Raw genomic sequence first — 227,723 nt, 5'->3', positions numbered from 1 at the left:
GGTGGGGTTCGCCGCACGATGCGCGCGGACGAACGCGTCCAGCTCGACCGGATTCACCGGATCGATCAGCGCACGTGCGTCGAAGTGGCCGGCGGGTACGCGGGCGGCGGGGCCGGGTGCGGAGCCGGGCGCAGAGCCGGATGCGGGGGCGGTCACGCGTCCACGCTAGCCGAGCCGTCAGCGTGGGGTCTCAGCTGCACGCCTCAGCCGCCGTCGCGCGCGCGGTGCCGCCCGGCGTGCAGTGCGGTGCGCACCACCAGCCCTGCGACGAGCGCCCAGAACGCCGCGCTCACGCCCAACAGCGAGATCCCGGATGCGGCGACCAGAAAGGTCACGACGGCGGGGATGCGCTCTCCCGGATCGTCGATCGCCTGCTGCACCGACGATCCGAACGCGGCGAACAGCGCGAGTCCGGCCACCGCGGGGATCACCGCCTCGGGGGCGAGGAGCACCAGCGCCGCGAACGCGGCGGAGAAGCCGCCGAGCACGAGGTAGGAGATGCCCGTCGAGACGCCCGCCACCCAGCGGCGCTTCGGATCGGGGTCGGCATCGGGCGAGGCGGCGAGTGCCGCGCTGATCGCCGCGAGATTGATGGCATGTCCGCCGGCCGTCGCTCCCAGAGCCGTGCCGATGCCCGTGACGAGCATCGCCGGGCGCCAGGGCACCTCGTAGTCGAAGCTGCGCATGATGGCGATGCCCGGCACGTTCTGCGAGGCCATCGTGACGATGAACAGCGGAAGGGCGACCCCGATCAGCGCCCCGAGGGTGAAGGTGGGGGCGGTGAGCTCGAGGCGAGGGATCAGCAGCCCCGCATCGACGGGGGCACCCGCCTGGATCAGCGAGACGGCGACCACCACCGCCGCGGCGACGAACGCGAGCGGAACCGCCCAACGCGGCGCGAGACGGGCGACGATCAGCCAGGTGACGACGACCGGCACCACACCCCACGGGTTGGCGACGAGCCCGGTGATCGGCGCGAGGCACAGCGGCAGCAGCACGCCGGCGAGCATCGCCTGGGCGATCGACGGCGGGATGCGCGCGATCAGCGCCCCCAGCGCGGGCCAGAGGGCGGTGAGCAGGATGAGTGCGGCGGTGACGAGGAAGGCTCCGACGGCCGCCGACCAGCCCCCGTCGACGACGCCGGTCGCGGCGAGCAGCGCCGCCCCCGGGGTCGACCAGGCGACCGTGATCGGCATCCGGTATCGCCAGGCGAGCACGACGCACGCCAGGCCCATCGTGAGGCTGACCGCGAGGAGTCCGCTCGCGGCCTGCGCCGGCGATGCGCCGACCGCGCCGAGACCGGTGAGCACGACCGCGAACGAGCTCGTGAAGCCCACCAGTGCGGTGACCACTCCGGCCATGATCGGGCGCGAGAGGGGTGCGGCGGTCGGCATGCTCCGAGAGTATCGGGGTGCCGCGGGGGTCCGGAGGCGCTGCGGCGACAGCGATCTACGCGAGTCCGAGGCGGTGCGCGAGCACGACGGCCTGCACGCGGTCGCGGGCGCCGAGCTTCTGCAGGATGCGCGACACGTGGGTCTTCACGGTCGCCTCGCCGATGAAGAGGGCGCTCGCGATCTCGGCGTTGCTGCGCGCATCGGCGAGCAGCACGAGCACCTCGGACTCGCGCTCGGTGAGGGGTTCGGCGAGGGGCGTCGGCACGGAAGTCGTGGTGCGAGCGGGTGCCGCAGTGCGCACGGGCGATGCGGGTCGAGCGGGCGCCGCGGCCGTGGTGAAACGCGCGAGAACGCGGCGGGTGACTTCGGGGGCGAGCATCCCGTCGCCGGCGGCCAGGGCACGCACCGCGGCGATGAGGTCTTCGGCGCCGGCGTTCTTGAGCAGGAAGCCACTGGCCCCGGCGTCCAGTGCCTGGTACAGGTAGTCGTCGCGGTCGAAGGTGGTGATGATCGCGATGGCCGCAGAGACCTCGCGGTCGGCGACGATCCGGCGGGTCGCCTCGATGCCGTCCATGTCGGGCATCTGCACGTCCATCGTGATCACGTCGGGGCGCAGAGCGGATGCCTGGGCGACCGCCTCGGCCCCGGTCGCCGCCTCGCCCACCACGGTGATGTCGGGCTGGGTGCCGAGGATCGTGCGGAACCCTGCGCGCAGCATCGCGTGGTCGTCGACGAGGAGCACGCGGATAGGGGGCGTGGACGTGGTCATGAGGCGGCACTCGTCTCGCTCAGAGGCACCCGCGCTCGCACGCGCATCCCGCCCGAGGGGCGAGGGGTCACCTCGAGGGTGCCGCCGGATGCTGCGGCCCGCTCGCGCATGCCGAGCTGTCCCAGCCCGGGGCGCAGCACCGCCATGGCTCGACCGGTGTTGACGACCTCGACCTCGACGCCCTCGTCGTCGTAGCGGACGCGCACATCGGCGATGGCGCCCGCTCCGGCATGCCGGCGAGCGTTCGTCAGCGACTCCTGCGTGATCCGATACAGGTTGACGGCGACGACCGAGGGCACCGGCACGGGCTCGCCGATCACCGCGTAGTCGGTGGGCAGCCCCGCCTCGGTGGACGCTTCGACGAGCGAGCGGATGTCGTCGAGGGTCACGGTCGACGCGGCATCCGGCGTCTCGCTGCCCGGGGAGCGCAGGGTCTCGAGCAGGTGCCGCAGCTCGTGGATGGCATCGCGCGCCGACCCCTCGATGCCGGTCAGGATGCTCTTGGACTTCTCCGGATCCTGGTCGATCACCAGACGAGCGGCTCCCGCCTGCACGCCCATGACCGACACATGATGCGCGACCACGTCGTGCAGTTCGCGGGCGATGCGCACGCGATCGAGGGCGACGGCTTGCGCGGCGGTCACCTCGCGCTCCCGCTCGAGCTCGGCCGTGCGGTGCTCGAGCGCCTGGCGCTCCTGCGCCGCGTGCCACGAACGCTCGCCGAAGTAGTACGCGCCGCCGAAGTAGAGCACGTTCAGCAGCAGCTGGATGAGCATGAAGGCCAGGTAGGGCGAGAGCAGACCGGCGGCGACCTCGGCCTTGTCGGCCTCTTCGATCGCCTGGCGGTACATCGTGATGAGGAGCCAGACGAACATCCCGACGATGATCGAGACGCGCACGATCATCGCGGCTCTGCGATTGTTCATCCACGCGCCCACCGTGTACAGCGACACGAACATCGCGATGTTGCCGACGTAGATCTCGGGTACCTGGAACGAGATCGCGAGGAAGTACGCGACGCACACGGTCACCGCCACCGGGCCCGGCCAGCGCCGCCGCACCGCGAGCGGGGCGGTGACGGCCACCGCGTACACGAGCGCCGTCCACGGCTCCGCCCGGGTGTCGCCGTACATGTCGGCGACCGTCGAGAGCGCGGCGCTCAGCACCGCGCCGACGAACATCACCGCGGCGAGCACGAGATCTCCGCGCTGCTCACGGATGCTGGGGATGCGGGTGAACGGCGCGGCGGGCATCCCCCCACCGTAGAGCCGCGACGGATGCAGCGGCATCCCCCATGCGGGGGACTGGATGGGCGGGCAGCGCCGCGCGAGTACACCTATGACACGACGACCGGCAACCGCACGGGTCTCGTGAAGCGTTCCGCGGCGGGAGCGGTCTCGACGGCCGCCTACACGTACCCGGCCGCGGGCGGGGATCGTCCGCACGCGGTGAGCACCGTGACCGGTCCGGCCGGAGTCGGTCCCGGCTCGTACACCTACGACGCAGCGGGCAACATGACCGGTCGCCCCGGGCAGACGATCACGTTCAATGATGTCGGCAAGGTGTCGAAGGTCGTCGCCGGTTCGGTGACGCAGAACACGGTCTACAACGTCGATGGCAGCATCCTGCTGCGGACGAACACGAGTGAGGGTGCGACGTTGTTCGTCGGCGACACGGTGCTGTCGCAGGCGAACGGTTCGACGGTGGTTGCGGGGGTGCGGACGTACTCTGGTGCGGAGGGCAAGCCGATCGCGGAGAAGTCGGCGAAGTCCGGGACGACGGGGACGACGTTGACGTGGTTGTTCTCGAATCTGGAGGGGACGGTGGACGTGCGGACGGTGGCGACTGCGGCGGGTACGACCACGCGTACGTTCCGTGATCCGTATGGGGCTCCGATCGGGTCGTCGGGTGTGTGGTCGAGCGGCACTGGGTATATGAACAAGCCGGTGACCGCGTCGACGGGTCTGACCACGGTGGGTGCGCGCACCTATGACCCGGTGCTGGGGAAGTTCCTGTCCGTGGATCCGGTGATCGACACGAATCTCCCGCAGCAGAACACCGGCTACACGTACTCGGGGAACAACCCGACCACGTACATGGACCCGAGTGGGCTCCGACTCGATCAGGGATGCGGGTGGGGCGTCAACTGCACTCGCGGGGGACAGAAGAAGGTTGACAAGCCCAATCCCTGGACCGGGGCCGGCCCATTCAGCGATAAGAAGACGCACACGACCACGAAGCCGCACGGATCCACCAAACCGCCGAGCTTGATCAGCACGCTCAACTCAAAGCCGCCAGCCAAAAGCTGGGTTCCGAAGTCGCAACCCTCCTGGGGGCCACTTGTGGGACTTGCACCGAACTATCAGCCGCCCAAGCCCACGATCTCCGCGGGATTGACTGTGTGCGCTCTGATCATTTGCTACTCGCGTGATTGGGCGCTGGACGGGTCAACAGCATCGAATAGTATTACATTTGGGCCGCGAATCGAGGTCACCTTTAATGTTTCTGCCGAGGTGTCCTCACCCGCCGGTGCGTACCTCGTGGCGGGTTGTTCGGCAGCTGGTGCAGCAGGTGCGGGAGCAGAAGTTGGCGTGGGAATAGGTGACAACGGGCTGGCTGGGACAACGTCGGGTACCGTCCGAGTGGGCGTCGGCGGCGGTTGCACGGCGGGCATTCGATGGAGCGATTAAGGAATGAGTGCTGACTTGTTGATTTCAGGAATCATGTGCGTGGTGCTCGGAATCCTTCTTGTGATCTTTCACAAGAGCTACTGGCGGTTCTTGAGGCGAGCTAGTTATCGCCTCTTCAGTGAAGCGTTCGCTGAAGCGTTGTTAAACCCCGGCGAAAGCCCAAAAATGATCCTGTTGGTTGGAATAGCCATAACAGTGATGGGGCTTATCCAGATCGCGTTCGGATCGGGCCTAATCTGACAGCGTGATCGTCTTCATCGTGGTGGCGCCGGTCAATGCGGCGGCAGGACAGTGAACATGGCTGATGCGGTGATGAGTTCCCTCTTTGCATGGGTCGACGCAGGTCCGACGCTTCACAAGTAGGAGAACGCATTGACCTCGGGTGGATCTTTCGAAGAACGCGCAACGCGCAGTTGCCAATCTTCGATATCCGCACGGAAGGCTCCGTTAGTGACCTCGGTGGTGGTATTGACCAGATACGGTTTGACGACGCGGGTCTGTTGTCGACCATCAAAGATGAAGCGTGCATCGATGTGGATGTTCTGCTCTGGTTTCCGTCGGTGGGGCATGGTCAGCAGGCGGTGCTTCACGGCGAATAGTTGGCGGCGTGCGGCAGATCCTTCGACGTATGGGCTGAATTTCTCCACGGAGAAGACCCCCACTCTCTGGACATCGACACCGCAGCGGTGAAATGGCGAACACGGGGGCAGCGGGTGACGAGAAGATCTATCACCGAAGCGTCGAGTGAAGATCGACAGCATCGTCTGGAGACAGTCCTGACCGAGGCTGTGTGGCGGCAACTCACGGAGCTCAGCATCCACCTTCGTGCAGGCGCAGGCAACGCCGGGATGATAGTGCGTGGCCAGGTCGTTGATGCAATCCGTGAGATCGGATGCTCGTTCGTCTTCGCAGCTGAAACGTCACTTGCTAAGCCACCAGTGGTGCGCGACGGGGTATAGTTCCTGCGCAGGGCATCAGTCTGTGAGGCCATTTTTGAAGAGTTCAACTACTTATACATGGACTGGAACGGTGACATGGTGAGATTGGCTCGGGTTCCGGTCGTGGCGGGCCTGATAAGTATTCTGCTATTGAGTGCGGGCTGTGGCGTGAGTCGGGCGGCATACGAGGTAACGACTGAGGATCTTGCTGGAACATGGGTCTTTGCTGGCGAGTCGCATGAGGCTCAGCTGACCTTCGCCCAGGATGGGACGTATGAAGCGGGGGCGTGGCCAAAGGGCCTAATATGCTCCGCGCCCGGTGCCTGGAAAACTACGGATGTCGATTGGGGGGATTTGGTTCAGTTTACTGGGACTTGGCGTATACCAGATGAAGCGAGTCCGTACTTAATTCTATTCTCAATCGATTCTGATGAATGTTCAGGAGATTCGTGGACCGCAGATGTATGGCACAATGATTTCGGTCCGTTGGAGATGAGTATCTACCTCCCCTCCGCGGATCCTGCGGACTTGGTCGAGAATCAGTTCTTGAGTTTGGTCAAGACGTCCTGAGAAACGTGGCCCCAGCCAGGCGACACGGTGTTGTCGCAGGCGAATGGGTCGACGGTGGTTGCGGGGGTGCGGACGTACTCTGGTGCGGAGGGCAAGCCGATTGCGGAGAAGTCGGCGAAGTCCGGGACGACGGGGACGACGTTGACGTGGTTGTTCTCGAATCTGGAGGGGACGGTGGACGTGCGGACGGTGGCGACTGCGGCGGGTACGACCACGCGCACGTTCCGTGATCCGTACGGGGCCCCGATCGGGTCGTCGGGTGTGTGGTCGAGTGGCACCGGGTATATGAACAAGCCCGTGACCGCGTCGACGGGTCTGACCACGGTCGGTGCCCGCACGTACGATCCGGTGCTGGGGAAGTTCCTGTCCGTGGATCCCGTGATCGACACGAACCTCCCGCAGCAGAACACCGGCTACACGTACTCGGGGAACAACCCGACGACGTATATGGACCCGACCGGGCTGCGACTCGACCAGGGATGCGGGTGGGGCGTCAACTGCAGTAGAAGGCCCGCGTCGTCGCCGCAGCCGAAGCCGAGCCCATTCACGAACGTCGTGGTGCAGGTGCTATCGGATGGGACGCCGATCTACCAAAGGCGACCGAACCCGAATTACAGACCGCGTCCTGTGACGAGTTCAATCTGGGGGCCTACGACCCGCAAGCCAAGCTTCAATTACACGTCGCTCAGCGATTTTGCGAGATCGGGAGCGATGCCAAAAACGCAGACATTGAACAAAAAGCCATCGAAGCCAGGATGGGGTCCGCTCGTCGAGGTACGAATGAGGCCCGGAGACACAAAAGGTGTGTGGCTTTCTGGATGCGCAGGGATCTGCGCGACGCTGAGTATAAATTCGGACCTATCTGGTAGTGCGTCAGCCGGCGTGGGGCCCCGTGCGGGATGGTCGGCGGGCGTAGGGGTGTCGTCGCCATCGAAGGGCGGTTTCTTCACGGGCGGAACATGTTCTCTAAGTCTTGGTCCCGTCGGCGGGTACGCCCAGATGGGAGTTCAAAACGCCACGCCCGAAGCGCCATCAAGATTCTCTGGCGGCGGGATAGCCCTGGGCGCCGGTGGTGGCTGCAGCGCAGATATAGGTGTGAGTTGGGAGGCCTTGGAGTGAACGCGGTGATGATTGTGGTTTTTCCACTCATATGTGTCGGCCTTATCGGAGTAGGAATTGTGATCATCAGATATCGAGGCAGGCTGTGGGCGGATACGCGAGATCGTCAGCGAAGGATTTTCGGTCGATATACGGCGGGAGCGTTCGAACGACTACAGAACTCGTTCTGGATAGGCTTTGTCGGCGTGTTCGCGATTTTGGTTGGCGTGAGTCTACTTGTGCGCTATGTGATCCTGGTGCTGTGCTGATCCTCCGCAGCGGAAGACTGTATCGGAACCGGCACGACTCTGGAGGCTGTTGCGGGATCATCAACACGAGGAGTTTCTAAAAGGAGATCGCTATCTCGATTCAAAGTGCTATGGGAGTTATTGTGGCCTTGGTTGGCCTATTGGTGATTGGTTTTCATCGACTAGTTCCGAAGATAATTCATGCCGGTTTAAGAATCTTCCTCGGCGAGCCGGTCGCTGATGACGCAGTCAGACCGGGTTCTTCGTCAATTCACGCTCTGATGGTTGGCGTAGGGTTTGTGGTATTTGGCATATTCATGATCATTTCTGGATTGAGTTAAAGACCGACTCGGTAAACGAGTCTGCGGTGGCGTGTGCTGCGTTGGTTTTCGTGGTTCGCTTATGAGTATTTGAATCTCGGGGTCGGGCGCCCCATATTTGGTTGGAGAATAATGAGGCTACATTGAGAAAAAATACGGGGTGGGGGCTGTTTCTGGTAATCAGAGGGGTCTTTCTGTGGGTATTGATACCGTTTGCAACAATTGCGTGGCTTCTTGTTCACTCTTGGGCACAGGGGGCATCGCTCGGGCAGGCGATCTGCTGGTACGATGGAACTTTCAATCTCGTGCTCGTTAAAGGGCTGCTGCGACCGTTCATCGGAAAAGAAGTCGCCGCCAAATTTGTAGGGCTCTCGAACATGGGGGCCGTGGTGCCATACAGGATCCGTTGGCTGGTTGAGATGGTGTGAGGGAGTAGTACTGCATGCGATCGCGCTCGTCGACAACAGATGGTGGCGACATGTCGACAGTGCTGGTGGGGTGTTAACGCGGTGAACCAGCTCCGACGTCGTCGACGATTCGCGCCTGTTGTTTGTTTGATCGTTGTCCTCGCGGGATGCGCGCCGGCCGAATCCGCGTATGACTATACGTTCGGAGCCCAAAATGCTGACGGCCTCTATAGCGACTCTCGGGGTCACTCTGCAGAGATCCGCCTCGATGGTGACTCTTTTGAAGCGATCGATCTGCCGACAGTGCTCTGCAGCGACGATGTCCCGCTATCCGTCCGTAGCGTCGACTGGGATGCGGTTTCATCCTTCTCCGGAACCTGGAAGACTTTCGACAGCCCTTCGTACTCGGGGTATTTGGCGCCATCCGCTGCAGACTGCCGTTTTCTCCCCATCTACTTCCAGCGCGACGCCGCTGGACAGCAGAGCTTCATCATCCTCCTGAGTGCTGATGAGGACTTCAAGGAAGAGAAAGTGATCCGCTTCGTTCGAACCCACAATCAAGGCTGAAGACGATCGGAGGAGGGGACTGTGGACGTGCAGACGGTGGCGAACTCGACAGGCACGACCAGGCGGGTGTTCCGTGATCCGTATGGTGCTCCGATCGGGTCGTCGGGGGTGTGGTCGAGTGGCACCGGGTATATGAACAAGCCCGTGACCGCGTCGACAGGTCAATGGACGGAGACCATGCCGTGATGCGCCGCAGGCGAGGGAGAGTGGCTCTCGTGCTGATCACGACAGTGCTGCTTGGCGGGTGCGCCTCGAGCGGGGGCGCTCCGGCAAGCGACATAACCGCTGAACAGTTGAGGGGCGAGTGGCGTATTCCGAACCGGGGCGCCGAGGTAACGGTTGAAATTCATAGCGATCAGACATTCGAGATGTACAACTGGCCCTCGAACCTGGGATGCGCTGCGCCGACAGCCGAGTACGTCGACGAAGTCGCTTGGGGTGACGGTCGCAACTTCCACGGCGTGTGGCAACTGGGCCCGAAGGGCTACGAGTACGGTCTGAGTTTGTTCTCGGAGGGTGGTGAATGCCCAGGGGCGCTCTCATTCGAAGTGTGGCTGGTCGCAGGTAAGTTGGTCATCCAGGAATGGCTCGGTGCGGACCCGGATGACGATTCGGCGAGTCGCCTCGTTGAGCTTTCTCGCTAGCAGTTCGGAGAGGACGTCGCAGGCTTGTTGGGTGCATAAAACTCTATTATTAATCGTTGTGGGGAGGTGGCATGCGACTGAAAAGTGGCCTTCTGTTCGGTGCCGTTGTCTTTGTCGCTGCGGCCTTGCTTGTGGTGATAGGAGTAGCGATCGTCACAATGTTCGGGATTAGAACTGGCCCATCTTCGCAGTACTCCTACCCCATTGTGTGGGTAGCCGTACCCGAAACCGATCCCGAGTCCACTGTTGCTTCAGTGTTGCGGTTGGAGGATGACGGGACTGCGGTCTATAAAGGTATTAAGTTCGGTGACCCGGGCCCTGACGACCGCGCGTGCATCGACAGCGATGGCGAACGGTACTCGGGCAACGGGTCCTGGGAGCTGGACGAGGACGGCGCTCTTCGCATCCACGATGATGCCGGGACAGCAGTCTTCCTTCCTGACCAAGGTCGATTCACCGGACCCGACTGGTCGGAATTGCGCCAACCGTTCTGCGACGATACCTATGTTGATTTCAGCCCGACATCTGAGAGGACAGGGCAGTGAACTTGGGGGTGGGTGTGCTGTGTGTGACTCAACTCTGCCGAACGTGATCTTCGGTGTCATTGCGATATGTGCGGGACTAGTGATCGTGCGGTTCCGGACAAAGCTCAACGAGATGGTCTTTGAGTCACAGCGGAGAATGTTCGGTAGAAGAGCTGCGCGTATATCGGCAGGTCGGCAGACTCCCTTCATGATGGGGACCGTGGGGGCCATCGCGATCGGGATCGGGGTCGTGGCCGTGTCGGCTGCTGTCGCCAGGGTCCTTCTGATGGGCGGCCCGTAGTCACCGTGGTGCCACCGCGTCATCGAGCGATCGGGCTGCAGCCTGCGTGAGCGAGGTGGTGGTAAGTGGCTTCTCGAAGGCTAGACACCCTTGACGCGCCACTTGTATTTTGCAAGTATCACGAAATGAGCCTCTTCATCACCTGCCCCGTCGCCGACGTCGCCCGGGCCACCGCCTTCTACACGGCACTCGGATTCACCCTCAACGCCGAGATGTCCGATCACAACGTGTCGTGCTTCGCGATCGCGCCCGAGCAGTACGTCATGCTCGGCAGTCGCGAGATGTACGCGAGCGTCGGTGGTACCGAGGATCTGATCGGCGGACCCGACACTCCCTCGAAGGTCACGGTCTCGTTCGACCTCGACAGTCGGGAGGCGGTCGATGCGCTCGTCGAGCGCGCCGCTGCCGCCGGCGGGCGGGTCGGCGACACCGACGACTACCCGTTCATGTACCAGCGCCAGTTCGACGACCTCGACGGATACCACTATTCGCCGTTCTGGATGAAGCCGGACGCCGATCAGAGCGCGTGAGCGACCTCGCCGCAGCCCTCGACGTCGTTGGGGCCCGATGGGCGCTGCTCATCGTCGAACGACTTCTCGACGGACCGCAGAGGTACGGAGATCTGCAGCGTGAGCTCGGGGTGCCGACGAACATGCTCGCGACCCGGCTGCGAGAGCTCGAGGCGGCCGGGGTGCTGACCCGACTGCCCCTGCGGCACAACACGCGCGCGTACGCGCTCACCGATCGAGGCATCGCGCTGCGTGAGGCCATCGATGCGCTCGCCCGCTGGGGCCAGGAGAAGTAGATCCCCGCGAGCAGCAGCGCGAGCGCATACTGTCAGCATCGCCGCCCTCGCGTGCAGCGCCTCTCGTGCAAAGGAGCCCTTCGATGACCGGACGCATCCTGATCGACCTCTTCAGCACCCTCGACGGTGTCGCGCAGGGGCCGGGTGGCACCGACGAAGACCCGTCCGGAGGATTCGCATTCAGTGGCTGGCAGGCCGGGTACCCCTCGTCGAGCATGGGAGAGACCGTCTCGAAAGGGATGCAGGGGCTCGATGCCCTGCTGCTCGGACGCCGGACGTACGACATCTTCGCCGCGTATTGGCCCCACCACACGGACGGTCCGTCCGGCGAGATCGGCCGGCTCTTCGACCGCGTGCCGAAATGCGTCGCGACACGGAACGATGACCTCGCGCTCGACTGGCAGAACAGCCACCGCGTGGGCAGCGACCTCGCCGCCGAGATCGCCGAACTGCGCACCAGGCATCGAGAGGTGCATGTGATCGGCAGCGTCGACCTCGTGCATTCGCTGCTGGCCGAGGGACTGTTCGACGAACTCACCCTGTGGGTGTATCCGATTCTGCTCGGCGCGGGCAAGAAGGTGTTCGACGACGGTGCGCTGCCGTCGGTGCTGCAGCTGATCGAGCCGCCGGTCGCAGACAGCGACGGCGTGATGCTGCTGCGCTACGGTCGCACCGATCGGGTGCCGGCGGTCGGGACGTTCGAGGACTGATCGACGCGGTTCGTCAGCCGACTCGTACGTCAGCCGGCTCGGTCGCCAGGCTGCTCCGTTACGTCAGTCGATCGCGAGGATCCGCTCGATCACCCTGGCGACGCCGTCGTCGTCGTTCGAGGAGGTCGTCTCGTCGGCGGCATCCTGCACGATGTCGTCGGCACCGCCCATCGCGACGCCGAGACCTGCCCACCGCAGCATCTCGACGTCGTTGAGGGCGTCGCCGAAGGCGATGACGTCGCCGCGGTCGATGCCGAGGTGCATGCAGAGGCGGGCGAGGCCGCTGGCCTTGGTGACGCCCTCGGCCATGACCTCGAGGAACGGCGCACCCGAGAGCGTCGCCTCGAAACCGTCGAGGTCGAGTGCACGCAGCGCGTCGTAGAGCACCGACGGCGCGAGCTCCGGATGCCGGATCACGAACTTCAGGCTCGGCGCCGACACCACCTCATCGAGGGAGACGCCGCCCATCGTCTTCGGATCCCGCTTGTGGTCGGTGAGATCCGCGATCTCGGCGTACCCGTGCTCGGCGACGAAGGCCTCGCCGGCATCGCGCACACTGGCGAACAGCAGCCCGGGGATGCTCGCACGCAGCGCCTCGGCCAGCGTGCGGATCGTCTCAGCAGGCAGCTCCTCGGCGAACAGCATCCGCCCGTCTGTGAGATGCACCGCATAGGCGCCGTTGCTGCACAGCGCCCACCCCTCGAAGGCCGCATCGGCGGCGATCGTGCGCAAGCCGATCGGCTGGCGGGCCGTGACCGGCACGACGTGGATGCCGCGGGCCCGGGCCGCGTCGAGTGCGGCCCTGGTGCGCGGTGAGACGGACGACGTGGAGTCGAGCAGCGTGCCGTCGAGGTCGGTGGCTATCAGGCGCATTTCGTCTCGCTTCGCTCGCTCAATGAGCGGGTGCTTTTGTCGGCCGGTGATCGGGGTGCTTTGGTCGGTCGGTGAGCGGGATGTTTCGCTCGCTCAATGACTGGGGTGCTTTGGGCGACCCTTCGTCTCGTCGCTGCGCGGTTCCTGAGCGAGGAGCGAAGCGACGAGACGAAGGGCCGCTCAGGAGCCGGAGGGGCAGGAGTAGAAGGGCGCTCAGGGGCCGGGCGCTCAGGAGAAGATCATGGGCATGTCATCGTCGTCTTCGACCCCGCCGCCCAGGTCGAACTCGACCACCACCGGCACGTGGTCGCTGGGCTGCTCGCCCTTGCGCTCGTCGCGATGGATCGATGCGCCGCTCACGGCATCGGCCAGCGTCTTCGAGCCGAGGACGAAGTCGATGCGCACGCCCTCGTTGCGCGGGAACTTCAGGCGCTGGTAGTCCCAGTAGGTGAAGCCCTCGGGGATGAGGGGACGCACGACGTCGGTCAGCCCCGCATCCTGGAACGCGAAGAACGCCTGGCGCTCCTCGGGCGACACGTGCGTCGAGACGCCCTCGACGATGTCGGGGTCGCCGTTGTCCACGTCGAACGGGATGATGTTGAAATCGCCGACCAGGGCGAGCGGCAGCTCGGGGTTCGCCGCGAGCTCGGCGGCGGTCGCCTTCTTGAGCTCCTCGAGCCAGTGCAGCTTGTACGCGTAGTGCGGATCGTCGAGCGAGCGGCCGTTGGGAACGTACAGGCTCCATACGCGCACGCCGTCGACCATGACGCCGAGCGCTCGGGCTTCGAGCGGAGCATCCGGACCCTCATGCCCCTTCGCGAACCCGGGCATGCCGTCGAACGCCGTGCGCACGTCGCTGACCGGCAGACGGCTCGCGATCGCGACGCCGTTCCACTGATTCAGGCCGTGCACCTCGACGTGGTACCCGGCCTCTTCGAACGGGCCGTACGGGAACTGCTCGGGTTTGCACTTGATCTCCTGCATCGCCAGCACGTCGATGTCTTCGCGCACGGCGAATTCGACGGTGCGGGTGACACGGGTGCGGATGGAGTTGACGTTCCAGGTGGCCAAGCGCATGCATCAAGCCTAGTTGCGACATCGGACGGATGAGTTGCGACATCGGACGGCGGAGTCGCGCCATCGGACACGCAGACTTCCCGCAGAACACGAGACCCCCACCTCCTACACTGGATGCCGTGACCGCACTCGACGCAGACCGCCAGACGCTCCTCGACCTGATCAAGGGTGAGGCGGTGTTCCACGGCGACTTCACCCTCTCGAGCGGCAAGCAGGCGACGTACTACGTCGACATGCGCAAGCTCACCCTCGACCACCGGGCCGCCCCCGCGATCGGCCGCATCATGCTCGACCTGATCGGCGACCTCGACGTCGTGGCGGTCGGCGGCCTGACGCTCGGCGCCGACCCGATCGCCAACTCGGTGCTGCACGCCTCGGTCGCCGCCGACCGGCCGCTCGACGCGTTCGTCGTGCGCAAGGAGCCGAAGGACCACGGCCGCGGCCGCCAAATCGAGGGCGCCGACGTCAAGGGCAAGCGCGTCGTCGTGCTCGAAGACACCTCGACCACGGGACAGTCCGCGCTCAAGGCCGTCGAGGCGCTGCGCAAGGAGGGCGCCGAGATCGTCGCCGTCGCGGTGATCGTCGACCGCAAGACCGGCGCGCAGGCCGCGATCGAAGCCGAGGGCCTCGAATGGCGCGCCGCCTTCGACCTCGATGACCTCGGACTCGACCCCCAGTGACCCGGTACGCACTCGCCGTCGACGTCGGCGGCACCAAGATGGAGGCTGCGCTCGTGAGCGCGGACGGCGCGCTGGTGCGTGGAAGCCGGAGCCGTAGGGCGACCGGTCGGGATGCCACCCCCGCGTCGCTCGACGACGCGATCGCGACGGTGATCGCTCATGCGCTCTCCCGCCTCCCTGAAGACGGCGAGCTCATCGGCGCCGGCATCGGCAGTGCGGGGCCGATCGACCGGACTGCCGGTCAGATCCTTCCGGTGAACATGCCTGCAGCCCGCGGATACGGTCTCGCCGATGCGGTGCGCACGACCGCCTCTGAGATCCTCGGCCGTGCGCTGCCCACGGTCTTCGGTCATGACGGCGGCGCGCTCGCGCTTGCCGAGTCGTGGCTGGGCGCCACGCAGGATGCCGGCGCGTCCCTGTCGATCGTGGTCTCGACCGGCGTCGGGGGAGGGTTCGTCGTCAACGGTGCGTACATCCCCGGCGCCACGGGCAACGCGGGACACCTCGGCCAGGTGCGCCGTGAAGGCGGACTCACGCTCGAGGAGATCGCCTCGGGACCGGCGAGCGCCGCGTGGGCGCAGCAGCAGGGCTGGGCGGGATCGACGGGCGAAGACCTGGCGCGGGATGCTGCGGCGGGCGACGCCACCGCGCGTGCGGCCATCGAACGCTCGGCGAAGGCCGTCGGCGAGGCCTTGGCGGATGCCGCGACCCTCGTCGACCTCGACATGGTGGCGATCGGCGGAGGCTTCTCGCGAGTCTCTGCCGACTACATCGACCTCGTGCAGCAGGCCCTCACCGCGAGCGCCGCGCACGAGTACTCGCGCCGCACCCGCGTCGTCCGCTCGGGTCTCGGCGACGAGGGGCCGCTCATCGGCGCCGCAGCACTCGTTCTGCGCTGACGCGTCTGTCGTTTGCAGCAGATCGGGAGCGGCGCGTCAGCGTGACGCGACGATCAGGTGGCGCTGCGGGCCTTCAAGCCGCGCGACCGCGACCTTGAGTTCGACCATGTCCGCTGCGACTCCGTCGATGCGTGCTCCGAGTGACTTCTCGACGTCGACGAGGCCGCTTCGGATGGAGCCGATGCATGCTCCGAGTTTGTCGTCGCCTCCGTCGATGCGTGCTCCGAGTGATCTCTCGACTCCGTCGATGCGTGCTCCGAGTCTGTCTTCGACGCCGTCGATGCGTGCTCCGAGTTTGTCTTCGACGCCGTCGATGCGTGCTCCGAGTTTGTCTTCGACTCCGTCGATGCGTGCTCCGAGTCTGTCTTCGACGCCGTCGATGCGTGCTCCGAGTGACCTCTCGACTCCATCGATGCGCGCTCCGAGCCTCTCTTCGAATCCGTCGATGCGTGCTCCGAGTTTGTCGTCGCCTCCGTCGATGCGTGCTCCGAGTGACCTCTCGACTCCATCGATGCGGCGGATGCACCACGCGAAGCCCGCGCACATGATGCTGCCCAGCGTCAGCAGGAGGCCGACGGCGCTGAGGACGATCGTGAGGGTTTCTGCGGACACGAACATGCTCCCATTCTGACGGCGACCGGCGACTCTCGCAGAATGCTACGTGCGCCGTTGTCGCACGTGATCCCGAGGGGTGCCAGGGAGCCGGCCACGGTGGATGAGTCGCGTGGAGCGAACCTCCGTGCAGGAAGGACGCCCCCTTCCGTTCGCCTCCCTAACAAAACCGGCCTACGCTCGTAGCAGGCGACGGAAGGAACACTCATGCGCGTACTCGGACTGCTCTCGGGCACCTCTCACGACGGAATCGACGTCGCGGTCGTCGACTTCGTGGAGAACGAGGGGACTCTTCGCGGCACCGTCCTCCACGAGGACAGCGTGCCGTATCACCCCGAGCTGCGCGCGCGTCTCGTGGCGGCGCTCCCGCCTGCGCCCACCACGTTCGCCGAGGTCTGCGAGCTCGACACCCTGATCGGCCAGGCGTTCGCCGAGGTCGCGGCCACGGCAGCGGCCGCGGTCGGGGGAGTGCACGCCGTCTGCACGCACGGCCAGACCGTCTTCCACTGGGTCGACGCCGGTCACGCGCTCGGCACTCTGCAGATCGGCCAGCCCGCCTGGATCGCCGAGAAGGTGGGGGCGCCCGTGGTCTCCGACGTGCGCATCCGTGACATCACCGCCGGTGGGCACGGGGCTCCGCTGGTGTCGTTCCTCGACGAGCTGCTGCTGCGCGGGCGGGCCGGAGTCTCGGCGGCCGTCAACCTCGGCGGTATCGCGAACATGACCGTGGTCGGTCCCGACGGGCTGTCGGCGTACGACATCGGTCCCGCGAACGCGCTGGTCGATGCGATCGTCGTCGCGGAGGGGCTGAACGAGCGCGGCTACGACGCGGATGCCGCGATCGCCCGCACCGGCACCGTCGTCGACGCTCTGCTCGAGGCGCTGCTCGCCGACCCCTACTACGCGCTCCCCGCGCCCAAGAGCACCGGTAAGGAGCACTTTCACCTCGAGTACGTGCGCGAGCATGTCGCCCGGCAGCGCGACCGCGGGCGGGAGATCGCGATCCCCGACCTCGTGCGCACCCTCACCGAGCTGACCGTGCGGACGGTCGCCGCGGATGTCGTCGCCGCCGGCATCCGCTTCCTCGCGGTGTCCGGAGGCGGCTGTCACAACCCCCTGATCCTGCAGGGCCTGCGCGATGCCCTCCCCGGTGTCGAGGTCGTGCTGGCCGACGAGCTAGGCGCGCCGGTGGACAGCAAGGAGGCCATCCTGTTCGCGCTGATCGGCTGGTGCACCATGCACGGTGTGGCGGCCATCGCCCCGGGAGGAACCGGTGCGCGCGAGCCGCGCATCCTCGGGACGATCACCCCGGGAGTGGGTCCGCTGCGGATGCCGGAGCCGGTCGCGCGCGTGCGCAGCCTCACGCTGCGCTGAGAGAGTTCAGGTGCTGAGAGAGTTCGGGCGCTGAGAGAGTTAAGGCGCTGAGAGAGTTCAGCGCCTGACTTCAGCGCCTGCGGTCGTCGTCGTCCCAGGGGCCTTCCCACCAGCCGGCGCGGCCGTCGCCTTCCGCCCCGCCGCCGCGGCGTCGGGACCGGACCAGCTGCACGACGAACACCGTCAGCGTGCTGAGCAGGATCAGGAACAGGACGAGGAACAGCACGTCGGACTGATTCATGGGCGTCTCCCCTCCGCGGCATCCGCCACGATCTTGGCGATCCGCGCCGCGCGCGTCTCCGCGCGCTTCGCCATCGCGATGTGCGTGAGCCCGAACTTCTTGACCGAGGGCGGGAACGCGTCCCAGTTCTTCCGCGCGGCCGGCTCGGCATCCAGCGCCGCGGTCAGCTCCGGAGGCTCGACGCCCGCCTCGGGGCCGTCGAGCAGGACCCATGATCCGTCGGCCTTCGCGGCCTCGAGCACGCGCAGGCCCGCGGGCGCGAGCAGTCCCGCGGCCTCGAGCTCGATCAGACGCGCTTTGTTGGTCGCCGCCCATCCGCTGCCCCGACGCCTCGGGCAGAACCACTGCCCGACGGTCCGGTCGTCGAACGTGCGCACCGGGCCGTCGATCCAGCCGAAGCACAGTGCCTGGCGCACGGCATCCTCGTAGCCGATGCCGTCGGCGCCCTTGCCGCGGATGCTCAGCAGCCAGACCCCCGAGGCGCGCTCATGATGCTGCGCGAGCCAGTCGCGCCAGACCTCGGCATCCGCCGCGACGACGCGCTCCCCCTCGTCGAGCGCGCCCACGTCAGTCCTCGTCGAGCGTCGGGATCGACTCGGTGACGGTGGGCAGCAGATCGGCGACCGAGTCGACGATCTCGTCGGGCCGGAACGGGTACTTCTCGACCTCGGCTTGGTCGCTGATCCCGGTCATCACGAGCACGGTGTGCAGACCCGCCTCGATGCCGGCGATGATGTCGGTGTCCATGCGGTCGCCGATCATGCCGGTCTTCTTCGAGTGCGCACCGATCTTGTTCAGAGCCGACCGGAACATCATCGGGTTGGGCTTGCCGACGACGTAGGGCTCCTTGCCCGTGGCCTTCGTGATGAGGGCGGCGATCGCGCCGGTCGCCGGCATCACGCCATCGGCCGAGGGGCCGGTCGCGTCGGGGTTCGTGACGATGAACCGCGCGCCGCGGATGATCAGCCGGATCGCCTTGGTGATCGCCTCGAACGAGTAGTTGCGGGTCTCGCCGACGACCACGAAGTCGGGGTCGGTCTCGGTCATGATGAAGCCGGCCTCATGCAGAGCGGTGAGGATGCCGGCCTCGCCGATCACGAAGGCCGAGCCCCCGGGAACCTGCTGCTTGAGGAAGTCGGCCGTCGCGAGCGCCGAGGTCCAGATGCGCTCCTCGGGAACGGTCAGGCCGCTGGCACGCAGCCGCGCCGAGAGGTCGCGCGCGGTGAAGATCGAGTTGTTGGTGAGCACGAGGTAGGGGATCTCGTTCTGCTCCCATCCGGCGAGCAGCTCGGATGCGCCAGGGATCGCGTCGTTCTCGTGCACGAGTACGCCGTCCATGTCGGTCAGCCAGCATTCGATGTCGTCGCGGTGTCCCATGTGCACAGCCTATTCGCCCGGGGTGACGGGCAGGTGTCGGGTCTGCGTTGCAGGTCAGGCGGAGGCTTGCAGGTCAGGCGGAGGCTCGCGGGTCAGGCGGAAGCTCGCAGGTCAGGCAGTGGCTTGCAGGTCTGGCGGAGGCTCGCGTGTCAGGCGCTGAGCCAGACGACGTGCGCCGCACCCTCGGGGAGCGTCGCGGGAGAGCTGTCGAGTTCCACACCGGATGCGGTGGTCGTGATCGTCGCTGCGACCACGACGCCGGCCGCCTCGAGCGCGCGCAGCAGCTCGGGGTCGCGGTCGTCGACGCGCAGGACCCGCCCGGTGTGACCGGCGGGAGCGTCGGCGAGCAGCACGAACGGCTCGCGGTCGACGCGGCCGTCGGCGTCGGGGATGGCGTCGCCGTGCGGATCGAACCGCGGTCGCCCCAGGCGCGCGTCGATGCCCTCGAGCAGTCGATCGCTGATGGTGTGCTCGAGCACCTCGGCCTCGTCGTGCACCTCGTGCCAGCCGTAGCCGAACTCCTGCACCAGCCAGGTCTCGATCAGGCGGTGTCGGCGCACCATCGCGAGTGCCCGCTGCGTGCCGGCATCCGTCAGGCGCACCGCCCCGTAGGGGACGTGCGAGACGAACCCGGCGGCGGCGAGCTTCTTCACCATCTCGGTCACCGACGAGGGGGCGATGCCGAGCTTCGCCGCGAGGACCGACGGGGTGATCGGCGCATCCTGCCATTCGGTGTGCGCGTAGACGGTCTTGAGATAGTCGTCTGCTGCCGGAGATGCCACGCTCCCAGCCTAGATCAGGGGGATGCCGGCGCCGGGCCGGGCCTGCGCCAGGAACCCGGTGGGCCAGGAACCCGGTGGGTCAGGAACCCGGTGGGCCAGGAACCCGGTGGGTCAGGGGTCGGTGGGGCTCAGGCGTTCGTCGCGCTCAGGAGTCCGCGGGGCTCACGAGTTCGCGACGTCGACGAGGATGCCGAAGGCCACCTGGCCCGCGAAGAACATGATGAGGAATCCCAGCAGCGCGGCGAAGAGCGAGAGGCGGCCGTCGAATCCCTCGATGCCGGCGATGCCGATCTTTCGGGCACGGAAGGCGAGTACGAGTGTGGCGAGACCGAGGGCGAGCTGCACCCACGGGCCGCCGACGGGCAGCACCGTCGGGAAGGCGACCAGCAGCCCGCCGGCCACGCCGGTCGCGAGGGCGATCCAGGTGAGGATGCGGACGGTGCGGCGGGCGTTCTCGGCGGGCATGCCCTCGAGCCTACTGGCCCGGAGAAGCCGCGCCGCCCGCTGTGAATCGTCTCAATCGAGCCGATCTCCTTGACGACACCGGGGGCGGCGGGTAACTTCGACCGGGCACGGGAAAACGCTATCCGAGCGGGCGTCCTGCCCAGAGAAGGATTTCGACGATGAACATCCGACATCATTCATTCCGCGCTGCCGTCGCGGTCGCCGCGGCAGGCTGCCTGCTGGCGGGAGGCGCGCACAGCGCCGCGGCCGCACCCGCCACGGGCCCGGACGCCGGACGTCACGGCCCGGCATCCGCGACTCCACAGCTGGAGAACCTCGACCGCGGCCTCGTCGCCGTGTCCACCGCCGACGGCGTCTTCCTGAGCTGGCGGCTGCTGGCCTCCGAGGCGACCGGCACCACCGCCACCGGGCTCGCCGGACCCGACTTCGCCGTCTACCGCGACGGCACGAAGATCGCCACCGTGACCGACAGCACGAACCTCGCGGATGCCGAGGGCACGGCCACGGCGGAGTACTCCGTCGTGCCGATCGTGAACGGCGTCGAGCTCGCGGCATCCGCTTCCGCCCCGGTCACCGCCTGGGCCGAGGGGCATCACGACCTCCCGCTGCAGAAGCCCGCCGACGGCGTCACGCCCGCGGGCGAGGCCTACACCTACTCCGCGAACGACGTCTCGGTCGGCGATGTCGACGGCGACGGGCAGTACGAGTACGTCGTGAAGTGGGAGCCGTCGAATGCGAAGGACGTCTCGCAGCGCGGCTACACCGGCTCCGTCTACCTCGACACCTACGAGCTCGACGGCACGCTGCTCAACCGCCTCGACCTGGGCGTGAACATCAGGGCGGGAGCGCACTACACGCAGTTCCTCGTCTACGACTTCGACGGGGACGGCCGCTCGGAGACGATGCTGAAGACGGCGCCGGGCACCAAGTCGGTGCAGTACGGCGCCGACGGGGCCGTCGTCGGGGAGTCCTTCATCACCCTGCCGAAGTCCGACCGCAAGGCCGGGGTCACCCACGACGACGACTACCGGCTCAGCGCCGCCGACTACGAAGCGCATCTCGTCGAGATGTTCCTCGGCTGGAGCTCACGCGACGAGGTCGTCTCGGGGCAGTGGCCGGCGACTCTCGAAGAGGCATGGGGCATGCCCGTCACGCACGAGTACCCGCTGAGCAGGGAGAGCGCCGAGGAGCTCGCCGACACGTTCATCGACGTGTATGCGCCGAGCCGCAGCGCCCGCAACCTGCTGCGGGAGTTCGAGGGCTTCATCATCGACGGGCCCGAGTACCTCACGGTCTTCGACAGCGCCACCGGCAAGGAACTCCAGACCATCCCGTATCCGACCGAGCGCGGCGATGACGGCCTGCTGTGGGGCGACTACGCGATGTCCCGCATCGAGCCGGGCAACCGCGTCGACCGCTTCCTGTCGGGCGTCGGCTACCTCGACGGCCAGCATCCGTCCGCCGTCTTCGCCCGCGGCTACTACACGCGCACGACCGTCACGGCCTTCGACTGGGACGGCAAGCGCCTCACGGAGCGCTGGGATGTCGACAGCGGCCACGCGCCGATGACGAACCCGTTCAACGACTCGCCCCACGGGCGTGACGGCACCGACCCCGAGTTCGGGACGATCACGACTCAGGGCGACCACTCGCTGAGCTTCGCCGACGTGGATGCCGACGGCAAGCAGGAGCTCGTCTACGGATCGGCGACGATCGATCACGACGGCAGCCTGCTGTACAGCTCGTTCGACGTGCTGCCCGAGGGCAGTGCCGCGCCGGGCGAGAACGTGCGCCTCGGTCACGGTGACGCGATGCACGTGGCGGACATCGACCCGAGCCGCCCCGGACTCGAGATCTGGACGGCCCACGAGGGCGGCACGTTCGCCCCGTACGGATCGGTGATGCGTGATGCGGCCACGGGGGAATCGCTGTTCGGCGCCTACTCGGGTCGCGACACCGGTCGGGCGATGATCGGAGACGTCCGCCCGGACGTCCCCGGCATCGAGGTGTGGTCGAGCATGCCCGGCGGCACCGAGGGCAGCGGACTGCTGAGCGCCACGGGAGAGCTGCTCGACACGGCGACGCCCGGCACGAACATGTCGATCCGCTGGGCGGGAGACCTGACCACCCAGATCGTGAACGGCAGCGGCGATCAGACGCCCACGATCGACGACTGGACCCGCGGCACCGTGCTCACCGCCACCGGAACCCTCACGAACAACGGCACCAAGGGCAACCCCTCCCTGGTCGCCGACGTGCTGGGGGACTGGCGCGAGGAGCTGCTGGTGCGCACGAGCGATTCGAGCGCGCTGCGGTTCTACACGACCACCGAGCCGACGGCGCACAAGCTCACCACGCTCATGCACGACGTGCAGTACCGCGCCGAGACGGCACGTCAGCAGACGACCTACAACCAGCCGGCGTACACCTCGTTCTACCTGGCGAGCGACATCGACTGGGCGAACGTGCCGGTGCTGACGGCGCCGGTGACGCCCAAGGCTCCGAAGTTCACCGACAAGCCGGGCACGTCTCGTGACGAGGTGAAGGTGCCGACCAGCGTCAAGGGTGTCACCTATTACGTGAACGGCGAGAAGGTCGAGGCGCGCAACGGCAAGGTGCGCGTCACGGGGGAGGTGACCGTGGTCGCTGTCCCCGAGCCCGGGCATCGCATCGCCGACGGTGCCGTCTCGCAGTGGACGGAGACGCTCCGCTCGCGCTGAGCGCGCGTGAGGCGCTGAGCGCGCTATGCGTTGCGCGCGCGAGCGCGGACAGACCGCCGCCCCGAGCCGAATCTTCCCGTGCCGGCTCGGGGCGGTTCCGCGTGCGCGACGCCTGCTCAGGCGCCGGTCAGGACCAGCCAGAGCAGCGCGCCGTTGAGGGCGATGAGCAGCACGGACGCCAGGACACCGGCCGCGGTCGTCCATCGCCGGTTCACCCAGGCGCCCAGCGTGCGACGCTGGGCCGTGAGCGCCACCAGCGGGATCAGCGCGAACGGGATGCCGAACGACAGCACGACCTGGCTGAGCACGAGGGCGAGTGTCGGATCGACGCCGAGCCCGAGGATCACGAGCGCGGGGATCAGGGTGATCAGCCGCCGTGCCAGCAGCGGGATGCGCACGTGCAGCAGGCCGTGCATGATCTCGGCTCCCGCGTAGGCGCCGACCGAGGTCGACGCGAGCCCCGAGGCGAGCAGTCCGACGGCGAAGAAGGTGGCGACGACAGGTCCGAGCCCCGCGGCCAGTGCGGCATGCGCTCCCTCGAGCGAGTCCGTGCCGTCGACCCCGGCGAGGTTGGCGGCGGCGAGCAGCAGGATGCCGAGGTTCACCGTCCCGGCGATGACCATCGCGATCGAGACGTCCCAGCGCGTCGCGGTCAGCAGACGGCGGATGCGGGAGACCTCGGTGCGCGCCGCCTCGGTCGGTCCGTGCGTCGCGGCCGCGCCGAACCTGTCGCGGGTCAGCGAGGAGTGGGCGTAGATCGCGTGCGGCATGATCGTCGCGCCGAGGATGGACGCGGCGAGGAGCACCGATCCGGTGCCCTCGAAGCGGGGCACGAGTCCGCCGACGATGCTGCCGGCATCCGGTGGAGCGACGAAGAGGCCGGCGACGAAGCCGACCGCGATGATCGCCATCAGCCCGATGATCACGAACTCGAACGGCCGCGCGCCGCCCCGGTTCTGCACCGCGAGCAGGATCATCGACACCGCGCCGGTGATGACGCCGCCGAGCAGCAGCGGGATGTCGAACAGCAGGTACAGCGCGACCGCCCCGCCGATGACCTCGGCGAGATCGGTCGCCATCGCGACGAGTTCGGCCTGCAGCCAGTACGCCCGGCGGGCCCACGGTCTCGTCAGACGCGTGCCCAGCACCTCGGGGAGGCTCTGCCCGGTGACGACGCCGAGCTTGGCGGAGAGGTACTGGATGAGCCAGGCCATGATGTTGCCCGCCACGACGATCCACACGAGCAGGTACCCGTACTGGGCGCCGGCGGTCATGTTGCTCGCGACGTTGCCCGGGTCGAGGTAGGCGACTCCGGCGACCAGGGCGGGCCCGAGCAGCCACAGACTGCGGGGCGGGGTCGCGGGATTTTTCGGCATGCCGAAATCGTAGCGGATATTTCGGCGCACCTAAATATGCGCTCCGTCCTGTGGCGGATAGCCTGACGGGATGGATGAGCAGACGACCGCAGACCCGGCGGACACCGGCGTGCCCGGGGACACAGGCGGATCGTCAGACGCAGGCGGAACGTCGGACGCAGGCGGATCGTCGGCGCAGCCCGGGTACGGGGTGGGCCCCTGGCCGGGTGGACCCGCGGAGTGGCCGCAGGGGGAGCAGTACGACCCGGAGCTGCTCGCCGCCGGCGACACCCGCAACGTGATCGATCGCTACCGGTACTGGCGCATGGAGGCGATCGTCGCCGACCTCGACACGAAGCGGCATCCGTTCCACGTGGCCATCGAGAACTGGCAGCACGACATGAACATCGGCTCGATCGTGCGCAGCGCCAACGCGTTCCTCGCCGACACCGTGCACATCATCGGTCGCCGCCGCTGGAACAAGCGCGGCGCCATGGTGACCGACCGCTACCAGCACGTCGTCCACCATGAGGATGTGCAGACCTTCGCGGCGTGGGCGGCGGCCGAGGGCATCCCGATCATCGCCGTCGACAACGTCGAGGGCGCTGTGCCCGTGGATCGCGCCGAGCTGCCCCGGAGCTGCGTCCTGCTGTTCGGTCAGGAGGGGCCGGGTCTCTCCGACGAGGCGCTCGCCGCGGCATCCGGGCATATCGAGATCACCCAGTACGGATCTACCCGGTCGATCAACGCGAGCGCGGCCGCAGCCGTGATCATGTACGAGTGGTGCCGGAGGCACGCGGGCTGAACCTCGGGTTCCTGCGCTGCCGTCAGTCCCGGTCGATGCCGAAGGTGTTCCGATAGAGCGCGGTCACCTCGCGATCGAGTGTGTCTATCCGCCGATGGACGCTCTGGATCTCTGTCTTCACCACGTGGATGAAAAGGGTGGAGACGACGGTGACCATGCCGAACATCGCCGCAGCGAAGACGCCGATCAGGACCCATACCTGAGGCTCGTTCATGGTCAGCACACTCCGATTCTCGTTCGCTCCCGGCGAGAATGCCAGGCCTGCGCGGCCCACCTGCCCGGGATTCCGAGATACGTGGAGAACGTCGAGTCCTGCGCGTGTGTGCAGGATCAGACTCCGGCCGTGAGCCAGCGTCCTGAGCGCACCCGCCAGCCGAGAGTGCCGAGGCGAGCGAGCAGGTACACGCCGAAGAACGCGACGGCGAGCCAGATGAGTCCGGGGGCGCCGTCGACGCCGGTCGCGGCGATGATCCAGAGCGCGGGAAGGAACGGCAGAAGATTGAGCGCGCCGGCGAGTGCGAGGTAGCGGGCGTCGTTCGCGCCCATCAGCACGCCGTCGAGCACGAACACGACACCGGCGATCGGTTGGGCGACCGCGAGGATCAGCAGCGCCGGCTGCACGAGCGCCGCGATGTCGGGATCACCGGTGAACACGATGCCCAGCACGCCGGACAGGGCGGCGATCAGCGCCCCCACGACCACCCCGAACCATGCGCCCCACGCGACCGTCCGTGCCAGCACGCGCTGCACCTGCCGCTGGTCGCCGGCACCGAGCTCCTTGCCGATCAGGGCTTGGGCGGCGATCGCCAGGGCATCGAGGGCGAAGGCCGCGGCCGAGAAGATCGTGAACACGATCTGCCAGCCGGCCAACTCGGCGGTGCCGATGCCGGTGGCGACGGCGACGGTCACGAGCAGCGCTGCCCGCAGGCTCACCGTGCGCAGGAACAGCCAGCCCCCGGATCGCGCGGTGCTGCCCATGCCTTCGCGCTTCACCGTCAGCGAGGCCTCATGGGTCGCGGCGAGCCGTCTGATCACCAGCACGTAGGCGCCGACCATGCCCCACTGTGCGACCACGGTGCCCGCCGCGGAACCGGCGATCCCCCAGCCCAGTCCGTAGATGAAGACCACATTGAGCAGGGCGTTCGCGCCGAACCCCAGCCCGGCGATCCACAGCGGCGTGACCGTGTCCTGCATCCCGCGGAGCAGTCCGGTCGCCGCGAAGACGATCAGCATGGCGGGGAGGCCCCACATCGAGACGACGAGGTAGTCGTTGGCCTGGGCGGCGACGGCATCGCTCGCTCCGAACAGCGACACCAGCCACGGCGAGGCCACGGCGCCGGCCGCCGCGAGAACGGCGCCGAGCGCCAGCGCCAGCCACATGCCGTTGATCCCGACCGACACGGCCTCGCCGGGGCGACCTGCGCCGAACAGGCGGGCGACCGCGGGGGTCGTCGAGTAGGCGAGGAAGACCATCAGCCCGACCACCGTCTGCAGCACGGCGCCGGCTATGCCGAGCCCTGCCAGCGGCGTGGTGCCCAGGTGCCCGATGAGAGCGGCGTCGACGATGAGGAAGGCGGGTTCCGCGATCAGCGCGCCGAGCGCGGGGACGGCGAGGCGCAGGATCTCGCGGTTGAGGGTGCGCTCGGTCATCCTCAGAGCCTATGGCCCGGCACCGACCGGGCCACATCGCGCCTTCCGGCCGTACCCTGGAATCACCACCGGATGCCAGGGAGGTGCATCGTGTCGGACCCCCGCGAGGCCGCAGCCCGATACCGCGCGCGACAGCAGAGCGACGGCTCGGAGGACGACGCGGAGTCCGGCGAAGCCCCGGGCATCGCGGCCGCCACCGATCGCGCGGCGTTCATCGAGACGGCCATCCAGGTCGCGATCCGGCGGGGCGACTTCGACGATCTGCCCGGCGCGGGCAAGCCCCTCGAGGGGCTCGGCACCCACCACGACCCCGACTGGTGGATCCGCCGCAAGATCGAGACCGAGAACCTCACCGGGCTCGGCCCGCCCGCGATCCTGCTGCGCACCGAGGATCGCGAGCTCGACGCCCAGCTCGACCTGCTGGGGCGCGAGAGCGATGTCCGTGATGTCCTCGTCGACTTCAACAGGCGCGTCGTCGAGGCGCGACGTCAGCTGCAGGGCGGCCCGCCGGTGGTGACGAGCACTCGCGACATCGACGCCGAGGTCACGGCATGGCGCGAGCGACGAGCCGCCAGGCTCGCCGCCCGTGCCGCGGAGCCGCCGGAGCAGCGACGACGTCGGAGATTCGGTCTCGGACGCCGAGACTGATCTTCTCGGACGCCGAGACTGATCTTCTCGCGCGTCGGGGCTGATCTTCTCGCCCTCTGGGCCTGATCCTCGCGCCCGCCGACCCGGATGTCGGACCGGCGCATAGGCTGGGTCGCATGACAGATGTGCTCCCTTCCGGCCTCGAGATCGCCGAGTTCAGCTCCGACATCCGCCCGCAGGACGACCTGTACCGCCACGTCAACGGCGCGTGGCTCGCCCGCACCGAGATCCCCGGAGACAAGGCGCGGTGGGGGTCCTTCCACCTCCTCGCCGAGCAGGCCGAGAAAGACGTCCGCGCCATCATCGAGGAGTCGCAGGATGCCGAGGTCGGCACCCTCGCACGCAAGATCGGCGATCTGTTCGCGAGCTTCATGGACACCGAGCGCATCGCAGCGGCGGGGGTGTCTCCCTTGGCGGAGACGCTGGCCGAGATCGACGCCATCGACGGCATCCCCGCGTTCCTGCGCACAGTGGGGGCCTACGACCGCGACGGCCGTGCACACCTGATCGGCTTCTACGTCGACGGCGACCCCGGCAACCCGGAGCGCTATCTGCCGGTGGCCGTGCAGTCGGGCCTCTCGCTGCCCGATGAGAGCTACTTCCGGCTCGACACCTTCGCCGAGACGCGTGCGGCCTACCGTGCGCACCTCGAGCGACTGCTCGGTCTCGCCGGGATCACCGAGCCGACCGAGGTCGCCGACCGTGCGATCGCGCTCGAGACCGAGCTCGCCGGACACCACTGGGACAACGTGCGCAGCCGCGACGCGGTCGCCACCTACAACCTCCTGTCCTGGGCGCAGATCCAGGAGCTCGCGGGCGTCGACCTCGAGCCGTGGCGCGACGCGGTGGCCCCCGGGCACCCCGACGCGTTCGCCGAGGTCGTCGTCTCGCAGCCGAGCTTCTTCGAAGGACTGGGATCGCTGCTCGTCGCCGAGCGGCTCGACGACTGGAAGGCGTGGCTGCGCGCCCAGGTCGTGCACGCCGCGGCCCCGTACCTGACCGACGAACTGGTGCAGGAGAACTTCTCGTTCTACGGCACCGAGCTCACCGGCGTGCCGACGATCCGCGAGCGGTGGAAGCGCGGGGTCTCGGTCACCGAGAGCGCGCTGAGCGAGGCCATCGGCAAGGTGTACGTCGAGCGGCACTACCCGCCGACGGCCAAGGCCGAGATGGACGAGCTCGTCGCGAACCTCATCGAGGCCTACCGCCGGAGCATCACCGACCTCGAGTGGATGACGGCCGAGACCCGCGAGCGCGCACTGGCGAAGCTGGATTCGTTCACCCCCAAGATCGGTCACCCCACGGTGTGGCGCGACTACTCCACGCTCGAGATCGACCGCGACGACCTGTTCGGCAACGTGCGGCGTGCGGCGATCTTCGAGCACGACCGCAACGTCGCGAAGGTCGGACAGCCGATCGACCGCGAGGAGTGGCACATGCCGCCGCAGATGGTCAACGCGTACTACAACCCGTCGATGAACGAGATCGTCTTCCCCGCGGCCATCCTGCAGTACCCGTTCTTCGACGCCTCCCGTGACGCGGCGGCGAACTACGGCGGGATCGGCGCCGTAGTTCGGTCACGAGATCGGGCACGGATTCGACGACCAGGGCAGCCGGTACGACGGCGCGGGCAAACTCGAGGACTGGTGGACGGATGCCGACCGGTCGGCGTTCGAAGAGCGCACCAAGGCCCTCATCGCTCAGTATGACGAGCTGGTCCCCGAGGGGCTCGACGCCGAGCACCATGTGAACGGCGCCCTGACGATCGGCGAGAACATCGGCGATCTCGGTGGTCTGGGCATCGCCCTCAAGGCGTACGAGATCTCGCTCGACGGCGCCGAGGCCCCGGTCGTCGACGGGTACACGGGCGTGCAGCGCCTGCTCCTGTCGTGGGCGCAGGTCTGGCAGCAGAAGAGCCGCGACGCCGAGACGCTGCGACTGCTCACCATCGACCCGCATTCGCCGAACGAATTCCGCTGCAATCAGATCGTCCGCAACATCGACGCCTTCTACGAGGCGTTCGACGTCTCCGAGAACGACGCGCTCTGGCTGCCGCAGGACTCCAGGGTCACGATCTGGTGAGCTGCCGGATGCCCTGCAGACTGCCATGTGACGATCTGATGACCGAACGTCGCAGTCTGTAGGGCATCCTCACCGGCCGGGGTTACGATATCCGTGCTGTGGGGGACGGACCCCGCAGCATCCCGCCTGTCCACTCCCCCTTGAAGGATCACGCGTGGGTGCTCACGAGCCTGTCGAAGGGCCGCCGCTGGCCTCGCTGCGCCGCTCTCAGCGGACCAGCCGTCGCCTGCCGCGCCGTGCCGCGTCCGCACGCAGGTCGTTCACGTCGACGTTGCGAGCGCTCGAGCAGCTCGCGGATGCCGGTGCCCAGGTCTCGGTGCACGTCGTCGATCTCGACACTCACGTGCACGTGCTCGCCGGCGACGACCACGTCACCATGCCGGTCGCGGGTCTCGGAGTCGTGCCCCTGCTGATCGAGGTCGCCGCCGCCTTCGAAGACGGCTCTCTCGACCCGCTCGAGATCGTCGAACGGCGCACCATCGACCCGGTGTCGACCTCGGGTGTGTGGCGGCATCTGCACGCACCCGCTCTGCCGCTCGAGGATCTCGCGGTGCTCGCGGCCACCGCCGGAGACCCGATCGCCGTGAACGCGCTGCTGCAGCGCATCGGCCACGAGCGGGTGCGCGATCGCATCGAGGCGCTCGGCCTGCGGCGTACCGCCCTGCTCGACCGCTTCCGCGATGAGCGCGGACCCGACGACGCCCCGCAGGTCGCGGTCGGCTCCGCACGCGAGCTCGCCGGTCTCTTCTCCGCGCTGGTGAACTCCCAGGTGGTGGACGCCCCCGTCAGCGCCCAGGTGTCGGAGTGGCTCAGCCTGAATCAGGACCTCAGCCTCGTCGCCGCCTCGACGGGCCTCGACCCCTTCTCGCATGAGCACGACGCGCACGGACTGCTCTTCATCAACAAGACCGGCCGTGACCGCGGAGTGCGGGCGGAGGCCGGAGTCCTCGCCGGCCCCCGTGCCGGCGTCGCCTATTCGCTCATCGTCTGCTTCGACGACCTGTCCATCGCCCATCGCCTGCGCGCCCACGACGCCTTCCGGGTTCTCGGCGTCGAGCTCATGGAGTACACGCACTGACAGCCCGCGAGGTGGCTGACAGTCCGAGCCCGGGTCAGCCCGCGCCGGGGTCAGCCCGCGTCGGGCTCGCTAGCCTGGAGGCATGCCCCGCCCCGACTGGACACCGCATCGCCGTGATGACCGCGAGCTGCTCGGGTGGATCCACCCTGACGGCGACGAATGGGTGGCCGTCGACGTGCTCGGCCGTCCGGCATCCGCTCCCACGGAATGGCTCGATGCCGAGGCCGCTCTCGAGGCGAGGGGTCTCGCCTGGCTCGCGGATCCGTGGATGCTCGAGGGCGAGGCGGATAGGCCGCTTCGCGTGCGCATCCTCGAGGTCACTCCCGACGACGACGGCGTGCCGGGGCGCATCGTGGTGAAGGTCGATGACTTCGGCGACGTCACCCGTCCGCCCGTGCAGCAGTACGTGCTCGAGTGGCCGATCCCCGCGCGGTTGCGACCGCCGACGGACACAGATCCCGATCCGCGGGTGATCTGACAGCGACCGACCTGCGGTCAGCCCGGGCTCATGCCAACCCGAGCCGCGGTCATCCCGACCCCCGGTCATCCCGAGCCCCGGTCAGCCCGGCAGCGACGGATGCTGTTCGACAGCGCGCTGACGGGGGATGAAGAGCGACAGCACCAGCGCGAGGATTCCGGCGGCGATCGCCAGCCAGAAGCAGAGGTCGAAGGCAGCCCGGGTGGGTACCGACACCCCGCCGACGTCGGTGCTCATGGCGGCGAGAACTCCGCCCATCACCGCGGAGGCGCTGGAGGTGCCCACGGAGCGGAAGAGCGCGTTCAGGCCGTTCGATGCGCCCGTCTCCCTCGCGGGGACGGAACGCATGATGATCATCGGCATGGCGGCGAACGTGAAGCCGATGCCGACGCCGATCAGCACGTTGCCGACCAGGATGTGCCAGACCTCGCTCGACCACAGGAGCACGAACAGGTAGGCGAGCACGATGGCACCGGCGCCCACCGTGAAGAGGGGGCGCGGGCCGACGGCGCGCTCGAGCCAGCCCGACAGCGGCGAGATGACCATCATCACCAGGCCGGCGGGCATGACGATGAGCGCGGCCGAGACCATGTCGAGCCCGAAGCCCGAGCCCGAGGCGACGGGCCCCTCGAGCAGCTGCGGGAACGTCACGTTCGAGGCGAACAGGGCGAATCCCATGCCGATCGCGGCGATGTTGGTGAAGAGCACGGCCGGCCGGGCGGCGACGCGCAGGTCGAGCAGCGGGTCGGTCGTGCGCAGCTGGTACCAGCCCCAGATCAGCAGCACGCCGACCCCGCCGATGATGCAGGCGAGGGTCAGGGGTGCGGTCCAGCCCCACTCGGCGCCCCGCGAGACGAACAGCAGGATGCCGGTGAGGCCGATCGCGAGACCGACCGCGCCGAGCACATCGAGGCGGCCGGGGAACCGCAGCACGTCTTCCGGCACGACGAGGAGCACAAGGGCGAGCCCGACGCCGCCCAGAGCGGCGGCCAGCCAGAACAGCCAATGCCAGTCGGCGTTCTCGGCGAGCAGGGCGGCCACCGGCAACCCGATCGCACCGCCCACGCCCATGGTCGCGCTCATGAGCGCGACCGCCGAGCCGAGGCGCTCAGGGGGGAGGATGTCGCGCATGATCGCGATGCCGAGCGGCACCACACCGGTGACGGCGCCCTGGAGCGCGCGGCCGATGATGACGCCGACGATCGACCCCGAGAGCGCGGCGACCAGCGAGCCGACGATCAGCAAAGCGAGCAGCACGATCACCACGCGGCGCTTGCCGTACATGTCGCCGAGACGACCCGAGATGGGGGTCGCGACCGCGGCGACCAGCAGGGTGATCGTGACGACCCAGGTGGTGTCTTCGCGGGAGGCGTTCAGCAGCCTCGGCAGCTCGGCCTGCAGCGGCACGACGAGCGTGAACATGAACGACGCGCAGAGCCCTGCGAACGCCAGCACGGCGATGACGGCCCATCGCGGAGCCTTTCGGGAGAGTCGTCTGCGCGCGCGATCTTCGTTCTCTCCCATCCCTTCAGGCTATCGGCGTCCCGGACACCCGAGGCGCGGGGAGGGCGGATCGTGCTCAGCGGGTCGTGCTCAGTTCACGCCCTTCATCAGCCGCAGCACGGGCTTGACCGAGAGCAGCAGACCGAGGCCGACCACGATCGCGATGCCGCCGAGGATCGAGAAGTACGGCACCTCGTTCTTCGGGTCGTAGAACTGCACTAGCCAGCCGGAGATCGCCGTGCCCAGCGCGATCGAGAGGAAGAACAGCGCGACCATCTGCGTGTGGAACGGCTTCGGGGCGAGCTTGGTCGTCACCGAGAGGCCCACCGGCGAGATCAGCAGCTCGGCGATCGTGAAGACGAGCAGGATCCCGACGATCGCCAGCAGCGGGGTCGAGTTCGGCCCGCCACCCGCGAAGGGGAGGAACAGCAGGAAGGCGGCGCCCATGATCATCGCCCCCAGCGCGAACTTCACCGGCGTCGACGGCTGCCGGGTGCCGAGACGCGTCCAGACCGCCGCGAACACGCCGGAGAGGATGATGATGAACACCGGATTGATCGACTGGACCCACGAGACCGGCATCACGAACCCGAGGATGTCGCGATCGAGTCGCTCGTCCGAATAGACCGTGAGCACGGTGAACTGCTGCTGGTACAGCGACCAGAACGCCACGCTGGTGACGAACAGCGGCAGGAATCCCCACACGCGCGAACGTTCGGTGCCGTCGATCAGGCGACTGCTGAGGATCACCGCGAAGTAGGCGACAGCCGCGACGACCGTGCCGATGATGACGATGGTCGACAGATTGTCGGCCCTGATCACTCCGAGCAGCACCAGCACGACGATCGCGGCGATGGCGGCCAGCGCGATGATCGAGACGAGCGGGTAGCGCGACGACGGCAGCGGATTCGGCACGCGTCGGGCCTCGTCGGGCAGAGCGCGACGCCCGAACGAGTACTGCACGAGCCCGAGGGTCATGCCGATCGCGGCGAGGCCGAAGCCGTAGTGGAATCCGAGCGAGGACTGCAGGATGCCGGTCAGGATCGGCCCCATGAACGCACCCAGGTTGATGCCGAGGTAGAACAGTGAGAATCCGGCGTCGCGGCGGGTGTCGTCGGCGTCGTAGAGGCTCCCCACCACCGAGGTCGCGTTCGCCTTGAGACCGCCCGAGCCGAGGGCGACCAGCACGAGGCCGACGCCCACTCCGAGGAATCCGGGGAGCAGGGCGAGGGCCACGTGCCCGGCCACGATGACGATCGCGCTGAGGAACAGCACCCGCTCCGAGCCCAGCATCCGGTCGGCGACCCACGCCCCGAGGATGGTGGAGAGGTAGACGGATCCGCCGTACGCGCCGACGATGCCCCCGGCGACGGCCTGGGAGAGTCCGAGCCCGCCCTCGCTGACCGAGAAGTACAGGTAGATCAGCAGGATCCCCTGCATGCCGTAGAAGCTGAAGCGCTCCCACATCTCGACGCCGAAGATGTGGACGAGAGCCCAGGGCTGCCCGAAGAACCGGGTGTCGGACTTCTCGGCGGTGGTGTCGCTGGTTGACATCCCTCCACGGTACGCCCGGTCGCGGCATGGTTCGATATGGGCATGAGCGTCGATTTCGAACAGCATCCGGCCGACACCCCCTTCCACCGCAGGATCGTCTATGGCGAGCGGCCCGACGGCTCGTGGATGACGCACGGTCCGGCCAATGCCTACGAGTCGGTCGTCATGCGCCCGCTCGAGCCGATGCTCGTGCCCGAGAAGCCGCGCAACGGTGAGCTCGACCCCGAGAACTGCGGTTCATGCACGCCGGATGAGCACACGATCTGGCATGACGACCTGTGGCAGGTGCGTGCAGGGTGGGAACCGGGCGGGCTTCCTTTCATAGGCGCGATCGCCCCGCGCAGGCACTGGCTGCTCGAAGATGCTCCCGTCGAGGTCCTCGCCGCACTCGGACCGTTGATGCAGCGCATCTCCGAGGCGGTGAAGAAGATCCCCGGTGTCGCGCGGTGCCACTTCAGCAGATTCAACGACGGTTCGGCACACCTGCACCTCTGGGCATTCGCCCGGCCGGCGGGGATGATGCAGGGCCGAGGGGCCGTGCTCTCGTACTGGGACGGGATGCTCCCCGAGATGACCGTCGAGATGATGAACGAGTTCCTCGAGATCGTCGCCGCGTCCCTCGCCGCCGGAGGAGGTACGGCCTTCCCGGAGCGCTCCCGCGCCTGAGCATCCGTGTTCGATTCCGATATCTGCGACCGGAGGGGCAGACTGGGGGCGTGCGAACCATCCGTGATCTGGACACCGTTGAACTCATCATCGACGCGCAGGGCCTGCTCGACTCCATCCGTGGACCCGAGCGAGTCATCGACGCGGGGACGCTGCGCGCGCTGCAGCAGTCCGGCAACTACGTCGTCGGCCTGTTCGACGCCGAGGGCGGGGAGGAGCGGATGGTCGGTGCATCGATCGCCTTCTTCGGCGCTCCGGCGCGACGGGCGATGCACTCCCACATCACCGCGCTGCGACCCGAGTACCGCGGGCGAGGCTGGGGCCGGGAGCTCAAGGAGCACCAGCGTCAATGGGCGTTCTCCCGCGACGTCGGCCGCATCACCTGGACGTTCGATCCGCTCGTCGCCCGCAACGCGCACTTCTTCCTCACAGTGCTCGGCGCCCGCGCGACCGGATACTCGGTCAACCGCTACGGCATCTTCGGCGGCGGAGACGCCGGTGACGAGAGCGACAGGCTCGACGTCGAATGGGCGCTCGCCGACATCGCGAAGCCCCCGGCCGCCGGATCCGTCGTGGAGACGCTGGAGATCCCGTCCGACATCGAGACGATCCGCGTCGAGGATCCGCAGGCCGCGCACGAGTGGCGCACCCGCCTGCGCGCGCAGATGGAGGGGCTCCTCGGCAGCGGCCTGACCCTCGCCGGATTCGACGTCGCCAAGGGCTACCTCTTCACGGCCTGAGCGTCGCGGCCCCGTGACGGCTCGTGTCGCGCGGATAGGATCGAAGTGCCCGTCGTCACGGGCTCGCCCCTGCGACCTCTGGAGCCACCGTGGCCGAACAGTCCCGCCTCGACAAGGTCATCGCCCTTGCTCGCCACCGCGGGTTCGTCTTCCAGACCGGTGAGATCTACGGCGGCTCCCGGTCGGCGTGGGACTACGGACATCTCGGCACCGAGCTCAAGGAGAACATCCGCCGTCAGTGGTGGCAGACGTTCGTCCGCGGCCGTGGCGACATGGTGGGACTCGACTCGAGCATCATCCTGCCTCGGCGGGTGTGGGAGGCCTCGGGCCACGTCGCGACCTTCAGTGACCAGCTCGTGGAGTGCCTGAACTGCCATCGGCGCTTCCGTGCCGATGCCGTCGTGGAAGAGGTCGAGAGGCGTGCGGACCGCTCCCTCGACGGAGGTCTCGCGGTCGCCCCGTGCCCGAACTGCGGAACCAGGGGGCGGTACACCGAACCCGCATCGTTCTCGGGGCTCGTGAAGACCCATCTCGGCGTCGTGGACGACGAGTCGGGCCTGCACTATCTGCGTCCCGAGACCGCGCAGGGCATCTTCGTCAACTTCTCGAACGTGCTCACCACCAGCCGCAAGAAGCCGCCGTTCGGGATCGGGCAGGTCGGCAAGGCGTTCCGCAATGAGATCACCCCCGGCAACTTCATCTTCCGCACCCGCGAGTTCGAGCAGATGGAGGTCGAGTTCTTCACGGCGCCGACCGACGCACAGGCGTGGTTCTCGCACTGGGTGGAGGCCAGCTGGGACTGGTATCTCGATCTCGGCATCGATCCCGCCAACCTCCGCCGGGTCGACGTGCCCGACGGAGACCGCGCGCACTACTCGGCCGCCACGGTCGATGTCGAGTACCGCTTCGGGTTCGCGGGCAGGGAATGGGGCGAGCTCATGGGAGTCGCGAACCGCGGCGACTACGACCTCGCGCGTCACAGCGAGGCGTCGGGGCAGAGCCTGACCTACTTCGACCAGGCGACCGGCGACCGGTACACCCCGCACGTGATCGAGCCGTCATTCGGGTTGACGCGGTCGATGCTGGCCTTCCTCGTCGACGCCTACCGCGAGGAGGAGGCGCCCAACGCCAAGGGCGGCACCGACGTGCGCACGGTGCTGCGGCTCGACCCGCGTCTCGCTCCCGTCAAGGTCGCGGTGCTGCCGCTGAGCCGCAACGAACGGTTGTCGCCGCTGGCGCGCGAGGTGGCGGATGCGCTGCGGGGCTCCTGGGTCGTGGACTTCGACGATGCGGGGGCGATCGGCCGACGGTATCGGCGTCAGGATGAGATCGGGACTCCGCTGTGCGTGACGGTCGACTTCGACTCGCTCGACGACCACGAGGTCACCGTGCGCGATCGTGACAGCATGGCGCAGGAACGCATCCCCATCGACCGCCTGCACGACCACCTCGCCGGGCTCCTGCGCGGCGCCTGACTACCAGCGCCTGACTGCCATGACTGCCAGTGCCTGACTGCGGTGCGCCTGACTACCCGGTGCTGACTGCCCGGTCCTGAAAGCAGCGCGCCCGGCTCGCTATCCCGTCTTCGCCGCCGCCTTCATCGCCTTCTTGTGCTCGCGGACCTTCGTGAGCGACTCGGGCGAGACGATGTCGGCGACGCTGCGGAACGATCCCTCGACGCCGTAGTCGCCCGCGGCCGTGCGCCATCCGTCGCCGGTGAAGCCGTACTGCTTGCCCAGCAGCGCGACGAAGATCTTCGCCTTCTGCTCGCCGAAGCCCGGCAGGGCCTTGAGTCGGTCGAGCACCTCGGCGCCCGAGGGGTCGCCGTCCGTCCAGATCGCGGACGCGTCGCCGCCCCACCGATCGACGATCTCCTGACAGAGCGCCTGCACGCGGGCGGCCATCGAACCCGGGAATCGGTGCACGGCGGGCGTGGTCTTGAACGCGTCGAGGAACTCGTCCGGATCCATTCCCGCGATCGTCGCGGCATCCGCGGCCCCGGTGCGCTGCTCGATCTTGAGCGGACCGGCGAACGCGGTCTCCATCGGCACCTGCTGGTCGAGCAGCATCCCGACGAGCAGCGCCAGCGGGTTGTCGGACAGCAGGGCGTCGGCGTCGGAGTCGCCGGTGATGTGCAGGGCCATGAACCCAGTCTGGCACCGGTCGCCCGCGAGCGGGTCAGGCGGTTGCGGCGTCGTCCGACAGGGCGGAGGCCCGGTCGATCCCGTGCTGGTCGATCCCGGCCTGGTCGATCCCGTACAGGGTCGACAGTGCCGCCGCGAACTCGTCCGCACGGCCGGTGGCGGCCAGCTCGTGCGCCCGCGTCGTCGGGGTGTGCAGCAGAACGCCGGTCAGGTGCCGGAGCGCCTGCTCCACACGTCCGTCTTCGTCTCCCCGGGCGCGGGCCCGTGCGATCTCGGCCTCGAGAAGGCCGAACATGTGCGACCGCAGCGCCACCACCGAGGGGGTGACGCTCTGTCGGCTGCCGACGACGTGGAACGTGTCTGCGGCCTCGCGCACGACCGAGCGGGCCGCGTCGGTCGCCTGCAGCTCTTCGAGCGGCGCGTGCAGGCTGATGGTCTCGAGGTCGAGCAGAGCCACGCCCTCGAGGGCGGCGACGGCGGGGTCGACGTTGCGCGGCATGCCGAGGTCGACGACGAGCTGGCTGTGCGACGCGACGGGGCATCCTTCGACCGCGATGCCGGTGGGGGCCTGAAGGTGCTCCGGGGTGAGCACGGGTGCGGTCGCAGCCGTGCAGGTGATCAGCAGGCTCGAGCGAGAGGCGACCCGCGCGTAGTCCGCCTCGGCGACGGGGCGGATGCCGTGCTTCGCCGCGAACCTCTCGGCGCGCCCCGACGGGGAGTACACCGAGATGTTGACGGCGCCCCGCTCGCGCAGCGTCGCAAGGGTGACCGCGGCGTAGGCGCCGGTGCCCACGAGCAGCACCCGCTCGGTCGACCAGTCGACGACGCGGCTGTCGGCGAGCTCGAGGGCGAGGCGCACGAGCGAACGGCCGGCGCGGCCGAGTGCCGTGACGTTCTTGACCTTGCGCTGGGCCTGGCTCGCCCGCTGGAATAGGCGCTCAAGTTCGGGGGAGGTGGTGCCCTCCTTGCGGGCGGACTTGAGTGCGCGGCGCACCTGGCCGGCGATCTCGCCCTCGCCGGATACGACGGATTCGAGGCCGGAGGCGACCGAGAAGAGGTGCTCGGCCACGCGACGACCCGCGTGCACCTCGTAGGCGCCCTCGAGTTCCTCGGCGCGGATGCCGGTCGACGATTCGACGGCCTCCAGCACGGCCTCGACACCGATCGCACCCGCTGCGGTGACCGGCTCGTCCATCTCGACGTAGGCCTCGAAGCGGTTGCAGGTAGCCAGAACGACCGCACCCTGCACGCAGGACGCCATGTCCACCACGGTGGAGGCGACGTCTTCGGGGGTGCGGCTCAGTCGTTCGAGCAATTCGAAGGAGGCGGTCTTGTGACTCGCCGTGACAACCAGCAGCACACATCGATTCTACCTGAGCCGCAGGGCACGTCGGCCCGGATGCGGGTGGGAGGATGGATGCATGGCTCTCTCCGACGCTCCGCTGCTGCGCGCCCTCACCGGCCCCCGCCCCGAGCACGCCCCCGTCTGGTTCATGCGACAGGCCGGACGATCGCTGCCCGAGTACCGCGAACTGCGCGTCGGCACCCGGATGCTGGACGCCTGCCTCACCCCCGACCTCGCGGCCGAGATCACGCTGCAGCCGGTGCGCCGCCACGGCGTCGACGCCGCGGTGTTCTTCAGCGACATCGTGATCCCGCTGCGTCTCGCCGGGGTCGATGTCGAGATCGAGCCCGGCCGCGGACCGGTGTTCGCGAACCCCGTGCGCTCGGCCGCGGACGTCGATCGCCTCACCGCGATCGATCCGCTCTCGCTCGACGGCACGGCCATCGCCGAGGCCGTGGGCATCGTCACCGCCGAGCTCGGCGACACCCCGCTCATCGGCTTCGCGGGAGCGCCGTTCACGCTCGCCGCCTATCTCGTCGAAGGCGGCCCCTCGAAGGAGCACCTGCGCGCGCGGGCGATGATGCACGCCGACCCCGACTCCTGGAACCGGCTCGCGGGCTGGCTCGCCCTCGTCTCGCGTCGTTTCCTCGAGATCCAGCGCGACGCCGGAGCCTCCGTCGTGCAGCTGTTCGATTCGTGGGCGGGGTCGCTGAGCACCTCCGACTACCGGAGCTTCGTCGCTCCCCATTCGCGTGTGGCGCTGGACGCCATCGGCGTTCCGAGCATCCACTTCGGTGTGGGCACGGGGCCCTTCCTGCACGACATGCGCCTCGACGGTATCGCCGATGCCGTGGGAGTCGACTGGCGGCTTCCGCTCGACGAGGCGGCCGGGATCCTCGGACCGGACGTCACGGTGCAGGGCAACATCGACCCCGCTCTGCTCGCGGCGCCGTGGCCGGTGCTGGAGGCGCACGTGCGCGACGTGGTCGAGCGGGGTCGTGCGGCGCGCGGTCACATCGTGAACCTCGGGCACGGCGTTCCGCCCGAGACCGACCCCGACCAGCTCACGCGCATCGTCGAGCTCGTGCACTCGATCTGATCCCGGCCCCTCGGACGCTCTGACCGCATCCGGGCCCTTGCAATATAGCCTGAGTGCTAGATTGCGAACATGGCAGATGACGCGTCGGACATCTTCTCGGCGTTGGCGCATCCGACGCGACGGCAGATCCTGCAGGATCTGAAGGCGGGTGAGCTCGCGGCGGGTGAGATCGCCGCCCGGTTCCCGTCGAGCGGACCCACGATCTCGCGACATCTGGGTGTGCTGCGCCAGGCGGGGCTCGTCACCGAGCGGCGCGATGCGAACCGCATCCTGTACTCGCTCGTGGGGGAGCGCCTCGCGCTGTCCGTCGGCGACTTTCTCTCGACGGTCTGCCCGGAGCAGATCGTGCTCCGGGAGGTGCGCAAGCGCGGCACCGGGAGCAGCGCGCCCGCGCCCGCCGAGGCGTGATCGGGTTCTTCCTCCTCGAGACCGACAGCACTTCGCGCATCGGATCGACGTCGCGCGGCGGATGGAAGGATTGATCCATGACCTCGAAGCCCTCGAACCCGGCGAAGCCCTCGAACCCGGCGAACCCCGCGAAAAGCAATGAGTCGTCCCGCCCCGAGCCCGTCGACCTCGCCGCCCGCGCGGCGACGCGGCACATCGTCGTGGTCGGCGGGGGCGTCGGCGGACTGATCGCGGCGCGCGAATGCGTCAAGGTCGGCATGCACGTGACGCTGCTGGAGTCCTCCGATGCCGTCGGCGGCGCGATCCGGCGTGCGGAGCTCGACGGGGTCGTGGTCGATGCCGGTGCCGAGAGCTATGCGACCAGGGGTGGGCGGGTCCGCGCGCTGCTCGCGGAACTCGACCTCTCCGATCGCATCGTCGCCCCGGCGGCAGGAGGAGCCTGGCTGGCCGGCATCCCCGGAGTCGGCGCCGCCCCGCTTCCGGTCGGCGGGATCCTCGGCATCCCCGGCAACCCGTTCCAGGAAGACGTCCGCCGCGTCATCGGATGGTCGGGAGCATGGCGGGCCTACCTCGACCGGATCCGCCCCCCGCTGACGATCGGCCACAATCAGAGCCTGGGCAGGCTCGTCTCGTCGCGCATGGGGGCGAAGGTGCGCGATCGCCTCGTCGCCCCGGTCACCACCGGCGTCTACTCCGCGTCACCCGACGATGTCGACGTCGACATCGCCGCCCCCGGACTCAATGCGGCGCTCACGAGCGTCGGCTCGCTGTCGGGGGCCGTCCAGGCGCTCCGTGAGCAGAACGCTGCCCGCGCGGCCCAGGCTCCGCGTGCGGCCCAGGCGCCCGGCGCCGCCGTCGAAGGACTGCAGGGCGGGATGATGGTGCTCGTCGAGGCGCTCGTCGCCGACATCGAGAAGCTCGGCGGCGTCGTGCGCACCCGGGCTCGCGTGACGCGGATCGCGTCGTCGGGGGACGGCTGGGTCGTGAGCGCCGACGTCGCGGATGTCGGCGTCAAGGATGTCGACGCCACGGAGGTCGACGCCGCGGATGCCGATGCGAGCGCAGGATTCGCCGAGGAGGCGACCGCGCAGCTCGACCTCTCGGCCGACGGGGTCGTGCTGGCCACGTCGGAGCATGCTGCGCGACGTCTTCTCGCGGAAGCCGCACCGGAGCTCTCCCTGACGACGGCGGCCGATGCCCCCGAGATCGAGATCGTCACACTGCTGCTCGCCGCCCGGGCGCTCTCCGGCGCTCCCCGCGGTACCGGCGTGCTGACGGTCCCGGGGAGCCACACCGCCAAGGCGCTCACCCATTCGAGCGCGAAGTGGGACTGGGTCCGCGAGGCCGCCGGCGACCGTCACCTCGTGCGCGTCTCATTCGGTGCGCAGGGCGAGCCGGCCGCGACGGCCGGGCTCGACGACGACGCCGCTGCACGCGTCGCCCTGCGCGAGGCGTCCGCTCTGCTCGGGGTCCCGCTGGCGGAGGGCGATCTCGTCGACGCGCATCGCGCGCGTTACGTGCAGTCCCAGCCCGCATCGATCATCGGCTCCGGGGCCCGGCGCGAGGCCGCACGCCACGCGATCCAGTCGGTGCCCGGCATCGCGGCCGTGGGGGCGTGGCTCGCGGGCACGGGTCTCGCACAGGTGATCCCCGATGCGCAGGAGGAGGCGGATCGGCTGCGCCGGTCGCTGCTGTGGGACTGACGGCGGTGACTCGAGCGGTGCGGACCCGGCGGGTGGGGCGCGATGACGATCCGCGATCCCAAACGGAGATCCGGCCTGCTGTCAACCCTCTGCCCCGGTAGATGCCGAATTCGGCATACGGGGCTACGCTGGACTCCTGCCAGGCGGCACCGGGCCGTCAGTTCGCCCCAGGGCGTTCTACCGGAACAACGTGAGGAGACCCCATGAAGGGGAAGATCGGACTCGTCGTAGGGCTCGGAGCGGGATACGTCCTCGGAACGCGCGCAGGCCGCGAGCGCTACGAGCAGATCAAGACGCAGTGGCTCAAGGTCTGGAACCTCGACCCCGTGCAGGAGCAGGTCGACAAGGTCAAGGGGTACGTCGGCGACAAGGCCGCCGCGCTGCCCGGTGCGATCTGGAACGGCCTGCAGAAGGTGGCGGGATCCGTCGGCGGGAAGGACAAGACCGCCGGACAGCGGCTCGACTCCGCCGTCGCCGCGGGCAAGAAGGCGGCAGACGACATCGTGGATGTGGCGGAAGACGCCGTCGATGAGGCGAAGGACGCCGCGAAGAAGCCCGCCGCGAAGAAGCCGGCGTCGTCGCGGTCCACCGCCGCGAAGTCCGGGAGCTGAGATGCCCCGCGGATACCGTGATCGCGCAGAGGACAGCCTGCTGTCGCTGATCGGCGACCTCCCGGAGCTCATCACGAGCCTCGTCAAGGCCGAGATCAACGCGGCCAAGGCGTGGGTCTCGCGCGTCGCGAAGGATGCGGGCATCGGATCCGTCTGGTTCCTCGTCGCGCTGTTCTTCCTGTTCTGGGCCGTGCCCGTGATCCTGGTCTTCGCGATCGCCGGGCTGTCGTCGTGGTGGCCGGTCTGGCTGTCGGCGCTCGCCGTGCTCGGCATCCTGATTCTCGCCGTGCTGCTGTTCGCACTGCTCGGCATCCTGAAGTTCCGCAAGGTGCTCGCACGCAAGAACCCCGTCCAGGCGGTGGGCGAGGACGTCCGACTCGTGAAGGAGGCCGGCCGTGACGAACTCTGAGATCACGCGATCGCTGCCGAAGACCGCGGTCCCCGCAGGGATCGTCGACCCCGTCGAATCGGCGCGCGCCGAGCTGAAGGCCGCTCTCGCGGCGATCGAGATCAAGGGCAACTTCCCTCGCCGCATCGACAAGGCGTCGAAGCGCGCCGTCGCCGAGGCGCGGGTGTTCGCCGACCGCAACCCGAGTGCCGCCATCGCCGGCGCGGTCGGTGTCGCGGTGGTCGTCGGCGGCGCCGTCTGGGCGATCGCCCGGGCTCTCGCCCGCTGACCGAACGTCCGCCGACCGAAAGTCCGACCGAGGCGCATCAGCAATCCGACTCGCGTTCGCGAGCTCTTCACGAAGGGGGCAGACTGGAGCCATGTCCGATGAACGCGAAGAGAACCCGTCCGGCTTCACCCTCTGGGCGGTCTGGCGACGAAACCCCGATGTTCCGGTCACCGAATCCGACTCCACCGAGCTCGAGACGATCGTGTCGTACGTCGAGGACTCGGGCGTCACGGTCCGCGGTTTCTACGACGTCTCCGGCCTGAAGGCCGACGCGGATCTGCTGGTCTGGCTGCACGGCGACACGGCCGAAGGACTGCAGAAGGCCCTGCGTCGTCTGCGTCGCACCGAGCTGCTGCGCACCCTTCTTCCCGTCTGGAACGTGATGGGCGTGCATCGTGACGCGGAGTTCAACCGCGCGCACGTTCCCGGTTTCCTCCGTGGTGTGGAGCCCAAGGACTGGCTGTGCCTGTACCCGTTCGTCCGCACCCCGGAGTGGTACCTCGCACCCGAGGAGGAGCGTCGCAAGATGCTCGCCGACCACGGTCGCAAGGGCGCCGCGTTCACCGGGGTCATCGCGAACACGGTCGCGGCCTTCGCGCTCGGCGACTACGAGTGGATCCTCCCGCTCGAGGCCGACGAGGTCACCGAGCTGGTCGACCTCATGCGCGACCTCCGTTACACGGACGCCCGTCTGTACGTGAAGGAGGAGATCCCCTTCTACACGGGGCGTCGCCTTCGGTTCGACGAGATCGCCGACGTGCTGCAGTAAGCCGACCATGAGCACTCTTCGCACCAGGACCGCCCCGATCAGGCTGGGGACTCGACGCAGCGCGCTCGCGCAGGCCCAGTCCGGTCACGTCGCCGCGGCTCTCGAGAAGATCACCGGGCATGCGGTCGAGCTCGTGCCGATCACCAGCGAGGGCGATACCAACCGCGCATCGCTGTCGGAGATCGGCGGACAGGGCATCTTCGCCACCCGTCTGCGCGAGGCTCTGTTCGCGGGGGAGTGCGACTTTCTCGTGCACTCGCTGAAGGATCTGCCGACCGCGATCCCGGACGGTCTCGTGATCGCGGCGACGCCCCGTCGTGAGGATGCCCGCGACGTGGCGATCACCCGAGGCGGCACGCCGCTGCACGCGCTGCGTGCGGGCAGCAGGGTGGGCACGGGGTCGCCGCGTCGCATGGCGCAGGTGCATCGCCGGGCTCCGCATGCCGAGGTGGTCGACATCCGCGGCAACGTCGACTCGCGTCTGCAGCGGGTCGCGTCGGGGGAGCTCGAGGCCGTGATCCTCGCTGCCGCAGGCCTCTCGCGGCTGGGCTCCGATTCGCCGCTGCGGCGTGAGGAGCTCGGCCTCGCCGAGTGGCCGACCGCGCCCGGGCAGGGCTCGCTCGCAGTGGAGACCCGCACCGACGCTCCGGCCGACCTTCTCGCCGCGCTCGCCGCGCTCGACGATCACGACACCCGTGTGGCCGTGACCGCGGAGCGCGCCGTGCTCGAGGGGCTGGACGCCGGGTGCCAGGCTCCGATGGCCGCTCATGCGGTCGTCGAGGGAGGGGATATCCGCGTGCGGGCGGTCGTCTACGCCTCCGACGGGGGCCGTCGGATCGGGCTCGACGTCACCGAACCCCTGAACGGGGAGTATATTCGTCGGAACGGCAGCGGCAACGGAGCGGATGCTGCCGATGGTGCACCCCCGATGCACGCGGCACGCGCGATCGGGTTGTCTGTCGCCCATCGGCTGCTCGATCAAGGGGCGGCCGACCTCGTCTCCCGAGAGCATCCTTCATCATGACCAATACGAAGCAGGACCGACCGTTGGACGGCTGGCGCATCCTCGTACCCCGTGGGGGCCCGTGGGGCGACAGCGTCGCCGCGAGCCTGCGCGCGCAGGGCGCCGTTCCTGTCGTCGCGCCGCTCATCAACTTCGCGCCGACGACAGACCAGGCGGCGCTGGACGTCGCCCTCGAGCAGCTCGCCGCCGGATCGTATGACTGGCTGACGGTCACGAGTGCGACGACCGTCGACGTCATGTTCGCGCACCGGGCGGTGGTGCCGCGCACCACGCGGATCGCCGCGGTCGGCGAGACCACCGCGGCGGCGCTGCAGGCGGTCGGGTATGAGGTCGCGCTGGTTCCCGCGCAGGACAACTCTGCCGAGGGTATGGCGGAGCAGCTGATCGCGCTCGAGACGGAGCCGCGCCGCATCCTCGCCCTGCGCAGCGAGATCGCGAAGCCCGTGCTCAGCGTGCTGCTGCAGGAGGCCGGACACGACGTCGACAGTGTGGTGGCGTACCGCACGGTCGGCGTTCCGGTGACCGACCGCATCAAGCGCGACGTCGAGAACGGCCGTATCAACGCGATCCTGATCACGAGTGGGTCGGTCGCGGCGCAGGTGCGCGAGCAGTTCCCCGAGATCCCCGACGAGACTCTGCTGGCAGCCATCGGACCGCGGACGGCCAAGGATGCCGACAAGGCGGGCCTCCCGATCTCGGTCGTCGCCGACACGCAGACCGTCGACGCGCTGATCGACGCGGTGTCGAGCTTCACCCTTCCGCACGCGGCCGACGAGCTCGCGCCGTGAGCTTCCCGGATGTCCGGCTGCGCCGGCTGCGCCAGTCGCCCGCGGTGCGCGGGCTCGTGCGGGAGACCTCGCTGGAACCCCGGCAGCTGGTGCTGCCGCTCTTCGTCCGCGAGGGTCTGACGGAGGCCGTGCCGATCGGATCGATGCCGGGCGTGGCCCAGCACTCGCTCGACTCGCTGCGGGCCGCTGCCGCCGAGGCCGCCGAGGCGGGTGTGGGCGGTGTGATGCTCTTCGGTGTCCCGGCTGTGCGCGATGCACGGGGTTCGGGCGCCGATGACCCTCAGGGCATTCTGAATGTGGCGACCGAGGCGCTCGCCGCCGAGGTCGGCGACGCCCTCGTCGTGCAGACCGATCTCTGCCTCGACGAGTTCACCGATCACGGGCATTGCGGTGTGCTCGCGGCAGACGGCTCGGTCGACAACGACGCGACGCTCGAGCGCTATGCATCGATGGCGCTCTCCCAGGTGCGGGCCGGATCCCAGCTGCTGGGGCTGTCGGGGATGATGGACGGCCAGGTCGCGGTCATCCGCGAGGCGCTCGATTCCGAGGGATTCACCGACACCCTGCTGCTCGCGTATGCCGCGAAGTACGCGAGCGCCTTCTACGGACCGTTCCGCGAGGCCGTGGACTCCCAGCTCACGGGGGATCGCCGCACCTACCAGCTCGACCCGGGCAACCGCCGCGAGGGCGTGCGGGAAGCCGTCGTCGACGAGCAGGAGGGTGCCGACATCGTCATGGTGAAGCCGGCTATGGCCTTCCTCGACGTGCTGCGCGAGGTGCGTGACACCGTCCACATCCCGGTGTGGGCGTATCAGGTGTCCGGCGAGTACGCGATGATCGAGGCGGCTTCCGCGAACGGCTGGATCAACCGCCGTGCGTCGATCCTCGAATCGCTGCTCTCGATCCGCCGCGCAGGCGCCGATGTCGTGCTGACCTACTGGGCCACCGAGGCCGCTCGCTGGCTGCGCGGTTGACCTGAGCCGGCCCGGTCCGGACACCCAGCCCAGGTCTGCCCCGCCCAGCCCAGCCCAGGTCTGCGGGTCTGAGTCCTGTCTCTGGTCTGAGTCCTGAGTCCTGTCTTGGGTCTGCGCTCTGTCTCGGGTCTGAGTCTTGTCTCGGTTCTGAGTCCTGAGTCCTGTCTCTGGTCTGAGTCCGGTGCCCAGCTCTTCGGGCTAGCCTTGAGGGGGCGCCGGGAGACCTCCGCGCGCCGCTGAGGAGTGTGCTGTGACCGACCGCATGACCGACCGCAATGACGACCTGTTCTCCGCTGCCCGTGCGGTGATCCCCGGTGGCGTGAACTCGCCGGTGCGCGCGTACGGTTCGGTCGGTGGAACGCCGCGCTTCCTCGCGTCGGCGTCGGGTGCGACGGTCACCGATGCCGCGGGCAACGACTACGTCGACCTGGTCGCGTCGTGGGGTCCTGCGCTGCTCGGCCACACGCAGCCCGAGGTCGTCGCTGCGGTGCAGGAGGCAGCGACCCGCGGTCTGTCCTTCGGTGCTCCGACCGAGGGCGAGGTCGAACTCGCGTCCGTGATCGCCGACCGCGTGCGTGTGGGGGAGGCCCGGCCCGTCGAGCGCGTGCGTCTGGTCTCGACCGGCACGGAGGCCACGATGACGGCGATCCGTCTCGCCCGCGGTGCGACGGGACGCGACCTGCTGGTGAAGTTCGCCGGCCACTACCACGGGCACTCCGACGGGCTGCTCGCCGCGGCGGGTTCGGGTGTCGCCACGCTCGCCCTGCCCGGTTCGGCGGGTGTCCCCGCCCCGATCGCCGCGCAGACGCTCGTGATCGACTACAACGACCCCGGCGCGCTGGAGGCGGTGTTCGCCGAGCACGGCGATCGCATCGCCGCGGTGATCGTCGAGGCGGCTGCGGCCAACATGGGCGTCGTGCCGCCCGCGCCCGGCTTCAACCGGCTGCTGGCCGATACCGCGCACGCGCACGGCGCGCTGCTGATCCTCGACGAGGTGCTGACCGGCTTCCGCGTGCACCCGGCGGGATTCTGGGGTCTGCAGGCGGCAGCGGGGGAGCAGTACCTGCCCGACATCATCACCTTCGGCAAGGTCGTCGGCGGGGGGATGCCCCTGGCTGCTCTCGGCGGACGCGCGGACGTCATGGACATGCTGGCGCCCCTCGGCCCTGTGTATCAGGCGGGCACCCTCTCGGGTAACCCGCTCTCGGTCGCCGCGGGTCTCGCGACGCTGAGGCTCGCGACCCCCGAGGTCTACGCCACGGTCGATGCGGCGGCCGCCCGGGTCTCGGCGGCGCTCGATGCCGCGCTCACGGATGCCGGCGTGACCCACGCCGTCGCTCACGCCGGCAGCCTGTTCAGCGCGTCGTTCCGCGCGTCGGCGCCCCGCACGTACGTGGACGCACTGGCACAGGAGTCGTACCGCTACGCACCGTTCTTCCACGCGATGCGCGAGCAGGGCGTCGCCCTGCCGCCGAGTGTGTTCGAAGCATGGTTCCTCACCGCCGCACACCGCGAAGAGGAGCTGCAGAGGATCGAAGCGGCGCTGCCGATCGCCGCTCGCGCCGCTGCCGCCGTCGCTGCGCCCGCAGCGACGGCGTGAGCACGCGACCGTCTTCGCACTGACCAGCACGCGACCGTCTTCGCACTGACCGGCACGCGACCGTCTTCGCACTGACCGGCACGCGACCGTCTTCGCACTGACCGGCATGCGACCGTCTTCGCACTGACCGGCATGCGGCCGTCTCGGGTCGTCATACGAACATGACCCGGCGCGGCGGACTATCACGGTAGGTGCGTCCGAGTGGACTGCGCCAGTCGATGGTTCCGTCCGGGAGCTGGTGGGCGGTCCACCGATGGTCATCGCCGACGTCGGGATGCTTGAGTACGTGGTGGGTCGCGCAGAGATGACCCAGATTGTGGATCTCGGTCCTGCCGCCCTTCGCATGATCGAACGTGTGGTCGATCTGGCATCGGTGCACCGGCATTCTGCATCCGGGGAATCGGCAGTGCTGGTCTCTGGCTCGCAGGAATCGCCGCATCGACTCGGTCGGCGTATAGGCGTCCGTCTCCGCGACGAGTCCGGACGGATCGAGGAACAGACGCGACCACCCGCCGTTGCGTCCTGCGAGGTCGCGAGCCACGTCGGGGTGCAGCGGTCCGTGTCCGTCGAGGTGGGCAGGACGGTCATCGATCCCGGCGAGCGTCGTCGCCGCGACGGTCACCTGGATCCGAGCCTGGATGCTGTCGAGACCCGAGCCGTTCGCCGCGCTCGGGTCGGAGGCCAGAAGCAGGTCGATGAGGAGATCGGTGCGCACCTGGTCGATGGTGCGGGAGTCCGTCGTCTCGAAGCGCGGTTCCGCGCCGCTCCGCCCGGCGATCACCACTCGCGCCAACCGGGTGAGACGGTCGTGGATCGCTGTGGCGAGATACTCCGGAAGGACGACGGTCATCACAGAGAGGCCATCGTCAGCAGAACGCACGGTGACGGTCCTCTCGGATGCGGCTCGTTCATGACGTTCAACCGTCGTCGAGTCGGCGAGCGCAGCGGCGAGTTCACGCATCTGCGCGCGGGTGCGGGCCGGTGTCTCATGCTCTGCGACGATGACGGCCGCGCTGTCGTAGAAGGGCAGCACATCGGGGTCGGTCCGTCTGTTGTTCACTGCCTCTCGGACCACTCCGGCCGCCCGCACGATCTCGCGGACATGCGCGGCCGAGATCGCTCCGGCTCGGAACGCCTCCTGCACGCGCGGATGGTGGCCGTCGGCGAGGAACCCCGCGTCGGTGAGCGCATACTCGACGCTGCCCTGACTCATCCGCCCGGCGGCCGCGTACTCCGCGACCATCGATCGATGGATCGCGTCGCGGTGGTAGGGGTGCTCGTCGGACTCGGCCGTGCAGAGCCGCATCCGCTCGGCGAGGATGTCGGACGCCTCCGCCTCCAGTCGGGCGATCTGACGTCGCTTCTCGACCCAGGCATCGAGCAGTGCACGGCGCTGCTCGATGCTGAGGTCGGTGGTCGAGGTCATACTCCGATTCTAGTACATTTGTTCGAAGGTCGAGCGGAACATCGGAATGGGAGAAAGACGTGAACACGTGGGAACCGACAAGGGATCGTTGCCTTCCTGTGAGCAAGACACAGACATCTGGGCGGGTGCCGCTGGCAGACTGGACTCATGGTGACGTTGCTGCTTGATCAGACGCGACTCGAGGTCGTGCTCTCGCCGATCGAGCGGGCTGCGAGCTTTCACCGCGACAATCTCCGCATCGAGCGGGAGACCATCGCCAAGGTGCAGCTGATCGACGACGCGTGGACGTGGCTTCGGGGAGTGCCCAATCCCGGGACGCACATTCCCGGCATCCTCGCCGCCGGAACGTGGAAGGCCGCCGGCAGCACCGACTTCGTGCTGATCCGCAGACGCCGACCCAGCGTGGTCGTCGACCTCGTCGGCGATGAGCAGTATCGGCGGCTGATCCTCACGACGAGCCACGGCCTCGCACTGACTCAGGCACTCAGGCTCGACGTGACGGACGAGCCCGCAGATGTCGAGGAGATCGTCGCCACCTCACCGGTCCCCGTGTCGAAGGGCAGCCGACGTCCGGTGATCCGCCCGCGTCCGGCGTGAGGCCGGGGAGCGCCGAGACTCCCTCATGAACGAGGAACGCCCTCCATCGCCGTGCGGCGTGGAGGGCGTTCTCGTCAGGTCTCAGTAACGATGAGGCTCGGAGTCGTCCTGCTCCGAGTCGTCGCTCTGGTCCGCCTCGTTCTGGGCAGCATCGTTCTGGTCCGCCTCGTTCTGGGCAGCATCGTTCTGGTGCTCCGAGTGGTGGTCCTCGGCGTGCTCGTGGTCGTCGGCAGCACCCTCGTCGGCAGCACCCTCGGGCGCAGCACCCTCGGACGCAGTCTCGTCGATGCTCTCGACGACGCTGTCCTCACTCGATGCGTTCTCGAGCGGGTACTCCTTCGGCTCGTCCTCGTAATAGGCCCGAGCCGCCTGGGCGAGCATGGAGCTGACGGCTGCGGACCGCGGGTCGTCGTCCTCCGCCTCGTCGTCTGCAGTAGTCGCCGGCGTCGTGCCGAACAGGATCTCATCGAAAGACGGTGCGGTGGCGGACTCGGCAGGTGCCTCGGATCCGGTTGACGCCGCATCCTCGGCGGACTCGGCGGGTGCGTCCTCCTCCTCGGCTGACGACTCCTCGGCAGGCGCCTCGGGCTCGGCAGGCGCCGACTCCTCGGCGGACGCTGCGCCCGCGACGTCGGTCTCGTCGTCAGCCGTCTCGACCGCATCAGCCCCGACCGCATCAGCCTCGACCGCATCCGCCTCGACCGCATCCGTCTCGACAACAGGTGTCGCGACAGCCTCAGGCGCCTCGACGGCGGCAGGCGCCTCGATCGCCGCGGGCGCCGCGTCGGTGCGCGGGTCGAACCGGCCGCCGCGCACGAGATCGATGAAGACGTCTTCGAGGGTGGGTCCACGCTGCACGAGCGTGCTGAGCGCGATCCCGGCCGATGCCGCGATCGCACCGACGGTGCCGGCATCGCTTCCGCGCACCGTGAGCCCGGAGCGGAGCACCTCGACCTCGAGCCCGCCGGCCGAGAGCGCGGCGGTGAGCGCGGCGCGATCGGCGGCGTCGACGACCACGGATCCGGCCGACGGATCGGCGAGCGTCTCGATGCCGCTCGAGAGCATAAGCTGGCCCTTCGAGAGCACGAGCACGTTGTCGGCGACCTGTTCGACCTCGCTCAGGACGTGCGAGGAGACGAGCACCGTGCGACCTTCGTCGGCCAGCCGGCGCATCAGGAGGCGGATCCAGCGGATGCCTTCGGGGTCGAGGCCGTTCGCCGGCTCGTCGAAGACGAGGGCGCCCGGGTCGCCCAGCAGGGCGTGCGCGACGCTCAGGCGCTGGCGCATGCCGAGCGAGAAGCTGCCGATGCGGCCTTCGGCCTCCTGCTCGAGGCCGACCAGCGAGAGCACCTCGTCGACGCGGGAGAGCGGGATGCCGTTCGCCTTGGCCGCGATGGTGAGCTGGCGCGCGGCCGAACGGCGGGGGCGGTAGGCCGTCTCCTCGAGGACCGATCCGATGGTGCGCAGCGGGTGGCGCAGGTCGGGGAATGCGACACCGCCGATCGTCGCGGTTCCGCTGGTGGCGCGCACCTGACCGAGGAGGATGCGCAGCGTCGTGGTCTTTCCGGCTCCGTTCGGGCCGAGGAAAGCGGTGACGACGCCGGGTTCGACTCGCGCTGAGAAGTCGGACACCGCCGTCACGTCATTGAAGCGCTTGGTCACGTGCGTGAACTCCAGCACCTGTCCGTCGGGCATCTGCGACCTCTCGTTGCAGTGGGCAGTTCTGTCTATCCTGCCGGAAAAGCCGCCGGATCGCGTATTTACCCCACGAACGGCCGCCGTGGCAAGGCCGAATGTACGGGGTAGCCTGGCACCCGTGACCGATACCCTCGACGTCCCCCGGGTCCTCGTCCGCACCGACGGCGCCCTCGGCAGGCTCACTCTCAACAGGCCCGAGGCCATCAACGCGCTCGATTTCGGCATGGTCCGGCTGCTGGCCGGAGCCCTCGAGGCGTGGCGGGACGACACCGACGTGCAGATCGTCGTCATCGACGGGGCGGGCGAGCGCGGGATGTGCGCCGGTGGCGACGTGAGGGGGCTGCACGCGCAGATCGTGGCGGGTCACGCGGACGAGGCTGCGGAGTTCTTCCGCGCGGAATACGCGCTCAACGCCATGATCGCCGAGTACCCGAAGCCGATCGTGTCGATCGCCGACGGCATCACGATGGGCGGCGGCGTCGGGCTCTCGGGACACGCGTCGATCCGCATCGTCACGGAACGCTCGAAGCTCGCGATGCCGGAGACCCGCATCGGGTTCACCCCGGATGTCGGGGGGACATGGCTGCTCGGGCGCGCGCCGGGGCGGTTCGGGGAGTACTTCGGACTCACCGGCGGCACCATGAGCGGCGCCGACGCGGTGCTGCTCGGATTCGCCGACCACTTCGTGCCCTCCGACCGGCTGGATGCCCTGCGCGAGGCGCTCGCGTACCGCGCGGACCCCACCGGTCCCGCCGAGATCGTGCTGCTGTTCGACGAGACCCCCGAGCCCTCCGCCCTACCGGAATCCCGCGGATGGATCGATGAGGCGTTCTCCGCCGACACGGTCGCGGGGATCCTCGAGCGCCTCCACGCCCACGACGCTCCCGAGGCCGCCGCAGCCGCCGAGGTGCTCGAAGCCCTGGCGCCGACCGGGCTGGCGGTGACTCTCGACGCCGTGCGCGAGGCGCGGGAGCTCCCGGGCCTGCGCGCAGCGCTCGAGGGCGAGTACCGCCGTGTGATGTGGTTCGTCACGCGCCACCCCGACCTCGTCGAGGGGATCCGCGCGCAGCTGATCGACAAGGATCGCAACCCGCGGTGGGACCCGGCATCCATCGCCGACCTGCCGGCGGATGCCGGTGCCGGCGCCCGCGAGTTCACGCCCGAGCCGGGGCTTTTCTGAGGGCCCGACGCCACCTGAGCGGGTGGCGTCGGTTCGCTGTGAGCGAAGGTCCACCAGCAGGGGGATACGAATGTCCGCGGTTCGTGGCACTCTAGCTTGTGCGCGATCTCGGCCCGCGTCCGCCCGTCGAGAGATCAGCGACCTCATCCTTCCTAGAAAGTCCGCCTGTGCTGGGAAAAATCCTCGTCCGATATCTGTCCCGCTATAAGTGGTTGCTCGCGGCCGTGCTGGTCTTCCAGTTCGCCAGCGCGATCGCGACTCTCTACCTGCCTCGTCTGAACGAAGACATCATCAACAAGGGCGTCGCACAGTCCGACACCGAGTACATCTGGCGCACCGGGCTGTTCATGCTCGCCGTGTCGCTCGGGCAGATCACCGCGTCGGTCATCGCCACGTACTTCGCCGCACGCGCCTCGATGAGCGCCGGCCGCGACATCCGCGCCGACGTCTTCGGAAAGGTGAGCGGGTTCTCCGAGCGCGAGGTCTCGCAGTTCGGCGCAGGGTCGCTCATCACCCGCAACACCAACGACGTGCAGCAGGTGCAGATGCTCGCGATGATGGGTGCGACGATGCTCGTCACCGCGCCGCTCCTCGCGATCGGCGGCATCATCTTCGCGGTGCAGACGAACATCGGCCTCAGCTGGCTGATCGCCGTCTCGGTTCCGCTGCTGCTGATCGTCGCGGGGCTCGTCGTCAGCCGGATGGTGCCGCTCTTCCGCAGCTACCAGGGCAGGCTCGACACGGTGAACCGCGTCATGCGCGAGCAGCTGACCGGCGTCCGAGTGGTGCGCGCCTTCGTGCGAGAGCGCATCGAAGAGGAGCGCTTCCGCGGTGCGAACACCGACATCATGGTCGTCGGCCGCAAGGTCGGCTCGCTCTTCGTGCTCCTGTTCCCGCTGTTCATGCTCATCCTCAACGTCACCGTGGTCGCCGTCGTCTGGTTCGGAGGGATCGAGGTCAACAGCGGCACCGTGCAGGTGGGAACGATCTTCGCCTTCATGCAGTACATCGGTCAGATCATGGGCGGTGTGATCATGGCCAGCTTCATGGCGATCATGATCCCCCGCGCGGCCGTCTCGGCCGAGCGCATCGGCGAGGTCCTCGACACCGAGTCGAGCATGGAGCGCCCGACGAACGGCGTCACCGACTTCCCGACGCCCGGATCCGTCGCCTTCGACGGCGTCGAGTTCACCTATCCGGGGGCCGATTCTCCGGTGCTCACGGGCATCAGCTTCGGCGCTGAGCCCGGTGAGACCGTGGCGATCGTCGGATCGACGGGTGCGGGCAAGACCACGCTCGTGTCGCTGATCCCGCGCCTGTTCGACGCCTCGGGCGGCGCGGTCTTCGTGGGGGGCGCCGACGTGCGCGAAGCCGATGTGGAGTCGCTGTGGGCGACGATCGGCCTGGTGCCGCAGCGCCCGTTCCTCTTCACCGGCACCGTCGCATCGAACCTGCGTTACGGACGCGAGGACGCGACGGACGAGGAACTCTGGCACGCGCTGGAGATCGCGCAGGGGCGTGACTTCGTCGAGGAGATGCCTCAGGGACTGGAGTCCCGCATCACCCAGGGCGGTACGAACGTGTCGGGCGGTCAACGACAGCGTCTCGCGATCGCCAGGGCGATCGTCCGTCAGCCGCAGATCCTCGTCTTCGACGATTCGTTCTCCGCTCTCGACCTCACCACTGACGCCCGCCTCCGGCAGGCGCTGTGGCGCGAGCTTCCGCATGTGACCAAGATCGTGGTCGCGCAGCGAGTGTCCTCCATCACGGATGCGGATCGCATCGTCGTGCTCGAGGGGGGCACCATGGTCGGCGTGGGCACGCACGCGGAACTGCTGGAGACGAGCACGACCTATCGGGAGATCGTCGAGTCGCAGCTGGGGGTGGACGCATGAGCGACCAGAACACGCCGAAGACCCGCCGCGGTCGCGCGGCCGCGCAGACGACCGGTGCACAGACGACCGGTGCACAGACGACCGGCGCGCAGACGGCCGAGTCGGAGCTCACCGAAGAAGAGAAGTACGAGGCCGAACTCGCCGAGAAGGCACGCCAGAACGGCGGCGGGTGGGACAGCGTCGCACCGGGCAAGGCCGACAACTTCGGCAAGAGCTTCAGCCGGATGATCGGACTGCTCAAGCCGTCGGCCGTGTGGTTCATCCTCGTGTCGATCGCCGGCGCCGTCGGGGTCGTGCTCACGGTCGCCGCCCCCAAGGTGCTCGGCGAGGCGACCAACCTCATCTACAAGGGCTTCATCTCGGTGCAGCTCGGGCAGGCGAACGGGGATTTCCCCGGCTTCCCCGCCGGCACCGCGAAGGACGACGTGGTCGAAGCCCTTCGTCAGGGCGGGCAGGACGACTACGCGAACCAGATCTCGGCCCTCGGTGACTTCCGGGTCGGCGCCGGGGTGGACTTCGAGGCGCTGCGGTGGGTCATCATCGCCGTGCTCGCGATCTACATCGTCGCGGCCTTCCTCAGCTGGATCCAGGGCTACGTCATCAACGTGATCATGGTGCGCACCATGTGGCGTCTGCGCGAGTCGGTCGAGGCGAAGATCAACCGTCTGCCTCTGTCGTACTTCGACAAGGTGCAGCGCGGTGACCTGATCTCCCGCGTCACCAACGACATCGACAACATCACCCAGACCATGCAGCAGTCGCTGTCGGGCGCGATCACCGCCGTGCTCACGGTGGTGGGCGTGCTGGTGCTGATGTTCTCGATCTCCTGGCAGCTCGCCCTCGTCGCGCTCGTCGCGCTGCCGCTCATGGGTGTGATCTTCGGCGTCATCGGTCCGCGGTCGCAGAAGGCCTTCGGAACGCAGTGGCGCAAGGTGGGTCGTCTGAACGCCCGCGTCGAGGAGGCGTTCTCAGGGCACGCGCTCGTCAAGGTGTTCGGTCGTGAGAAAGACGCCCTCGACAAGTTCAAGGACGAGAACGAGGAGCTGTTCCAGGCCAGCTTCAAGGCGCAGTTCCTCTCGGGCATCATCATGCCGGCGATGACCTTCGTCGGCAGTCTCACCTACGTCGGCATCGCCGTGCTCGGCGGTCTCATGGTCGCGAGCGGCCAGCTGCGTCTCGGCGACGTGCAGGCGTTCATCCAGTACTCGCAGCAGTTCACGCAGCCGCTGTCGGAGCTGGGCGGCATGGCTGCGGTCGTGCAGTCGGGAACCGCATCGGCGGAGCGCGTGTTCGAGCTTCTCGACACCGACGAGCAGGAGGCCGACGAGCCCGATGCGCCGATGCTCGCCGACGGCGAGGGCGTCGTCGAGTTCGAGAACGTCGCGTTCTCGTACACGCCCGATCGCCCGCTGATCACCGACCTGTCGTTCCGCGTCGAGCCCGGCCAGACCGTGGCGATCGTCGGACCGACCGGAGCGGGAAAGACGACGCTGGTCAATCTGATCATGCGGTTCTACGAGCTCGACGGTGGACGCATCCTCCTCGACGGCCAGGACATCTCCGAGATCACGCGGGACCAGTTGCGCTCGCGCACGGGCATGGTGCTGCAGGATCCGTGGCTGTTCGCCGGCTCCATCCGCGAGAACATCCGGTACGGGAGATCGACCGCGACCGACGCGGACGTGCTCGAGGCCGCGAAGGCGACGTACGTCGACCGCTTCGTGCACGCCCTCCCCGAGGGCTACGACACCGTGCTCGATGAAGACGCCTCCAACGTCTCGGCAGGAGAACGGCAGCTCATCACGATCGCGCGAGCGTTCGTCGCCCAGCCGTCGATCCTCATCCTCGACGAGGCGACATCGGCGGTCGACACCCGCACCGAGCTGCTGCTGCAGAATGCGATGGCCGCGCTGCGACAGGGTCGCACGTCGTTCGTGATCGCGCACCGCCTGTCGACGATCCGTGATGCCGATCTCATCCTGGTCATGGAACACGGAGACATCGTCGAGAAGGGCACCCACGACGAGCTCATCACGGCACAGGGCGCGTACTGGCGTCTGTACCAGTCGCAGTTCGAGCAGGCCGCGACCGACATCGATGCCGAAGACGCGCTCACCGGGTCGACCCCGGTGGTCGTGAGCGGCGATGCCGACGGCACAGCGAGCGCCGCGCAGATCGGTGCGTCGGTCGGGGCGCAGGCGCCGACCGCCGAGGCCGCCGCGGCCCAGGCGATCGTCGAACGTCCGGACGCGGGAGAGACCGCGCACTGACCGCAGACGACGAACGCCCCACCCGATCATCCGGGTGGGGCGTTCGTCGTCTCGCGCTCGGCGCTCGCCGTGCGCGGTGCCCGCTGCCGGGGTCAGCGGTCGTCGGTGAGACCGAAGAGCTCGAGAGGGTGTGTCAGGCGCCACCAGGGACTCGGCCCCTCGACGTCGTCGACGAGGGAGACCGAGGTGGTCACGGTGTTCAGCGGTCCGACGCTCGTCGCGGTGCCGATCGCCTCACCCGACTCCCGATTCTCACCGAGGCTGAATGTCGTCGTCGTCTGCCCGGTCGTGCCGTTCCACAGCACGAGCTCGGCGTCGGCATCCGTCACCACATCCGTGGTCGTGCCCCATCGGGTCGTGACGGTGCCCACGACCGTGCCCTTCGGGACAGCGGCCGCCTGACCTGTCAGAGCGGTCTCGATCTGCGAGAACAGCGAGCGCGTCTCGGCCAGGCGCTGCGCATCGTCCGTCTGGCCGAGCACAGCGGCATACAGGTGCACCGTGGTGTCGTCGACGGTGATGTCCTTCGCCGTCAGCAGATTCCAGCTCTCGTCGAGCGTGCCGGTCTTCACGCCGACCACTCCCGGATCGGCGAGCATGCCGTTGGTGTTGACGACGGTCCCGGCTCCGGGCAGATCGACCGACGGCGTGCCCACGATCCCCGCGAACACCGGGTTCCGCATCGCGAGCTCGGCGAGCGCCACCAGTGCTTGCGGGGTGGCCGTGTTGCGGGCGTCGAACCCCGACGGCGTGACGATCGTGATGCCGTCGAGGCCGCGATCGCTCAACCATTCCGCGGCGGCCGCGGTGAATGCCGACTCCGACCCCCAGATCTCGCGGGAGAGACGATCGATGTAGTTGTTCGCGGACCCGAGCAGAGTGCCCTGCAGCATCTGCAGTTCGGTGAGCGTGCCGCCCACCGGCACGTCCAGCGCAGACTGGTCGGAGCGGCGGTAGTCCCAGTAGGCCAGGTTGTCGGCTCGCGTGAAGCCGAACTCCGGGCCCTGCTCGCCGACCGCGAGCGGCATGCGGTCGAGCACCATCAGGCTCGAGACGACTTTCGTGACGCTGGCGATCGCGGCCTGGTCGACCGACGACGACGCCGTGCCGATCCCCGCGATGCCGGCGGCCGCGCTTCCCTGCCCCGGCCACGTCAACGCCGCTGCGGCGGCGGAGACCGGGGCGATCTCCACGGCCTGCACGGTCGGCGCCACCTCGTGCAGCGGCCACAGCATGGTGGTGCCGGCATACGCGCCGACCAGTGCGACGAGGATGCCGGCCGGAACCAGCAGCCCCGGACGGGCGATCGCCGGCCGCAGGCTCGCGTCGCCCAGCAGAGCGGCCTCGCGCGTCGGATGCGGTGCGGTGTCGAGGGAGCCCGCAGACGTGTGCTCGGCCACATCGAGCGGGTCGACCCACGTGAGGGGAGTGCCGCCACTGCCCGGATCCGCCCACTGCGGCTCGGCATCCGCACTCGCGGCATGGAGCGTCGCGGCATCGACGATCTCGGCAGTACCGGATGCAGCAGTACCGGAGGCAGCAGCGCCGGGTGCGACAGCACCGGAGGCATCGGCGTCGGGGGCATCGGCGCCCGAGACATCGGACGGAGTGGCCTCGGCGGAGTCGGGAGCGGTCACCTCCTCACGGTACCGAACCCGCACGCAGATCTGCGGCGCGGCAACAGAAGCAGACGGGAGTGTCGGCACTGGGTAAGATCGAGAGCACAACCACGGGAGTCCGGCGAGCCGGGCTGAGAGGGAGCGAATCGCGCTTCGACCGTCGAACCTGATCTGGGTCATGCCAGCGCAGGGAGGAGTCACTGATGAGTACATCCACGTCCGGATCCACCACCGGATCCGCATCCGCTTCGGCGTCCACCGCCTCGTCCCCTCGGGGCCTCGGCCGCCCGGAGCTGTGGCGGTGGCGGGTCGTCGACATCGTCGTCGCCAGCGTCATCGCCGTCGCCTGCGCCCTGATCTTCCTGCTCTGGAACGTCGGATACGAGGTGCCGAGCAGCATCCTGAAGCCCCTGCTCCCGGGAGTGCAGGGCCTTCTCGCCGGCCCCTGGCTGATCGCCGGAGTCCTCGGAGCGCTGATCATCCGCAAGCCGGGTGCGGCGCTCTACACCGAGCTGGTGGCGGCCGTCATCTCGGCCCTCGTCGGCAACGCCTGGGGTCCGCTCACCATCGTGTCGGGTCTCGTCCAGGGGCTCGGTGCCGAACTGGTCTTCCTCGTCTTCCTGTACGGCGTCTGGCGCCTGCCGGTCGCGATGCTCGCCGGTGCCGGCGCGGGACTCGCCTGCGGCATCAACGACCGCATCCTCTGGTACGCCGGGGCGGACACGCTCTTCACCACCGTCTACATCGTCTCGACCACCATCTCGGGCGCGGTGATCGCCGGACTGGGAGCGTGGCTGATCGCCCGGGGTCTCGCCGCCACGGGCGCGCTCGGCCGGTTCGCCGCCGGTCGTGAGGTCACCGCACGGGTGTGAGTGCCCCCACGACGCCCGCCACCCTCGAAGCCCGTGGCTGGGGGTGGCGGTACGCCACCCGGCTGCGGTGGGCCGTGCGCGCCGTCGACCTGCGTATCGAACCGGGGGAGCGGGTGCTGCTGCTCGGCTCCTCCGGTGCGGGCAAGTCGACTCTGCTCCAGGGGTTCGGCGGCGTGCTCGGCGGGTCCGACGAGGGCGAGACGCACGGGGCGCTGCTCGTCGACGGTCATCCGGCGGCTGCAGAGCGCGGCCGGGTGGGCATGGTGCTGCAGGACCCCGACACGCAGACGATCCTCGCGCGGGTCGGTGACGACGTGGCCTTCGGATGCGAGAACCTCGGGGTTCCCCGTCACGAGATCTGGACGCGAGTGCGGGCGGCATTGGACGCCGTGCGGCTCGACGTCCCGATGGACCGCTCGACCTCGGCGCTGTCGGGCGGGCAGAAGCAGCGGCTCGCGCTCGCCGGCGTGCTCGCGATGCGGCCGGGAGCGATCCTGCTCGACGAACCGACCGCCAATCTCGACCCCCAGGGAGTGCGGGACGTGCGGGATGCCGTGGCAGCGGCGCTCGAGGTCAGTGGCGCGACCCTGGTCGTGATCGAGCATCGCATCGACGTCTGGCTGCCGCTGGTCACCCGGGTGATCGTGCTCGGCGCAGACCCCGACGGCACCGTCGTGCTCGCCGACGGCAGCCCCGACGAGGTGCTCGGGGCGCGCGGCGCGGAGCTCGCGGCATCCGGGGTCTGGGTGCCGGGGCATCCGCCGACCGCGCCGCCCGCTCCCGCACGCGACGCCGGGGAGCGCCTCCTCGAGGCCCGCGGCGTCACCGTCGCCCGGCAGCGCGGCCTGCCCGTCGCCGGTCCGTTCGACCTCGACGTGCGCGCCGGCGAGGTGCTCGGGGTGACCGGTGCGAACGGCACGGGCAAGTCGACGCTCGGGCTGACCCTCGCCGGCCTGCTCCCTCCGGAGGACGGCCGCGTCCGCGCTCTGCTCGCGCTCGCCGCGGGCGAGCGGGAGGATCCCTTCCGATGGTCGTCGCGCGCGCTGCTCACCCGCATCGCGACCGTCATGCAGGCTCCCGAGCACCAGCTGCTCGCGAAGACCGTGCGCGACGAGCTGGCGGTCGGCCCTCGGGCGCTGCGGATGCCGGAGCCCGAGATCACCGCGCGCGTCGACGAGCTGCTGGAGCGCCTGAGGCTCGCACCGGTCGCCGGCGCGAATCCGTACACGCTCTCCGGGGGCGAGAAACGGCGGCTGACCGTCGCCGCTGCGCTCGCCACCCGCCCACGGATGCTGGTGCTCGACGAGCCGACGTTCGGTCAGGACGCCACCACCTGGGCCGAACTCGTCGCGCTGATCGCCGATCTGCGGGACCAGGGCGCCGCTGTCGTCGCGATCAGCCACGACGAGGCCGTCCTCGAAGCCCTGTACGCCCGACGTCTCGAGGTCGGGCGGTGATCGACCCGATGACCGCCCGCATCGAACGGTCGGGACCCGTCGCCCCGCGCTCGGCACTGGCGAAGCTCGCCGCCGCCCTGCTCATCGCGGTGCCGCTCGTGCTGACGATCGACGTCGTGTCGGCATCCGTCGCGCTGCTCCTGGAGATCCCGCTGCTGCTGCTCGCGGGTCTGCGCGCCCGGGAATTCTGGGTCCGCACGGCCGTGCTGTGGGTCGCGGCGCCGTTGAGCGCCGTCACCATCGCGCTGTACGGCGCGACGAGCGGCACGGTGCACTTCGAGTGGCTGGTCATGCGCGTCAGCGACGGGTCGCTGGCGCTCGCCGCGGCGACGGCCGTGCGCGTGCTCGCGATCGGCCTCCCCGCGGTGGTGCTGTTCGTGACCGTCGACCCCACCGACCTCGCGGACGACCTCGCGCAGCGCGCCAAGCTGCCCGCCCGTTTCGTGGTCGGCGCGCTCGCCGGAATGCGGATGCTCGGTCTGCTCGTCGATGACTGGCGTGCGCTCGCGCTGGCGCGGCGTGCCCGGGGCGTCGCCGACGAGGGGCGGGTGCGCCGCGCGTTCGGCATGGCGTTCGCCCTGTTCGTGCTCGCCATCCGGCGCGGCTCTTCTCTGGCGACGGCGATGGAGGCGCGCGGCTTCGGCGGCCCGACACCGAGATCCTGGGCCCGCGAGTCGAGGTGGGATCGCCGCGACACCCTGCTGGTGCTCCTCGCCGCGGTCATCCCGGCCGTGGCGATCGTGGCGGCCGTGGCGACGGGCGCGTGGAACTTCATCCTCGGACCGACCGCCTGATCGGCTGCGCCTGATCGGCTGCGCCTGGACGGCTGCGCCCGATCGGTGCGAGCCCCGACCGATATTCAGCTTTCTCATAGCTGGGGCGCCGATGTATTCGCTAGCATCGAATGAACCCAAGGGGAGTACTCCACCACGGGCGGCTCGTCATTACGGATGTCCCTGCATCCCGGGTCCCCGGTCCTCGTTCGCGAGGATGGAGAAGACCTTGGCGTCGACATCGTCACGCCTACGTCTTCTGGAGACCTCTTGAACATCACGCCTCTCGTGTGGATCATCACGATCGCCGTCACGATCGCCTTCTTCGTGTACGAGTTCTTCGCCCACGTGCGAAAGCCCCATGAGCCCACCATCGGCGAGTCCGCCCGCTGGTCGGCGTTCTACATCGGCCTCGCACTGCTGTTCGGTGTCGGAATCGGCACGGTCTCGGGCTGGACCTACGGCGGCGAGTACTTCGCCGGATACCTCACGGAGAAGGCGCTGTCGATCGACAACCTCTTCGTCTTCCTCATCGTGATGACCGGCTTCGCCGTGCCGCGCAAGTATCAGCAGAAGGTGCTGATGATCGGAATCGTCATCGCGCTGATCATGCGCGGGGCGTTCATCGCGCTCGGCGCGGCTCTGATCGAGAACTACTCCTGGATCTTCTACCTCTTCGGCGCGCTGCTGCTGTTCCTCGCCTACCGCCAGGCCTTCGCCCACGGCGAGTCCGACCCGGCCAATGGCCGCTTCATGCGCCTCGTTCGCCGCGTCCTGCCCGTGAGCAACGAGTACAACGGCGACCGCCTCACCGTCCGGCGCGACGGCAAGCGCTTCTTCACCCCGATGTTCCTCGTGATCATCGCGATCGGTTTCATCGACCTGATCTTCGCGGTCGACTCGATCCCCGCGATCTACGGTCTGACCGAAGAGGCGTACATCGTCTTCACGGCCAACGCCTTCGCCCTCATGGGTCTGCGCCAGCTGTACTTCCTCATCGGCGGCCTGCTCGAGCGCCTGGTCTACCTGGCGCAGGGGCTCGCGGTCATCCTCGCCTTCATCGGCGTCAAGCTCGTGCTGCACGCGATGCACGTCAACGAGCTGCCGTTCATCAACGGCGGTGAGCCGATGCTGTGGGCGCCCGAGATCCCCATCTGGTTCTCGCTCGTGTTCATCGGCGCGACCATCGCCGTGGCGACCGTCGCGAGCCTCATGAAGACGCGCCGCGACGACCGGATCGATGCCGCCGCGTCCTCGACCTCTGCACCCCTCACCACCGACACACAGAAGGAACACTCGTGAACCAGTCGCGCCGCTCCGACGCGTCCGCAGACCCTGACAGACCCGGTGCCCGAGTGACCTCGGGCACCCCCGCACCGCTCGAGGTGACCCGCTGATGGGCGATCTCGCGGTCAACATCGCCCTGGTGTTCGTGTTCGTCCTCGTCGGCGGAGTGTTCGCCGCGACGGAGATGGCACTCGTCACGTTGCGCGAGAGCCAGCTCAACGCGATCGCCGCTCGCGGCAAGCGCGGAGAGAAGGTCGCGGGCCTGGCGAGGAACCCCAACACCTTCCTCTCGGCGGTGCAGATCGGCGTGACCGTCGCCGGGTTCGCCTCGGCGGCCTACGGTGCGACCTCGATCGCCCCGTCGGTCGCGCCGCTGCTCGAGAATCTCGGCGTCGCGGCACCGCTGGCACTGACGCTCGCGACGGTGCTGCTCACCCTCGTGATCGCGTACCTGTCTCTCGTGCTGGGCGAGCTCGTGCCCAAGCGCCTCGCCATCCAGCGCAACGCGCAGTTCGCCTACGCGGTCGCCCCCGTGCTCGACGGGTTCGCGACGGTCATGCGACCCGTCATCTGGCTGCTCTCGGTGTCGACGAACGCGGTCGTGCGCCTGCTGGGCGGCGACCCGAACAAGGCGGCGGACGAGCTCAGCGACGAAGAGCTGCGCGACATCGTGGCGACCCACCAGAGTCTGCCCGATGAGGAGCGACGGATCCTCGACGACGTGCTGTCGCTGCGGGGACGCCAGGTGAGCGAGGTCATGCGGCCTCGCCCCGAGGTCGTCGCGCTCGACGGGGCCGCGCCCCTGGCCGAGGCGATCGCCCAGGTGCGGGAGCTGCCGTTCTCGCGATACCCGGTGATCGACGCCTCGCTCGACGACATCGTCGGGTTCGTGCACGTGCGCGACCTGTTCGAGGCCGCGGCGGCCGATGCCGAGCGACCCGTGGTCGAGCTCATGCGCCCGGTCGAGTACGTCCCGTCGACGGCCGGGGTGCTGCCGACGCTGACCCGCCTGCGGGCATCATCGCACCACATCGCGGTCGTCGTCGACGAGTACGGCGGAACCGACGGCATCGTGACCCTCGAAGACCTCGTCGAAGAGGTCGTCGGCGAGATCTTCGACGAGTACGACACCGAGGAGCGCATGCCGGCTGCCGGCGGTGCCCTCGACGGCCGCCTGAATCTGCAGGACTTCGCCGAGATCACCGGCATCGCGCTGCCCCGAGGGGCGTCGGACACGGTCGCCGGGTTCGTCACCGAGATGCTCGGACGCCTCGCGGTGGTGGGCGATGCGGTCGAGGTGCCCGGTGCGACGATCCGCGTCACGGCCGTGGATCGTCGACGGATCTCGGAGATCCGCGTGGCGCTGCATGAAGGGGCGGATGCTCCGGTCGAATCCGCCGGCGGGAACTGACGCTCAGGTCTCGTTCCACAGCCTCCGGTAGTACTCCAGTCGCTCCCGATCGGGGGCGACGCCGTAGGCCTCGATGAGTGCATCGGCCCAGCCGGGGCCGACATTCCATTCCGTGCTCATCGAGGCCGCGGCGAGGTCCGCCCAGCGATCGGCGACGCCGAGGGCTGCGAGGTCGACGTGCGCGAGGGGGCGACCCTCGTCGTCGAGAAGCGTGTTGGGCATGCACGCATCGCCGTGGCACACCACGAGCCGGTCGATGCTCGGTGGCGTGTGCAGGTCGTCGGGCACGACGACGCCGCGCTCGAGGGCGTTCGAGATCCGCCACTGCGGACTCCAGTCCCAGGGGCATCTCTCGACGGGCAGGGCGTCGTGCAGACTCCGCAGCGCCCTCCCGACCGCGCGCACCGCCGTCGCGGGCTCGTCGGCCCATCGGGGGTCGACGGCGCTGACGCCCGGCAGCGCCGCGGTGACCAGCCACTCGTGGGTCGCGTCCTGCCCCTGATCGAGCACCTCGGGGACCTCGATCCACCGCCGAGCCCAGCGCATGCGCTCGGCCTCGTCGCGCATGTTCGCCTCGGCGTCGTGCGGACCCCACTTGATGTAGCGTCCGTCGTCGGTGCGGAAGGTGAGGCCGCCGATGCCGTTCACCCAGACGGGGGTCAGGGCGGCGTCGCCGGCGAGGGACCGCACGACGGCCGGGATCTCGACGGCCTGGCCGGGGATGCTCATGGTGCGGGTCCTCTTCGTATCGGTGGCGGATGCAGGGCCATTCTCTCGTGCGGCCTCCCCGTCGGCCTTCCGCGGCGTAGGCTCGGGGGCGGCTCGCCGTCTCCGTGCGGCCCGGGCGCAGTCTGACACTCCGAATCAGCTAAACTGACACTGAGTCGCACACGTTCGAAGGAGAACCGCATGCAGATCCAGGGCTCGAGCGCTCTCATCACCGGCGGTGCGTCCGGTCTGGGCCTCGCCACCGCGCGCAGGCTCGCCACCGCCGGCGCCGCCGTCACCATCCTCGACCTGCCGTCGTCATCCGGTGCCGAGATCGCCGCCGAGCTCGGCGGGGTGTTCATCGCCGGCGACGTGACGAACGCGGACGACGCGGCCGCTGCCGCCGCCCGGGCCCAGGAGGCCGCCCCGCTGCGCATCGTCGTGAACTGCGCGGGCATCGCCCCGCCCGCCAAGGTGCTGGACCGCGAGGGCAACCCGGCCGTGCTCGCCGACTTCGAGCGCGTCGTGCGCATCAACCTGGTCGGCACGTTCAACGTGCTGTCGCAGGCCGCAGCCGTCATGGCGAAGAACGACCCGACCGACGACGGCGACCGCGGCGTGATCGTGAACACCGCGAGCGTGGCGGCGTTCGACGGACAGATCGGTCAGCCCGCCTACTCCGCCTCCAAGGGCGGCGTGCACGCGATGACCCTGCCGGTCGCCCGTGAGCTCGCCCGCCACGGCATCCGCGTCTGCACGATCGCGCCCGGCATCATGGAGACCCCGATGCTGATGGGGCTGCCGCAGGCCGCCCAGGATTCGCTCGGTCAGCAGGTGCCGTTCCCCTCCCGTCTCGGGCGCCCCGACGAGTACGCCGCCCTCGTGCAGCAGATCGCCGAGAACGGCTACCTCAACGGCGAGACCATCCGGCTCGACGGCGCCATCCGCATGGCGCCGAAGTAGACCGCGAGCCCCCGACCGCGACCCTCGCACCGCCGCCCTCGCTCCGCCGCCCTCGCACCGCCGCCCACTCCAAGGAGACCGCATGTCCCTCGCAGGAAAGACCATCCTCATGTCCGGCGGCAGCCGCGGCATCGGCCTCGCGATCGCGCTGCGCGCCGCGGCCGACGGCGCCAACATCGCGATGCTCGCGAAGACCGACACCCCGCACCCCAAGCTCGAGGGCACCGTGCACAGCGCCGCCGAGCAGATCCGGGCCGCCGGGGGCCGTGCGTTGCCCATCGTCGGCGATGTGCGCGACGACGACGACATCACCGAGGCCGTGCTGAAGACGCAGGGCGAGTTCGGCGGCATCGACATCGTCATCAACAACGCCAGCGTCATCGACCTCTCGCGCTCGCTCGACCTCGGCGCGAAGAAGTACGACCTGATGCAGGATGTCAACGTGCGCGGCACGTTCATGCTGTCCCGCGCGGCGATCCCGATCCTCAAGGATGCCGAGAACCCGCACATCCTGTCGCTGTCACCGCCCCTGAACCCCAGCCCGAAGTGGCTCGGCGCGCACACCGGATACACGCTCGCGAAGTTCGGGATGACGATGGTCACTCTCGGGCTCGCCGCGGAGTTCGCCCGCGACGGGATCGCCGCGAACACCCTGTGGCCCCGCACGACGATCGCGACGGCGGCCGTGCAGAACCTGCTCGGCGGCGACAAGGTCATGGCCGCGAGCCGCACGCCCGACATCTATGCCGACGCCGCCTACGCCGTGCTGTGCAAGCCCGCCGCGGAGTACACCGGTCAGACGCTGATCGTCGAGGACGTGCTCGAGGCCGACGGCGTCACCGACTTCTCGGGCTACGCCGCGGTGGGCGGCACCCCGGACGCGCAGCTGTTCCCCGACATCTTCCTCGACTGAGGCTCGACCGGCCGGCGGCCGGCGGCGGGCGGCCTGCGGCGGGCACCTCAGAAGAGCAGATAGACCGCGCCCGCGATCGTCAGGGCGATCACGATGCGGTCGAACAGCACCTGGTCCATGCGCTTCGCCAGGCGGATGCCGCCGAGGGCGCCGATCACGACGAGCGGCGCCAGCACGGCATCCATGAGCAGCACGTGTCCCTCGAAAAGGCCGAGCCCCGCGAGGAACGGGATCTTCACGAGGTTGATGATCGCGAAGAACCAGGCGGAGGTGCCCAGGAACACCTGCACCGGTGTGCGGGTGGCGAGGAAGTACATCGACAGGACGGGCCCGCCCGCGTTCGCGACCATCGTCGTGAAACCACCGAGCGTGCCGTAGACACCGGAGAGCAGGATGCCGCCCGGGGCCGGTGCGACCGCATCCGCTCTGTGCTGCCGCCATCGCCGCCACAGCGTGACGGCGATCATCGCGAGCAGGATCACTCCGATCGCGCGCCGCACGATCCCGTCTCCCGCGAGGGCGAGGAAGGCGAACCCTGCAAGGAGTCCGGCGACCACGGCCGGGGCCAGGCGCAACAGGGTGGGCCAGTGCGCATGCCGCCGATAGGTGATCAGGGCGAAGACGTCGCCCACGATCAGCAGCAGGAGCATCGCCGCGGTCGAGGTGCGTGCGGGCAGGACGGTCGCGAACAGCGCGATCGCCAGGATGCTGCCGCCCGGCAGCGCGGTCTTCGAGACGCCGATCGTGAGGGCCGCGACGCCGAGTGCCGCCCAGGCGAGGGGCTCGAGTCCGATCACCGTCGCGCGAGGGGACGTGCGGTCATGGGCGGCGCTGCTGCGGTCATGGGCGGCGCTGCACTGGCCAGGCCTCGACGACATCCTTCGACGCCTTGAGCCCGAGACCGGTGTGCTCGCGCACCAGCTTGATCGCATGGATCTTCTGGTCGGCGGCGATGAGGCGGTCGACCTCTGCCGCGACGGATGCCGGAAGGGCGCCGCGCACCGACGACGGTGTGGCCGTGATCGATGAGTATGCGGCCGAGGCGTTCGAGACCGCCGCGAGATGCGGTGCCGTGGTGCTGACCGACCAGTGGTCGATGCGGTCCTTCGCCTCCTGCAGGCGCACACCGGTGTTCTCGCGGTAGACCTTGATGGCCTGGATCTTCTGTCCGGCGGCGACGAGGCGATCGATCTCGGCGATCGCGGTCGGGCTGAGCGCCGAGGCCGACGCGGTCGAGGTGGAGGTGGCGGCGACAGAGCGCCCCATCGTGGGGGACGGGGTGTACGTCTGCGGCTCGGGGGGCTGCGGGCGCATCGACCGCAGCGCGGCAGCGAGGATCAGCACGCCGACGGCGATGACGAGGATGACTCCGCCGATGACGAGGATGGTGTCCATCCGCTCAGTCTAGGGACGCGTGCGCTCTCGCCGCAGGGCCTTCCCACCTGCCACCGCGTACCCTGGAGGTATGACCGAGACTCCCCGCACGCCCGAGACGCGCCCGACCACGGCACCCGCGTCGTCCCGTTCGGGGGCTGTCCGCTCCACCGGACCCGCCCAGGTGCGTCCGGCGACCGAGGGCTGGACCCAGCTGAAGGATGCCGAGGGGCGTCCGCTGCTGCAGTTCGCGAGCCCCAAGCGCGGCAAGCCGCCGGTGCACCTCGCCGATCTGACCCCCGCCGAGCGCGTCGAGAAGGTCAAGGAGCTCGGCCTGCCCGGCTTCCGCGCGAAGCAGCTCTCGACCCACTACTTCCGTCACTACACGTCGGATGCGGCGGAGATGACCGATCTTCCGGCCGACACTCGCGAGCAGCTCGTGGCAGGCATGCTGCCGCCGCTGCTCACCGAGGTGCGCCGCCTCGAGACCGACCGCGGCGACACGATCAAGTTCCTCTGGCGCCTGCACGACGGTGCGCTCGTCGAATCGGTGCTGATGCGCTACCCCGGCCGGATCACGCTGTGCGTGTCGAGCCAGGCGGGCTGCGGCATGAACTGCCCGTTCTGCGCCACCGGGCAGGCGGGGCTGACCCGCAACATGTCGACCGCCGAGATCATCGAGCAGATCGTCCGCGCCAACCGTCTGATCGCCGAGGGCGGCCTCGGCGGCAAGACCCTTCGTCAGTCTCAGGGACCGGGGCAGACGCCGGAGCGCGTGTCGAACATCGTCTTCATGGGCATGGGGGAGCCGCTCGCCAACTACAAGCGGGTCATGGACGCGGTGCGTTCGATGGTCGCGCCGCAGCCGGACGGACTCGGCATGAGCGCCCGCGGCATCACGATCTCGACCGTCGGACTCGTGCCGGCGATCAAGAAGCTCGCCGACGAGGGCATCCCCGTCACCTTCGCCCTCTCGCTGCACGCGCCGGACGACCATCTGCGCGACGAGCTCATTCCGGTGAACTCCCGGTGGAAGGTCGACGAGGCACTGGATGCCGCCTACGACTACTACGCCAAGACCGGCCGTCGTGTCTCGATCGAGTACGCGCTGATCAAGGACATGAACGACCACGCCTGGCGTGCGGACCTGCTCGCCGACAAGCTCAACGAGCGCGGCCGCGGATGGGTGCACGTGAACCCGATCCCGCTGAACCCGACGCCGGGATCGATCTGGACCTCGTCGGACAAGGACGTCACAGACGAGTTCGTGCGCCGACTGAACGACGCAGGCATCCCGACCACCCTGCGCGACACCCGCGGCAAGGAGATCGACGGCGCGTGCGGTCAGCTCGTCGCGACGACGGAGGACGAAGCGTCCTCCGCCGCGATGGCCTGAGGCCCGGCGGCACTGCTCCGATCGCGGAGGCCGTCCCGGCGACCGAGTGACTCGGCGCGGGACAGCCATGACGCGATGCGCTCGGGGCGCGCATCCTTGACGCCGAGCATCCGCGTGGTGCGCACCGCGCGGATGCCGCAGAATCGCAGCGTTCCTCGGGCGACGTGCGTCTGCGCCGGCAGCCCGGTGAACGGCGTGAGGAACCACGGGGTGTCGGCCAGCAGGAACAGGCGACCGTTCGCGGCGGTCAGCAGACCCTCGGGCATCCCGCGCGTCGAGTAGCGGTACTCCTGCTGCGGCAGGAGCGCCCGATCGAAGAATCCCTTGAGCACCGCGGGCACCGATCCCCACCAGAGCGGCGTGAAGACCGCGACCGTCCGCGCCTCGGCCAGTGCGCGCTTGGCCTCGATCAGGTCGGGCTCGAGCGGCATGCGCTCGCGGTAGCCGAAGCGCAGCGAGGGGTCGAAGTCGAGGTCGCGCAGCGCGAGGATGCGGGCGTCGCCGTGTGCCGCCGCGTACCGCCGGGCGAGTTCTGCGGTGAGAGAGCGGGCATCCGGGTGGCCGTCGATGATCAGGGCGGAAGACATGCGGACTCCTATGTTGACAGTGTCAAGCTTTGGTGGACACTGTCAAGATAGGCAACAATGTTGCTTGTGTCAAGTTCCCGATCCGGCTATCACCACGGCGACCTCGCCCACGCGCTCGAGGCGGCGGCGATGCAGCTGCTCGTCGACAGGCCGGCGCAGGAGATCAGCCTGCGCGAGGTCGCGCGCGCGGCGGACGTGAGCCACAACGCGCCCTACCACCACTTCTCCGACCGCCGAGGTCTGCTCAAGGTGCTGGCCGAGCGGAGCATGGCCGACCTGGTCACGGCGGTGCGCACGTCGATCGAGGGCGCCTCCGACCCCGCCTCCGCCGCGGTCGAGGGCGGGGCCGCCTACATCCGCTTCGCCGTCGAGCACCCGCACGGCTTCGATGTGATCTACGACCCGACCGTGTGCATCCCCGGTGAGCCGAGCGAGACCATGGCGCCGCTGATCGCCGAGCTCGAAGAGCTGCTGTCGACCGCCTCCGTCGCCGCGGGCCTCGAGAGCGAGAGCGGCGTCACCGCCGTCTGGGGACTCGTGCACGGCCTCGGGACCCTGTGCGCCGCCGGGCACTTCTCCCTCGACGATGCGCTCGCCGCGAGTGCCGAGGCGCTCGCCCGGATGCTCTCCCGCTGACCTCCGCGCGGCGTCCGCGCACGGGCCGCGCGCCCTCCCTGCGCCCGCGGAACAGCGCCGCAGAGGCGGAAACACAGGCTTCGTCCACGCTTTCCACAGGCGGTGTTTCGTAGATTATCGGAATGCCCTATTCTGCTCACCGTCCCGGACGGTTCGATTCCCAGGGTCGGATCATCCTCGACAGCGACCCGAACGCTGACACGGACGACCTCGACTTCCTGCGCGAGTACGAGCCGACCGGTGCCGATCTGCGGGAGCCGCGGCAGGCCGACCAGACCCCCGCGTCCGAGCAGACCCCCGCGTCCGAGCAGATGCCGGAGCAGGATGCCACGGCATCCGCTCGTCCGGTGCGTGAGCCGAAGCCGCGCCGCCAGCCGCGCGAGCGCGCTCCCCGCGTGCCCGGATCCCGCCTTCGTCAGCTGGCGATCCTCGGCGGCGCCGACGGCGAGATCCTCGACCGCGTGCCCGGCGAGACCCCCCGCTTCGTGCAGATGTTCTTCGTGCTCGCCGGGACCGCGCTGGTCTCGGCCATCTCGATGCTGTTCGCGCTGACCACCGGCGTGCAGGCCGCGATCTGGCTCGCCGCCCCGCTGGCGATCGTGTGGGCGCTGATCATCTTCAACCTCGACCGCTTCCTGACCTCGACCATGACCTCGACGAGGAACGTGTGGCGCCTCATCGGCCTCGCCATCCCGCGTGTGGTCATGGCCGCGATCATCGGATTCGTCGTGGCCGAGCCGCTCGTGCTGCAGATCTTCCACAACGACATCGCCCGCGAGGTCGCCTCGACCAACATCACCCAGGCGCAGTCCGATCAGGACGCGCTGGAGACCGGCCCCGAGCGCAAGGCGCTCGATGCCGCCTCCGACCGCGTCGCCGCACTCGAGAACCAGGCGGCGACGGGGATCGTCGCCGGCACCGACTCGGCGTCCGCGACCGAGTCCGCCGCGCAGAGCACGGTCGACGGCCTCACCGCCAAGATGACCGCCCAGCAGGGCGTCATCGACCAGGCGCGGGTGCTGTACCAGTGCGAGCTGACCGGCGAAGGCGCGGGCACGGTGCCCGGCTGCACCGGGGTGAACGGCGAGGGCGCCAGCTCGGATGCCGCACAGGCCCAGCTCGCCGAGGCGCAGCAGACCTATGACGCACTCGCCGCGCAGCTGCGCACCGCGAACGAGGAGCTGGCGGCGGCCGGCACCGCGGCCAAGGAGAACACCAGCACGTCGGAGACGCAGAACCGCGAGGAGGCGCAGTCGCAGCTGCCCGCCGCCCGTGACAGCTACGACACCGCGCTCGCCGCGTACAACGCGCGTGCCGAGTCGGTGGCCTCCGGCAATGCCGGCGCGATCGGCCTGCTCAGTCAGATCAGCGGGCTGAACAGACTGAGCGAGAAGGAGCCCACGATCCTCTGGGCGCACATCCTGATCGCCTCGCTGTTCTTCATGATCGAGCTGCTGCCGGTGCTGGTGAAGGTGCTCACGTCGTACGGAGACCCCTCGCTCTACGAGAAGGCGGCCGCGATCCGCAAGCAGGTCGCACTCGACCGGGTCACCGCCGAGGGCTTCCGCGACCGGGCGGCGATCGTGACCGAGCAGTCGCAGGGCATGACGGCGGATGCCGCGACCGGAGAGCCGCAGACCCGCGCCGAGCGCAAGGAGGCGTCGCAGGTCGCCGCCGCGCGTGCCGAAGCGCAGGAGCGCGAGCTCTCGGAGAAGCGCGCGCAGGCCCAGACGCTCGCCGAGCAGGAGCAGCTGGTCGAACCCCGCGTCTGAGACGCGGGGGAGGGGTCCGGCTCTGAGACCGGTCACGGAGATCCGGCCCCGGTGTCGGTGGCGCCGGGTAGCGTTTAGCCATGGTCAACTATCGCTATCTCGGCAACAGCGGTCTCAAGGTCTCTGAGATCACCTACGGCAACTGGGTCACGCACGCCTCGCAGGTCGGCGACGACGCCGCCGTGAAGACGGTGCACGCGGCTCTCGACGCCGGCATCACCACGTTCGACACGGCAGACACGTACGCCAACACGGCGGCCGAGGTCGTGCTCGGCAAGGCTCTCGAGGGGCAGCGCCGCGACGGGCTCGAGATCTTCACGAAGGTCTACTTCCCGACCGGTCCGAAGGGGCCCAACGACACCGGGCTGAGCCGCAAGCACATCCTGCGCTCGATCGACGGCTCGCTCGAGCGCCTCGGCACCGACTACGTCGACCTGTACCAGGCGCACCGCTTCGACTACGAGACCCCGCTGGAGGAGACCTTCCAGGCGTTCGCCGACGTCGTCCGCCAGGGCAAGGCGCTCTACATCGGAGTCTCCGAGTGGACGGCGGAGCAGCTTCGCGAGGGGCACGCTCTCGCGACGCAGCTCGGCATCCAGCTGATCTCGAACCAGCCCCAGTACTCCATGCTCTGGCGCGTCATCGAGGGCAAGGTCGTGCCGGCCTCCGAGGAGCTGGGCATCTCGCAGATCGTCTGGTCGCCGATGGCGCAGGGCGTGCTCAGCGGCAAGTACCTGCCCGGCCAGCCGGTTCCCGACGGCTCGCGGGCGACCGACACGAACAGCGGTGCCGAGTTCATCAAGAGCTTCCTGCAGGACGACATCCTCACCGCCGTGCAGCGCCTGAAGCCGATCGCCGACGAGGCGGGTCTGTCGATGCCGCAGCTCGCGATCGCCTGGGTGCTGCAGAACCCCAACGTCGCCGCCGCGCTCGTGGGGGCATCGCGCCCCGAGCAGCTCGCCCAGACCGTCAAGGCCTCGGGCGTGACTCTCGACGCCGACACGCTCGCCGCGATCGACACGGCGCTCGGCGACGCGGTCACCAGCGACCCCGAGCACACCTACTCGACCTCGCCCAAGACCCGCCTGGTCTGAGACCCGCCTGGTCTGAGCGCAGCTATGGCGAAGGCCGTCGCCCCGAGGGGCGGCGGCCTTCGTCATACCGCGCGGGTTACTCCTTCACGGCGCCGGCGGTCAGGCCCTGCACGATCCAGCGGCTCGCGAGCGCGAACATCGCCATGGTCGGCAGGATCGTCAGCACCGCGGCTGCCGACATGGACCCCCAGTCGATGTTGAACGTCGAGATGAAGCCGTTCAGCGCCGAGGGCACCGTGCGGTTCGCATCGGTGTTCATCAGCACGACCGACAGGAACAGCTCGTTCCAGCAGTTGACGAAGTTGAAGATGAACGCGGCGATGATGCCCGGGGTCATGACAGGCACGAGCACCCGGAACAGTGCGCCGAAGCGCGAGCATCCGTCGATCATCGCCGCCTCTTCGAGCGCGTCGGGGACGTTCTCGAAGAAGCCCCGCAGCATCACGGTGGAGAACGGGATGCAGATCGCGATGTACACGAGGATCAGGCCGGGCTTGGTGTCGACGAGCCCGAGGTCGGTCATCATCGAGTAGAGCGGTCCGAGTGCGATGAAGGCGGGGATCATCTGCGTGAGCAGGAACGCCACCAGAACCGTGCCCTTGCCGCGGAACTCGAAACGCGCGATCACGTAGGCGCTCAGCAGTGCGATCAGCGTGGCCACGGCCCCCGCGATGATCGCGACGAGCGCCGAGTTTCCGAGGAACGTCGCGAACGCGCTCTGCTGGAAGAGCGTGACGTAGTTGTCGAACGACGGCTCGCTCGGCCAGTACTCGATCGGGAACCGATTGATGGTGCCCGGGGACTTGATCGAGGTCAGCGCGATCCAGTAGAGCGGGAACAGCGTGATCAGGAGCCAGAGGCCGAGCCCCACCACGCGGACCACGCCGCCGGGTGTGATCCGCCGCTTCGGCTTCGGCCGCGGGGCCTTCGCGAGATCGGGGACGGTGAGCCGCCGTGTCTCGGTGACCGTGGTACCGGTGATGGTCATCGCTGGACCCTCCGCATCGCCATCAGGTAGAACGCGCAGAACACGAACAGGAACGCGACGACGATGAGTCCGATCGCGCTCGCGATGCCGTAGTTGCCCTGCTGGGTGTAGTTGATCATCCACGTGGTGATGATGTGCGTCTGGTTCGCCGGACCGCCGTTCGTCATCGCGTAGATGATGTCGGGGAAGTTGAAGATCCAGATGATGCGCAGCAGGATCGTGAGCAGCAGCGTCATCGAGATGTACGGGATGATGATCGAGAACAGCTGACGGGCCTTGCCCGCGCCGTCGAGGCTCGCGGCCTCGAGCATCTCATCGGGCACGGACTGCAGGGCCGCGAGGATCATGATCGCGAAGAAGGTCACGCCGTACCAGACGTTGGCCGCGATCACCGCGAACATCGCCAGCTTCGGATCCGCGAGCCACGGCAGCGGAGCCTCGATGAGTCCCGCCTTCATGAGCAGGTCGTTCACGACACCGAACTCGGCGTTGAACATCCAGCGGAACAGCATGCCGATGAGAAAGCCCGACACCGCCCACGGGAAGAACACGAGCGCCTGGTAGAGGCCGCGGAAGCGGAAGCGCTTGCGCAGCGCGAGTGCGATCAGGAATCCGATCACGAGCTGCGGCACGAGCGACCCGACGACCCAGAGCACCGAGTTCCACGCGACGATGGGGAAGGCCGGGTCCTGGAAGACGGTGACGAAGTTGTCGAAGCCCACCCAGGGGGTGGAGGTGAGATCCCACAGGTTCCAGTCGTGGAAGGCCATGCGTGCGCCCTGCAGCATGGGCCAGTAGGTGAACCAGCACACGAACACGATCGCCGGGGCCATGAAGGCCAGCAGCGTCAGCGCGTGGCGGCCACGGAAGGGGCGGCGCCGGCGGGATGCCGGGGAGGCCCCGCCGGCGGTGCCGACGGAGCCCCCTTCGAGTGCGGTCCGGGTCACGGATCAGCCCTTGTCCGCTGCGTACTTCTCGGTCCAGAACGCGTCCCACGACTCGAGCAGCTCGCTCGTCGACATGTTGCCCAGCAGCACGTTCTGCACATCCTGGTCGGACTTCTGGATCCACTCGGTCCACCAGCTGACACCGCGCGGCTGGCGCACGTTGACGTAGGTGTCGGGGTCCTCGGTCATGGTCACGTAGCTGGTCCACGGTCCGGTCGAGTAGAACTCGTCATCGGCCGCCTCCGAGATGATCGGCACGAGGCTGTTGGCCTGCGCGAACTCGGTGGCCGGTTCGGCGGACGAGAGGAACTCGACGAGCTTGACGGCAGCATCCTGGTGCTCGCTCTTCTCGGCGACACCCCATCCGGCGACGGCGAGCGGCTGCGCGGCCTTGCCCGAAGGGCCGACGAGGAGCGGCGCGGTGTCCCACTGGTCCTCGGTCAGCGAGGAGTCCTGCACGGTCGCGATGACCTCGGGGTCCTGCAGCAGGAACGCGGTGGTGCCGTTGGTGAAGCCCGCGACCATCTCGGGGTAGCCCCACGACACGGCCGACGGCGGCGACGCCTTCGCGAACAGCTCGAAGTAGTCGTCGACAGCATCCTGCGCCTCGGGGGCCGCGAAGATCGTCGAGCCGTCCTTCAGCAGGAAGGCGTCGTCGACGTCGAGGTCGTCGATCGTGTACGCCTCGATGGCCGCGACCACGTTGCTGTTGGCATTCGCCCCGCCGCGGAACGCGTACCCGTAGATGTTGTTCGACGGGTCCTGGATGGCGCTGGCCTGCTCGAGCAGGTCCTTCCAGCTGTGCGGCGGGCCGTCGAAGCCGGCCTTCTCGACCAGATCAGTGCGGTAGAAGAGCGAGAGGCCGTAGAAGCCGTACGGCACGAAGTAGCTCTTGCCGTCGGCTGCGACCGACGCCGCCTGCGCGTTGTCGGTCAGAGCGTCCCAGCCGTCCCACTTCTCGAGGTCGCCCGAGATGTCGTGCAGCCAGCCGTTGTTGGCGAACGGGCCGACGGTGATGTCGCGGACCTCGAGGACGTCGACGCCCTTGCCGGACTGCAGCATCTGCTGGATCTTCTGGTCGGCCTGCTCGGTGGGCGGCGAGACGAGGTTGACCTTGATCTTCGGGTTGTCGGCCTCGAACTCGTCGAGCAGCCCGCGGATCAGGTCGGTGCGGGCGGGGTTGGTCAGGCTCTCGACCATCTGCAGGGTGACGGTGCCGTCGGCGGATTCGCCGCCGCTGCCGCCGGAACAGCCGGTGAGCGCGAGCACGGCGACGGTGCCGAATCCGGCGGCCGTCAAGATTCTGTTCTTCTTCACGAGGTGCCTCTCGATTGGTGGTTGTGGTGGGTCGGGTGAGGGATGGAGCGGGTCAGGAGACGACGATCGCGTCGGCGGTGCGGATGCCGGCGCGGCGCAGGATCTGCGGGATGCAGCGGTCGACGAAGGCCTCGAAGTCCGACGCCTCGCTGTACAGATGCGCGGACAGGCGGAAGTAGCCGATGCCGCGGAAGCTGGTGAACGCCGTCTCGACCCCGGTCGCGTCGAGGAGATCCATGCGCAGGGCGTCGGCCTCTTCTCGGGTGGAGCCGAGCCCGAGGGGCAGGCGCACGAGCCGCATCGACGGAACGGGAGAGGGCAGGGGGGTGAGCGGGTCTTCGTCGCCATACGGACGCAGGCCCTCGGCGATGATCTCGGCGCCGGCATCCGCCATCTGCGCCATCGCGTGCCGCGTGTGCGCCCACCCGAACTCGGTCTCGATGAAGTCGATCGAGGCGGGAGTGGCGAGGTAGGTGGTCGCGTCGATGGTGCCCTGTGTGTCGAAACGCTCGGGGTACGGCTCGTTCGCGGCCCACGAGTCGATCAGCGGCCACAGGTCGTCGCGGTCGGGCGCGGTGGTGACGAGCAGCGCCGACCCGCGCGGTGCGCAGGGCCACTTGTGCAGATTGCCGAACCACCAGTCGCCGCCGGCGACGGCCGCGGCATCGGCGACGAGCCCCGGAGCGTGCGCTCCGTCGACCAGCGTGCGGACTCCGCGTTCGGCGGCGAGCTCGGCGATGCGACGGGTGGGCAGCATGCGGGCGGTGGGTGAGGTGATCTGGTCGACGACGATCAGGCGGGTGCTCGGGGTGAGTGCGTCGGCGAAACGCTGCACGACCTCGTCGTCGGAGGCGAGCAGCGGCAGCTCGACCGCGCGCACGGATGCTCCGAAACGGCGGGCCAGGCGCTGCGCGCCCATCGTGATCGCGCCGTATCCCTGGTCGGTGACGAGGATCTCGTCGCCCGCGCTCAGCCGCAGGGCGTTGTAGACGACGGTGGCCGCCGCGGAGGCGTTGGGCACGAAGGCGCTGTCCTCGGGGCGGGCACCGACGAAGGGTGCGGTGCGCTCGCGGGCGGCCTGCACCCGTTCGGCGATGCGCGGGAACCACTCGACCGGGCTGAGGTCGGCGCGGCGACGCAGAGCATCCTGCTGTGCGACGACGGCGCTGGGCACGGCACCGAACGACCCGTGGTTCAGGTGGATGACCTCGGGGTCGAGGGGCCACGCGTCACGGGCTCGCAGGCCGGAGTTCAGCGTGAGCGGTGCGGGGAAAACTGGTGCGGGCATCGGTCCTCGTCGGTGCATCAGGGGGAGTTGTTGCACAACTTTGCCACACAGGTTCCGAAATGACCATGAAAAGGTGAAGATGAAACATAGTCGTCATACGAATTTGACGATGTCGGTATGTCCGACAGACTCTCAGAGGAATCGGGCGGTGTCAGGAGGATGTCGATGAGCGCTCTGGATACTGCTCTGCATGGACTGCGCGCACTGATCGCCGACGGAGCACTGAGACCCGGCGATCGACTGCCCAGCGAGGGTGAGCTCTGCGAACGGCTCGGCGTCTCTCGCGGGTCGTTGCGCGAGGGCATCCGCATGCTGGCCGCCCTCGGCGTGCTCGAGACCCGCCACGGATCGGGCAGCTATGTGAGCGAGCTTCGCGCCGCCGACCTCATCGGCAGCCTCTCGCTCACCGTCGGGCTGCTGCCGATGGCGGGCGTGCTCGAACTGACCGAGCTGCGTCGGGTGCTCGAACCGCATGCGGCCGCGCTCGCGGCAGCTCGCATCGACACCTCGACCCTTGAGGAGCTCAGTGCGGTGCTCGATGAGATCGAGGCCAGCGACGACTTCGAGGACCACTCGCGCCTCGACCACGCCTTCCACATGACGATCTCGCGGGTGGCGGGCAACGACGCGCTCACCAGCCTGATCGACGTGCTGCGCTCACGCTCGCGGGCCTACCGGATTCCGGACGCCGGTGACGCCGCCGAGCTCAAGCTGCACTCCGACGCAGGGCACCGCGCGATCCTGCGAGGACTCGCGGCGGCAGACCCGGTCGCGGCATCCGCTGCGGCATCCGCGCACGTCGCCCAGACCGAGTACTGGGTGCGCCGGTACACCGACGTGAGTCTGATCGAACCCACGTCGGCGCCGGCATCCGACTGACCCGCGCGCCGCGCTGCGCCGTTCTGGCGCCCCGGGTTGCGTCCCGGGTTGGCGTCCCGATCTGCGGGCGCTGCCCCGTTCTGCGGTCCGATCGCACCGATCCGCCCGCTGATCGTGACGATGTCCGCTGATCGGGCGTCCCGTCAGCTCGATCGCGGAGCGAATCTCAGGACGTTCGTGTCTCGACGCACGAAGCCGACCGACTCGTAGAGGCGCAGCGCGGATTCGCGAGCCGGGCGCGACGTCAGATCGAGCTTCTCCGCACCCCGGCCCTGCGCCTCATCGATGATCGCCTCGAGCAGCAGGCGCGCGATGCCGCGCCCTCGGGTGCTCTGATCCACGACGACGTCTTCGATGCTGCCGTGCAATCCGGTGACGAGCGGTGCCAGCACGAGGGTGGCCATCCCCACGATCCGGCCGGACTCGCGCGCGACGAAGAGGTCTGCGTTCTGCGCATCGAGCAGAGAGAGCACTCGTTCCGGGTCGAATCGAGCGGTCGAGGAGAGCTGGGGGAGAAGCGTCTCGATCCGCTGAAGGTCGCTCTGTGTGAGGCTGTCTGCGATCGAGATGCGGAGGTCGTCGGCCATGGGCGACGACTCAGGCGAGGGTGATGTCGACCTGGATCTCGGTCGCGATGCGCTCGAGGTCACGGCGCAGCGCGTCGAGGTCGACCGATGCGGGGACTCGGGCGATCACGGATGCCTCGAACAGGCGCCCGCCGGCCATCGCCGCATCGCGGGTCTCGGTCGCCAGCTCTTCGATGCTCAGCTCATGGGCGCTCAGCACGTTCGAGATCTCGCGGACGATGCCGGAGCGGTCGTTGCCGAGCACCCGGATCTCGAGCACCTCCGCCTCGGCGTCCGTCGCGGGCGAGCCGGCGAGGACCGCGAGCGTGAGCAGCCCCTGGCCCTGCAGCTCTCGAAGTGCGGTCTGCAGTCCCTCCGAGTGTTCCGCAGCGACTGAGACCTCGATCACGCCCGCGAACGTCCCGGCGAGTTCGGCCAGCGAGCTGTTCTCCCAGTTGCCGCGGTGGGCATCGACGACATCGGCGACGGCGGCGACGAGACCGGGGCGGTCAGCACCCGCGACAGTGAGGATGAGAGTAGTCATGCGGCCAGCGTAGCTGTTCGCAATTCAGCACCCAGCGGTCTCATCCCCGGCGATGGGGTGATCAGGTGGGAGAACGAGGGCATCCGTGCTGAATTGTGAACGAGTAGGTCAGCGACACCATCACGCGGGAACCGGCAGAGGGATCAGTCGACCCACACCCCGGTCTCGAGGAGGTGATCGAGCCGGGCGCGGTGCGGGGCGAGGTCCCACCCCTGTTCCGCGACCCAGTCGTCATTGAAGTACGTGCCCGCATAGCGGATGCCGCTGTCGCAGATCAGTGTGACGATGCTGCCGGTCTCGCCCGCCGCGCGCATCCGCGCGATCAACTGGAACGCGCCGTACAGGTTGGTGCCGGTCGACCCTCCGGCGAGGTGCAGGGTGCGCTCGCGCAGCATCCGGATCGCGGCGATCGAACCGGCGTCGGGCACCTGGATCATCTCGTCGATCACCGTCGGCACGAAAGACGCCTCGACGCGCGGCCGGCCGATGCCCTCGATGCGGCTGGGGCGCCCCACGGGCGGATCGACCGTGCCCGCCCATCCGTCGTAGAAAGCTGAGCCCTCAGGGTCGACGACCGCGACCCTGGTCTCGTGCCTGCGGTACTTCACATACCGGCCGAACGTCGCGCTCGTGCCGCCGGTGCCCGCGCCCACGACGATCCAGCGGGGGATCGGATGCCGCTCCTGAGCCAGCTGGCTGAACACGCTCTCGGCGATGTTGTTGTTGCCGCGCCAGTCGGTGGCGCGTTCGGCGAACGTGAACTGGTCGAGGTAGTGGCCGTGGCACTCCGCAGCGAGGCGCTGCGCCTCGGGCGACATGTCCTCGGCGCGGTCGACGAAATGACACCGCCCGCCGTAGAACTCGATCAGATCGATCTTCTCCTGGCTCGTCGACCGCGGCACGACCGTCACGAAGGGCAGCCCGAGCATCCGGGCGAAATACGCCTCGGAGACGGCGGTCGATCCGCTCGAGGACTCGACGAGCGTGGAGTTCTCGTCGATGCGGCCGTTCACGAGTCCGTACAGGATGAGCGAGCGCGCCAGACGGTGCTTGAGCGACCCCGTAGGGTGCACCGACTCGTCCTTCAGGTACAGATCGATGCCCCACTCCGGCGGCAACGGGAACAGGTGCAGGTGGGTGTCGGCGCTGCGGTTGGCGTCGGCCTCCAGCAGGGCGATCGCAGTGCTGGTCCAGTCGCTCATCCTTCGAGCGTAACGGTCGCCTACTTCGGCGTGAACCCGCCCTCGCCCGTCTCGCCGTCGTACGTGAAGACCTGATCCTCCAGTGTGATCTTGATGTCGTCGCCGAGCGGCTGCTGGGCGAGCAGACGCTCCTCGAGCATCGTCATCCGCTCCTCGTACTCCTGCGCCTGCGCCGCGTCGACGCCCCAGATCGTGGCGACCTTCATGTCGGTGAGGAAGAAGAGGAAGGCCGCGACCGCGGTGCGGTTGAAGTCGTTGTCGGGAATGCTCTGCCAGAGCGCGCCGCTGTCGCGGAGGCGCTTGTACTCGTCCATCTTGGCGTCGAGGATGTCGGCGATCTCGGCACCCGCCCCGGCATCGGTGTCCGGGCTGCGGGGAGGCTCGCTGATCGATGGGGGGAGCGGCGCGGTCGACGGATCGGTCCTCGTCGCGGTGAGGGCTCCCAGCAGCATGGCGACCGCGATGATGCCGACGATCAGCACCGCTCCGATCGAACCGAACACGATCCCGATCGCGCGGCCGGACGTCCGCGCCGGGGCGGGTGCGCCGATGCCGGGGTGGGCGGCAGTCGGGTAGATCCCGGGCTGGGGGCCGGCGTCGGGCTGCGCGTATCCGCCGGGCTGCTGCCCCATCGCCGCGTAGGGCGGAAGCTGCGGGGGCGGCGGAGCGCCGTACCCACCGGGGGCCGTCGGGGGAGCAGCCGGTGCAGGAGAGACGGAACCGCTCAGCGGAGGCGCGAGCGGTACGACGGGAGAAGCCGCCTCGGACGCCCCGGGAACGGCGGGCGGTGGCGGGATAACGGGGTCGGAGTGCGCATCGCGCTCATGCGGATCGACCATCGTGCTCCCCCTCCGTCGACACCGGGCTCGGCGCGCTCTCGCCCCCAGGCTAGCGGCCCCGGATCACCGATCGGATCACCCCGAGGGCCGCCGGGCCGCCGGGCCGCCGGGCCGCCGGGCCGCCGCTCAGATCACCGTGCCCGCTCGCGAGGCGCCGCCGTCGCCGTCGATGTGCAGCAATGACGCCTGCGACTGCTCCTGCTGCAGCTGGAACTCGAAACGTGAGCGGTCGCCGCGGTGATACGCGACGAAGTACTCGATCGGCACGCCGTCGGCCGACCTGCTCACGCTGCGCAGCCGCAGGAGGGCGGAGCCGGCGCTCACGCCCAGATGCTGCGCCTGATCGTGGGTCGCGACGGTGGCCTCGGCCGAGCGCACCCCGCTCGTCGCCACGATGTCGTTGTCGGCGAGGAGTCGGTAGAGAGACGCCTCAGACAGGTCGACGTCGAGAGTGGCGCGGCCGACAGCCTCCGGCATCCACGTCGTGGAGAGCGACCACGGCTCGCCGTCGACGTGGCGCAGCCGATCGAGCACGACGACGGGCGCGCCCGGCTCGAGGTCGAGGGCGGCGGCGATCTCGTCGTCGGCGACGGCGGGCTCGTGGCGCAGCACGTCGCTGTGCACATGCCCGCCACGTCGCTCGACGTCGTCGTAGAGACCGATCAGGGTGTGCACCAGGCTCTCGCTGGTGCGGGGGCGGGACACGAACGTGCCCTTGCCCTTGACGCGTTCGACGAGCCCCTCGTGCTCGAGCTGCGCCAGAGCCTGCCGCACCACGGTGCGGGAGATGCCGTAGCGCTCGCAGAGCCGATGCTCGCCCGGGAGCGGATCGCCCGGCTGCAGGCCATCGCGCGAGATGCCCTCGACGATGAGCTGACGCAGCTGGTCGTACATGGGTGCCGCGGAATGGCGGTCGATCGCATCATCCATGTCAGTACGCGACCCCCGCATGCAGGATCACGTTGGCGTAGGGGGTGAACTCGCCCGAGCGCACGAACGCCCGCGCGGAGTGCGTGAGCGCCTTGAACTCGACGTGGGGCACCAGAGCGATCTCGAAATCCTGATCGGCGAACCTCTCGCGCAGCGCCGCCAGAATCTCGGGGCTCTTCTCGGCGACCTCCTGCGAGACGGTCGCGCCCTCGACGACGAGCTCGGCGAGCACCGTGTCGAGCACGTCGAGGAATGCCGGTGCGCCCGGGCGATACGCGAGATCGATGCGCTCGGATCCCGGCGGAATCGGCAGCCCCGCATCGGTCACGACCAGCAGATCGGTGTGCCCGGTCTCGCTGATGACCCGCGAGAGGGCGGGGTTGATGGTCGTCGCTGTCTTTCGCATGATGTCTCCTCGTGCGGGATCGGACGGATGTCGGGGCCGGCGGCCGGATGCGGTCAGAGGGCGTCGCGGGCGGCGAGGAAGGCATCGACCTCGGCGCGCAGCGGCAGGCTCGGCGACGCACCCTGCTTGGTGACGGCGAGGGCGCCGGCGGCGGTGGCCAGGCGAACGGCATCGGTCAGCGCCCACCCGTTCGCGAGCGCGGCGCCGAGGTACCCGGCGTAAGCGTCGCCGGCCGCGGTGGTGTCGACGGCCTCGACGGGGAAGGGCGGGACGACGAAGGCGGCGTCCGCCGTGACGACGCACGATCCCTGTCCTGCGAGGGTGATCACGGCCGCGCCGACACCCCTGTCGAGGAACCAGCGGCCCGCCAGCTCGGCGCTGGTCGCGTCGACGACCGAGACGCCGCTGAGCACCGTGGCCTCGGTCTCGTTCGGGGTCACGATGTCGATGTTCGCCCACACCGAGTCGTCGAGCGGGGCGGCGGGGGCCGGATCGAGGATGACCGTCATGCCGTGCTCCCGCGCGCGGGCGGTGATGTGCGCGGTCAGCGCCGAAGGCGTCTCGAGCTGGGTGAGCAGCACCGAGGTCGTGGGCGCCAGGGCGGCCAGCGCCGCGTCGATCTGCGCGGTGCTCAGGGCCGCGTTGGCGAGCGGCACCATGACGATGTCGTTCTGCGCCGATGCATCGACGCGGATGTGCGCGATGCCTGTGGGGCCGGGCACGGTGCGCAGATGGGTGAGATCGACGCCCGCCGCGCTCAGCCCGTCGACGACGAGGTCGTGGAAGAGGTCGTCGCCCACGCATCCGACGAAGCTCGTGCGCGCCCCCGAGCGTCCGGCCGCGACGGCCTGGTTCGCGCCCTTGCCGCCGAGCATGAGGGTGAACTCGTCGCCGAGGATGGTCTCGCCTCGGGCCGGAAGCCGGGTCGAGAAGGTCGTCACGTCTGCGGTCACACTGCCGACGATGACGACGCCGGTGCGATCGGGCGAGGTGGCGGCTGTCATGGCACTCCTGATCGTCGTCGATGCGGGGGGCTTTGACATCCTCCGCGGCTGTCATTACATTAGCCGAATCCGAACCTGTAACGACAGGTTGTGCACAAGGAGACCCGATGACTGCCGCGGCCCCCCGTCTCTACGTCGACAGCGCGGACGTCGACCGCGTCGCCTCTCTCCTCACCTCGGGCGTCGTCCATGGTGTGACGACGAACCCGACGATCCTCGAGCGGGGCGGGCGCACCGCCGTCGAGATCCCCGACCTGTATGCACGGTGGTCCGACGAGGGCGCGCGAGAGATCTTCTTCCAGACCTGGGGCGGCGACACAGCCTCGCTGCTGCGCAACGCCGAGACGATCCGGGCGCTCGGAGACCGCGTGGCGGTGAAGGTCCCCGCCACGCGCGACGGCTTCGCCGCGGCATCCGCTCTCGTCGCCGACGGCGCCAGCGTGCTCGTCACCGCCGTCTACTCCGTCGCTCAGGCGCTGGTCTGCTCGTCGATCGGCGTGCGGTACATCGCCCCCTACCTCGGCCGGATGCGGGACGCCGGCATCGACGGCGACGCCATGATCGCCCGGATGCAGGAGGTCTGCGCCGGCAGCGGCACCGACGTGCTCGCCGCCAGTCTGCGCTCGCCCGCCGACATCACCGGGCTGCGTCTCGCCGGGGTGCCGTACTTCACCGCCGCGCCCGATGTGATCGAGCAGATGATGTTCCACGAGGTCAGCGACGGGTCGGCGGCCGAGTTCGACGCGGCGATGGCGCGGCTCGGAGCCTGAGCCCTCGGTCGCCGCGTTCACAATTCAGCAGGGGCGTGTCCGCAGGCGGACTGGAGCCGCGCGGTTCCGCAGTTCGGCGGTCGCCGCGGAAGAATCTGTGCTGAGAACCGAACGACCTACGCGGAGGCCGCCTGGCGCAGCCACCGCTCGACGCCGGCGATGTGCGCGGTGGCGAGCGACGTGGCGAGCGCCGGGTCGTGCCGGCCGATGGCCTCGGCGATGGCGCGATGCTCCGACAGAGTGCGCTCGACCGCCCCGGCCTCGGTCAGCCCGCGCCACACCCGGGCCCGCACGGTCTGACTGCTCAGGTGCTCGATGAGGCTCGCGAGGTAGGCGTTTCCGGCCATGCCGACGATCTCGCGGTGAAAGCGGATGTCGTGCTCGACGAGCTCCTCGATGCCGACGCCGGCATCGATCGATCCGACCTCGCTCTCGAGGTCCGCGATCGCCTCGTCGCTGCCGAGGGTCGCGGCGAGGCCGGTCGCCTGCGATTCCAGCATCCGTCTGACGGCGAAGATCTCGAGCATCGAGTCGTCATCGTGCATGTCGACCACGAACGAGATCGCTTCGAGCAGCAGGTGCGGTTCGAGGCTCGTCACGTAGGTGCCGTCGCCACGCCGCACGTCGAGGACGCGGATGACCTCGAGAGCCTTCACGGCTTCGCGCATCGAGTTGCGCGACAGGCCGAGGCGCTCCGACAGCTCCTTCTCGGGAGGCAGCCGGTCGCCCGGCGCGAGCTCGCCCGACACGATCATCGCCTTGATCTTCTCGATCGCCTCGTCAGTCACTGCCATGGCGTCATCCTAGCCAGTCATCGGATGTCTGCGGCAGGATGGGGGTATGCGCGTACTCGATTCGCACCTGCATCTCTGGGACCCGGAGCTTCTGCACTACACCTGGCTCGACGGGCCGCTCGCCTGGCTGTTCGGCGCGACCGAGATCGAGCACGCGCGGATCCCGCGTGCGACGACCGAGCGGGCGGTGTTCGTGCAGGCCGAGACGGTCGAAGACGACTTCCTCGACGAGGTGCGCTGGGTGGCCTCCCTCGCGCAGCGCGTCGGCGTGGTCGGCATCGTCGCCGGTGCGAGACTCGACCGCGGCACCGACACGACCGCACATCTCGAGGGCCTCGCCGGCGAGCCCCTCGTGGTCGGCGTGCGTCACAACCTGCAGGGCGAACCGGACGGACTCGCGGTGTCCGCCGCGTTCGTGACCGGCGCGCGCGAGGTCGCCGCCCGCGGCTGGTCTTTCGACGCGTGCGCGCGCGCCTCGCAGCTGCCCGAGATCGCCCGCCTCGCGGCGGCGGTGCCCGAGCTGCGGATGGTGCTCGATCACCTCGGCAAGCCGACGGTCGGCACCGCGGACGTCCCGGTCGCGCCGACGATGGAGTGGGTGCGCGACCTCGACGATCTGGCCCGGCATCCGAACGTCTGGTGCAAGTTGTCGGGGCTCCCCGCGGAGGCCGGCGGCGACTGGTCGCCGGAGCAGCTCGCGCCCTTCCTCGACGCGGCCGCGGATGCCTTCGGCGTCGAACGTCTCATGTGGGGGAGCGACTGGCCCGTCTCGGTCATCGGCCCCGCCGAGGCCGATGACCCGTATGCGAACGACGACGGCTCCCCGATGTACCAGCCCACCGCGCGCAGCCGCTGGGCGGAGACGGTGATCGCCTGGGCGGAGCGCCGCGGGCACGACGTCGATGCGATCCTCTGGCGCAATGCCGAGGAGTTCTATCGGATCGGTGCGCGGCCGACCCCTGCGGATGCGCGTGAGGAGCGGCCGCGCCGCGGCCTCCTGGGCTGGCTGCGCGGCGAGCGCACGTAGGCGAGCGCACGTAGGCGGGCGCACGTAGGCGGGGTCGCGGTCGGAGCGACCGCCCGGGTGCGACCCGGGCGGTCGAGACTCAGCTTCCGGCGGGGCGCAGACGCAGCTGGGCCATTCCGCCGTCGACCTCGATGAACGTCCCGGTGGTGGATCCCGCGGCGGGGCTCACCAGATACGCGACGGCCGCGGCCACCTCGTCGGGCGAGACCAGCCGGCCATGCGGCTGACGGGCTTCGAGGGCGGCGCGTTCGGCAGCGGGGTCGTCGGCCGAGTCGAGCAGCCGGCCGACCCACGGGGTGTCGGCGGTGCCCGGGTTGACGGCGTTGACGCGGATGCCCTCGCGCAGGTGGTCGGCGGCCATGGCGCGGGTCAGCGCCGAGACGGCACCCTTCGACGCGCTGTACAGGGCGCGCTGCGGGAGGCCGGTGGTCGACGCGATGGATGCCGTGTTGCACACCGCCGCGCTCGGCGACCTCTTGAGCCAGGGCAGCGCGGCCGACGTCACGCGGGCTATGCCGGTGACGTTGATCGAGAGCACGCGCGCCCATTCCTCGTCGTCGTTCGCGCTGACGTCGCCCTGCGCGCCGACGCCGGCGTTGTTGACCACGATGTCGATGCGGCCGAACTGCTCGGCGACGGCGGCGACGGCCGCGTCCACCGATGCGCGGTCGGACACGTCGGCCGTGAACGCGGCGAAGGCGGCATCCGCCCCCGAGGTGTCGCGGTCGAGCACGGCGATCCGCGCTCCCTCGGCGTGCAGGCGGGCCGCGATGGCGGCCCCGATGCCGGATGCTCCGCCGGTGACGATCGCGACGAGCCCCTCGAGTGCCGGGGTCTGGATCTGTGCGCTCACTTCTGTGCCTCCCAGGCCACGAACTCCTGACGCTGACGCCCGAGCCCCTCGATCTCGATCTCGACCACGTCACCCGCCTTCAGATACGGGAACCTGCCGCCGAACGCGACGCCCTGCGGGGTGCCGGTGAGGATCAGATCCCCCGGCTCGAGAGTGACGTACTGCGACAGGTGGTGCACGATCGCGCGCACGTCGAAGATCATGTCGTTCGTGTTCGAGTCCTGACGGGGCTCGCCGTTGACCCAGCTGCGCAGCCGCAGCTCGTCGACGTCGACCTCGTCGGGGGTGACCAGCCAGGGGCCGGTGGGGTTGAAGCCCGGGGCGATCTTGCCCTTGGACCACTGTCCGCCCGAGACCTCCATCTGGAAGGCGCGCTCGGAGACGTCGTTCGCGACCACGTAGCCGGCGATGTGGGCGTCGGCCTCGTCGGGGGAGTCGAGGTAGGAGGCTCGGGCGCCGATCACGATGCCCAGCTCCACCTCCCAGTCGGTCTTCTCGCTGCCGCGGGGGATCGTGACCGCATCGTTCGGGCCGACGACCGTGTTCGGCGTCTTCAGGAACATGATCGGCACGGTGGGCGGCTCGGACCCGGATTCCCTCGCGTGCGCGGCATAGTTCTGCCCGATGCAGATGACGGCGCTGGGGCGGACGATCGGGGCGCCGATGCGCAGTGCGGCGGCATCCTCGAGCACGGGGAGGTCGCCGGCCGCACGGGCCGCCTCGACGCGTGCGACGACGTCGCCGGCGAGGAAGTCGCCGTTCACATCGGATGTCACGGACCGCAGGTCGAGGTAGCGGTCACCCTCGACGAGGACGGGGATCTCGGCGCCGAGGCTGCCTAGACGTGCGAACTTCATGTCTCTCCTGATCAGTGCCGTTCCGCGGGTGCGGGGCGCGCTGCCGTAGCGCGGCTCGTTGACAGTATAGACATCGGATGTTTACACTCCAAGAGATCTGCACGAATCCTTCCCCCCGTGCACGAGAGGATCCCGTGAGCCGCATCGTCGCCCTCGACACGACCGACATCCGCTTCCCGACGTCGCTGAGCCTGGACGGCTCGGATGCGATGAATCCCGACCCCGACTACTCCGCCGCGTACGTGATCGTGCGCACGGATGCCGAGGACGGCGTCGACGGCCACGCCTTCGTCTTCACGATCGGCCGCGGCAACGACGTGCAGGTCGCGGCGATCGACGCGCTCGCCGGACACCTCGTCGGTCGTGAGATCGAGCCGCTCCTCGACGACATGGGCGGCACGTTCCGCGACATCATCGGGGACTCCCAGCTGCGCTGGCTCGGACCGGAGAAAGGCGTCATGCACATGGCGATCGGCGCCGTCATCAATGCGCTGTGGGACATCAAGGCCAAGCGCGCGGGGCTCCCGCTCTGGCAGCTGCTGGCGCGGATGACGCCCGAAGAGCTGGTGGACCTGGTGGACTTCCGCTATCTCACCAACGCACTGACCCGCGACGACGCCCTCGAGATCCTGCGCGCCGCCGAGCCCGGCCGCGCCGAGCGCGAGCGCGAGCTGCTCGCCACCGGCTACCCCGGGTACACGACCAGCCCCGGCTGGCTCGGCTACTCGGACGAGAAGCTCGAACGGCTCGCCCGCGAGGCGATGGCCGACGGCTTCACCCAGATCAAGCTCAAGGTCGGTGCCGACCTCGACGACGACATCCGCCGTTTCCGCAAGGCGCGCGAGGTCTGCGGACCGGACTTCCCGATCGCGATCGACGCCAACCAGCGTTGGGAGGTGTCGGAGGCGATCGAGTGGGTCACCGCGCTCGCCGAGTTCCACCCGGCCTGGATCGAAGAGCCCACGAGCCCCGACGACGTGCTCGGTCATGCCGAGATCGCACGAGGCATCGCGCCCATCCGCGTCGCCACCGGCGAGCACGCGCAGAACCGGGTCATCTTCAAGCAGCTGCTGCAGGCCGAGGCGATCTCGGTCATGCAGATCGACGCCGTGCGGGTCGCCGGCGTCAACGAGAACATCGCCAACCTGCTGCTCGCCGCGAAGTTCGGGGTGCCGGTCTGCCCGCACGCCGGGGGAGTCGGTCTCTGCGAGGCCGTGCAGCACCTGTCGATGTTCGACTTCGTCGCCGTCACCGGCACCCGTGAGGGACGCATGATCGAGTTCGTCGACCACCTGCACGAGCACTTCGTGATCCCCACCGACATCCGGGGAGGCTCCTACATGGCGCCGACCGCGGCGGGATCGGGCATGGAGATGAAGGCCGAGAGCATCGCCGCCTACACGTGGACGGGACGGCATGTCGGTGTCTGAGGCTGCGCCCACGTCGGCGCGACTGACGATCCCCCGCCTCGGCTACGGTGCCGCGAACGTCGGCAACCTCTTCCGGGCGCTGAGCGACGAGGAGTCGTGGGAGATCCTCGAGGCGGCGTGGGAGAGCGGCATCCGCTACTTCGACACGGCTCCGCACTACGGGCTGGGGCTCTCGGAGCGGCGCCTCGGCGCCTTCCTCCGGACGAGACCGCGCGACGAGTACGTGCTGTCGACGAAGGCCGGCCGGCTGCTGCGGCCGAACCCGGATCACGACGGCGGCCTCGACACCGACAACGACTTCCATGTGCCCGACGACCTGCGCCGCGAGTGGGACTTCTCGGCGGACGGCATCCGCCGCAGCCTCGACGAGTCCCGCGAGCGCCTCGGCATCGAGCGCATCGACCTCGTCTACCTTCACGACCCCGAGCGGCATGACCTCGACCTCGCGCTCGCCGAGGCGCTGCCGGCGCTCGAGCAGGTGCGGGCAGACGGCGACGTGACAGCGGTCGGCGTGGGCTCGATGGTGTCGGACGCGCTCGCCGCGTCGGTGCGCGCGGCGGATCTCGACCTGATCATGGTCGCCGGCCGATACACGCTGCTCGAGCAGCCGGCCGCCGAGGACGTGCTCCCGGCATGCCGGGAGACCGGAACGGGGATCGTCGCGGCATCCGTCTTCAACTCGGGTCTGCTCGCGTCGAACGAGCCGCGACGCGACGGCCGGTACGAGTACGGTCAGCTGCCGGACGAGCTGTGGGAGCGGCTGCTGCGGATCGCCGCGGTGTGTGCGGCGCATGACGTGCCGGTGCCGGCAGCCGCGATCCAGTACCCGCTGCAGTCCGACGTCGTGCACTCCGTCGTCGTGGGTGGCAGTCGCGCGGCGCAGCTGCGTCAGAACGCCGAGTACGCCGCGCGGGAGATCCCGTCCGCACTGTGGGAGGAGCTGGCTGCAGAGGGGCTGATCCCCGCCTGACTCGCGCGGAGCGTGTGCACGATTCAGCAAGGATGCGCCCGGGAAGCGGATTCCCGATGCTCGGTATCGGTTTCAGCGCGGTGTCATGCTGAATTGTGAACGGGACAGCGGCGGGTTCAGGCGCCGACGGTCGACTCGCGGACCACGAGCTCGGCCGCGAACGGCGTCGGCGCGGGCAGCTCGCCCGTCGGATCGGTGAGCTGGCGGATCAGCGCCGCCCCCGCGGCGCGGCCGATCTCGTACCCGGGCTGGCGCACGCTCGTCAGCGGCACGACGCTCTGTCGCGCCTGCGCGACGTCGTCGAAACCCACGATCGCGACGTCGTCGGGAACGCGGATGCCGTGTCGCAGCAGCTGCGTCAGCACGCCGATCGCGACCATGTCGTTCGCGGCGAAGATCGCGTCGGGGCGTTCGGCGGCGGGCAGCGCGGCGACGCGCCGGCCGGCCTCGAGCCCGTCGTCGGTCGCGAGATGCGGCACGTCGATCACCTCGATCGTGGCGTCGGTGCCGGCGACGGCGTCCTGCAGCCCGCTCAGCCGATCGTTCGACTGGCTGACGCTGGGCGCTCCGAGGAACAGGATGCGGCGACGGCCGAGCGCGAGCAGGTGCTCTCCGGCGAGGCGCCCGCCGCCGTGGTCGTCGAAGCGCACCGATCCGACCGTGGACGACCGGGGGATGGGGCCGACGACGACCGAGCGGATGCCGCGACCGGCGAGCTGTTCGAGTCGGGGCACCACGTCTTCGAGCGGATAGATGACGATGCCCTGCACACGGTGCGCCTCGAACATGTCGATGTTGCTGCGCTCGGTGTCGCCGTCGCGGTTGCTGTTGCTGAAGAACAGCGACCAGCCGCCTTCGCGGGCGACGTCCTCGACGCCGCGGGAGAGCTCGTGGAAGTAGGGCAGCCAGGCGTCGAGCAGGATCAGCGCGAGAGTCTTGCTCGACCCCGCGCGCAGTTGACGCGCCGACTCGTTCGGCACGTATCCGAGTCGATCGATCGCGTCTCTGACCTTCGCGGCGCTGGACTCTCCGAGCACATGCGGGTGATTGAGGTAGTTCGAGACGGTGGACGACGAGACCCCGGCGAGGGCGGCGACATCTTTGACGCTGGCGGGCATGGAGCTCCTTGTCGATGGCGTCGGCGCGCGCATGCGCAGGGGTGACCGCGCGGCCGCGCGGCAGCGACGGATCCACAGTATCCCAGCGATTGGCACGTGCCAAGAAAGTTCTTGACACCGTATCGACGCTCCGCGTACGGTGACTGAACACGGAGTTGGCACGTGCCAATCCGCCGAGGCGACGGTGCCCCACACCCGCCTTCGAGAGGTCTCATGAACATCGGATGCCACGGGCTCGTCTGGACCGGACACTTCGATGCCGACGGCATCCGCCTCGCGGTCGAGAAGACGAAGCAGGCGGGTTTCGACCTGATCGAGTTCCCTCTCATGGACCCGTTCTCGTTCGATGTCGCCGCCGCCCGCGATGCTCTCGAAGAGCACGACCTCTCGGTCAGCGCGTCATTGGGGCTGTCCGAGGCCACCGACGTGACCAGCGCGGATCCCGCGGTCGTCGCCGCCGGCGAGGCGCTGCTGCTCAAGGCGGTCGACGTGCTCGCCGATCTCGGTGGACAGCACTTCTGCGGCGTGATCTACAGCGCGATGAAGAAGTACATGGACCCGGTGACCGCCGAGGGCTTGGCGAGCAGTCGTGCCACGATCGCGCGGGTCGCCGACCACGCCGCCGAGCGCGGTGTCTCGGTGTCGCTCGAGGTCGTCAACCGCTACGAGACGAACGTCCTCAACACGGCGCGTCAGGCGATCGCTTTCGTCGACGAGGTGCAGCGGCCGAACGTCGGCATCCATCTCGACACGTACCACATGAACATCGAGGAGTCGGATATGTTCGCGCCGGTGCTCGATGCGGCGCCGTCGCTGCGCTACGTGCACATCGGCGAGAGCCATCGCGGCTATCTCGGCACCGGCACGGTCGACTTCGACACGTTCTTCAAGGCGCTGGGGCGCATCGGCTACGACGGGCCGATCGTGTTCGAGTCGTTCTCGTCGGCGGTCGTCGCTCCCGACCTCAGCCGGATGCTCGGGATCTGGCGCAACCTGTGGACCGACAACGTCGAGCTCGGAGCGCACGCGAACGCGTACATCCGCGACAAGCTCGTCGCCATCGATTCGATCCGGCTGCACTGAGCCCGTCGGGGAACCTGTTGTCAACTTGTTATTACAGGCCTTCCCTTCGCAGAAGCACTTAGTTACATTTAGATACAACTTGCGCAGAGCGGTGCGCAAGCCGCAGAATTGATCCGATGTTTCCGGCTCGACCGGAAACAGCGGATGACGACCTCCAAGGAAGCAGGTGAGCACATGAGTGACCCCATTCTCAGAGTCGACGGGATCAGCAAGGGATTCCCCGGTGTGCAGGCTCTCAAGCAGGTGCACCTCGAGGTGCGCGCCGGAGAGGTCCTCGTGCTCGTCGGCGAGAACGGCGCAGGCAAGTCCACCCTGATGAAGATCCTCTCGGGCATCTACACCAAGGACGAGGGCACGATCACCTTCGAGGGGTCGGAGGTGGAGCTCACCAGCCCGCTGCAGGCCCAGCAGCTCGGGATCACGATCATCCACCAGGAACTCAACCTGATGCCCGATCTCACCGTGGCGCAGAACATCTTCGTGGGGCGCGAGCCGACCACCGGTCCGTTCCTCTCGGAGCGCAAGCTCAACGCGCAGACCGCCGAACTGCTGCAGCGCCTCGGCATCGGGCTGAACCCGAAGCAGCTCGTCGGCGAGCTCACGGTGGCCGAGCAGCAGATGGTCGAGATCGCCAAGGCGCTCTCCTTCAACGCCAAGGTCCTGATCATGGACGAGCCCACCTCGGCGCTCACCGACTCCGAGACCGAGACGCTGTTCGTGCTGATCGAGCAGCTGCGGGCGTCGGGCACCGGCATCGTCTACATCTCGCACCGCATGGACGAGCTGCGACGTCTCGCCGACCGGGTCACGGTGCTCCGAGACGGCACATACATCGGATCACTGGACCGATCCGAGGTCAGCATCCCCAAGATCATCGAGATGATGGTCGGCCGCGTGATCGACGAAGGAACGCGCCCCGCGGCCCGCGAGCACGCCGACGACCCGATCGTCCTCGACGTGCGGGGGCTCTCGACCCGCACCCTGCTCAAGGACGTCTCGTTCCAGCTGCACCGGGGAGAGATCCTGGGCTTCGCGGGGCTCATGGGGGCAGGGCGCACCGAGACCGCCCGCGCGATCATCGGCGCCGACCGCAGCGACGGTGGCGAGATCACGATCGGCGGACGTGCGGCCAAGATCACGCAGCCCGCGGATGCCGTCAAGCACGGCCTCGGGTACCTCTCGGAGGACCGCAAGCTGCTCGGGCTGATGCTCGAGCAGGACGTCACCTTCAACACCGTGCTCGCCTCGCTCGGCACCTACGCCAACGGCATCGGCTGGATGGGCGACAGCAAGGCCAAGACCCGCACCAAGGAGTACGTCGAGCAGCTGCGGGTCAAGACGCCCTCGGTGAACCAGATCGTGAAGCTGCTGTCGGGAGGCAACCAGCAGAAGGTCGTCATCGCCCGGTGGCTGATGCGCGACTGCGACATCCTCATCTTCGACGAGCCCACCCGGGGCATCGACGTCGGCGCCAAAGAAGAGATCTACCGCCTCATGCAGCAGCTCGCGGATGCGGGCAAATCCATCATCGTCATCTCGTCGGAACTGCCGGAGATCCTCCGCGTCGCGAACCGCATCGCGGTCTTCGCGAACGGACGCATCACCGGCACCCTCCGCAACGAGGACGCCAGCCAGGAGAAGATCATGCAACTCGCAGCACACGGGGAGGAAGACTGATGAGCGCTCCGCAGAACGGGTCGTCCACGACGACGATCATCCAGACCGCCCTCGACGAGAACACCGACAAGCGCGACGTCGTCGGATTCCTGAAGCGTCAGGTCCAGCAGTCGCTCGCATTCGGCACGCTCATCGTGCTGGTGCTGTTCTTCTCGATCGCCAGCCCCAACTTCTTCACCTTCAGCAACATCGCCACTGTGCTGCTGTCGACGGCGGTCATCGGCATCCTCGCCCTCGGCACGACCTTCGTGATCATCACCGGCGGCATCGACCTGTCGATCGGAACCGGCATGGCGCTGTGCGCCGTGATGACCGGCGTCATCGTCACGAACCTGGGCCTGCCGGTCTGGGTCGGTGTGATCGGCGGCGTCCTCACCGGTGTGCTGATGGGCCTGGTCAACGGTGTGAACATCACGTTCCTCCGGCTGCCCCCGTTCATCGCCACCCTCGCGATGATGATGATCGCCGGCGGTCTCGCCCTGGTGATCTCCAACGTCGCACCGATCTACTTCTCGACCTCGGCCCCCGACTTCAAGAAGATCGCCCTCGGCGTCATCATCCCCGGCATCCCGAATGCCGTGCTGATCACCGCCGCCCTCGCGATCGTGGCCTGGCTGGTGCTGTCGAAGACCCTGCTCGGTCGCTACACGTTCGCGATCGGATCCAACGAGGAGGCCACCCGCCTGTCGGGTGTGAACACCCGCCGCTGGACGATCCTCATCTACATGTTCGCCGGTGCGTTCACCGGGATCGCGGGCATCGTCATCGCCGCCCGCCTCGACTCCGCGCAGCCGCAGATCGGCACCGGCTACGAGCTGCAGGCGATCGCCGCGGTGATCATCGGCGGAACCTCGCTGCTCGGCGGACGCGGCTCGATCCTCGGCACCGTGATCGGTGCGCTCATCATGAGCGTGCTCGTCAACGGCCTGCGCATCCTGTCGATCCAGTCGGAGTGGCAGAACATCGTCGTCGGCGTCGTCGTGCTCCTGGCCGTCTTCCTCGACTCGCTGCGCAACCGCCAGCACACCTGACCCATCCATCACCCGAGAACGCAGCACCAGAGAACGCAGCACCGTCTGCGATCCGCACCACCTCACACGCAGTCCCATCCACCACAGAACAATGGAGTTTTCATGAAATTCGGCAAGAAGACCGCATTCGCGGCGCTCGTGGCCGCATCGGCCCTCGTCTTCGCAGGCTGTGCAGGCGGCGGCGGTGACGTCATCGAAGAAGGAAGCGGCGACGGAGGCAGCGGCGACGGCGAGATGTACATCGCGCTCGTGTCGAAGGGCTTCCAGCACCAGTTCTGGCAGGCCGTGAAGAAGGGCGCCGAGGACAAGGCCGAAGAGCTGGGTGTGCGCATCACGTTCGAAGGCCCCGCTGCCGAGACCGAGATCGCGCAGCAGCTCGAGATGCTCACCAGCGCCATCGACAAGAACCCGGATGCCATCGCCTACGCCGCCCTCGACCCCGAGGCGTGCGTCGCCCCGCTCGAGCAGGCCAAGGCCAAGGACATCCCGGTCGTCTACTTCGACGCCCCCTGCGACGGCGACGTGGGCCTGAGCCTCTCGGCCACCGACAGCAAGGTCGCCGGCGCGCTGGCGGCCGAGCACATGGCCGAGCTCATCGGCGGCAAGGGAGAGGTCGCGATCGTCGGCCACTCGCAGATCAACTCCACCGGTGTCGAGCGTCGCGACGGCTTCGTCGACAAGATCGAGGCCGACTACCCCGACATCGACATCGTCGACATCCAGTACGGCGACGGCGACCACCTGAAGTCGGCCGACATCGCGAAGACGCTGATCGCCGCGCACCCCGACCTCAAGGGCATCTACGGCACCAACGAGGGCTCGGCCATCGGCGTCGTCAACGCCGTGAACGAGCTCGGTCTCGAGAAGGGCAAGATCACGATCGTCGGCTTCGACTCGGGCGCCGCCCAGATCAACGCCATCAAGGACGGTACCATGGCCGGTGCGATCACGCAGGACCCGATCGGCATCGGCGCGCAGGTCGTGCAGGCCGCCTACGACGCCGCCAACGGCGAGTCGGTCGAGAAGTTCTACGACACCGGTTCGTACTGGTACGACAGCACCAACCTCGAGGACAAGGACATCGCCGCGGTCCTCTACGAGTGACCTGAGCAGATCGTCGGAAGCCCCTCGCCTTCGGGCGGGGGGCTTCTTCCGTGTCCGGGGCGGATGCCGGATCTGCGGGGGCGGATGCCGGATCTGCGGGGGCGGATGCCGGATCAGAGGCGGCGGATCAGAGGCGGCGGAGGAAGGTGAGGATCGACGACGGCTCGACGATGAGCTGCTGCAGCGCCTCGTTGAAAGGAACGCCGGCGGGAGCGGCGATGTGCGCCTGGAAGGCCGCGTCGTCGCGGTACACCTCGTAGACGAAGAACCGGTCGGGGTCGTCGACCAGGCGCGTCGCATCGAACACGACATTGCCCTCTTCGGCACGGACGACATCGGCGAAGTCGCGCAACAGCACGGCGACCTCGTCGCCCCTCCCCGGGCGGGCGGTGAACACGGCGTGCAGGATGGTCGGTTCGGTCATGCGGGCTCCTCGGGGTTCGTAGTGCGGCGTTTCGTCTCGGGGCTTCGCTCCTCGCTCAACGGGCGGGGCGAGTGGGGTGGGCGTTTCGTCTCGGGGCTTCGCTCCTCGCTCAACGGGCGGGGCGAGTGGGGTGGGCGTTTCGTCTCGGGGCTTCGCTCCTCGCTCAACGGGCGGGGCGAGTGGGGTGGGCGTTTCGTCTCGGGGCTTCGCTCCTCGCTCAACGGGCGGGGCGAGTGGGGTGGGCGTTTCGTCTCGGGGCTTCGCTCCTCGCTCAACGGGCGGGGGCTTCGGGCTTCGCTGCTTGCCACCGGGCGGGGCTTCGGGCGGAGAGCAGCGTGAGCAGGCGGGCGGGGTTGGCGACCAGCATCCGCTCGACGGCGTCGTCGCCGATCGCCGAACGCAGACGAGGCACGTAGCGCTCGCCGAGGTAGGCGAGGCCGGGCATTCCGCCGTACGAGACGTACCGGGTGCGGCGGGCGACATCGCCGCCGAGCACGATGCGGTCGACGGCGCCGTACTCGACCACCCGCGCGGTCAGCGCGAGCAGCTCGGCATCGGAGCGGGTGCGCGGACGGGCGAAGCCGTCATAGCCCAGATACGCGCCGCGTTCGGCGAGGGACGAGTGCAGCCCGGGATCCGGGTCGCGATCGGCGTGCGCGAGCACCACGCGGTCGGCGGACACACCCTCGCCCTCGAGCAGATCGAGCACCTCATGCGCGGCGGTGCAGAATTCCAGATGCACCATCACCGGCGCCCCCGTCGTCCGCTGCGCCGCCGCGACCGCGAGCAGCGTCGTGTGCTCGAACGGACTGACGCTCCAGTAGCCGACTCCGGCCTTGAGAAGGCCTGCCCGCACGGGCCGAGCGTCGTCGGGGCCGAGCGCGCGCACGCCGTCGGGATCGTCGTCGTGGCGCGGCATCCCCTCGTCGACCTCGCGGATGAAGCGCGCCGACAGCGTCTCGGCATCCACCGAGCGCGTGGGGTGGTCTGCGCCGTAGTGCGCTTCGCGGTGGCGGCCCGTCGAGGCGACGACGTGCACCCCGGTGCCGGCGCTGATGCGTGCGACCGCCTCGGGATCGCGTCCCAGCCCGAACGGCGTCGCGTCGACCATCGCCGTGAACCCGCTGGCTCTCAGCAGCGCCGTCTCGCGCCCCGAGCGGTCTTCGTCGTCGAGTTCGTCGCCGACCAGCAGCGGCGAGATCTGGAAGAGGTGCTCGTGATAGTCCGTCGGCCCGAGCCGCCGCGGGTCGATGTCGCCGAGAACCGTGCGGACGAGCGGCATCAGCGTGCCGATTCGGCGGCCTCGGCGAGCCGCTCGACGATCTCGGGCGTCAGGTCGATCTCGAAGACATCGGCGACCACCTGCGACCAGCCGTGGATGAAGTACCGCCACCCGTCGACCACGTGCAGCCCGCGCTCTGCGTGCTGCGCGCGGGCCTGGTGCAGCAACTCGAGCGAACCGCGGTAGTTGAACTCCCACACCCAGGCGCCCTCGGGGAACACGACATCGTCGGGCAGTGGAGAGCCGGGGCGGTCCTTGCCGAGGCCGGTGGCGTTCACGATCAGCGACCCGGCGGGCGCCGACGCGACGATCGCGGCGGCCTCCTGCACCGTGTCGGTGCGGGCGTACGAGAGCAGCCCCTCGGGGGTGCCGTGCTGGCGGTGCACCTCCCGCAGGTGCGCCAGGGCGTCATCGTCGCGGGCGGTCACGGTGACCTTCGCCGGGGCATCCGCCCGTTCCGCCAGCGCCCAGCTGAGGGCGGTGCCCGAGCCCCCGGCGCCGAGGATCACGACCTCAGCCCCCGTGCGGGCGAAATGATCGGCGGGCAGGAAGTCGTTCAGCGCGAGGTCCACCGTGAGCGGATCCTTGGCCCTCCCGATCAGCCGGTCGCCGCGTTTCGAGATGCTGGAGATCTCGGCGCACGAGACGGCGAACGGATCGAGCTCGTCGAAGAGGTCGGATGCGGCGGCGAACACGTTCATCTTGTGCGTCGTCACGAGCGCGCCGCGATGGTGGGGGTCGTCGCGGATCTGCTCGACCATCGCGACGTACTGTGCGGGCGTCGCATCCATGGGCAGGTCGTGGCCGACGAGGTTCGCGGTGGGCAGGCCCAGCACCTCGGCCCACGCCGGGAACACCCGCATGATCGACGATGAGCCGGTGCTCACGCCGATGAATCCCATGTAGCCGCCGGTCGTGGTGGCGGGAGTCTCGGTGAGTGTCATTGCCTGGGTCCTTCAGAGTCGAGGGGAGACGGGATGCAGGGGAGGGCGGCCCGCGAGCACGGCGAGCACGTCATCGAGTGACATCGAGCCCATGTTGTCGACGGCCTGGGTCGTCTGCGCGCCGAGGTGCGGGGTCACGGTCACACGGTCGGCGAGGTCGTCGGCGAGCAGCGGACTCGCGCTCGCCGCGGTGTCGCCGTCGAGCGTGTCGGCAGCGTACGCGCCGAGACGTCCGTCGCGCAGCGCCTCGGCGAGCGCCGGCTCGTCGACCAGATCGGGGCGCGCGGTGTTCACCAGGATCAGGCCGGGGCGGATGCCGTCGAGCCGCGCCGCACCGACGAGCGTTCGACCGCCCGGGGCGTGCAGCGTGATGACGTCGGCGGTGCGGAACAGGTCGTCGAGGTCGGCGGGTTCGGCACCCGCGTCCGCGATCACGGCGGCCGGCAGGAACGGGTCGGTGGCGAGGATGCGGGCGCCGAAGCCGCTCAGCCGCCGGGCGACACCCTGCCCGATCCTTCCGAATCCGACGATGCCGACGGTCGCCGCGCCGAGCTCCCGCCCTCGACGCACGCTCCAATCGCCGCGGCGCACGCGACGGTCGCCGTCGGAGATGTGCCGCAGCGCCGCGAGCATGAGTCCGACGGCATGGTCGGCGACGGCATCCGCGTTCGCTCCTGGGGTGTTGGTGACCGGGATGCCGCGGCGCAGCGCGGCATCGAGATCCACCGCCTCGGTGCCGACGCCGTAGCGCGCGATGACTCTGAGGTTCGGTGCGGCGGCCAGATGGTCGTCGGTCACCGGTCCGGTGCCGGCGATCCAGCCGTCCGCCGCGGCCAGCAGCGGTGCGAGCTCGGTCAGGCCGTGGTGTGCGGGGCCGCGGACGATCTCGTGGCCCGCGGCGTGCGCCAGGGCGACGAGGTCGACGTCGCCGTCGGAGAACGAGCGGCTGGTCGCGAGGATGACGCCCATCAGCTCTCCCGGGCGGCGTTCGCGGCGGCGTTCGCGGGTGCCGTCGCGGGGGCCGACGTGGGGGCCGTCGCGAACCAGGGTTCGAGGGCGTCGTACGCCGCCGTGAAACGGGCGTGCCGCTGTGCGTGCACGGCGTGCCGACCGGCATCCGGGGTGAACTCCGCCGTGACCTCGCTGAGCGCGCGGGCCGCGGAGAAGTCCGCGAGCCCGAGTCCCACGGCGCCCGTGACCGCCGCGCCGAGGCTGTTCGCCTCTTCGACGATGGTGCGGCGGCGGATCGGCACGCCCCACACGTCGGCGAGGATGCCGAGCCAGGCGTCGCTCTGGGCGCCGCCGCCGACGGCGTCGATGCGCTCGATCGTCGCGCCCGACTCCCGGAACGCCTCGATGCAGGTGAGCAGGTTGTACGCCACCCCCTCGAGCACCGCACGGGTGAGGTGCGCGCGGGTGTGGTGGCGTCCGAGCCCGACGAACGCCCCTCGGGCGTGGGGGTCCCAGAGGGGCGATCGCTCACCCAGCAGGTAGGGGAGGAAGTAGAGATCCTCGGTGTCGAGGTCGCCGCCGGCCTCGGCCGTCAGCCGCGCGGTGTCGGGGTGAGCGGGGTCGGGGGAGAGCGCCTCGGAGATCCACTGCACCGAGGCGCCGCCCGCCTGCATGGTCGCCGTCGGCACGAACGACCCCGGCACGACGTTGTCGAACGTCATGGTGCGCATCTGCGCGTCGTGCAGCGGTGCGAGGCTCGCGAACGAGATCCACGACGAGGTGCCCAGGCACACGTACGCCCCGTCCTCCGGGGCGACGATGCCCGAGCCGACGGCGGCGAGCGGTCCGTCGCCACCGCCCATGACGACGCGGACGGAGGCGGGGAGGCCGAGCGCATCCGCCGCCGCGGCCGTGAGGGATCCGGCGACGGTCGTCGATTCGAGGATCTCGGGGAACAGCGCGGCGTCGAGTCCCGCGGCCGCGAGCACCTCGGTCGACCAGGTGCCACCCTGCTGGTCGTAGGCGTTCGTGCCGGAGGCATCCGATCGCTCGGTCGCGAGGCGGCCGGTGAGCCGGTAGACGATGTAGTCCTTCGCGACGCAGAAGTGGCGCACCCGCGCCCACACGTCGGGCTCGTTGTCGCGCACCCACATGATCTTCTCGACCGAGTAGGTGGGGTTCAGGCGGTGGCCGAGCACGCGGTACGCGTCGTGAGCGCCGAGGCTCTGCTCGAGGGCCCGGGTCTGGGGGCCCGAGCGGGTGTCGGCCCAGATGATCGCGGGCCGCACCGGATGCCCGTGGGCGTCGAGGAGCACCGTGCCCATCATCTGGCCGCTGACGACGAGGCCGCCGATGGTCTCCGGTGCGACGGTGGCGCGGTCGAGCAGCTGGCGGGTGGCCGCGACCACGGCATCCCACCAGTGATCCGGGTCCTGCTCGGCGATGCCGCCCGCGGCGAAGTGAGCGGGGTAGGGCACGGTGACCGAGGTGACGAGGCGCCCGTCGTCGTGGTGCAGCGACGCCTTGTTCCCCGTCGTGCCGAGATCGTGCGCGATCAGCATGGCCCGACCCTCATCCCGCCGAGGGGGTCGCGGAATAAGCGCGCAGGTCCACGCCCTCGCTCGCGCGGTAGGCGCGTGCGCCCATCCCGTGTTCGAGGACCCACCCGTAGTCGTGTCCGGCGCCGCCGGGGTAGACCGCGAGAAACGCATAGGGCTCGTCGCCCGTGTTGACCGAGCGGTGCGCCCAGCCCGGCGGGATGTAGCCGATCGTGCCCGGCAGCATGTCGAGCCACTCGGTACGCTCGCCGTCGAACATCAGCAGACCCCCGCGGCCCTTCAGCGCGAGGTAGATCTCGCCCTGGTGGTTCGGATGCTGGTGGCCCTTGGTCATCCAGAGCTCTCCCGAGGTGTCGCCCGGCATGATCGTCGTGATCGACTGCGGCAGCTCGCGATCCACCTCGGGGACGGGCGAGCTGACCACGGTGTAGACGACGGGGTTCTCGCCGGCGGACGCGGCGGCCCAGGCATCCGCATCGAGGAACAGTCCCTCGAGATCGGACATCCGGCGCGTGAGCGTGGGGCCCTCCGGACTCAGCGTGAGCGCCTCGGCGTCGAACGAGATCGCCATCGGGGAGATCGGGGGCGTGTGGAACTGGGGCATCGATGCTCCTCGTGCGGATGCTGCGGCGCTGCGCAACCTGTAATGACAAGTCGAGTGTACCTGTGATGACAGGTGCCGTCCAGTGCGCGGATGCGCACCGCGAACTGCGCGAGTGCGAGTGCGGGTGCGAGCGCGGGCGGGCGCTGGCGGTAGCGCCAGGGCTCGATCTCAGGATGCGGCGCGCAGCGCGCGAGCGAGGTGGGCGCGGCTGCCCGTGATCGCCTCGTCCATCACCTCGTCGAGTCCCGGGTACTCGGCGTGGCCGGCGGGGAGGACGGCCAGCTCGAGCATGCGCGCCGCGTTCGCGACCCCGAACTGTCCCTGCGGCGGCACGGACTGATCCCACAGCGCCGCCTCGACGCGCACCGGCACGCGAGCGACGCCGAGCGCAGTCGACGCGTCGAACCAGCGCAGCACCTCTCGCGCCTCGGGATGCACGGCGATGTGCGCGCGCACCGCCTCACCGCTGCCGAGGCACCGCGCCGCCAGCCGCTCGTCGTACTGCCCGAAGCTGGGCACGATGAGGGTCGCGCCGACGAAGCGGTCGTCCCACGGGAGGGCCAGGGCGCCGATGCCGCCGCCGAAGCTCTCGCCGATGTAATAGAGCGGCAGGGGTTCCGCCAGGGCGGTCAGCGCATCCGCGGCGAGCCAGAGGTCGCGGGCGCACAGCCCCAGCATGTAGCGTTCCGGATCGCCGATGCCGGCCACCACATGCTCGAGCGGCTGGTCGGGGGCGCCGACGCCCGCGTTCAACGTCGCGAGGCCGCGGGCGACGGGAAAGATCGCGGCGGCGTCGGCGGGCACGCGCGACAGGTCGATCGCATCCCGCCCGCCATACCCGTGGCCGTGCACGACGCCGACCCGGGCGGGGCCCTCGAGCGGCTCGACGAGCCAGGCGCGCAGGCGGATGCCGTCGACTCCCGCATGCTCGATGATCGACACCTGTCGGCCGTCGACGACAGAGGAGGAGAGCACGGTGGGGGCGGCATCCGTCGTGCGCGCCTCCTCGCGCCAGCGCCTCCACCGCTCGGCGAAGCCCGGCGGGGCGGGGACCGGCGCGATCTCGCGCAACGTGCTCAGCGTGTGGCCGTAGGTGCCGTCGAACTCGGCATCGGGGAACCACGTGTCATAGGGGGAGGGGAAGGAGGTCATCAGTCACCGAGAGGGTCAGGCGTTCGCGCGCCGTGCCCGATAGGCGGCCACGGCGTTGCGGTTGGTGCAGGTGGTCGAGCAGTAGCGCTTCGAGCGGTTGCGCGACAGGTCGAGGGCCAGGGCCTCGCAGGTCTCGTCGGCGCAGATCGAGATGCGGGAGCCCTCGTCGGCGCGGATGACATCGATCAGGGCCATGGCGGTCTCGATCAGCACGCGCTCGGCGAGCGGACGCTCGTCGTCGACGGCGTGCAGGTGCCAGTCGATGCCGTCATGGCGCACGAGCCGGGGCGCGAGGCGCGCCTCGGCGAGGGCGGCGTTCACGTGCCGGGCCATCTCATCGCGGGGTGCGAGCAGCATGTCGCGCAGCCGTGGGCGGATCGCCCGCAGCGCGGCGAGTTCGGCGTCATCGCGGTCGAGTCGGCCCGAATAGGGGAAGTCCGTGAGAAAGGCCTCGACGTCGGTGAGCGTCTCGAGGGTCTCGGGCTCTTCGGCCGAGTTCACCAGCCGGACCGCCGCGCGCAGCGCCTCTTCCGTGTCATCGGTGAAGTTCATATTGACACCTTACATCCTGCGGGAGTAGCGTCACCTGCCATGAGCCACATTGCGAATGACGCCACGGTGCCGGGCGTGCGCATCGGACTGCCGCTGGCGATCGGCGCGGCGTTCGCCTTCGGGATGTCGGGTGGCTGGGCGCGCGGGCTCATCGATGCGGGATGGACGCCGGGAGCCGCCGTGGCCGCGCGGGTGTGGATCGCCGCGCTCGTGCTCCTGATCCCGACGATCGTGTCGCTGCGAGGGCGATGGGGTGTGCTGCGCACGAACGCCGGGATGGTCGCCGCCTACGGTCTGCTCGCCGTGACCGCCACGCAGCTCTGCTACTTCCAGGCGGTCGCCGTCATGGACGTCGGCCTGGCCCTGCTCATCGAGTACACGGCGCCGATCGCCGTCATCCTGTGGCTGTGGCTGCGGAGGGGTGAGCGCCCGACTCGCCGCAGCGTGATCGGCGCCGCCATCGCGTTCGTCGGGCTCGTGCTGATGCTCGACATCGTCACCGGCGCCGAGGTCAATGTGGCCGGCATCCTCTGGGCGCTCGCCGCGATGGTGGGGGCGGCGACCTACTTCCTGCTGTCGGCCAAAGCGGACACGGGGATACCGCCGATCGCCCTCGCCGGGGGAGGGCTGCTGCTCGGTGCGATCGCGCTGACGGTCGCGGGGCTCGTCGGCATCCTGCCCATGGCGTGGACGACCGACGACATCACCTACCGCTTCGGCACCGTGCCGTGGTTCGTTCCCGTGCTGGCGATCGGCCTGATCGCGACGGCGCTCGCGTACGTCCTGGGCATCGCCTCGACGCGGATGCTGGGCTCGCGCCTCGCATCCTTCATCGCCCTGTCGGAGGTCGTCGCCTCGCTGCTCTTCGGGTGGCTGCTGCTCGGGCAGTCGCCCGACCTGCTGCAGGCGCTCGGCGCGGCCCTCGTGCTGGTCGGCGTGGTGGTCGTGAAGCTCGGCGAGCCGCGCTCCGCGGCGCCCGGGGAGCCCGAGATCGAAGCCGTCGCGCTGCCGCGGCAGTAGCGCCTCCCTCATCCCCATGCGCGGAACGCCCCGCGCCCGTCGCCCGTCGCCCCGCGCCCGTCGCTCCGCGCCCGTGCCCCGTGCCCCGCGCCCGTCGCCCGTGCCCGTCGCCCGTCGCCCCGCGCTCGCGCCCGTGCCCCGCGTTCCGCGCCCGTGCGGGGTCGATTTCGCACCTCCACATGCGTGCGGGGTCGATTTCGCATCCCGGAGCGGCGTTTCGGATGCGCAACTGACCCCGCCTGGATTTCCGGATGCGCAACTGACCCCGCCCGGATTTCCGGGTGCGCAACTGACCCCGCATCGAGCAGCGGATGCCGTCCGCCCATCGCGCGGGGCGGGGCGGGGAGGGGAGCCGGGCGTCGACGGAGCGACGGAGCCACGGCGCTGGAGCCGTTATGTATACGCCGAAGCAGCGGTTCGCCCCTCAGGTTCCCTCAGCATGCCCTTATGTATACACTGGGGGCATGAGCTCCGTCGCCGATCGCATCACCGCGAGCGACCGAGCGCACGCGGCACTGCTGGAGGACATCCAGTCCGGTGCGCTTCCCGCCGGCTCCGTGCTGGGCGAGGTGGAGCAGGCTGCCCGCCTCGGCGTCAGCCGCACCCCGATGCGCGAGGCTCTGCGCCGCCTCGCCGCCGACGGCCTGGTCGTGCAGCAGTCCCCGCGGGTCACCGTGGTCGCCGATCTGGATGCCGACGACATCCGCGCCCTGTTCGAGATCCGCCGCGCGCTCGAAGAGAGCTCCGCACGCCTCGCCGCCCAGCGCGGGGATGCCGCCCTCTTCGCCGGACTCGCTGAGGAGTTCGCGCACGTCGATCTCACTGCCGCAGTGGGCCGCGACGCGTACTACGCCCTGATCTCCCGCTTCGACGCGGCACTCGACGCCGCGGTCGACAACGACTACATCGCCTCGGCCTTGCGCACCGTGCGCACCCACCTCGTGCGGGTGCGTCGCATGGCCCGCGACAAGCCCGCCCGTCTCGCCGCCTCCGCCTCCGAGCACCGCACGATCGCCGCCGCCCTCGCCGCGCGCGACGGCGACCTCGCCGCCCATGCCACGCACGTGCACCTGCACAATGCGCTCACCGGCATCCTCGACTCCCTCCCCGATCCCGCGACCGAAGGAAGATCATGACCGTCACGCACCACGTCCGCGTCCACCGCAGCGACGAGAATCTCGCCCGTGAAGACCAGCTCGCCTGGAAGATCGCCGAGGTCGCGGCCGACCCGGTCGAGGTCGAGCACGACGTCGTCGACATGATCATCAACCGCATCATCGACAACGCCTCGGTCGCCGCGGCATCGCTCACCCGCGGACCCATCAACGCGGCGCGCGCCCAGGCATTCAGCCATCCCGTCTCGACCGGAGGCATCGGGGCCACCGTCTTCGGCGCAGCCCTCGACCATCGCACCAGCCCGGAGTGGGCGGCGTGGGCGAACGGTGTCGCCGTGCGAGAGCTCGACTACCACGACACCTTCCTCGCGGCCGAGTACTCGCACCCGGGCGACAACATCCCGCCCATCCTCGCCGTCGCCCAGCATGTGGGCTCGGACGGGCGGGCGCTCGTGCGCGGCATCGCGACGGGTTACGAGATCCAGATGGATCTCGTGCGCGCGATCTGCCTGCACAGGCACAAGATCGACCACGTCGCCCACCTCGGCCCGTCTGCCGCCGCCGGCATCGGCACCCTGCTCGGCCTCGACGTCGAGACGATCTACCAGGCCGTCGGCCAGGGGCTGCACACCACCACCGCCACCCGGCAGAGCCGCAAGGGCGAGATCTCGACCTGGAAGGCGCACGCCCCGGCCTTCGCCGGAAAGCTCGCGGTCGAGGCCGTCGACCGGGCGATGCGCGGGCAGACCAGCCCCGCTCCCATCTACGAGGGCGAAGACGGCGTGATCGCCTGGATGCTCGACGGCAAGGATGCCGCCTACGAGGTGCCGCTGCCCGCCGCGGGCGAGGCGAAGCGCGCGATCCTCGACTCGTACACGAAGGAGCACTCGGCCGAGTACCAGGCGCAGGCGTGGATCGACCTCGCCCGCAAGCTCGGCACCGAGAACCCGGCGCTGCGCGACCCCGCGAACATCGAGGCGATCGTGCTGCACACCAGCCATCACACGCACTACGTGATCGGCTCGGGGGCGAACGACCCGCAGAAGTACGACCCCACCGCGTCGCGCGAGACGCTGGATCACTCGATCCCCTACATCTTCGCCGTCGCGCTGCAGGACGGCGGCTGGCATCACGTCGACTCGTACGCTCCGGAACGGGCCGGCCGCGCAGACACGGTCGCGCTGTGGCACAAGATCACCACGGCCGAGGATGCCGAGTGGACGCGCCGCTACCACTCCGAGGACCCCGACGTGAAGGCGTTCGGCGGTCGCGTCGAATTCCGCCTCGCCGACGGCACGACCGTGGTCGACGAGATCGCGGTGGCCGACGCGCATCCGCTCGGTGCCCGACCGTTCGCCCGCGAAAACTACATCGCCAAGTTCCGCCTGCTGGCCGAGCCCGTGCTCGAGGCCGCCGAGATCGAGCGGTTCCTCGAGCTCGTGCAGCGTCTGCCCGAGCTCACGGCCGCCGAGGTCGGCGAGCTGTCGGTCATCGCGAAGCCCGGCCTGCTCGAGGGCGCCGACGCCCCGAAGGGCCTGTTCTGATGTCGCGTTTCGTCTCGTCGCTCCGCTCCTCGCTCAACGGGCGGGGACTCCGCGACCGGGTGCTTCGCTCCCGGCTCCACGAGCGGGGACTCAGCTCCTCGCTCAACGGGCGGGGACTCCGCGACCGGGCCCTCCGCGACCGGCTCCACGAGCGGAGAAATCCCTCCTCGCTCAACGAGGGGGGAACTCCCTCCCGCTCGTTGAGCGAGCGGAGCGAGACGAAACGCGCATCCCGCCAGAGAGGGACGAACTGATGCTGTACTCCCACGTCACGCCGGCCGAGAAGCGCCGTCTGTTCCGCGAGCGGCTCGCGAGCGGTGAGCTGCTGCGGTTCCCCGGCGCCTTCAACCCGCTGAGCGCCCGCTTGATCGAGCAGAAGGGATTCGACGGGGTCTACATCTCGGGCGCCGTGCTCTCGGCCGACCTCGGGGTCCCCGACATCGGCCTCACCACGTTGACCGAGGTCGCGGCTCGCGCGAAGCAGATCGCGCGGATGACCGACATCCCGGCGATCGTCGACGCCGACACCGGCTTCGGCGAGCCGATGAACGTCGCCCGCACGATTCAGGAGCTCGAGGACGCCGGGCTCGCCGGCACGCACATCGAAGACCAGATCAATCCGAAGCGCTGCGGCCACCTCGACGGCAAGAGCGTCGTCGACGAGACCACGGCGATCCGCCGCATCCGCGCCGCCGCCGACGCCCGCCGTGACCCGAACTTCCTCATCATGGCGCGCACCGACATCCGTGCGATCGAAGGGCTGGACTCCGCGATCGATCGGGCCAAGGCGCTGGTGGATGCCGGTGCCGACGCGGTGTTCCCCGAGGCGATGCGGACCCTCGCCGAGTTCGAGGCGATGGCGGAGGCGCTCGACGTGCCGATCCTGGCGAACATGACCGAGTTCGGCAAGAGCGACCTGTTCTCGGTCGATCAGCTGCGCGATGCCGGAGTGAACATGGTCATCTGGCCCGTCTCGCTGCTGCGCATCGCGATGGGCGCGTCGGGCCGTGCGCTCGATACGCTGAACGAGGAGGGGCACCTCACCTCGAAGCTCGGTGAGATGCAGCACCGTGCCGATCTCTACGACCTGATCGACTACGAGTCCTACACGCAGTTCGACTCAGGCGTCGCAGGCTTCACGGTAGACAGAGGGCGTCCCTGAGCGCAGCGAAGGGAATCACGCCGGTTGCTGAGCGAGGAGCGCAGCGACGAGTCGAAGTACACGAAGGAGTGAGCATGACCGAGCCGGACATCAAGAAGGGCCTCGCGGGCGTCGTCGTCGACACGACGGCGATCTCGAAGGTCAACCCCGAGACGAACAGCCTGCTCTACCGCGGCTATCCGGTGCAGGAGCTGGCGGCGACCCAGCCTTTCGAGGCGGTCGCCTATCTGCTCTGGCACGGCGAGCTGCCGGATGCCGCACAGCTGGCGGCGCTCCGAGCCACCGAGCGCGAGCACCGAGCCCTGAGCGAGAACGTCAGGGCGGCGATCGACCTCGTCCCGCTCGAGGCGCACCCGATGGACGAGGTGCGCACCGCGGTCAGTCTGATCGGCGCGTCCGATCCGCACGCCGGCGGATCGGTGCTGGATGCCGGGGGCAGTCCCGAGCAGAACCTCGAGCGCGCCATCCGCCTGTTCGCGGCTCTGCCGGCGATCGTCGCGTACGGTCAGCGGCGTCGCCGAGGCGAGCAGCCGATCGAGCCGCGCGACGATCTCGACTACTCGGCGAACTTCCTCTGGATGACGTTCGGCGAAGACCCGGATCCGGTCGTCGTCGACGCGTTCAACCGCTCGATGATCCTGTACGCCGAGCACTCGTTCAACGCCTCGACGTTCACCGCCCGCGTGATCACCTCGACGCTCAGCGACCTGTACTCGGCCGTGGTCGGCGCGATCGGCGCGCTCAAGGGGCCGCTGCACGGCGGTGCCAACGAGGCCGTGCTGCACATCTTCGACGAGATCGGCGAGGCATCGAACGTCGTGCCGTGGCTCGACGAGGCGCTCGCCGAGAAGCGCAAGATCATGGGCTTCGGCCACCGTGTCTACAAGAGCGGCGACTCGCGGGTGCCCACCATGAAGGCGGCGCTCGACACCCTCGTCGCGCACTACGACAAGCCCGAGGTCGCCGAGCTGTACGACGCGCTCGAGTCGGAGTTCGTCGCGCGCAAGGGCATCTACCCGAACCTCGACTACCCGTCAGGCCCCGCCTACAACCTGATCGGCTTCGACACGCTCACCTTCACGCCGCTCTTCGTCGCGGCCCGGGTGACCGGGTGGACGGCGCACGTGATCGAGCAGGCCGGCGCGAACGCGCTGATCCGTCCGCTGTCGTTCTACGACGGGCCCGACGAGCGGCACGTCGAGAGCTGAGCGGACGCAGCGAGACGAAACGCGCGCCACGGCTGGTGGTGCGCGTTTCGTCTCGGGGCTTCGCTCCTCGCTCAACGGGCGGTGCGGGGCGGGGCTTCGCTCCTCGCTCAACGGGCGGGGGTGCGCGTTTCGTCTCGGTGCTTCGCTCCTCGCTCAACGGGCGGGGGCGTGGTGGTGGTGCGCGTTTCGTCTCGGTGCTTCGCTCCTCGCTCAACGGGCGGGGGTGCGCGTTTCGTCTCGGGGCTTCGCTCCTCGCTCAACGGGCGGTGCGGGGCGGGGCTTCGCTCCTCGCTCAACGGGCGGGGGTGCGCGTTTCGTCTCGGTGCTTCGCTCCTCGCTCAACGGGCGGGGGCGGGGGCGGGGCGGGGCGGCGCGCTGCCGCGTCAGGCCAGCTCGATGACCGACCAGGACAGCGGCGGAAGAGTCGCGCGCACCGCGCCGTCGACGACCTCGGCGCCGGCGAGCGGCACCATGTGCACGGCATCCTGCGTGGTCTCGAGGTTCGCGGTGTGGCGGTCGCCGCCCTCGGGGATCGTCAGCGTCTCGGCGTTCACCACGCGCAGGCCGCTCAGGCCGTGCAGGTCGACGGTGAGGTCGCTCTCCTCGTCGAGTGAGCGGTTCGCGACGAACACGACGACGCGTCCGGTCTCCTCGTCCCAGGTCGCCGCCGCATCGATCGCGTCGACGCCGCCGTAGCGCTTCGTCTCGATCTGCGGAGCCGACACCGCCAGACGCAGGATGCGTCCCTTGGCGAGACGCGCCATGCGCTCGAAGGGCCAGAAGCTCGTCTGGCGCCAGGCCGGGCCGTTCTCCTCCGAGCGGATCGGCGCGATCACGTTGACGAGCTGCGCCTGGTTGGCGATCTTCACCCGGTCGCCGTGCCGCAGCAGGCTGTTGAGCAGCGTGCCCACGACGACGGCATCCGTCACGTTGTAGGTATCCTCGATCAGACGCGGATGCTTCTTCCACCCGGCCTTCGCGATCTCTACCGACTCGACGTCGTTGAACTTCACCTGGTCCCACACGTTCCACTCGTCGAACGAGATGTCGACCTGCTTCGTGTGCTTGCCCGCCGCCTTCACGGCGTCGATCGTCGCGATGACACCGTCGATGAAGGCATCCATGTCGACCGACTCCGCGAGGAACGACTCGGCATCGCCGTCGTGCTCCTGGTAGTACGCGTGCATCGAGATGAAGTCGACCTCGTCGTACGCGTGGGTGAGGACGGTGTTCTCCCAGGTGCCGAACGTCGGCATCGACCGGCCGGAGGATCCCACGGCCACCAGCTCGATGCTGGGGTCGACGAGCTTCATCGCCTTGGCGGACTCCTGAGCGAGCCGGCCGTACTCGGTCGCGGTCTTGCCGCCGATCTGCCACGGTCCGTCGAGCTCGTTGCCCAGGCACCACAGCTTGATGTCGAAGGGCTGCTCGGCGCCGTTCCTGCGACGCAGGTCCGACCAGTACGTGCCGCTCGGGTGGTTGGCGTATTCGACGAGCGACCGGGCCTCCTCGACACCCCGGGTGCCGAGGTTGATCGCCTCCATGACCTCGACGTCGGCCTCCTTCGCCCAGTCCATGAACTCGTGCAGACCGAACGCGTTGGTCTCGATCGTGTGCCAGGCGCCGTCGATGCGCACGGGGCGATCCTCGACGGGGCCGACCCCGTCTTCCCAGCGGTAGCCCGAGACGAAGTTGCCCCCGGGGTAGCGGACCACGGTCGGGCCCATCTCCTTCACGAGGGCGAGGACGTCCTGCCGGAAGCCCCGCTCATCGGCCTGCGGGTGCCCCGGCTCGTAGATGCCGGTGTAGACGCAGCGCCCCATGTGCTCGACGAACGACCCGAAGAGTCTGCGGGGGACGTCGGCGATCGTGAAGTCGCGGTCGATGGTGATGCGGGCCTTGCTCATTGCACTCCTTGATTCTGGCTCTGCGGATGTTCGGCACGGGGCCGGGAGGGGGACTACTGACCGCCGAAGCCGCTGGTCGCGACGCCCTTGACGATCTGCTTCTGGAAGATGATGAACACGATGATCAGAGGCAGGGCTGCGAGCACGGCCTGGGCCATGACCTGCGCGTACTGCACGCCATAGGCGCTGATCACCGTCTGCAGTCCGACCGGCAGCGTCATCAGCGTGGTGTCGTTGATGACGAGGAACGGCCAGAGGAAGTTGTTCCACGCGCCGATGAACACGAAGATCGCGACGGAGGCGAGGATCGGACGCGAGAGCGGCAGCACGATCGACCAGAAGATGCGGAACCGGCTCGCCCCGTCGACGCGCGCCGCGTCTTCGAGTTCGATCGGGATCGCATCGAAGAACCGCTTCAGGATGAAGACCATGGCCGGAGCCACCACCTGCGGCAGGATGAGCCCCCAGTAGGTGTCGATCATGTTGAACGCGAGCATCTCGTAGAACAGCGGGATGATCAGCACCTGGGGCGGCACGACGATCGACGCGATGATCGCGACGAACAGCCACCGGCGTCCGGTGAAGTCGAGCCTCGAGAACGCGTAGGCGGCCAGCGCCGAGATCGTCAGGGTGATCAGGGTCACCGCGATCGACGTCCACAGGCTGTTGAACGCCCAGGTGTAGACGTTGCCCTGCGACAGGATCGCCGTGAAGGCCTCGATCGTCGGACCGGAGGCGCCGATCCACGAGGGGTCGCCGCTGGCGGCATCCGTCTCGGTCTTGAAGGCCGTCGCTACGGCCCAGAGGAACGGCAGCAGCCAGCCGACGGCGAGGACGATCAGCACCACGAGAGCGCTGATGCGGAGTACGCCGAACGGCTTCTGCCCCGGCAGGTGCGGGCGACGGGTGCGTGCGGGCTTGGCGGTGGTGATGGTCTCGGTGACCGTGGCGGGGGCGAGGGGGGTGGCGGTGGACATCACAGCTGCGACTCCTTCCGGCGGCGCGAGATCAGGGCCTGCGCGACGCCGATGATGACGATGAGAGCGAAGAACACGTAGGAGATCGCGGCCGAGTAGCCGAATCGGTAGCTGACGAAGCCGGCCTCGTAGATGTACTGGACGATCGAGCGGGTGGTGTCGCTCGCGACCCCGCCGAGCATCTGGTACGCCTGATCGAACAGTTTCAGCGACGCCAGGATCTGCAGGATCAGGATGAGCACGGTCGCCGGGCCCAGCTGGGGGAGCGTGATCGACCAGAACTGCCGCCACGGCCCTGCGCCGTCGAGCGACGCCGCCTCGTACTGCTGCGGCGGGATGTTCTGCATCGCCGCCAGGTAGAGCAGGAAGTTGAAGCCGACGGTCCACCAGACGGTGGCGATGACGATCGACAGCATGTTGGTGTCGGGGTTCTGCAGCCAGGCGATCGGCTCGAGACCGAACGCCTCGAGGATGTTGTTGGCCGCACCGATCTGCGGGTTGAAGATCCACACCCAGATCTGCGAGATCACCGTCGAGGCGAGCAGGTACGGCATGAAGAACGACAGCCGCCAGAGCCACTGGCCGGGGATGCCGCGATCGACGAGAGCGGCCATCAGCAGCGCGACCACGACGAGGGGCACGGTGGACAGCAGCGTGAACCAGACCGTGTTGCCCATCGAGCGCCACATGACGGGGTCGGCGAGCGCTTCGGCGTAGTTGGCGAATCCGACGAACGCGCCGCCGGCGCCGGTGAGCGACTGGTCGGTGAAGCTGAGGATGATGCCGTGCACGATGGGCCAGGCGAGGAAGAGCACGAACGCGATCAGGAAGGGCGCGAGGAAGGCCCAGCTGATCAGCTGCTCGCGGTTGCGGGATCCGGCACGTCGGGCCGGTGCGCCGGTCTTCGAACCGGTGACGATCGTGCGGGTGGAGTCGGTGGCCGCGGTGGTGGTCGTCATGATGCGAACGTCCCCTCGGGGTCTGCCGGGTTCGGCTGTCGGAGGAGGGTGTTCACACGCGCCTCGAAACGGTCGACGGCCGCGGCCGGGTCATCGCCCGAGAGCAGCACGCCCTGCACGGCGGCACCGAACTCGCCCTGGAAGTTCGAGCCCGATCCGGTGAACCATGCGGTCGGGTCGTACACCACCTGCTGCGCGGCCTCGGCGTAGTGCGCCTGCGGGATCAGGTCGGCGTAGTCGGCGGATTCGGTGACGGGGAGGAACGCGGGGATGTGTCCCGCCTCCGCCCAGCCGAACGAACCCTTGAGCATGTCGGCCACGAAGCGGTAGGTGAGGTCGCGCTTCTCGTCGTCGGCGTTCGCCTGGTGCGGAAGCACGAACGAGTGCGAGTCGGCGTAGACGGCGGGCGTGCCGTAGAGGGTGGGGATCATCGTCGCATCGAACGGGATCCCCGCGTTCTGCATGGTGCGCAGCTCCCAGACGCCGGTGAACAGCATCCCGCTCTTGCCTGTCGCGAACTCGGCGACCGCACTGCCGTAGTCGGCCTGAGCGAGGGCGATCTCGCCGTCGAGCAGGGTGCGCATGAGGGAGAGGGACTCGACCGCGGCATCCTTGTCGATCACGGCCTTGCCGCCGGCGGGAAGCTCCATCGCGCCGCCGTGCTGCGAGTAGAACGTGTAGAAGAGACGCCACATCTGGGCGCCGTCGCCGAGGTAGCCGTACGAGAGCGCATGGCCCTCGGCCTGGCCGCCGATGGCCCGCAGCTGATCGAGGAACTCCTCGGGAGATGTCGTCGGCTGCAGACGCCCGTCGCTGTCGAGCACTCCGGCGGCGTCGCAGACATCGGTGTTGAACATCGCCACGAACGGATGCGCGTCCAGCGCGATGCTGTACATGTTCTCGCCGACGAAGCCCTTCTCCCAGATCGGCTTCGGGAACGTCGTGCTGTCGACGCCGAGCGAGGCCAGCCGGTCGAGGTCCCAGGTGTCGAGCAGGCCTCCAGGCGCCCACCCGACAGTGCGGGTGGCGTGCATGATGGCGACGTCGGGGGCGCGGCCGCCGGCGCCGGCCATCGCGAGCTTCGTGTAGTAGGGCGTGCCCCAGGCGAGCACGGTGGGCCGGATGCGGTACGCGTCCTGTGCGGCGTTGGCAGTGTCGAGCAGCTGCGACATCGTCACGCCGTCACCGCCCGAGAGCAGATGCCAGAACTGCAGCGTCTGGGCGTTCGATCCTGGTGTGGTGCCGGGGGCACAGCCGGCGAGCAGAGCCGCGGCGGCCGTGACCGAGGCGGCAGTCAGGAACTGCCGCCGAGACATGTCGAGCGGGGGCGTCATCGTCACTCCTTCGTGACAGCGGTGAGGGTCGACCCATCTTTACATCGATGTAATCGGCGGCGCAAGAGCGTTTCCGATGCGGGCGCGACCGGTGATCCGGCGTAGGTGCGTCAGGGCCGGTGGCCGCGCGGGGTGCCGCGCGTGCTGTCGCGCTCGAGCAGGTGGTGCGACAGGGTGAGCGACCGCGGCGGGGCGGTGCGGTCGTCCATGCGCGACTCCAGCAGGCCCAGTGCGGCGTCTGCGAAGGCGCGACGATCGAAGGCGATGGTCGTCAGCGACGGAGACGTGTAGCGCGAGAACTCGACGTCGTCGAAGCCGGTCACGATCACATCGTCGGGAACGCTCACGCCGTGGTCGTGCAGCGCATGCAACGCGCCGAGAGCGAGCGAATCGGTGAGGGCGATGATCGCGTCGAACGCGACGCCGCGGCGGAACAGCGTCTGCACGCCCTCGGCACCACCCGTCATCGACCACGGCATCGGATTGATCTCGAGGGCGGTGTCCCGCGCGATGCCGGCCTCGCGCAGCGCGTCGTGCACACCCTCGAGGCGCAGTCGGCTCGTCGCGGTGGCCACCGCGGAGTCGTCATCGGCCCCGATCACGGCGATGCGCGTGGCCCCGCGGGAGAGCACGTGCCTGGTCGCCTCGGCCGCCGCGCGTCGACTGTCGATGCGCACGTGATCGGCCCGGTTCTGCTCGACCTCGCCGAGCACGACGAGAGGGGGCAGGCGATCGGCGTACTTCAGCACGCTGTCCTCGAGGCGGATCGGGTTGAGGATCAGCCCGTCGACCAGGTGCGCGCGCGCACGGGAGACGAGCTCGCGCTCGCGCTCCGGGTCGGTCGCCGTCTCCTCGATCTGCACGGCGAGGCCCCGCTCGTGAGCCGCTTCGACGAGGCGGTGCACGAGCTCGGCCGAGAACGCCGTCGCGAGGTCGGGGAGAGCCACGGCGATGATCCCCGAGCGTCCCTTGCGCAGCCCCCTGGCGTTGAGGTTGGGCACGAAATCGAGCTGCGCCATGGCCGCGTCGACCTTGCGCCGCGTCTCCTCGCTCACCGCGGTCGTGCCGGTGACGACGTTCGAGACGGTCTTGGGTGAGACCCCTGCGAGCGCCGCCACGTCTTTCATCGTCGCGCGGGGCGGCGGCATCGCTGTCATGCGGTCAGCCTAGCGACGGAGGGGACGGGGTCGTGACGTACATCGATGTACTCCCCGGAGCGCTGACTACTATGGCGCCATGACGATCGAACGCAACTGGGCCGGCAATCTCACGTACCGGGCGTCGCGGATCGAGCATCCGTCGTCGATCGCCGAGCTCCAGGAGGTCTTCGCGCGCGGCGGGGCGATGCGGATGCTCGGCTCCCGCCACTGCTTCAACGACATCGCCGACACCGACGGAGTGCTCGTCGTGCTCGACCGTCTGCCCGAGGTGTTCGAGGTGAACGACAGCCGCGATGCCGTGCGGGTCTCGGGCGGACTGCGTTACGGCGACATCGCCCCGCGCCTCGCCGCCGAGGGACTGGCACTCGCGAACCTCGCCTCGCTGCCCCACATCTCGGTCGCCGGCGCGGTGGCGACCGGCACGCACGGGTCAGGAGACGCGCTCGGATCCCTGGCCTCGTCCGTACGTGCGCTCACCGTCGTCACCCCCGCGGGCGAGGTGCGCGGCCTGGCCCGCGGCGACGAGGACTTCGACGGGGCGGTCGTGAGCCTCGGCGCGCTCGGCGCGGTGGTCGATGTGACGCTCGACGTCGAGCCGACCTATGACGTGGCGCAGCACGTGTTCGAGCATCCGTCGTGGGACGCGATCCTCGCCGACTTCGACGAGGTGACCGGCGTCGGCACGAGCGTCAGCATCTTCTCGACCTGGACCCGCACCGACATCGCCGACCAGATCTGGGTCAAGCAGCGTCATCCCGAGGCGCACGAGCTGCTGCGCGACGACCTGTTCGAACGGCTCGGCGCGGAGCCCGCCACCGGTGAGCGGCACCCGATCCTCGGTGTCGACCCCATCGCCTGCACGGATCAGCTCGGCGTGCCAGGGCCCTGGTTCGAGCGCCTCGCGCACTTCAAGCTCGATTTCACGCCGTCCGCCGGCGCGGAGATCCAGAGCGAGTATCTGGTGCCCCGGGCGGATGCCGTGGCCGCGATCCAGGCGGTGCGCACCCTCGCAGGGCAGATCGCCCCGCTGCTGCTCGTGAACGAGATCCGCACGGTCGCCGCGGACGACCTCTGGCTGAGCTCCGCGCACGGCACGGATGCCGTCGGCATCCACTTCACGTGGAAGCCCGACGAGGCGGCCGTCCGTGCCTTCCTCCCCACACTCGAGGCCCTGCTTCCGGCGACCGCCCGCCCGCACTGGGGCAAGGTGTTCACCCTCGATCCCGCCGAGGTGCGCTCGCGATACACGCGATGGAACGACTTCGCCGCGCTCGCCGCCCGCTTCGACCCCGAGCGTCGCCTCGTGAACCCCTACCTCGAGCGGCTCGGTCTGTAACGAGCACCCGGTGTTCTGGATTTCACCTTGTGTCCTCCAATCTGTTACCGGTAACATACGAACCGTAGTGATCATCGCGGCCCGCCAGGGCCACCGGGCTCTCGTCGTGCGAGGCCCCGGCATCTCAAGGAGGAGAGTGCATGAACAGCGTCGCGGTCATCCCGCTCAGTCCACACGGTCGCCCTGTCGCGGCCCGTCGTCCGGAGCGAGCCGTCCGGCAGGGGACCCCCCGACAGTCCCGCTGAGTCCGCCGGGAAAGCGTTCCGCCGAACCGCACCTCACGACCCCGCGACCCCACGACCCCACAAGGGACCGACGACCGCCTCGGTGATCCACCGCGGCGGAAGACTCGGTCGCATCCCCACCTTCGCCTGAGGTCCCCGCCCTCGACGGCCTCCTTCACCGAGGGAGCGCCGTGATCGGAGCGCGCCCGCGCGCCCTCGAGCGAATCGATCCACAAGGAGAACACCCGTGAAGTCCCAGTCCAGATCCGCCGATCGGCAGCGTAGCCGATCCCTGTCGCGCCCCGCGGCGCTGTGGGGCATCGCCGCCCTGCTCGCGTCGTCCGTCACCGCGGTCGCCGCACCGGGAGCGGCGGTCGCCGCTCCCGCGAACACCTTCTCCCACGGCGCCTTCGAGACCGGAGTGACCGCGACCGAGCCGCCCGCGGTCGCCGGCAACCTCCTGCCGGACGGCCGGTTCGTCTCCGATCTCGCCGGGTGGACCGCCCCCCGTGGCGGCACGCTCGCCCTCGGCGACGATGCCGCCAGCGGCGCGCATGCCCTCACCGTCACCGGCCGAGAGAACACCCAGTCGGGGCCGTTCGCGAGCGTCGCCGACAAGATCGAGCTCGGTGCCACCTACCGCCTCACCGGCTCGCTCAGATACGACGAGGGGGCCCCGACCCAGCAGTTCAACTTCACGTTCTGCCCGACGAATTTCAACGGATGCGCCGACTACGGCCATACGTTCACGAAGGGAGAATGGGGCACGTTCTCGCAGGAGTTCACCGCTGAGGCGAAGCATGTCGCGGCGGGATGGCTGTTCGTCGAGACCCCCTGGGGCTCCGCCGCGCTGCAGGACTTCTCGGTCGACGACGTCTCGCTGGTCAAGATCGCCGATGCGCCGGAAGCACCCGCCTTCACGAGCCTCGAGAAGGTGCAGACCAAGCCGATCGGCGACCACAATCCCCTCGTCGGGCACAAGTTCGGTGCGGACCCGCATCACCTCGTCTACAACGGCCGTCTCTACATCTACTCGACCGATGACACGCAGCAGTACGACCTGAACAGCAAGGACGAGAACGGCCTGCCGACGCAGTCGAACGGCTACGGAGGCATCACCCGCCTCAACGTGATGTCCACGACCGACATGGTCAACTGGGTCGATCACGGCGCGGTGCCGATCGCTCGCGAGGGCGGCGCCGCCCCGTGGTCGCGCAACTCGTGGGCTCCGGCGGCCATCGAGAAGGACGGCAAGGTCTACCTCTACTTCTGCGACAACGGCACCGGCACCGCGGTCGTCGTCGGCGGCTCTCCGCTGGGCCCGTGGCAGGACCCGCTCGGCAAGAAGATCATTCCCGACACGGTCTCCCGCGACTACATCGCCGGAGGCGGATTCCCCGCCGGCATGTGGTTGTTCGACCCCGAGGTCTTCATCGACGACGACGGACAGGGCTACCTGTACTTCGGCGGCAACTCGCAGATCGGCACCTCGCCGAACGTGCAGGGTCCGCAGAACCCGAAGTCGACGCGTGTCGTCAAGCTGAAGGACGACATGGTCACCCTCGACGGAGACCCGGTCGAGATCGACGCTCCCGGCATGTTCGAGGCCTCGAGCATGTTCACGCACGACGGCAAGTACTACTACTCGTACTCGTCGAACTTCCAGGTGAACGAGCAGCCGGGCCTGTATCCGTCGCGCGGGGCGATCGCCTACATGATGACCGACGATCCGATGACGCTCGGCTCGTCGGAGTACGCGGGTGTGGCGTTCCAGAACCAGGGCACGTTCTTCGGTGCGGGCAACGGCGGCAACAACCACTCCGACATGTTCGACTACAAGGGCGAGACGTACTTCACCTACCATGCGCAGACGCGCGGTGCGGCGTGGGCGGAGGCCCTCGGCACCCCCGGTGCGACGCAGGGCTACCGCTCGGTGCACATCGACAAGCTCGAGTTCAACGACGACGGCACCATCAAGCCGATCGTCGGCACCCGCGCCGGCGTGGAGCAGGTCGAGAGCTTCGACCCGTACCGCACCTTCGAGGCGGAGACGCTCGCCTGGCAGCTCGGCATCGCCACGGCCACGACGGATGCCGTCTCGGTCGAGTTCCCCGAGCACAACGGGTCGGGGAACATGGTGCTCTCGAGCGTCGATGACGGAGACTTCTCGGGCATCGCGGGTGTCGACTTCGGTGCCGGCGCCCAGAAGGTGTCGGCGACGGTGAAGCCGCTGGTCGCCGGAAGCAGCATCCAGGTTCGTCTGGATGACGTCGACGGTCCCGTCGTGGCGGAGATCCCCGTCGACGGCGCGGTCGGAGAGTGGGCGACGGTCGAGGCCGACGTCACCGGCGCCGCGGGCGAGCACGATGTGTTCTTCGTCTTCGCCGGCGCCGAGGGCGCGGATGCCGAGACCGACCTGTTCGAGGTCGACAACTGGGCGTTCGCCCCGATCGACGACAGCCCCGAGGTGGAGCTGGAGGCTCAGCTCTCGGTCTCGGAGGTCGCCGCGGGTGGTTCTGTCACCGTGACGGCCACGGGGGTGACGGTCGACGAGGTCGAGATCGGCATCGAGAGCACCTATCGCCCGCTCGCCACCGCGACCGTCGCCGACGGTTGGATCGAGGCGACCGTGGTGATCCCCGCCGATACGACGGCGGGTGCGCACCACATCGTGCTCCGCGACGGTGAGACGGAGCTCGCACGACTGCCGCTCACCGTCGCCCGCGCCGACACCGGCGGTGGCACCGACGGCGGTACCGATGGCGGTACCGATGGCGGTACCGATGGCGGTACCGATGGCGGTACCGATGGCGGTACCGATGGTGGCACTGATGGTGGCACTGATGGCGGTACCGATGGTGGAACTGATGGTGGCACCGACGGCGGCACCGATGGTGGCACGGACGGCGGCACCGATGGTGGGACCGACGGTGGCACTGATGGTGGGACCGATGGTGGCACTGACGGTGGGACCGATGGTGGGACCGATGGTGGCACCGATGGCGGGACGGACGGTGGGACCGATGGCGGTACTAATGGTGGCACTGACGGTGGGACCGATGGTGGCACTGATGGTGGGACCGATGGCGGCACCGATGGTGGTACCGACGGCGGCACCGATGGCGCTGGCCCCGGTACTCCGTCGACCGGCGGCGGCACGTCGACCGGCGGCGGTCCGTCCACCGGCGTGGGCACGGGCGTGGGCACCGACGGTTCCCTCGCGAAGACCGGAGGGGATGCGGGTGCGTCGCTGACAGCGGCATCGCTCGGCGCTCTCCTCCTGGCGCTCGGATCCGCGGTCTGGATCCTGCGCCGTCGAAGCCGCTCGGTCGTGGAGACCGAGACGGAGTGAGGTGGGGTCGCCGTCTCCCCACGGCGACCGACCTCTCCCACAGCCCGCCCCTTCCTGCTGCCCCCACAGCAGGAAGGGGCGGGCTTTTTCGCGTGCACCCGGTCAGCGACGGCATTGACGATCACGGGCTCATCCGCGGGGCGAGCAGGCACCTCGCGGGGCGCGAGACACCTCATGTGGGTGTGGGACAACGAATGTCGCCCTCGCCCTCGCCCTCGCCCTCGCCCTCGCCCTCGCCCTCGCCCTCGCCCTCGCCTCGCCTCGCCTCGCCTCGCCTCCGAGTCGTCGCATTTCGTCGCCTCGCGGCGCGTGATGCGTCCATTCGCGACCGCTCGGCTCGGGAAGAGGGCGCAGATGGTCGCTGTCCTGGCGCGGATGCGGCTTTATGCGACGACTCCCGCCGCGATACGAGAGCCGCGACCGAGGTCTCGACTGACGTATCGCGACGGGAGCGTCGCGGAGCGGGAGGGGTCAGCAGGTCTTGGCGGCGAACGTCCCCGTGACCGTCGAGCCCGACACCGTCGCCTGCACCTCACCCGAGGCCACCGAGGCCGCACGGGTGCTGAAGGTCACCGTCGAGGTCTTGCCTCCGGCGAGGTCGACGACCTGTGTACCGTATGAGGACGACACTGTGACGCGTGCGGCATCCGTTCCGGCATTGGCGACCTTCGCGGTGACCACGACCTTGCCGGCCACGCAGCGTGTCGACAGGTCGACTCCGATGCCAGGGGTGACGGTGACCGTTGCCGTGACCGGCATCCGAGAGGCATCCTGTGCGACGCCGCGCACCGTGAAAGTGCCGGCGCTCGCGTAGTCGGCGGGGTCGACGCCCTCCCACGCGACATCGACCGTCGCGGTGGTGCCGCTCGCCGTCGTCAGCGTCGCCTTCGGCAGCACGGGAGCGCTGCCCGCGCGAGTCGACACGGCGATCGGAGCGACATCGGTCACCGCGATCTCGGGCGCGAAGCCCTCCAGCACCGTCTGGTACTCGGCGCGCGTCACCGGGATCACGGTGCCGTGCCGTGGCTTTCCGCCGTCGCTGTTCTGCGGCAGGTTCGCGCGCAGGGTCGAGCCGAGCGCCTGCCACGACGATCCGTCGGTGATGTCGTCGGATCCGAACGGGATGTAGTGGTTCGGTCCTCCGTGGTACGACGGCTGATCGATGAACAGGTACCAGGAGAGGCCGTTCACGTCGCCGGGGTTCGCTGCGAAGATGTTCGGTCCCTCGCCGCTGGAGTAGGTGCCGCCTGGTTCACCGTTCGGCAGTCCGGTCGCGATCCGCTCCTTCACGAGGGTCCACTCGTCGGAGCTGCCGCTGGTGCCGGGCAGTGCGCCGCTGATCGTGGCGAGCAGGTCGGTCGACTTCTCCTCGCGGATCGTCATCGACGCCTCGTCCTTCGTGAAGCGGTAGTAGACGCCGTCTTCCTCGGCGACGGTCGAGTCGATCAGCCCGAGGCCCGTTCCCCGCCGCACGTCCGACCAGATCTGCGGCTCGGAGAACGTCACGAAGTCATCCGTCGTCGCGTACATCATGCGGTTGTACGTCACGGCGGTGCGGGTGGAGGCATCCGTCGTCGGGTAGAGGTTCGACGCCCAGAAGACGACGTAGCGCTGGATCTCGTCGTCCCAGTACGCCTCCGGCGCCCAGGTGTTGCCCGCATACGCCGACGACACCTGCACATGGCGCTGCGCGGACCAGTTCACGAGGTCGGTGGACTCCCACACCTCGATGTGCTGCGATCCCGAGATCTGCGAGGTCGTGAAGCCGCCGGCGAGGCCGTCGATCTTCAGGTCGGTCGCGAGCATGTAGAACTTGTCGCCCTCGTGCGAGCGGATGATGAACGGATCACGCAGACCCTGCGTGCCCTGCGTCGAGGTGAAGATCGGCTCGCCGCCGTTCAGCGTGTTCCAGCGCAGCGCGTCGTCGCCCTTCGAGGCGGCGAGGCTCACGCGCTCCGCGCCAGCACCCTCGCCGGTGAAGAACGTCCAGACGTAGGCTTCCTTCTCGGCATCTCCCGCCGGCTGAGGGCGCACGGTCAGCGCGAACGTGCGGGTGGCCGTGGCGTCGCCGACGGATGCCGTGACCGAGAGCGTCGCGGATGCCGACGCCGCGCCGGCGGCCGGGCGGGTGATCGACACGGTCGCGGATCCGTCGCGCACACCCGCGCGGAGAGTAGCGGACGCCGATCCGCTCGTGACGCTCCAGCTCAGGGTCGAGCCGTTCGCACCGGTCGTCGGCACCGAGAACGACGCCCTGAGGTCGTCGGCATCGGCCACCGCGACGGCAGCCAGATCGGCATCCGCCCTGGCCTGATCGGAGAGAGCGGCGGGAACCGTCACCGTGAACGTCCGAGTGGTCAGCGCGCCGCCGACCGTGAACGTCGCGGTGAGGGTGGCCACGGCATCCGCCGACCCGGGGGTGGGGCGCAGCACAGCCGCGGCACCCCCCGTGATCTGAATGGCCGCGTTGTCGGAGGCCCAGGAGATCGCGACGCCGCTGGTCGTGGTCGGCAGCGTGAACGCCTCGGTCGCCGTCGAGGGCACGGTGACCGAGGCCACGGCCCGCTCGAGCGCCTGATCCGAGAAGAGCTGCTGCACCTGCGCGGCGTCGAGTGCGCTCTCGTAGACGGCGAAGTCGTCGACGTCACCCGCCCAGCCGGCGTCGTTGTACGTCGAGCGTCCGAGGTAACCGACCAGGGCCGAGCCGAACGACGACACGTCGCGCGCGATCGCGACCGACGAGATCTGCGCGCCGTTGACGTACGTCGTCAGGGTGCCTGCGGTGCCGTCGATCACGCTCGTGTACAGCGACATCCCGGCGGGTGTGCGTGCCCCCGAGGTCGCGGCGTTCGTCGCGCCGGCACCGACCTCTGTGCCCCACGGTGCTCCGGCGTTCGTGGCGTTCGTCACGACGGCCTTCACGTAGCCGCTCGGGTTGGCCGGGTTGAGCAGCCAGTAGCCGCTGGAGTAGCTCGCGCCCGATGCGACGGGGGCTCCGAGGAACGCGGCCGCCGTGTTGGCGGGACCTGTGCGTCCGCTCAGCCAGGTCGAGACCGTCAGCGTCTTCTTGCCGACGAGACCTGCGGTCGGGATATCCAGGTAGCCGGCGCTCGACGCGCTGCCCCCAGGCAGTGAGAGCTGCCCGTTCTCGACCTTCGCGCCGTTCTGCTTGATCATGGCGTCGTAACCGTTGCCGGTGGTGTCACTGACCGTCGTGCCGGAGGCGGCATCGAACGTGTAGTGGATGAGGGGTGTCGGGCCCTCGGCGGCGACCGAGGCCGTGTGCGTCGACACGGCTCCGATCGCCACCACGGTCGCGGCAGCCGCGGCCACGGCCGTCGCCTTGCGGATGCTTCTGGTGAGCAGACTCGTCATGGTCGCTTCTCCGATCAGTTGCAGGTGCCTGCGGCGAGAGGGGCGGAACCAGTGAAGGTCTGGTCGCCCGGTGCGGTCGCCGTCACCGTGATGGTGCCGGCGGGAACGGTGGCGAGGCGGCTGGCGAACGACGCCGAGGACGAGGCCCCTGCGGCGAGCGACAGCGTCTTGGAGCCGTAGGGCGTCGAGACCGTCACGGATGCGGCGACCGTCGCCGTGTTGTGCACATTGACCACGACCTGGGCCTTGCCGAGCACGCAGCGCAGGCTCGAGGTGGTGGTGATGGTCAGCGTGCTGACGGGGACCTCGGCCGAGGTCGAGGTGGTGACCAGGCCGTCGCGGTACCCGTCGTAGGTCGCGGTGACCGCGGTGACCTCGGAGGGGACGTCGACCGCTGCCGCTCCTTCGGAGAGGGTGACCGTCTCGCTCCAGGTGCCACCCGTGAACGTGACGGTGCCTGCCACGTCGCCTCCGTCGGCCGCGGTGACGGAGGCCGTGGCACGGCGTCCGTCGAGCGCGAGCGCGGTGGTCGAGGTGACGGCCTCGATCGACGTCCAGTCGTGCATCGCGGTGAGCACGGTCTGCGGAACGCTGACGAATGCGCCGTGGCGCGGGCTCGCCGGGAGCCCGCCGGCGGGGCGGACGTTCCAGGTCGAGCGCTGCGAGAGGCGGTCGGACTGGCTGCTCGAGGCGATCTCCGCACCCGTGGTGAGGAACGCGCGGTAGCCGCCCGCCGCGTAGTTGTCGACGAGGAAGACGTAGCCGTCACCCGAGGTGTTGTTCGGGTCGCCCTCGTTGAGCTTGATGATCTCTGGGCCTTCACCCGCCTGGCCGGTCTCGAGAGTGGTCATCCGGGTGTCGGTGAGCTGCCAGGTCTTCGTCGGATCGGCGGTCCAGTTCGACGAGGTCGTCGGCGCGGTCAGCACGGTCGAGCGCTCGAGGAAGATGTCCTTGCCGGCCTCGAGGGTGCCGGCGGCCCCGGACTCCTCGTTCTTGGTGAAGCGGTAGTAGTAGTCGCCGATCTTCGTGACGGTCGAGTCGATGCGCGCGTAGCCCGTGTCCTGCCAGCTGGTGGGCGGGTAGGTGAACGTCTTGAAGTCACGGGTGGTCACGTAGAACATCTGCGCGTACAGGTTGTCGCTGTTCGTGTGGCTCGCGTCTGAGTACTTCCGCGAGGCGAAGAACACCACGTACGACTCCAGGTCGTCGTCCCAGTACGCCTCCGGCGCCCAGGTCATGCCCGCCTCGGGCTGGTTGATCGTGATGCCGGTGTTCTCGCCGTTGGTGCGCGTCCAGGAGACCATGTCGGTCGACTCCCAGACCTCGACCTTGAGGCTGCCCTGCGACTGCGCAGGACCCCAGCCGGTGCCGCAGCTGATGCAGAGATCGGTGGCGATCATGTAGTACTTGTCGCCGTCGTGCGAGCGCAGGATGTACGGGTCGCGCAGACCGGTGGTGTCGGCGGTCGACGTGATCACCGCCTTGCCGTCGTTCACGGGGGAGAAGGTGAAGAAGTCGTTGCCGCTCGTCGCGGCCTGGTAGATCTTCTCGTCGCCGTCCGACTTGAAGTAGGCGCTGGCGTACCCGGCATCCGGCGCCGTGCGGGCGTGCTCGGCGACCGTCACCGTGAACTCGCGCGACAGGGTCGTGCCGTTCAGCGTGGCGCGGGCGGTGAGGGTGACATCGCGGTCGCCCGTGCCGTATGCGGGGCGCTCCACGATGCCGCCACCGCGGTAGGCGTCGGCCGCGCCGACGGAGGGGGCGACGTAGGCCGCATCCGTCGGTGTGATCAGGTCCTCGTCCGAAGACGACCAGGCGATGGTCGAGCCGTCGACCGCCCCTCTCGTCACCAACGGGAGGTTCTCGGTGGTGCGCTCGGACAGGTCGATCGCGTCGAGATCGGCGGAAGCGGAGGCCGCGGCCACGGTCACGGTGAAGGTGATCGGCGACCCGGAGGCGGGGGTGGCGGTGATCGTCACCGTGGTGTCGGTCGTGATCGCGCGCGACACCACACCGGTGTTCGAGATGACCGAGGTGTCGGACGACGACCAGGTGAGGGCCACGCCGTTCGAGGATGACGGGAAAGTGAGGTTGCTGCGCACCGCGTCGAGGGTGGCGTTGGCTCCCTTGACGACGGGCAGCAGATCGCCGCGGAGCAGTGCCTGCGTGGTGGCGGACTTCTCCGACGCGGTCGGCATGCTCGCCGACACCTGGTCTGCGGTCAGCGAGGTGTCCCAGAACCGCACATCGGTGACGTCCGCGGCGAGCAGCGCGTCACCCGTGTAGAGCGAGCGGCCCAGGTAGCCGAGGGTGCCGGTCGCGGGGACGATGGAGCTGAGATTCACGCTGTGCGTGGTCGTCGAGATGACCTGGCCGTCGCGGTACAGCGTGAGGGTGCTGCCACTGCCGACCATGGTGAGTGTCGTGAAGCCGGGGTTGAGTCCGCCGCCGGCCGGCAGGCGGGTCTCGCCGTTGCCCGTGGGGGTCTTGACCCGGATGCCGGAGAGCACCTGGTTGCTGTACCCGCCCTCACTGGAGCGTGGGTTGACGAAGACGTGGTTGCCCAGCGCGGTGGTGTTCCATGCGCCGACGCCGTCGCCGATCACCCAGCCGAACTGGTTGCCCGCGGTCTGCGTGGCCACGGTGTACTCGACCGTGAAGTCGTTGTCGGCGCCGGTGACGAGGCCCTGGGGGAGCGCTGCGTAGCCGTCCTTCTTGAAGCGCAGCACATCGTCGCCGCCGGCGTCGACGAACGAGGCGTCCGTGAAGCCGGTCAGGGTCGCGTTGCGCCCGTTGCCCGAGACGTCGAGCAGCGTGGTGCCCGAGTGCGACATGTCGTAGTGCGCGCTGGGTGTCGGCACGTCGGCGGCGAACGCGGCTGAGGGGGTGAATGCGCACAGCGATGCGGCGAGGGTCCCGACGATGGCTGCGGCCGTCAGCCGCCTGCGCGGGGGTGGGGAGGGGCGGGATGCGCTCACAGCGGGATCTCCTGTCGTCGTTGACTGAATGCGCCGCCGACGCGGTCATCCGGGGGTGCCCTTCGGGCGGGCTCCTCGGAATGTTAGCGGACACAATGCCGGAAATACAGGCGTGATCGGAAAACCGCGGGGTGGAGACTCCGCGTCGCCCGTCGCTACTTGACGCGCAGATGACCGGGATCGTAGGGTATCGATGTTCCCGCTAACAATCTGGGGACGGCTGCACTCCACTGGGGGAGTGCGCCGGGCAAGGGCGCCCACGCAGTTCCTGCCCGATGCCTGAAGCGAACCCGACAGCCACAGGCTGATCATCGATTCGGCGCGGTACCCGCCGGCCGAGGAACTGGAGACCAACATGAGCAAGAAGAGCATGGCAGCGCGCTGCGCTGTCGGAGTCCTCGGCGGCCTGATGCTCGCCGGTGTGGGCGTCGCCGCCTTCGCCGACCCGAGCGAGAACGGATCCGGCGACGTCGATGTCACGGTCGACATCGCCTCCACCGAGACCGGCGCCCTGAGCCTCACGGTCGCGGGAACCGAGACGACCCTCACGGAGACCGGGTCGACCGCGTCGTTCCGTCAGTTCACCGGCGCCCTGCCGAACGTCACCGTGACGGACACCCGCGAGGATGTCGGCGCCGGAGTGTTCTGGTACGTCACCGGGCAGGCGAGCGACTTCGTCGGCGCCGCGGGACAGGCGAGCATCACCCCCGACCACCTCGGCTGGACGCCGAGCGTCCTGACCGCCAACGACGGCGAAGTCGCCGAAGGAGACGCGGTCGGCACCTCGATCGACGGCGGAGTGAACGGCGTCGGCCTGGTCGGCCAGGAGCTGCTCGCCCTCGCCCTCGACTCTGCTGACGCGCAGGCGACATCCGGACAATGGACCGCGAACGCGAACCTCGTGCTGAAGACTCCGGTCACGGTCGCTCCCGGCTCCTACACCTCGACGCTGACTCTGTCGCTGTTCGAAGACTCGTACTGAGTTCCCCCTCGTCCGCCGGAGACATCATGATCACCCGCCCCCGTAGCCGGATCGCAGTGACCGCCGTCGCTCTGCTCGCGGCGCTCGGAAGCCTGGCGCTCCCCTCGAGCGCGCTCGCCGACGACGCGCAGGCTGACGCGGTCTCCTGGTCGGTGTCTCCGGCGGACGATGCCGGCGCGGACGGTCGCGTCGCGATCGAGCACGAGCTCGATCCCGGCGAAAGCGTCGAGGAACACGTGCTCGTGCGCAACCTCGGCGCGAGTGATGTCGTGTTCTCGCTCTCCGCCGCGGACGGCTTTTACACGGAGGCGGGCAGGTTCGACATGCTCGCCTCCGATCAGGAGTCGACGGGCGCCGGCACCTGGATCGCCATCCCCGACGACGTCGAGATCCCCGCGGGCGGCTCGGCGGTGATCCCCTTCACGATCACCGTGCCGGAGAACGCGGAGCCCGGCGATCATGCGGCCGGGGTCGCGGCATCCGTCATCTCGGTCAAGACCGACGATGCGGGGACGACCGGTGTCGGCGTGGAGAGCCGCGTCGGGGTCAAGGTCATCACCCGCGTCGCCGGAGCGATCACTCCGGCCTTCGCGGTCGGCGGGGTGCAGGCCGACTTCCGGGTCGAGGCGAACCCCTTCGAAGCAGGAGAGCTCACAGTCACCTTCGACGTGGAGAACACCGGGAACGCACGGATGGATACCGCCGGCACCCTGAGCATCGCCGGTCAGCAGGTCGCCTTCCCCACCGAAGGTCAGCGCCCGCAGGTGCTGCTCCCCGGTGAGACGCGCTCGTTCACGCTCACGATGACCGGCGTCTGGCCCCTCGTCTTCCTCGCGGGAGATCTGACGGTCGCACCGGTCGCCGCATCGCTCGACGGAGACACGCTCGCCGTGGAGTCCTCGACGACACAGGTCACGGCGTGGGCGATGCCCTGGCCGCAACTGCTCGTCGTCGCCGGGGTCGCGCTGCTCGTGTTCGCGCTGCTCTGGAACCGCATCCGCTCCCGTCGTCGTGTCGAAGACCTGATCTCGCAGGCCGTCGAGCGCGGCCGCGAAGAAGCTCTTGCTGTCTCTGACCACGACCGAGAGAAGGTCGCCGGATGACGTTCCCCCTCGCGCTCATCGACGACACGGATGCCGAAGTCATCGGCGGTGTGCGGATCCACGTCGAGATACTGCCGCTCACCACGCCGCCGCCCGTCGACGGCCTCGCCGGTACCGGTGCGGATCTGCCGACGTTGCTGATCGCCACCGGCGTCGCCTTGCTCGTCATCGGGGCGCTCCTCCTCGTCCGACGGATCAGGAGGCGACCCACGGGCTGAGCCCTCACTCTGGTGCGCCGGTCCGTCGAAAGTCGCCGTGGCCGGCATCCGGCGAACGCGCCCCTCGCGCACTATCGTTGTACCGTTCGCGGTCATCGTGCGAGGGGGGCTTCATGACCACCGATTCCGCATCTGCCGGCGGGCCACGCAAGCCGAGCATCTACGACGTCGCCGATCGCGCAGGTGTCTCGCACATGACGGTGTCGCGCGTGCTCAACGGTCACCCGAACATCCGCGCATCCACCAGGGACAAGGTGATGACGGCGATCGACGAGATGCACTACACGCGCAGTTCGATCGCCCGTGCCCTCGCGACCAACCGGGCCATGCGGATCGGCGTCATCGTCGACAACCCCGGCTTCTACGGACCGAGCAGCGTCCTGCGAGCGATCGAGGTCGCCGCGAGGCAGAATGGCTATGCCGTGAGCAGCTTCTCGGTGGGCGATGCCGACGGTCGCCGGGTCGATGCGGGCGTCGTCGAACTCGTCACCCAGGGTGTGGACGCCCTGTGCGTGATCGCGCCGCGCGCCTCTTCCCTCGATCTGCTGCGCCAGCAGGCGATCGCCTTGCCCACACTGGTCGTCAAGGAGGAGCCGGACGAGCAGATGCACACGGCATCCGTAGACCAGCGCGCCGGGGCGACGGCGGCGGTGCGTCATCTGATCGACCTCGGACATCGCACGATCCTGCACATCGCGGGCCCACCCGACTGGTTCGATGCGAAGGCCCGCACCGAGGCCTGGCAGGCGGCGCTCGAGGAGGAGGGGCTGCCCGTCGTGCCGCCGCTCATCGGCGACTGGTCGTCGGACTCCGGATACGCCTTCGGCCGCGAGCTGGAACTCGGGGAGGCGACCGCGGTCTTCGTCGCCAATGACCAGATGGCGCTCGGGCTCATGCACGGGCTGGCCGAGCGCGGCATCCGTGTGCCGGAGGACGTGAGCGTCGTCGGGTTCGACGACGTGCCGGACGCGCGGCACTACCAGCCCCCGCTCACCACGGTGCGTCAGCACTTCGCGCTGCTGGGTGAGGTCGTCATCGGCGAGCTGCTCGCCGCGATCGAGGGCGAGGAGACCGGGGAGCGCGAGCTGATCCAGCCCGAGCTCCGGGTGCGGGCCTCGACAGCCGCACCTCGGGTCTGAACTCTCGCCGCCGCGTCCACCCGGTCGCGGCCCGTCGCCCCTGGTCGCCTCCGCACGTCGCAACTGGTCGCCTCCGCACGTCGCAACCGGTCGCCTCCGCACGTCGCAACTGGTCGCCTCCGCACGTCGCAACTGGTCGCCTACGCACGTCGCAACTGGTCGCCTACGCACGTCGCAACTGGTCGCCTCCGCACGTCGCAACTGGTCGCTTACGCACGTCGCAACTGGTCGCTTCGACTCTGCAGATGCGGCGCTTCGCGTCCTGTCCTGCGGCGTAGACGTCGCGACTTGTCGCTTCGGGCGGGCGGATGCGGCGACTCGCGACCTGCCCTGCGCCGACTGTTGACGTCGACACACTGCTTCTCTATGCTCATTGTTACCGCTCACTGTTGACGTCAACACACTCTGAGGACAGACGATGAAGTCGAAGAGAACCATTTCCGCGTTCGGGATCGGCGTCATCGCCGCCGGCATGCTGGTCGCGGGCAGCCCCGCGGCCGTCGCGGCCGCCGTCCCCCTGACGATCACGCCCAACCCGGCGTACGCCTCCGAGCCTTTCGAGGGCTGGGGGACCAGCCTGGTCTGGTTCGCCAACGCCACGGGCGGCTATCCGGACGACGTCCGTCAGGACCTGCTCGACAAGGTCTTCGGCGAGGACGGGCTCAACCTCAACATCGCCCGGTACAACATCGGCGGGGGCAACGCCACCGATGTGCCCGGCTACCTGCGTCCCGGCGGGGCGGTCGACGGCTGGTGGAACCCCGATCTGGCCAGCTCGACCTACGCCGACCGTGCCGACTACCGCGCGGCCTGGAATGGCGACGACCCGGCGAGCTACGACTTCGAGGCGGATGCCACGCAGCGCTGGTGGATCGACGCGCTCAAGGACAAGATCACGCACTGGGAGGCGTTCAGCAACTCCCCGCCCTACTTCCTCACCCAGAGCGGCTACGTGTCCGGTGGCATCGGCAACGGGACCAGCGAGCAGCTGGCACCGGCCGACATGGAGGCGTTCGCCGACTACCTCGTCACGGTGGTCGAACGCATCGAGCAGGAGCACGGGATCGACTTCGAGAGCCTCGACCCGTTCAACGAGCCGAACACGAACTACTGGTCCACGACGCTGGGCGGCAACGGCTGGCCCACCTCGGCGAGCCGCCAGGAGGGCGCGCATGTCGGGCCCGTCGCGCAGGACCAGATGATCAAGGTCCTCGCCGCGCGGCTGGCCGAGGCCGGCACCACCACCGACGTTCCGATCTCGGCGATGGATGAGACCAACCCCGGCATCTTTGCGACGAACTGGAACGCCTGGAGCGATGAGGCGAAGTCCGAGGTCGCACAGCTGAACGTGCACACCTACGGCACCTCGGGCCGGCTCGTGGTGCGTGATATCGCGAAGAGTGCGGGCAAGCCGCTCTGGATGAGCGAGGTCGAGGGCGACTGGGACGGAACCGGGTACAACCTCACCAACATCGAGAACGGTCTCGGCATGGCCGGTCGCATCGTCGACGACCTGCGCGAGCTCGAGCCGAACGCCTGGGTCTTCTGGCAGCCGGTCGAGGACACGTACAACATGGAGAAGGTCGAGGACAAGAACTGGGGTTCTGTGTTCGTCGACTTCGACTGCAATGCCGACGGCGACTCCGAGCGACGCATCGCCGACGGCGAGGCCGACCCGAGCTGCCAGGTGCAGACCAATGCGAAGTACAACACCGTGCGCAACTTCACGCACTACATCCAGCCCGGTGACGCGCTGATCCCGACCGACAACACGCAGACCACCGCTGCGGTCGACGCCGACGGCGACGGTCTGACGCTCGTGCACGTGAACTCCGAGCCCACCGAGCGTCGGATCACGGTCGACCTCTCGCGCTTCGGCTCCGTGGATGCCGGTGCCACGGTGACCCCGATCGTGACCACGCAGTCCACGACCGAGGACCCCGAGAGCAACGCGCTGGTGCAGGGCACCGCCGTGGCGGTCGACTCCACGACCCGCACCGCGACGATCACGGTGCCCGCGAAATCGGTCACCACGCTCCTCGTCGCCGGCGTCTCGGGCGTCGCGGAGTCCGCCACGGCGCTGCGCGACGGCCACAGCTACCAGCTCTTCGGCGTGCAGAGCGGCAAGGCGCTGGCTGCGAGCGGTGCGGGTGCGGTCATCCGCACCTCGGCCACCACTGCGGATGCCGCCGCCGCGCAGACCTGGACCGTGCAGAGCCTCGCGGGCGAGGGCACCGACCGTCATCGGTTCGCGCTGCGCGCGGGCGACGGGCGCTACCTCGCCGAGTCCGGTGGCGCGGTCGCCGTCGTCAGCGCGAGTGCCGAGGATGCGGCATCCGACCCGGCTCTGCAGTGGATCTCGTCGACCACCGACGGCACCACGTTCTCACTGCTCAGCGTCTCGAACGAGCGGGTGCTCGACGTCAATGGTCAGAGCAGCGCCGACGGTGCGAGCGTGGGGCTGTGGACGTCGAACGACGGCTCGAACCAGCGGTGGACCCTCGCCGACACCGAGATGCTCTCGGTGAAGGACGTCGCGACGGGCACGGCGACCGGCGTCGCCCCCGCGCTCCCCGCCACCGTCACGCTGGTGTACCGCGGCGGCATCGAGCGTACGGCCGCGGTGTCGTGGGCGACGACCGGGGTCGACTGGGCGACGCCGGGCACCCGCACCGTGGTCGGCTCCGGCACCGACCTGTTCGGTGCGTCCTTCCAGGCGACAGCGACGATCGAGATCGGCAGTGTCGGCTTCACCGAGCCCGTGTCCGTCACGACCTACGCCGGAGCGCCGCTCACGACCGTGCAGGCGTCCGCTCCCGCCACGGTGCCCGCGCTCATCGGCGCGACCGATCAGCGGATCGACACCGCCGTGACCTGGAACTGGGGCGACATCTCGACCGCGTCGTTCGCGAACCCGGGCGTCGTCACGGTTCCCGGAACCGCGCAGGCGCCGGGCGGCGCCGCACTGTCGGCGACGCTGTCGGTGATCGTCACCGAGCCGACCGCGGCGAACGTGGCGCCGGCGAGCACGGCATCCGCCACGTTCACCGAAAGCTCGAGCTACGGCGTCGACCGCACCAAGAACGGGGTGACGACCGACAAGGGCTGGTCGAACTGGAAGTCCGGCACCAAGAACGCGCAGGACACGCTGACCTACGCGCTCGCCGCGAGCTCGACCATGCAGAACGCGAAGCTCTTCTTCTACAAGGACGGCTCGTCGAACACCTGGCCCCAGTCGCTGTCGGTCGAGTACCGCCTGGGAACCGGCGCATGGACGTCGCTCGGTGCCGTCGATGTGCCCGTGCCCGCCGACGGCACGGCACCGATCGTCGAGGTGCCGATGAAGGGCGTGCAGGCGGATGCCGTTCGGGTCGTGATGAACGCCCGCTCCGCGACCCACCTGGTCGTGTCCGAGGTCGAGCTCTCCGCCTCGGCGCCCGGGGTCTCCGTGGTCTCCGCGCTCGCCGCGGTGTCGCTCGACGGCACGCCGCTGTCCGCGTTCTCGCCCGAGACCACCGAGTACGAGGTGCCGTGGGCCGCGGACGAGCGACCGGTCGTGCGTGCCGTCGCCGTCGACCGTGCCGCGTCGGTGCAGGTCTCGCAGCCGGAGGCCGACAGCGAGGCGACGATCGTCGTCACGGCGCCGTCCGGTGCGACGCGCACCTACACGCTCGCCTTCGTGGAGGCCGTGGAGCCGTCGCTCAGCGCGACCGTCGCGAGCACCGTGCGCTGTGTCGCCGGCAAGGCGCAGCTGGTGCTCTCGGTCACCAACACGGGAGACGTCGCCACCGACATCACGCTGACGACGCCGTACGGCACGAAGTCGCTCGTCGGAGTGGAGCCGGGCGCCCGCCCCGCGGCGATCGCGCAGGCCACCAGGCTCGCCTCGTTCCCCGCGGGCAGCGTGCAGGTGGACCTGGCCGCGGATGCCGGTGGCACCCGCGTCACCGAGAGCGTGCAGGTGGCGTACCTGCCGGGTTCCTGCCGCTGAGCGAATGCACCGGAAGACCGGGCTCCGTCGACATGCGCGACGGGGCCCGGCGCGTCGCATCCGCCGATTGCACGCCTGACGCTGTTCTCGGTAACATCTCTGCAGGCGGGACCGACGGAGGTGCTCATGGCCAGCCTCGGCTCCGACAAGCCCGGCATCCGCCACGTGGCAGATCTCGCCGGTGTCTCGCACATGACGGTGTCGCGGGTGCTCAACGGTCATCCGAACATCAAGCCCGACACGCGTCGGCGCGTGCTCGAGGCGATCGAAGAGCTCGACTACCGCCCGAACATGGTGGCCAGGGCTCTCGCCACCCAGCGCACCCACCGCATCGGCGTCATCATCGAGAGCGCCGTGTCGTTCGGGCCCACCAGCATCCTGCGTGCCGTCGAGATGGCCGCGCGCACCTCGGGCTACTCGGTCAGCGCCGTCGCCCTGCATGAGGGCGACACCCTGACGCCGCAGGACGCGGTCGACAACCTCACCACCCAGGGGGTCGACGCGCTGTGCGTGATCGCTCCCCGGTCATCGTCGGTGGCGGCGCTCCGGCGCATCTCGCTGAGTGTTCCCATGCTCGTCGTCAAGGCGGATGCCGACCCCACCTTCCTCACGGTCTCGATCGATCAGCACGCGGGCACCTCGCTCGTGGTGGATCATCTCGTCGCCCTCGGGCATCGCGACATCCTCCATATCGCCGGTCCGCTCGACTGGCTCGACGCCAGGGCCCGCGAACGCGCGTTCCACACCAGGGCCAAGTCCTGGGGCATCCGCGAGCGCCCCATCGTCGTCGGCGACTGGACGGCCGACTTCACCTACGACTTCGCGAAGGGTCTCACCCGGCTGCCCGATTACACGGCAGTGTTCGTGGCGAACGACGACATGGCGATCGGCCTCATCCACGGCCTGCACGACCGCGGATTCGAGGTTCCCAAGGACCTCAGCGTCGTCGGCTTCGACGACGTACCGCTCGCCCGCCACTTCCTGCCGCCACTGACCACGGTCAGGCAGGACTTCGCCGCTCTCGGCGCCGCCGTCGTCGAGATGCTCCGCGCTGCTCTCGAGGAGCGCGAGCTGCCGAAGCTGACGCGGATCCCGACCGAACTCGTCGCCCGCGGTTCCAGCGCCGCTCCACGGCAGGTGCGCTGATGCCGACGCGCGCCCCCGCCCCGATCGTCGAACTCACCGGCATCCGCGTCGAGTTCTCCGATGTCGTCGCGCTCGACGACATCGACTTCCGGCTGTTCCCCGGCGAGGTGCATGCGCTGATGGGCGAGAACGGTGCCGGCAAGTCGACGCTGATCGGCGTGCTCACCGGAACGCGCACCCCGGTCGCCGGCACCGTCGTCGTCGCAGGGGAGGAGCGTCGGTTCTCCGGCGTCGCCGATGCGCGGGCTGCGGGCATCGCGACGGTGTTCCAGGAGACCCAGCTCGGCCCGACTCTGAGCGTGGCGGAGAACGTCATGCTCGGCCGGGAACGCCGCGGACGCTTCGGCATCGACTGGAAGCGCACGAGAGCGGATGCCGCGGACGCACTGTCCCGGCTCGGCCTGGACGACATGGATCCGCGGACGCCGATGACGATGCTGTCGCCCGCCCAGAAGCAGCTGGTCGCGCTCGCCCGCTCGATGGTCGACGACCCCCGCATCCTCGTCCTCGACGAGCCGACGTCGAGCCTGGACCGCCCCGAGGTCGACCTGCTGATGCGGGTGATCAGGGGGCTCCGCGACCGCGGGGTCGCGATCCTGTTCGTCTCGCACTTCCTCGAGCAGGCCTTCGCGATCAGCGACCGGATGACGGTGCTGCGCGGCGGGCGTCGGATCGCGGAGACCCCCACCCGCGAGCTCGAGCGGGCGGATCTCATCTCGCAGATGCTCGGCAAGGACCTCGAGGCGCTGCGCGCGCTCGGCTCGGAACGCAAGGCGCATCACTACGCGGCCGATGGTGAACCTGCCCTGCGGGCGACGGGCGTCGGCCGCCGCGGGGAACTGGATCCCACCGACATCGACGTGTACCGGGGAGAGATCGTCGGGCTCGCGGGGCTCCGCGGCTCCGGGCGCACCGAACTCGCCTCGCTGCTGGGCGGATCGCTCCGTGCGGACAGCGGCCAGCTCAAGGTGGACGGCGAACGTGTGCAGCTGCGGAGCCCCTCGGCTGCGCTCAAGAGCCGGATCGCGATGTCGGTCGAGAACAGGAGAGCGGACGGCATCATCGCGGACCTCACCGCGCGTGAGAACATCGTGCTCTCGCTGCAGGCGCTGCGGGGATGGACGAGACCGCTGTCGCCGTCGGAGATCGCGGCGCTCGCCGACACCTACGTCGAGACCCTGCACCTGGACCCCGCGGATCTCGGGAGACCGGCGGGCCACCTCTCCGGGGGCACGCAGCAGAAGCTGTTGCTGGCACGTGCGCTGGCGACCAGACCGCACGTGCTGATCCTCGACGAACCCACCCGTGGCATCGACATCGCCGCCAAGCTCGACATCCAGCGACGGGTCAGCCAGCTCGCCGGCGACGGCGTCGGAGTGGTCTTCATCTCTTCGGAACTCGAAGAGGTCGTGCGCCTCAGCGACCGGATCGTCGTGATCAAGGACCGCGACAAGATCGGCGAGCTCAGCAACGGTCCTGCGGTGACGGTAGACAGCGTCGTCGAGCTGATCGCCGCGGAACTGGATCCGCTGGACGACTGATGTGTGTCCGGTAACAACGAATTCATCACGAAGCGGCCCCGAATCTTCGGAAGTGCTTGTGTTCCGAAAATTGTTCCCGGTAACATGATCCACGCGACGCCCCTCCAGGCGTCCTGTCATCACATCCGGACCGGCACGGTCCACCCCCGGGAAACGACCCGGAATCTCGAGGAGGAGATCAAATGTCTGCAATGAAGCGCACTCGTACAGTTCTGGGGCTCGTCGCCGTCGGAACGCTCGCGCTCGGTCTGGCCGCATGCTCGACCGGAGGAACCGACGACGCCGCCGCCCCCGGCGACTCGGGCGAGCTCACCACGGTCGGCTTCGTCGCCGTCGGCCCCGAAGGGGCATGGCGTCAGGCGAACGAGAGCAACATCCAGGACACGTTCACGGAGGAGGCCGGCTTCAACCTGAAGTACGCCCCCGCCACGAACCTCGACCAGAAGTCGCAGATCGACGCGTTCACGTCGTTCGTCGACGAGGACGTCGACGTGATCCTCCTGTCGGCGACCGAGGCCAGCGGCTGGGAAGACTCCCTCAAGCTCGCCCAGGAGGCCGAGATCCCGGTGATCCTGCTCGACCGCGGCATCGAGCCCGACGACACGAGCCTGTACGTCACCCGCATCGCGCCCGACAACGTCGAGGTCGCCAAGGAGGTCGGAACCTGGGCAGCGGCCGAGTTCCCCGACGGCGGCAACTACGTCGTCCTCGAGGGTCCTGCCGGTGTCGGCGTCGTGAACGAGCGCAACCAGGGCTTCGACGAGGGCCTCGGCGGCTCCACGCTGAACAAGGTCGACGCGCAGACCGCCAACTGGTCGGCAGAAGAGGGCAAGAGCGTCTTCGAGACCATGCTCAAGGCCAACAACAACGACATCCAGTTCGTCTTCGCCCAGAACGACGAGATGGGTCTCGGCGCAGCCCAGGCTGCAGAGGAAGCCGGTCTGGTCATCGGCACCGACGTGAAGATCGCCACGATCGACGGCACCAAGAACGCGATGCAGGCGCTCGCCGACGGTCAGCTCAGCTACGTGCACGAGTACAACCCGCTGTTCGGTGAGACCGCACTCGATGTCGTCAAGAAGGCTCTTGCCGGCGACTCGGTCGAGTCCTACATCATCGTTCCGAGCGAGGCGTTCGACTCGGCAGAAGCGGCCAAGGCCGTTCTGGCGGACCGCAAGTACTGAGCACCACCCCGTGATCTCGAGGGCGGCGCCCACCGCGCCGCCCTCGAGACCGGACAGACGGAGAGACAACGATGAACGAAGAACTGCCCATCGTCGAGATGCGCGGGATCACCATCGAATTCCCCGGAGTGAAGGCGCTCGACGGAGTCGACTTCCGCCTCTTCCAGGGTGAGGTGCACGCCCTCATGGGTGAGAACGGCGCCGGCAAGTCGACGCTGATCAAAGCCCTCACCGGTGTCTACCGGATCGACGCCGGATCGATCGTCGTCGCCGGTCAGGAGCGCAGCTTCGGCGGCACGGGCGACGCGCAGGCCGCCGGGATCTCGACCGTCTACCAGGAGGTGAACCTCGCCCCCAACCTCACCATCGGTGAGAACGTCATGCTCGGGCACGAAGTGCGCGGACTCTTCGGAGTCAACTGGCGGGCCACGCATCGCGCCGCCACCGAGGCGCTCGCCCGTCTCGGGCTGGACCACCTCGACACCCGTCAGCCTCTCTCGACCCTCTCGATCGCGATGCAGCAACTCGTCGCGATCAGCCGGGCCATGGCGATCAAGGCCAAGGTCCTCATCCTCGACGAGCCGACCTCCAGCCTCGACGCCGCAGAGGTCGAAGGACTCTTCACCGTGATGCGCACCCTGCGCGACCAGGGCGTCGCGATCCTCTTCGTCTCGCACTTCCTCGACCAGATCTACGCGATCAGCGACCGGCTCACGGTCCTACGCAACGGACAGTACGAGGGCGAGTACCTCACCCGCGACCTCGACAGGCATGCCCTCATCTCCCGGATGATCGGCAAGGACCTCGACACCCTGAAGTCCCTCGGCGGCAACCGTCGCACCACCCCGCGCGACGCCGACGAAGCGGCCTTCCTCTCGGCCTCCGGCATCTCCCGCTCCGGTGCCGTGCACGCCACCGACCTCGACATCCGTCCGGGGGAGGTCGTCGGCTTCGCCGGGCTCCTCGGCTCCGGACGTACGGAGCTCGCGCGTCTGCTCTACGGCGCAGATCGCAGCGAGTCCGGCCAGATCACCGTCAAGGGGCGCAAGGTCGACCTCTCCTCGCCGTCTGCCGCACTCTCGCACCGCATCGCCTTCTCGACCGAGAACCGGCGGGACGAGGGCATCATCGGCGATCTCACGATCCGCGAGAACATCATCCTCGCCGTCCAGGCCAAGCGCGGGTGGGCGCGGCCCATGCCGCGCAAGGAGCAGGACGCGATCGTCGACAAGTACATCGCCGCACTCAACGTGCGCCCGGCCGATCCGGAGCGCATGATCAAGAACCTCTCTGGCGGCAACCAGCAGAAGGTGCTCCTCGGACGCTGGCTCGCCACCGAGCCGGAACTGCTCATCCTGGATGAGCCCACCCGCGGCATCGACGTCGGTGCCAAGGCCGAGATCCAGGAGGCCGTCGCGGAGCTCGCCGACCAGGGCGTCGCCGTCGTCTTCGTCTCATCCGAGCTCGAAGAGGTCGTGCGCCTGTCCGAGCGGATCGTCGTGCTCAAGGACCACAGCAAGATCGGTGAGATCCAGAACGGTCCCGAAGTCACCGCGCAGGAGATCGTCGACGTGATCGCCGCCCACGGTGTGGAGGCCGCGGCGACGACTCTCGAGCAGGAGCTCGACGCGATCGAGGTCGTCCACGTCGCACCCGCCGCCGCTTCCGATGTGCAGCCCGAGACCCTCGAGGGGGAGACCCGATGAGCGCATCCGCTCGTGCGTCCGTATGGCGCGACCTGATCCGCAAGCCGTTCTTCTGGGGGATCGTCGCGATCGTCGCACTGCTCGCCCTGAACGTGCTCAAGGATCCGACCTACCTCGCGATCACGATCAACCCGAACAACGGAAACCTCGTCGGCAACCTGATCGACATCCTCCGCCAGGCCGCGCCCATCATGATGATCGCGGTCGGCATGTCGCTCGTGATCGCGACCGGTGGCATCGACCTCTCGGTCGGCTCGCTGATGGCGGTCGCCGGAGCGGTGTCGATGGAGTTCCTCGCGGCAGCCAACGATTCCGGCTCTGTCGGCGTCGCCCTCTCGGCTGTGGGTCTGGCGCTGCTCGTCACCGCCATCCTCGGCGCGGTGAACGGCATCCTCGTCGCGTACGTCGGGCTGCAACCCTTCATTGCGACGCTCGTGCTCATGCTCGCCGGGCGAGGCATCGCCAAGGTCATCACCGGTGGCCAGAACACGGCGGCGTCGAGCGATCCCTTCCGCTGGATCGCGAACGGTTTCGTCATCGGCATCCCTGTGGTCTTCATCCTCGCCGTGGTGATCGTCCTGGTCGTCGCGTGGGTGGTGCGCCGCAGCGCCCTCGGTCTCATGATCGAGGCCATCGGCATCAACCCCAAGGCGAGCCGGATGGCCGGGATCAAGCCGAAGGGCCTCCTGCTCACGACCTACGTGCTCAGCGGCATCCTCGCGGGCATCGCCGGGGTGATGTCGGTCGGCAGCGTCATGACGGTCGACATCTCACGCACCGGCTACCAGCTCGAGCTCGACGCGATCCTCGCCGTCGTCATCGGCGGCGCCTCGCTCGCGGGTGGCAAGTTCTCGCTCAGCGGCGCCTTCGTCGGCGCCCTCCTGATCGCGACCCTCGACAAGACCGTGCTGTTCCTCGGCGTCTCGTCGTCGGCCACCCCGGCATTCAAGGCGATCGTGATCGTCGCCATCTGCCTGCTGCAGTCCGAGCGGGTGCGCAGCTGGTTCCAACGTCGCAAGAAGGCGCAGACGCCTTCGCCGCGAGTCGAGATCGTGAAGGAGGCTGCAGCATGAGCGTCATCGCAGCAGCACCAGTCCAGAGTTCCGGCCCGAGCTTCATGGATCGGGCGCGTCGCCAGCTCACGGCGAATCCCTCGGTCGTGCCGACCATCGCCTCGGTGATCATCTTCGTCGGCATGATCGTCTACGGCGAGATCGCCTACGGGAAGATCGTGCAGGCGAGCACGCTGTCGAACCTGCTGATCAACAACGCGCACCTCATCGTGCTCGCGGTCGCGCTGACCTTCGTCATCCTCACCGGCGGCATCGACCTGTCGGTCGGCTCGGTCATCGCGGTCTCATCCGTCGCGGGGGTCATGCTCTCGAACGCCGGGTGGAATCCGCTCCTCGTCATCGTGCTCATGGTCGTCATCGGCGGGCTCTTCGGGCTCGTCTCGGGCATCTTGATCCGGTACTTCAACGTGCAACCGTTCATCGCGACCCTCGCCATGATGTTCCTCGGACGCGGTCTCGCGTCGCTGCTGAGCACCAAGCCCGAGCAGCTGCCCGCGGATTCGCCGATCCGTCTGATCGCCGAGAAGATCAAGATCATCGACGGACCGAAGGTGAACGACCTCGTCATCACCCCGGCCGTGATCATCGCGATCGTCGTCGTGCTTGTCGCCTTCTTCGTGCTGCACCGCACCCGCACAGGGCGCACCGTCTACGCGATCGGCGGATCCGAGAACTCCGCCCTGCTGATGGGTCTCCCCGTGCCGCGCACCAAGGTCCTCGTCTACGTCATCAGCGGCTCGCTCGCCGGTCTCGCAGCCGTGCTCTACACGGCCCGCCTCGGCACGGCCCAGAACATCACCGGCATCGGGTGGGAGCTCGACGCGATCGCCGCCGCGGTCATCGGAGGAACGGTCCTCACCGGTGCCTACGGCTACGTGCTCGGCTCGGTCGTCGGAGCGCTCGTGCTCGGGCTCATGACCGTGCTCATCACGCGCGACGGCGGCATCCCTCCCGAGATGACCACCATCATCACGGGCGGCATCCTGCTGGTGTTCGTGCTGCTGCAGCGGGTGGTGACGCGCAAGAAGGAGTAGCGAGCGCTCGATTCATCTCCGGTCGCAGAAAGGCACCCGTATTCGTCGATACGGGTGCCTTTCTGCGACCGGAACGGGGCCGTCCGCGCGTCCGCCCGTCCGCGCGTCCGCCCGGTCGCTGAGGTCGGGTGGGACGTCCGCGTGTGCGGCTCTGGCGGTCGCACTCCGTGCCGTGGCTCGGAGTGGTCGCGTGTTGTCGGGTCGCGGCGTGTGAGGCGGCAGTTCGCGCCCACCCAGCGGCAGTAGAGGACGCATCTGGTCGCCTTCCCGGTGTGGATGCGACCAGATGCGACGCCTCCCGTCGCGCTGCGATGCCCCGGCGCCGCTCCCGGCGCAGAATGGCGCCCCTCTCGCGCGATAGAGGTGCCATTCCGGGACCGGAACCGCGGGCGACCGAGTCGGAATGCGAGCGGAACGGCCGCGACCGAGTCAGACCGTCGGCACCCAGACCCGCATGGTCGAAGGGCCGCGCTGCGCCCAGTCGTGATACGGCACCAGCGGCACCGTGGCGACGTCGCCCGACGACCGGCGCCGCAGCGGCAGCGCCACCCGTCCCTCGACCTCGACAGGGTCTCCGGCGACGACGGCCTCTGCCACATCCGCCCCGAAGTCGACCGATTCCAGCGCCCACACCTCCGGCCCGCGCTCGACGACCACGCATCCGCGTACCGCGTCGATCATGGGGTCCGGCGTGCTCACCCGTGCGACCAGGGGCAGCACGAGCTCGACGACGTCGCCGACGCGGAACGCCCGCTCCACCGCCACGGTCCCCGGCAGCACCGGCTCCTCCGAAACCCCCGCTCCCGTCGTCACCCGCAGCGCCGCGCCCGACGCCCAGGAAGGCACCCGCAGCGTCAGCACGAACTCCGCGTCCTCGACGACCGTGATCCGGATGGTGCCGTCGACGGGATACCCGGTCGCGACGTCGAAGGCCACGGCTCGTCCGTCGGGCAAGCTTGTGCGCACCTGTGCGGGGGCGTACTGGTGCAGCTGCACGCCGTCGTCATCGGCCGTCGCGACGTAGGCGGCGAGGCTCGCGAAGGTGCGCGCCACGTTCGGGGGGCAGCAGGACACCTCGAACCACGGTGCCCGCAGCGATGACGAGGCGCGGGGGGAGGTCGCGTCCGGGTCTGCGGGAATCCCCGGCGTGCGCTGATGCAGCGTGTTGGCGTAGAAGAACGAGCGGCCGTCCGACCCCGGAGAGGTCGCGACCACGTTGAACAGCGTGCGCTCGATCAGGTCGGCGTACTGCGCCTCGCCGGTCGCCAGCAGCAGACGCCACGAGAACATCACCGAGCCGATGCCCGCGCAGGTCTCGGAATAGGCGCGGTCCGGCGGCAGCTCCCAGTCGTCGCCGAAGGCCTCGTCCTGATGGTGCGAACCCTGGCCGCCGGTCACGTAGGTGCGGCGCTCGACCGTGCGGTCCCACTGGCCCCGCAGCGCGTCGAGCAGCGCGGCGTCGTCACGCTCGACCGCGACATCGGTCGCCCCGGACGCCAGATAGTTCGCCCGCACGGCATGCCCGCGAAGCGCCTCGGCGTCGCGCACCGACACGTCGTCCTGGAAGTAGCTGCGTCCCCACTCGATCTCGCCCAGCGAGCCGCGGCCGTGCCGCTCGACGAACAGGGCGGCCTGATCGATGTAGCGCCTCTCGCCGAGCGCTCGGCCCAGCTCCGCCAGGCCCACCTCGACCTCGGAGTGCCCGCAGATCGCGTCGCGTCCGTCCGCGCCGAACTCGCGGCAGACGAGGTCGGCGGCGCGGCGGGCGATGTCGATCAGCCCGTCATCCGCCTCGGGTCGCGTGCGGATCCGCGCGACGGCCGCCTGGAACAGGTGTCCGAGGCAGTACAGCTCGTGGCCCCACTGCAGCGCTGTCCACCGTTCGTCCTGACCCGCGCGTCCGAACATCGTGTCGAGGTACCCGTCGGGTTCCTGCGCGGCGCCGACCCGCTCGACGATGCGACGGAATCGCCGCTCGAGGTCGTCGTCGGCCCCGGCATCCGTGCGGCCGATCTCCCACGCGAGCGCCTCGAGGTACTTGTAGATCTCGGAGTCGGAGAACTCGCGTCCGCGGCGTCCGGCCGGCAGCGAGCCGGCGGCCGCGAGGTCGAAGTTGGGCAGCCAGCCCTCCGATTCGAGTCGCGATTCGATGTGCGCGAGCGTGGCCGACCCGTTGACGGCCTGCCGCTCGCCCCAGAATCCACCGGTGATCGAGACCTCGTCGAGGCCGAGAGGGCGCAGGCGTCCGCGGGTGGGGACCACCGGAGCGGCGGGTGTGGTGGTGTCGAACATGGTCATCCCTTGAAGGCGCCGGACATGAATCCGCGCACGTAGTGTCGTTGCAGGATCAGGAAGAGCAGGATGCAGGGGAGCGCCAGCACGACGACCCCCGCCTCGGTGGCGCCGTAGTCGACCACTCCCTGCACCTGTCCTCGGAGGTTCGCGACCGCGAGCGGCAGCGTCATGCGGTTGGTGTCGTTGATGAGGATCAGCGGGGCCATGAAGTCGTTCCACGCGGTGAGGAACGCGAACAGTCCGACGGTCACGAGGCCGGGCTTGACCGCGGGCAGCAGCACGCGCCAGAGGGCGCCCCAGCTCGAGCATCCGTCGACCATCGCCGCCTCGTCCATCTCCTTCGGGATCGACTCGAACGAGATGCGCATCATGAACATCGAGAACGGCAGCTGGAACATCGTGATCACGAGGGCGACGCCGACGAGCGAGTTCTGCAGGCCGACCGCGTTCAGGATCACGTACAGCGGGATCAGCAGCGTGGCATACGGCACCATCAGGATCGCGAGGGTCAGCAGGAACAGCGCGTTCTTGCCGGGGAACGAGAAGCGCGCGAACGCGTAGCCGCCCAGCAGCGAGATGAACAGGGTGAGCGCGACGGTGAGCACCGAGACGAACAGCGAGTTGCCGAGGTACACCCAGATGCCGGCCTGGTAGTCGCCGAGGGCGATGTAGTTGCCGAAGCCCCAGCCGTCGGTCTGACTGGTGCCGGCCACAGGGCTGAGCGACGACACACCCGTCCAGATGAGGGGGTAGAGGAAGATCACGGCGAGTGCGGTCGTGAACACCCAGTACGGGATGCCGAAGATGACCCGCATCGCCGTCGAGCGGTAGCGCGGAGTGGTGGGCTGGCTGTTCGGCGCGACGATCGTGCGGGTGAGTGTTTCGGTCATTGTTCTCAGCTCTCATCGGGGCGGCGGAACGCGCGCAGCTGGAAGACGTTGATGACGATGAGTGCGAGCAGCACGATCACCGAGAGGGCTCCGGCGATGCCGAGGCTGTTCTGGCCCTGGAAGGCCACGTTGTAGATGAGCTGCACGACCGTCATGGTGCTGTTGTCCGGACCACCCTTGGTGAGGATGTAGAACTGCTCGAAGGCGAGCAGCGACCCGGTCACGCACATCACGGTGGTGAGCGCGAACGTCGGCGTGAGCAGCGGCACCGTGATGTGACGGAAGGTCTGCCACGCGCTCGAGCCGTCTATGCGTGCGGCCTCGTAGATGTCGTCGGGGATGCCCTGCAGGCCCACGAGCATCAGCAGCATGTAGAAGCCGGCGAAGCGCCACACGATGAGGAAGATCGTCGACCACAGCGCCCCCTCCGGCGTGCCGAGGAACGTGATGCCCCACGACTTCATCAGGCCGGCGAAGGGGCCGGCGATGGGGGAGTACAGCACGTAGAACAGCAGCGACGCCGACGCGAGGCCGAGCGCGCTGGGGATCAGGAAGGCGGTGCGCAGGAAGCCCTTCCACCGCGTCGACTCCTGCACGAGCAGGGCGAGCCCGAGGCCGAGACCGATCAGGATGACGGTCGTGATGACGGTGTAGAGCAGCGTGAAGCGGATCGAGTCCCAGAAGAGGCGGTGGGTGACGGCATCCGCGTAGTTCTCGGGGAAGTTGATGCCCCGGTTGCCGCTGAGCAGAGGCCAATCGGAGGCCGACATCTGCACCACCAGCACCAGCGGCACGACGAACAGCAGGGCGACGAAGATCGCGGTGGGGGCGGCATAGAGCCAGCCCTGCACCGGGCCGCCGAACGCGGTGCGCGGTCTGCGGCGCCGCAAGAGGGGTGCGGTCTGGGTCATCTCGGTCTCTTTCGATCAGGAGTGCGGGACGTGCGGGAGGGATGCGGGGGCGGCGCGTTCGCTCCGCCCCCGCATCCGTGGTCACTGCGAGAGGATCGCGGTGATCTCCTCGTTGTCGGCCGGCACCGAGTCCTCGCCGTTGAGCACCGCGTTGCGGATCAGCGTGAGCCAGGGGCTGCCCGGAGCGTTGAAGGCCTGCTGGAAGTTGAGCGCCACCGGGGTGTCGCCCTTGGCCGCCACCTCGTTGATCGTGACGAGCCTCGGGTCGGCGGAGGAGTACTCGTTGTCGGCGAGGTCACCGCGCGACACGGCGTTGCCGTCTTTCGCGAGCACCTCGACCTGAGCGTCCTCCGACATCATCCAGTTGAGGAAGTTCCAGGCCTGCGCCGCCTTCTTCGAGTCCTTCGAGATGCCGATCCCGTCGCCTCCGACGAAGGTCGAGACGCCTCCGTCGACACCGGGGATGCCGGCGACGCCGGCGTCGAAGTCGAGAGACGGGAGCAGGGTGGCGGGGAAGGGCATCACGCCGACCTTGCCCTCGCTGAACGCGGCCGTCCAGGTGGGGCCGGCCTCATCCGTCGAGCTGGGGAGCACGGCTCCGGCCTCTTCGAGCCCGGCCCACGTGTCGTACACCGCCTGGGCGGAGTCTCCGTCGAGCAGCGACTCGGTGCCGTCGTCGTTCATGACCTCGTCACCGGATGCCCAGATCGAGGGGAACCAGGTGAACACCAGGCATCCGCCGCAGTTCAGGCCCGTCGCCGTGCCGTAGGTGTCGGGCTTGTTCAGAGCCTGCACGGCCATGGCCGCCTCGGAGAACTCCTCGAGCGTGGCGGGTGCCTTCTCGGGGTCGAGGCCCGCCTCGGCGAAGAGCTCCTTGTTCCAGAAGAGCATCGAGAGGTCGAGGGCGAACGGCAGCACGTACTCCGCGTCGTCGACCGTGCCCGCCGCCAGGTGGCCGGGGTTGATCTCGTCTTTGAAGTCGAGGCCGTCGATCTGCTCGGACATGTCCTGGAAGAGTCCCTGCTGGGCCCAGTTCGGCACGTAGACGATGTCGGCGGCGAAGAGGTCGGGCAGCCCTCCCGAGCCGGCTGCGGCGCCGACCTTGGCGACGTAGTCGTCGTTGGGCACGACCGTGAGCTCGACCTGGTTCTCGTGGCTCGCGTTGTAGGCGTCGACGAGCAGCTTGGCCTGGCGCTCGATGGGCGCGCGGGTCCACAGCGTCAGCGTCGTGCCGTCGTCGGTCCCCTCCGCCGTGATCGGCTCGTTCGAGGCCTCGTCTGCGGCGGGTGCGCAGGCGGCGAGGCCGCCGACCAGCAGGCCGGCCGCGACGACGGCGGCGGATGCGCGGCGCGCGGCGTGTGTGCGGATGATGTTCATGGGCGGGGGCTCCTCTTGGCTCTTCCTCGAGCGGATGCGGTGTGGCGCTTCGGCAGTGCAGCGCCGGTGTGGAGATGGTGTGGATCCGGATTTTTCGAAACTTACGAAAACCCTTTCGAAAAGGTATAGCGTGGTTGCGACGGGGTCGTCAAGCCTTGTTCCGATAACCTTTCAGCATCAGGGAGTGAGATGAGCGATTCGACCGGAGTGCGGGCTGTGACCCTCGGCGATGTCGCCGCGCGCGCAGGAGTGTCGATCTCGACGGCCTCCAAGGCGCTGAACGATCGCGGTGACGTCTCGGCGGCGACGCGGGCCAAGGTCCGTGCGATCGCCGACGAACTCTCGTTCACGCCCAACGCGATGGCCCGTGGCCTCCTCGCCGGCCGCACGGGAACGGTCGGTCTGCTCACCAGCGACCTCGAGGGTCGGTTCATGCTGCCGATCCTCATGGGCGCCGAAGACGCCTTCGGCGCCGGCCGCATCAACGTCTTCCTGTGCGATGCCCGAGGTGACGCCATCCGCGAGCAGCACCACCTGCGTGAACTTCTGAGCCGCCGGGTCGACGGCATCATCGTCGTGGGGCGGCAGACCGATCCGCGTCCGTCGCTCGGGCAGGAGATCCCCGTGCCCGTCGTCTACGCCTACGCGCCGTCAGACGACCCGCACGACCTGTCGCTGACCCCCGACAACTACGCGGGAGGGCGTCTCGCGATCGAGCATCTGCTCGCCTGCGGACGGCGGCGCATCGCGCACATCTCGGGCGACCCGACCTATGCCGCGGCGCAGGACCGCCTCGCCGGCGCCAGAGCTGCACTCGGCGACGCGGGACTCGAGCTCGTCGGCGAGCCGATGTTCTCGGAGTGGACGGAGCACTGGGGACGCGATGCCGCGGCGATGCTGCTGCAGCGGCATCCCGACATCGATGCGGTGTTCTGCGGGTCGGATCAGATCGCCCGCGGGGCGCTCGACTCGGCGCGGGATCTCGGCCGATCGGTTCCCGACGACCTCGCGGTGATCGGCTACGACAACTGGCAGGTGCTCGCCACCAACGCCCGACCCGAGCTGACCAGCATCGACGCCAACCTGCAGCAGCTGGGTCGCGAGGCGGCGCTGCGGGTGTTCGACGCGATCGACGGCATCGACATCGGTGAGGGCACGCACCGTCTGCCGGTGCGGCTCGTCATCCGCGGATCCACCATCGCCCGACGCTGAGGCGTGCCCGCACGTCCGGTCGATCGTGCGCGCTGCACGGTGCGTCCGATCAGACCTCGTCGCGCCAGGAGTGCTGCGGATCGAAGCCGAGCACGCGTCGCGCCTTGTCGATCGAGAGCAGCGTCTCGTTCGGACCGAACTCGCGGGCGCGCGGCACGTCGGGAAAGACCTCGGCGAGCAGCTCGTCGTTCGGCCGCGACATCACCGTGTCGGCCGCGGCGATGATGAAGGTGTCGAAGCCGGGAGCTGCGACCTCGAGGGCGCGCTCGACGGCCTGCGCCCCGTCGCGGGCGTCGATGTAGCCCCAGAGATTCCACTTGCGACGAAGGGCATCGGCGTCGAAGTCCGGGAACTCCGCGTAGTCCGCGGGGTTCATCACGTTCGAGAAGCGCAGCGCCGTGATCGACAGGTCGGGATGCCAGCGCACGAGCTCGGTCGCCATGCGCTCCTCGAGCGTCTTGACGAGCGAGTAGACCGATTCGGGGCGGGCGGGGTAGTCCTCGTCGACGGGAACGTAGGGCGGCGGCACATCGAACGGCAGGCCGAGGACCGTCTCGCTCGACGCGTAGACGACGCGCCGGATGCCGAGGCGCACCGCCGCCCAGAACACGTTGAACGTCGCCGGCATGTTGTTGTGGAAGGTCGCGACGTCGCTGCGGATGCCCGGCGCGGGGATCGCGCCGAGATGCACCACGGCGTCGATGCCGTCATGGCGGTCGCCGACGGCGCCGAGGGCATCGACGACCTGGCCGTAGTCCGTGAGATCGACCTGCACGAAGTCGGGACCGCGGGTGCCCGCGACATCCATGCCGATGACCTCGTACCCGTGGGCGCGGAGCTCCCGCGCGACGACGCTGCCGAGCTTGCCCGATGATCCGGTGAGTGCGATGCGCATGTCACCAGAGTGGCACGAAGACGGGGAGTCGGGGCCGTGCGGCATACACTCGTCGGCGTGAGTGACACCAGCAGCGAGCCCCCGCGCACCGTCGGGGTGCGTGACGTCGCCGCTCGCGCCGGAGTGTCGCGGCAGACGGTCTCCCGGGTGCTCAACGACCATCCGGAGGTCGCGGCCGAGACCAGGGAGCGGGTGCTCGCCGCGATGGCCGAGCTCGGGTACCGCATGAACAACGCGGCCAGGGCGCTGGGGACGCGGCGCTCCCGCACTCTCGGGGTGCTGGCGACCGACGCCCTGCACTACGGTCCCTCGCGCAGCATCGCCGCGCTCGAGGCCTCGGCCCGTGAGGCCGGGTACTGGCTGAGCGCGGCCTTCGCGGACGCGGGGGATGCGGATGCCGTGGTCGCCGCCGTCGACCACCTCGTGATGCAGGGGGTCGAGGGCATCGTCGTCGTCGCCCCGCACGCCCACACCCTCGACGCGCTCGACGCGGTGCGCATCGGCGTTCCGGTCGTCACCCTGCACGCGGCCGACCGGGGGGCTCGTGGCCTGTCGGTCGACCAGGCGGCGGGAGCCCGGCTCGCGGTCGCGGCGCTCGCCGACGCGGGGCACACGAGCATCGCGCACCTCGCCGGACCCGCCGACTGGCTCGAGGCCGAGTCCCGCGCCGAGGGGTTCGCCGCCGAGCTCGCCGCGAGAGGGCTCGCCGCCGGGCCCGTGCTCGAGGGCGACTGGACCGCGGGATCGGGCTATGCGGCGGTCGAGGCCGTGCGCGGATCCGGTGTGACGGCCGTGTTCGTGGCGAACGACCAGATGGCGCTCGGGCTGCTCGGCGGTCTGCACGAAGCCGGGCTCACCGTGCCGGGCGACATCAGCGTGGTGGGATTCGACGACACCCCGGACGCCGCGTACTACTGGCCCAAGCTCACGACCGTGCGGCAGGACTTCGCCGAGTTGGCGCGTCGTGCGGTGGCGGCGGTGCTGGCGGGCAGCGCGGAGGCTCCGGCATCCGATCTCCCTCCCGTGGCGCCCGTGCTGGTGACCCGCGATTCGGTCGCCCCGCCGCGCTGACCCGCGCCGTGCCGTCGCGCCGTGCTGCGCCCCTGCCGTGCCGTGCCGTCGCGCCGCCGTGCGGCCCCTGCCGTGCCGTGCCGTCCCTGCCGTGCTGTCGCGTGCCGACCCGTGCCGTCGTGTGCTGACCCGTGCCGTGCGGTCCCTGCCGTCGCGGTGCGGGGCCGATGCCGTGCTGCCCTGCCGTGCTGTGCCGTGCCGTCGCGTGCCGTGCCGTCGCGTGCCGTGCTGACCCGGGCCGCGCCGACCCGTCGCGTGCTGACCCGTGCCGTGCCGTCGCGCTGCCGTCGCGGTGCGGGGCCGATTTCGCACGTGAATCGCAGGCGGGGTCGATTGCGCACGTTGATCGGCCGTATCCGATGCGAAACTGACCCCGCCTGGGTGCGCGGTGCGGAACTGACCCCGCCTGGGTGCGCGGTGCTGAACTGACCCCGCCTGGGTATCCGGTGCGAAACTGACCCCGCCTGGGTGCGAGGTGCAAAACTGACCCCGCACGCCGCTCCGCGCTGACCGTTCCCCGCCCGGTCGTGCGCTCTGGTCCGCGTTCACAACTCAGCATGGATGCGTCCGCCGGGCCGCCGGGCCGCCGAATTCCGCGGCATCCCGGCGGCCGGTCGAGCCGTGGGTGTTCTCTTGCTGAATCGTGAACGGTCGACCGCCGACAGCGCGCGTCTTGACCGCCGCCGCACCCCGTGACACACTTCTGTGACCGGTCACAGTGACCACCGACGACCCGAGGTACCCGTGAGCAACGAAGCCCCCGCCTTCTCCCCCGAGATCGCCGCATCGATCCAGACCGTCCGTGACGACGTCGCCCGCCTGCACGGCGAACTCGTGCGCTACGGGCTCGTGGTCTGGACCGGCGGAAACGTCTCGGGACGCGTCCCCGGCGCCGACCTGTTCGTGATCAAGCCCTCGGGAGTCAGCTACGACGACCTCGCGCCCGAGAACATGATCCTCTGCGACCTCGACGGCGCCGTGATCCCCGGAACGCCGGGCAGTGACCGCTCGCCCTCCAGCGACACCGCGGCCCACGCCTACGTCTATCGCCACATGCCCGACGTCGGCGGCGTCGTGCACACGCACTCGACCTTCGCGGTCGCCTGGGCGGCCCGCGGCGAAGAGATCCCCTGCGTCATCACGGCGATGGCCGACGAGTTCGGCGGACCCATCCCGGTCGGGCCGTTCGCGATCATCGGCGACGACTCGATCGGCCGGGGCATCGTGCAGACACTCTCCGGGCACCGCAGCCGCGCGGTCCTGATGCAGAACCACGGGCCGTTCACCATCGGCGCCGATGCGAAGGATGCCGTGAAGGCCGCCGTCATGGTCGAGGACGTCGCCCGCACCGTGCACCACGCCCGCGAGGCCGGCCCGCTGATCCCCATCCCGCAGGAGGCCATCGACAGCCTCTTCGCCCGCTACCAGAACGTCTACGGACAGAACTCGGACGCCCGACGATGAGCGACACGACCCACAGCGCCACGACCGGCAGCGCCACGACCGGCAGCGCCACGACCGGCAGCACCACGACCGGCAGCACCACGACCGGCAGCACCACCGCCCGCGACGACATCGTCGCCGCCCGCACGAGCCTGGGCATCGAGCTCGGCTCGACCCGCATCAAGGCGTGCCTGATCGGATCGGATGCGACCGAGGTGCTCGCCACCGGGTCGTTCGCGTGGGAGAACCGCCTCGACGGCGGCCTCTGGACCTACGATCTCGACGAGGTCTGGGCGGGCCTGCAGGCCGCGTACGCCGAGCTCGTCGCCGACGCGGAACGGGTGCACGGCGTGCGCCCCGAGTCGTTCGGCGCGATCGGGATCTCGGCGATGATGCACGGATACCTCGCGTTCGACGCGCAGAGCGAGCTGCTCGTGCCGTTCCGCACCTGGCGCAACACCAACACGGGCGTCGCCGCGGCCGAGCTGACCGACCTGCTCGGGGTGAACATCCCGCTGCGCTGGTCGATCGCCCATCTGCATCAGGCCGTCGTCGACGGCGAGGAGCACGTGCCGAGGCTGGACTTCGTGACGACGCTCGCCGGATACGTCCACACCGCCCTCACCGGCCGTCGCGTGCTCGGTGTCGGCGACGCATCCGGCATGTTCCCGATCGATTCGGCGACCGGCGACTACGACGAGCGGATGCTGCAGGCCTACGACGCGCTCGCGGCCGACCGCCTGCCGGCGAGCGCCGGAGACCTTCTCCCGCACGTCCTCCCCGCCGGGGCCGATGCCGGAACGCTCACCGCCGACGGCGCCGCCCTGCTCGACCCGACCGGCGGGCTGCGCCCCGGCATCCCGCTGTGCCCGCCCGAGGGGGACGCGGGCACCGGGATGGTCGCGACGAACTCGGTGTCGCCCCGCACGGGCAACGTCTCGGCGGGCACGAGCATCTTCGCGATGGTCGTCCTCGAGGGTCCGCTGGCGCAGGTGCACCACGAGCTCGACCTGGTCACGACGCCGGCCGGCGACGCGGTCGCGATGGTGCACTGCAACAACGGCGCGAGCGAGCTGGCCGCGTGGGCCGGTCTCTTCACGCGCTTCTCCGCCGCGGCCGGGCAGCCGCTCGATGCCGATGCGGTGTTCGACGCGCTCTTCCGTGAGGCGCTCGAGGGCGAGGCGGATGCCGGTGGCCTGCTCGCCTACAACCATCTCGCGGGCGAGCCGATCGCCGGCCTCACCGAGGGGCGTCCGCTCTTCGTGCGCACCCCCGACAGCGCCTTCACGCTCGCGAACTTCATGCGTGCGCAGCTGTACGGCGTCTTCGGCACGCTCGCGCTCGGGATGCAGGTGCTCACCGCCGAGGGTGTGCGGCTCGACCGCATGTTCGCGCACGGCGGGATGTTCCGGACCGCGGGGGTCGCGCAGCGATTCCTCGCCGGTGCGCTGGACGCCCCGGTCTCGGTGGGCGAGCTGGCGGCGGAGGGCGGGGCCTGGGGCATCGCGGTGCTCGCCTCGTACCTCGCTCATGCCGATACGCGCACTCTGGGGGAGTACCTCGACGGCGAGGTCTTCGCCGCGGCATCCCTCGCGGTCGCCGAGCCGGATCCTGCCGACGTCGCCGGCTTCACCGCCTACCTCGACCGCTACCGCGCAGGGCTCGCCATCGAAGCCGCCGCCACCACCGCTCTCTGAACTCCTCCCGCCAGACCGAAGGATCCGCCATGCCCCGCACCCCGCTCACCACCTCGCTCGACGGCTACGAGGTCTGGTTCCTCACCGGCAGCCAGCACCTCTACGGTCCCGAGACGCTCGCGCAGGTCGCCGAGCAGTCTCAGCAGATCGCCCGCCTCCTCGACGAGGCGGGGGAGGTTCCGGTGAAGATCGTGTGGAAGCCGGTGCTCACCGATTCCGCCGCCATCAAGCGCACCGCCCTCGAGGCCAACGCCGATGAGAAGGTGGTCGGCCTGATCGCCTGGATGCACACGTTCAGCCCCGCGAAGATGTGGATCGCCGGTCTCGACGCGCTGCAGAAGCCGCTCGCCCACCTGCACACGCAGGCGAACGTGGAGCTGCCCTGGGCCGACATCGACTTCGACTTCATGAACCTGAACCAGGCCGCGCACGGCGACCGCGAGTTCGGCTACATCCAGACCCGTCTCGGCGTGCCGCGCAAGACCGTGGTAGGCCACGCGAGCGACCCCCGGGTGCGTCAGGAGATCGCCACGTGGCAGCGCGCGGCGGCCGGGCTCGCCGCCTCGCGTTCGCTCAAGCTCGCCCGCTTCGGCGACAACATGCGCTTCGTCGCGGTGACCGAGGGCGACAAGACCGAGGCCGAGCTGCGCTTCGGCGTGCAGGTCAACACGTGGGGCGTGAACGATCTGGCGGATGCGGTCGCCGCGGCATCCGCGTCCGAGATCGACGCCCTCGTGGCCGAGTACGAGGAGCTGTACGAGGTCGTCCCCGAGCTGCGCCGCGGTGGTGAGCGCCACCAGTCGCTGCGCGACGGCGCCGCGATCGAGATCGGTCTGCGGTCGTTCCTCGAAGAGGGCGGCTTCGGCGCCTTCACCACTTCGTTCGAGGACCTCGGAGCGCTGACGCAGCTGCCCGGCCTCGCGGTGCAGCGCCTGATGGCCGAGGGCTACGGATTCGGTGCCGAGGGCGACTGGAAGACGGCGATCCTCGTGCGGATCGCCAACGTCATGGGGTCGGGGCTGCCCGGCGGGGCGAGCCTCATGGAGGACTACACCTACGACATGACGCCCGGTGACGAGCTGATCCTCGGTGCGCACATGCTCGAGGTCTCGCCGTCGCTCACGACCGCGAAGCCCACTCTCGAGATCCATCCGCTCGGCATCGGCGGCAAGGACGACCCGGTGCGACTGGTCTTCACGGCAGACCCCGGTCCCGCGATCGTCGTCGCGCTCAGCGACATGCGCGACCGGTTCCGCCTCACTGCGAACGTCGTCGAGAACGTGCCGCCGCGTCAGTCGCTGCCCAAGCTCCCCGTCGGTCGCGCCGTCTGGAAGCCGCAGCCCGACTTCACCACCTCGGCGGCCGCCTGGCTGACCGCGGGAGCCGCGCACCACACGGTCATGTCGACGGCCGTCGGGCTGGAGGCGTTCCGGGACTTCGCCGAGATGGCAGAGGTCGAGCTGCTCGTGATCGACGACGACACCACTCTGCCCGAGTTCCAGAAGCAGGTGCGCTGGAACCAGGCGTACTACCGACTCGCGCAGGGGCTGTGATGACGCAGGGCGCCGCACCGGCCGTCGATGTCGTGACCGCCGCACGTCTGCGCTCCGGCCGACAGCTGCGCATCGCGAGTCACGGATACGAGGCGGTCATCGCGAGCGTCGGCGCCTCGCTGCGCGTGCTCACGATCGACGGGCGCGACCTGGTCGTGCCGTTCGACGCCGACGAGGTGCGCCCCGGATACCGCGGCACCACACTCGCGCCGTGGCCGAACCGCATCGTCGACGGCCGCTACACCTTCGGCGGGGTCGAACACCGGCTGGCGCTCACCGAGCCCACGCGGGGGCAGGCACTGCACGGGCTCCTGGCGTGGACCGAGTTCGAGGACCGTCTCGTGCTCGACGACCGCGTCGTGCTCGCCGCCGTCATCGAGCCGCAGACCGGGTACCCGTTCCGTGTCGAGGTCGAGACCGAGTACCGTCTCGATGCCGAGGGGCTGCATCAGACCGTGACCGCGCACAACCTCGGGGCGGATGCCGCGCCGTGGGGCACCGGACCGCATCCGTACCTCGTCGCAGGCTCCGGCCGGGTCGACGACTGGACGCTGACGCTGCCGGCATCCGACGTGCTCACGGTGACCCCCGACCGGTTGAGTCCTGTCGCGGTCGAGGGCGTGACCGCGCATCCGCACTGGGACTTCCGCACCGCGCGCCCGATCGCCGACGTCTTCATCGACCACGCGTTCACGGGCCTCGCCCGCGAGGGCGGTGTGGCCGAGGTGCGCGTGGTGACGGATGCCGGGACCGGCGTCGCGATGACGTTCGACGAGCGGTGCCCGTGGGTGCAGGTGCACACGGCCGACAACCCCGGGATCGACGCGATCCACCGCATCGGCCTCGCGGTCGAGCCGATGACCTGTCCGCCCGACGCGTTCAACTCCGGAACCGACCTGGTCGTGCTCGAGCCCGGCGACCAGCACTCCGCATCCTGGCGGATCGCCGCGATCTGAGGCGCGGTCCCGCGCCGATCCGGGGCGGGGCGGGACGGGTGCGCATCCGGCGGTTGTGCGGGGTCAGTTCTGCATCTGCACATTGTGCGGGGCCAGTTCCGCATCCGAATCGTCCGATTCCGGTGCGCAAGTGGCCCTGCCTGACGGGGAGGTGCGCAAATGACCCCGCCTGGGAGGGGGCAGGGCAAGGCGGCGGATGCGGCGGCGGATGTGGCGTGGGATGGCCGCGGTGCGTTCCGAGCGCAGTTGCGCTGTGCAGATGCGTGCGCGGGGTCAGTTCTGCATCCGCACGTTCTGCGGGGTCAGTTCTGCATCCGGCGGCTGTGCGGGGTCAGTTCTGCATCCGAATCGTCCGATTCCGCTGCGCAAGTGGCCCCGCCTGGCGGGGGAGGTGCGCAAGTGGCCCCGCCGGGGAGCGGGCAGGGCAAGGCGGCGGATGCGGCGGGGATGCGGCGGGGGGTGGATGCGGCGGCGGATGCGGCGGGGTGTGACTGCGGTGCGTTCCGAGCGCAGTTGCGCTGTGCAGATGCGTACGCGGGGTCAGTTCTGCATCCGCACGTTCTGCGGGGTCAGTTGTGCATCCGAATCGTCCGATTCCGGTGCGCAAGTGGCCCCGCCTGGCGGGGAGGTGCGCAAGTGGCCCCGCCTGGGGGAGCGACGGATGCGGACGGCGGCGGATGCGGACGCAGACGATGCGGCGGCACCGGCCGCCGCCCGCGCGGCGGTCTCGCGTCAGCGGGTGAGCCAGCGACGCAGCGACCGGGTGACGAAGGGCAGCACCCAGTAGGCCATGATCGGCGTGAGCACCACGGTCGTGGTCAGCACGCGCAGCCAGATGGGCAGCTCGTTCCAGCCGGGAACCGGGCTCATCGCGTAGGTGAAGGCCAGGTTGACGGGGAAGAATCCGAGCCAGATCGAGATGGCCTGCTTCCACCGCGGAGGCGTGCTCACCATCGCGACCGTGGTGGTCGATCCGTCTGCACGGGGCAGTGTGATCGTGTCGGTGGTCGGCTCGTCGAACCAGCCCTCGATGCCGGTGCGGCGCTTCACGCGCTCGCTGCGCACGAACTGGTCTCCGGTCGACTTCCACCACTCGCGCTCGCCCGACTGCTCCCATGCGATCAGTGACTTCTCGTCGGTGAAGCGGTAGAGCATGTGCCAGACGTGCGAGTCCTCGCCGTCGCGCACCCAGCCGGAGCCGAGGAATCCCGGGTACCGGTGCGCGAGGTTCACGCCGGTCTGCACCCACGCGGTGGCTGCGGCCACATGCTCGGGGTCGACCTCGCGGCGGATGGAGACGGTGATGGGTTCGCTGGACATGGTGGGTCCTCGGAGAGTGCGGTCGCCCGGGTCACGGACGCCTCGACGGTGGGGGTGTCGCGCCAGGGTGCGGGCGCAGAATCGATTGTATTTCGGATGCCGGTGTCGCCGCCCTGTTTTCGCGGCGCGCGAAGACGGCATCCGCTCATCGGGTGCGGGCCCGGCCGCGACCCGCATCCCATGAGGGGAGAGAATGGGTCTCATGAGCACGCGCAGCGAAGCCGTTCTGATCGATGTCGTCCGCACCCCCGTCGGGCGGGGCAAGCCGGGCGGCGCCCTGTCGGGTGTGCATCCGGTCGATCTCGTGGCCGGGGCGCTCGCCGCGATCCTCGAGCGCAGCGGTCTCGACTCGCGGCAGATCGACGACGTGCTGCTGGGCTGCGTGAGCCAGGTCGGCGACCAGTCGTCGAACATCGCCAGGCAGGCGGTGCTCGCCGCGGGCTTCGACGAGGGGATCCCTGCGGCGACGATCGACCGGCAGTGCGGGTCGAGCCAGCAGGCGGTGCACTTCGCCGCACAGGGGATCGTCGCCGGCGCCTACGATGCGGTGATCGTCGGGGGCGTCGAGTCGATGAGCAGGGTGCCGCTGGGGTCGTCCGCCGCGGGCGGCTCCCCGATGTCGCCTCGTCTGCGCGCGCGCTACCCCGAGGGGCTCGTGAACCAGGGCGTCTCGGCCGAGCTGATCGCCGCCCGTTGGGGGCTCGATCGAGCGACCCTCGACGAGTACGCGGCGGAGTCGCACCGCCGCGCCGCCGCCGCATGGGCCGACGGATTCTTCGACCGCACGGTCATCCCGGTCGCGGAGGCAGCGGATGCCGTGGCCGACGAGACCGTCCGTGCGGGCACGACGGCCGCGGGGCTCGCCGGGCTCCCGGCGGCATTCCGCACGGACGCGCTCGCGGCCCGCTTCCCGGAGCTGGACTGGCGGATCACCCCCGGCAACTCCTCGCCGCTCACCGACGGGGCGTCTGCCGCACTGCTGATGAGCGCCGAGCGCGCCGACGCCCTAGGGCTCACGCCTCGGGCACGGTTCCACGCCTTCACGGTGGTCGGTGACGACCCGCTGATGATGCTCACCGGGCCGATTCCCGCGACGCGGCGCATCCTGGAGCGCACCGGTCTCTCGATCGACGACCTCGACGCGTACGAGGTCAATGAGGCGTTCGCGTCGGTGCCCCTCGCGTGGGCGGCCGAGGTGGGGGCGGATGCCGCGAAGCTCAACCCGCGCGGGGGCGCGATCGCGCTCGGGCACGCGCTCGGATCGTCCGGCACCCGTCTGCTGGGCACGCTCATCGATCAGCTCGACGCGGTGGGCGGCCGGTTCGGTCTGCAGACCATGTGCGAGGGCGGCGGCATGGCGAACGCCACGATCATCGAACGCCTGTAGCCCGCGGCGTCCCAGAGCGGAGAAGACCCCCGCCGACCCGATTCGGCGGGGGTCTTTCGCGGTGCGATCACCGCGACGGGAGCAGAGGCTCACCGTGTCGCGCGGATGACGTGACTACCCGATCCGGTCTGAGTCTGTGTCCGCGCATGTGCAGTTGTAGTCGGGCGACGTGTCCGGCGGGTGAACGGCCGGCGAACGCGAGGCGTCAGCGGCCTCCCCGGGCGCTGCTGCCGGCGCCCGTGTCGATGAACGCCCACCCGAAGGCGTCGAGCTCACGGCGCGGTTCGGTCGATCCGTCGAGCAGGTCGACCCCCTCGATGTCCACGGCGTACGGCTGGGCGCTGTGGTTGATGACGGTGAGGATGCTGCCGCGGCGGGCGACCTCCACATGCTCCGGCAGCCCCTCGATCTCAGGGGAGACCCCGGCCTCTGCGGCGAGCCAGCCGAGGACGGCGGCCATGCCGTCGTCGTCGGGGATGGTCGCGAGGTAGTACCCGAGGCCCGCTCCGAACGTGTGGCGCGTGAGCGCGGCGCGTCCGGCCGTGCGGCCCTCGGTGAAGCGGCCGAGCACCTCGGCATCCTGTACCAGCAGCTCCTCGGCGAAGTACTGCCCGACGATGCGTCCGGCGGGACTCTCGAGCGGCGCCTCGGACTGTCCGGGGCCGCCGACGGATGCGTGGCTGGCGACCTCTCCTGCCGAGTCCGCGCCGCGCACCGACGCGGGCGGTACGAGCGCCCCGAAGTCCTCGAGGGCGACGCCGAGCACAGCGCGCAGGCTGACGAGGAACCCGCCGTCGCGGAACGCGTCGTCCTGGTCGACGACGTCGCTGAACGCCGAGACGAACAGGTGGCCGCCCTGTTCCACGTAGCGTGACAGGTTCGCCGCACCCTCATCGCCGAGCAGGTACTGCTGCGGGGCGACGACGAGCGAGTAGGCGCTCAGGTCGGATGTCGTGTTCACGATGTCGACCGAGAGGTTCTGGCGGTGCAGCGCCGCGTGCCACCGGTGGGAGAGGGTGAGGTAGTCGAGCACGATCGGGTGGTCCCGCCCGTCGATCGCCCACCAGTTCTCCCAGTCGAAGACGAGGGCGATCTTCGCTCCCGAGGTCACATCGGGCAGATCGGGGAGTTGCGCGAGCTGGGCGCCGAGAGCCGTGACCTCGCGCCAGGTGCGGGTCTCGAGACCCGCCTGGGGCAGCATCGCGGAGTGGAACTTCTCGCTGCCGCGGCGGGACTGTCGCCACTGGAAGAACATGATGGCATCGGCACCGCGGCCCACGGCCTGGGCGCTGATCGCGGCCATCTGCCCCGGCGCCTTCGGCGCGTTCGTCGGACGCCAGTTCAGGGCGTTGGTGGACTGCTCGGTGAGCAGCCATGGCACCCCGGGCTTCAGTCCGCGCATGAGCTCACGGGCGAACGCCGCGCCGCGGAACGATTCGGGGTCGTTGGGGTCGGGGTAGTTGTCGTCGCAGATCACGTCGACCTCCGCCGCCCACTTCCAGTAGTCGGCCGGGGGGAACGCACCCATGAAGTTGGTGGTGATCGGCTGGGTGGCGCCGGCTGCGCGGATGATGTCGCGCTCCATCACGTACAGCTCGAGAAGGGTGTCGGAGGTGAAGCGCTTGAAGTCGAGCACGCTGGTCGGGTTGATGCTGTACGGCGCTTTGCGTGGCGGCACGATCTCGTCGAACGCCGTGTAGCGCTGCGACCAGAAGTCGGTTCCCCAGGCGTGGTTCAGCGCGTCGACGGTCTCGTACTTGCGGCGCAGCCAGGTGCGGAAGTGGTCTCGTGCCGCGTCGGAGTAGTCGTAGTGCAGGTGGCATCCGTACTCGTTGTTGACATGCCAGAGCGTGACGCCCGGATGCTGCGCGTAGCGCTCCGCGAGGGCAGTGACGAGCTCGGCGGCGAGGCGGCGGTAGATCGGCGACGACGGGGCGAAGGCCTGCCGGCTGCCCGGCCAGAAGGTGGAGCCGTCGGCATCCTGCGGCAGCATCTCGGGGTACGCGGCCGAGGCCCAGGGGGGAGGCGATGCGGTGGCGGTGGCGAGATCGACCTCGATGCCGCCCTCGTGCAGCAGCCCGATGATCTCGTCGAGCCAGTCCCAGTCGAATTCTCCCTCGGCCGGCTGGATGCGCGACCAGGCGAAGATCCCGAGACTCACGAGTGTCACGCCCGCTTCGCGCATGAGCCGCACGTCTTCGGGCCACACCTCTCGTGGCCACTGCTCGGGGTTGTAGTCGGCGCCGTAATGCATGGATCTCCCGGGTAGGTCGTCGTTGATCTGCGCGACCAGCCTATCGGCAAGCGCTTTCCAAGCGCAGCCCGGAAGGGAGCGGCGCCGCAGTCGAAATGTACATGGACGCCCTAGTAAATATCCGGAGGTCGAACTATCATCGTCATAGTGCCAACGACGGCGCGAAGGGATATCGCACAATGACTCGCACCATTCCCCATTTCGTAGGCGGATCGCATCTCACCCCCGAGAGCGGCCGCTTCGCCGATGTGTTCGATCCGAGTACCGGAGCCGTGCAGGCGCGCGTTCCGCTCGCGTCCGCCGACGAGGTCCGCGACGTGATCGCCGATGCCGAGGCGGCCCAGGTCGCGTGGGCGGCGACCAACCCGCAGAAGCGCGCGAGAGTGCTGCTGCGGTTCCTCGACCTGGCGCAGCGCGAGATGCAGTCGCTGGCCGAACTGCTCGCGAGCGAGCACGGCAAGACGGTCGACGACGCGAAGGGTGACATCCAGCGCGGGCTCGAGGTCATCGAGTTCTCCGCCGGTGCCCCGCACCTGCTCAAGGGCGAGTACTCCACGGGTGCCGGTGCCGGCATCGACGTCTACTCCATGCGCCAGCCGCTGGGTGTCGTCGCGGCGATCACCCCGTTCAACTTCCCCGCGATGATCCCGCTGTGGAAGGCGGGCCCTGCTCTCGCCGCCGGCAACGCCGTCGTGCTCAAGCCCAGCGAGCGCGACCCCTCGGTGCCGGTGCGCCTCGCCGAGCTGTTCCTCGAAGCAGGCCTGCCCGCGGGCGTCCTCAACGTCGTGCACGGCGACAAGGAGGCCGTCGACGCGCTGCTGACAGACGACCGCATCCGTGCCGTCGGGTTCGTCGGCTCGACGCCGATCGCCGAGTACATCTACTCGACGGCGGCCGCCCACGGCAAGCGCGCGCAGTGCTTCGGCGGCGCGAAGAACCACATGATCGTGATGCCCGATGCCGACCTCGACCAGGCGGTCGACGCGCTGATCGGCTCGGGGTACGGGTCGGCCGGCGAGCGCTGCATGGCGATCTCGGTCGCGGTCCCGGTGGGGAAGGAGACGGCGGATGCTCTCGCCGCCAGACTCACCGAGCGGGTGGCGCAGCTGCGGATCGGCCCATCGCTGGCGGCCGACGTCGATTATGGACCCCTCGTCACGAGGGCCGCGGTCGAGCGGGTCGTCGGGTACATCCAGCAGGGTGTCGACGAGGGGGCCACGCTGCTCGCCGACGGGCGCGGCTTCACGGTCGACGGGCACGAGGAGGGCTTCTACCTCGGACCGACCCTCTTCGATCACGTCACGACCGACATGGCGATCTACCGCGAGGAGATCTTCGGCCCCGTGCTCGTGATCGCCCGCGCCGCCGACTACGAGGAGGCGCTGCGCATGGCCTCGGAGCACGAATACGGAAACGGCGTCGCGATCTTCACCCGCGACGGCGACGCCGCACGCGACTTCGCCGCCCGTGTCGAGGTCGGCATGGTCGGCGTCAACGTGCCGATCCCCGTGCCGATCGCGTACTACACGTTCGGCGGCTGGAAGCGCAGCGGATTCGGCGACCTCAACCAGCACGGTGCCGACGCCTTCCGGTTCTACACGAAGACCAAGACGGTCACGAGCCGCTGGCCCTCCGCGGGCATCCGCGACGGCGCCAGCTTCGTGATCCCCACCATGCACTGATCCCGCGACACCTCCCGCAAGGAACCACGATGACCATGACCACCGTCACCACCACCGCCGAAGAACGCGAGGCCATCCTCGACGCCGTCCGCGAGTTCGCCGATGCCGAGCTCGCCCCCTTCGCGGCCGAACGCGACGAGAAGCACCTCTTCCCCCGCGAATCCCTGGGGCGGGCGGGGGAGCTCGGGCTCGGCGGCATCTACGTGCGCGAGGAGTTCGGAGGAACGGGGCTCAGCCGCTCCGACACCGTCGCCATCTTCGAAGAGCTGGCGAAGGGCGACCCTGCGGTCGCCGCCTACATCTCGATCCACAACATGGTGGTCTGGATGATCGACACCTACGGCGATGACGTGCAGCGCGGACGGTGGCTGCCCGAACTCACCGCGATGCAGGAGTTCGGCGGCTACTGCCTCACCGAGCCGGGCGCGGGGTCGGATGCCGCGAACATCGCCACGAGCGCGGTCCGCGACGGCGACGACTTCGTGCTCACCGGCGTCAAGCAGTTCATCTCGGGAGCCGGCGAAGCCGCCGTCTACGTGGTGATGGCCCGCACCGGCGAGCCGGGAGCCCGCGGCATCAGCGCCTTCCTCGTGCCGGGCGACGCCGAGGGACTGAGCTTCGGCGCCCCCGAGAAGAAGATGGGCTGGCACGCGCAGCCCACCCGCCAGGTCATCCTCGACGGTGTCCGCATCCCCGCATCCGCGGTGCTGGGCGACGAGGGTCGCGGCTTCGCGATCGCGATGTCGGCGCTCAACGGCGGGCGTCTGAACATCGCCGCCTGCTCGCTCGGCGGAGCCCAGTGGGCGCTCGACCGGGCCGTGCAGTACGTGCACGAGCGCATGGCGTTCGGGGAGCCCCTGGCCGAGAAGCAGTCGATCCTGTTCGCGATCGCCGACATGCGCACCGACCTTCAGGCCGCGCGCCTCATGGTCAGCGACGGTGCGCGGGCGGTCGACGAGCAGGCACCCGACGCCACGATGCGATGCGCCATGGCCAAGCGGTTCGCGACGGACGCCGGCTTCGATGTCGCCAACCGCGCGCTGCAACTGCACGGCGGCTACGGCTATCTGCAGGACTACGGCATCGAGAGGGTGGTGCGAGACCTGCGGGTGCATCAGATCCTCGAGGGCACCAACGAGATCATGCGCCTGATCGTCGGACGCGAGATGCTGAGGCCCGCCGGCTCCGCGTCGATGCGGAGCGACTCATGATCGGGGTGCCGAGCCGGGTCGCGTTCCTCGGCCTCGGCCACATGGGTCTGCCGATGGCCAAGAACCTGGTCGCGGCAGGCCATGAGGTGCACGGCTTCGATCTCGTGCCGGCGGCGATCGAGGCGGCCGAGGCCGCCGGCATCCCGATCGCGGCGAGCGGAGCGGATGCCGTCGCCGACGCCGATGTCGTCATCACGATGTTCCCCGCCGGGTGCCACGTGATCGACGCGTATCGCACCGAGCTGCTGGCCGCCGCGCGGCCCGACACGCTGTTCATCGAGTCGTCGACGATCGCGGTCGACGAGGCCCGTGCCGCGCACGCCCTCGCGCTCGCCGCCGGGCACCGCAACATCGATGCTCCGGTCTCGGGCGGCGTCGTCGGGGCGGAGAACGGGACGCTCGCGTTCATGGTCGGCGGCTCCGACGAGGACGTCGCCGCTGCGATGCCGCTGCTCGAGGTCATGGGAAAGCGCATCGTGCACTGCGGTGGACCCGGGCTCGGTCAGGCCGCGAAAGTCTGCAACAACATGGTGCTCGCGGTGTCGCAGATCGCCGTGGCCGAGGCGTTCGTGCTCGGAGAGCGACTCGGCCTCGAGCATCAGGCGCTGTTCGACGTCGTCTCGCAGGCGTCCGGTCAATGCTGGTCGATCACGACGAACTGCCCGGTGCCCGGCCCGGTGCCGACGAGCCCCGCGAACCGCGACTACCAGCCCGGGTTCGCCGGGGCACTGATGGCGAAGGACCTCGGTCTCGCTCTGCAGGCGATCGAGCAGACCGGGACCGATGCCCGCATGGGGCGACTGGCGCAGCAGCTCTACGCGGCCTTCGCCGCGGGGGAGGGGGCGACGCGTGATTTCTCGGGCATCATCACCGACATCCGCGACGATCGCGTATGAGGGGGAATCGCCCCGCACCCGGTCCCGATCTGCGGACGCCGCCCCGATCTGCGGGCGGCCCGCCTGAGTACATCCGCAGAATGTGACGACGTCCGCAGAACGGGCGCGGGCGGATGCCGGACACTGCCGCGACATACTGAGATGACCACGACGGAGAGGGCTTCACGATGACCGAGTACGAGACGATCCTGGTCGAGCAGCGCGGACGCGTCGGGTGGATCACCCTCAACCGACCCGAGGCTCTGAACGCCCTGAACAGCCGGCTCGCCGAGGAGGTCACGGCCGCGGCCGTCGCCTTCGACCTCGACGACGGCGTCGGGGCGATCGTGGTCACCGGATCGGAGAAGGCGTTCGCCGCCGGTGCCGACATCAAGGAGATGGAGGGGATGTCGGCCGCCGGAATGCTCGAGACCGACCACTTCGGGGTGTGGCGTGACTTCGCCGCCGTGCGCACGCCCGTGATCGCCGCCGTCTCGGGCTTCGCACTGGGGGGAGGATGCGAGCTCGCGATGATGTGCGACATCATCCTCGCCGCCGACACGGCGAAGTTCGGCCAGCCGGAGATCAACCTCGGAGTGATTCCGGGAATGGGCGGCACGCAGCGCCTGATCCGCGCGGTCGGGTACTACAAGGCCGCCGAGCTCGTGCTGTCCGGTCGGTTCATGGGCGCCGAGGAGGCCGAGCGCTCAGGGCTCGTGTCGCGCGTCGTGCCGGCATCCGATCTGCGGGCGGAGGCCACGACGCTCGCCGAGACGATCGCGGCGAAGTCGCTGCCGTCGGTGTTCGCCGCGAAGGCCGCACTCGACGCCGCGATGGAGACGACCCTCGCCGAGGGACTCGCTCACGAGAAGCGCGCGTTCGCCGAGCTGTTCGACACCGAAGACCAGAAAGAGGGCATGTCCGCCTTCCGGGAGAAGCGTGCACCGGACTTCCGGAACCGCTGAACGCGCCCGGTCGGGGTTCACGATTCAGCACAGAAGCCGCGGAATGCCTGCTTCGACACCGATCCGGCACTCGACGCACCCGTTCATGCTGAATCGTGAACGGTCGGCGCCCGAGACCTCAGCCGCGCAGCGCGTCGACGATCTTCTCGACGCGCCGCTCTCGGGTCGCATCCTGCTTGGCCTCGGCGACCGAGCGGGCATGCTCTTTGCGCACGGAGTACGACAGCGCCTCGAACGCGGTGCGCAGCGCGGCGTCGGCGTCGAGGGCGGCGGCGAGCGCAGGCGGGATCTCGACCTCGCGTTCGGCGGAATCCACGCGGATGACCGCATCGACGTCCTGGCCGATCTCGACCCCGAACTCGGCGCGCACGGCCTTGCTGAAGCCGATCATGTTCTGCCCGCCCATGCGTGCGAGGCGCAGCCGGCCGGAATGGGCGCCGATCGTGACGACGACGGGGAACGCCTTTCCGGCGCCGAACTCGGCGACCTGCTCGTCGGAGAGGATGATCGCGGCGGCGGGGCCGCGTCCTTCCAGGGTCGCGTGCAGGCGCAGTTCGCTCATGCGGGCAGTGTACGCCCGTGCACTTCGGCTTCGGCCTCGGCTTCGGCTTCGGCGGCCAGGTGGTCGTTGCGCTCCTCGATCAGCCTGCGCATGTACTCGCGCAGGAACACCTGGTCGACGAGGCGTCCGATCGGGCCGAGAGGCGAGCGGAAGGACACGGTGTCGCGCAGCATCGTCCCGACCGGATGCTCCTCGAAAGAGTGCACGTGCAGAAATGCCCCGAACGGACCCGAGAGCTGTCGATCACGGAACCCGCTCGGGGCGTCGACGTCGTACACCATCGTCCGCAGTCGGAACGGGATGCCGAAGTGCCGTGCCCGCCAGGTCACGGTCGATCCCTCCGTGAACACGCCGCCGTCCGGTGCCTCGATCATCGTCTCGCCGTATCGGGCCATGGACCGCAGGTGCAGTCCGGCGTCGAGCGCGAGCGCGAAGACCGTCTGCCTCGGCGCCGCGATGACGCGCTCGAGCACGAACTCGGCCACGTCAGAGCGGATCCGGTTGAGGTCTGGGATCGGTGAAGTCGCCGGCCGCTTTGCGCATCCGCGCGACGATCGCGACGAGCTCGGCGGCATCCGCGCCGGTCATGCCGGGGTCGGCGAAGACATCGCTGTTGAGGGCGTTCGTCGCGCGGTCGACGAGCTCGCGGCCCGCCTCGGTCAGGGCGAGCAGCGCCGCTCGGCCATCGTGCGGGTGGGGCTGGCGCACGATGAGCCCGTCGCGCACCAGTCGTTCCGCGGTGCTCGTGACGGTCGTCGCATGCACCTGCAGTCGGGCGACGACGCTCGACAGAGGCAGACGGCCCGACCGGCTGAACGCCAGCAGCCGCAGCATCTCGTAGCGGGCGAAGCTCAGCGCGAAGGGCTTGAGCGTCGCATCCACCCGCGCGAGAAGCAACTGCTGCGCGCGCATGACCGAGGTGACGACGGTCATGCCCTCGGCGGCATCCGACCAGCCGTGCGCGAGCCACTGCCGCTTCGCCTCGGCGAGCGGATCGACGGGCAGGGGGCGGGGTCGGACCACGGTTCTACGGTAGGGCATCCGCTCGCCGCCCCGGGGATGCGGGGCTGTGCGAACCGCGTGGACCTCAGTCGCTCGGCGGCTGGGACTCAGTATCAAGGGGCTAGAATCGAGGCAGTCGTGAGGAGCAATCGATGAAGATCTTCGTCCTGGTCAAAGAGGTGCCCGACACCTATGGCGATCGCAAGCTGGATCTCGAGACCGGGCTCGCCGACCGCGGTGCCGGTGACCTGGTGCTCGATGAGATCACCGAGCGCGCGCTCGAGGTCGCGCTGAGCCACGCCGACAAGAACGAGGGCACCGAAGTGGTCGCGCTCGCGATGGCCCCCGCCGGGTCGACGGCGTCGGTGCGACGGGCCCTCGCGATCGGAGCCGGCTCCGCCGTGCACATCGCCGACGAGCAGCTCGCCGGCGCCGATCTCGGCCTGACCGCCGAGACGCTGGCGGCCGCGATCCGCCGTGCCGAGCCCGACCTCGTGATCACCGGCAACCTCTCGACCGACGGCTCGGGCGGTGTGATGGCGGCGATGCTCGCCGAGCATCTCGGCTGGTCGCAGGCGACGGCCCTCACGAGCGTCGAGATCACGGGCGACTCGGTCACGGGCGTGCGAGGGGCGGATGCCGGCGGCCAGCCGATCTCCGCATCGCTGCCCGCTGTGATCTCGATCACCGAGGCGCTGCCCGACGCGCGCTTTCCGAACTTCAAGGGCATCATGGCGGCGAAGAAGAAGCCGCTCGAGGTGCTCACCCTCGACGACCTCGGGGTCTCGGCGGATCCCGCCGCCGCTCCGCGCACGATCATGACCGCGGTGGCCGAGAAGCCGCCGCGCGCGGCCGGCGTCAAGATCGTCGACGAGGGCGACGCCGCCGACAAGCTCGTCGAGTACCTCGTGCAGAACAGGCTGGTGTGACATGTCGTATCCCGAGAACCCCATCCTCGTCGTGGTCGACCTCGACCCGGCCGGCGACCCCGCGAGCAGCACGGCGGCCCTGATCGGCGCCGCCTCGACCGTCGGAGCACCCGTCGCCCTCGTGGTCGGCGGATCCGCAGAGGCGGCCGCGAAGGTCGCCGCCCTCGGCGCCTCGGTCGTGCTGACCGCCGACGCCGATGCGACCGTCCTCACGGTGCCGGTCGTCGATGCGCTGCAGGCCGCGTTCGCCCGTGTGCATCCCGACGCCGTGCTGATCTCGAACTCGATCGCCGGTCGCGACATCGCCGGACGTTTCGCCGTGCGCGCACGTCTGGCGCTCTCGGTCGACGCGGTCGGCATCTCGCGCGATGAGGAGGGGGTGCTCGCCCACCACTCCGTATACGGCGGGGCGTACCTCACCGACTCGGCGCCCACGTTCGGTGCGCCGGTGATCACGGTGCGCCAGGGTGCGGTCGAGGCCCGCGCCGAGGCTGTGTCCTCGCCGACCGTCGAGACGCTAGAGGTCGAGGCATCCGGTGCGCCGAGCGCGACCGTCGGCGCGGTCGAGGCCGTCGAGGCGACGTCGTCCCGACCCGAGCTCCGGGGCGCGACGCGTGTGGTCTCGGGCGGACGCGGACTCGCCTCGAAAGAGAAGTTCGTGCTGGTCGAGGAGCTCGCCGATGCTCTGGGAGCCGCCGTCGGCGCCTCCCGTGCGGCGGTCGACGCCGGCTACATCCCCCAGTCGCATCAGGTCGGCCAGACCGGAGTCTCGGTGTCGCCGCAGCTGTACGTCGCGCTCGGCATCTCGGGTGCGATCCAGCACCGGGCGGGTATGCAGACCGCGAAGAACATCGTGGCGATCAACAAGGATGCGGAGGCGCCGATCTTCGACGTCGCGGACTTCGGCATCGTTGGCGATCTGTTCACCGTCGTCCCGAAGGTGATCGCCGCACTCGAGGCGCGGAACAAGTAGCCATGGCGACGCGGATGCTGAGGCGCGGCCTGCCGCGCGTGCGCGGCGGGGAGCCCTGGCCCCCCGGCGACATCGCTGTCGATGAGGGGGAGCGCGTCTCGTCTCCGTCGGCTCCGCCGTCTTCGCTCAACGGGCAGGGGACTGCGTCTCCAGTCGATTCCTCTCCGGTCGTTTCGTCTCCGGTCGTTTCGTCTCCGGTCGTTGATTCCCCGGTCGTTGATTCCCCGGTCGTTGAGCGAGGAGCGGAGCGACGAGACGAAACGTCCGCCGCGACGGTCCCATCGCTCCGACGCGGTCTTCCGCGTGTACGCGGCGGCGAGGCCTGGCCTCCCGGTGATATCGCGGTCATCGGTGCGGAGCGCGTTTCGTCTCAGTCGGCTTCGCCGTCTTCGCTCAACGAGCGTGGGGGTGACTCTTCGCTCAACGAGCGTGGGGGTGGCTCTTCGCTCAACGAGCGTGGGGGTGGCTCTTCGCTCAACGAGCGTGGGGGCGTTTCCTCGGAGGTCGCACGTGAGGCTGCGTCCCCTTTCACCGAGCGTGGAGCGGAGCGACGAGACGACGCAGGCCGGACGACGACATCGTCGTCGGTCCGCCGAGGCTTGCCCCGCGTCGCAGGCGGCGAGCCGTGGCCTCCGGCCGGCATCGTGCCGGCGATCGCCGCGACGGCACAGGACACGACGGCACAGGACACGACGGCACAGGCCACGACGGCGTCCGCGACGGACACGACCGCGCCGGCGACCGCTGCGTCCTCTCTCACCACCGACGCCGCCCACGACGCGGCGGACACGGCCCGAGAGGTCGAGACCTCCCGTGACGTCGACGTCGCCGTGTCCGCCGCCCCGGCCCGCGTGTCCGTTCTCGGCGACCCGTCGGTGCCGCTGCCGGCCCCCCGCACGGTCTGGAACGGCAGCGCCCCGCGACACATCACGGCGGACACGACGGCGACGACCGGCCGGCCGAGACCCGCGTGGACCCAGGCGATCGCCGTTCTGCTCGGGGCCGCGGCTCTCGGGATCCTGGCGGCCGCGGCCGTCGCCTTCGTGCGCGCACTGCTCAGCTTCCCGTTCATGCAGGACTTCCTCGCCGCGTTCCCGGGGGAGTACACCCCGGCCATCGCGGTCGAACCGGGATTCGCGCCCTGGGTCAACTGGGCGCACTTCTTCAATGCCTTCCTGATCGTGCTGATCATCCGGTCGGGTCTGCGCATCCGCAACGAGAAGCGGCCGACCGCGTTCTGGACCCCGCGCAACAACCCCAAGGGCAAGGTCAGCCTGACGATCTGGTTCCATCAGGCACTCGACATCCTGTGGCTGCTGAACGGCGCCGTCTTCGTCGTGCTGCTCTTCGTCACCGGGCACTGGGTGCGCATCGTGCCGACGAGCTGGGAGGTGCTGCCGAACGCTCTGTCGGCGGCGCTCCAGTACGTCTCGTTCGACTGGCCGACCGAGCACGGCTGGGTCAACTACAACAGCCTGCAGCAGCTGGCGTACTTCGTGACGGTCTTCATCGCCGCGCCGCTGGCCGCGGCCACCGGCTTCCGCATGTCGGGCATGTGGCCGAAGCGCGCAGAGCGCCTGTCGAAGGCGTATCCGATCGAGTGGGCCCGCGCCCTGCACTTCCCGGTGATGATCTACTTCGTGGTGTTCATCATCGGCCACGTGGCGCTCGTGTTCCTCACCGGGTTCCTGCGCAACCTGAACCACATGTACGCCTCGTCGGATGCCGTCGGCTGGACCGGATTCTGGGTGTTCGTCGCCTCGATGGCGGTCATCGCTCTCGGCTGGGCGGCGGCGCGTCCGCTGGTGATCGCCCCGATCGCCAAGCTGTTCGGCAGCGTGTCGGGTCGCTGAGCCGTTCCGTACTCAGCATCGACCGTTCCGTATTCAGCATCGCCCGTTCCGTACTCAGCATCGACACTGTCGGGGACGCGGAACGGCCCCCGGATCGGAATCCGGGGGCCGTTCCATGCTGAGTCGTGAACGCGCGGTTCGCGAGGCGCCGGTCAGCGGGTGAATCGCACCTCGGTCAGCGTCTCGCCCAGGAACGGCTCGGTGTGGCTGGCGCCGTCGAGCGTGAATCCGTTGCGGGTGTAGAAGCGGTGGGCGCGGGGGTTGTCCTCGGCGACCCAGAGGTAGAGCGACTCGTCCTTCTCGACCGCGGCGTCGAACAGCTTCTGTCCGATGCCGGTGGAGTGGTACGCGTCGAGCAGGTAGATGAAGTAGAGCTCGCGGAAGGCGGGGGCATCCTTGTCGCGGGCGGGGCCGGAGCCGACGAAGCCGACGATCTCGCCGTCGACGAGCGCGGCGCGCATCGTGAACTCGGGGCCCTGCGACGCCCAGTGCGTCCACAGTTCCGCCATACGACGAGGCGAGACCTTCTCGAGAGCGGCCTTGCTGATCAGGTGGTCGTAGGTCTCGTGCCAGCACTGCGCGTGCACGCGACCCAGAGCCTCCGCATCCACATCACGGACCGGACGGACGATGACTTCAGGCTGGGCTTCGGCGCTCATAGCGCGACTCTACGCGCGGCCCCGGGGAACCGGAAATCGAGCGGGGACCCTTGCGGAGGCCGATCCCGCCAGTGGAGGATTCGCACAACGATGTTCGCGATATCTTCCGCGATGGCTACGATCGATCCTCGTGAACGTGATCTGGCGCACCCTCCTCGTCATCCTCCGTGCCCGCCGCCGCGTGCGTCGCGAGAAGACGCTCGACGTCGCATCCGTCGGACGCATCCGGCTGACGACGCTCCCCACCGACATCGACATCCTCCGGCACATGAACAACGGCCGGTACCTCTCGCTGTTCGACCTCGGACGCTGGGATCTGCTCATCCGCACGGGGCTGCTCGACGCGATGACCGAGCGCGGCTGGTACGCGGTCGTGTCGAGCGAGACGGTGACCTTCCGCAAGTCGCTGCAGCTGTGGCAGCGGTTCGATGTGGAATCGCGCTTCGTCGGGCACGACGACAAGGCGGTGTTCCTCGAGCACAGGGCCGTCGTCGACGGCGAGATCTACGCACGGGTGATCGTGCGGTCGCGCATGCTGCGCCGCACCGGCGGCACGGTCAGCAACGAAGAGCTGTTCGCCGCCGTCGGCAGACCCGAGGGCGTGCCGGAGATCGACCCGTGGGTGCACGACTGGGCGGCGGCCTCCGCGCTGCCGCCTGTGCGCACCCCGGCGCCGAGCGTGTGGAGCTGACGCCGTGACGGATCCCTGGGGTCTCGGAACGCGCACGCCCGGCGCGACGCTGCTGGTCGGATGCGGCAAGCTCGGCGTGCGACTCGGCGAACGGCTGATCGCGCAGGGCTCGGAGGTCACCGCCATGCGGCGCCAGGCGGGCGCGGTGCCTTTCGCGACGATCGAGGCCGATCTGCGGCATCCGCTCGAGCAGTCGCTGCCTGCCTTCGACTCGGTCGTGATCACGCTGCCGCCGAGCACCGAGGGGGAGTCGATCTATCCGCCCGCGCTGCGCGGCCTCGCCAGAGCGCTGCCCGCCCTGCCCGACAGAGTGGTGTTCGTCTCGTCGACCCGGGTGTTCGAAGGCCGCCCCGGTGGCACACCGCTGACCGAGCGCGACGCCCCGAAGGTGTCCACCGAACGTGGCGGCGACCTCGTCGAGGGGGAGCTGCTGGCGACCGAACTCTTCGGCGCACGCATCGTCCGCCCCGCCGGCATCTACGGTCCCGGCCGCGACTACCTCATCCGCCGCGTGCTCGAGCAGGCACCCGTGGATCACACGCGCCGGACGAACCGCATCCACGAGACCGACCTCGTGCGGCTGCTCGAGGCGGTGCTGCGGGCGGATTCCGCACCGCCGCTGATCCACGCGGTGGACCGGGAGCCGGTGCTGCTGGGCGAGGTCGCCGCGCACATCGCCGCGCGACTCGGCGTGGCGCCCCCGCCGCACGCGGATCCCGAGGAGGGAGGCGGCACCGTGCTCGACGGGCACCTGCTGCAGGAGTTCCTCGGCGCTCTCGACTACCCGACCTTCCGCGAGGGGTATGACGAGATGATCGCCGCCCGCTGATCCCGCACGACACCCGGAACAGCACCCCGAACGACCTGGGCCACCCCGGGGACGATCCGACGTGCCGTCGTTCCCGGGAACGTGCGCATCGCAGTCCTAGGCTGAGGTCATGGCCGACCCGATGCCCTCCACGGAATCCGGAACGGATCCCGCATCCGACTCTCTCGAGGCCCGCGCCGTCGCGCTCGCGCGCCGCTGGGCTGTCGAAGCCGCCGCCGCCGAGGTCGACCCGGCCGCCGAGCGTCTGGCGGGCGTGCTGCAGGATGCCAACGGGCTCCCGTTCACGCTGGGATTCGTCGACGGGGTGATGCGTCCGGAGAGCCTGAGCGCGGCGGCCTCCCAGCTGCACCGGATCGCGCCGATCGTGCCGGAGTTCCTGCCCTGGTACCTGCGCTCCGCGGTGCGGCTCGGCGGGGGGATCGCACAGGTGCTGCCGACCCCGGTCGTCCCCATCGCGCGGCGGGTGCTGCGCGAGATGGTCGGGCACCTCATCGTCGATGCGCGCCCCGCGAAGCTCGGCCCCGCGATCGCGAGAATCCGCGAATCCGGCGCCAGACTCAACCTCAATCTGCTGGGTGAGGCCGTGCTGGGCGAGGCCGAGGCGCAGCGCCGGCTCGACGGCATCCACGAGCTGATCCGTCGGCCCGATGTCGACTACGTCTCGGTCAAGGTCTCGGCGATCATCAGCCACATCTCGATGTGGGCGTTCGACGAGGTCGTCGACGCGGTCGTGGAGCGCCTTCTTCCGCTCTACACGACGGCGGCCACGGACCGCACCTTCATCAACCTCGACATGGAGGAGTACCGCGATCTCGATCTGACGATCGCCGTGTTCACCCGCATCCTCGAGGATCCGCGTCTGGCCGGACTCGAGGCGGGGATCGTGCTGCAGGCGTATCTGCCCGACGCCCTGCCCGCCCTGCAGCAGCTCACCGCGTGGGCGCGCGAGCGGGTCGAGCACGGCGGCGCGCCCATCAAGGTGCGCCTGGTGAAGGGCGCGAACCTCGCGATGGAGAACGTCGAGGCGCGCATGCACGGCTGGACGCCCGCGACCTACGACACCAAGATCGACACCGACGCCAACTACCTGCGCTGCCTCGACTGGGCGCTGCAGCTCGAGCACATCGAGGCCGTGCACCTGGGCATCGCCGGGCACAACCTGTTCGGCATCGCCTACGCCTGGCTGCTCGCCGCAGAACGCGGACTGCGGGATCTCACCGCGGTGGCCGAGGCGGGGCAGCCCCCGATCGAGTTCGAGATGCTCCTGGGCATGGCGCAGGGGCAGGTGCAGGCGGTCTCGCGCGAGGTCGGCGAGGTGCTGCTGTACGTGCCGGTCGTGAAGCCCGACGAGTTCGACGTCGCGATCAGCTACCTCGTGCGACGACTCGAGGAGAACGCGTCGACCGACAACTTCCTCTCCGCCGCCTTCCGCCTCGGCGAGGAGGAGACGCTCTTCGTCCGCGAGCGCGATCGCTTCCTCGACGCCGTCGAGCGCTCCGCATCGCCGACCCTGTGGGAGGGAGCACGGCGCACCCAGGACCGGCTCGCTCCCGTGCACGAGTCGATGCGCCCCGTACCCGTGGCCCCCGCCCCCGAGGAGGGGCTCACCAAGGCCGTGCTCGGTATCTCCCGGGGGTCTGCAGAGACGACGGGGCCGTTCCTCGAGACCGCGGTGTACGCGCCCAGGGAGGTGGAGGAGGGGACCGGCGGTGCTCCGGGTTTCGCCAACACCCCCGACAGCGACCCCTCGCTGCCGGCCAACCGCGAATGGGCGCGCGGCATCCACGCGCGCATCGCGGAGTCCCCGCTCGGCATCGCGACCATCGAGGCCGCCCGCATCGACGACCCCGAGGTGCTCGAGCGCACGATCTCCGAGGTGCACGATGCCGGCGCACAGTGGGGGTCGCGTCCGGCCACCGAGCGGGCCGAGGTGCTGCTGCGGGCCGCAGCCGCACTCGAGGGCCGGCGCGGCGAGCTCATCGAGGTCGCCGCATCCGAGACCGGCAAGGTCTTCGCCGAGGCGGATGTCGAGGTCAGCGAGGCCGTCGACTTCGCGCGCTACTACGCCGCCAAGGCCAGGGAGCTGGATGCCGTCGCCGGCGCCGCGTTCGAGCCGGCGCGCGTGACCGTCGTGACCCCGCCCTGGAACTTCCCGCTCGCGATCCCGGCGGGCGGCGTGCTGGCGGCGCTCGCCGCCGGGTCCGGAGTGGTGTTCAAGCCGGCTCCGCAGTCGCGCCGCTGCGCCGCGGTGATCGCCGAGACGCTGTGGGAGGCCGGCGTGCCTCGTGATGTGCTCGCCCTCGTCGACATCGAGGAGGGCGAGCTCGGCCGCACGCTGATCACACACGATGCGGTCGACCGCGTGATCCTCACGGGCTCGTGGGAGACCGCCGCGCTGTTCCGCTCATGGCGCCCCGACCTGCCGCTGCTCGCCGAGACGAGCGGCAAGAACGCGATGATCGTCACGGCGTCGGCCGATCTCGACCTCGCCGTCTCCGACCTGGTGCGCAGCGCGTTCGGACATGCGGGGCAGAAGTGCTCGGCCGCGTCGCTGGCGATCCTCGTCGGGCCGGTCGGCCGCTCGCAGCGCTTCGCCCGTCAGCTGGCCGATGCCACGCGCTCGCTGCACGTGGGCTGGCCCTCGGATCCGCTCGCCGAGGTGGGGCCGGTGATCGAACGGCCGCAGGGCAAGCTCGCCTGGGCTCTGACCGAACTCGAGGGCGACGAGAAGTGGCTCATCGAGCCGGCCGTGTCGGCCGACGACCCGAGCGGGCGGCTGTGGCGTCCCGGCATCCGCGTCGGTGTGCAGCCGGGATCCCGCTTCCACCTCGAGGAGTTCTTCGGCCCGGTGCTCGGGGTGATGCACGCGCCGACGCTGGAGCGGGCGATCGAGCTGCAGAACGCCGTGGCCTACGGGCTGACGGCGGGGCTGCACACGCAGGATCCTGAAGAGCTCGCGCTCTGGCTCGACCGCGTGCAGGCCGGCAACCTCTACGTGAATCGCGGGATCACCGGCGCCATCGTGCAGCGGCAGCCCTTCGGCGGGTGGAAGCGCTCATCGGTCGGTCCCGGCGCGAAGGCAGGAGGACCGAACTACCTGATCGGCCTCGGGTCGTGGCGGTCGAGCGGATCGGGGCCGGTGTCGAGCACGCTGCACCTGCGCGGCCTCGACTCCCGCATCACCGAGCTGATCGAGTCGGCGCAGCCGTCGCTCGACTACGAGTCGTTCGAGTGGCTTCGTCGCTCGGCGCTGTCGGACGCCCTGGCCTGGGACCGTGAGTTCGGCCAGGTGCGCGACGTGTCGCGACTGGGCGTGGAGCGCAACCTGTTCCGCTACCGGCCCGTGCCCGTCTCGATCAGGGCGACGGCGGATGCCGGATGGCAGGAGCTCCTGCGCGTCGTGATCGCCGCCGTGCGAGCCGGTGCGGCATTCGTGCTGTCGACCCCGGTCGGGCTGCCGGCAGAGGTGCGTCGCGCGCTCGGCGACCTCGGCGCGGTCGTGTACATGGAGAGCGACGACGAGTGGATCGCACGGATGCGGGGCCGCGGCGCCGATTCCGACGCGGCGTCGGAACTGCTCGACGCCGACACCCGGCCCGGCCGCGTGCGCCTGGTCGGACCGCGGACCTCCGTCGCCGCGCTGCATCGGGCGCTGGCGGAGGCGGTCGAGGGAGACCCCGACCTCGCGGTGTACGACGGCGAGGTCACCTCCGCCGGACGCATCGAGCTGCTGCCGTTCGTGCACGAGCAGGCGATCGCGATCACCGCGCACCGGTACGGCAACCCCGACGACTGGAGCGCCTCGGTCATCTGAGCGCTGCGTCGTGCCGTGCGGGGTGGGAAAAGCGCCTCGGCGCCTGCGGTGCGGGGTCAGAAACACACGTGCGAACTGGGCGGGGTCAGAAACACACGTGCGAACTGGGCGGGGTCAGAAACGCACCGGAATCGGGCGTTGGCGATGCACTAGTGACCCCGCCTGCGTGCGGCGATGCGTTTTCGACCCCGCCTGAGCGCTCACGTCCGCCGCGGCATCCGCGGCATCCGCCTCGGTCGCGGCATCCCCGGCGATCCGCTGTCCGCGCCTTCCATGCGGGGTCAGAAACGCACCTGCGAACTGGGCGGGGTCAGAAACGCACCGGAATCGGGCGTTGGTGATGCGCTATCGACCCCGCCTGCGTGCGGCGGTGCACTGGTGCACTATTGACCCCGGCTGCGCGTGGCGATGCACTTTCGAACCGCATGAGCGCGTGCGGAGACACCGCTCGGCTCTGGCGGCGTCCAGGGGCGGATGACACAATGGAGCCTGGCGTGCCCGAGTCGCATCTTCCCCGGGCGCCGGCTCTCATCGAGCGGCGCGGGTCGAAGGACCGTCGGGCCCCTGGACAGCGTCCGCCGCATCCGTTCGAGGAGCCCCATGTCTGTCGAGACCACCACGTCGACGTCCGAGACCACCCCGTCGACGTCCGAGACCACCCCGGTCCGCACCGCCCATCACCGTCGCTACCTGATGTGCACGCCGTCGCACTTCACGGTCAACTACTCGATCAACCCGTGGATGGAGCCCTCGCGCCCGACCGACACCGCGAACGCGGTCGCCCAGTGGCAGAAGCTGCATGACCTGTACCTCGAGCTGGGGCACGAGGTCGAGCTGATCGATCCGCTCGCGGACTACCCCGACATGGTCTACACCGCGAACGGCGGATTCGTGATCGACGGCCGCGCGTACGTGCCGAAGTTCCGCTTCGTCGAGCGGCAGGGTGAGGCGCCCGCATTCGCCGACTGGTTCCGCGAGGCCGGCTACGACACCGTCATCCCCGAAGAGGTCAACGAGGGCGAGGGCGACTTCCTGCTCGTCGGCGACGTGATCCTCGCGGGCACCGGCTTCCGCTCCACCGGCGACAGCCACCGCGAGGTCGGCGAGGTCTTCGACCGCGAGGTCGTGTCGCTCAACCTCGTCGATCCCCGCTTCTACCACCTCGACACCGCGATCGCCGTGCTCGATCCGGTGCAGGGCGTCGAGAACGGCGGCCCCGAGCGCGCCAACATCGCCTATCTGCCGGGAGCCTTCGACGACGCGAGCCGCGGGATCCTCGAGGAGCGTTTCCCCGACGCCATCCTCGTGTCCGACGAGGACGGGTCGGTCTTCGGCCTGAACTCGGCGAGCGACGGCTACAACGTCGTGATCTCCCCCCGCGCCAAGGGCTTCGAGAAGCAGCTGCGCGAGCGCGGCTACAACCCGATCATGGTCGACCTGTCGGAGCTGCTGCTCGGCGGCGGCGGCATCAAGTGCTGCACGCTCGAACTGCGCCCTTCGTCCGCGCGCTCAGGAACCGGTGAGTGACATGACGGCGACCCCTGAGACCACGCCGCAGGCCGAGCCGCACGTCGCCCACAACTATCACCCGCTGCCGGTCACGATCGCGCGTGGTGAGGGTGCCTGGGTGACGGATGCCGAGGGCAAGCGCTACCTCGACCTGCTCGCCGCGTATTCGGCCGTGAACTTCGGGCACCGGCATCCGGCTCTCGTGGCGGCACTGACGGAACAGCTCGGACGGGTCGCGCTGACCAGCCGCGCCTTCCGGAGCGACCGTCTCGAGCCGTTCGCCGCCGCGCTCGCGGCGCTGGCCGGCAAGGAGATGGTGCTGCCGATGAACACCGGCGCCGAGGCCGTCGAGACCGGCATCAAGGTGGCCCGCGCCTGGGGCTACCGGGTCAAGGGCATCGCGGACGGCCGTGCGCGCATCATCGTCGCGGCGGGCAACTTCCACGGACGCACGACCACCATCGTCAGCTTCAGCGACGACGCGGAGGCGCGCGCGGACTTCGGCCCGTACACGCCGGGGTTCGACACGGTCCCGTACGGAGATGCGGATGCCGTCGCCGCCGCGATCACCGACGACACCGCCGCCGTGCTCATCGAGCCCATTCAGGGCGAGGGCGGCGTGGTGATCCCGCCCGAGGGATACCTGCGCCGCATCCGTGAGATCTGCGACGAGAAGAACGTGCTGTTCATCGCCGACGAGATCCAGTCCGGTCTCGGGCGCGTGGGCGAGACGTTCGCGTGCGACCGCGAAGGCGTCGTGCCCGATCTGTACCTGCTGGGCAAGGCGCTGGGCGGTGGGATCCTTCCGGTGTCGGCCGTCGTCGGCGATGCCGACGTGCTCGGCGTGATCCGCCCGGGGGAGCACGGGTCGACGTTCGGGGGCAACCCGCTCGCGGCGGCCGTGGGCCTGCGGGTCGTCGAGATGCTCGAATCGGGGGAGTTCCAGGAGCGCGCCCGTGCCCTCGGCGCCCACCTCGGCGCCGCTCTCGAGCCGCTGATCGGCCACGGTGTGACCGAGGTGCGCATCGCGGGACTCTGGGCCGGAGTCGACATCGACCCCGCCAGGGGGACGGGACGGCAGATCGCCGAGAGGCTCCTCGACCGGGGCGTCCTGGTGAAGGACACGCACGGCCAGACCATCCGCATCGCGCCGCCGATCGTCATCCGCGCGACGGAACTGGACTGGGCCGTCGAGCAGCTCAAGCTGGTTCTCGGGGCCTAGCCCTCCGCGTCTCGACTGCGGCGCATCGACTGCGGCGGCTCGACTCCCGCGCCTCGTTTCCGCGGTGCGGTCCGCGTTCCTCGCGGGCCGCACCGACGGCTCTTCGGCGTCAGGCCGGGGAGTCGTCCGGATCGAGAGTGCGCAGGGTGTCGCGCTCGACGTCGGTCTCGGCGGTGAGCTGATCCTCGGTGGTCTCGTCGCCCCCGAGAGCGGCACCGCGATCGGGGCTCGCATCGCCCTGGATCGCACCGTGCGGAGATTCACCGTGGGAGCTGTCACCCTGGATGGCGCCGCCCTGGGCCGAGCCCTGGGGGTCGCCGTCCTCGGCCTCGCCCTGGATCGCGCCGCGGGGCGATTCGCCGTGCGAGCTGTCGCCCTGGATGGCGCCGCCCTGGGCCGAGCCCTGGGCGTTGCCCTCGAGCTCGTCGCGCTCGGAGGAGGACTGGCCGTCGGGGGCGGTGTTGTGCGCCGGGTTCTGCTCGGGCGAGCCCTCGGCGGGCTCTTCGGGGTGCGGGGTGCGTCCTGTGTTCTGGTCCATGAGCCGACGCTACGTCGCTCCTGAGGCTCCGTGCAGGGGATTGACAAACGGCATCCGCGCGGGAGGCCCGTCAGTCCTTCTTCGGCAGCCGGATCGGTGAGGTCGCGGCGGCCCCATCGGTGAACTGCACCGGGTCGGTGCGCTCGAGCATGGCGGCCTCATCGACCACGTCGAGCGGTCTCGTCTCGTCGAGCGTCATCAGGAAGCGACTGTCCTCCGCCCGGTGCAGGCGGCCGGAGGTGATGACCCAGGCGGCGCCGATCGCGCAGGCGATGAGACCCGCCGTGCCGCCCAGCATGATCGCGCTGCGCGGGCCGAAGGTGTCGGCCACCCATCCGGCGATGGGCGCGCCCACCGGCGTCGACCCCATGATCACGGCCATGTAGAGCGCGAGCACGCGTCCGCGCAGTGCCGGGGCGGTCGTCATCTGCACGTAGCCGTTCGCGGTCGTCAACAGGGTGACGATCATGAATCCGGTGAAGGTCAGGGTGATCGCGTAGGTGAGATACGTCGGCATCGCGGACGACACGAAGGCGGCGATGCCGAAGCCGCCGGCAGCCAGGATCACGACCCGCACGCGGGCCCGATCGCGGCGGGCCGAGAGCAGCGCGCCGGCGAGCGAGCCGATCGCGAGCACCGAGCTCAGCACGCCGTAGCCGTCGGCCCCCGCGCCGAACTCGAGCGCCATCGTCGAGGCGAAGATCGGGAAGTTCATGCCGAACGCGCCGATCAGGAACACGGTCACGAACACGACGCGTAGGTCGCTGCGGCCCCAGACGTAGCGGAAGCCCTCGGCGAGGCCGCCGGGGCGGCGGTTCTTCGGGCGGGGCGCGAGCTGGGAGGTGCGCAGCAGGAGCAGGGCGACGAGCATCGCCAGGAACGTCACCGCGTTCGCGATGAACACCCAGCCGGATCCGATCGCCACGATCAGCAGACCGCCGACGGCGGGCCCGATCATGCGGGCGAGGTTGAAGGATGCCGAGTTGAGGGCGACCGCGTTCGAGGTGTCACCGGCCGAGACCATGTCGGACACGAAGGCCTGGCGCGCGGGCGCGTCGAAGGCGTTCACGACACCGAACGCCGCGGCGAAGCCGAACATCATCGGGAGGGTCATGACGTCGTTCAGCAGCAGCACGCCCACCGCGATCGCGAGCAGCAGCAGAGCGGACTGGGTCGCGAGCAGGATCCGTCGCCGCTCGAACCGGTCGGCGACCCAGCCGGTCAGGCTCACGAGCACGAGCGGAGGACCGAACTGCAGGGCCATCGTGACACCCATGGCGGCGGCGTCGTTGTCGGTGAGCTCGGTGAGCACCACCCAGTCCTGGGCGGTCGCCTGCATCCATCCGCCGACATTGGAGACGAGTGCGCCGGCGAACCAGATGCGGTAGTTGATGTTCGAGAACGAACGGAACATCGCGCTCATCGCTCGACCACCCGGCGCATCAGTTCGCTCGCCTCGCGGAGGGTCGAAAGCTCGTCGGGGGTGAAATCGAGTTCGGCGAGCATCGCGGCGAGCAGCTCGTCGCGGCGGCGGATCGTCTGCGCGACGATCTCGGTGCCGGCGTCGGTGATGTCGACCTGCACGCGGCGGCGGTCGTCGCTGTCGGGCGTGCGCGCGACATATCCCTGCATCTCGAGGCCGTTGATCATGCTCGTCATGGACGGCGCGGTGACCCGCTCGCGCTCCGCGAGAGCGGAGATGGTGCGGCGCCCGTGCATGCGCAGGGTCGCGAGCACGGCGAGCTGCGCGTCGCTCATCTCGTCGACCGCGCGGGCGCAGCGAAGACGTCGGGCGAGGCGGAAGGTGGCCATGCGCAGATCGGTCGCAGTGAGCTGGAGGAGATCATTGGAGGCAGGCATTACTTAGACAGTCTATCTAATCCGAATCCGCACAGGGCCGCGATGCTGGAGATCCGCACGCTGCCAGGTCGCGAGTCCGGCTCGGGCACAATGGTCGGGTGACCCGAACCCCCGCGATCGAGATCGCCGTCCAGGATCCCGCCGGCGTCCGCATCGCCCGAGCCGTGGGCGCCGCGCGCGTGGAGCTCGCTCAGGCGCTGCCGCTCGGCGGGCTGACGCCCTCGATCGCCACCGTCGAGCTGGCCGTGGAGACGGCCCGCGCAGACGGACTCGAGGTGCACGTGCTCATCCGGCCCCGAGCGGGGGGCTTCCGCTACGACGGCGACGAGATCGCGCTGTCCGAGCGCGACGTGCGCCGGGCCGTCGACGCCGGAGCGCACGGGGTCGTGATCGGAGCCCTGGACGCCGACGGCCGCCTCGACCTCGATGCGATGGCGCGGCTGCGCGATGCGGCCGGCGGTGCGTCGGTGACGCTGCACCGTGCGATCGACGTCACCCCCGATCCGGTGGCCACTCTCGTCGCCGCGCGGGGGCTCGGACTGCGCCGCGTGCTGACCTCGGGCGGAGCATCCGCCGCGATCGACGGCATCGAGACCCTGCGCGCCCTCGTCGTCGAGGCCGCAGGCGGGATCGAGGTCATGGCCGGCAGCGGTGTGGGGGCCGCGAACGCCGCTGATCTCGCCGCCACGGGCGTCGACGCGCTGCACTTCTCGGCCAAGCGCACCGTGCACGAGGCCGGCGGCGTGCGCATGGGGGCGGCCGCCGAGGGCGTCGGAGGCTACGACGTCACCGATCTCGCGATCGCCCAGAGCGTGCTCGCCGCTCTCACCGACTGACGGCAGTCGGCCGCGCTCAGTAGTCTGGGGGCGTGACGGATACCCGAGAATTCACGGATGCCGACGGCATCGCCATCGTCTACGACGTGCACCCGGCGGCAGGTGATGCCCGAGGAGTGGTGCAGCTGCTGCACGGGGTGGGCGAACATGCGGGGCGGTACGCACGTCTGATCACCGCGCTCACCGACGCCGGATTCATCGTCTACGCCGACGACCATCGCGGGCACGGGCGCACCGGCATCCGTCAGCACGGCGGACCCGAGAAGCTCGGCCGGCTCGGCAAGGGCGGTCTGTGCGCGGCGCAGGCGGCGATCTGGCAGCTCACCGGCATCATCCGCGACGAGCACCCCGATCTGCCCCTCGTGCTGCTCGGTCACTCGTGGGGATCATTCCTCGCGCAGATGCTCGTGAACGACCACCCCGAGGCGTGGGATGCGGTGATCCTCTCCGGCTCGGCCCTGCGCACCCCGGGCTCGCTGAACGCCGCCCCGCTGAACGCCCGATGGGCGGGCGACGACGCCACCGGGTTCGAATGGCTGAGCCGCGATCCCGCGGTGTGGAAGGAGTTCGACGACGATCCGCTCACCACCGGCGAGCCGCTGCTGAAGCTGTTCGGCCCGATCGAGGCCGCCAAGATGTACGGCCGCCCGCGCAAGGACCTCGACCGCGACATCCCGTTGCTGCTGCTGGTCGGCCGCGACGATCCGGTCGGCGGTCCGCGCAGCGTGCACAAGCTGGCTGACGAGTACCGCACGCGCTCGGGCCTCACCGACATCACCACGCTCGTCTACCCCGACGCGCGCCACGAGATCTTCCAGGAGCTGCAGCAGGACGAGGTCCGCGCCGACATCCTGTCGTGGCTCGACGCGCGCATCCCCGCCCGCTGAGCACCCGCATCCCCTCTCGCTGAGAGCGCGCGCCTCTCTCGCTGAGTACGCATGGGTCCTCGCGTGACGCCCGATGACTTCGTGTGACAGCGGGTGAATGCGCATGACGTCGTGCGCTCCTCCCTTCCCCGCCCCCGCATATTTTCGTGTGAGGGGGCGAGAGGGAGGTGAGCGATGGGTTTCGACGAGGAGTGGCACAGCTGGCACGAGACGCGCGAGCGCTACGCGGGAGCGGAGTACGGCCCGACGGCGCTCGAGTCGACGAACTGGCTGATCACCGAGCCCGCGGCGGTGGAGGGTGTGCCCGGTCTGTGGGCGCTGACGGGTGACGGCGGCATCCGCGGCACCGACCTCGGCACCTCCGGATCGGTCGTCACGCTCCACGGTCCGCAGACGCTGCGGCTCGGCAGGCGCGAGCTGCGTGTGTTCGATCGCCGGGGGGCCGTCGCGCTGCGTGTGTTCAATCCGCTGCGTGCCGAGCGCGAGGCGTTCGGGGGCATCGACGCGTATCCGCCGCGGCAGGGGTGGCGGATCCGCGCGTCGTTCACCGAGACGCCCGGGGAATCGGCGACCGTCACCGCGGTCGACGGCTCGGTGCACGAGCAGACGCTGGCCGGACGGCTGCGCTTCGAGCTCGACGGCATCCCGCTGTCGGTGTCGGTGACGCGCACCGCGCGGGGCGGTCTCACGGCGGTCTTCGCCGACGGCACGAACGGCATCGAGACGTATCGGTTCCGGTTCCTGCCGATCGGCGAGCCCGACGACGACGGCACGGTGATCGTCGACTTCAATCGGGCCTACCTGCCGCCGTGCGCCTTCTCCGACCAGTACCTGTGCCCGCAGCCGCTCGCCGAGAACCGGTACTCGCTGCCCATCCGCGCGGGGGAGCGGGCGGTCGTGCGGGGGCGCTGACGCCGCCGCCGCCGCGCTCGCACCGGCGGCGAGCACGCCCCGCCGCCCGAGCGGGAGCCCCGCGCCTTAAGCTGTACTCGTGCACGGAGAATACAAGGTCCCAGGGGGCAAGCTCGTCGTCGTCGACCTCGAAGTCGACGACGGCAGGATCGCGCAGTTCCGCCTGGCGGGTGACTTCTTCCTCGAACCGGACACGGCGCTCGACGCGATCAACGACGCCGTGAACGGGCTGCCCGTCGAGACGGATGCCTCGACGATCGCCGCCGCCGTGCGTGCGGCCCTCCCCGAGGGGGCGCAGCTGCTCGGCTTCACGCCGGAGTCTGTCGGCACCACGGTTCGTCGCGCTCTCGTGACGGCGCCGGGCTGGCGCGACTTCGACTGGGAGATCGTGCACGACAAGGCGGTCTCGCCCCAGATGAACCTCGCCCTCGACGAGGTCCTGACCTCGCGTGTCGGCGAGGGCCGCCGCCGCCCGACCCTGCGCATCTGGGAATGGGACGGATCCGCGGTGGTCATCGGATCTTTCCAGTCGTACCGCAACGAGGTCGACCCCGAGGGGGCCGCACGTCACGGCTTCGACGTGGTGCGCCGCATCTCCGGCGGGGGCGCGATGCTCATCCCCGCAGGGCAGATCATCACGTACTCGCTGTACGTGCCGGCATCCCTCGTGCAGGGAATGACCTTCGCCGACTCGTACGCGTTCCTCGACGACTGGGTGCTGCACGCGCTGCGCTCGGTCGGCATCGACGCGGTGTACCAGCCGCTCAACGACATCGCGAGCCCCTCGGGCAAGATCGGCGGCGCCGCGCAGAAGCGCCTCGCCAACGGAGGAGTGCTGCACCACGCCTCGCTCTCGTACGACCTCGACGGTCAGATCATGACCGAGGTGCTGCGCATCGGACGCGAGAAGCTCAGCGACAAGGGCACCACGTCGGCCGCCAAGCGGGTCGACCCGCTGCGTCGGCAGACCGGACTCACGCGCGAAGAGATCATCGAACGCTTCATCGCCACCTTCCGTTTGCTCACCGACGCGGAGACCGGCGAGATCACGGCCGACGAGTATGCCGAGGCCGAGGCGCTGGTCGAGTCGAAGTTCGCCACCGACGCGTGGCTGCACCGCGTTCCGTGACCGCACAGCCGGGGCCGGACGCCCCCGGCGCGGTCTCAATCATCCAGGGCGACAACCTGGTCGTCGCCGCCACGCTGCCGTCGGCGTCGTTCACGCTGGTGTACCTCGATCCGCCCTTCAACACGGGCCGTACGCAGGAGCGACAGGTGGTGACCGCCCGCCGCTCGGTCACGACTCAGCAGGAGCCCGATGCCGACGATGCCGCGCTCGCGGAATCCCGCGGACCCGACGCCGCGGCAGACCCAGCCGTGCTGAATACGGAACCGGCGGTGGCCGCCGAGGTGCGGTACGGGTTCCACGGGCACGCCTACGAGCGGGTCCGCGGGATGCTGCGCGCCTACGACGACCGTTTCGACGACTACGGCGCGTTCCTGATGCCGCGGCTCGAGCAGGCCTGGCGGCTGCTCGCCGACGACGGCACGCTGTACCTGCACCTGGACTACCGCGAGGCGCACTACGCCAAGGTCATGCTCGATGCGGTGTTCGGCCGTGACTGCTTTCTCAACGAGCTCATCTGGGCGTACGACTACGGCGCCAAGTCGCGCCGTCGCTGGCCGACCAAGCACGACACGATCCTCGTCTATGTGAAGAACCCGCGCGAGTACGTCTTCAACTCCGACGACATCGACCGCGAGCCGTACATGGCACCGGGTCTCGTCACGCCCGAGAAGGCCGCCAGGGGCAAGCTGCCCACCGATGTGTGGTGGCACACGATCGTGCCGACGACCGGGCGCGAGAAGACCGGGTACCCGACCCAGAAGCCCGAGGGCATCCTTCGGCGCATCGTGCGCGCGTCGAGCCGACCGGGAGACCGCGTGCTCGACCTCTTCGCCGGCAGCGGCACGACCGGGGCCGTCGCGTCGGCGCTCGGGCGGGATGCGGTGCTGGTCGACGACAACCCCGAAGCCGTGCGCGTGATGACCGTGCGGATGCCGCACGCCGAGGTCGCAGCCTTCGACGAGTAGCACGCAGGTCTGCCGCCGCACGGCCGATGCGGCCGAAGCGGTGGTCCTGGAGCATCGGGGGTGCCGGATAGGCTCGACGCATGCGACGTATCCGGGGGGTGGTCGTCATCGCGCTCGCGATGACACTGGTGGGCTGTGCGGGGCAGGAGGGCGACGCGGATCCCGCGTCGGTCGATGCGATGCTCGACGTCGAGAAGGTTCCCGGCGTCCTCGTCGCGCCGTACGAGCACTTCGTGCAGATCGACCCCGATGCGCCGGAGGACGAGATCGTGACGACGGCGCTCGCGGTGCGCGACATCGTCGACGGGATGGGCGAGGACCGCCCGCGCGACCTCGAGATCGTCGCCGTGTACCCGGGTGATCCCTACGTGAACACGACGTTCACGACGACGAGCTACGACGACCCCGACCGCTTCGAGGACGACGTCCGTCTGTGGGCGGGGCTGCTCGACGACGGGTTCACCCAGGTCAGCTACGTCACCGCCTCCGAGGGGGCGGGCGCCGGAACCCTGGCGGTGTTCTCGGAGGGGCAGGGAGACGCCGGAAAGACGCTGGCCGAGACCTACGGCGCGATCGAGCAGTCCGTGAGCGAACCGCCCTACTCCGACGCCCCGCCGTCGCTGTACGCCTCCGTCGATCGCGCCTCGATCTCGAACAAGTCGGGTCGCGCCGATCTCGGGGACGCGTGGATCGAACCGAGTGAGGAGCTGGCGAGTCTGGACTACCTGACGAGCGCCAGAGTGAGCCTCACTCCCGACGAGACCTGGGTCTCTCTCGTCGGAGACGCCGGCCTCACCGCCGAGCAGGCGGCGCAGATCATGGCGGTGCTCACGGACAGAGGGGTGCTCGGCCCCGCCGTGAATGTGATCCACACCGACAGGTCCGCGCTTCCGAAGGATTCCAAGACCACGCTGTACGGGGTGGCCGAATGAGCCGGCGGATCGCGGCCATCGCCGCCGCGGCCGCCGTCGCCGCGCTGCTGCTGACGGGCTGTGGGCCGCAGTTCGCGACCCCCGACGAGCGTTCGGAGTCCTTCGCCGCGCCGGTGGCAGAAGCGGTGAACGAGCTCGACTCCGCCCCCGACGACGTGCAGGTCAGGTCGTCCTTCGACGGGATCGTGCTCGAGGCCCGGCTGGGCGACATGTCGTATGCCGAGACGCGGGCGTTCATCGAGGAGGCGCTGCCGATCGTCGAGGAGTCGCCCCTGGGCACCATGCCGGTGCGGCTGCTCATGAGTCACACGCAACAGGGATCCGGGCAGCAGGGAGCCGTGGCAGGGTCGACGACACTCGAGTGGCGGGGGTACGACCCCGAGCGCGCCGATCGCTACTTCGCGGCGGTGCAGGTGTGGCTCGACACGCTGGCAGACCCGGGGGTGCAGTTCGACGAGACGTTCCAGGTGCAGGCGGCCGCCGTGTTCGGCGACATCAGCGTGCTCGACGGTCGTGACCTCGACGCCTACAGCGCCGAGATCACGGCACAGCTGGAGCAGGCCGGGTACGTAGAGCCGAGGATCATCGTCACCGCGAAGCCCGCGTCGTAGTCCGTCGGCCCCTCGCCGTGAGAGTGTGAGGGGCATGACCGAGTACGTCGAGGTGCAGACCGCCGCGGGGCGGGTCCGAGGGCGTTGGCGCCCGACCACGGGAGGTCGCGGGGCCCCGCGCTCGGCGGCGTTCCTCGGCATCCCGTTCGCTGAGGCGCCGATCGGCGATCTGCGGTTCCAGGCGCCCGTGCCGAAGGCGCCGTGGGACGGCGTGCGCGATGCGCTCGAGTTCGCCGCCACCGCGCAACGCGGAGACCCCGGGGTGACGCTCATTCCCGAGCCGAGCATCGAGGGCGACTCGACGCTGAACGTCAACGTCTTCACCCCCGACCAGACAGCAGCAGGGCTGCCCGTGCTCGTCTGGATACACGGCGGCGGATACTTCGCCGGCTCTCCCGCGAGCCCGTGGTACGACGGGCGCAACTTCACTCGAGATGGCGTCGTCACCGTGTCGATCTCGTACCGGCTCGGATTCGACGGCTTCGGGTGGATTGCCGATGCCCCGTCGAACCGCGGAGTGCGCGACTGGCTGCTCGCGCTCGACTGGGTGCAGCACAACATCGCCGCGTTCGGCGGAGACCCCGGCCGCGTGACCGTCGCCGGCCAGTCCGCCGGGGGAGGGGCGGTGCTCACTCTGCTCGGCATGGAGGCGGCGCAGCACCTGTTCCACGGGGTGTACGCGATCTCGGGTGCGCTCGGCGACGTCGCACCTGCGAGGGCCGAGGCGTTCGGGCGGGCGCTCGCCGCTGCGGCGGGTGTCGAGCCCACGGTGGCCGGCTTCTCGACGGTGAGCGAGGATCGTCTGCTCGCGCTGCAGAAGAAGGCGACCAGGCTCGGGCCGTCGTCGATGACGACGATGATCGACGAGGGCCTTCCCCTCGGGCCGGCGATCGACGGGGACCTGCTGCCGCGGCCCACCCGGGAGTCGCTGCGTGCCGGGGTCGGCGCCGACAAGCCGCTCGTGATCGGGGCGGCCGACGACGAGTTCACCATGGCGTTCACGGGCACAGCCGCGACAGCGCTGCGCTGGGTGCCGCAGTCGGTGCTGCTGAACCGGCTCGGGCTGCGCGGGAGCATCCGTGCCGAGTATCTCGCGGCGAACGCCGACGTCGTCCGTCTCGGCAAGGCGCGGCTGGCGGGGCGTGTGCTCACCGACGGGATGTTCCGTCGCACCGTGCCGCGCATCGCCGCCGACAGGGCGGATGCGCCCACCTGGCTCTACCGGTTCTCCTGGCCGTCCGGTCACTTCGGCTTCGCCGAGCACTGCCTCGACGTGCCGTTCTTCTTCGACTGCCTCGACGGGCCGTCGATGGAGGCGCTGGCCGGGCCGAACCCGCCGCAGGCTCTCGCCGACGAGCTGCACGGCGGGGCCGTCGCGTTCGTCGCCACCGGAGATCCGGGGTGGTCGAGGCACGAGGGCGATGCCGGCACCGTGCGCGTCTACGACGTGCAGACCCGCGATGTCTCCGATGCGTACGCGTCCGTGCGCGCTCTGATCTGAGGCGTTCTGGCGCCGACCCGCCACGGCCGATGGCCGGCCGCTCCCGCCGGGGTGTGCGGCCGGCCATCGCCGTGATCGAGCGGTGGTCGGGTCAGCGCGCGGCGGCCTTGCGCGGTTTCAGGAATTCCTCCGGCTCGCGCTTTTCGCGTTTTGCGGCGCGCTTTTCTTTGATGGTCATCTGCGGGGCCTTTTTCGACCCTCGGACGTGTGGTGTCTTTGCGGACATGAGAACTCGCTTCCCCTCGTGGCTGGCGTGCGTCCTCTGACCATAGCCCGCCGGTACAGGAAGTCAAATCGCCTCTGACGAGGTAATCTTCTCCTCACTCCGCATTGCTGTGCGCGCTGAGGCATTTACGCATCACGTCATCGATAAATGCATGATCCGCCACGTCCGGGTTTTACCGAATTGCTTTTCCCGGGCATCCGGCTATGGTGATGCACATGACGATATCGACCGTTTCGCCGCGCAGTGAGCGTTTTCGCGACGCTTCCGTGGTGACGACAGCGGTCGATATCGCCGGTGGCCGGCACGAGGTTCTTCCGCCTCGGCTGATCACCCTCCGCGGACTGCCGATCTCTTTCTGATCCCGCGCCGCGACCGCGTCGACCGCTGACCCCGGTTGTTGCGACAGCCCCGAGACGCCGCGCCTGCGGCGTCCTTCCGCCTGCAAGGAGCAGACATGCCCGATCTCACCCCCGTCGCCGACCTCCCGCCGTCCGCGGCGATCGCCTCCCGACTCGAGAGCCTCCTCCGCGATCGCGAGACGGTTCTGCGTGAACTCGAACCGCGCGCGCTCCCGACCGTCGACCCGGTCGCCTATCAGACCGCGGCGTCGCACCGCGCAGTGATCCGCCAGCTCACCGATGCGCTGGAACGGGTCGCCGCGGGCACCTACGGGCTCTGCGGGCGATGCGGAGAGCCGATCGCACCCGCCCGCCTCGAGGTGCTGCCCCAGGCATCCGCCTGCATCGGCTGCCAGAGTCGCGTCGACGCGGCCTGACCCCGAGCGCCCGGTGCGCGACGCGCGACGCGGCGCGCGGCGAGCGGCGCGCGACGCGGTGCGCCGCAGGCTCATCCTCAGACGATGTAGATCTTGCGCAGCGTCTCGGTGACGGTCCACACGGTGCGCTGGCCCTCGGCCAGACGCACGACCGAACCCGGGGCGACCTCGATCGCGGGCAGCGGCGGGTCGACGAACTCGATCCGGGCGTGACCGGCGAGTACGACGAAGACCTCATCGGCCTCGGTGTCGGATGCCGTGCCCGGCGTCATCTCCCAGATGCCGACCTCGACGTCGCCGACCGTCGTCAGAGCATGCACGGCGGTGGTCGGCCGGCCGAGGATCACCTCATCGGCAGGCAGGGGCGCGTGCACGAGCGCAAGGGCCGCGGCATCCACTGCCTCGCCGGGCGCACGCGTGCTCATGAGTCGAAGCCCATGCCGACGGCATCCAGTGTCTTGAGGAACAGGTTGCGCTTGCCCTCGTCGTGATCGGCCCTGTCCATCGCCGCGCGCACGAGATTGACGCCGATCGAGGTGAGGGGCTCGGGCGGGAACGGGATCGGCTTCTCGCGCACCATGGCGAGCTCGGTGCGCTCGGTCGGCTCGCCCGACAGCTTGTCGAGCATCACATCCGCGGCGAACCGCGCGGCGCCGACCCCCAGGCCGGTGAATCCGGTGGCGTACGCGACCCGGCCCCTGCGGGCGGTGCCGAAGAACGCGCAGAAGCGGCTCGACGAGTCGATCGCCCCCGCCCAGCGGTGCGTGAAGCGCAGGCCCTCGAGTTGCGGGAACGTCGTGAAGAAGTGCGAGGCGAGCCTGCGGTGGCTCTCCGGCCGGTCCTCGTACTCGGGCCGCACCTTTCCGCCGAAGTGGTAGACGGCGTCGTAGCCGCCGAACAGGATGCGGTTGTCGGCCGTGAGCCGGTAGTAGTGGAACTGGTTGGCGCTGTCGGCGAGGCCCTGCCGGTTCGACCACCCGATGGAGGCGAGCTGGTCGTCGGTCAGCGGCTCGGTCATCAGCACGTAGTCGTACACCGGCACCGTCATGAGCCTGTTGCGCTTGAGCAGCGACGGGAAGACGTTCGTGCCGAGGGCGACGGCATCGGCGACGACCCGCCCGCCCTCCCGGGTGACGAGCGTCACGGGGCCTGCGCCGTCGCCCTCGATCGCCCGCACGAGCGAGTGCTCGTAGATCTCGACGCCCAGCTGCATCGCGACCCGCGCGAGCTCGAGTCCGAGCTTGGCGGGGTGCACGAGGGCGGAGCCCTCGCGATCCCAGGCGCCGGCGAGGAACGTGTCGGAGTGCACCTCGGCCTGCACGGCGTCGCGGTCGAGGAAGCCCTCCTCCTCGCGCAGCCACTCGACCTGGTGCGGTTCGACGGCCACCGCCAGCTGGCCGGTGCGCTCGAAGTCCACGTCGAGGGAGTACCGCGAGACGGTCTCCTCGATGCCGTCGAGGTTCTCGCGCCCGAGCTCCTCGAGGCGGTCGATCTCGTCGGGCCAGCGCGTCAGGCCGTTCTCGTGTCCGTGCGTGAGGCTGGCCTCGCAGAAGCCGCCGTTGCGACCGGAGGCCGCCCACGCGATGCGCGAGGCCTCGAGCAGCACCACACGGCGATCGGGGTCGCGCTCCTTGGCGCGGACGGCGGTCCACAGCCCCGCGTAGCCGCCGCCGACGATCGCGAGGTCGGCGGTGACGGTGCCCGACAGCACGGGATGCTCGGGGCGCTTCACATCGTCGAGCCAGAACACTCCGAGAACGGTGTCGCGCAGCGACCGCTCGATCGCGACCGGCGCGGGAAGACGGCGCTCGAAGACGGTGGTTCCCATGATCACTCCCGGTTTCCGGGCCCGCGCCTCAGCGCGTGCCCCAGTTGTAGAGGTCCTTGTAGAGCCCCGCGTAGAGCAGGCTCTCGGTGTGCATGACCCCGGGGATCGTGCGGATGCGGGTGGCGATGAGGTCGAGCAGGTCGGCGTCGCTCTCGCACACCGCCTCGACGAGGATGTCGAAGGTGCCCAGCGTGACGACGACGTAGGCGAGCTCGGTGATCTTCGTGAGCTCCTCGGCGATCAGCCGCGGATCGCCGGTGACGCGGATGCCGATCATCGACATCCGGTGGAATCCGAGCTGCATGGGATCCGTCACGGCGACGATCTGGATGATCCCGGCCTCGGTCATCCGCTGCACGCGCTGGCGTGCCGCAGCCTCGCTGAGCCCGACCTCCCGACCGATCTCGGCGTACGGCCGGCGGCCGTCCTCCTGCAGCAGCTCGACGATCCGCTTCGAGATGTCATCAAGGACCGGCTGCTTCGGCGTCGCACTCATGTGTCGATATTGACAGGATGAATGCCCCATGGCAACTGATTCCATCGCCCAGATCAAAAGACTCTTCTGTATTCGCAAGCGCATCGCTAGCATGGCGGGCATGGCGACAGAACTCCTCCAGAACTTCATCGGCGGCCGCTACGTGGCCGTCTCGGGCCAGGGGCGGATGCCTCTCATCGACCCCGTGACCGAGCAGAGCTACGGCGAGCTGCCCGTCTCCGACACCTCCGACGTCGATGCCGCCTACACCGCGGCCGCTGCGGCGTTCCCGATCTGGCGCGACACCACCCCCGCCGACCGCCAGCTCGCGCTGTTCCGCATCGCCGACGCGATGCAGGCCCGCGCCGAGGAGTTCGCCGACCTGGAGTCGAAGGACACCGGCAAGCCCAGGTCGACCCTCGTCGACGACGAGATCGTGCAGTCGATCGACCAGCTGCGCTTCTTCGCCGGTGCCGCGCGCAGCCTCGAGGGGCGTGCCGCGGGGGAGTACCTCGCCGGGCACACGTCGTTCGTGCGCCGAGAGCCGATCGGCGTGATCGGCCAGGTCACCCCGTGGAACTACCCGCTGAACATGGCCGTGTGGAAGATCGCCCCCGCGCTCGCCGCGGGCAACACGGTGGTGCTGAAGCCTGCGGAGTCGACGCCCCTGACCACCCTGCTGCTGGCCGAGATCGTCGCGCTGCACACCCCCGCCGGCACGCTCAACGTGGTGCTCGGCGATCGCGACACCGGGGTGGCGCTGGTCGAGCATCCGACGCCGCAGATGGTGGCGATCACCGGATCGGTGCGCGCCGGGATGGCCGTCGCGCGGTCGGCGGCGAACGACGTCAAGCGGGTGCATCTGGAGCTGGGCGGCAAGGCGCCGGCGGTCGTGTTCCCCGACGCCGACCTCGACAAGGCGGCCTCCGGCATCATCGCGGGAGCCTTCTTCAACGCCGGGCAGGACTGCACCGCCGCCACCCGGGTGCTGGTGCACTCGTCGGTGCACGACGAGTTCGTCGCGGCGCTGGTCGAGAAGGCGAAGACGGCTGCCCGCACCGGCGGTCCGCAGGAGGAGGGGATCCTCTACGGACCGCTCAGCAGTGCGGCCCAGCTCGCCCAGGTGCAGGGATTCATCGACCGGCTGCCCGCGCACGCGAGGATCGAGACCGGCGGCGCGCGCCAGGGCGACACCGGGTACTTCTTCGAGGCGACGATCGTCTCGGGGCTGCACCAGGACGACGAGGCGGTGCAGGGCGAGATCTTCGGACCGGTGTTGACAGTGCAGTCCTTCGAGACCCCCGAGCAGGCGCTCGAGATGGCGAACGACGTGCCGTACGCGCTGGCGTCGTCGGTGTGGACGACCGATCACGCCCGTGCGATGCGCTTCTCGCGCGACCTCGACTTCGGATGCGTGTGGATCAACACCCACATCCCGTTCGTGTCGGACATGCCGCACGGCGGATTCAAGCACTCGGGCTACGGCAAGGACCTCTCGCAGTACGGCTTCGACGACTACACGCGCATCAAGCACGTGATGTCGGCGCTCGACTGAGCGGGTCGCACGTCCGGAGTCCGGTGTCTCGGAAGAGGGCCGTTCGGAGCTCACGATCGGGCGTGCATCGGTGAGACACGATGTGTCATGCTGGGGCGGAGGCCGACTCCGGGGGGAATCCGCATGGCACGACCGCTCGCAGGACCGCAGAGCCTGCTGCGCACGCTCAACGGGCGTGCGATCCTCGAGACGCTCGCGCGCCGGGGGCCCCAGACCCGCACCGAGCTGATGACCGAGACGGGACTGTCGCGCACCGCGGTGACCCAGGTGCTGCGGATGCTCGAGAGCGCGGCCGCGGTCGCACCGGCCGGCGTGGATCGCGAGACCCGTGGCCCGGCTGCCGGACGAGTCGGTCTGCATCCGCAGCTCGGGGTCGCCGCCGCGGTGCACGTCGACGTGCATGCCGCGCACGTCGTGCTCGTGGATCCGACCGGTGCGGTACGCGCCGAGAACCACGCGCCCTTCCCGGCCCGGAGCGACCGGGTCGCCCACATCGCGGAACTCGTGGACGCGTGCCGCCGGGCAGTGGGTGCGACCGTGCAGCTGGCGGTCGTCGGGATCCCCGGGATCGTCACCGCCGACGGCGGCATCCGCGACGATCAGGGTCCCGACGGGGGCGCGTTCAAGAATGCGCTCTCCACCAGGCTCGGGTGCCCTGTGCGCGTCGAGAACGACGTCAACCTGGCCGCTCTCGCCGAGCTGACCTCGGGCACCGGAGCCGACCTCGACAGCTTCGCGCTGCTGCTGCTCGACGAGGGGCTGGGAGCCGGGATCGTCATCGACGGCAGGCTGCACCGCGGCTACTCCGGAGTGGCGGGCGAGGTCATGTACCTGCCGCAGACGCCGGTGCCGATCGGCGCCCCCGTGCTCGGCGACGACGTGGTGCGCGATCTCGCCCTCGCCCACGGGCGCGACCCCGAGCTGACGATCGATCAGCATCTCGACGCCGCGACCGACGGCGACCGGGGAGCGTGCGCGATGGCGACCGAGATGGGGCGCAGGCTCACGCTGATCGCCGGCACCATCGCGCTCGTGCTCGATCCGCAGGCGTTCATCCTCAGCGGATCCGCGGCGCATCCCGCGATGGTCGACGCGACGGCGAGAGCGGCCGAGAACCTCGCACCCCGGCTGCCGCTGAGCATCCTCGCCTCGTCGTTCGGGCCCGAGGCTCCGCTCGTCGGCGCTGTCGGCGAAGCGACCGCGGCGCTGCGGGCGACGATCTTCACCCGCCTTCTTCCCGGCTCAGAGCGGAGCGGCCGGTGATCTCCGATCTGGCCGATCGCCTCGGCCTCGCAGCGGGTGCTCGTGCCGTCATCATCAACGCCGACGACTTCGGGATGTGCCACGCGGCCAACGCGGCCATCACCGGGCTGCTCGACGACGGGCACATCGACTCGGCCACGGTGATGGTGCCGTGCGCGTGGGCTCCCGAGGCGCTGGCCTTCGCGGCGGCGCGCACCGACCTCGACGTCGGCGTGCACCTCGTGCTCACGAGCGAGTGGACCGACTACCGGTGGCGTCCGCTCACCGGGAGCGGCACGAGCCTGGTCGACGCCGCCGGGTACTTCCCCGCCGACGTGCTCTCGATCGAGCAGCGCGCCTCCGACGCCGATGTGGCGGCGGAGGTCGCCGCCCAGCTGCAGAGCGCGCTGGATGCGGGCGTCGACGTCACCCACCTCGACAACCACATGGGATCGGTCTACGGGCTGCTCACCGGTCGCGACTTCCTCGCGCAGGTGCTCCCGCTCGCCGCTCGGCACGGACTGCCGTTCCGCCTCCCGCGCAGCATGGAGGGTACGGCAGACGATGCGGCCCTGCAGGCAAAGCTCACCGAGGCGGCCGCAGGCGCCGACGCGCTCGGCGTCGAGATCATCGACCGGCTGTGGAGCCACCCGTTCGACGCCGCGCCCGACGAGTCGTACGAACAGGTGCGCGACGGATTCATCGCCCTGCTGCGCGCGGTGCCCGCCGGGGTCACCGAGATCTACCTGCATCCGATGGTCGACGACGACGAACTTCGCGCGGTGGTCGACTTCGGCGCCGTCAAGCGCGGACACGAGCTGCGTCTTTTGTCGGACCCCGCGGTGCTGCAGGCGATCGCCGACGAGAGACTGGTCAGGATCGGATGGCGCGCGCTGCGCGACCTGCAGCGGAGCCGTCGCCCATGACCTCGCTGCGCGCGTCACTGCGCGACCGGCGCCTGCAGTCCGCGCCGACGAGGAGGCAGTCGATCGCCTTCGGGGTCTCGGGATTCCCGACGCAGCTCATGACGCAGACGTTCTCGGCGTTCGTCGTGTACTTCTACGTCACACGCCTGGGCGTCGAGCCCACCTGGGTGGCGGCGGCGATGATCGCCCACGGCATCCTCAACGCCGCGCTCAATCCGCTCGTCGGGGCGCTGTCCGACCGCATCCGCAGTCGCTGGGGTCGTCGCATCCCGTGGATCGGTCTGGGGATCGTGCCGCTCGTCGTCGCCTTCGCCCTGGTCTGGATGCCGCCGCCGCTGCCCGCCGCAGGGCTGATCGTCTGGTTCCTGGTCGTCGTCGCGGTCTACGACGTCGCGTTCGTGGTGGTGGTGCTGAACATCTCGGCGCTGTTCCCCGAGATCTTCCGCACCACCGAGGAACGGGCGCGCGGCAACGTGCCGCGGCAGATCTTCGCGATCCTCGGCATCGTGCTGGGCACCGCAGGGGCGCCCCGGCTCTACGGCTGGATCGGCTGGTCGGGCATGGCGCTCGTGCTCGCGGGGATCTGCCTCGTGCTGCTCGTCGTGTCGTTCCTCGGCGGGATGATCGAGCGCGACGTACCGCGGGCGGCCTCCGAGGCGATGCGCTGGCGCGACCAGCTGCGGTACACGTTCGCCAACCGCGCGTTCGTGCCGTATGTGCTCGGTTCGCTGTTCATCCAGACGTCGATCGCCGTGATCCTCGCCGCGGTCCCCTTCTACGTGCGGTACTCGCTGGGCGCCGAGGAGGGCGAGGGGAGCCTGCTGCTGGGCGCGATCTTCGTGACGGCGATCCCCTCGATCGTGCTGTGGAGCGCGGTCGTGCGCCGCACGTCGCCGCGCACGGCGATGCTGTGGAGCGTCGCGGTCTTCGGCCTCGCTGTACTCGGCTACCTGCTGCCCTCCGGCGTGATGGCGGCCGCGCTGGTCGGCGTCGCGGTCGGCGTCGGGGTCGGCGGGCTGCTGCAGCTGCTCGAGGTCGTGCTCGCCCAGATCATCGACGACGATGCGGTGCGCACCGGGCATCGCCGCGAGGGGGCGTACTTCGGGGTCAACGGCTTCGTCGTGCGCGGTTCGGTGGTCCTGCAGGCCGTCGTCGCCGCGGTGGTGCTCACGGCGTCGGGGTTCGACGCGTCGCTCGGCGATGCGCAGCCCGAGGCCGTCGACGGCGGGATCCGCGTGATGGTCGCGGTGGTGCCGCTCGTCTTCGCCGCGCTGGCGTGGCTGTGCTTCTGGCTCTACCCGATCCGCACGCGCGACCTCTGAGCCGACGTCAGGACGCGGCCTGACGCGCCTCCCAGCCGGTGCGCACCATCTCGTCGACCGTGTACCGCATCTTCCAGTCGAGGTCGCGGGCAGCGAGCTCGCCGGTGGCCACGATGCGGTCGGGGTCGCCCGGGCGCCGGGGGCCGATCTCGGGGGCGAAGTCGATGCCGGTGACGCGGGCGACCGCATCCATGATCTGCTTCACGCTGAGGCCGTCGCCCGAGCCGAGGTTGTACGCGGCCTCGATCGGCTCGCCGCCGGCGAGACGCTTCGCGGCCGCGACGTGTGCGGCGGCGATGTCGCCGACGTGCACGTAATCGCGCACGTTCGTGCCGTCTTCGGTGTCGTAGTCGTCGCCGTTGATGCGCGGGGTCTCGCCCGCGATCAGCTTCTCGAACACGATCGGGAAGAGGTTGTGCGGGCTCACGTCGTACACGGTCGGATCGGCCGACCCGACGACGTTGAAGTACCGCAGCGAGGTGTGCCGCAGCGGGGCGTCGGAGTCGGCGGTCGCGATCGCCTGGTCGCGCAGCAGCCACTCGCCGATGAGCTTCGACTCGCCGTACGGGCTCGCCGGCCTCTTGGCGGTGTCCTCGACGACGAGCGCCGTATCGGGCGTGCCGAACACGGCGGCCGACGAGGAGAACACGATGTTCGCGACGCCCGCGGCATCCATCGCCTCGAGGATCACGCGGGTGCCCTCGACGTTCTGCGCATAGGTGTGCAGCGGCCGCTGCACCGAGACGCCGGCGTACTTGTATCCCGCGACGTGGATGACACCCTCGGCGTCGTGATCGCGCAGCGTCTTCTCGACGAGCGCGCGGTCGAGGATGCTGCCCTGCACGAAGGCCACGCCCTCGGGCACGAACGAGGCGACCCCGCTCGAGAGGTCGTCGAGGATGACGGGTGTGAGCCCGGCATCCGCCAGTGCGCGAACGACGTGCGAGCCGATGTAGCCGGCGCCGCCGGTCACGATCCAGGACATGGTGCTCCTCAGGGTGGGGAAGTGTTCAGTATCTCAGGTCACGATCTGCGGGACCGGTCTTGGCGGGGCCGGATCTGTGGGGCCGGTCCCGTCTGGTCCCGATCTGCGGGCTCGGTCTTGTCTGGTCCGGATCTGCGGGGCCGGTCCCGTCTGGTCCCGATCTGCGGGCTCGGTCCCGATCTGCGGATCGACCGGTCGGGTTGCGCTGCACATCGGGACGGGCTCCGCAGATCGGGCGGGTTCAGACGTCGGATTGCGCTGCACATCCGGACAGGCTCCGCAGATCGGGACGGGCTCCGCAGATCGGGCGGGCTCAGGAGTCGCGGTGCGCGCCCGCCGACGGCGTGACGGTGAAGACAACCGGGGCGGTGAAACCGGATGCGGCGAACGTGGCGTTCACGGCATCCGTCACCTGCTGCACCGAGTCCTGCTCGATCAGCGCGATCGCGGCGCCGCCGAAACCGCCGCCGGTCATCCGCGCGCCGATCGCGCCGGCGGCGAGGGCTGCCTCGACCGCGGTGTCGAGCTCGGGCACGGAGATCTCGAAGTCGTCGCGCATCGAGGCGTGCGAAGCGACGAGCAGGTCGCCGATCGCACGGGCACCGTCTTCGCGCAGCACCCGCACCGTGTCGAGCACGCGCTGGTTCTCGGTGACCACGTGCCGCACGCGGCGGAACGTGACGTCGTCCATGAGCTCCTCGGCGCGAGGCAGGTCGCCGACCGAGACGTCGCGCAGGCTCGGCACGCCCATGATGGCGGCTCCCCGCTCGCACGCGGCGCGGCGCTCGCGGTAGCCGCCGGTGGAGTGGGCGTGCGTGACGCGGGTGTCCATCACGAGGATCGCAAGACCGGCCTCGGCGATCCCGACGGGCACGAGCACGGCGTCGAGCGAGCGGCAGTCGAGGAAGATGGCGGCATCGGGCTCACCGAGCATCGAGGCCATCTGATCCATGATGCCGGTCGGGGCGCCGACGGCCTCGTTCTCGGCACGGCGGCCGATCCGCGCGAGGGCCGTGCGGTCGAGCCCGGCGGCCCAGAGGTCGTTCAGCGCGGATGCCGTCGCACCCTCGATCGCGGCGGACGATGAGAGCCCTGCGCCCACCGGGACGTCGGAGGTGATCGCGATGTCGAGTCCGCGGCCTTCCGCACCGGCCTGACGCAGCGCCCAGGCGACTCCGAGCGGATATGCGGCCCATTCGGGCACGCGCGGGGCGGTGCCGGTCGGGGTGGGGAACAGCGCGTCGAGCTCGTCGAGGGCGACCTCGACCGGCTCGTCGGCGAACGTGGATGCGACACACACGCGACCCAGGCCGTCGTCACGGACCCCGACGGCCGCGTAGGTGCGGTGGGGGATCGCGAACGGCAGCACGAAACCGTCGTTGTAGTCGGTGTGCTCGCCGATAAGGTTCACGCGCCCAGGAGCCGACCAGACGCCGTCGGGAGTGCGGCCGGTGAGGTCGGTGAAAAGGGCGGTCGCCTGCGCGGCGGTGGTGGGGGTCATGCGGATGCCTCGTCTGCGGTGTCTGCTGCGGTGTCTGCGGTGTCTGCGGTGTCTGCGGTGTGTGCGGTGTCCGTGGTGTCTGTGGTGTGTGCGGTGTGTTCGGTGTGTGCGGTGCGGAGTGCGTCGCCGTGGGCGGCGTCGGCCTTCGCGATCGCCTCGCGGATGCGGGCGGCGCCCTGCTCGGGGGTGACCTCGGCGGCCCAGGCCCACATCGCGGCTTCGGATCCGGCGAGGAACTTGAGCTTGTCGGCGGCGCGGCGGGGGCTGGTCAGCTGCAGGTGCAGGCGCACGCTGTCGCGCCCCACGTGGACGGGGGCCTGGTGCCACGCCGCGATGTACGGGGTCGGGGTGTCGTAGAGCGCATCGACGCCGCGCAGCAGGCGCAGGTAGAGGGGCGCGAGCTCATCGCGCTCGGCCTCGGTCGTCTCGGCGAAGTCCGCGACGTGGCGGTGCGGCATCAGGTGCACCTCGAGGGGCCACCGCGCGGCGAAGGGCACGAAGGCGGTCCAGTGCTCGCCGCGGAACACGACCCGCTCCGAGGCCTGCTCGGACTCGAGGATGTGCTGGAACAGGTCGGGGGCGGTGCGGTCGATCGAGTCGAGCAGTCGTGTGGTGCGGGGTGTGACGTACGGGTAGGCGTAGATCTGACCGTGCGGGTGGGGCAGGGTGACGCCGATCGCCTCGCCGCGGTTCTCGAACGGGAAGATCTGCTCGATGCCGGGGAGCTGCGAGAGAGCGGCGGTGCGGTCGGCCCAGGCCTCGATGACCGTGCGCGCGCGGGTGACGGACTGCGTGCCGAAGGATCCGGTGTGCTCGGGGCTGAAGCACACGACCTCGCAGCGACCGACCGAGGTGCGCGTGCGCCCGAGTCCGAGGGCCGCGAGATCGTCGAGGCCGCGCGGGGCATTGGATGCCTCGGGAGCGGAGCCGACCGCCTCGGCCAGCGCGGGGCCGAACGCGGGGGAGCGGTTCTCGAACACGGCGACGTCGTACATCGACGGCACCTCCGACGGGTTCGTCGCGGACTGCGGGGCCAGCGGGTCGGCATCGGCGCTGGGCATCATGACGCGGTTCTGACGGTTCGCGGCGACCGTGATCCAGTCGCCGGTCAGCACGTCGAGGCGCATCGTGGCGGTGGCGCCGCGCGGGTCGAGCGTGCGGGAGTCTACCGCGCGCTCGGCGCCGAGCGTCGTGTCGGGGTCGTCGAAGTAGATCAGCTCGCGGCCGTCGGCGAGGGTCGTCGCGCGCTTGGTGATCCCCGCGGAGAGGGTCTCGGTTCGCAACTCAGGCAATTCGTGCGTGTTCACGTAAACATGGTACGCACAGGGCCGTGGTAACGTCAACACTGCTGAGTTGTGGACGCGACGCGGGGGTGAGTGGGATGGGCGACGACCCGCTGCGCGCGCCGGATGCCCCGCGACGTCGCCGCCCTGCATCGGGGCGCGTCTCGATGGCGATGGTCGCGTCTCGCGCGGGCGTGTCGGGACAGACCGTCTCGCGCGTCGTCAACGACAGTCCGCGGGTCGATCCTGCGACCCGAGAGCGTGTCGAGACCGCGATGGCCGAGCTCGGCTACCGGCCCCACCGTGCGGCGCGCGCGCTGCGCACCGGCCGTTCGCAGACCATCGGTCTCGTCGTCACCACGCTCGCCACGGTCGGCAACTCGCGGATGCTGCAGGCCACCGCCGAGGCGGCCGCCGAACGCGGATACGCGCTCACGCTCGTGACGGCCGGCGCCAGCGCGTCGACCACCGCAGAACGCGTCGGCGTCCCTGCGAGCGGCAACGGTTCCGGCGACACCGTCGCCGACGCGTTCGAGCGGCTCGTGGAACAGGAGGTCGACGGCGCGATCGTGCTCAACGAGGCGTCGGCGCTCGTTCCCGCGGCCGACCGGCCCGCAGGTCTCCGGCTCGTCGTGGTCGATGCCCCGGGCGCCGCCGACCTCGCGGTCGTGCACAGCGACCATGTCGGAGGGGCCGCGGTCGCGACCGCGCATCTTCTCGAGATCGGGCACGCGACCGTCCACCACCTCGCGGGACCGGCCGACTCGTTCGCCGCGGGCGAGCGCGAGCGGGGATGGCGCGACACCCTCGTCGCCGCGGGTGTGCAGCCGCCGCCGATCGTGCGCGGAGACTGGACCGCAGAGGCGGGGTTCCTCGCCGGAGACGCGGTGCTCACCGCATCCGCCGTCTTCTGCGCCAACGACCAGATGGCGCTGGGGCTGCTGCGGGCGCTCGCCGACGCCGGGCGCCGAGTGCCGGAGGACGTCAGCGTGATCGGCTTCGACGACGTGCCGGATGCCGCGAACTACCGCCCCCCGCTGACCACGATCCGGCAGGACTTCACGGCTCTCGCGCATCGCGCCGTGAGCCTGCTCGTCGCCGAGATCGAGGGTGCGCCGGAGCCTGAGGCATCCGCCGTCGTTCCGACCCTGCTCATCGAGCGCGCCAGCACCCGCTGACCCGTCCTCGGGCGCCGCGGTCGCACCCGTTCCCCGCGTCCGTCGGTGTCGCGTCTGTCGGCCCGCGGCCGTCTCCGAAGCCGTCGCATCCGTCTCCCCCGTCGCATCCGTCTCCGTCTCGGTCTCCGTCTCCCCGTATCCGTCTCCGTCGTGGTGCGGGGTCAAAAGTGCACCGGGCCTGCGGTCGGGGTCAGTTCGGCATCGGAAACGGCGGTTTCGGGTGCGTAAGCGGCCCCGCCTGGAGCGGGGGGTGCGTAAGTGGGGCCGCAGGGCGCTGCATCCGGACTCGTTCTCCCGCGTCCGTCGCTGTCGCTGTCGCTGTCGCCGCCGCCGCTGTCGTCGTCGACGTCGCCGTCGCCGTCGCCGCCGTCGCGGTGCGGGGTCAAAAGCGCACCGGGCCTGTGGTCGGGGTCAGTTCGGCATCGGAAACGGCGGTTTCGGGTGCGTAAGTGGCCCCGCGTGCGCGGCGGGTGCGTAAGTGGCCCCGCCTGGTGCGGCGGATGCGTAAGTGGCCCCGCCTGGAGCGGCGGGTGCGTAAGTGGCCCCGCGTGGCACCCGCACCACCCGCACCCGGCCCCGCTCCCGCACCGGCTGAGATCAGGCGGGAGGCGCCGACGATTGCCTGGCGTGCATCGTCGGGCTCAGCGACACCCGATGCACGGGACGCGACGGATCGGCGATGCGCTTGGCGAGAAGGTCGATCGCGGCGGCACCGACGGCGGCACGCGGCGGGCTGACCGCGCTGAGTGCCGGTGTGAACAGCTGGGCGACCTCGTCGTCGTAGGCGACGACCGAGAGATCGTCGGGCACCGAGAGCCCACGGTTCAGCGCGATGTCTATGAACGCCATCGCCTCGGGGTCGGAATGGATGAGCAGCCCCGTCACTCCGGCGTCGAGCGCCTTGTCGATGGCGGCGTTGACGGCGGTCGCGAAGCCCGGCCCGTTGCGGTCGGGGAAGAGGCTCTCGAAATGGTCGGCCGGGGCCAGGCCCAGTTCCTCGCAGGCGCTCGCCCACCCGGTGAGGATCTTGCGGCCTGTGGGCGACTCCCGCGACAGGATGAGTCCGATCCGGCGGTGGCCGAGACTCGCGAGGTGGCGGGCGGCGAGAATGGCGCCCAGGGCGTGGTCGGTGGTCACATTCTCGACGGGGGCGCGATCGGGAAGGACCACGGCATCGCGCTCGACGAACACCGAGGGGATGCCGGAGGCGTCGAGCCACTGCACCACGTCCTGCGCGTGGGTGACATCGGGGTTGGGCGCCACGATGAGGCCCCGGATGTCGTCGGCGGCGAGGAGTCGCTCGAGCACCGGGCGCTCGTCCTGCAGCTCGTACGAGGCTCCGCGCAGCACCAGGCGGAGGCCGCGTGTGCGTGCCTCGGCTTCCATCCCCCGCACGACACCGGGCCAGTAGTAGGCGAGCGACGGCACCAGCACGCCGATCGCGCCGCCGGTCCGAGCCGGTCCGGGCGCCGCGGCATCCGGAACCTGAGCCGGCACGGCACCTCCGTGTACACGCTCGAGGCGACCTTCCTCCTCGAGCTGCTGCAGGTCACGGCGCAGGGTCACCGGGGCGACGCCCAGCTCTTCGGTGAGGCGCGAGACCCGCACGATCCCGTCGCGTTCGAGGGCGGCGAGGATGTGCGCGTGACGCGCAGGCGCCAGCGGAGCGTGCTGCTGATCGGTCATCTGTCGTCCTCGCTGTCACCCGTTCCCGGGGTGGCGTCGTCTCTTTCTACCGTGATCCACGCTGTACCGTGCGCGCTCACGTCCAGTTCGATGCGGGTGAGTCGTTCGCCCCAGACGTCGCTGAGCATCGGGTCGTCGAGCACACGCACCGTATGGGCGGAGCGGATGCCGGCGGGCCAACGGATCACGACGGGCGTCGCCCCGTCGAGCGGCACGACACGAACGCCGTCGTCGACGGCGGACACGGCGCCGGCGACGACGACGTTGAGCGTGGTGGGCCGATCCGACGCCGGTGCGTCCCGCTCGTCGGACACCCGGACGATTCCGCTCGCACGGTCGAGGGTGGCGGTGCGCCGCCACGTGACCCCGTCGACCTCATAGGCGCTGGCGAGCCCGAGGGCCAACGACGAGACGGCATCCGTCACCGAGACGTCGACGTCGGATGCGCGGAACTCGCGCCCCGGTGACTGATCTGCACCGGCGATCGTGGGGGTGTTGTGCCACGCGCTCTGCATCGTCCAGATCGAGTAGCGGTCGGGCCCGAAAGTGGCTTTCGTGTACGTCGGCCGCCCGGCATCGACGATCACGGGCACTCCGTCGGATGTCACGATGAACGAGCCGACGTCGTTGTGGTTGTGGTGCTCGGCGTTGTGCCCGCCCTTGATCACGAGGCCGAGCCCTGCAGCCGATCCCGCCCGTTCGCGGGCGAGCAGCACCTGGGTCGAGGGCAGCCACACATCCCGCGGAAGCGGGGAGGTGGCGGGAGCGGCGGCGAGCCAGTCGGCATCCGTCAGGGCCTGGACGAGACGCCCGAGACCTGCGGACTCCGACGGAGCCGCGTCGCGGTGCGAGGCGGCGTGTGCCGCGGCGTCCGCATCGCCGATCCGCCGGGCGGCCCGGTGCAGCGCGTGCCAGGGGAGATCGGCCGACGGGCGTGCCTGGCCGTCGGCGAGGTTGGCGTACCAGTCGCCGCCGAGGTGACAGCGGTGCGGAAACGCGACGGTCTCGCGCAGCCCGGCGAGGTCGGGGCGCGGTCGGTCGGTCGCGTACTCGAGCAGGTCGAGCGCCTCGAGCGCACGGCAGGCACCGTTCCACCAGTACGAATACCCCTCGTCGATCGCACCGTCGTCGGGCAGTGCGACGAGGTAGCGGTCGAGCCCCTCGACGACCAGGTCGATGATGCGGTCGGGGTGGTCATGCAGCTGCACGGCCGCGGTGAGCACCGACGAGTGGATCCACGGGTTCCAATTGTGCACGTCGCCGTCGAGGCCCAGCCAGTGCCAGTCGCGGCGGTCGACGAAGGGCCGGAAGACGCGCATCTGCGCCTCATGGCGGATGCGGGAGCGGATGCCGGGGGCGCGCGCATCGAGCTGGGTGCCGAGCACGTGATCGATCCAGGCGAGCTGGGCGACGGTCTCTCCGGCGCCGAGGTCGAGGAAGGGGTCGGCCACCGTCGCCAGCACGCTGCCGTGTCGGTCGAACGTGTCATCGTGGGCGGGCCAGCACCACGAGCTCTGCTCGCACAGCAGCTGCACACCGTCGACGACCTCATCGATCCAGTGGTCGTCGAGGGTCACGGCTGCGGCGACGACGGCTCGGCTGAGTCGGTGCTGGCGGGCGAAGGCCGGGTTCTCCCAGGCGACCCGGTCGCCGTCGCGGTGCACCCGCGCCGCCTGGCTGGCGAGGGGCTGAGGCCAGGGTGTGCCGAGATCGGCGGTGGCACGTCGACGCAGATCTGCCGCATCGATGTGCGACCAGGCGGTGCGATCATCGGCGGTCGGCGCGGGGAGCGTGTTCACGCACTCAGCCTAGCTGATCGAAAATGATCGATCTAGTAGTATTTGAGTCTTGTCTTGATCGAAATGCGATGATAATCTCCCAACGATCGCAATGAGACGGCATCCGTCGCGGTCCACCTCGAAGCAGTCTTCAAAGGAGAACCCTGTGACGTACGAGCGCACCGGCGCAGCGCCCGCGGCGAGCCCCCGTGACACGGAGTGGTCTCGTGACGACCTGCTCGCGTACGCCGACCGCCTGCTCGCCGGAGCCCGTCCGTGGGCCTCCGAGAACGGTGCCCGCATCACGCTCCCCGGTGCGTCGGGCGGATACGGCATCGACGTCGACGGCCTCGAGGGGTTCGTGCGCACCTTCCTGCTGGCGGGCTTCCGTATCGCCGGCGCACGCGGCGAAGGCGTCGACGATCTCATCGACTTCTACTCCCGCGGCATCGTCGCAGGCGTCGATCCTGAGAGCCCCGACCGGTGGGTGCGTCTCGACGAGCACGCACAGGCCAAGGTCGAAGCGGCATCCATCGCCCTGATCCTCGACATGACACGTCCCTGGATCTGGGATCGCCTCGACGCGATCACGCGGCAGCGCCTGATCGACTACCTCGCCCCCGTCGTGGGCGACGACAGCTATCCGAAGAACAACTGGCTGTGGTTCCGTGTCGTGGTGCAGACCTTCCTGCGCTCGGTGGGCGGACCGTGGTCTCAGGCCGACATCGATCAGGACCTGGCGCAGCACGACTCCTTCCTCCGTGAGGGGGGCTGGATCTCCGACGGAGACGACCGCTCGTACGACCACTACGTCGGCTGGGCGCTGCATCTCTACCCTGTGCTGTGGTCGCGAATGCAGGGCGCCACCGAGCTCGCGGGCGGTCGGACCGCGGGCGATCTCGCCCGCCTCGACACCTTCCTGCAGGATGCGATCGCCCTCGTCGGTGTCGACGGGTCTCCGCTGATCCAGGGCCGCAGCCTCGTATACCGCTTCGCGGCGGCGGCTCCCTATTGGGCGGGTGTCATCGCCGAGGTCCCGTCGGTTCCGGCCGCGCAGCTGCGGCGTGCGGCCTCCTCCATCGTCCGCCACTTCGCAGAGAACGGCGTCCCGAACGACCAGGGACTCCTCGACCTCGGGTGGCACGACGAGTGGCGCCGGCTCGCGCAGAACTACTCGGGCACGGGCTCGCCGTACTGGGCGGCGAAGGGACTGCTCGGCATCGCCCTTCCCGCAGACCACCCGGTCTGGGCGGCACCCGCCGAGCCACTGCCGGTCGAGAGCGCAGACGTCCTCCGGGTCGTCGAGGCCCCGGCATGGATCATCTCCGCGACGGCCGACGACGGCATCGCCCGGGTGATCAACCACGGATCCGACCACGCGCGCCCCGGCGACCTCGTCGGCGACTCCCCGCTCTACGCCCGTCTCGGCTACTCGACCGCCGCGAGCCCGCTGCTGAACGGCGACGCCTGGGCCGAGCCCCTCGAGCAGTCGGTCGCGCTGCTGCATGCCGACGGGCGTGCGACGCATCGAGCGGGCATGCGCGTGCACGGCATCCGTCACGACGGTGCCGCCGCCGTCGCCGGGTCGCAGGCGACCGCGCACTGGATCGCCCCCGCCACCACTCAGACCCGGCACGGCTCCGGCATCACCGGCGAGGTCGACATGGCGGGCACCGTCACCACCTGGTCGGTCGTACGAGGTGCGTGGGAGGTGCGGTGCGTGCGCATCGACGGGATCGAGGCGGATGCCGCGCCCACGGCCCTGCGCATCGGCGGGTGGGCGCTCGCCGCGGACATCGTCGACGACACGGTCTCGGAGAACACCGCCTCGTCGTCTGCCCTCGGACGCGTCAGCACGATCGCCGCACTCACCCCCGGGGGCATCCCCTCGGTCGAGGTCCGCCGCGATGCGAGTCCGCTCGGCGCTGCGGCATCCGTGCCCGTGATCACCTGTCCGGTCGTCGTCGGGGAGTGGATCGTGACAGCCGTGCACCTGTCCGACCACGCGCCGACCTCCGCTCCCTCCGTCCGCATCGACGGCGTCGACATCGCCGTGGTCTGGCCTGATTCCCTCACCACCGAACACCGGCTCGCCTGAGTCGCACCCGACCCGTCCTGGGTACCCGCAATTGCAAAGGAGCAGTATCCCCATGAACCGAAAGATCCTCGCAGCCGGCAGTATCGCCGCCGTCGCGGCGCTCGCCCTGGCCGGCTGCTCCGGCGGCACCGACGCCGGAGCGAACACCGACCCCGATGCCCCTGTCACGCTCACCCTGTCGGGGTGGAGCATCGACACGACTCCCGAGTTCCAGACGCTCGCCGACGCCTTCACGGAGGACCACCCCAACGTCACGGTCGAGCTCAAGGAGTACGACCCGACCGAGTACAACACGCTCGTCACCGCAGACCTCGCCGCAGGGTCGGGCCCCGACATCATCACGCAGAAGGAGGTCAAGTACGTCACGACCTTCCAGGAGGGCGGTCAGCTTCTCGACGTGTCCGACGTGAAGCTGCCCGACGGCATCAGCGGCACGGACTCCTACGAGGTCGACGGTGCCGCCTATGCGGTGCCGTACCGCCAGGACTCCTGGGTGCTCTTCTACAACAAGACCCTCTTCGAGGCGGCGGGCGTCGACCAGCCCGACGGCTCGTGGACCTGGGACGACTACGCGGACGCGGCGGAGGCCCTCACCACCGACACGGCCAAGGGTGCGTACCTGCACCGCTGGCAGTCGACGGTTCAGGGCTTCGCGAACGCGCAGACCGGCACGAGCGTGCTCGACGGCGACTTCAGCGACATGACCGACTACTACGACAGCGCGCTGGCCCTGCAGGACGCAGGCAGCCAGGTCGACTTCAACACCTCGACAGCCAACCAGCTCACCTACCAGGGCGAGTTCGGCACCCAGAAGGCCGCGATGATGCTGATGGGCACGTGGTACACCGCCACCCTCATCGCCCAGCAGGCATCGGGCGAGGCGAATGACTTCGAGTGGGGCATCGCCCCCGCCCCGCAGCTCGACGAGAAGACCACCGGCACCGACAACACGCCGGTGACGTTCGGTGACCCGACCGGCTTCGGCATCAACGCGAACATCGACTCCGCGAAGGTCGACGCCGCCAAGCAGTTCCTCGAGTTCGCCGCATCGGAGAAGGCCGCGCAGGCGCTCGCCGAGATCGGGATCACCCCGGCACTCACGAACGACGCCGTCGTCGACTCCTACTTCGGGGTCGAGGGAGCGCCGACCGACGATCTGTCGAAGTTCGCCTGGTCGACGCATGAGGTTCTGCCGGAGAACCCGACGTCGAACAAGACGGCCACGATCCAGGGCATCCTCGCCGATCTGCACACGGCGGTCATGTCGGGCTCGTCGTCGGTCGACGACGCCGTCAAGACGGCCGAAGACCGAGTGAAGAACGAGGTCGGCTGACCCACTCGGGGGCCGGCCGCCCCGGCCGGCCCCCGACACCGACCTCGCGCAGCATCCAGGAGACGAGAGACATGACCACGACAGAGGCCCCGCGCCAGAGCGAAGCGCCGCCGCAGGCGCCGCCGACCCGCCGCCGTTCGGCACTGCGTCGCCGCAACGCCCTGATCGGCTGGAGCTTCATCCTGCCGAACTTCCTCGGATTCGGGTTCCTGACCCTTCTTCCGGTGCTGATCCTCTTCTACATGGCGTTCACGAACTGGAACGTCTTCGGCAAGGCCGATTGGGTGGGATTCGCGAACTTCCAGCGCCTGCTCGGCGACGGCAGCTTCCATATCGCGTTCTGGAACACCATCTACTACTCGGTACTGCACATCCCGCTGACGATCGTCGTCTCGCTGGGTCTGGCGCTGCTGCTCAACAACAAGCTCCGCGGCGTCGCGTTCTTCCGCACCGCGGCATTCTTCCCCTACATCACGTCGATCGTCGCGATCGCGGTGGTGTGGAACCTGCTCTTCAGCCCCGACTACGGCCCCATCAACGAGGTGCTCAGAGCGATCGGCATCTCCGCGCCCCCAGGGTGGCTCACGTCATCCGAGTGGGCGATTCCCGCCGTCGTGATCGTGAGCACGTGGCGTGACATGGGCTACTACATGATCCTCTTCCTCGCAGGGCTCCAGACCGTGCCGCGTGAGCTGCACGAAGCGGCACGCGTCGACGGCGCCGGCGTCTGGCAGCGCTTCGTCAACATCACGATCCCCTCGCTTCGACCCACGATGTTCTTCGTCACGGTGATGCTCACCATCAACTCGTTCAAGATCTTCGACCTGATCCTCGTCATGACAGACGGGGGACCCGGACAGTCGACCCTCGTGCTGTCGCAGTTCATCTACAAGAAGGGTTTCGAGGAGTCGCAGTTCGGCTACGCCTCGGCCGCAGCCGTCGCGCTGTTCTTCCTCTGCATCCTCGTGACCATCGGCCAGTTCCTCTGGAACAAGAAGCGGAGCGCATGATGACCGAGACCCAGGTCCTCGTCACCGGAGGCACGCTGCGCAAGCTCAGCGCCCCCGCTCCCGTCGGACGTACCCGATCCCGGCTCACGATCGGTCGCACCCTCGGCTACATCGCGCTGATCATCGCGGCGATCGGCCTCCTCGCGCCGTTCTTCTGGATGGTCATGAGCTCGCTGAAGAACGCCAACGAGGTGTTCTCAGTGCCCGTCGTCTGGGTGCCGGAGACGTTCGTGTGGCAGAACTACATCGACATCTGGACGAAGTCGAACATGCTCGTCTGGATCCGCAACACCCTGTTCCTGGCCGTCAGCGTGACGTTCCTGCAGGTGCTCACCGGGTCGTTCGCCGCCTATGGCTTCGCGCGGATGAAGTTCGCCGGTCGCGACATCCTGTTCCTCGTCTACATCGGCACGATCGCGGTGCCGTGGCAGTCGTACATGATCCCGCAGTTCATCCTGCTGTCGAATCTGAAGGTGTCGAACACGCTCTGGTCGATCATCCTGCTCCAGGCCTTCGGTGCCTTCGGCGTGTTCCTCATGAAGCAGTACTACGAGACGATCCCCGAGGAGCTCAGCGAGGCCGCGCGGCTCGACGGTCTCAGCGAGTACGCCATCTGGCGCCGCATCATGCTGCCGCTGTCGATCCCCGCCATCGCCAGCCTCACCCTGCTCACATTCGTGAACACCTGGAACGACTACCTCGGTCCGCTGATCTACCTGCGAAACCCCGACCTGTGGACGATCCAGCTCGGCCTCAAGAGCTTCGTCTCGAACCTCTTCGACACGAACTACGCACTGCTGTTCGCCGGACTCACGATCTCGGTGCTCCCCATCGCGATCATCTTCCTGCTCGGGCAGAAGTACTTCGTCGAGGGCATCGCCACCAGCGGACTGAAGGGCTGAGCGATGAAGCGCATCTCGCACGACGCGTGGGCCTCGATCCTCGGAGTCGTCTACCTGGGCCTGATGGTGAACTTCCTCGTGCTCGTCACGGCCTCCCCGCTCGTGGTGCTGCTGATCACCACCGACCCTGCACTGTCGTGGCCGCTCCTGACGCTCGCGGCACCGCTGGCCGCGCCGGCGCTGACCGGAGCGTTCACCGCATTCCGTGAGCACGGCCGCGGCGAACCGCAGGTGGTGCGCTCCTTCCTCCGCGGCTGGAAGGCGACGGCCCGCAAGGCCATGCTGATCGGCGCGGCGGCCACGGCATCCGTCGTCGTGCTGCTCGTCGATGTGCGAGCCGTCTCGGAATCGGCGGCATCCGTCATGATCGTGCCGGTGCTGGCGCTGCTCACGGTGATCGCGGTGGCCACCGCCCTGGTGGCGCTCGTCGCTCTGGCAGAGGCGCCCGGTGCGCGGATGCGCGACATCGTCAGAGCCGTGCTGTACCTCTGCGTGCGGCGGTGGTATCTCACGGCGCTCTCCCTCGCCGTGCTCGGCGTGCAGATCGGACTCTTCACCACCATGCCCGCGATCGCGATCGGTCTGACCTGCGCGCCTGCGCTGTATGTGGCGTGGGCGAACAGTCGGTTCACTCTCCGCCCCGTGCTCGACATCGAAGCGGTGCTCGACGTCGAAGGAGTGCGCGCGTGACGGTCCGCACGGCGATGAGTCCCGACGTCTTCGATCTGCTCTTCGACGACGCGCGCCTCACGCGACTGCGGGCACTGGCGACATCGCCCCGGCTCGCGATCGACGAGGGCGATCTCAGCGACACCGAGATCCTGCTCACCTCGTGGGGTGCCCCGCGTCTCGACGCGGAGCTCCTCGACCGGATGCCGCGACTGCGCGCCGTGGTGCATGCCGCGGGCAGCGTGCAGCAGCTCGTCTCCGACGATCTGTGGCGCCGCGACATCACCGTGACCTCGGCAGCCGACGCCAACGCGGTGCCGGTCGCCGAGTACACCTTCGCCGCGATCATCCTCGCCTTCAAGCGCGCCTTCGTGCACATGCGCTCGCCGTCCACGGTGCTCGAGTGGCGTGATCTGGTGGGCTCCACGCGGTACGGCAGCGTCGGCCGGACCGTCGGCGTCGTCGGCTTCTCGAGGATCGGACGCAGGGTGGTGCGGATGCTGGGGCAGCTCGACGACATCCGCATCCTCGTCGCCGACCCCTTCGTCTCGCCGCAGACCGTGGCCGCCGCCGGGGCGGAACTGCTGCCCCTCGGCGAGATGCTCGGACAGGTGGACGTTCTGTCGTTGCACGCACCCGCGCTGCCCGAGACCCGGCACATGATCGGCGCGGCGGAGCTGGCGGCGCTCCGTGACGGCGCCACGATCATCAACACCGCACGCGGCTGGATCCTCGATCACGAGGCGCTGCTCGCCGAGTGCGGGTCGGGACGACTGGATGCCGTGCTCGACGTCACCGAACCCGATCCGCTGCCGTTCGATTCGGCGCTGCGCGGGCTGCCGAACGTCGCGCTCACCCCGCACATCGCCGGCTCCATGGGGACCGAGGCTCGGCGGCTCGCCGATTCGGCCCTCGACGACGTCGAGGCGCTGTTGCATGGCGGTGTGCCGTCACAGGTGATCACGCGAGTGGACATGGAGCTGAGCGCATGAGCGAGGCCGTCGATCCGCGGGAGTTCTCGCCCTGGGACTTCTGGCGCGATGCCGACCGGTCCCAGCGCGAGGAGCAGCTCGAGCGTCAGCGCGTGCTCACCGAGGGGTACCCCGAGCGCCGGCTCGGTGAACGGTGCTTCATCTCGCACCTCGCGTCGGTCGACCACGACGTGCTTCGGCTCGGCGATCGCACGTACATCGCTGCCGGGGCGTACCTGTCGGGTGAGCTCGCGGCGGGCGCCGACTGCAGCATCAACCCGTACACCGTCATCCGCGGGAGGGTGACTCTCGGCGATGCCGTCCGCATCGGCGCGCACACCTCGATCCTGGGATTCAACCACTCGATGGAGCCCGGCACGCCCGTGTTCCGGCAGCCGCTGACCTGCAGGGGCATCGTGGTCGGCGATGACGTGTGGATCGGGTCGCACGCCGTGATCCTCGACGGGGTCTGCGTCGGCTCGCACGCGGTCATCGCGGCGGGCGCCGTGGTCACCAAGGACGTGCCGGCAGGCGCGATCGTCGCAGGAAACCCCGCGCGCTTCCTGCGCTGGCGCGTCGAACCGGTCGGTGCTGCGTCCTCGCCGGGCGCCGGTGCCGGGCCTGCGCTCGAGGTCTCGGAGGATGCGGGACACGCCGCGACGGTCGGGGGTGGCCGGGGTGTCGTGGATGGAGTCGGAGCCGCGGGCGGCCCGGGAGCCGCGGGCGGCCCGGGAGCCGCGGATGGCGTGGGCGGCCTCGGCGAGCGGCTGGCTCGGTTCGGAGTCCGGGCGCGCGCGGATGCGGCCTCGCTGCTGGCCCGATCGTGGAGTGACGAGGACGGGCTGTTCATCGATCGCCCCGGCGCCGCTGCGACCATCAGGGCGCAGGCAGATGCCGTCGAGATCGCCGATCTGCTGACGGGCGCCGCACCGCCGCAGCTCTCCGTCGACGAGCAGATCCGGCGTCTGCATGCCTGGCAGAACCCGTCGACCGGTGCCGTCGCGCCTCTCGACGCTGACGGGCGCCAGAGATCTGGGGTCGACTTCTCCGACGGTGATGCGGCCTATCACGTGCTGAGTACGGGGTACGGCCTCGATCTGCTCGGATCGAGGTTCCCCGCAGCGCTCACCTGGGTGACCCAGGCCACACCCGACAGCGTCGTGGCGTTCTGCCGGCGCCTGCCCTGGGCATCGGATGCCTGGACCGCAGGGCACCACATCGACGGCTTCGGCACGGCACTGCTGTGGACCGGAAAGGCCGGCATCCCGGTCCCCGACGGGGTGGTGGAGGCGCTGTTCGGCTGGCTGCTGCTGAACGCGGACCCGGATACGGGCATGTGGGGTTCCCCCACGCCGGACCGGGGGCTCCTGCCTGTCGTGAACGGTTTCTACCGGGCCTCGCGAGGCACCTTCGCGCAGTTCGGGGTGCCGTTGCCGCACCCTGAGCGGGTGATCGACACTGTGCTCAGGCATGCCGAAGACCCTCGCTGGTTCGCGCCGGGCATGCGCAACGCGTGCAACGTGCTCGACGTGGCGCACCCGCTGTGGCTGACCCGCGGCACGGGTCACCGCTCGGCCGAGGTGCAGAGCCTCGCAGCGCGCCTGCTGTCCGGCGCGCTCGAGGCGTGGGGGCCGGGGGAGGGCTTCGGCTTCCGTGAGTCGTCTGCGGCGACCCGCGGTCTCGCAGAGACGGAGCCGGGCCTGCAGGGCACCGAGATGTGGCTCGCGATCGTCTGGTATCTCGCGGACATCCTCGGGATCGCAGGCGAACTCGGCTACCAGCCGAGGGGCGTGCACCGTCCGGAACCGGCCGCGGACCTCGGGGCCGTGTCCCTCGGGTCCGCGGCCTTCGGGGCCGTATCCCTCGGGGCCGTATGAGCGCCGACGGCCCGCAGTCGGGGTCACTTCGGCATCCGCCGGCCGGTGCGGGGTCGATTCGGCATCCGCCCCACCCCCGCCCGCGGTGCGGGGTCACTTTCGCACCCCTCCGCCGGTGCGGGGTCAGTTTCGCACCCGTATCGGGCGATTCGGATGCGTTTTCGACCCCGCACCGGTACGGGGTCACTTTCGCAGCCGCCCGCGGTGCGGGGTCAGTTTCGCACCCATATCGGGCGACTCGGATGCGTTTTCGACCCCGCACGGGTACGGGGTCAGTTTCGCAGCCGCCCGCGGTGCGGGGTCACTTTCGCACCCGCGCCACCCCCCTCGGTCGGTGCGGGGTCACTTTCGCAGCCCTCGGTCGGTGCGGGGTCACTTTCGCACCCGTATCGGGCGATTCGGATGCGTTTTCGACCCCGCACCGGTACGGGCACCCACCACGCACCCACCGGGCACCCGCCGGGCACCCACCACGCACCCACCACGCACCCACCACGCGCCCACCACGCACGCCGCACCCCCAGGAGAGCGTTTTCCGCGTCTTCTTGCATCCCGCCCCCCGGCATGGCATGCTGTCGGAAAGCGCTTACCCGCTCAGTATCGCCCACACGAATCTCCCCGCAGAAGACGCGGGATCTGAAAGAAGAGAACGGATCAGCAATGTCACAGGCGACGACCCGCGAGATCGGGATCATCATGAACGGCGTCTCCGGGCGCATGGGCTACCGGCAGCACCTGGTGCGGTCGATCCTCGCGATCCGTGACGGGGGCGGCATCGAGCTGCCCGACGGATCCCGCATCACGGTGAAGCCGATCCTCGTCGGCCGCAACGAGGCGAAGCTCGCCGAGCTCGCCGCGAAGCACGGCATCGAGGACTACACGACCGACCTCGACGCAGCGCTGGCCGATCCGAAGTGGGAGATCTACGCCGACTTCCTCGTGACGAAAGCGCGCGCGTCGGCGCTGCGCAAGGCGATCGCGGCAGGCAAGGCGATCTACACCGAGAAGCCCACGGCCGAGTCGCTCGACGAGGCCCTCGAGCTCGCGCGCCTCGCGGATGCCGCCGGCGTCAAGACCGGCGTCGTGCACGACAAGCTCTACCTCCCGGGTCTGCAGAAGCTCAAGCGCCTCATCGACTCCGGTTTCTTCGGACGCATCCTGTCTGTGCGCGGCGAGTTCGGCTACTGGGTGTTCGAGGGCGACTGGCAGCCCGCGCAGCGCCCGAGCTGGAACTACCGCACCGAAGACGGCGGCGGCATCATCGTCGACATGTTCCCGCACTGGAACTACGTGCTCGAGAACCTCTTCGGCGAGGTCAAGAGCGTGTACGCCCAGGCCGCGGTGCACATCGCGGACCGCTGGGACGAGCACGGCGAGCACTACACCGCCACCGCCGAAGATGCCGCCTACGGCATCTTCGAGATCGAGGGCGGGATCGTCGCCGAGATCAACTCCAGCTGGACCGTGCGCGTCAACCGCGACGAGCTCGTCGAGTTCCAGGTCGACGGCACCCACGGATCCGCGGTCGTCGGACTCTTCGGCGCGAGGATCCAGCCCCGCAACGCCACGCCGAAGCCCGTGTGGAACCCCGACCTCGAGGACTCGCACGACTACGACGCCGACTGGCAGGAGATCCCCACCAACGACGTGTTCCTCAACGGGTTCCGTCAGCAGTGGGAGGAGTACCTCGTCTCGTTCGTCGAGGGCACGAAGTATCCCTTCGACCTGCTCTCGGGAGCGCGCGGCGTGCAGTTCGCCGAGGCCGGCCTGACCTCCAGCGCCGAGGGCCGCAAGGTCGCCCTGTCGCCGCTGACCCTGGGCTGAGCATGAGCACTCTCCGACTCCTCGACGCCGCGGGTGCGGTGACGGATGCCGAGCTGCGCGAGGGCGGTGGGTACACGCGACCCTCCGCCCCTCTGCAGAGCCGCGTCGCCTACGCCGCGGCCCACGTCGTGCCGAAGGTGCACGCCGACAACACCCCCGGCCGGCCCGCCGACATCGACTGGGATTCGACGCTCGCGTTCCGCCGCAACGTCTACTCCTGGGGCCTCGGCGTCGCCGATGCCATGGACACCGCGCAGCGGAACATGGGACTGGATGCCGCGGCGACCCGCGAGCTCATCGCACGCAGCGCCGAGGTCGCCCGCGAGGAGGGCGGCTCGGTCGTGGTCGGCGTCAACACCGACCACATCGCCGAGTCGCACATCTCGCTCGAACAGGTCATCGACGCCTACACCGCGCAGCTGCACTTCACCGAGGAGCAGGGGGCGGGGCCCGTGCTCATGGCCTCTCGCCACCTCGCCAGGGTGGCCGAGAACGCCGACGACTACCGTCGCGTCTACCGCGAGGTGCTCTCCTCCGCCACGGTGCCGGTGGTGCTGCACTGGCTCGGCCCGGCCTTCGACCCCGAGCTCGCCGGCTACTTCACTTCGTCGTCGTCGAGCCAGGGTGGCGCTCCGGATGACTGGCAGGCGGCATCCGCTGTGCTGCTCGACATCATCGCCGAGAACCCCGACAAGGTCGCGGGCGTGAAGATGAGCCTGCTGAACGCCGAGTCCGAGATCTCGGTGCGCGAGCGCCTGCACTCTCAGGAATCGACGCAGGGCGTGCGCATGTTCACGGGCGACGACTTCAACTACGTCGGGCTGATCGGCGGCGACACAGTGGGGCAGGGCGAGGGCCACTCCGACGCGCTGCTCGGCGCGTTCGCGGCGATCACGCCGGTGGCGTCCGCCGCGATCCAGGCTCTGGATGCCGGAGACCCCGCACGCTACCTCGAGATCCTCGGGCCGACCGAAGAACTGAGCCGCCAGGTGTTCGCGACTCCGACCTTCTACTACAAGACGGGCGTCGCGTTCCTCGCGTGGCTCAACGGGCACCAGCCCGCCTTCCAGATGGTCGGCGGCCTGCACTCGGCACGCAGCCTGCCGCACCTGAGCCGCATCGTCGAGCTGGCGAACGACTCTCTGGCGCTCGAGAACCCCGACCTCGCGCGCGAGCGCTGGCACGGGATGCTGCGCCTGAACGGCATCGATGCAGGGAGCGTGGCACGGTGACCGTCGATCCTCGCCTGTCGATCAACCAGGCAACGATCAAGCACGCCGACCTCGCGACCGCACTGCGGGTGACCGCGGATGCCGGTATCCAGGCGATCGGTCTGTGGCGCGAGCCTGTGCACGAGGTCGGACTCGACAGGGCCGCGCAGATGCTCGCCGACTCGGGGCTCCGGTTCAGCACGCACTGCCGCGGCGGGTTCTTCACCCTCCCCGAGGGCACGGAGCGCCTCGCCGCGCTCGACGACAACCGTCGAGCGATCGAGGAGACCGCGACGCTCGCGGCCGCCGGGGCCGAGGGGTCGACGGCGGTGCTCGTCCTGGTGGCAGGCGGCCTTCCGGCGGGGTCCCGCGACCTGATCGGTGCGCGTGAACGTGTGCGCGATGCGATCGGAGATCTCGCCGCCGACGCGAAGGCGGCGGGGGTGACGCTGGCGATCGAGCCGCTGCATCCGATGTACGCGTCCGATCGTGCGGTCGTGTCGACCCTCGGCCAGGCGCTCGACATCGCGGCGGACTTCGATGCGCAGGTCGTGGGCGCGGCGGTCGACACCTTCCACATCTGGTGGGATCCGCAGGTGCTCGAGCAGATCGCGCGCGCCGGCCGCGAGGGCCGCATCGCGACCTACCAGGTGTGCGACTGGAAGACCCCGCTCGCCGCCGACGTGCTGCTGTCTCGCCACTACCCGGGCGACGGCGTGATCGACTTCGGCTCGCTCACTCGCGCGGTGATCGAGACCGGATACGACCGAGACATCGAGGTCGAGATCTTCCACGCCGACATCTGGGCGGATGCTCCCGAGAACGTCGTGCGGCGCACGGCCGAGGCGTTCGGCGCCGCGGTCTCGCCCCACCTGACGTGACGCACGGGTGGCCGATCGCGGTGTTCGAGGCCGGCATGAGTCTGTCCTCGTTCGCGTCCCGGCCTTCGTTCGTCGGCCCTCGTTCGTCAGCCCTCGTTCGCGTCCTCGTTCGTCGGCCCTCGTTCGTCGGCCTCGTTCGTCGGCCTCGTTCGTCCTCCCCGTTCGTCTGCAGGACGCGGGCACGGATGCAGGATGAGGATGTCGGTCGGGTCCTGCATCCGTGCTTCGGTCCTGCAGACAGACGCCGTGACCGCGTGCCGCCCCTTGAGATGATGACCGTATGACGAAGATCCGAACGGGAACGATCCGACCTGGCCTGTGCTCGGTGACCTTCCGGTCGCTGCCCGCAGAACGGGTGATCGAGCTCGCGGCGCAGGCCGGACTCGAGGTCGTCGAGTGGGGCGCCGACGTGCACGTCGCCCCGGGCGATGTCGAGCGCGCCGTCGCCGTGGCGCAGGCGACGACAGATGCCGGGCTGACGTCGTGCTCGTACGGATCGTACTTCCGCGCCGGGCGTGATGAGCCCCTCGCACCGATCCTGGACACCGCGGCGGCGCTCGGCGTCGATCGGGTGCGCGTCTGGGCCGGCGAACTCGGGTCGGCGGAGGCGTCGCCCTCGCACTGGGCGGATGTCATCTCGCGCCTGCGCGACGCGACGGCGGAGTCGACCGCACGGGGGATCGAGCTGGCGCTGGAGTTCCATTCCGGCACCCTCGCCGACACGGCGCCGACGGCGCTGCGGGTGCTCGCCGAGGTGGCCAGTCCCGCGCTCAGCACCTACTGGCAGCCGACGGTCGGGGCCGCCGTCGACGAGGTGCTGGGCGAGTACCGCGCGGTCGCCGCGCACACCAGTGCGGCGCACGTGTTCTCGTGGTGGCCCGCGCAGGAACGACGTCCGCTGCGGGCGCGGGATGCCCTCTGGACGCGCTTCTTCGCCGAAGCGCTCTCGGCCCCGAGGCCGCCCCGCGACGCCCTGCTCGAGTTCGTGCCGAACGACGACCCGGCGCTGCTGCCCGGCGAGGCGGCGGCCCTGCGCTCCTACCTCTCGAACTGATGGCCGACATCGCCGCGATCACGCGGGTGCGGGATACCGGTCGGCTCCCGGGCGCGGGGGCCGCCCCGCAGTATGCTCAGGGCATGAGCCAGCAGGAAAGCCTTTCCCGCGCGCGCCAGCCGCGCCACTCCCGAGGGACGGCGCCGACCCTGCACGACGTGGCCCGCGAGGCCGGAGTCTCGCTCGCCACGGCATCCCGCGTGCTGAACGGGTCTGAGCGCAAGGTCGCGGAGTCGTTCCGCGAGCGAGTGGAGCAGGCGGCCGCGGAACTCGGATACACCGCCAACGCCTCGGCGCAGGCGACCGCCCGCGGCAGCTCGCCGGTGATCGCCCTTCTCGTCGCCGACATCGCCGACCCGTACTTCGGACTGATCGCCGCAGGAGTCGCGCGCGGCGCCGACGAGCAGGGCCTCGTCGTGACGATCGCGATCACCGAACGCGACCCGGCCCGCGAAGCGCGCATCGTGCGCGCCCTGCGTGGACAGCGCCCCCAGGGACTGATCCTCGCCGCCTCCCGCACCGATGAGCCGACCGACTCCGACACCGCCCGCGAACTCGCGGAGTACGCCCGCTTCGGCGGACGCGTCGTGACCTTCGGAGCGGGCAGCGCCGAGAACCGTCACGTCGAGATCGACAACCGCGCGGGCGCCGCCGCGCTCGGCCGGCAGATGGCGTCGCTCGGCTACCGTTCGGCGATCGCGATCGGCGCCGCCGAGGGAGTGCTGACCTCCGACGAGCGTCTCGCCGGCTTCCGTGCCGGCTTCGAGTCGGGCGGCGGCAGCGTCGACCGCGTGCTCCGGGGCGACTTCCGACGGGAATCGGGAGCCCGTGCGATGTCCGATGCCCTCGCGCAGGGCGTCGAACCCGGCACCCTCGTGTTCGGCATGAGTGACGTCGTCGCGATCGGCGCGATGGCGGCGATCCGCGACGCAGGACGCGAGATCGGCACCGACATCGCGGTGTGCGGCTTCGACGACGTGCCCTCCAGCAGTGACGTGAGCCCGGCGCTGACGACCGTGCGCGTGCCGCTGACCGAGGTCGGCTACCAGGCCTTCCGCGCGACGGTCGACGCCGACTGGACGCAGGCGCCGCTGCCGCTCGAGGTCACCGTGCGCGCGAGCACCCCCGGCCTCACCCGATGACCCGAGTGGTCCTCGCGCCCGACAGCTTCAAGGGCACGATCACGGCGGCGGATGCTGCGGCATCCCTCGCCGAGGGGTGGGCGTCGGTCGATCCCTCGGCCACGTTCGTGCACCGGCCGATGGCGGACGGCGGCGAGGGCACCGTGGCGGCGTTCGCGGCTGCGGTGCCCGGCGCGCGGATGATGCCGGTCGCGGTCGACGGACCCGCGGGGTCTCGCGTCGAGACGAGCTGGCTGCTGCTGCCGCCGACCGGCGAGACCCCCGGCGGCACCGCCGTCGTCGATCTGGCGTCGACCTCGGGCATCGAACTGCTCGCGCGGCTGCGCCCCTGGGATGCCGATACGACAGGTTTCGGGCAGGCGATCGTCGCCGCCCTCGACCACGGCGTCTCGCGCCTGGTGGTCGGCATCGGCTCCAGTGCGTCGACCGACGGGGGAACCGGCATGCTGGCTGCCCTCGGCGCCCGGTTCCTCGACCGGGGCGGGATGCCGGTCGCGCGCGGAGCGCGGGGACTCGCCGACATCGCCTCCGTCGATCTGGCCGGGCTGCGCGCGGCCCCCGAGGTGCGGGTGCTCACCGACGTCACCAACCCGCTCACCGGCGGCCGCGGGGCCGCTGCCGTGTTCGGTCCGCAGAAGGGGCTCGCCGCCGACGACATCGCGGGAGTGGATGCCGCGCTCGCGCGCCTCGCCGAGCTGCTCGCCCTCGATCCGGCTCTGCCCGGCACGGGAGCCGCCGGCGGAACCGGCGGAGCACTCGTCGTCTGGGGGGCGACCCTCGCTCCCGGTGCGGCCGAGGTGGCCGACCTGATCGGACTGGCGGATGCCGTCGCCGACGCCGATGTGGTCATCACGGGGGAAGGGTCGTACGACGGGCAGTCCGGCGACGGCAAGGTGCCCTCGTTCATCGCCGCCCTCGCGACCGGGGCCGGGGTGACGCCCCTGCTCGCTGCCGGACGGATCACCGCCGACGCCGACACGGGGGTCTTCGCGGCATCCGCGTCGTTGACCGACCTCGCGGGGTCGGCCGATGCCGCGCTCGCCGAACCCGCGCGGTGGTTGCGCGAGGCCGGCGCGGTGCTCGCCCACTCGCTCTGATCCGGCGCGTCCGCGCGGCGGTGCCCGCGTCGGGTCCGCGCGGCGGGTGCTCGCATCCGCTCGTGCCCGCATCCGCTCGTGTGCCCGCATCCGCTCGCGTGCCCGCCAGGCGGGGTCAGTTTCGCACCGGGATCGGCCTATCGGGGTGTGTTTTTGGCCCCGCTCGGATTCTCGACCTCGAAGCCGCCCTGTATAGGGCTTCGGTAGGGCTTTCGCCCGCTCGCCGGGCGGGGTCACTTTCGCACCGCGGATGCCGGGCGGGGCCACTTTCGCATCGGGATCGGCCTATCGGGGTGTGTTTTTGACCCCGCATGGGAATCGGCCGACCTCGCAGCCCCCCTGTGCAGGAGGCTTCGGTCCGGCTTTCGCCCGCTCGCCGGGCGGGGTCAGTTTCGCACCGCGGATGCCGGGCGGGGTCAGTTTCGCACCGCGGATGCCGGGCGGGGCCACTTGCGCATCGGGATCGGCCTATCGGGGTGTGTTCTTGGCCCCGCTCGGATTCTCGACCTCGCAGCCGCCCTGTGCAGGAGGCTTCGGCCCGGCTTTCGCCCGCTCGCCAGGCGGGGTCAGTTTCGCACCGGGGATGCCGGGCGGGGTCAGTTTCGCACCGCGGATGCCGGGCGGGGCCACTTGCGCATCGGGATCGGCCTATCGGGGTGTGTTTTTGACCCTGCTCGGGAATTGGCCGGCCTCGGTGCGAAAGTGACCCTGCTCGGGAATTGGCCGACCTCGGTGCGAAAGTGGCCCCGCACCCGCACCCGCACCCGCACCCGCACCCGCACCCGCACCCGCACCCTGCCCCGCACGGACGCCGGCTCGAGCACGCGCGCCCGCCCCGGATGCACTCTGCCCCCGCACGAGACGACGTGCGGGGGCAGAAGGCAGCGAGACGGATCGGGACTCAGCCTCCGAGAGCGGCCGACACCACGGCGCGGGCCTCGGCCTGCACCTCGGCGAGATGCTCGGGTCCGCGCAGGCTCTCGGCGTACAGCTTGTAGACATCCTCGGTGCCCGACGGCCGCGCGGCGAACCACGCGTGCTCGGTCTGCACCTTCAGCCCGCCGATCGCGGCGCCGTTGCCCGGTGCGTGCGAGAGCTTGGCCGTGATGTCCTCGCCCGCGAGGGTCGTCGCCGAGACGGCATCCGGGGCCAGCTTGCCCAGCGTCGCCTTCTGCGCGGGCGTCGCCGGAGCGTCGACCCGCTGATAGGCCGACGACCCGAACGCCTGCTCGAGTTCGGCATACCGCTCCGACGGCGTCTTGCCGGTGACGGCGATGATCTCCGCCGCGAGCAGGCACAGCAGGATGCCGTCCTTGTCGGTCGACCACACGGAGCCGTCGAACCGCAGGAACGACGCACCGGCCGACTCCTCGCCGCCGAAGGCCACCGATCCGTCGAGCAGCCCGGGAACGAACCACTTGAAGCCGACCGGCACCTCGAGCAGGCGACGACCGAGCGACTCGGCCACCCGGTCGATGATCATCGACGACACGAGGGTCTTGCCGATCGCGGCGTCGCGGGGCCACTCGGAGCGGTGCGAGAACAGGTAGTCGATCGCGACGGCCAGGTAGTGGTTCGGGTTCATCAGCCCGGCGTCGGGAGTGACGATGCCGTGGCGGTCGGCGTCGGCGTCGTTGCCGGTCAGCACGTCGAAGTCGCCCTTCTTGGCGACGAGCGAGGCCATGGCCGAGGGAGAGGACGGATCCATGCGGATCTTCTCGTCCCAGTCCAGCGTCATGAAGCGCCACGTGGGGTCGACCTCGGGGTTCACGACGGTGAGGTCGAGGTCGTACACCTCCTTGATGAGCGCCCAGTACTCGACGGACGCGCCGCCGAGGGGGTCTGCGCCGATGCGCACACCGGCATTGCGGATCGCATCCATGTCGATGATCGTCGCGAGGTCGCGCACGTACGCGTCACGGAAGTCGTAGCCCGGGATCGCATCCCAGTCGACGTCGGCGAAGCGCTCGCGCTTCACATCGACCAGTCCGCCGGCGATCAGCTCGTTGGCGCGGTCGGCGATCCACCCGGTCGCGTCGGTGTCGGCGGGTCCTCCGTGCGGCGGGTTGTACTTGAAGCCGCCGTCGCGCGGGGGGTTGTGCGAGGGAGTCA

The 227,723-nt window shown here is 69.5% G+C and carries 202 protein-coding genes, 1 pseudogene and 1 riboswitch (2 of these 204 running past the window's edge); of the genes and pseudogenes, 121 read left to right on the top strand and 82 right to left on the bottom strand.

Going from position 1 to position 227,723, the window contains the following annotated elements:
* The 4 genes in view from DXT68_RS15490 to DXT68_RS15475 are tightly spaced (at most 55 nt apart) and all read right to left on the bottom strand, a layout consistent with a single transcriptional unit that may run on beyond the window.
* On the bottom strand, positions 1-156 hold the start of the coding sequence (locus tag DXT68_RS15490) for a hypothetical protein (protein WP_045253275.1). Its footprint begins 1,062 nt before the window's first position; 156 of the gene's 1,218 nt are visible here — the first part of the coding sequence; its start codon is at positions 154-156; its stop codon lies off the left edge, out of view.
* 47 nt (positions 157-203) lie between these two features.
* Complete coding sequence (locus DXT68_RS15485) at positions 204-1,394, bottom strand: benzoate/H(+) symporter BenE family transporter (RefSeq protein WP_045253276.1); 1,191 nt, start codon at positions 1,392-1,394, stop codon at positions 204-206.
* Between the two features lie 55 nt (positions 1,395-1,449).
* A complete protein-coding gene (locus DXT68_RS15480) occupies positions 1,450-2,163 on the bottom strand; it encodes a response regulator (RefSeq protein WP_045253277.1) in 714 nt (237 codons plus the stop codon).
* A complete protein-coding gene (locus DXT68_RS15475; protein WP_045253278.1) occupies positions 2,160-3,416 on the bottom strand; it encodes a sensor histidine kinase in 1,257 nt (418 codons plus the stop codon). Before DXT68_RS15475 ends, DXT68_RS15480 begins: the two co-directional genes overlap by 4 nt.
* 24 nt (positions 3,417-3,440) lie before the next feature.
* Between DXT68_RS15475 and DXT68_RS15470 the strand changes: the two genes are divergently transcribed.
* Both DXT68_RS15470 and DXT68_RS15465 read left to right on the top strand, forming a co-directional pair.
* A complete protein-coding gene (locus DXT68_RS15470; protein WP_082068848.1) occupies positions 3,441-4,853 on the top strand; it encodes an RHS repeat-associated core domain-containing protein in 1,413 nt (470 codons plus the stop codon).
* Positions 4,854-4,856: 3 nt separating this feature from the next.
* On the top strand, positions 4,857-5,093 hold the full coding sequence (locus tag DXT68_RS15465; RefSeq protein ID WP_045253280.1) for a hypothetical protein: 237 nt from the start codon (positions 4,857-4,859) through the stop codon (positions 5,091-5,093).
* Positions 5,094-5,206: 113 nt separating this feature from the next.
* Here DXT68_RS15465 and DXT68_RS17015 read toward each other — a convergent pair whose 3' ends face one another.
* Together DXT68_RS17015 and DXT68_RS17280 are read right to left on the bottom strand one after the other, a co-directional pair.
* Complete coding sequence (locus tag DXT68_RS17015; protein ID WP_156149249.1) at positions 5,207-5,500, bottom strand: hypothetical protein; 294 nt, start codon at positions 5,498-5,500, stop codon at positions 5,207-5,209.
* Positions 5,501-6,330: 830 nt separating this feature from the next.
* A complete protein-coding gene (locus DXT68_RS17280) occupies positions 6,331-6,750 on the bottom strand; it encodes a hypothetical protein (protein WP_045253281.1) in 420 nt (139 codons plus the stop codon).
* Here DXT68_RS17280 and DXT68_RS17420 point away from each other — a divergent pair.
* The 8 genes from DXT68_RS17420 to DXT68_RS15425 all read left to right on the top strand — a co-directional run bounded on the left by DXT68_RS17420 (position 6,647) and on the right by DXT68_RS15425 (position 11,985).
* Positions 6,647-7,480: an RHS repeat-associated core domain-containing protein gene (locus tag DXT68_RS17420; protein ID WP_373372461.1), complete on the top strand. Its 834-nt coding sequence runs from the start codon at positions 6,647-6,649 to the stop codon at positions 7,478-7,480. The genes DXT68_RS17280 and DXT68_RS17420 overlap by 104 nt on opposite strands.
* A gap of 1,056 nt (positions 7,481-8,536) precedes the next feature.
* A complete protein-coding gene (locus DXT68_RS17010; RefSeq protein WP_156149250.1) occupies positions 8,537-9,001 on the top strand; it encodes a hypothetical protein in 465 nt (154 codons plus the stop codon).
* Between the two features lie 21 nt (positions 9,002-9,022).
* Positions 9,023-9,187, top strand: a complete 165-nt coding sequence (locus DXT68_RS17005) for a hypothetical protein (RefSeq protein WP_156149251.1) — start codon at positions 9,023-9,025, stop codon at positions 9,185-9,187.
* A gap of 29 nt (positions 9,188-9,216) precedes the next feature.
* Positions 9,217-9,645, top strand: a complete 429-nt coding sequence (locus DXT68_RS15445) for a hypothetical protein (protein ID WP_156149252.1) — start codon at positions 9,217-9,219, stop codon at positions 9,643-9,645.
* A gap of 71 nt (positions 9,646-9,716) precedes the next feature.
* Entirely contained in the window at positions 9,717-10,190 is a 474-nt protein-coding gene (locus tag DXT68_RS17000; RefSeq protein ID WP_156149253.1) for a hypothetical protein, read from the top strand.
* 405 nt (positions 10,191-10,595) lie between these two features.
* The gene (locus DXT68_RS15435) at positions 10,596-11,000 is read left to right on the top strand and encodes a VOC family protein (protein WP_045253285.1); all 405 of its coding nucleotides are present in this window, start codon (positions 10,596-10,598) and stop codon (positions 10,998-11,000) included.
* A complete protein-coding gene (locus DXT68_RS15430) occupies positions 10,997-11,275 on the top strand; it encodes a winged helix-turn-helix transcriptional regulator (protein WP_045253286.1) in 279 nt (92 codons plus the stop codon). The genes DXT68_RS15435 and DXT68_RS15430 overlap by 4 nt, the downstream gene beginning before the upstream one ends.
* Positions 11,276-11,358: 83 nt before the next feature.
* A complete protein-coding gene (locus DXT68_RS15425) occupies positions 11,359-11,985 on the top strand; it encodes a dihydrofolate reductase family protein (RefSeq protein WP_045253287.1) in 627 nt (208 codons plus the stop codon).
* A 63-nt stretch (positions 11,986-12,048) separates the two neighbouring features.
* Here DXT68_RS15425 and DXT68_RS15420 read toward each other — a convergent pair whose 3' ends face one another.
* Both DXT68_RS15420 and DXT68_RS15415 read right to left on the bottom strand, forming a co-directional pair.
* Positions 12,049-12,858 carry a Cof-type HAD-IIB family hydrolase gene (locus DXT68_RS15420; RefSeq protein WP_045253288.1) on the bottom strand — a complete coding sequence of 270 codons (810 nt, stop codon included), beginning with the start codon at positions 12,856-12,858 and terminating at the stop codon, positions 12,049-12,051.
* Positions 12,859-13,086: 228 nt separating this feature from the next.
* Positions 13,087-13,935 carry an exodeoxyribonuclease III gene (locus DXT68_RS15415; RefSeq protein ID WP_045253289.1) on the bottom strand — a complete coding sequence of 283 codons (849 nt, stop codon included), beginning with the start codon at positions 13,933-13,935 and terminating at the stop codon, positions 13,087-13,089.
* Between the two features lie 119 nt (positions 13,936-14,054).
* Here DXT68_RS15415 and pyrE point away from each other — a divergent pair, with 119 nt between their 5' ends.
* Together pyrE and DXT68_RS15405 are read left to right on the top strand one after the other, a co-directional pair.
* The gene (pyrE, locus tag DXT68_RS15410; RefSeq protein WP_045253290.1) at positions 14,055-14,615 is read left to right on the top strand and encodes an orotate phosphoribosyltransferase; all 561 of its coding nucleotides are present in this window, start codon (positions 14,055-14,057) and stop codon (positions 14,613-14,615) included.
* On the top strand, positions 14,612-15,514 hold the full coding sequence (locus DXT68_RS15405; protein ID WP_045253291.1) for an ROK family protein: 903 nt from the start codon (positions 14,612-14,614) through the stop codon (positions 15,512-15,514). The genes pyrE and DXT68_RS15405 overlap by 4 nt, the downstream gene beginning before the upstream one ends.
* A gap of 36 nt (positions 15,515-15,550) precedes the next feature.
* Here the strand turns inward: DXT68_RS15405 and DXT68_RS15400 are convergent, their stop codons facing one another.
* Positions 15,551-16,132 carry a hypothetical protein gene (locus tag DXT68_RS15400; RefSeq protein WP_052677640.1) on the bottom strand — a complete coding sequence of 194 codons (582 nt, stop codon included), beginning with the start codon at positions 16,130-16,132 and terminating at the stop codon, positions 15,551-15,553.
* A gap of 201 nt (positions 16,133-16,333) precedes the next feature.
* Between DXT68_RS15400 and DXT68_RS15395 the strand changes: the two genes are divergently transcribed.
* Positions 16,334-17,500 carry an anhydro-N-acetylmuramic acid kinase gene (locus DXT68_RS15395; protein ID WP_045253292.1) on the top strand — a complete coding sequence of 389 codons (1,167 nt, stop codon included), beginning with the start codon at positions 16,334-16,336 and terminating at the stop codon, positions 17,498-17,500.
* 70 nt (positions 17,501-17,570) lie between these two features.
* On the opposite strand, the gene DXT68_RS17110 is transcribed toward DXT68_RS15395, so the two are convergent.
* The 5 genes from DXT68_RS17110 to DXT68_RS15375 all read right to left on the bottom strand — a co-directional run bounded on the left by DXT68_RS17110 (position 17,571) and on the right by DXT68_RS15375 (position 20,365).
* Positions 17,571-17,741 carry a hypothetical protein gene (locus tag DXT68_RS17110; RefSeq protein WP_167541586.1) on the bottom strand — a complete coding sequence of 57 codons (171 nt, stop codon included), beginning with the start codon at positions 17,739-17,741 and terminating at the stop codon, positions 17,571-17,573.
* Positions 17,738-18,307, bottom strand: coding sequence for a YdeI/OmpD-associated family protein (locus tag DXT68_RS15390; protein WP_045253293.1), 570 nt, complete (start codon positions 18,305-18,307; stop codon positions 17,738-17,740). Before DXT68_RS15390 ends, DXT68_RS17110 begins: the two co-directional genes overlap by 4 nt.
* Position 18,308: 1 nt before the next feature.
* Positions 18,309-19,118 (bottom strand): HAD-IIA family hydrolase, encoded by an 810-nt coding sequence (locus DXT68_RS15385; RefSeq protein ID WP_045253294.1) that lies wholly within the window; start codon positions 19,116-19,118, stop codon positions 18,309-18,311.
* A gap of 149 nt (positions 19,119-19,267) precedes the next feature.
* Positions 19,268-19,900 (bottom strand): metal-dependent transcriptional regulator, encoded by a 633-nt coding sequence (locus DXT68_RS15380; RefSeq protein WP_045253295.1) that lies wholly within the window; start codon positions 19,898-19,900, stop codon positions 19,268-19,270.
* 162 nt (positions 19,901-20,062) lie between these two features.
* Complete coding sequence (locus tag DXT68_RS15375) at positions 20,063-20,365, bottom strand: hypothetical protein (RefSeq protein WP_045253296.1); 303 nt, start codon at positions 20,363-20,365, stop codon at positions 20,063-20,065.
* 158 nt (positions 20,366-20,523) lie between these two features.
* On the opposite strand from DXT68_RS15375, the gene DXT68_RS15370 reads away from it, so the two are divergent.
* Complete coding sequence (locus DXT68_RS15370; RefSeq protein ID WP_045253297.1) at positions 20,524-23,085, top strand: rhamnogalacturonan lyase; 2,562 nt, start codon at positions 20,524-20,526, stop codon at positions 23,083-23,085.
* Positions 23,086-23,201: 116 nt separating this feature from the next.
* On the opposite strand, the gene DXT68_RS15365 is transcribed toward DXT68_RS15370, so the two are convergent.
* Complete coding sequence (locus DXT68_RS15365; RefSeq protein WP_045253298.1) at positions 23,202-24,461, bottom strand: Nramp family divalent metal transporter; 1,260 nt, start codon at positions 24,459-24,461, stop codon at positions 23,202-23,204.
* Positions 24,462-24,531: 70 nt separating this feature from the next.
* On the opposite strand from DXT68_RS15365, the gene DXT68_RS15360 reads away from it, so the two are divergent.
* Entirely contained in the window at positions 24,532-25,245 is a 714-nt protein-coding gene (locus DXT68_RS15360) for a TrmH family RNA methyltransferase (protein ID WP_244268146.1), read from the top strand.
* A 22-nt stretch (positions 25,246-25,267) separates the two neighbouring features.
* Here the strand turns inward: DXT68_RS15360 and DXT68_RS15355 are convergent, their stop codons facing one another.
* Both DXT68_RS15355 and DXT68_RS15350 read right to left on the bottom strand, forming a co-directional pair.
* Complete coding sequence (locus DXT68_RS15355) at positions 25,268-25,459, bottom strand: hypothetical protein (RefSeq protein WP_082068855.1); 192 nt, start codon at positions 25,457-25,459, stop codon at positions 25,268-25,270.
* A gap of 116 nt (positions 25,460-25,575) precedes the next feature.
* Positions 25,576-26,895, bottom strand: coding sequence for an MATE family efflux transporter (locus DXT68_RS15350; protein ID WP_045253300.1), 1,320 nt, complete (start codon positions 26,893-26,895; stop codon positions 25,576-25,578).
* Between the two features lie 72 nt (positions 26,896-26,967).
* Between DXT68_RS15350 and DXT68_RS15345 the strand changes: the two genes are divergently transcribed.
* The 4 genes and pseudogenes from DXT68_RS15345 to DXT68_RS15330 all read left to right on the top strand — a co-directional run bounded on the left by DXT68_RS15345 (position 26,968) and on the right by DXT68_RS15330 (position 31,181).
* Complete coding sequence (locus DXT68_RS15345) at positions 26,968-27,543, top strand: DnaJ family domain-containing protein (RefSeq protein WP_045253301.1); 576 nt, start codon at positions 26,968-26,970, stop codon at positions 27,541-27,543.
* A gap of 116 nt (positions 27,544-27,659) precedes the next feature.
* A pseudogene (locus tag DXT68_RS15340) lies at positions 27,660-29,625 on the top strand (M13 family metallopeptidase).
* A gap of 154 nt (positions 29,626-29,779) precedes the next feature.
* Complete coding sequence (locus DXT68_RS15335) at positions 29,780-30,703, top strand: serine hydrolase (RefSeq protein WP_045253302.1); 924 nt, start codon at positions 29,780-29,782, stop codon at positions 30,701-30,703.
* An 82-nt stretch (positions 30,704-30,785) separates the two neighbouring features.
* Positions 30,786-31,181, top strand: coding sequence for a hypothetical protein (locus tag DXT68_RS15330; RefSeq protein WP_045253303.1), 396 nt, complete (start codon positions 30,786-30,788; stop codon positions 31,179-31,181).
* An 81-nt stretch (positions 31,182-31,262) separates the two neighbouring features.
* Here the strand turns inward: DXT68_RS15330 and DXT68_RS15325 are convergent, their stop codons facing one another.
* Both DXT68_RS15325 and DXT68_RS15320 read right to left on the bottom strand, forming a co-directional pair.
* Positions 31,263-32,705, bottom strand: coding sequence for an MFS transporter (locus tag DXT68_RS15325; RefSeq protein ID WP_045253304.1), 1,443 nt, complete (start codon positions 32,703-32,705; stop codon positions 31,263-31,265).
* Between the two features lie 69 nt (positions 32,706-32,774).
* Positions 32,775-34,238, bottom strand: coding sequence for a peptide MFS transporter (locus DXT68_RS15320; protein ID WP_045253305.1), 1,464 nt, complete (start codon positions 34,236-34,238; stop codon positions 32,775-32,777).
* Positions 34,239-34,280: 42 nt separating this feature from the next.
* Here DXT68_RS15320 and DXT68_RS15315 point away from each other — a divergent pair, with 42 nt between their 5' ends.
* The 3 genes from DXT68_RS15315 (at position 34,281) to DXT68_RS15305 (ending at position 37,119) form a co-directional block, all read left to right on the top strand.
* Positions 34,281-34,904 carry a hypothetical protein gene (locus DXT68_RS15315; protein ID WP_052677641.1) on the top strand — a complete coding sequence of 208 codons (624 nt, stop codon included), beginning with the start codon at positions 34,281-34,283 and terminating at the stop codon, positions 34,902-34,904.
* A 50-nt stretch (positions 34,905-34,954) separates the two neighbouring features.
* Positions 34,955-35,644, top strand: a complete 690-nt coding sequence (locus tag DXT68_RS15310; protein ID WP_045253306.1) for a GNAT family N-acetyltransferase — start codon at positions 34,955-34,957, stop codon at positions 35,642-35,644.
* An 89-nt stretch (positions 35,645-35,733) separates the two neighbouring features.
* Positions 35,734-37,119, top strand: a complete 1,386-nt coding sequence (locus tag DXT68_RS15305) for a glycine--tRNA ligase (RefSeq protein WP_045253307.1) — start codon at positions 35,734-35,736, stop codon at positions 37,117-37,119.
* 99 nt (positions 37,120-37,218) lie between these two features.
* On the opposite strand, the gene DXT68_RS15300 is transcribed toward DXT68_RS15305, so the two are convergent.
* Together DXT68_RS15300 and DXT68_RS15295 are read right to left on the bottom strand one after the other, a co-directional pair.
* Positions 37,219-37,788 (bottom strand): HhH-GPD-type base excision DNA repair protein, encoded by a 570-nt coding sequence (locus DXT68_RS15300; protein WP_045253308.1) that lies wholly within the window; start codon positions 37,786-37,788, stop codon positions 37,219-37,221.
* A 34-nt stretch (positions 37,789-37,822) separates the two neighbouring features.
* Positions 37,823-39,148: a glutamyl-tRNA reductase gene (locus DXT68_RS15295; protein WP_045253309.1), complete on the bottom strand. Its 1,326-nt coding sequence runs from the start codon at positions 39,146-39,148 to the stop codon at positions 37,823-37,825.
* Between the two features lie 61 nt (positions 39,149-39,209).
* Between DXT68_RS15295 and hemE the strand changes: the two genes are divergently transcribed.
* The 11 genes from hemE (at position 39,210) to DXT68_RS15240 (ending at position 48,786) form a co-directional block, all read left to right on the top strand.
* Positions 39,210-40,232 (top strand): uroporphyrinogen decarboxylase, encoded by a 1,023-nt coding sequence (gene hemE, locus DXT68_RS15290; RefSeq protein ID WP_045253310.1) that lies wholly within the window; start codon positions 39,210-39,212, stop codon positions 40,230-40,232.
* A gap of 69 nt (positions 40,233-40,301) precedes the next feature.
* A complete protein-coding gene (locus tag DXT68_RS15285; RefSeq protein WP_045253311.1) occupies positions 40,302-40,640 on the top strand; it encodes a metalloregulator ArsR/SmtB family transcription factor in 339 nt (112 codons plus the stop codon).
* A 77-nt stretch (positions 40,641-40,717) separates the two neighbouring features.
* Positions 40,718-42,343 carry a protoporphyrinogen/coproporphyrinogen oxidase gene (locus DXT68_RS15280; RefSeq protein WP_052677642.1) on the top strand — a complete coding sequence of 542 codons (1,626 nt, stop codon included), beginning with the start codon at positions 40,718-40,720 and terminating at the stop codon, positions 42,341-42,343.
* Positions 42,344-42,546: 203 nt separating this feature from the next.
* Positions 42,547-42,954, top strand: coding sequence for a hypothetical protein (locus DXT68_RS15275; RefSeq protein ID WP_045253312.1), 408 nt, complete (start codon positions 42,547-42,549; stop codon positions 42,952-42,954).
* A gap of 1 nt (position 42,955) precedes the next feature.
* Complete coding sequence (locus DXT68_RS15270) at positions 42,956-43,363, top strand: phage holin family protein (RefSeq protein WP_045253313.1); 408 nt, start codon at positions 42,956-42,958, stop codon at positions 43,361-43,363.
* Positions 43,350-43,631 (top strand): hypothetical protein, encoded by a 282-nt coding sequence (locus DXT68_RS15265; RefSeq protein WP_174233217.1) that lies wholly within the window; start codon positions 43,350-43,352, stop codon positions 43,629-43,631. Before DXT68_RS15270 ends, DXT68_RS15265 begins: the two co-directional genes overlap by 14 nt.
* A 91-nt stretch (positions 43,632-43,722) precedes the next feature.
* Complete coding sequence (gene hemQ, locus DXT68_RS15260; protein ID WP_045253314.1) at positions 43,723-44,400, top strand: hydrogen peroxide-dependent heme synthase; 678 nt, start codon at positions 43,723-43,725, stop codon at positions 44,398-44,400.
* 7 nt (positions 44,401-44,407) lie between these two features.
* On the top strand, positions 44,408-45,424 hold the full coding sequence (hemC, locus tag DXT68_RS15255) for a hydroxymethylbilane synthase (RefSeq protein WP_045253315.1): 1,017 nt from the start codon (positions 44,408-44,410) through the stop codon (positions 45,422-45,424).
* The gene (locus DXT68_RS15250) at positions 45,421-46,212 is read left to right on the top strand and encodes a uroporphyrinogen-III synthase (protein ID WP_045253316.1); all 792 of its coding nucleotides are present in this window, start codon (positions 45,421-45,423) and stop codon (positions 46,210-46,212) included. Before hemC ends, DXT68_RS15250 begins: the two co-directional genes overlap by 4 nt.
* Positions 46,209-47,186 carry a porphobilinogen synthase gene (gene hemB, locus DXT68_RS15245; RefSeq protein ID WP_045253317.1) on the top strand — a complete coding sequence of 326 codons (978 nt, stop codon included), beginning with the start codon at positions 46,209-46,211 and terminating at the stop codon, positions 47,184-47,186. The genes DXT68_RS15250 and hemB overlap by 4 nt, the downstream gene beginning before the upstream one ends.
* A gap of 262 nt (positions 47,187-47,448) precedes the next feature.
* Positions 47,449-48,786, top strand: coding sequence for a glutamate-1-semialdehyde 2,1-aminomutase (locus tag DXT68_RS15240; RefSeq protein WP_045253347.1), 1,338 nt, complete (start codon positions 47,449-47,451; stop codon positions 48,784-48,786).
* 151 nt (positions 48,787-48,937) lie between these two features.
* Here DXT68_RS15240 and DXT68_RS15235 read toward each other — a convergent pair whose 3' ends face one another.
* Positions 48,938-50,212, bottom strand: coding sequence for an HNH endonuclease signature motif containing protein (locus DXT68_RS15235; protein WP_052677643.1), 1,275 nt, complete (start codon positions 50,210-50,212; stop codon positions 48,938-48,940).
* A gap of 147 nt (positions 50,213-50,359) precedes the next feature.
* Here DXT68_RS15235 and DXT68_RS15230 point away from each other — a divergent pair, with 147 nt between their 5' ends.
* Complete coding sequence (locus tag DXT68_RS15230; RefSeq protein ID WP_045253318.1) at positions 50,360-50,809, top strand: hypothetical protein; 450 nt, start codon at positions 50,360-50,362, stop codon at positions 50,807-50,809.
* Positions 50,810-50,890: 81 nt separating this feature from the next.
* On the opposite strand, the gene DXT68_RS15225 is transcribed toward DXT68_RS15230, so the two are convergent.
* On the bottom strand, positions 50,891-52,504 hold the full coding sequence (locus tag DXT68_RS15225) for an ATP-binding cassette domain-containing protein (protein ID WP_082068851.1): 1,614 nt from the start codon (positions 52,502-52,504) through the stop codon (positions 50,891-50,893).
* Between the two features lie 121 nt (positions 52,505-52,625).
* Between DXT68_RS15225 and DXT68_RS15220 the strand changes: the two genes are divergently transcribed.
* The 3 genes from DXT68_RS15220 (at position 52,626) to DXT68_RS15210 (ending at position 57,852) form a co-directional block, all read left to right on the top strand.
* Entirely contained in the window at positions 52,626-53,687 is a 1,062-nt protein-coding gene (locus DXT68_RS15220) for an enoyl-CoA hydratase/isomerase family protein (protein WP_045253319.1), read from the top strand.
* A gap of 167 nt (positions 53,688-53,854) precedes the next feature.
* A complete protein-coding gene (locus DXT68_RS15215; protein WP_045253320.1) occupies positions 53,855-55,582 on the top strand; it encodes an ABC transporter ATP-binding protein in 1,728 nt (575 codons plus the stop codon).
* Positions 55,579-57,852 (top strand): ABC transporter ATP-binding protein, encoded by a 2,274-nt coding sequence (locus tag DXT68_RS15210; RefSeq protein ID WP_045253321.1) that lies wholly within the window; start codon positions 55,579-55,581, stop codon positions 57,850-57,852. The genes DXT68_RS15215 and DXT68_RS15210 overlap by 4 nt, the downstream gene beginning before the upstream one ends.
* A 92-nt stretch (positions 57,853-57,944) precedes the next feature.
* Here the strand turns inward: DXT68_RS15210 and DXT68_RS15205 are convergent, their stop codons facing one another.
* The gene (locus tag DXT68_RS15205; RefSeq protein ID WP_052677644.1) at positions 57,945-59,489 is read right to left on the bottom strand and encodes a D-alanyl-D-alanine carboxypeptidase family protein; all 1,545 of its coding nucleotides are present in this window, start codon (positions 59,487-59,489) and stop codon (positions 57,945-57,947) included.
* An 82-nt stretch (positions 59,490-59,571) separates the two neighbouring features.
* Positions 59,572-59,681: riboswitch (TPP riboswitch) on the top strand.
* On the opposite strand from DXT68_RS15205, the gene DXT68_RS15200 reads away from it, so the two are divergent.
* The 5 genes from DXT68_RS15200 to DXT68_RS15180 all read left to right on the top strand — a co-directional run bounded on the left by DXT68_RS15200 (position 59,675) and on the right by DXT68_RS15180 (position 65,271).
* Positions 59,675-60,343 carry an ECF transporter S component gene (locus tag DXT68_RS15200; RefSeq protein ID WP_045253322.1) on the top strand — a complete coding sequence of 223 codons (669 nt, stop codon included), beginning with the start codon at positions 59,675-59,677 and terminating at the stop codon, positions 60,341-60,343. It overlaps the preceding riboswitch by 7 nt.
* The gene (locus tag DXT68_RS15195; protein WP_244268147.1) at positions 60,340-61,800 is read left to right on the top strand and encodes an ABC transporter ATP-binding protein; all 1,461 of its coding nucleotides are present in this window, start codon (positions 60,340-60,342) and stop codon (positions 61,798-61,800) included. Before DXT68_RS15200 ends, DXT68_RS15195 begins: the two co-directional genes overlap by 4 nt.
* Before the next feature lie 8 nt (positions 61,801-61,808).
* Positions 61,809-62,594, top strand: a complete 786-nt coding sequence (locus DXT68_RS15190; RefSeq protein ID WP_045253351.1) for an energy-coupling factor transporter transmembrane component T family protein — start codon at positions 61,809-61,811, stop codon at positions 62,592-62,594.
* A 249-nt stretch (positions 62,595-62,843) separates the two neighbouring features.
* Entirely contained in the window at positions 62,844-63,875 is a 1,032-nt protein-coding gene (locus DXT68_RS15185) for a TerC family protein (RefSeq protein ID WP_045253324.1), read from the top strand.
* A gap of 94 nt (positions 63,876-63,969) precedes the next feature.
* Complete coding sequence (locus DXT68_RS15180) at positions 63,970-65,271, top strand: hemolysin family protein (protein WP_045253325.1); 1,302 nt, start codon at positions 63,970-63,972, stop codon at positions 65,269-65,271.
* Positions 65,272-65,274: 3 nt separating this feature from the next.
* Here the strand turns inward: DXT68_RS15180 and DXT68_RS15175 are convergent, their stop codons facing one another.
* Complete coding sequence (locus DXT68_RS15175; protein ID WP_045253326.1) at positions 65,275-66,000, bottom strand: aminoglycoside 3'-phosphotransferase; 726 nt, start codon at positions 65,998-66,000, stop codon at positions 65,275-65,277.
* A gap of 180 nt (positions 66,001-66,180) precedes the next feature.
* On the opposite strand from DXT68_RS15175, the gene DXT68_RS15170 reads away from it, so the two are divergent.
* Both DXT68_RS15170 and DXT68_RS15165 read left to right on the top strand, forming a co-directional pair.
* Positions 66,181-66,942 (top strand): SDR family NAD(P)-dependent oxidoreductase, encoded by a 762-nt coding sequence (locus tag DXT68_RS15170; RefSeq protein ID WP_045253327.1) that lies wholly within the window; start codon positions 66,181-66,183, stop codon positions 66,940-66,942.
* An 82-nt stretch (positions 66,943-67,024) separates the two neighbouring features.
* The gene (locus DXT68_RS15165) at positions 67,025-67,855 is read left to right on the top strand and encodes an SDR family oxidoreductase (RefSeq protein WP_045253328.1); all 831 of its coding nucleotides are present in this window, start codon (positions 67,025-67,027) and stop codon (positions 67,853-67,855) included.
* Positions 67,856-67,902: 47 nt separating this feature from the next.
* Here the strand turns inward: DXT68_RS15165 and DXT68_RS15160 are convergent, their stop codons facing one another.
* Both DXT68_RS15160 and DXT68_RS17155 read right to left on the bottom strand, forming a co-directional pair.
* Positions 67,903-68,652 carry a sulfite exporter TauE/SafE family protein gene (locus tag DXT68_RS15160; RefSeq protein ID WP_045253329.1) on the bottom strand — a complete coding sequence of 250 codons (750 nt, stop codon included), beginning with the start codon at positions 68,650-68,652 and terminating at the stop codon, positions 67,903-67,905.
* 43 nt (positions 68,653-68,695) lie between these two features.
* On the bottom strand, positions 68,696-69,250 hold the full coding sequence (locus DXT68_RS17155; protein WP_052677645.1) for a ribosomal protein L7/L12: 555 nt from the start codon (positions 69,248-69,250) through the stop codon (positions 68,696-68,698).
* A 70-nt stretch (positions 69,251-69,320) separates the two neighbouring features.
* Here DXT68_RS17155 and rlmN point away from each other — a divergent pair, with 70 nt between their 5' ends.
* On the top strand, positions 69,321-70,625 hold the full coding sequence (rlmN, locus tag DXT68_RS15150; RefSeq protein WP_174233216.1) for a dual-specificity RNA methyltransferase RlmN: 1,305 nt from the start codon (positions 69,321-69,323) through the stop codon (positions 70,623-70,625).
* Here rlmN and DXT68_RS15145 read toward each other — a convergent pair.
* The gene (locus DXT68_RS15145) at positions 70,574-71,212 is read right to left on the bottom strand and encodes an NAD(P)H-dependent oxidoreductase (protein WP_045253330.1); all 639 of its coding nucleotides are present in this window, start codon (positions 71,210-71,212) and stop codon (positions 70,574-70,576) included. The genes rlmN and DXT68_RS15145 overlap by 52 nt on opposite strands.
* Before the next feature lie 66 nt (positions 71,213-71,278).
* Between DXT68_RS15145 and DXT68_RS15140 the strand changes: the two genes are divergently transcribed.
* The 3 genes from DXT68_RS15140 (at position 71,279) to DXT68_RS15130 (ending at position 74,714) form a co-directional block, all read left to right on the top strand.
* A complete protein-coding gene (locus DXT68_RS15140) occupies positions 71,279-71,848 on the top strand; it encodes a TetR/AcrR family transcriptional regulator (RefSeq protein WP_045253331.1) in 570 nt (189 codons plus the stop codon).
* 122 nt (positions 71,849-71,970) lie between these two features.
* Positions 71,971-73,620, top strand: coding sequence for a DUF4407 domain-containing protein (locus DXT68_RS15135; RefSeq protein ID WP_045253332.1), 1,650 nt, complete (start codon positions 71,971-71,973; stop codon positions 73,618-73,620).
* Between the two features lie 80 nt (positions 73,621-73,700).
* Positions 73,701-74,714, top strand: a complete 1,014-nt coding sequence (locus DXT68_RS15130; RefSeq protein ID WP_045253333.1) for an aldo/keto reductase family protein — start codon at positions 73,701-73,703, stop codon at positions 74,712-74,714.
* A 76-nt stretch (positions 74,715-74,790) separates the two neighbouring features.
* Here DXT68_RS15130 and DXT68_RS15125 read toward each other — a convergent pair whose 3' ends face one another.
* Genes DXT68_RS15125 through DXT68_RS15110 form a run of 4 tightly spaced genes read right to left on the bottom strand, consistent with a single transcriptional unit; the run spans position 74,791 to position 79,254 of the window.
* Positions 74,791-75,702 (bottom strand): carbohydrate ABC transporter permease, encoded by a 912-nt coding sequence (locus DXT68_RS15125; protein ID WP_208856512.1) that lies wholly within the window; start codon positions 75,700-75,702, stop codon positions 74,791-74,793.
* Entirely contained in the window at positions 75,699-76,649 is a 951-nt protein-coding gene (locus tag DXT68_RS15120) for a carbohydrate ABC transporter permease (protein WP_045253334.1), read from the bottom strand. The genes DXT68_RS15125 and DXT68_RS15120 overlap by 4 nt, the downstream gene beginning before the upstream one ends.
* Positions 76,650-76,652: 3 nt before the next feature.
* Positions 76,653-77,966: an ABC transporter substrate-binding protein gene (locus tag DXT68_RS15115; protein WP_082068853.1), complete on the bottom strand. Its 1,314-nt coding sequence runs from the start codon at positions 77,964-77,966 to the stop codon at positions 76,653-76,655.
* A gap of 52 nt (positions 77,967-78,018) precedes the next feature.
* Positions 78,019-79,254, bottom strand: coding sequence for an aminotransferase class V-fold PLP-dependent enzyme (locus DXT68_RS15110; RefSeq protein ID WP_045253335.1), 1,236 nt, complete (start codon positions 79,252-79,254; stop codon positions 78,019-78,021).
* 165 nt (positions 79,255-79,419) lie between these two features.
* On the opposite strand from DXT68_RS15110, the gene DXT68_RS15105 reads away from it, so the two are divergent.
* Entirely contained in the window at positions 79,420-80,133 is a 714-nt protein-coding gene (locus DXT68_RS15105) for a FadR/GntR family transcriptional regulator (RefSeq protein WP_045253356.1), read from the top strand.
* Between the two features lie 143 nt (positions 80,134-80,276).
* Here DXT68_RS15105 and DXT68_RS15100 read toward each other — a convergent pair whose 3' ends face one another.
* The 7 genes from DXT68_RS15100 to DXT68_RS15070 all read right to left on the bottom strand — a co-directional run bounded on the left by DXT68_RS15100 (position 80,277) and on the right by DXT68_RS15070 (position 85,624).
* Positions 80,277-80,720 carry a GNAT family N-acetyltransferase gene (locus DXT68_RS15100; protein ID WP_045253336.1) on the bottom strand — a complete coding sequence of 148 codons (444 nt, stop codon included), beginning with the start codon at positions 80,718-80,720 and terminating at the stop codon, positions 80,277-80,279.
* Positions 80,721-80,730: 10 nt separating this feature from the next.
* On the bottom strand, positions 80,731-81,243 hold the full coding sequence (locus DXT68_RS15095) for a glycine cleavage system transcriptional repressor (protein WP_045253337.1): 513 nt from the start codon (positions 81,241-81,243) through the stop codon (positions 80,731-80,733).
* Positions 81,244-81,386: 143 nt separating this feature from the next.
* Positions 81,387-82,445 carry a PLP-dependent cysteine synthase family protein gene (locus DXT68_RS15090; protein WP_045253338.1) on the bottom strand — a complete coding sequence of 353 codons (1,059 nt, stop codon included), beginning with the start codon at positions 82,443-82,445 and terminating at the stop codon, positions 81,387-81,389.
* Between the two features lie 20 nt (positions 82,446-82,465).
* Positions 82,466-83,284, bottom strand: coding sequence for a hypothetical protein (locus DXT68_RS15085; RefSeq protein ID WP_162829094.1), 819 nt, complete (start codon positions 83,282-83,284; stop codon positions 82,466-82,468).
* 126 nt (positions 83,285-83,410) lie between these two features.
* A complete protein-coding gene (locus DXT68_RS15080; RefSeq protein WP_045252566.1) occupies positions 83,411-84,214 on the bottom strand; it encodes a GntR family transcriptional regulator in 804 nt (267 codons plus the stop codon).
* A gap of 1 nt (position 84,215) precedes the next feature.
* On the bottom strand, positions 84,216-84,620 hold the full coding sequence (gene rbsD, locus DXT68_RS15075; protein ID WP_045252565.1) for a D-ribose pyranase: 405 nt from the start codon (positions 84,618-84,620) through the stop codon (positions 84,216-84,218).
* Between the two features lie 53 nt (positions 84,621-84,673).
* A complete protein-coding gene (locus DXT68_RS15070; protein ID WP_045252564.1) occupies positions 84,674-85,624 on the bottom strand; it encodes a ribokinase in 951 nt (316 codons plus the stop codon).
* Positions 85,625-85,731: 107 nt separating this feature from the next.
* Here DXT68_RS15070 and DXT68_RS15065 point away from each other — a divergent pair, with 107 nt between their 5' ends.
* Positions 85,732-86,394, top strand: a complete 663-nt coding sequence (locus DXT68_RS15065; protein ID WP_045252563.1) for a transaldolase family protein — start codon at positions 85,732-85,734, stop codon at positions 86,392-86,394.
* A 116-nt stretch (positions 86,395-86,510) separates the two neighbouring features.
* Here the strand turns inward: DXT68_RS15065 and DXT68_RS15060 are convergent, their stop codons facing one another.
* The gene (locus DXT68_RS15060; RefSeq protein WP_045252562.1) at positions 86,511-87,188 is read right to left on the bottom strand and encodes a FadR/GntR family transcriptional regulator; all 678 of its coding nucleotides are present in this window, start codon (positions 87,186-87,188) and stop codon (positions 86,511-86,513) included.
* A 46-nt stretch (positions 87,189-87,234) separates the two neighbouring features.
* On the opposite strand from DXT68_RS15060, the gene DXT68_RS15055 reads away from it, so the two are divergent.
* A complete protein-coding gene (locus DXT68_RS15055; RefSeq protein WP_045252561.1) occupies positions 87,235-88,215 on the top strand; it encodes an amidohydrolase family protein in 981 nt (326 codons plus the stop codon).
* Between the two features lie 79 nt (positions 88,216-88,294).
* Here the strand turns inward: DXT68_RS15055 and DXT68_RS15050 are convergent, their stop codons facing one another.
* Both DXT68_RS15050 and DXT68_RS15045 read right to left on the bottom strand, forming a co-directional pair.
* Positions 88,295-89,068 (bottom strand): SDR family NAD(P)-dependent oxidoreductase, encoded by a 774-nt coding sequence (locus DXT68_RS15050; RefSeq protein ID WP_244268071.1) that lies wholly within the window; start codon positions 89,066-89,068, stop codon positions 88,295-88,297.
* Positions 89,065-89,925, bottom strand: coding sequence for a fumarylacetoacetate hydrolase family protein (locus tag DXT68_RS15045; RefSeq protein ID WP_045252559.1), 861 nt, complete (start codon positions 89,923-89,925; stop codon positions 89,065-89,067). The genes DXT68_RS15050 and DXT68_RS15045 overlap by 4 nt, the downstream gene beginning before the upstream one ends.
* Positions 89,926-90,059: 134 nt before the next feature.
* Between DXT68_RS15045 and DXT68_RS15040 the strand changes: the two genes are divergently transcribed.
* A complete protein-coding gene (locus DXT68_RS15040) occupies positions 90,060-91,355 on the top strand; it encodes an L-fuconate dehydratase (RefSeq protein ID WP_045252558.1) in 1,296 nt (431 codons plus the stop codon).
* Positions 91,342-92,325, top strand: a complete 984-nt coding sequence (locus DXT68_RS15035) for an aldo/keto reductase (RefSeq protein ID WP_045252557.1) — start codon at positions 91,342-91,344, stop codon at positions 92,323-92,325. Before DXT68_RS15040 ends, DXT68_RS15035 begins: the two co-directional genes overlap by 14 nt.
* A 116-nt stretch (positions 92,326-92,441) precedes the next feature.
* Here the strand turns inward: DXT68_RS15035 and DXT68_RS15030 are convergent, their stop codons facing one another.
* Positions 92,442-93,443: a LacI family DNA-binding transcriptional regulator gene (locus DXT68_RS15030; protein WP_045252556.1), complete on the bottom strand. Its 1,002-nt coding sequence runs from the start codon at positions 93,441-93,443 to the stop codon at positions 92,442-92,444.
* Positions 93,444-93,656: 213 nt separating this feature from the next.
* Here DXT68_RS15030 and DXT68_RS15025 point away from each other — a divergent pair, with 213 nt between their 5' ends.
* The 4 genes from DXT68_RS15025 (at position 93,657) to DXT68_RS15010 (ending at position 98,338) form a co-directional block, all read left to right on the top strand.
* The gene (locus tag DXT68_RS15025) at positions 93,657-94,526 is read left to right on the top strand and encodes a sugar phosphate isomerase/epimerase family protein (RefSeq protein WP_045252555.1); all 870 of its coding nucleotides are present in this window, start codon (positions 93,657-93,659) and stop codon (positions 94,524-94,526) included.
* Positions 94,527-94,700: 174 nt separating this feature from the next.
* Positions 94,701-96,203 carry a sugar ABC transporter ATP-binding protein gene (locus DXT68_RS15020; protein WP_045252568.1) on the top strand — a complete coding sequence of 501 codons (1,503 nt, stop codon included), beginning with the start codon at positions 94,701-94,703 and terminating at the stop codon, positions 96,201-96,203.
* Entirely contained in the window at positions 96,203-97,234 is a 1,032-nt protein-coding gene (locus tag DXT68_RS15015; RefSeq protein ID WP_174233215.1) for an ABC transporter permease, read from the top strand. Before DXT68_RS15020 ends, DXT68_RS15015 begins: the two co-directional genes overlap by 1 nt.
* Before the next feature lie 102 nt (positions 97,235-97,336).
* Positions 97,337-98,338, top strand: coding sequence for an ABC transporter substrate-binding protein (locus tag DXT68_RS15010; protein WP_045252554.1), 1,002 nt, complete (start codon positions 97,337-97,339; stop codon positions 98,336-98,338).
* Positions 98,339-98,465: 127 nt separating this feature from the next.
* On the opposite strand, the gene DXT68_RS15005 is transcribed toward DXT68_RS15010, so the two are convergent.
* The 8 genes from DXT68_RS15005 to DXT68_RS14970 all read right to left on the bottom strand — a co-directional run bounded on the left by DXT68_RS15005 (position 98,466) and on the right by DXT68_RS14970 (position 105,806).
* A complete protein-coding gene (locus DXT68_RS15005) occupies positions 98,466-98,762 on the bottom strand; it encodes a putative quinol monooxygenase (RefSeq protein WP_045252553.1) in 297 nt (98 codons plus the stop codon).
* 271 nt (positions 98,763-99,033) lie between these two features.
* Entirely contained in the window at positions 99,034-100,044 is a 1,011-nt protein-coding gene (locus DXT68_RS15000) for a phosphotriesterase family protein (RefSeq protein ID WP_045252542.1), read from the bottom strand.
* The gene (locus tag DXT68_RS14995) at positions 100,044-100,988 is read right to left on the bottom strand and encodes a shikimate dehydrogenase family protein (RefSeq protein WP_045252541.1); all 945 of its coding nucleotides are present in this window, start codon (positions 100,986-100,988) and stop codon (positions 100,044-100,046) included. Before DXT68_RS14995 ends, DXT68_RS15000 begins: the two co-directional genes overlap by 1 nt.
* A 12-nt stretch (positions 100,989-101,000) precedes the next feature.
* A complete protein-coding gene (locus tag DXT68_RS14990) occupies positions 101,001-101,957 on the bottom strand; it encodes a phosphoglycerate dehydrogenase (protein WP_045252540.1) in 957 nt (318 codons plus the stop codon).
* Positions 101,957-103,501, bottom strand: a complete 1,545-nt coding sequence (gene xylB, locus DXT68_RS14985) for a xylulokinase (protein WP_115760511.1) — start codon at positions 103,499-103,501, stop codon at positions 101,957-101,959. The genes DXT68_RS14990 and xylB overlap by 1 nt, the downstream gene beginning before the upstream one ends.
* 10 nt (positions 103,502-103,511) lie before the next feature.
* Positions 103,512-104,102 carry a glucose-6-phosphate isomerase family protein gene (locus DXT68_RS14980; protein WP_045252539.1) on the bottom strand — a complete coding sequence of 197 codons (591 nt, stop codon included), beginning with the start codon at positions 104,100-104,102 and terminating at the stop codon, positions 103,512-103,514.
* A gap of 168 nt (positions 104,103-104,270) precedes the next feature.
* Positions 104,271-105,254: an acetylxylan esterase gene (locus DXT68_RS14975; protein WP_045252538.1), complete on the bottom strand. Its 984-nt coding sequence runs from the start codon at positions 105,252-105,254 to the stop codon at positions 104,271-104,273.
* Positions 105,255-105,269: 15 nt separating this feature from the next.
* Positions 105,270-105,806, bottom strand: a complete 537-nt coding sequence (locus tag DXT68_RS14970; RefSeq protein WP_045252537.1) for a CGNR zinc finger domain-containing protein — start codon at positions 105,804-105,806, stop codon at positions 105,270-105,272.
* A gap of 39 nt (positions 105,807-105,845) precedes the next feature.
* On the opposite strand from DXT68_RS14970, the gene DXT68_RS14965 reads away from it, so the two are divergent.
* From DXT68_RS14965 to DXT68_RS14945, 5 genes are all read left to right on the top strand, one after another.
* The gene (locus DXT68_RS14965; protein WP_045252536.1) at positions 105,846-106,826 is read left to right on the top strand and encodes an EamA family transporter; all 981 of its coding nucleotides are present in this window, start codon (positions 105,846-105,848) and stop codon (positions 106,824-106,826) included.
* Between the two features lie 464 nt (positions 106,827-107,290).
* Positions 107,291-107,962: a GntR family transcriptional regulator gene (locus DXT68_RS14960; RefSeq protein WP_045252535.1), complete on the top strand. Its 672-nt coding sequence runs from the start codon at positions 107,291-107,293 to the stop codon at positions 107,960-107,962.
* Positions 107,959-109,485 (top strand): MmgE/PrpD family protein, encoded by a 1,527-nt coding sequence (locus DXT68_RS14955; RefSeq protein ID WP_045252534.1) that lies wholly within the window; start codon positions 107,959-107,961, stop codon positions 109,483-109,485. Before DXT68_RS14960 ends, DXT68_RS14955 begins: the two co-directional genes overlap by 4 nt.
* Before the next feature lie 253 nt (positions 109,486-109,738).
* A complete protein-coding gene (gene prpB / locus DXT68_RS14950; RefSeq protein WP_045252533.1) occupies positions 109,739-110,647 on the top strand; it encodes a methylisocitrate lyase in 909 nt (302 codons plus the stop codon).
* A gap of 74 nt (positions 110,648-110,721) precedes the next feature.
* A complete protein-coding gene (locus DXT68_RS14945) occupies positions 110,722-111,855 on the top strand; it encodes a bifunctional 2-methylcitrate synthase/citrate synthase (RefSeq protein WP_045252532.1) in 1,134 nt (377 codons plus the stop codon).
* Positions 111,856-112,238: 383 nt separating this feature from the next.
* Here the strand turns inward: DXT68_RS14945 and arfA are convergent, their stop codons facing one another.
* The 5 genes from arfA to DXT68_RS14920 all read right to left on the bottom strand — a co-directional run bounded on the left by arfA (position 112,239) and on the right by DXT68_RS14920 (position 118,189).
* A complete protein-coding gene (gene arfA / locus DXT68_RS14940) occupies positions 112,239-113,762 on the bottom strand; it encodes an arabinosylfuranosidase ArfA (RefSeq protein ID WP_045253582.1) in 1,524 nt (507 codons plus the stop codon).
* A gap of 53 nt (positions 113,763-113,815) precedes the next feature.
* Positions 113,816-114,739, bottom strand: a complete 924-nt coding sequence (locus DXT68_RS14935) for a carbohydrate ABC transporter permease (protein ID WP_045253583.1) — start codon at positions 114,737-114,739, stop codon at positions 113,816-113,818.
* The gene (locus DXT68_RS14930) at positions 114,739-115,698 is read right to left on the bottom strand and encodes a carbohydrate ABC transporter permease (protein WP_045253584.1); all 960 of its coding nucleotides are present in this window, start codon (positions 115,696-115,698) and stop codon (positions 114,739-114,741) included. Before DXT68_RS14930 ends, DXT68_RS14935 begins: the two co-directional genes overlap by 1 nt.
* A complete protein-coding gene (locus DXT68_RS14925; RefSeq protein ID WP_045253585.1) occupies positions 115,695-117,032 on the bottom strand; it encodes an extracellular solute-binding protein in 1,338 nt (445 codons plus the stop codon). Before DXT68_RS14925 ends, DXT68_RS14930 begins: the two co-directional genes overlap by 4 nt.
* Before the next feature lie 110 nt (positions 117,033-117,142).
* Complete coding sequence (locus tag DXT68_RS14920; protein WP_045253586.1) at positions 117,143-118,189, bottom strand: LacI family DNA-binding transcriptional regulator; 1,047 nt, start codon at positions 118,187-118,189, stop codon at positions 117,143-117,145.
* 79 nt (positions 118,190-118,268) lie between these two features.
* Here DXT68_RS14920 and DXT68_RS14915 point away from each other — a divergent pair, with 79 nt between their 5' ends.
* Both DXT68_RS14915 and DXT68_RS14910 read left to right on the top strand, forming a co-directional pair.
* The gene (locus DXT68_RS14915) at positions 118,269-119,528 is read left to right on the top strand and encodes a D-arabinono-1,4-lactone oxidase (RefSeq protein WP_045253587.1); all 1,260 of its coding nucleotides are present in this window, start codon (positions 118,269-118,271) and stop codon (positions 119,526-119,528) included.
* 471 nt (positions 119,529-119,999) lie between these two features.
* A complete protein-coding gene (locus DXT68_RS14910) occupies positions 120,000-123,104 on the top strand; it encodes a family 43 glycosylhydrolase (RefSeq protein ID WP_244268156.1) in 3,105 nt (1,034 codons plus the stop codon).
* Positions 123,105-123,575: 471 nt separating this feature from the next.
* Here the strand turns inward: DXT68_RS14910 and DXT68_RS14905 are convergent, their stop codons facing one another.
* Positions 123,576-126,479, bottom strand: coding sequence for an immunoglobulin-like domain-containing protein (locus tag DXT68_RS14905; protein ID WP_052677668.1), 2,904 nt, complete (start codon positions 126,477-126,479; stop codon positions 123,576-123,578).
* Positions 126,480-126,493: 14 nt separating this feature from the next.
* Entirely contained in the window at positions 126,494-129,457 is a 2,964-nt protein-coding gene (locus DXT68_RS14900; RefSeq protein ID WP_156149270.1) for an immunoglobulin-like domain-containing protein, read from the bottom strand.
* Between the two features lie 355 nt (positions 129,458-129,812).
* Here DXT68_RS14900 and DXT68_RS14895 point away from each other — a divergent pair, with 355 nt between their 5' ends.
* From DXT68_RS14895 to DXT68_RS14845, 11 genes are all read left to right on the top strand, one after another.
* The gene (locus DXT68_RS14895) at positions 129,813-130,439 is read left to right on the top strand and encodes a hypothetical protein (RefSeq protein ID WP_052677669.1); all 627 of its coding nucleotides are present in this window, start codon (positions 129,813-129,815) and stop codon (positions 130,437-130,439) included.
* Between the two features lie 56 nt (positions 130,440-130,495).
* Positions 130,496-131,542 carry a COG1470 family protein gene (locus DXT68_RS14890; RefSeq protein WP_115760510.1) on the top strand — a complete coding sequence of 349 codons (1,047 nt, stop codon included), beginning with the start codon at positions 130,496-130,498 and terminating at the stop codon, positions 131,540-131,542.
* Entirely contained in the window at positions 131,539-131,760 is a 222-nt protein-coding gene (locus tag DXT68_RS14885) for an LAVTG motif-containing sortase-dependent surface protein (protein WP_045253590.1), read from the top strand. The genes DXT68_RS14890 and DXT68_RS14885 overlap by 4 nt, the downstream gene beginning before the upstream one ends.
* A 113-nt stretch (positions 131,761-131,873) precedes the next feature.
* Complete coding sequence (locus tag DXT68_RS14880) at positions 131,874-132,899, top strand: LacI family DNA-binding transcriptional regulator (protein ID WP_045253591.1); 1,026 nt, start codon at positions 131,874-131,876, stop codon at positions 132,897-132,899.
* Between the two features lie 418 nt (positions 132,900-133,317).
* Positions 133,318-136,890, top strand: a complete 3,573-nt coding sequence (locus DXT68_RS14875; protein WP_082068875.1) for a glycoside hydrolase — start codon at positions 133,318-133,320, stop codon at positions 136,888-136,890.
* A 126-nt stretch (positions 136,891-137,016) separates the two neighbouring features.
* A complete protein-coding gene (locus tag DXT68_RS14870; protein ID WP_045253592.1) occupies positions 137,017-138,036 on the top strand; it encodes a LacI family DNA-binding transcriptional regulator in 1,020 nt (339 codons plus the stop codon).
* The gene (locus DXT68_RS14865) at positions 138,036-139,577 is read left to right on the top strand and encodes a sugar ABC transporter ATP-binding protein (protein ID WP_045253593.1); all 1,542 of its coding nucleotides are present in this window, start codon (positions 138,036-138,038) and stop codon (positions 139,575-139,577) included. Before DXT68_RS14870 ends, DXT68_RS14865 begins: the two co-directional genes overlap by 1 nt.
* Positions 139,578-139,759: 182 nt before the next feature.
* A complete protein-coding gene (locus DXT68_RS14860; RefSeq protein WP_045253594.1) occupies positions 139,760-140,761 on the top strand; it encodes a substrate-binding domain-containing protein in 1,002 nt (333 codons plus the stop codon).
* A gap of 71 nt (positions 140,762-140,832) precedes the next feature.
* The gene (locus DXT68_RS14855; protein WP_082068876.1) at positions 140,833-142,467 is read left to right on the top strand and encodes a sugar ABC transporter ATP-binding protein; all 1,635 of its coding nucleotides are present in this window, start codon (positions 140,833-140,835) and stop codon (positions 142,465-142,467) included.
* On the top strand, positions 142,464-143,540 hold the full coding sequence (locus tag DXT68_RS14850) for an ABC transporter permease (RefSeq protein WP_045253595.1): 1,077 nt from the start codon (positions 142,464-142,466) through the stop codon (positions 143,538-143,540). The genes DXT68_RS14855 and DXT68_RS14850 overlap by 4 nt, the downstream gene beginning before the upstream one ends.
* Positions 143,537-144,574 (top strand): ABC transporter permease, encoded by a 1,038-nt coding sequence (locus DXT68_RS14845; protein ID WP_052677670.1) that lies wholly within the window; start codon positions 143,537-143,539, stop codon positions 144,572-144,574. Before DXT68_RS14850 ends, DXT68_RS14845 begins: the two co-directional genes overlap by 4 nt.
* A gap of 429 nt (positions 144,575-145,003) precedes the next feature.
* Here the strand turns inward: DXT68_RS14845 and DXT68_RS14840 are convergent, their stop codons facing one another.
* The 4 genes from DXT68_RS14840 to DXT68_RS14825 all read right to left on the bottom strand — a co-directional run bounded on the left by DXT68_RS14840 (position 145,004) and on the right by DXT68_RS14825 (position 150,047).
* On the bottom strand, positions 145,004-146,872 hold the full coding sequence (locus tag DXT68_RS14840; RefSeq protein ID WP_115760509.1) for a glycoside hydrolase family 127 protein: 1,869 nt from the start codon (positions 146,870-146,872) through the stop codon (positions 145,004-145,006).
* Positions 146,869-147,759 carry a carbohydrate ABC transporter permease gene (locus DXT68_RS14835; RefSeq protein WP_082068877.1) on the bottom strand — a complete coding sequence of 297 codons (891 nt, stop codon included), beginning with the start codon at positions 147,757-147,759 and terminating at the stop codon, positions 146,869-146,871. The genes DXT68_RS14840 and DXT68_RS14835 overlap by 4 nt, the downstream gene beginning before the upstream one ends.
* A 5-nt stretch (positions 147,760-147,764) precedes the next feature.
* Positions 147,765-148,670: a carbohydrate ABC transporter permease gene (locus DXT68_RS14830; protein ID WP_045253598.1), complete on the bottom strand. Its 906-nt coding sequence runs from the start codon at positions 148,668-148,670 to the stop codon at positions 147,765-147,767.
* An 81-nt stretch (positions 148,671-148,751) separates the two neighbouring features.
* Positions 148,752-150,047, bottom strand: coding sequence for an ABC transporter substrate-binding protein (locus DXT68_RS14825; RefSeq protein ID WP_045253599.1), 1,296 nt, complete (start codon positions 150,045-150,047; stop codon positions 148,752-148,754).
* A 189-nt stretch (positions 150,048-150,236) separates the two neighbouring features.
* Between DXT68_RS14825 and DXT68_RS14820 the strand changes: the two genes are divergently transcribed.
* Positions 150,237-151,259 carry a LacI family DNA-binding transcriptional regulator gene (locus tag DXT68_RS14820; RefSeq protein ID WP_045253600.1) on the top strand — a complete coding sequence of 341 codons (1,023 nt, stop codon included), beginning with the start codon at positions 150,237-150,239 and terminating at the stop codon, positions 151,257-151,259.
* Between the two features lie 49 nt (positions 151,260-151,308).
* On the opposite strand, the gene DXT68_RS14815 is transcribed toward DXT68_RS14820, so the two are convergent.
* Positions 151,309-152,154: an NAD-dependent epimerase/dehydratase family protein gene (locus DXT68_RS14815; RefSeq protein ID WP_045253601.1), complete on the bottom strand. Its 846-nt coding sequence runs from the start codon at positions 152,152-152,154 to the stop codon at positions 151,309-151,311.
* 57 nt (positions 152,155-152,211) lie between these two features.
* On the opposite strand from DXT68_RS14815, the gene DXT68_RS14810 reads away from it, so the two are divergent.
* The 5 genes from DXT68_RS14810 (at position 152,212) to DXT68_RS14790 (ending at position 158,874) form a co-directional block, all read left to right on the top strand.
* Positions 152,212-153,225 carry a LacI family DNA-binding transcriptional regulator gene (locus DXT68_RS14810; protein WP_045253676.1) on the top strand — a complete coding sequence of 338 codons (1,014 nt, stop codon included), beginning with the start codon at positions 152,212-152,214 and terminating at the stop codon, positions 153,223-153,225.
* A 744-nt stretch (positions 153,226-153,969) separates the two neighbouring features.
* Positions 153,970-154,689, top strand: coding sequence for an L-ribulose-5-phosphate 4-epimerase (locus DXT68_RS14805; protein ID WP_045253602.1), 720 nt, complete (start codon positions 153,970-153,972; stop codon positions 154,687-154,689).
* Entirely contained in the window at positions 154,686-156,365 is a 1,680-nt protein-coding gene (locus DXT68_RS14800; RefSeq protein WP_082068878.1) for a xylulokinase, read from the top strand. The genes DXT68_RS14805 and DXT68_RS14800 overlap by 4 nt, the downstream gene beginning before the upstream one ends.
* Before the next feature lie 29 nt (positions 156,366-156,394).
* Entirely contained in the window at positions 156,395-157,918 is a 1,524-nt protein-coding gene (gene araA / locus DXT68_RS14795; protein WP_045253603.1) for an L-arabinose isomerase, read from the top strand.
* Complete coding sequence (locus tag DXT68_RS14790; protein ID WP_045253604.1) at positions 157,918-158,874, top strand: aldose 1-epimerase family protein; 957 nt, start codon at positions 157,918-157,920, stop codon at positions 158,872-158,874. Before araA ends, DXT68_RS14790 begins: the two co-directional genes overlap by 1 nt.
* A gap of 732 nt (positions 158,875-159,606) precedes the next feature.
* Here the strand turns inward: DXT68_RS14790 and DXT68_RS14785 are convergent.
* Positions 159,607-160,194 carry an antibiotic biosynthesis monooxygenase gene (locus tag DXT68_RS14785; protein ID WP_045253605.1) on the bottom strand — a complete coding sequence of 196 codons (588 nt, stop codon included), beginning with the start codon at positions 160,192-160,194 and terminating at the stop codon, positions 159,607-159,609.
* Between the two features lie 202 nt (positions 160,195-160,396).
* On the opposite strand from DXT68_RS14785, the gene DXT68_RS14780 reads away from it, so the two are divergent.
* A complete protein-coding gene (locus tag DXT68_RS14780; protein ID WP_045253678.1) occupies positions 160,397-161,581 on the top strand; it encodes a thiolase family protein in 1,185 nt (394 codons plus the stop codon).
* A gap of 205 nt (positions 161,582-161,786) precedes the next feature.
* On the opposite strand, the gene DXT68_RS14775 is transcribed toward DXT68_RS14780, so the two are convergent.
* The gene (locus tag DXT68_RS14775; protein ID WP_045253606.1) at positions 161,787-163,835 is read right to left on the bottom strand and encodes a beta-galactosidase; all 2,049 of its coding nucleotides are present in this window, start codon (positions 163,833-163,835) and stop codon (positions 161,787-161,789) included.
* 179 nt (positions 163,836-164,014) lie between these two features.
* On the opposite strand from DXT68_RS14775, the gene DXT68_RS14770 reads away from it, so the two are divergent.
* From DXT68_RS14770 to DXT68_RS14755, 4 genes are all read left to right on the top strand, one after another.
* Entirely contained in the window at positions 164,015-165,517 is a 1,503-nt protein-coding gene (locus DXT68_RS14770; RefSeq protein ID WP_045253607.1) for a CoA-acylating methylmalonate-semialdehyde dehydrogenase, read from the top strand.
* Between the two features lie 29 nt (positions 165,518-165,546).
* Positions 165,547-166,728 (top strand): acyl-CoA dehydrogenase family protein, encoded by a 1,182-nt coding sequence (locus tag DXT68_RS14765; protein ID WP_045253608.1) that lies wholly within the window; start codon positions 165,547-165,549, stop codon positions 166,726-166,728.
* Entirely contained in the window at positions 166,725-167,624 is a 900-nt protein-coding gene (gene mmsB / locus DXT68_RS14760; RefSeq protein WP_045253609.1) for a 3-hydroxyisobutyrate dehydrogenase, read from the top strand. Before DXT68_RS14765 ends, mmsB begins: the two co-directional genes overlap by 4 nt.
* A 167-nt stretch (positions 167,625-167,791) precedes the next feature.
* Positions 167,792-168,568, top strand: coding sequence for an enoyl-CoA hydratase-related protein (locus DXT68_RS14755; protein ID WP_045253610.1), 777 nt, complete (start codon positions 167,792-167,794; stop codon positions 168,566-168,568).
* A 118-nt stretch (positions 168,569-168,686) separates the two neighbouring features.
* On the opposite strand, the gene DXT68_RS14750 is transcribed toward DXT68_RS14755, so the two are convergent.
* Genes DXT68_RS14750 through DXT68_RS14740 form a run of 3 tightly spaced genes read right to left on the bottom strand, consistent with a single transcriptional unit; the run spans position 168,687 to position 170,153 of the window.
* Positions 168,687-169,130, bottom strand: a complete 444-nt coding sequence (locus tag DXT68_RS14750; protein ID WP_045253611.1) for a YdeI/OmpD-associated family protein — start codon at positions 169,128-169,130, stop codon at positions 168,687-168,689.
* Positions 169,127-169,615 carry an SRPBCC family protein gene (locus DXT68_RS14745; protein WP_045253612.1) on the bottom strand — a complete coding sequence of 163 codons (489 nt, stop codon included), beginning with the start codon at positions 169,613-169,615 and terminating at the stop codon, positions 169,127-169,129. Before DXT68_RS14745 ends, DXT68_RS14750 begins: the two co-directional genes overlap by 4 nt.
* 1 nt (position 169,616) lies before the next feature.
* Complete coding sequence (locus tag DXT68_RS14740) at positions 169,617-170,153, bottom strand: MarR family winged helix-turn-helix transcriptional regulator (RefSeq protein WP_045253613.1); 537 nt, start codon at positions 170,151-170,153, stop codon at positions 169,617-169,619.
* Between the two features lie 131 nt (positions 170,154-170,284).
* Between DXT68_RS14740 and DXT68_RS14735 the strand changes: the two genes are divergently transcribed.
* The 3 genes from DXT68_RS14735 (at position 170,285) to DXT68_RS14725 (ending at position 173,887) form a co-directional block, all read left to right on the top strand.
* Positions 170,285-171,061, top strand: a complete 777-nt coding sequence (locus tag DXT68_RS14735; protein WP_045253614.1) for an electron transfer flavoprotein subunit beta/FixA family protein — start codon at positions 170,285-170,287, stop codon at positions 171,059-171,061.
* Position 171,062: 1 nt separating this feature from the next.
* Positions 171,063-172,034: an electron transfer flavoprotein subunit alpha/FixB family protein gene (locus DXT68_RS14730; protein ID WP_045253615.1), complete on the top strand. Its 972-nt coding sequence runs from the start codon at positions 171,063-171,065 to the stop codon at positions 172,032-172,034.
* 599 nt (positions 172,035-172,633) lie between these two features.
* Positions 172,634-173,887, top strand: coding sequence for a cytochrome b/b6 domain-containing protein (locus DXT68_RS14725; protein WP_244268157.1), 1,254 nt, complete (start codon positions 172,634-172,636; stop codon positions 173,885-173,887).
* A gap of 152 nt (positions 173,888-174,039) precedes the next feature.
* On the opposite strand, the gene DXT68_RS14720 is transcribed toward DXT68_RS14725, so the two are convergent.
* Entirely contained in the window at positions 174,040-174,546 is a 507-nt protein-coding gene (locus DXT68_RS14720; protein ID WP_045253617.1) for a GNAT family N-acetyltransferase, read from the bottom strand.
* A gap of 130 nt (positions 174,547-174,676) precedes the next feature.
* Here DXT68_RS14720 and DXT68_RS14715 point away from each other — a divergent pair, with 130 nt between their 5' ends.
* The 5 genes from DXT68_RS14715 (at position 174,677) to rocD (ending at position 182,611) form a co-directional block, all read left to right on the top strand.
* Complete coding sequence (locus tag DXT68_RS14715; protein WP_045253618.1) at positions 174,677-175,237, top strand: acyl-CoA thioesterase; 561 nt, start codon at positions 174,677-174,679, stop codon at positions 175,235-175,237.
* 4 nt (positions 175,238-175,241) lie between these two features.
* Entirely contained in the window at positions 175,242-176,066 is an 825-nt protein-coding gene (locus DXT68_RS14710; protein ID WP_045253619.1) for a Rossmann-fold NAD(P)-binding domain-containing protein, read from the top strand.
* Between the two features lie 109 nt (positions 176,067-176,175).
* Positions 176,176-179,880, top strand: coding sequence for a proline dehydrogenase family protein (locus tag DXT68_RS14705; protein ID WP_115760508.1), 3,705 nt, complete (start codon positions 176,176-176,178; stop codon positions 179,878-179,880).
* Positions 179,881-180,480: 600 nt separating this feature from the next.
* The gene (gene ddaH / locus DXT68_RS14700; RefSeq protein ID WP_045253620.1) at positions 180,481-181,407 is read left to right on the top strand and encodes a dimethylargininase; all 927 of its coding nucleotides are present in this window, start codon (positions 180,481-180,483) and stop codon (positions 181,405-181,407) included.
* A gap of 1 nt (position 181,408) precedes the next feature.
* Entirely contained in the window at positions 181,409-182,611 is a 1,203-nt protein-coding gene (gene rocD / locus DXT68_RS14695; protein ID WP_045253621.1) for an ornithine--oxo-acid transaminase, read from the top strand.
* 109 nt (positions 182,612-182,720) lie between these two features.
* On the opposite strand, the gene DXT68_RS17100 is transcribed toward rocD, so the two are convergent.
* The 3 genes from DXT68_RS17100 to DXT68_RS14680 all read right to left on the bottom strand — a co-directional run bounded on the left by DXT68_RS17100 (position 182,721) and on the right by DXT68_RS14680 (position 185,009).
* Entirely contained in the window at positions 182,721-183,149 is a 429-nt protein-coding gene (locus tag DXT68_RS17100; RefSeq protein WP_045253622.1) for a hypothetical protein, read from the bottom strand.
* A gap of 70 nt (positions 183,150-183,219) precedes the next feature.
* Positions 183,220-184,563 (bottom strand): MFS transporter, encoded by a 1,344-nt coding sequence (locus tag DXT68_RS14685; RefSeq protein WP_045253680.1) that lies wholly within the window; start codon positions 184,561-184,563, stop codon positions 183,220-183,222.
* 5 nt (positions 184,564-184,568) lie between these two features.
* A complete protein-coding gene (locus DXT68_RS14680; protein WP_045253623.1) occupies positions 184,569-185,009 on the bottom strand; it encodes a MarR family transcriptional regulator in 441 nt (146 codons plus the stop codon).
* Between the two features lie 98 nt (positions 185,010-185,107).
* Between DXT68_RS14680 and DXT68_RS14675 the strand changes: the two genes are divergently transcribed.
* The 8 genes from DXT68_RS14675 to DXT68_RS14640 all read left to right on the top strand — a co-directional run bounded on the left by DXT68_RS14675 (position 185,108) and on the right by DXT68_RS14640 (position 192,782).
* Positions 185,108-185,845, top strand: coding sequence for a copper homeostasis protein CutC (locus tag DXT68_RS14675; RefSeq protein WP_045253624.1), 738 nt, complete (start codon positions 185,108-185,110; stop codon positions 185,843-185,845).
* A 32-nt stretch (positions 185,846-185,877) separates the two neighbouring features.
* The gene (locus tag DXT68_RS14670) at positions 185,878-186,732 is read left to right on the top strand and encodes an alpha/beta fold hydrolase (protein WP_045253625.1); all 855 of its coding nucleotides are present in this window, start codon (positions 185,878-185,880) and stop codon (positions 186,730-186,732) included.
* A gap of 174 nt (positions 186,733-186,906) precedes the next feature.
* Entirely contained in the window at positions 186,907-187,644 is a 738-nt protein-coding gene (locus DXT68_RS14665) for a DUF1684 domain-containing protein (RefSeq protein ID WP_045253626.1), read from the top strand.
* 79 nt (positions 187,645-187,723) lie between these two features.
* On the top strand, positions 187,724-188,773 hold the full coding sequence (gene lplAB / locus DXT68_RS14660; RefSeq protein WP_045253627.1) for a lipoate-protein ligase LplAB: 1,050 nt from the start codon (positions 187,724-187,726) through the stop codon (positions 188,771-188,773).
* Entirely contained in the window at positions 188,752-189,738 is a 987-nt protein-coding gene (locus DXT68_RS14655; protein WP_230111345.1) for a DNA-methyltransferase, read from the top strand. The genes lplAB and DXT68_RS14655 overlap by 22 nt, the downstream gene beginning before the upstream one ends.
* Positions 189,739-189,818: 80 nt before the next feature.
* On the top strand, positions 189,819-190,670 hold the full coding sequence (locus tag DXT68_RS14650) for a hypothetical protein (protein ID WP_156149271.1): 852 nt from the start codon (positions 189,819-189,821) through the stop codon (positions 190,668-190,670).
* Positions 190,667-191,281, top strand: coding sequence for a hypothetical protein (locus tag DXT68_RS14645; protein ID WP_045253631.1), 615 nt, complete (start codon positions 190,667-190,669; stop codon positions 191,279-191,281). Before DXT68_RS14650 ends, DXT68_RS14645 begins: the two co-directional genes overlap by 4 nt.
* 34 nt (positions 191,282-191,315) lie before the next feature.
* Positions 191,316-192,782: a carboxylesterase/lipase family protein gene (locus DXT68_RS14640; RefSeq protein WP_045253632.1), complete on the top strand. Its 1,467-nt coding sequence runs from the start codon at positions 191,316-191,318 to the stop codon at positions 192,780-192,782.
* Between the two features lie 91 nt (positions 192,783-192,873).
* Here DXT68_RS14640 and DXT68_RS17345 read toward each other — a convergent pair whose 3' ends face one another.
* Positions 192,874-193,008, bottom strand: coding sequence for a hypothetical protein (locus tag DXT68_RS17345; protein WP_262492044.1), 135 nt, complete (start codon positions 193,006-193,008; stop codon positions 192,874-192,876).
* A gap of 454 nt (positions 193,009-193,462) precedes the next feature.
* Here DXT68_RS17345 and DXT68_RS14635 point away from each other — a divergent pair, with 454 nt between their 5' ends.
* Positions 193,463-193,783 carry a TraR/DksA family transcriptional regulator gene (locus DXT68_RS14635; protein WP_045253634.1) on the top strand — a complete coding sequence of 107 codons (321 nt, stop codon included), beginning with the start codon at positions 193,463-193,465 and terminating at the stop codon, positions 193,781-193,783.
* Between the two features lie 77 nt (positions 193,784-193,860).
* Here DXT68_RS14635 and DXT68_RS14630 read toward each other — a convergent pair whose 3' ends face one another.
* From DXT68_RS14630 to DXT68_RS14620, 3 genes are read right to left on the bottom strand one after another with little or no spacing between them, the layout of a single operon-like run.
* A complete protein-coding gene (locus DXT68_RS14630) occupies positions 193,861-194,208 on the bottom strand; it encodes a cupin domain-containing protein (protein WP_045253635.1) in 348 nt (115 codons plus the stop codon).
* On the bottom strand, positions 194,205-195,611 hold the full coding sequence (locus DXT68_RS14625; protein ID WP_115760577.1) for an NAD(P)/FAD-dependent oxidoreductase: 1,407 nt from the start codon (positions 195,609-195,611) through the stop codon (positions 194,205-194,207). The genes DXT68_RS14630 and DXT68_RS14625 overlap by 4 nt, the downstream gene beginning before the upstream one ends.
* A gap of 28 nt (positions 195,612-195,639) precedes the next feature.
* On the bottom strand, positions 195,640-196,107 hold the full coding sequence (locus DXT68_RS14620) for an Lrp/AsnC family transcriptional regulator (RefSeq protein WP_045253636.1): 468 nt from the start codon (positions 196,105-196,107) through the stop codon (positions 195,640-195,642).
* Positions 196,108-196,207: 100 nt separating this feature from the next.
* Here DXT68_RS14620 and DXT68_RS14615 point away from each other — a divergent pair, with 100 nt between their 5' ends.
* The 4 genes from DXT68_RS14615 (at position 196,208) to DXT68_RS14600 (ending at position 201,131) form a co-directional block, all read left to right on the top strand.
* Positions 196,208-197,641: a gamma-aminobutyraldehyde dehydrogenase gene (locus tag DXT68_RS14615; protein ID WP_045253637.1), complete on the top strand. Its 1,434-nt coding sequence runs from the start codon at positions 196,208-196,210 to the stop codon at positions 197,639-197,641.
* A gap of 123 nt (positions 197,642-197,764) precedes the next feature.
* The gene (locus tag DXT68_RS14610) at positions 197,765-198,904 is read left to right on the top strand and encodes an ROK family transcriptional regulator (RefSeq protein ID WP_045253638.1); all 1,140 of its coding nucleotides are present in this window, start codon (positions 197,765-197,767) and stop codon (positions 198,902-198,904) included.
* Positions 198,901-199,809, top strand: a complete 909-nt coding sequence (locus DXT68_RS14605) for a polysaccharide deacetylase family protein (protein ID WP_052677672.1) — start codon at positions 198,901-198,903, stop codon at positions 199,807-199,809. The genes DXT68_RS14610 and DXT68_RS14605 overlap by 4 nt, the downstream gene beginning before the upstream one ends.
* A complete protein-coding gene (locus DXT68_RS14600; protein ID WP_045253683.1) occupies positions 199,806-201,131 on the top strand; it encodes an MFS transporter in 1,326 nt (441 codons plus the stop codon). The genes DXT68_RS14605 and DXT68_RS14600 overlap by 4 nt, the downstream gene beginning before the upstream one ends.
* Positions 201,132-201,138: 7 nt before the next feature.
* On the opposite strand, the gene galE is transcribed toward DXT68_RS14600, so the two are convergent.
* The 3 genes from galE to galT all read right to left on the bottom strand — a co-directional run bounded on the left by galE (position 201,139) and on the right by galT (position 204,924).
* Positions 201,139-202,116 (bottom strand): UDP-glucose 4-epimerase GalE, encoded by a 978-nt coding sequence (galE, locus tag DXT68_RS14595; RefSeq protein ID WP_045253639.1) that lies wholly within the window; start codon positions 202,114-202,116, stop codon positions 201,139-201,141.
* A 313-nt stretch (positions 202,117-202,429) separates the two neighbouring features.
* Complete coding sequence (gene galK, locus DXT68_RS14590; protein ID WP_045253640.1) at positions 202,430-203,617, bottom strand: galactokinase; 1,188 nt, start codon at positions 203,615-203,617, stop codon at positions 202,430-202,432.
* Positions 203,614-204,924, bottom strand: coding sequence for a galactose-1-phosphate uridylyltransferase (gene galT / locus DXT68_RS14585; protein ID WP_244268158.1), 1,311 nt, complete (start codon positions 204,922-204,924; stop codon positions 203,614-203,616). Before galT ends, galK begins: the two co-directional genes overlap by 4 nt.
* Before the next feature lie 74 nt (positions 204,925-204,998).
* Between galT and DXT68_RS14580 the strand changes: the two genes are divergently transcribed.
* On the top strand, positions 204,999-206,078 hold the full coding sequence (locus DXT68_RS14580) for a LacI family DNA-binding transcriptional regulator (RefSeq protein ID WP_045253641.1): 1,080 nt from the start codon (positions 204,999-205,001) through the stop codon (positions 206,076-206,078).
* 597 nt (positions 206,079-206,675) lie between these two features.
* Here the strand turns inward: DXT68_RS14580 and DXT68_RS14570 are convergent.
* Both DXT68_RS14570 and DXT68_RS14565 read right to left on the bottom strand, forming a co-directional pair.
* A complete protein-coding gene (locus DXT68_RS14570) occupies positions 206,676-207,764 on the bottom strand; it encodes a substrate-binding domain-containing protein (RefSeq protein WP_045253642.1) in 1,089 nt (362 codons plus the stop codon).
* Positions 207,761-209,563 carry a heparinase II/III domain-containing protein gene (locus DXT68_RS14565; RefSeq protein WP_045253643.1) on the bottom strand — a complete coding sequence of 601 codons (1,803 nt, stop codon included), beginning with the start codon at positions 209,561-209,563 and terminating at the stop codon, positions 207,761-207,763. Before DXT68_RS14565 ends, DXT68_RS14570 begins: the two co-directional genes overlap by 4 nt.
* Before the next feature lie 145 nt (positions 209,564-209,708).
* On the opposite strand from DXT68_RS14565, the gene DXT68_RS14560 reads away from it, so the two are divergent.
* The 13 genes from DXT68_RS14560 to DXT68_RS14500 all read left to right on the top strand — a co-directional run bounded on the left by DXT68_RS14560 (position 209,709) and on the right by DXT68_RS14500 (position 225,611).
* On the top strand, positions 209,709-211,640 hold the full coding sequence (locus DXT68_RS14560) for a DUF2264 domain-containing protein (RefSeq protein ID WP_045253644.1): 1,932 nt from the start codon (positions 209,709-209,711) through the stop codon (positions 211,638-211,640).
* A gap of 52 nt (positions 211,641-211,692) precedes the next feature.
* Complete coding sequence (locus DXT68_RS14555; protein ID WP_045253645.1) at positions 211,693-212,973, top strand: ABC transporter substrate-binding protein; 1,281 nt, start codon at positions 211,693-211,695, stop codon at positions 212,971-212,973.
* Between the two features lie 71 nt (positions 212,974-213,044).
* Entirely contained in the window at positions 213,045-213,983 is a 939-nt protein-coding gene (locus DXT68_RS14550; protein WP_045253646.1) for a carbohydrate ABC transporter permease, read from the top strand.
* Complete coding sequence (locus DXT68_RS14545; RefSeq protein ID WP_244268159.1) at positions 213,983-214,885, top strand: carbohydrate ABC transporter permease; 903 nt, start codon at positions 213,983-213,985, stop codon at positions 214,883-214,885. The genes DXT68_RS14550 and DXT68_RS14545 overlap by 1 nt, the downstream gene beginning before the upstream one ends.
* Before the next feature lie 3 nt (positions 214,886-214,888).
* Entirely contained in the window at positions 214,889-215,575 is a 687-nt protein-coding gene (locus DXT68_RS14540) for a DUF624 domain-containing protein (RefSeq protein WP_045253647.1), read from the top strand.
* Complete coding sequence (locus tag DXT68_RS14535) at positions 215,572-216,546, top strand: hydroxyacid dehydrogenase (RefSeq protein ID WP_244268160.1); 975 nt, start codon at positions 215,572-215,574, stop codon at positions 216,544-216,546. Before DXT68_RS14540 ends, DXT68_RS14535 begins: the two co-directional genes overlap by 4 nt.
* Positions 216,543-218,402: an acyltransferase gene (locus DXT68_RS17340; protein ID WP_045253648.1), complete on the top strand. Its 1,860-nt coding sequence runs from the start codon at positions 216,543-216,545 to the stop codon at positions 218,400-218,402. The genes DXT68_RS14535 and DXT68_RS17340 overlap by 4 nt, the downstream gene beginning before the upstream one ends.
* Positions 218,403-219,062: 660 nt before the next feature.
* A complete protein-coding gene (locus DXT68_RS14525) occupies positions 219,063-220,226 on the top strand; it encodes a Gfo/Idh/MocA family protein (protein WP_045253649.1) in 1,164 nt (387 codons plus the stop codon).
* A gap of 2 nt (positions 220,227-220,228) precedes the next feature.
* Positions 220,229-221,458, top strand: coding sequence for a dihydrodipicolinate synthase family protein (locus DXT68_RS14520; RefSeq protein ID WP_045253650.1), 1,230 nt, complete (start codon positions 220,229-220,231; stop codon positions 221,456-221,458).
* Entirely contained in the window at positions 221,455-222,318 is an 864-nt protein-coding gene (locus DXT68_RS14515) for a sugar phosphate isomerase/epimerase family protein (protein WP_045253651.1), read from the top strand. The genes DXT68_RS14520 and DXT68_RS14515 overlap by 4 nt, the downstream gene beginning before the upstream one ends.
* A gap of 280 nt (positions 222,319-222,598) precedes the next feature.
* Positions 222,599-223,372, top strand: coding sequence for a sugar phosphate isomerase/epimerase family protein (locus tag DXT68_RS14510; protein ID WP_052677673.1), 774 nt, complete (start codon positions 222,599-222,601; stop codon positions 223,370-223,372).
* An 83-nt stretch (positions 223,373-223,455) separates the two neighbouring features.
* Positions 223,456-224,514, top strand: coding sequence for a LacI family DNA-binding transcriptional regulator (locus tag DXT68_RS14505; protein WP_082068887.1), 1,059 nt, complete (start codon positions 223,456-223,458; stop codon positions 224,512-224,514).
* Positions 224,511-225,611: a glycerate kinase gene (locus DXT68_RS14500; protein ID WP_045253652.1), complete on the top strand. Its 1,101-nt coding sequence runs from the start codon at positions 224,511-224,513 to the stop codon at positions 225,609-225,611. Before DXT68_RS14505 ends, DXT68_RS14500 begins: the two co-directional genes overlap by 4 nt.
* 901 nt (positions 225,612-226,512) lie before the next feature.
* On the opposite strand, the gene pgm is transcribed toward DXT68_RS14500, so the two are convergent.
* A protein-coding gene (gene pgm, locus DXT68_RS14490) for a phosphoglucomutase (alpha-D-glucose-1,6-bisphosphate-dependent) (protein WP_045253653.1) crosses the window boundary here: on the bottom strand, positions 226,513-227,723 show its 3' portion. 433 nt of this gene lie beyond the right edge of the window; only the last 1,211 of its 1,644 coding nucleotides appear in the window; its start codon lies beyond the right edge, outside the window; the stop codon is at positions 226,513-226,515.

Origin of the sequence: Microbacterium foliorum (assembly GCF_003367705.1) — a bacterium.
GTDB lineage: Bacteria > Actinomycetota > Actinomycetes > Actinomycetales > Microbacteriaceae > Microbacterium > Microbacterium foliorum.
The sequence above is the reverse complement of the archived record's forward strand: the minus strand, read 5'-3'. Positions and strand labels throughout refer to the sequence as shown.

What these genes read in the sequence shown, in the direction of transcription:
- DXT68_RS15485 (WP_045253276.1), bottom strand. Translation starts at nt 1,394, where the DNA reads ATGCCGACCGCCGCACCCCTCTCGCGCCCGATCATGGCCGGAGTGGTC.
- DXT68_RS15480 (WP_045253277.1), bottom strand. Translation starts at nt 2,163, where the DNA reads ATGACCACGTCCACGCCCCCTATCCGCGTGCTCCTCGTCGACGACCAC.
- DXT68_RS15475 (WP_045253278.1), bottom strand. Translation starts at nt 3,416, where the DNA reads ATGCCCGCCGCGCCGTTCACCCGCATCCCCAGCATCCGTGAGCAGCGC.
- DXT68_RS15470 (WP_082068848.1), top strand. Translation starts at nt 3,441, where the DNA reads ATGCAGCGGCATCCCCCATGCGGGGGACTGGATGGGCGGGCAGCGCCG.
- DXT68_RS15465 (WP_045253280.1), top strand. Translation starts at nt 4,857, where the DNA reads ATGAGTGCTGACTTGTTGATTTCAGGAATCATGTGCGTGGTGCTCGGA.
- DXT68_RS17420 (WP_373372461.1), top strand. Translation starts at nt 6,647, where the DNA reads ATGAACAAGCCCGTGACCGCGTCGACGGGTCTGACCACGGTCGGTGCC.
- DXT68_RS17000 (WP_156149253.1), top strand. Translation starts at nt 9,717, where the DNA reads ATGCGACTGAAAAGTGGCCTTCTGTTCGGTGCCGTTGTCTTTGTCGCT.
- DXT68_RS15435 (WP_045253285.1), top strand. Translation starts at nt 10,596, where the DNA reads ATGAGCCTCTTCATCACCTGCCCCGTCGCCGACGTCGCCCGGGCCACC.
- DXT68_RS15425 (WP_045253287.1), top strand. Translation starts at nt 11,359, where the DNA reads ATGACCGGACGCATCCTGATCGACCTCTTCAGCACCCTCGACGGTGTC.
- DXT68_RS15420 (WP_045253288.1), bottom strand. Translation starts at nt 12,858, where the DNA reads ATGCGCCTGATAGCCACCGACCTCGACGGCACGCTGCTCGACTCCACG.
- DXT68_RS15415 (WP_045253289.1), bottom strand. Translation starts at nt 13,935, where the DNA reads ATGCGCTTGGCCACCTGGAACGTCAACTCCATCCGCACCCGTGTCACC.
- DXT68_RS15400 (WP_052677640.1), bottom strand. Translation starts at nt 16,132, where the DNA reads ATGTTCGTGTCCGCAGAAACCCTCACGATCGTCCTCAGCGCCGTCGGC.
- DXT68_RS15395 (WP_045253292.1), top strand. Translation starts at nt 16,334, where the DNA reads ATGCGCGTACTCGGACTGCTCTCGGGCACCTCTCACGACGGAATCGAC.
- DXT68_RS17110 (WP_167541586.1), bottom strand. Translation starts at nt 17,741, where the DNA reads ATGAATCAGTCCGACGTGCTGTTCCTCGTCCTGTTCCTGATCCTGCTC.
- DXT68_RS15385 (WP_045253294.1), bottom strand. Translation starts at nt 19,118, where the DNA reads ATGGGACACCGCGACGACATCGAATGCTGGCTGACCGACATGGACGGC.
- DXT68_RS15375 (WP_045253296.1), bottom strand. Translation starts at nt 20,365, where the DNA reads ATGCCCGCCGAGAACGCCCGCCGCACCGTCCGCATCCTCACCTGGATC.
- DXT68_RS15370 (WP_045253297.1), top strand. Translation starts at nt 20,524, where the DNA reads ATGAACATCCGACATCATTCATTCCGCGCTGCCGTCGCGGTCGCCGCG.
- DXT68_RS15365 (WP_045253298.1), bottom strand. Translation starts at nt 24,461, where the DNA reads ATGCCGAAAAATCCCGCGACCCCGCCCCGCAGTCTGTGGCTGCTCGGG.
- DXT68_RS15360 (WP_244268146.1), top strand. Translation starts at nt 24,532, where the DNA reads ATGGATGAGCAGACGACCGCAGACCCGGCGGACACCGGCGTGCCCGGG.
- DXT68_RS15355 (WP_082068855.1), bottom strand. Translation starts at nt 25,459, where the DNA reads ATGAACGAGCCTCAGGTATGGGTCCTGATCGGCGTCTTCGCTGCGGCG.
- DXT68_RS15350 (WP_045253300.1), bottom strand. Translation starts at nt 26,895, where the DNA reads ATGACCGAGCGCACCCTCAACCGCGAGATCCTGCGCCTCGCCGTCCCC.
- DXT68_RS15345 (WP_045253301.1), top strand. Translation starts at nt 26,968, where the DNA reads ATGCCAGGGAGGTGCATCGTGTCGGACCCCCGCGAGGCCGCAGCCCGA.
- DXT68_RS15330 (WP_045253303.1), top strand. Translation starts at nt 30,786, where the DNA reads ATGCCCCGCCCCGACTGGACACCGCATCGCCGTGATGACCGCGAGCTG.
- DXT68_RS15325 (WP_045253304.1), bottom strand. Translation starts at nt 32,705, where the DNA reads ATGGGAGAGAACGAAGATCGCGCGCGCAGACGACTCTCCCGAAAGGCT.
- DXT68_RS15320 (WP_045253305.1), bottom strand. Translation starts at nt 34,238, where the DNA reads ATGTCAACCAGCGACACCACCGCCGAGAAGTCCGACACCCGGTTCTTC.
- DXT68_RS15315 (WP_052677641.1), top strand. Translation starts at nt 34,281, where the DNA reads ATGAGCGTCGATTTCGAACAGCATCCGGCCGACACCCCCTTCCACCGC.
- DXT68_RS15300 (WP_045253308.1), bottom strand. Translation starts at nt 37,788, where the DNA reads ATGGCCCTGCACATCACCGGCGACTCCGACGCCGACGCCCTGCTGTCC.
- hemE (WP_045253310.1), top strand. Translation starts at nt 39,210, where the DNA reads ATGGCTCTCTCCGACGCTCCGCTGCTGCGCGCCCTCACCGGCCCCCGC.
- DXT68_RS15285 (WP_045253311.1), top strand. Translation starts at nt 40,302, where the DNA reads ATGGCAGATGACGCGTCGGACATCTTCTCGGCGTTGGCGCATCCGACG.
- DXT68_RS15280 (WP_052677642.1), top strand. Translation starts at nt 40,718, where the DNA reads ATGACCTCGAAGCCCTCGAACCCGGCGAAGCCCTCGAACCCGGCGAAC.
- DXT68_RS15275 (WP_045253312.1), top strand. Translation starts at nt 42,547, where the DNA reads ATGAAGGGGAAGATCGGACTCGTCGTAGGGCTCGGAGCGGGATACGTC.
- DXT68_RS15270 (WP_045253313.1), top strand. Translation starts at nt 42,956, where the DNA reads ATGCCCCGCGGATACCGTGATCGCGCAGAGGACAGCCTGCTGTCGCTG.
- hemQ (WP_045253314.1), top strand. Translation starts at nt 43,723, where the DNA reads ATGTCCGATGAACGCGAAGAGAACCCGTCCGGCTTCACCCTCTGGGCG.
- hemC (WP_045253315.1), top strand. Translation starts at nt 44,408, where the DNA reads ATGAGCACTCTTCGCACCAGGACCGCCCCGATCAGGCTGGGGACTCGA.
- DXT68_RS15250 (WP_045253316.1), top strand. Translation starts at nt 45,421, where the DNA reads ATGACCAATACGAAGCAGGACCGACCGTTGGACGGCTGGCGCATCCTC.
- DXT68_RS15240 (WP_045253347.1), top strand. Translation starts at nt 47,449, where the DNA reads ATGACCGACCGCAATGACGACCTGTTCTCCGCTGCCCGTGCGGTGATC.
- DXT68_RS15235 (WP_052677643.1), bottom strand. Translation starts at nt 50,212, where the DNA reads ATGACCTCGACCACCGACCTCAGCATCGAGCAGCGCCGTGCACTGCTC.
- DXT68_RS15230 (WP_045253318.1), top strand. Translation starts at nt 50,360, where the DNA reads ATGGTGACGTTGCTGCTTGATCAGACGCGACTCGAGGTCGTGCTCTCG.
- DXT68_RS15225 (WP_082068851.1), bottom strand. Translation starts at nt 52,504, where the DNA reads ATGCCCGACGGACAGGTGCTGGAGTTCACGCACGTGACCAAGCGCTTC.
- DXT68_RS15210 (WP_045253321.1), top strand. Translation starts at nt 55,579, where the DNA reads ATGAGCGACCAGAACACGCCGAAGACCCGCCGCGGTCGCGCGGCCGCG.
- DXT68_RS15200 (WP_045253322.1), top strand. Translation starts at nt 59,675, where the DNA reads ATGAGTACATCCACGTCCGGATCCACCACCGGATCCGCATCCGCTTCG.
- DXT68_RS15190 (WP_045253351.1), top strand. Translation starts at nt 61,809, where the DNA reads ATGACCGCCCGCATCGAACGGTCGGGACCCGTCGCCCCGCGCTCGGCA.
- DXT68_RS15180 (WP_045253325.1), top strand. Translation starts at nt 63,970, where the DNA reads ATGGGCGATCTCGCGGTCAACATCGCCCTGGTGTTCGTGTTCGTCCTC.
- DXT68_RS15175 (WP_045253326.1), bottom strand. Translation starts at nt 66,000, where the DNA reads ATGAGCATCCCCGGCCAGGCCGTCGAGATCCCGGCCGTCGTGCGGTCC.
- DXT68_RS15170 (WP_045253327.1), top strand. Translation starts at nt 66,181, where the DNA reads ATGCAGATCCAGGGCTCGAGCGCTCTCATCACCGGCGGTGCGTCCGGT.
- DXT68_RS15165 (WP_045253328.1), top strand. Translation starts at nt 67,025, where the DNA reads ATGTCCCTCGCAGGAAAGACCATCCTCATGTCCGGCGGCAGCCGCGGC.
- DXT68_RS17155 (WP_052677645.1), bottom strand. Translation starts at nt 69,250, where the DNA reads ATGGACACCATCCTCGTCATCGGCGGAGTCATCCTCGTCATCGCCGTC.
- rlmN (WP_174233216.1), top strand. Translation starts at nt 69,321, where the DNA reads ATGACCGAGACTCCCCGCACGCCCGAGACGCGCCCGACCACGGCACCC.
- DXT68_RS15145 (WP_045253330.1), bottom strand. Translation starts at nt 71,212, where the DNA reads ATGTCTTCCGCCCTGATCATCGACGGCCACCCGGATGCCCGCTCTCTC.
- DXT68_RS15135 (WP_045253332.1), top strand. Translation starts at nt 71,971, where the DNA reads ATGCCCTATTCTGCTCACCGTCCCGGACGGTTCGATTCCCAGGGTCGG.
- DXT68_RS15130 (WP_045253333.1), top strand. Translation starts at nt 73,701, where the DNA reads ATGGTCAACTATCGCTATCTCGGCAACAGCGGTCTCAAGGTCTCTGAG.
- DXT68_RS15125 (WP_208856512.1), bottom strand. Translation starts at nt 75,702, where the DNA reads ATGACCATCACCGGTACCACGGTCACCGAGACACGGCGGCTCACCGTC.
- DXT68_RS15110 (WP_045253335.1), bottom strand. Translation starts at nt 79,254, where the DNA reads ATGCCCGCACCAGTTTTCCCCGCACCGCTCACGCTGAACTCCGGCCTG.
- DXT68_RS15105 (WP_045253356.1), top strand. Translation starts at nt 79,420, where the DNA reads ATGAGCGCTCTGGATACTGCTCTGCATGGACTGCGCGCACTGATCGCC.
- DXT68_RS15100 (WP_045253336.1), bottom strand. Translation starts at nt 80,720, where the DNA reads ATGGCCGACGACCTCCGCATCTCGATCGCAGACAGCCTCACACAGAGC.
- DXT68_RS15095 (WP_045253337.1), bottom strand. Translation starts at nt 81,243, where the DNA reads ATGACTACTCTCATCCTCACTGTCGCGGGTGCTGACCGCCCCGGTCTC.
- DXT68_RS15090 (WP_045253338.1), bottom strand. Translation starts at nt 82,445, where the DNA reads ATGAGCGACTGGACCAGCACTGCGATCGCCCTGCTGGAGGCCGACGCC.
- DXT68_RS15085 (WP_162829094.1), bottom strand. Translation starts at nt 83,284, where the DNA reads ATGGTCGATCCGCATGAGCGCGATGCGCACTCCGACCCCGTTATCCCG.
- DXT68_RS15080 (WP_045252566.1), bottom strand. Translation starts at nt 84,214, where the DNA reads ATGGATGATGCGATCGACCGCCATTCCGCGGCACCCATGTACGACCAG.
- rbsD (WP_045252565.1), bottom strand. Translation starts at nt 84,620, where the DNA reads ATGCGAAAGACAGCGACGACCATCAACCCCGCCCTCTCGCGGGTCATC.
- DXT68_RS15070 (WP_045252564.1), bottom strand. Translation starts at nt 85,624, where the DNA reads ATGACAGCCGCCACCTCGCCCGATCGCACCGGCGTCGTCATCGTCGGC.
- DXT68_RS15065 (WP_045252563.1), top strand. Translation starts at nt 85,732, where the DNA reads ATGACTGCCGCGGCCCCCCGTCTCTACGTCGACAGCGCGGACGTCGAC.
- DXT68_RS15060 (WP_045252562.1), bottom strand. Translation starts at nt 87,188, where the DNA reads ATGGCAGTGACTGACGAGGCGATCGAGAAGATCAAGGCGATGATCGTG.
- DXT68_RS15055 (WP_045252561.1), top strand. Translation starts at nt 87,235, where the DNA reads ATGCGCGTACTCGATTCGCACCTGCATCTCTGGGACCCGGAGCTTCTG.
- DXT68_RS15045 (WP_045252559.1), bottom strand. Translation starts at nt 89,925, where the DNA reads ATGAAGTTCGCACGTCTAGGCAGCCTCGGCGCCGAGATCCCCGTCCTC.
- DXT68_RS15035 (WP_045252557.1), top strand. Translation starts at nt 91,342, where the DNA reads ATGTCGGTGTCTGAGGCTGCGCCCACGTCGGCGCGACTGACGATCCCC.
- DXT68_RS15030 (WP_045252556.1), bottom strand. Translation starts at nt 93,443, where the DNA reads ATGCCCGCCAGCGTCAAAGATGTCGCCGCCCTCGCCGGGGTCTCGTCG.
- DXT68_RS15025 (WP_045252555.1), top strand. Translation starts at nt 93,657, where the DNA reads ATGAACATCGGATGCCACGGGCTCGTCTGGACCGGACACTTCGATGCC.
- DXT68_RS15020 (WP_045252568.1), top strand. Translation starts at nt 94,701, where the DNA reads ATGAGTGACCCCATTCTCAGAGTCGACGGGATCAGCAAGGGATTCCCC.
- DXT68_RS15015 (WP_174233215.1), top strand. Translation starts at nt 96,203, where the DNA reads ATGAGCGCTCCGCAGAACGGGTCGTCCACGACGACGATCATCCAGACC.
- DXT68_RS15010 (WP_045252554.1), top strand. Translation starts at nt 97,337, where the DNA reads ATGAAATTCGGCAAGAAGACCGCATTCGCGGCGCTCGTGGCCGCATCG.
- DXT68_RS15005 (WP_045252553.1), bottom strand. Translation starts at nt 98,762, where the DNA reads ATGACCGAACCGACCATCCTGCACGCCGTGTTCACCGCCCGCCCGGGG.
- DXT68_RS15000 (WP_045252542.1), bottom strand. Translation starts at nt 100,044, where the DNA reads ATGCCGCTCGTCCGCACGGTTCTCGGCGACATCGACCCGCGGCGGCTC.
- DXT68_RS14995 (WP_045252541.1), bottom strand. Translation starts at nt 100,988, where the DNA reads ATGACACTCACCGAGACTCCCGCCACCACGACCGGCGGCTACATGGGA.
- DXT68_RS14990 (WP_045252540.1), bottom strand. Translation starts at nt 101,957, where the DNA reads ATGGGCGTCATCCTCGCGACCAGCCGCTCGTTCTCCGACGGCGACGTC.
- xylB (WP_115760511.1), bottom strand. Translation starts at nt 103,501, where the DNA reads ATGCTGATCGCGCACGATCTCGGCACGACGGGGAACAAGGCGTCGCTG.
- DXT68_RS14980 (WP_045252539.1), bottom strand. Translation starts at nt 104,102, where the DNA reads ATGCCCCAGTTCCACACGCCCCCGATCTCCCCGATGGCGATCTCGTTC.
- DXT68_RS14975 (WP_045252538.1), bottom strand. Translation starts at nt 105,254, where the DNA reads ATGACCTCCTTCCCCTCCCCCTATGACACGTGGTTCCCCGATGCCGAG.
- DXT68_RS14970 (WP_045252537.1), bottom strand. Translation starts at nt 105,806, where the DNA reads ATGAACTTCACCGATGACACGGAAGAGGCGCTGCGCGCGGCGGTCCGG.
- DXT68_RS14965 (WP_045252536.1), top strand. Translation starts at nt 105,846, where the DNA reads ATGAGCCACATTGCGAATGACGCCACGGTGCCGGGCGTGCGCATCGGA.
- DXT68_RS14960 (WP_045252535.1), top strand. Translation starts at nt 107,291, where the DNA reads ATGAGCTCCGTCGCCGATCGCATCACCGCGAGCGACCGAGCGCACGCG.
- DXT68_RS14955 (WP_045252534.1), top strand. Translation starts at nt 107,959, where the DNA reads ATGACCGTCACGCACCACGTCCGCGTCCACCGCAGCGACGAGAATCTC.
- prpB (WP_045252533.1), top strand. Translation starts at nt 109,739, where the DNA reads ATGCTGTACTCCCACGTCACGCCGGCCGAGAAGCGCCGTCTGTTCCGC.
- DXT68_RS14945 (WP_045252532.1), top strand. Translation starts at nt 110,722, where the DNA reads ATGACCGAGCCGGACATCAAGAAGGGCCTCGCGGGCGTCGTCGTCGAC.
- arfA (WP_045253582.1), bottom strand. Translation starts at nt 113,762, where the DNA reads ATGAGCAAGGCCCGCATCACCATCGACCGCGACTTCACGATCGCCGAC.
- DXT68_RS14935 (WP_045253583.1), bottom strand. Translation starts at nt 114,739, where the DNA reads ATGTCCACCGCCACCCCCCTCGCCCCCGCCACGGTCACCGAGACCATC.
- DXT68_RS14930 (WP_045253584.1), bottom strand. Translation starts at nt 115,698, where the DNA reads ATGACGACCACCACCGCGGCCACCGACTCCACCCGCACGATCGTCACC.
- DXT68_RS14925 (WP_045253585.1), bottom strand. Translation starts at nt 117,032, where the DNA reads ATGACGCCCCCGCTCGACATGTCTCGGCGGCAGTTCCTGACTGCCGCC.
- DXT68_RS14920 (WP_045253586.1), bottom strand. Translation starts at nt 118,189, where the DNA reads ATGACAGCGATGCCGCCGCCCCGCGCGACGATGAAAGACGTGGCGGCG.
- DXT68_RS14915 (WP_045253587.1), top strand. Translation starts at nt 118,269, where the DNA reads ATGACGATCGAACGCAACTGGGCCGGCAATCTCACGTACCGGGCGTCG.
- DXT68_RS14905 (WP_052677668.1), bottom strand. Translation starts at nt 126,479, where the DNA reads ATGACGAGTCTGCTCACCAGAAGCATCCGCAAGGCGACGGCCGTGGCC.
- DXT68_RS14895 (WP_052677669.1), top strand. Translation starts at nt 129,813, where the DNA reads ATGAGCAAGAAGAGCATGGCAGCGCGCTGCGCTGTCGGAGTCCTCGGC.
- DXT68_RS14885 (WP_045253590.1), top strand. Translation starts at nt 131,539, where the DNA reads ATGACGTTCCCCCTCGCGCTCATCGACGACACGGATGCCGAAGTCATC.
- DXT68_RS14880 (WP_045253591.1), top strand. Translation starts at nt 131,874, where the DNA reads ATGACCACCGATTCCGCATCTGCCGGCGGGCCACGCAAGCCGAGCATC.
- DXT68_RS14875 (WP_082068875.1), top strand. Translation starts at nt 133,318, where the DNA reads ATGAAGTCGAAGAGAACCATTTCCGCGTTCGGGATCGGCGTCATCGCC.
- DXT68_RS14870 (WP_045253592.1), top strand. Translation starts at nt 137,017, where the DNA reads ATGGCCAGCCTCGGCTCCGACAAGCCCGGCATCCGCCACGTGGCAGAT.
- DXT68_RS14865 (WP_045253593.1), top strand. Translation starts at nt 138,036, where the DNA reads ATGCCGACGCGCGCCCCCGCCCCGATCGTCGAACTCACCGGCATCCGC.
- DXT68_RS14860 (WP_045253594.1), top strand. Translation starts at nt 139,760, where the DNA reads ATGTCTGCAATGAAGCGCACTCGTACAGTTCTGGGGCTCGTCGCCGTC.
- DXT68_RS14855 (WP_082068876.1), top strand. Translation starts at nt 140,833, where the DNA reads ATGAACGAAGAACTGCCCATCGTCGAGATGCGCGGGATCACCATCGAA.
- DXT68_RS14850 (WP_045253595.1), top strand. Translation starts at nt 142,464, where the DNA reads ATGAGCGCATCCGCTCGTGCGTCCGTATGGCGCGACCTGATCCGCAAG.
- DXT68_RS14845 (WP_052677670.1), top strand. Translation starts at nt 143,537, where the DNA reads ATGAGCGTCATCGCAGCAGCACCAGTCCAGAGTTCCGGCCCGAGCTTC.
- DXT68_RS14840 (WP_115760509.1), bottom strand. Translation starts at nt 146,872, where the DNA reads ATGACCATGTTCGACACCACCACACCCGCCGCTCCGGTGGTCCCCACC.
- DXT68_RS14835 (WP_082068877.1), bottom strand. Translation starts at nt 147,759, where the DNA reads ATGACCGAAACACTCACCCGCACGATCGTCGCGCCGAACAGCCAGCCC.
- DXT68_RS14830 (WP_045253598.1), bottom strand. Translation starts at nt 148,670, where the DNA reads ATGACCCAGACCGCACCCCTCTTGCGGCGCCGCAGACCGCGCACCGCG.
- DXT68_RS14825 (WP_045253599.1), bottom strand. Translation starts at nt 150,047, where the DNA reads ATGAACATCATCCGCACACACGCCGCGCGCCGCGCATCCGCCGCCGTC.
- DXT68_RS14820 (WP_045253600.1), top strand. Translation starts at nt 150,237, where the DNA reads ATGAGCGATTCGACCGGAGTGCGGGCTGTGACCCTCGGCGATGTCGCC.
- DXT68_RS14815 (WP_045253601.1), bottom strand. Translation starts at nt 152,154, where the DNA reads ATGCGCATCGCACTCACCGGATCATCGGGCAAGCTCGGCAGCGTCGTC.
- DXT68_RS14800 (WP_082068878.1), top strand. Translation starts at nt 154,686, where the DNA reads ATGAGCGACACGACCCACAGCGCCACGACCGGCAGCGCCACGACCGGC.
- araA (WP_045253603.1), top strand. Translation starts at nt 156,395, where the DNA reads ATGCCCCGCACCCCGCTCACCACCTCGCTCGACGGCTACGAGGTCTGG.
- DXT68_RS14790 (WP_045253604.1), top strand. Translation starts at nt 157,918, where the DNA reads ATGACGCAGGGCGCCGCACCGGCCGTCGATGTCGTGACCGCCGCACGT.
- DXT68_RS14785 (WP_045253605.1), bottom strand. Translation starts at nt 160,194, where the DNA reads ATGTCCAGCGAACCCATCACCGTCTCCATCCGCCGCGAGGTCGACCCC.
- DXT68_RS14780 (WP_045253678.1), top strand. Translation starts at nt 160,397, where the DNA reads ATGAGCACGCGCAGCGAAGCCGTTCTGATCGATGTCGTCCGCACCCCC.
- DXT68_RS14775 (WP_045253606.1), bottom strand. Translation starts at nt 163,835, where the DNA reads ATGCATTACGGCGCCGACTACAACCCCGAGCAGTGGCCACGAGAGGTG.
- DXT68_RS14770 (WP_045253607.1), top strand. Translation starts at nt 164,015, where the DNA reads ATGACTCGCACCATTCCCCATTTCGTAGGCGGATCGCATCTCACCCCC.
- DXT68_RS14765 (WP_045253608.1), top strand. Translation starts at nt 165,547, where the DNA reads ATGACCATGACCACCGTCACCACCACCGCCGAAGAACGCGAGGCCATC.
- mmsB (WP_045253609.1), top strand. Translation starts at nt 166,725, where the DNA reads ATGATCGGGGTGCCGAGCCGGGTCGCGTTCCTCGGCCTCGGCCACATG.
- DXT68_RS14755 (WP_045253610.1), top strand. Translation starts at nt 167,792, where the DNA reads ATGACCGAGTACGAGACGATCCTGGTCGAGCAGCGCGGACGCGTCGGG.
- DXT68_RS14750 (WP_045253611.1), bottom strand. Translation starts at nt 169,130, where the DNA reads ATGAGCGAACTGCGCCTGCACGCGACCCTGGAAGGACGCGGCCCCGCC.
- DXT68_RS14735 (WP_045253614.1), top strand. Translation starts at nt 170,285, where the DNA reads ATGAAGATCTTCGTCCTGGTCAAAGAGGTGCCCGACACCTATGGCGAT.
- DXT68_RS14730 (WP_045253615.1), top strand. Translation starts at nt 171,063, where the DNA reads ATGTCGTATCCCGAGAACCCCATCCTCGTCGTGGTCGACCTCGACCCG.
- DXT68_RS14720 (WP_045253617.1), bottom strand. Translation starts at nt 174,546, where the DNA reads ATGAGCGCCGAAGCCCAGCCTGAAGTCATCGTCCGTCCGGTCCGTGAT.
- DXT68_RS14705 (WP_115760508.1), top strand. Translation starts at nt 176,176, where the DNA reads ATGGCCGACCCGATGCCCTCCACGGAATCCGGAACGGATCCCGCATCC.
- ddaH (WP_045253620.1), top strand. Translation starts at nt 180,481, where the DNA reads ATGTCTGTCGAGACCACCACGTCGACGTCCGAGACCACCCCGTCGACG.
- rocD (WP_045253621.1), top strand. Translation starts at nt 181,409, where the DNA reads ATGACGGCGACCCCTGAGACCACGCCGCAGGCCGAGCCGCACGTCGCC.
- DXT68_RS17100 (WP_045253622.1), bottom strand. Translation starts at nt 183,149, where the DNA reads ATGGACCAGAACACAGGACGCACCCCGCACCCCGAAGAGCCCGCCGAG.
- DXT68_RS14685 (WP_045253680.1), bottom strand. Translation starts at nt 184,563, where the DNA reads ATGTTCCGTTCGTTCTCGAACATCAACTACCGCATCTGGTTCGCCGGC.
- DXT68_RS14680 (WP_045253623.1), bottom strand. Translation starts at nt 185,009, where the DNA reads ATGCCTGCCTCCAATGATCTCCTCCAGCTCACTGCGACCGATCTGCGC.
- DXT68_RS14665 (WP_045253626.1), top strand. Translation starts at nt 186,907, where the DNA reads ATGGGTTTCGACGAGGAGTGGCACAGCTGGCACGAGACGCGCGAGCGC.
- DXT68_RS14650 (WP_156149271.1), top strand. Translation starts at nt 189,819, where the DNA reads ATGCGACGTATCCGGGGGGTGGTCGTCATCGCGCTCGCGATGACACTG.
- DXT68_RS14645 (WP_045253631.1), top strand. Translation starts at nt 190,667, where the DNA reads ATGAGCCGGCGGATCGCGGCCATCGCCGCCGCGGCCGCCGTCGCCGCG.
- DXT68_RS14640 (WP_045253632.1), top strand. Translation starts at nt 191,316, where the DNA reads ATGACCGAGTACGTCGAGGTGCAGACCGCCGCGGGGCGGGTCCGAGGG.
- DXT68_RS17345 (WP_262492044.1), bottom strand. Translation starts at nt 193,008, where the DNA reads ATGTCCGCAAAGACACCACACGTCCGAGGGTCGAAAAAGGCCCCGCAG.
- DXT68_RS14635 (WP_045253634.1), top strand. Translation starts at nt 193,463, where the DNA reads ATGCCCGATCTCACCCCCGTCGCCGACCTCCCGCCGTCCGCGGCGATC.
- DXT68_RS14630 (WP_045253635.1), bottom strand. Translation starts at nt 194,208, where the DNA reads ATGAGCACGCGTGCGCCCGGCGAGGCAGTGGATGCCGCGGCCCTTGCG.
- DXT68_RS14625 (WP_115760577.1), bottom strand. Translation starts at nt 195,611, where the DNA reads ATGGGAACCACCGTCTTCGAGCGCCGTCTTCCCGCGCCGGTCGCGATC.
- DXT68_RS14620 (WP_045253636.1), bottom strand. Translation starts at nt 196,107, where the DNA reads ATGAGTGCGACGCCGAAGCAGCCGGTCCTTGATGACATCTCGAAGCGG.
- DXT68_RS14615 (WP_045253637.1), top strand. Translation starts at nt 196,208, where the DNA reads ATGGCGACAGAACTCCTCCAGAACTTCATCGGCGGCCGCTACGTGGCC.
- DXT68_RS14610 (WP_045253638.1), top strand. Translation starts at nt 197,765, where the DNA reads ATGGCACGACCGCTCGCAGGACCGCAGAGCCTGCTGCGCACGCTCAAC.
- DXT68_RS14600 (WP_045253683.1), top strand. Translation starts at nt 199,806, where the DNA reads ATGACCTCGCTGCGCGCGTCACTGCGCGACCGGCGCCTGCAGTCCGCG.
- galE (WP_045253639.1), bottom strand. Translation starts at nt 202,116, where the DNA reads ATGTCCTGGATCGTGACCGGCGGCGCCGGCTACATCGGCTCGCACGTC.
- galK (WP_045253640.1), bottom strand. Translation starts at nt 203,617, where the DNA reads ATGACCCCCACCACCGCCGCGCAGGCGACCGCCCTTTTCACCGACCTC.
- DXT68_RS14580 (WP_045253641.1), top strand. Translation starts at nt 204,999, where the DNA reads ATGGGCGACGACCCGCTGCGCGCGCCGGATGCCCCGCGACGTCGCCGC.
- DXT68_RS14570 (WP_045253642.1), bottom strand. Translation starts at nt 207,764, where the DNA reads ATGACCGATCAGCAGCACGCTCCGCTGGCGCCTGCGCGTCACGCGCAC.
- DXT68_RS14555 (WP_045253645.1), top strand. Translation starts at nt 211,693, where the DNA reads ATGAACCGAAAGATCCTCGCAGCCGGCAGTATCGCCGCCGTCGCGGCG.
- DXT68_RS14550 (WP_045253646.1), top strand. Translation starts at nt 213,045, where the DNA reads ATGACCACGACAGAGGCCCCGCGCCAGAGCGAAGCGCCGCCGCAGGCG.
- DXT68_RS14545 (WP_244268159.1), top strand. Translation starts at nt 213,983, where the DNA reads ATGACCGAGACCCAGGTCCTCGTCACCGGAGGCACGCTGCGCAAGCTC.
- DXT68_RS14540 (WP_045253647.1), top strand. Translation starts at nt 214,889, where the DNA reads ATGAAGCGCATCTCGCACGACGCGTGGGCCTCGATCCTCGGAGTCGTC.
- DXT68_RS17340 (WP_045253648.1), top strand. Translation starts at nt 216,543, where the DNA reads ATGAGCGAGGCCGTCGATCCGCGGGAGTTCTCGCCCTGGGACTTCTGG.
- DXT68_RS14525 (WP_045253649.1), top strand. Translation starts at nt 219,063, where the DNA reads ATGTCACAGGCGACGACCCGCGAGATCGGGATCATCATGAACGGCGTC.
- DXT68_RS14520 (WP_045253650.1), top strand. Translation starts at nt 220,229, where the DNA reads ATGAGCACTCTCCGACTCCTCGACGCCGCGGGTGCGGTGACGGATGCC.
- DXT68_RS14510 (WP_052677673.1), top strand. Translation starts at nt 222,599, where the DNA reads ATGACGAAGATCCGAACGGGAACGATCCGACCTGGCCTGTGCTCGGTG.
- DXT68_RS14505 (WP_082068887.1), top strand. Translation starts at nt 223,456, where the DNA reads ATGAGCCAGCAGGAAAGCCTTTCCCGCGCGCGCCAGCCGCGCCACTCC.
- DXT68_RS14500 (WP_045253652.1), top strand. Translation starts at nt 224,511, where the DNA reads ATGACCCGAGTGGTCCTCGCGCCCGACAGCTTCAAGGGCACGATCACG.